Annotated in this window: 156 protein-coding genes, 1 tRNA gene, 1 pseudogene and 1 riboswitch (1 of these 159 cut by a window edge); of the genes and pseudogenes, 86 read left to right on the top strand and 72 right to left on the bottom strand. The window is 55.0% G+C overall.

Annotated features, from left to right (window positions below):
* The first annotated feature begins 490 nt into the window (after nt 1–490).
* Nucleotides 491–1,666, top strand: a complete 1,176-nt coding sequence (locus tag GSQ70_RS17315; RefSeq protein ID WP_158783701.1) for an MFS transporter — start codon at nt 491–493, stop codon at nt 1,664–1,666.
* On the opposite strand, the gene GSQ70_RS17310 is transcribed toward GSQ70_RS17315, so the two are convergent.
* Complete coding sequence (locus GSQ70_RS17310) at nt 1,660–3,090, bottom strand: PLP-dependent aminotransferase family protein (RefSeq protein WP_158783700.1); 1,431 nt, start codon at nt 3,088–3,090, stop codon at nt 1,660–1,662. The genes GSQ70_RS17315 and GSQ70_RS17310 overlap by 7 nt on opposite strands.
* A gap of 90 nt (nt 3,091–3,180) precedes the next feature.
* On the opposite strand from GSQ70_RS17310, the gene GSQ70_RS17305 reads away from it, so the two are divergent.
* Nucleotides 3,181–3,627, top strand: coding sequence for a rhodanese-like domain-containing protein (locus GSQ70_RS17305; RefSeq protein ID WP_158783699.1), 447 nt, complete (start codon nt 3,181–3,183; stop codon nt 3,625–3,627).
* 3 nt (nt 3,628–3,630) lie between these two features.
* Here GSQ70_RS17305 and flk read toward each other — a convergent pair whose 3' ends face one another.
* Together flk and GSQ70_RS17295 are read right to left on the bottom strand one after the other, a co-directional pair.
* The gene (flk, locus tag GSQ70_RS17300; protein ID WP_158783698.1) at nt 3,631–4,668 is read right to left on the bottom strand and encodes a flagella biosynthesis regulator Flk; all 1,038 of its coding nucleotides are present in this window, start codon (nt 4,666–4,668) and stop codon (nt 3,631–3,633) included.
* Nucleotides 4,669–4,791: 123 nt separating this feature from the next.
* Nucleotides 4,792–5,703, bottom strand: coding sequence for a DMT family transporter (locus GSQ70_RS17295; RefSeq protein WP_158783697.1), 912 nt, complete (start codon nt 5,701–5,703; stop codon nt 4,792–4,794).
* A 100-nt stretch (nt 5,704–5,803) separates the two neighbouring features.
* On the opposite strand from GSQ70_RS17295, the gene GSQ70_RS17290 reads away from it, so the two are divergent.
* From GSQ70_RS17290 to GSQ70_RS17270, 5 genes are all read left to right on the top strand, one after another.
* Nucleotides 5,804–6,592, top strand: coding sequence for a helix-turn-helix domain-containing protein (locus GSQ70_RS17290; protein WP_158783696.1), 789 nt, complete (start codon nt 5,804–5,806; stop codon nt 6,590–6,592).
* An 81-nt stretch (nt 6,593–6,673) separates the two neighbouring features.
* Nucleotides 6,674–7,810 carry a 4-phosphoerythronate dehydrogenase PdxB gene (gene pdxB / locus GSQ70_RS17285; RefSeq protein ID WP_158783695.1) on the top strand — a complete coding sequence of 379 codons (1,137 nt, stop codon included), beginning with the start codon at nt 6,674–6,676 and terminating at the stop codon, nt 7,808–7,810.
* Between the two features lie 193 nt (nt 7,811–8,003).
* On the top strand, nt 8,004–9,014 hold the full coding sequence (locus GSQ70_RS17280; RefSeq protein ID WP_158783694.1) for an aspartate-semialdehyde dehydrogenase: 1,011 nt from the start codon (nt 8,004–8,006) through the stop codon (nt 9,012–9,014).
* The gene (gene truA / locus GSQ70_RS17275) at nt 9,014–9,829 is read left to right on the top strand and encodes a tRNA pseudouridine(38-40) synthase TruA (RefSeq protein ID WP_158783693.1); all 816 of its coding nucleotides are present in this window, start codon (nt 9,014–9,016) and stop codon (nt 9,827–9,829) included. Before GSQ70_RS17280 ends, truA begins: the two co-directional genes overlap by 1 nt.
* Nucleotides 9,830–9,858: 29 nt before the next feature.
* Nucleotides 9,859–10,521 carry a DedA family protein gene (locus GSQ70_RS17270; protein ID WP_158783692.1) on the top strand — a complete coding sequence of 221 codons (663 nt, stop codon included), beginning with the start codon at nt 9,859–9,861 and terminating at the stop codon, nt 10,519–10,521.
* Nucleotides 10,522–10,619: 98 nt separating this feature from the next.
* On the opposite strand, the gene GSQ70_RS17265 is transcribed toward GSQ70_RS17270, so the two are convergent.
* Both GSQ70_RS17265 and GSQ70_RS17260 read right to left on the bottom strand, forming a co-directional pair.
* A complete protein-coding gene (locus GSQ70_RS17265; protein WP_158783691.1) occupies nt 10,620–10,979 on the bottom strand; it encodes a hypothetical protein in 360 nt (119 codons plus the stop codon).
* Nucleotides 10,976–11,614 carry a hypothetical protein gene (locus GSQ70_RS17260; RefSeq protein ID WP_158783690.1) on the bottom strand — a complete coding sequence of 213 codons (639 nt, stop codon included), beginning with the start codon at nt 11,612–11,614 and terminating at the stop codon, nt 10,976–10,978. The genes GSQ70_RS17265 and GSQ70_RS17260 overlap by 4 nt, the downstream gene beginning before the upstream one ends.
* A gap of 280 nt (nt 11,615–11,894) precedes the next feature.
* Between GSQ70_RS17260 and accD the strand changes: the two genes are divergently transcribed.
* From accD to hisP, 10 genes are all read left to right on the top strand, one after another.
* Complete coding sequence (accD, locus tag GSQ70_RS17255) at nt 11,895–12,809, top strand: acetyl-CoA carboxylase, carboxyltransferase subunit beta (protein ID WP_158783689.1); 915 nt, start codon at nt 11,895–11,897, stop codon at nt 12,807–12,809.
* 63 nt (nt 12,810–12,872) lie between these two features.
* Nucleotides 12,873–14,135, top strand: coding sequence for a bifunctional tetrahydrofolate synthase/dihydrofolate synthase (gene folC, locus GSQ70_RS17250; RefSeq protein ID WP_158783688.1), 1,263 nt, complete (start codon nt 12,873–12,875; stop codon nt 14,133–14,135).
* Nucleotides 14,125–14,859 (top strand): cell division protein DedD, encoded by a 735-nt coding sequence (dedD, locus tag GSQ70_RS17245; protein WP_158783687.1) that lies wholly within the window; start codon nt 14,125–14,127, stop codon nt 14,857–14,859. The genes folC and dedD overlap by 11 nt, the downstream gene beginning before the upstream one ends.
* Nucleotides 14,860–15,195: 336 nt before the next feature.
* Nucleotides 15,196–15,681: a colicin V production protein gene (cvpA, locus tag GSQ70_RS17240; protein WP_158785350.1), complete on the top strand. Its 486-nt coding sequence runs from the start codon at nt 15,196–15,198 to the stop codon at nt 15,679–15,681.
* Nucleotides 15,682–15,717: 36 nt separating this feature from the next.
* A complete protein-coding gene (gene purF, locus GSQ70_RS17235) occupies nt 15,718–17,235 on the top strand; it encodes an amidophosphoribosyltransferase (RefSeq protein ID WP_158783686.1) in 1,518 nt (505 codons plus the stop codon).
* A gap of 95 nt (nt 17,236–17,330) precedes the next feature.
* Entirely contained in the window at nt 17,331–17,900 is a 570-nt protein-coding gene (locus GSQ70_RS17230; RefSeq protein WP_158783685.1) for a UbiX family flavin prenyltransferase, read from the top strand.
* A gap of 285 nt (nt 17,901–18,185) precedes the next feature.
* On the top strand, nt 18,186–18,968 hold the full coding sequence (argT, locus tag GSQ70_RS17225) for a lysine/arginine/ornithine ABC transporter substrate-binding protein ArgT (RefSeq protein ID WP_158783684.1): 783 nt from the start codon (nt 18,186–18,188) through the stop codon (nt 18,966–18,968).
* A 102-nt stretch (nt 18,969–19,070) separates the two neighbouring features.
* Nucleotides 19,071–19,757 (top strand): histidine ABC transporter permease HisQ, encoded by a 687-nt coding sequence (locus GSQ70_RS17220; protein ID WP_158783683.1) that lies wholly within the window; start codon nt 19,071–19,073, stop codon nt 19,755–19,757.
* Nucleotides 19,754–20,470, top strand: coding sequence for an ABC transporter permease (locus tag GSQ70_RS17215; protein WP_158783682.1), 717 nt, complete (start codon nt 19,754–19,756; stop codon nt 20,468–20,470). The genes GSQ70_RS17220 and GSQ70_RS17215 overlap by 4 nt, the downstream gene beginning before the upstream one ends.
* An 8-nt stretch (nt 20,471–20,478) precedes the next feature.
* Nucleotides 20,479–21,252: a histidine ABC transporter ATP-binding protein HisP gene (gene hisP, locus GSQ70_RS17210; RefSeq protein ID WP_158783681.1), complete on the top strand. Its 774-nt coding sequence runs from the start codon at nt 20,479–20,481 to the stop codon at nt 21,250–21,252.
* A 49-nt stretch (nt 21,253–21,301) separates the two neighbouring features.
* Here hisP and GSQ70_RS17205 read toward each other — a convergent pair whose 3' ends face one another.
* A complete protein-coding gene (locus tag GSQ70_RS17205; protein WP_158783680.1) occupies nt 21,302–21,664 on the bottom strand; it encodes a hypothetical protein in 363 nt (120 codons plus the stop codon).
* A 48-nt stretch (nt 21,665–21,712) separates the two neighbouring features.
* Entirely contained in the window at nt 21,713–22,606 is an 894-nt protein-coding gene (locus GSQ70_RS17200; protein WP_158783679.1) for a TIGR01777 family oxidoreductase, read from the bottom strand.
* Nucleotides 22,607–22,845: 239 nt separating this feature from the next.
* On the opposite strand from GSQ70_RS17200, the gene yfcF reads away from it, so the two are divergent.
* Complete coding sequence (gene yfcF, locus GSQ70_RS17195; RefSeq protein WP_158783678.1) at nt 22,846–23,493, top strand: glutathione transferase; 648 nt, start codon at nt 22,846–22,848, stop codon at nt 23,491–23,493.
* A gap of 93 nt (nt 23,494–23,586) precedes the next feature.
* Nucleotides 23,587–24,126, top strand: a complete 540-nt coding sequence (gene yfcD, locus GSQ70_RS17190) for an NUDIX hydrolase YfcD (RefSeq protein ID WP_158783677.1) — start codon at nt 23,587–23,589, stop codon at nt 24,124–24,126.
* A gap of 181 nt (nt 24,127–24,307) precedes the next feature.
* Here the strand turns inward: yfcD and pta are convergent, their stop codons facing one another.
* Both pta and ackA read right to left on the bottom strand, forming a co-directional pair.
* Nucleotides 24,308–26,455: a phosphate acetyltransferase gene (pta, locus tag GSQ70_RS17185; protein WP_158783676.1), complete on the bottom strand. Its 2,148-nt coding sequence runs from the start codon at nt 26,453–26,455 to the stop codon at nt 24,308–24,310.
* Nucleotides 26,456–26,544: 89 nt separating this feature from the next.
* Entirely contained in the window at nt 26,545–27,747 is a 1,203-nt protein-coding gene (gene ackA / locus GSQ70_RS17180) for an acetate kinase (protein WP_158783675.1), read from the bottom strand.
* A 333-nt stretch (nt 27,748–28,080) separates the two neighbouring features.
* On the opposite strand from ackA, the gene yfbV reads away from it, so the two are divergent.
* The 4 genes from yfbV to GSQ70_RS17160 all read left to right on the top strand — a co-directional run bounded on the left by yfbV (nt 28,081) and on the right by GSQ70_RS17160 (nt 31,758).
* Nucleotides 28,081–28,533, top strand: coding sequence for a terminus macrodomain insulation protein YfbV (yfbV, locus tag GSQ70_RS17175; RefSeq protein ID WP_158783674.1), 453 nt, complete (start codon nt 28,081–28,083; stop codon nt 28,531–28,533).
* 145 nt (nt 28,534–28,678) lie between these two features.
* Entirely contained in the window at nt 28,679–29,173 is a 495-nt protein-coding gene (locus GSQ70_RS17170) for a YfbU family protein (RefSeq protein WP_158785349.1), read from the top strand.
* A gap of 13 nt (nt 29,174–29,186) precedes the next feature.
* Nucleotides 29,187–29,846 (top strand): sugar phosphatase, encoded by a 660-nt coding sequence (locus GSQ70_RS17165; protein WP_158783673.1) that lies wholly within the window; start codon nt 29,187–29,189, stop codon nt 29,844–29,846.
* A gap of 79 nt (nt 29,847–29,925) precedes the next feature.
* The gene (locus tag GSQ70_RS17160) at nt 29,926–31,758 is read left to right on the top strand and encodes an SLC13 family permease (RefSeq protein WP_158783672.1); all 1,833 of its coding nucleotides are present in this window, start codon (nt 29,926–29,928) and stop codon (nt 31,756–31,758) included.
* A 3-nt stretch (nt 31,759–31,761) separates the two neighbouring features.
* Here GSQ70_RS17160 and yfbR read toward each other — a convergent pair whose 3' ends face one another.
* A complete protein-coding gene (gene yfbR / locus GSQ70_RS17155; protein ID WP_158783671.1) occupies nt 31,762–32,358 on the bottom strand; it encodes a 5'-deoxynucleotidase in 597 nt (198 codons plus the stop codon).
* Nucleotides 32,359–32,482: 124 nt separating this feature from the next.
* Complete coding sequence (locus tag GSQ70_RS17150; RefSeq protein ID WP_158783670.1) at nt 32,483–33,697, bottom strand: pyridoxal phosphate-dependent aminotransferase; 1,215 nt, start codon at nt 33,695–33,697, stop codon at nt 32,483–32,485.
* Between the two features lie 864 nt (nt 33,698–34,561).
* Between GSQ70_RS17150 and lrhA the strand changes: the two genes are divergently transcribed.
* From lrhA to GSQ70_RS17075, 15 genes are all read left to right on the top strand, one after another.
* Nucleotides 34,562–35,488, top strand: a complete 927-nt coding sequence (gene lrhA, locus GSQ70_RS17145) for a transcriptional regulator LrhA (RefSeq protein WP_158783669.1) — start codon at nt 34,562–34,564, stop codon at nt 35,486–35,488.
* A gap of 672 nt (nt 35,489–36,160) precedes the next feature.
* A complete protein-coding gene (locus tag GSQ70_RS17140; protein ID WP_158783668.1) occupies nt 36,161–36,598 on the top strand; it encodes an NADH-quinone oxidoreductase subunit A in 438 nt (145 codons plus the stop codon).
* Between the two features lie 15 nt (nt 36,599–36,613).
* Nucleotides 36,614–37,288, top strand: coding sequence for an NADH-quinone oxidoreductase subunit B family protein (locus GSQ70_RS17135; protein WP_034938110.1), 675 nt, complete (start codon nt 36,614–36,616; stop codon nt 37,286–37,288).
* Nucleotides 37,289–37,393: 105 nt separating this feature from the next.
* Complete coding sequence (gene nuoC / locus GSQ70_RS17130; protein WP_158783667.1) at nt 37,394–39,193, top strand: NADH-quinone oxidoreductase subunit C/D; 1,800 nt, start codon at nt 37,394–37,396, stop codon at nt 39,191–39,193.
* A gap of 2 nt (nt 39,194–39,195) precedes the next feature.
* Entirely contained in the window at nt 39,196–39,711 is a 516-nt protein-coding gene (gene nuoE / locus GSQ70_RS17125; RefSeq protein ID WP_158783666.1) for an NADH-quinone oxidoreductase subunit NuoE, read from the top strand.
* The gene (gene nuoF, locus GSQ70_RS17120) at nt 39,708–41,054 is read left to right on the top strand and encodes an NADH-quinone oxidoreductase subunit NuoF (RefSeq protein WP_158783665.1); all 1,347 of its coding nucleotides are present in this window, start codon (nt 39,708–39,710) and stop codon (nt 41,052–41,054) included. Before nuoE ends, nuoF begins: the two co-directional genes overlap by 4 nt.
* 102 nt (nt 41,055–41,156) lie before the next feature.
* A complete protein-coding gene (gene nuoG / locus GSQ70_RS17115) occupies nt 41,157–43,883 on the top strand; it encodes an NADH-quinone oxidoreductase subunit NuoG (protein ID WP_158783664.1) in 2,727 nt (908 codons plus the stop codon).
* Complete coding sequence (gene nuoH, locus GSQ70_RS17110; RefSeq protein ID WP_158783663.1) at nt 43,880–44,857, top strand: NADH-quinone oxidoreductase subunit NuoH; 978 nt, start codon at nt 43,880–43,882, stop codon at nt 44,855–44,857. The genes nuoG and nuoH overlap by 4 nt, the downstream gene beginning before the upstream one ends.
* A gap of 13 nt (nt 44,858–44,870) precedes the next feature.
* A complete protein-coding gene (gene nuoI / locus GSQ70_RS17105) occupies nt 44,871–45,413 on the top strand; it encodes an NADH-quinone oxidoreductase subunit NuoI (RefSeq protein WP_158783662.1) in 543 nt (180 codons plus the stop codon).
* A gap of 10 nt (nt 45,414–45,423) precedes the next feature.
* A complete protein-coding gene (gene nuoJ, locus GSQ70_RS17100) occupies nt 45,424–45,978 on the top strand; it encodes an NADH-quinone oxidoreductase subunit J (protein WP_158783661.1) in 555 nt (184 codons plus the stop codon).
* The gene (gene nuoK / locus GSQ70_RS17095; RefSeq protein WP_034916091.1) at nt 45,975–46,277 is read left to right on the top strand and encodes an NADH-quinone oxidoreductase subunit NuoK; all 303 of its coding nucleotides are present in this window, start codon (nt 45,975–45,977) and stop codon (nt 46,275–46,277) included. Before nuoJ ends, nuoK begins: the two co-directional genes overlap by 4 nt.
* Complete coding sequence (gene nuoL / locus GSQ70_RS17090; protein WP_158783660.1) at nt 46,274–48,112, top strand: NADH-quinone oxidoreductase subunit L; 1,839 nt, start codon at nt 46,274–46,276, stop codon at nt 48,110–48,112. Before nuoK ends, nuoL begins: the two co-directional genes overlap by 4 nt.
* 114 nt (nt 48,113–48,226) lie before the next feature.
* A complete protein-coding gene (nuoM, locus tag GSQ70_RS17085) occupies nt 48,227–49,747 on the top strand; it encodes an NADH-quinone oxidoreductase subunit M (RefSeq protein WP_158783659.1) in 1,521 nt (506 codons plus the stop codon).
* A 6-nt stretch (nt 49,748–49,753) separates the two neighbouring features.
* A complete protein-coding gene (gene nuoN, locus GSQ70_RS17080; protein ID WP_158783658.1) occupies nt 49,754–51,211 on the top strand; it encodes an NADH-quinone oxidoreductase subunit NuoN in 1,458 nt (485 codons plus the stop codon).
* A gap of 140 nt (nt 51,212–51,351) precedes the next feature.
* Nucleotides 51,352–51,816, top strand: coding sequence for a GNAT family N-acetyltransferase (locus tag GSQ70_RS17075; RefSeq protein ID WP_158783657.1), 465 nt, complete (start codon nt 51,352–51,354; stop codon nt 51,814–51,816).
* A 71-nt stretch (nt 51,817–51,887) separates the two neighbouring features.
* On the opposite strand, the gene GSQ70_RS17070 is transcribed toward GSQ70_RS17075, so the two are convergent.
* Nucleotides 51,888–53,546, bottom strand: a complete 1,659-nt coding sequence (locus tag GSQ70_RS17070; protein ID WP_158783656.1) for a glucan biosynthesis protein D — start codon at nt 53,544–53,546, stop codon at nt 51,888–51,890.
* A 216-nt stretch (nt 53,547–53,762) separates the two neighbouring features.
* Nucleotides 53,763–54,650: a LysR family transcriptional regulator gene (locus GSQ70_RS17065; RefSeq protein WP_158783655.1), complete on the bottom strand. Its 888-nt coding sequence runs from the start codon at nt 54,648–54,650 to the stop codon at nt 53,763–53,765.
* Nucleotides 54,651–54,757: 107 nt separating this feature from the next.
* Here GSQ70_RS17065 and GSQ70_RS17060 point away from each other — a divergent pair, with 107 nt between their 5' ends.
* The 9 genes from GSQ70_RS17060 to GSQ70_RS17020 all read left to right on the top strand — a co-directional run bounded on the left by GSQ70_RS17060 (nt 54,758) and on the right by GSQ70_RS17020 (nt 64,124).
* Complete coding sequence (locus tag GSQ70_RS17060; protein WP_158783654.1) at nt 54,758–55,180, top strand: VOC family protein; 423 nt, start codon at nt 54,758–54,760, stop codon at nt 55,178–55,180.
* A gap of 186 nt (nt 55,181–55,366) precedes the next feature.
* A complete protein-coding gene (gene elaB, locus GSQ70_RS17055; protein WP_158783653.1) occupies nt 55,367–55,678 on the top strand; it encodes a stress response protein ElaB in 312 nt (103 codons plus the stop codon).
* 128 nt (nt 55,679–55,806) lie between these two features.
* Nucleotides 55,807–57,063, top strand: coding sequence for an isochorismate synthase (locus tag GSQ70_RS17050; RefSeq protein ID WP_158783652.1), 1,257 nt, complete (start codon nt 55,807–55,809; stop codon nt 57,061–57,063).
* A 74-nt stretch (nt 57,064–57,137) separates the two neighbouring features.
* Nucleotides 57,138–58,799, top strand: coding sequence for a 2-succinyl-5-enolpyruvyl-6-hydroxy-3-cyclohexene-1-carboxylic-acid synthase (gene menD, locus GSQ70_RS17045; RefSeq protein ID WP_158783651.1), 1,662 nt, complete (start codon nt 57,138–57,140; stop codon nt 58,797–58,799).
* Complete coding sequence (gene menH, locus GSQ70_RS17040) at nt 58,796–59,566, top strand: 2-succinyl-6-hydroxy-2,4-cyclohexadiene-1-carboxylate synthase (RefSeq protein ID WP_158783650.1); 771 nt, start codon at nt 58,796–58,798, stop codon at nt 59,564–59,566. The genes menD and menH overlap by 4 nt, the downstream gene beginning before the upstream one ends.
* A 3-nt stretch (nt 59,567–59,569) precedes the next feature.
* The gene (menB, locus tag GSQ70_RS17035) at nt 59,570–60,427 is read left to right on the top strand and encodes a 1,4-dihydroxy-2-naphthoyl-CoA synthase (RefSeq protein WP_158783649.1); all 858 of its coding nucleotides are present in this window, start codon (nt 59,570–59,572) and stop codon (nt 60,425–60,427) included.
* Nucleotides 60,427–61,401: an o-succinylbenzoate synthase gene (gene menC, locus GSQ70_RS17030; protein ID WP_158783648.1), complete on the top strand. Its 975-nt coding sequence runs from the start codon at nt 60,427–60,429 to the stop codon at nt 61,399–61,401. The genes menB and menC overlap by 1 nt, the downstream gene beginning before the upstream one ends.
* 19 nt (nt 61,402–61,420) lie before the next feature.
* Nucleotides 61,421–62,845, top strand: a complete 1,425-nt coding sequence (gene menE, locus GSQ70_RS17025; RefSeq protein ID WP_158783647.1) for an o-succinylbenzoate--CoA ligase — start codon at nt 61,421–61,423, stop codon at nt 62,843–62,845.
* An 82-nt stretch (nt 62,846–62,927) separates the two neighbouring features.
* On the top strand, nt 62,928–64,124 hold the full coding sequence (locus tag GSQ70_RS17020; RefSeq protein WP_158783646.1) for a nicotinamide mononucleotide deamidase-related protein YfaY: 1,197 nt from the start codon (nt 62,928–62,930) through the stop codon (nt 64,122–64,124).
* A gap of 82 nt (nt 64,125–64,206) precedes the next feature.
* Here GSQ70_RS17020 and yfaE read toward each other — a convergent pair whose 3' ends face one another.
* The 4 genes from yfaE to ubiG form a co-directional block, all read right to left on the bottom strand.
* Nucleotides 64,207–64,467, bottom strand: a complete 261-nt coding sequence (yfaE, locus tag GSQ70_RS17015) for a class I ribonucleotide reductase maintenance protein YfaE (protein WP_158783645.1) — start codon at nt 64,465–64,467, stop codon at nt 64,207–64,209.
* A 1-nt stretch (nt 64,468) separates the two neighbouring features.
* Nucleotides 64,469–65,599 (bottom strand): class Ia ribonucleoside-diphosphate reductase subunit beta, encoded by a 1,131-nt coding sequence (gene nrdB, locus GSQ70_RS17010; RefSeq protein WP_158783644.1) that lies wholly within the window; start codon nt 65,597–65,599, stop codon nt 64,469–64,471.
* Nucleotides 65,600–65,681: 82 nt separating this feature from the next.
* Complete coding sequence (nrdA, locus tag GSQ70_RS17005) at nt 65,682–67,967, bottom strand: class 1a ribonucleoside-diphosphate reductase subunit alpha (RefSeq protein WP_158783643.1); 2,286 nt, start codon at nt 67,965–67,967, stop codon at nt 65,682–65,684.
* 556 nt (nt 67,968–68,523) lie between these two features.
* Complete coding sequence (ubiG, locus tag GSQ70_RS17000) at nt 68,524–69,249, bottom strand: bifunctional 2-polyprenyl-6-hydroxyphenol methylase/3-demethylubiquinol 3-O-methyltransferase UbiG (RefSeq protein WP_158783642.1); 726 nt, start codon at nt 69,247–69,249, stop codon at nt 68,524–68,526.
* Nucleotides 69,250–69,441: 192 nt separating this feature from the next.
* Here ubiG and gyrA point away from each other — a divergent pair, with 192 nt between their 5' ends.
* The 3 genes from gyrA to rcsC all read left to right on the top strand — a co-directional run bounded on the left by gyrA (nt 69,442) and on the right by rcsC (nt 75,418).
* Nucleotides 69,442–72,081 (top strand): DNA topoisomerase (ATP-hydrolyzing) subunit A, encoded by a 2,640-nt coding sequence (gyrA, locus tag GSQ70_RS16995; RefSeq protein ID WP_158783641.1) that lies wholly within the window; start codon nt 69,442–69,444, stop codon nt 72,079–72,081.
* A 162-nt stretch (nt 72,082–72,243) separates the two neighbouring features.
* Nucleotides 72,244–72,438, top strand: a complete 195-nt coding sequence (locus tag GSQ70_RS16990; protein WP_158783640.1) for a hypothetical protein — start codon at nt 72,244–72,246, stop codon at nt 72,436–72,438.
* A gap of 124 nt (nt 72,439–72,562) precedes the next feature.
* A complete protein-coding gene (rcsC, locus tag GSQ70_RS16985) occupies nt 72,563–75,418 on the top strand; it encodes a two-component system sensor histidine kinase RcsC (protein WP_158783639.1) in 2,856 nt (951 codons plus the stop codon).
* A gap of 58 nt (nt 75,419–75,476) precedes the next feature.
* Here rcsC and rcsB read toward each other — a convergent pair whose 3' ends face one another.
* Genes rcsB through GSQ70_RS16970 form a run of 3 tightly spaced genes read right to left on the bottom strand, consistent with a single transcriptional unit; the run spans nt 75,477 to nt 79,952 of the window.
* Nucleotides 75,477–76,127 carry a response regulator transcription factor RcsB gene (gene rcsB, locus GSQ70_RS16980; protein ID WP_124231344.1) on the bottom strand — a complete coding sequence of 217 codons (651 nt, stop codon included), beginning with the start codon at nt 76,125–76,127 and terminating at the stop codon, nt 75,477–75,479.
* Between the two features lies 1 nt (nt 76,128).
* Nucleotides 76,129–78,777, bottom strand: a complete 2,649-nt coding sequence (gene rcsD, locus GSQ70_RS16975) for a phosphotransferase RcsD (protein ID WP_158783638.1) — start codon at nt 78,775–78,777, stop codon at nt 76,129–76,131.
* Between the two features lie 20 nt (nt 78,778–78,797).
* Nucleotides 78,798–79,952: an MFS transporter gene (locus GSQ70_RS16970; protein WP_158783637.1), complete on the bottom strand. Its 1,155-nt coding sequence runs from the start codon at nt 79,950–79,952 to the stop codon at nt 78,798–78,800.
* 269 nt (nt 79,953–80,221) lie between these two features.
* Between GSQ70_RS16970 and GSQ70_RS16965 the strand changes: the two are divergent.
* From GSQ70_RS16965 to GSQ70_RS16945, 5 genes and pseudogenes are all read left to right on the top strand, one after another.
* Nucleotides 80,222–80,497: pseudogene (locus tag GSQ70_RS16965) on the top strand (secretion protein HlyD); the annotation flags it as partial.
* 639 nt (nt 80,498–81,136) lie between these two features.
* Entirely contained in the window at nt 81,137–82,255 is a 1,119-nt protein-coding gene (gene ompC / locus GSQ70_RS16960; protein WP_158783636.1) for a porin OmpC, read from the top strand.
* Nucleotides 82,256–82,624: 369 nt separating this feature from the next.
* Nucleotides 82,625–83,665, top strand: a complete 1,041-nt coding sequence (gene apbE, locus GSQ70_RS16955; protein ID WP_158783635.1) for an FAD:protein FMN transferase ApbE — start codon at nt 82,625–82,627, stop codon at nt 83,663–83,665.
* A 22-nt stretch (nt 83,666–83,687) separates the two neighbouring features.
* Nucleotides 83,688–84,332 carry a DNA oxidative demethylase AlkB gene (alkB, locus tag GSQ70_RS16950; RefSeq protein WP_158783634.1) on the top strand — a complete coding sequence of 215 codons (645 nt, stop codon included), beginning with the start codon at nt 83,688–83,690 and terminating at the stop codon, nt 84,330–84,332.
* 76 nt (nt 84,333–84,408) lie between these two features.
* A complete protein-coding gene (locus GSQ70_RS16945; protein WP_158783633.1) occupies nt 84,409–86,061 on the top strand; it encodes a multidrug ABC transporter permease/ATP-binding protein in 1,653 nt (550 codons plus the stop codon).
* A 158-nt stretch (nt 86,062–86,219) separates the two neighbouring features.
* Here GSQ70_RS16945 and GSQ70_RS16940 read toward each other — a convergent pair whose 3' ends face one another.
* From GSQ70_RS16940 to GSQ70_RS16905, 8 genes are all read right to left on the bottom strand, one after another.
* Entirely contained in the window at nt 86,220–86,921 is a 702-nt protein-coding gene (locus GSQ70_RS16940) for a 4'-phosphopantetheinyl transferase (protein ID WP_158783632.1), read from the bottom strand.
* 162 nt (nt 86,922–87,083) lie between these two features.
* The gene (locus GSQ70_RS16935) at nt 87,084–87,290 is read right to left on the bottom strand and encodes a hypothetical protein (RefSeq protein ID WP_158783631.1); all 207 of its coding nucleotides are present in this window, start codon (nt 87,288–87,290) and stop codon (nt 87,084–87,086) included.
* A 425-nt stretch (nt 87,291–87,715) separates the two neighbouring features.
* Nucleotides 87,716–88,474, bottom strand: a complete 759-nt coding sequence (locus GSQ70_RS16930; protein WP_255455423.1) for a glycosyltransferase family 25 protein — start codon at nt 88,472–88,474, stop codon at nt 87,716–87,718.
* A gap of 763 nt (nt 88,475–89,237) precedes the next feature.
* Nucleotides 89,238–89,567 carry a DUF1493 family protein gene (locus tag GSQ70_RS16925; RefSeq protein ID WP_158783629.1) on the bottom strand — a complete coding sequence of 110 codons (330 nt, stop codon included), beginning with the start codon at nt 89,565–89,567 and terminating at the stop codon, nt 89,238–89,240.
* The gene (locus GSQ70_RS16920) at nt 89,561–90,019 is read right to left on the bottom strand and encodes an STM2901 family protein (protein WP_158783628.1); all 459 of its coding nucleotides are present in this window, start codon (nt 90,017–90,019) and stop codon (nt 89,561–89,563) included. The genes GSQ70_RS16925 and GSQ70_RS16920 overlap by 7 nt, the downstream gene beginning before the upstream one ends.
* 388 nt (nt 90,020–90,407) lie before the next feature.
* A tRNA-Pro gene (locus GSQ70_RS16915) sits at nt 90,408–90,484 on the bottom strand.
* A gap of 93 nt (nt 90,485–90,577) precedes the next feature.
* On the bottom strand, nt 90,578–92,329 hold the full coding sequence (gene yejM / locus GSQ70_RS16910; protein WP_158783627.1) for an LPS biosynthesis-modulating metalloenzyme YejM: 1,752 nt from the start codon (nt 92,327–92,329) through the stop codon (nt 90,578–90,580).
* 21 nt (nt 92,330–92,350) lie between these two features.
* Nucleotides 92,351–92,578, bottom strand: coding sequence for a YejL family protein (locus tag GSQ70_RS16905; RefSeq protein WP_158783626.1), 228 nt, complete (start codon nt 92,576–92,578; stop codon nt 92,351–92,353).
* 157 nt (nt 92,579–92,735) lie between these two features.
* On the opposite strand from GSQ70_RS16905, the gene yejK reads away from it, so the two are divergent.
* The gene (gene yejK, locus GSQ70_RS16900; protein ID WP_158783625.1) at nt 92,736–93,740 is read left to right on the top strand and encodes a nucleoid-associated protein YejK; all 1,005 of its coding nucleotides are present in this window, start codon (nt 92,736–92,738) and stop codon (nt 93,738–93,740) included.
* A 29-nt stretch (nt 93,741–93,769) separates the two neighbouring features.
* Here the strand turns inward: yejK and GSQ70_RS16895 are convergent, their stop codons facing one another.
* Nucleotides 93,770–94,231 (bottom strand): type II toxin-antitoxin system RatA family toxin, encoded by a 462-nt coding sequence (locus tag GSQ70_RS16895; protein ID WP_158783624.1) that lies wholly within the window; start codon nt 94,229–94,231, stop codon nt 93,770–93,772.
* 73 nt (nt 94,232–94,304) lie between these two features.
* Here GSQ70_RS16895 and GSQ70_RS16890 point away from each other — a divergent pair, with 73 nt between their 5' ends.
* Nucleotides 94,305–95,534: an MFS transporter gene (locus GSQ70_RS16890; protein ID WP_158783623.1), complete on the top strand. Its 1,230-nt coding sequence runs from the start codon at nt 94,305–94,307 to the stop codon at nt 95,532–95,534.
* Nucleotides 95,535–95,647: 113 nt separating this feature from the next.
* Here GSQ70_RS16890 and rplY read toward each other — a convergent pair whose 3' ends face one another.
* Nucleotides 95,648–95,932, bottom strand: a complete 285-nt coding sequence (gene rplY / locus GSQ70_RS16885) for a 50S ribosomal protein L25 (protein WP_158783622.1) — start codon at nt 95,930–95,932, stop codon at nt 95,648–95,650.
* 137 nt (nt 95,933–96,069) lie between these two features.
* On the bottom strand, nt 96,070–97,824 hold the full coding sequence (locus tag GSQ70_RS16880) for a DEAD/DEAH box helicase (RefSeq protein ID WP_158783621.1): 1,755 nt from the start codon (nt 97,822–97,824) through the stop codon (nt 96,070–96,072).
* Nucleotides 97,825–98,051: 227 nt separating this feature from the next.
* On the opposite strand from GSQ70_RS16880, the gene rsuA reads away from it, so the two are divergent.
* The 3 genes from rsuA to GSQ70_RS16865 all read left to right on the top strand — a co-directional run bounded on the left by rsuA (nt 98,052) and on the right by GSQ70_RS16865 (nt 100,622).
* On the top strand, nt 98,052–98,771 hold the full coding sequence (gene rsuA, locus GSQ70_RS16875) for a 16S rRNA pseudouridine(516) synthase RsuA (protein WP_158783620.1): 720 nt from the start codon (nt 98,052–98,054) through the stop codon (nt 98,769–98,771).
* A gap of 22 nt (nt 98,772–98,793) precedes the next feature.
* Nucleotides 98,794–99,993: a Bcr/CflA family multidrug efflux MFS transporter gene (locus GSQ70_RS16870; RefSeq protein ID WP_158783619.1), complete on the top strand. Its 1,200-nt coding sequence runs from the start codon at nt 98,794–98,796 to the stop codon at nt 99,991–99,993.
* A 287-nt stretch (nt 99,994–100,280) separates the two neighbouring features.
* Nucleotides 100,281–100,622 carry a YejG family protein gene (locus tag GSQ70_RS16865; RefSeq protein ID WP_158783618.1) on the top strand — a complete coding sequence of 114 codons (342 nt, stop codon included), beginning with the start codon at nt 100,281–100,283 and terminating at the stop codon, nt 100,620–100,622.
* 22 nt (nt 100,623–100,644) lie between these two features.
* Here the strand turns inward: GSQ70_RS16865 and yejF are convergent, their stop codons facing one another.
* From yejF to GSQ70_RS16825, 8 genes are all read right to left on the bottom strand, one after another.
* Entirely contained in the window at nt 100,645–102,228 is a 1,584-nt protein-coding gene (gene yejF, locus GSQ70_RS16860) for a microcin C ABC transporter ATP-binding protein YejF (protein ID WP_158783617.1), read from the bottom strand.
* Entirely contained in the window at nt 102,228–103,253 is a 1,026-nt protein-coding gene (locus GSQ70_RS16855) for a microcin C ABC transporter permease (RefSeq protein WP_158783616.1), read from the bottom strand. The genes yejF and GSQ70_RS16855 overlap by 1 nt, the downstream gene beginning before the upstream one ends.
* A complete protein-coding gene (locus tag GSQ70_RS16850; protein ID WP_158783615.1) occupies nt 103,253–104,344 on the bottom strand; it encodes a microcin C ABC transporter permease YejB in 1,092 nt (363 codons plus the stop codon). Before GSQ70_RS16850 ends, GSQ70_RS16855 begins: the two co-directional genes overlap by 1 nt.
* Nucleotides 104,345–104,354: 10 nt before the next feature.
* Complete coding sequence (locus GSQ70_RS16845) at nt 104,355–106,163, bottom strand: extracellular solute-binding protein (RefSeq protein WP_158783614.1); 1,809 nt, start codon at nt 106,161–106,163, stop codon at nt 104,355–104,357.
* A gap of 121 nt (nt 106,164–106,284) precedes the next feature.
* Nucleotides 106,285–107,865 (bottom strand): cyclic di-GMP phosphodiesterase, encoded by a 1,581-nt coding sequence (locus tag GSQ70_RS16840; protein WP_158783613.1) that lies wholly within the window; start codon nt 107,863–107,865, stop codon nt 106,285–106,287.
* A 219-nt stretch (nt 107,866–108,084) separates the two neighbouring features.
* The gene (mepS, locus tag GSQ70_RS16835; protein WP_158783612.1) at nt 108,085–108,660 is read right to left on the bottom strand and encodes a bifunctional murein DD-endopeptidase/murein LD-carboxypeptidase; all 576 of its coding nucleotides are present in this window, start codon (nt 108,658–108,660) and stop codon (nt 108,085–108,087) included.
* 520 nt (nt 108,661–109,180) lie between these two features.
* Entirely contained in the window at nt 109,181–109,888 is a 708-nt protein-coding gene (locus GSQ70_RS16830) for a phosphatase PAP2 family protein (RefSeq protein WP_158783611.1), read from the bottom strand.
* A 38-nt stretch (nt 109,889–109,926) separates the two neighbouring features.
* A complete protein-coding gene (locus GSQ70_RS16825; RefSeq protein WP_158783610.1) occupies nt 109,927–110,907 on the bottom strand; it encodes a GTP-binding protein in 981 nt (326 codons plus the stop codon).
* 138 nt (nt 110,908–111,045) lie between these two features.
* Here GSQ70_RS16825 and GSQ70_RS16820 point away from each other — a divergent pair, with 138 nt between their 5' ends.
* Nucleotides 111,046–111,348 (top strand): type 1 fimbrial protein, encoded by a 303-nt coding sequence (locus tag GSQ70_RS16820; RefSeq protein ID WP_199257273.1) that lies wholly within the window; start codon nt 111,046–111,048, stop codon nt 111,346–111,348.
* Between the two features lie 70 nt (nt 111,349–111,418).
* Here GSQ70_RS16820 and yeiP read toward each other — a convergent pair whose 3' ends face one another.
* A complete protein-coding gene (gene yeiP, locus GSQ70_RS16815; protein WP_158783608.1) occupies nt 111,419–111,991 on the bottom strand; it encodes an elongation factor P-like protein YeiP in 573 nt (190 codons plus the stop codon).
* Nucleotides 111,992–112,183: 192 nt separating this feature from the next.
* Between yeiP and GSQ70_RS16810 the strand changes: the two genes are divergently transcribed.
* Nucleotides 112,184–112,438 (top strand): YkgJ family cysteine cluster protein, encoded by a 255-nt coding sequence (locus GSQ70_RS16810; protein ID WP_158783607.1) that lies wholly within the window; start codon nt 112,184–112,186, stop codon nt 112,436–112,438.
* A 108-nt stretch (nt 112,439–112,546) separates the two neighbouring features.
* Here GSQ70_RS16810 and GSQ70_RS16805 read toward each other — a convergent pair whose 3' ends face one another.
* Nucleotides 112,547–113,746 (bottom strand): sugar efflux transporter, encoded by a 1,200-nt coding sequence (locus tag GSQ70_RS16805; protein WP_158783606.1) that lies wholly within the window; start codon nt 113,744–113,746, stop codon nt 112,547–112,549.
* A 440-nt stretch (nt 113,747–114,186) separates the two neighbouring features.
* Here GSQ70_RS16805 and fruB point away from each other — a divergent pair, with 440 nt between their 5' ends.
* The 3 genes from fruB to fruA are packed head-to-tail and all read left to right on the top strand — an operon-like array spanning nt 114,187 to nt 117,974.
* Nucleotides 114,187–115,320, top strand: a complete 1,134-nt coding sequence (fruB, locus tag GSQ70_RS16800) for a fused PTS fructose transporter subunit IIA/HPr protein (RefSeq protein ID WP_158783605.1) — start codon at nt 114,187–114,189, stop codon at nt 115,318–115,320.
* The gene (fruK, locus tag GSQ70_RS16795) at nt 115,317–116,255 is read left to right on the top strand and encodes a 1-phosphofructokinase (RefSeq protein WP_158783604.1); all 939 of its coding nucleotides are present in this window, start codon (nt 115,317–115,319) and stop codon (nt 116,253–116,255) included. Before fruB ends, fruK begins: the two co-directional genes overlap by 4 nt.
* A 15-nt stretch (nt 116,256–116,270) precedes the next feature.
* Nucleotides 116,271–117,974 carry a PTS fructose transporter subunit IIBC gene (gene fruA, locus GSQ70_RS16790; RefSeq protein ID WP_158783603.1) on the top strand — a complete coding sequence of 568 codons (1,704 nt, stop codon included), beginning with the start codon at nt 116,271–116,273 and terminating at the stop codon, nt 117,972–117,974.
* Between the two features lie 121 nt (nt 117,975–118,095).
* On the opposite strand, the gene GSQ70_RS16785 is transcribed toward fruA, so the two are convergent.
* The 3 genes from GSQ70_RS16785 to GSQ70_RS16775 all read right to left on the bottom strand — a co-directional run bounded on the left by GSQ70_RS16785 (nt 118,096) and on the right by GSQ70_RS16775 (nt 120,802).
* On the bottom strand, nt 118,096–118,614 hold the full coding sequence (locus tag GSQ70_RS16785; protein ID WP_370521076.1) for a hypothetical protein: 519 nt from the start codon (nt 118,612–118,614) through the stop codon (nt 118,096–118,098).
* Between the two features lie 223 nt (nt 118,615–118,837).
* Nucleotides 118,838–119,680 carry a deoxyribonuclease IV gene (gene nfo, locus GSQ70_RS16780; RefSeq protein WP_158783602.1) on the bottom strand — a complete coding sequence of 281 codons (843 nt, stop codon included), beginning with the start codon at nt 119,678–119,680 and terminating at the stop codon, nt 118,838–118,840.
* 63 nt (nt 119,681–119,743) lie between these two features.
* Nucleotides 119,744–120,802, bottom strand: coding sequence for a YeiH family putative sulfate export transporter (locus GSQ70_RS16775; protein WP_158783601.1), 1,059 nt, complete (start codon nt 120,800–120,802; stop codon nt 119,744–119,746).
* 105 nt (nt 120,803–120,907) lie between these two features.
* On the opposite strand from GSQ70_RS16775, the gene yieE reads away from it, so the two are divergent.
* The 8 genes from yieE (at nt 120,908) to GSQ70_RS16735 (ending at nt 133,343) form a co-directional block, all read left to right on the top strand.
* Entirely contained in the window at nt 120,908–121,774 is an 867-nt protein-coding gene (yieE, locus tag GSQ70_RS16770) for a DNA-binding transcriptional regulator YeiE (RefSeq protein WP_158783600.1), read from the top strand.
* A 173-nt stretch (nt 121,775–121,947) separates the two neighbouring features.
* Entirely contained in the window at nt 121,948–123,417 is a 1,470-nt protein-coding gene (locus GSQ70_RS16765) for an amino acid permease (protein ID WP_158783599.1), read from the top strand.
* Nucleotides 123,418–123,566: 149 nt separating this feature from the next.
* Nucleotides 123,567–124,646, top strand: coding sequence for an iron ABC transporter permease (locus GSQ70_RS16760; RefSeq protein ID WP_158783598.1), 1,080 nt, complete (start codon nt 123,567–123,569; stop codon nt 124,644–124,646).
* On the top strand, nt 124,646–125,431 hold the full coding sequence (locus GSQ70_RS16755) for an ABC transporter ATP-binding protein (RefSeq protein WP_370521075.1): 786 nt from the start codon (nt 124,646–124,648) through the stop codon (nt 125,429–125,431). The genes GSQ70_RS16760 and GSQ70_RS16755 overlap by 1 nt, the downstream gene beginning before the upstream one ends.
* A 165-nt stretch (nt 125,432–125,596) precedes the next feature.
* Nucleotides 125,597–127,564, top strand: coding sequence for a catecholate siderophore receptor CirA (gene cirA, locus GSQ70_RS16750; RefSeq protein ID WP_158783597.1), 1,968 nt, complete (start codon nt 125,597–125,599; stop codon nt 127,562–127,564).
* A 651-nt stretch (nt 127,565–128,215) separates the two neighbouring features.
* The gene (locus GSQ70_RS16745; RefSeq protein WP_158783596.1) at nt 128,216–132,259 is read left to right on the top strand and encodes a hypothetical protein; all 4,044 of its coding nucleotides are present in this window, start codon (nt 128,216–128,218) and stop codon (nt 132,257–132,259) included.
* Nucleotides 132,260–132,271: 12 nt separating this feature from the next.
* The gene (locus GSQ70_RS16740; protein ID WP_158783595.1) at nt 132,272–133,027 is read left to right on the top strand and encodes an autotransporter outer membrane beta-barrel domain-containing protein; all 756 of its coding nucleotides are present in this window, start codon (nt 132,272–132,274) and stop codon (nt 133,025–133,027) included.
* A 148-nt stretch (nt 133,028–133,175) separates the two neighbouring features.
* Nucleotides 133,176–133,343 (top strand): hypothetical protein, encoded by a 168-nt coding sequence (locus GSQ70_RS16735; protein WP_158783594.1) that lies wholly within the window; start codon nt 133,176–133,178, stop codon nt 133,341–133,343.
* A gap of 84 nt (nt 133,344–133,427) precedes the next feature.
* On the opposite strand, the gene fghA is transcribed toward GSQ70_RS16735, so the two are convergent.
* From fghA to GSQ70_RS16720, 3 genes are all read right to left on the bottom strand, one after another.
* Nucleotides 133,428–134,270, bottom strand: a complete 843-nt coding sequence (gene fghA / locus GSQ70_RS16730; RefSeq protein WP_158783593.1) for an S-formylglutathione hydrolase — start codon at nt 134,268–134,270, stop codon at nt 133,428–133,430.
* Nucleotides 134,271–134,282: 12 nt separating this feature from the next.
* A complete protein-coding gene (locus GSQ70_RS16725; RefSeq protein WP_158783592.1) occupies nt 134,283–135,407 on the bottom strand; it encodes an S-(hydroxymethyl)glutathione dehydrogenase/class III alcohol dehydrogenase in 1,125 nt (374 codons plus the stop codon).
* A 63-nt stretch (nt 135,408–135,470) separates the two neighbouring features.
* The gene (locus GSQ70_RS16720; RefSeq protein WP_158783591.1) at nt 135,471–136,367 is read right to left on the bottom strand and encodes a LysR family transcriptional regulator; all 897 of its coding nucleotides are present in this window, start codon (nt 136,365–136,367) and stop codon (nt 135,471–135,473) included.
* 128 nt (nt 136,368–136,495) lie between these two features.
* Between GSQ70_RS16720 and GSQ70_RS16715 the strand changes: the two genes are divergently transcribed.
* The 7 genes from GSQ70_RS16715 to mglC all read left to right on the top strand — a co-directional run bounded on the left by GSQ70_RS16715 (nt 136,496) and on the right by mglC (nt 144,739).
* On the top strand, nt 136,496–137,632 hold the full coding sequence (locus GSQ70_RS16715; protein ID WP_158783590.1) for a YbfB/YjiJ family MFS transporter: 1,137 nt from the start codon (nt 136,496–136,498) through the stop codon (nt 137,630–137,632).
* A gap of 126 nt (nt 137,633–137,758) precedes the next feature.
* Nucleotides 137,759–138,424: a GTP cyclohydrolase I FolE gene (folE, locus tag GSQ70_RS16710; protein ID WP_158785346.1), complete on the top strand. Its 666-nt coding sequence runs from the start codon at nt 137,759–137,761 to the stop codon at nt 138,422–138,424.
* Nucleotides 138,425–138,442: 18 nt separating this feature from the next.
* Nucleotides 138,443–139,600, top strand: coding sequence for a DUF418 domain-containing protein YeiB (gene yeiB / locus GSQ70_RS16705; RefSeq protein WP_158783589.1), 1,158 nt, complete (start codon nt 138,443–138,445; stop codon nt 139,598–139,600).
* A 158-nt stretch (nt 139,601–139,758) separates the two neighbouring features.
* A complete protein-coding gene (gene galS / locus GSQ70_RS16700) occupies nt 139,759–140,799 on the top strand; it encodes an HTH-type transcriptional regulator GalS (RefSeq protein ID WP_158783588.1) in 1,041 nt (346 codons plus the stop codon).
* Between the two features lie 310 nt (nt 140,800–141,109).
* Nucleotides 141,110–142,102 carry a galactose/glucose ABC transporter substrate-binding protein MglB gene (gene mglB / locus GSQ70_RS16695; RefSeq protein ID WP_158783587.1) on the top strand — a complete coding sequence of 331 codons (993 nt, stop codon included), beginning with the start codon at nt 141,110–141,112 and terminating at the stop codon, nt 142,100–142,102.
* Between the two features lie 86 nt (nt 142,103–142,188).
* On the top strand, nt 142,189–143,709 hold the full coding sequence (gene mglA, locus GSQ70_RS16690; protein WP_158783586.1) for a galactose/methyl galactoside ABC transporter ATP-binding protein MglA: 1,521 nt from the start codon (nt 142,189–142,191) through the stop codon (nt 143,707–143,709).
* A gap of 19 nt (nt 143,710–143,728) precedes the next feature.
* Nucleotides 143,729–144,739, top strand: coding sequence for a galactose/methyl galactoside ABC transporter permease MglC (gene mglC, locus GSQ70_RS16685; protein WP_158783585.1), 1,011 nt, complete (start codon nt 143,729–143,731; stop codon nt 144,737–144,739).
* A gap of 43 nt (nt 144,740–144,782) precedes the next feature.
* On the opposite strand, the gene GSQ70_RS16680 is transcribed toward mglC, so the two are convergent.
* From GSQ70_RS16680 to metG, 7 genes are all read right to left on the bottom strand, one after another.
* On the bottom strand, nt 144,783–145,091 hold the full coding sequence (locus tag GSQ70_RS16680) for a hypothetical protein (RefSeq protein WP_158783584.1): 309 nt from the start codon (nt 145,089–145,091) through the stop codon (nt 144,783–144,785).
* A gap of 104 nt (nt 145,092–145,195) precedes the next feature.
* Nucleotides 145,196–145,921 carry an outer membrane permeability protein SanA gene (gene sanA / locus GSQ70_RS16675; RefSeq protein WP_158783583.1) on the bottom strand — a complete coding sequence of 242 codons (726 nt, stop codon included), beginning with the start codon at nt 145,919–145,921 and terminating at the stop codon, nt 145,196–145,198.
* Nucleotides 145,922–146,120: 199 nt separating this feature from the next.
* The gene (locus GSQ70_RS16670; protein WP_158783582.1) at nt 146,121–147,818 is read right to left on the bottom strand and encodes an NAD-dependent malic enzyme; all 1,698 of its coding nucleotides are present in this window, start codon (nt 147,816–147,818) and stop codon (nt 146,121–146,123) included.
* Nucleotides 147,819–147,937: 119 nt separating this feature from the next.
* Nucleotides 147,938–148,822, bottom strand: a complete 885-nt coding sequence (cdd, locus tag GSQ70_RS16665) for a cytidine deaminase (RefSeq protein ID WP_158783581.1) — start codon at nt 148,820–148,822, stop codon at nt 147,938–147,940.
* A gap of 127 nt (nt 148,823–148,949) precedes the next feature.
* Complete coding sequence (locus tag GSQ70_RS16660; RefSeq protein WP_158783580.1) at nt 148,950–149,642, bottom strand: CidB/LrgB family autolysis modulator; 693 nt, start codon at nt 149,640–149,642, stop codon at nt 148,950–148,952.
* A complete protein-coding gene (locus tag GSQ70_RS16655) occupies nt 149,635–150,030 on the bottom strand; it encodes a CidA/LrgA family protein (protein ID WP_158783579.1) in 396 nt (131 codons plus the stop codon). Before GSQ70_RS16655 ends, GSQ70_RS16660 begins: the two co-directional genes overlap by 8 nt.
* Before the next feature lie 214 nt (nt 150,031–150,244).
* A complete protein-coding gene (metG, locus tag GSQ70_RS16650) occupies nt 150,245–152,278 on the bottom strand; it encodes a methionine--tRNA ligase (RefSeq protein ID WP_158783578.1) in 2,034 nt (677 codons plus the stop codon).
* Between the two features lie 174 nt (nt 152,279–152,452).
* On the opposite strand from metG, the gene apbC reads away from it, so the two are divergent.
* The gene (gene apbC, locus GSQ70_RS16645; RefSeq protein WP_158783577.1) at nt 152,453–153,565 is read left to right on the top strand and encodes an iron-sulfur cluster carrier protein ApbC; all 1,113 of its coding nucleotides are present in this window, start codon (nt 152,453–152,455) and stop codon (nt 153,563–153,565) included.
* Nucleotides 153,566–153,718: 153 nt separating this feature from the next.
* Here apbC and GSQ70_RS16640 read toward each other — a convergent pair whose 3' ends face one another.
* Entirely contained in the window at nt 153,719–154,141 is a 423-nt protein-coding gene (locus GSQ70_RS16640; protein ID WP_158783576.1) for a GNAT family N-acetyltransferase, read from the bottom strand.
* Nucleotides 154,142–154,202: 61 nt separating this feature from the next.
* Nucleotides 154,203–154,451 (bottom strand): hypothetical protein, encoded by a 249-nt coding sequence (locus GSQ70_RS16635; protein WP_158783575.1) that lies wholly within the window; start codon nt 154,449–154,451, stop codon nt 154,203–154,205.
* Between the two features lie 493 nt (nt 154,452–154,944).
* Nucleotides 154,945–155,041, top strand: a riboswitch (TPP riboswitch).
* 35 nt (nt 155,042–155,076) lie between these two features.
* Here GSQ70_RS16635 and thiM point away from each other — a divergent pair.
* The 4 genes from thiM to GSQ70_RS16615 all read left to right on the top strand — a co-directional run bounded on the left by thiM (nt 155,077) and on the right by GSQ70_RS16615 (nt 160,129).
* Nucleotides 155,077–155,868: a hydroxyethylthiazole kinase gene (gene thiM / locus GSQ70_RS16630; RefSeq protein WP_158783574.1), complete on the top strand. Its 792-nt coding sequence runs from the start codon at nt 155,077–155,079 to the stop codon at nt 155,866–155,868.
* Nucleotides 155,865–156,665: a bifunctional hydroxymethylpyrimidine kinase/phosphomethylpyrimidine kinase gene (gene thiD / locus GSQ70_RS16625; RefSeq protein WP_158783573.1), complete on the top strand. Its 801-nt coding sequence runs from the start codon at nt 155,865–155,867 to the stop codon at nt 156,663–156,665. Before thiM ends, thiD begins: the two co-directional genes overlap by 4 nt.
* Before the next feature lie 154 nt (nt 156,666–156,819).
* A complete protein-coding gene (gene fbaB / locus GSQ70_RS16620; RefSeq protein ID WP_158783572.1) occupies nt 156,820–157,872 on the top strand; it encodes a class I fructose-bisphosphate aldolase in 1,053 nt (350 codons plus the stop codon).
* A 202-nt stretch (nt 157,873–158,074) separates the two neighbouring features.
* Nucleotides 158,075–160,129 carry an FUSC family protein gene (locus GSQ70_RS16615; protein ID WP_158783571.1) on the top strand — a complete coding sequence of 685 codons (2,055 nt, stop codon included), beginning with the start codon at nt 158,075–158,077 and terminating at the stop codon, nt 160,127–160,129.
* 70 nt (nt 160,130–160,199) lie between these two features.
* Here GSQ70_RS16615 and GSQ70_RS16610 read toward each other — a convergent pair whose 3' ends face one another.
* The 14 genes from GSQ70_RS16610 to GSQ70_RS16545 all read right to left on the bottom strand — a co-directional run bounded on the left by GSQ70_RS16610 (nt 160,200) and on the right by GSQ70_RS16545 (nt 181,579).
* Nucleotides 160,200–160,886, bottom strand: a complete 687-nt coding sequence (locus GSQ70_RS16610) for a GntR family transcriptional regulator (RefSeq protein ID WP_158783570.1) — start codon at nt 160,884–160,886, stop codon at nt 160,200–160,202.
* 93 nt (nt 160,887–160,979) lie between these two features.
* Nucleotides 160,980–162,443, bottom strand: a complete 1,464-nt coding sequence (locus GSQ70_RS16605; RefSeq protein ID WP_158783569.1) for a mannitol dehydrogenase family protein — start codon at nt 162,441–162,443, stop codon at nt 160,980–160,982.
* Nucleotides 162,444–162,491: 48 nt separating this feature from the next.
* Nucleotides 162,492–163,775, bottom strand: coding sequence for an MFS transporter (locus tag GSQ70_RS16600; RefSeq protein WP_158783568.1), 1,284 nt, complete (start codon nt 163,773–163,775; stop codon nt 162,492–162,494).
* Nucleotides 163,776–163,858: 83 nt separating this feature from the next.
* Complete coding sequence (locus GSQ70_RS16595) at nt 163,859–164,866, bottom strand: Zn-dependent oxidoreductase (RefSeq protein WP_158783567.1); 1,008 nt, start codon at nt 164,864–164,866, stop codon at nt 163,859–163,861.
* 10 nt (nt 164,867–164,876) lie between these two features.
* Complete coding sequence (gene manD, locus GSQ70_RS16590; protein WP_158783566.1) at nt 164,877–166,091, bottom strand: D-mannonate dehydratase ManD; 1,215 nt, start codon at nt 166,089–166,091, stop codon at nt 164,877–164,879.
* 211 nt (nt 166,092–166,302) lie between these two features.
* Nucleotides 166,303–167,646: an MFS transporter gene (locus tag GSQ70_RS16585; protein WP_158783565.1), complete on the bottom strand. Its 1,344-nt coding sequence runs from the start codon at nt 167,644–167,646 to the stop codon at nt 166,303–166,305.
* 221 nt (nt 167,647–167,867) lie between these two features.
* Nucleotides 167,868–168,770: a lipid kinase YegS gene (gene yegS / locus GSQ70_RS16580; RefSeq protein ID WP_158783564.1), complete on the bottom strand. Its 903-nt coding sequence runs from the start codon at nt 168,768–168,770 to the stop codon at nt 167,868–167,870.
* 301 nt (nt 168,771–169,071) lie between these two features.
* Nucleotides 169,072–170,451 (bottom strand): tRNA 5-hydroxyuridine modification protein YegQ, encoded by a 1,380-nt coding sequence (yegQ, locus tag GSQ70_RS16575; RefSeq protein ID WP_158783563.1) that lies wholly within the window; start codon nt 170,449–170,451, stop codon nt 169,072–169,074.
* A gap of 116 nt (nt 170,452–170,567) precedes the next feature.
* Nucleotides 170,568–171,275: a two-component system response regulator BaeR gene (gene baeR / locus GSQ70_RS16570; protein WP_158783562.1), complete on the bottom strand. Its 708-nt coding sequence runs from the start codon at nt 171,273–171,275 to the stop codon at nt 170,568–170,570.
* 38 nt (nt 171,276–171,313) lie between these two features.
* Complete coding sequence (gene baeS / locus GSQ70_RS16565) at nt 171,314–172,699, bottom strand: two-component system sensor histidine kinase BaeS (RefSeq protein WP_158783561.1); 1,386 nt, start codon at nt 172,697–172,699, stop codon at nt 171,314–171,316.
* Nucleotides 172,699–174,108 carry an MFS transporter gene (locus GSQ70_RS16560; protein ID WP_158783560.1) on the bottom strand — a complete coding sequence of 470 codons (1,410 nt, stop codon included), beginning with the start codon at nt 174,106–174,108 and terminating at the stop codon, nt 172,699–172,701. Before GSQ70_RS16560 ends, baeS begins: the two co-directional genes overlap by 1 nt.
* A 33-nt stretch (nt 174,109–174,141) precedes the next feature.
* Entirely contained in the window at nt 174,142–177,216 is a 3,075-nt protein-coding gene (gene mdtC / locus GSQ70_RS16555) for a multidrug efflux RND transporter permease subunit MdtC (RefSeq protein WP_158783559.1), read from the bottom strand.
* Entirely contained in the window at nt 177,213–180,332 is a 3,120-nt protein-coding gene (locus tag GSQ70_RS16550; protein ID WP_158783558.1) for an MdtB/MuxB family multidrug efflux RND transporter permease subunit, read from the bottom strand. The genes mdtC and GSQ70_RS16550 overlap by 4 nt, the downstream gene beginning before the upstream one ends.
* The gene (locus GSQ70_RS16545) at nt 180,332–181,579 is read right to left on the bottom strand and encodes an MdtA/MuxA family multidrug efflux RND transporter periplasmic adaptor subunit (RefSeq protein ID WP_158783557.1); all 1,248 of its coding nucleotides are present in this window, start codon (nt 181,577–181,579) and stop codon (nt 180,332–180,334) included. The genes GSQ70_RS16550 and GSQ70_RS16545 overlap by 1 nt, the downstream gene beginning before the upstream one ends.
* Nucleotides 181,580–181,820: 241 nt before the next feature.
* Between GSQ70_RS16545 and GSQ70_RS16540 the strand changes: the two genes are divergently transcribed.
* The gene (locus GSQ70_RS16540) at nt 181,821–182,783 is read left to right on the top strand and encodes an aldo/keto reductase (RefSeq protein WP_158783556.1); all 963 of its coding nucleotides are present in this window, start codon (nt 181,821–181,823) and stop codon (nt 182,781–182,783) included.
* Between the two features lie 43 nt (nt 182,784–182,826).
* On the opposite strand, the gene yegD is transcribed toward GSQ70_RS16540, so the two are convergent.
* Together yegD and GSQ70_RS16530 are read right to left on the bottom strand one after the other, a co-directional pair.
* Entirely contained in the window at nt 182,827–184,179 is a 1,353-nt protein-coding gene (yegD, locus tag GSQ70_RS16535) for a molecular chaperone (protein WP_158783555.1), read from the bottom strand.
* A 74-nt stretch (nt 184,180–184,253) separates the two neighbouring features.
* A protein-coding gene (locus GSQ70_RS16530; protein WP_158783554.1) for a diguanylate cyclase crosses the window boundary here: on the bottom strand, nt 184,254–187,042 show its 3' portion. The gene runs 553 nt beyond the window's last position; 2,789 of the gene's 3,342 nt are visible here — the last part of the coding sequence; its start codon lies off the right edge, out of view; its stop codon occupies nt 184,254–184,256.

Raw genomic sequence — 187,042 nt, 5'->3', positions numbered from 1 at the left:
ATTTTACATCAAATATATGTTTATATTTTGTTAAATTTAATTGTTTTAGCCGTTTATTTTTAACAGTATACGGATGCAGGAAAGCCAGAGGGTCATTTTGCGCGTCTTTTTTTGTAGCGGGGGCGCAGAAAATCGCAGAGTTGTGAGGATTATCGCATCGCTGGGGCCGGAAGAGGCTCAACGAAGGTTGATATCTGGTGGAAGAGTTACGTAATTCTCCTTCTTTTAGCCGGTAGCGACTGAAATTTGCCTTAAGTTTAAGGCCATTCAGCCAGAGTGGTTGTGTTTGTAAGTGCGCAACGGGTGTGGGCGCGATTGACGATCTCCCGGCTTTCCGCCAAACTTTCCGGCAATATTCTCTCCAGCGTCGTCACGATGTTGCGTAAGCGTTTAACGTTATCCAACGCACCCGGCCTGTTGTCCTGCAATGGGTATTGATGGGTGCGCTTGTCTGGCGGCCCTTACGTTTTAACAAGGAGTTACGTGGCTTATGTCATCCATGACACAGCAACGACCAGTGCAGGCGACTACTGCACTGGCCAGTATTTCTTTTGCCGTTTTTTTAACTTATCTCACCGCAGGCCTCGCGCTGCCGGTGATCCCCTTGTTTGTTCACCAGGAACTGGGACTCAATAATGTGATGGTGGGTGTGGCGGTAGGCGTGCAGTTTTTCGCCACGCTGCTGACCCGTGGCTATGCTGGCAGGCTGGCCGATCAGCGCGGGGCCAGGCGTTCAACCCTGCAGGGCATGCTGGTCTGTGCGCTGGTCGGGCTGGCTTATGTACTGGCGGCCGTGTTGCCGCTGCCGGTGATGGCGAAATTTGCCCTGCTGGTGGTGGGACGTCTGCTGCTGGGTTTTGGTGAAAGCCAGCTGCTGACCGGGAATCTGACCTGGGGCTTGGGGCTGGTGGGGCCGAAACGCTCCGGCAAGGTGATGTCGTGGAACGGCATGGCGATTTACGGCGCGCTGGCTGCCGGTGCGCCGCTGGGGCTGCTGCTGCACGATCACTGGGGGTTTATGGGCATGGGCATCGCCACCATTCTGCTTCCTGCGCTGGCGCTGTTGTTTAACTTCTGGGTGAAGCCGGTGCCGGCGCATGGTGGCGAGCGCCCTTCTCTGTGGAAAGTGGTCGGTCAGATCCTGTCGCCCGGTTTTGCTCTGGCATTGCAGGGTACCGGTTTTGCTGTAATTGGCACTTTCACCACGCTCTATTTTGCCAGCCAGCATTGGGGAAATGCCGGTTATACTCTGACCGCCTTCGGGCTGGCCTTTGTGCTGATGCGTATTTTCTTTGGCTGGATGCCGGATCGGCTGGGTGGCGTGCGGGTGGCGCTGTTCTCACTGGCAATTGAGGCGGCAGGGCTGCTGGTATTAGGGCTGGCGACCAATGGCACAATGGCGCTGGCGGGCGCTGCCCTGACTGGCGCAGGTTGCTCGCTGGTCTTCCCCGCGCTGGGGGTGGAAGTAGTGAAACGTGTGGCACCGCAGGTACGCGGTACGGCGCTTGGCGGATTCTCGGCTTTCCAGGATATCGCTTACGGCATTACCGGACCCTTGACCGGTATTCTGGCGACTTCTTTCGGCTATGGTTCCGTGTATCTTGCCGGGGCGGCTTGTGCGGCGCTGGGCATTGCCGTCACGCTTAATTTCGCCAGAAGTCAGTAACGTAACCGGGCCAGTTTCTCTACGGCCTGAATAATCTCCGCCCGCTGCAGGGCGGAGAACCCCAACAGCCAGCCCTCCTGCTTTATTTCAGCAGCACACAAAGGAGATAATCGTGGCAGGATCAGCCCGGCCTTGAGCGCCTCGCCTGTTAACCTTTCTTCGCCGCCTCGTGGTAACGTCACCGTAAGTTGCAGCCCGCTGTTATGGCTGAGCGGTAGCAGCCGATTTCCGAGTTTGTTCTCCAGTTCTGCCAGCAACAAATCGCGGCGGCTGGCGTAAAGTTTACGCATCAGTCGCAAATGCGCCTGAAAATGACCGTTGTTAATAAAATCGGCGGTGACCGCCTGCATCAGCTGCGCGCTGTGGCCGTCCATCACGCTGCGCAAACGGCAACAGGCTTCTACCAGCGACGGCGGCACCACCAGATAAGCCAGCCGCAGGGAAGGGAACAACACTTTGGAAAAGGTGCCGACGTACAGCACCCGATGGTCTTCATCCAGCCCCTGCAGTGCGGGCATCGGCTGCTCGTCGTAGTAAAACTCGCTATCGTAATCGTCTTCAATCAGCCAGAAGCCCTGACGCCGGGCATAAGTCAGCCACTGCAGGCGACGCTGCAGGCTCATGGTGATGCCGGTAGGGTACTGATGCGACGGCGTGAGATACACCAGTTTGGGTGACACCTCTGCGGGCACCGCGCCCTGATCGTCCAGCGGAATGCCCTTTACCTCTGCGCCAGCGCTGATAAAAGCATTACGTGCGCCGTTGTAGCCAGGTTCTTCCAGCCAGACACTATCTCCCCGATCGCACAGTAATGTTGCCAGCATTTGCAGCGCCTGCTGCGAACTGGTGAGGATAATCACCTGTGCGGCATTGCAGCGTACTCCGCGTGACTGACCAAGGTAGCGGGACACCGCATCACGTAACTCAGGTAATCCCTGTGGATCGCCATAGCGCATCATCTCTTCCGGTGAGTGGCGCAGGCGCTGCCCAACCAGACGACGCCAGATATTTTGCGGAAAAGCCCGCAGATCTGGCGAACCGGCAGCAAAGGCCTGCGGGAAGAGGGGATCATGACAGCCGCCCGTAGCAACGATCTGTTTTCCCCGGGCAGAAAGCACTGGCAGGGCTGCCTGAGTGGGTTTCTTCACCCGGCGATCTTCTGGCAAAGCAATAGCCACGAAAGTGCCTTTGCCAGTCTGGCGTAACAGGTAGCCTTCGCTCTCCAGCTGTGCATAAGCGGCTTCCACCGTGACCCTGGACAGTGATAAATCTCCGGCCAGCAGGCGGGAGGAGGGCAGTCGCTCACCCTTTTGCAGCGTTCCGCTGGCAATCAGCTGGCGCAAAGTAGCGCAGAGTTTTTCCCGCAGAGTCAGGGCCTGCTGAGAAGCAAAGAGTGGAATAAGGGGTACGGTGGTCAGCGACATAATGGTCTTATCATCCGGTAGAAATGGGTATTATTGTTAAGGCCATTTCACCGTATCATCGGCTTGTACACTAATCAAAGGAGTTCACTGATGACTGCTTCCGCCGTTTTACAATTTCCGCCGCCTTCCGCACAGCAGAGTACCGTCTGGCTGCTGGATAAACTGGCTCATTACGCTGATGCCTGGGATTTGGCCCAGGATCTGGCTAACGGCATTGCCGGGATCGTGGTGATTGATACCCGTCCGGCAGAGCAGTATCAGGCCGGGCATATTTGTGGGGCCGTGAGTTTTCCGCACCGCACCATGACTGCCGAAACGCTGGCCGGATTGGACCGGGAGAAGGTCTACGTTACTTACTGCGATGGGATTGGCTGCAATGGCTCAACTAAAGGGGCCTGGAAGCTGGCAAGTGCCGGTTTTCAGGTAAAAGAGCTGACTGGCGGGCTGGATTTCTGGCAGCGCGACCGTCATCCGGTCACGCTGGGTACAGAAAGGGGTGAATGGCCGCAGACGACATTAACCGACTGCGGCTGCTGAAACTCAGAGGAAAATCCACATCAGGAAGGCGAGAAGCACCAGCACGGCAAAGGCGGTGAATACCGGACGGTTAACCAGCGGCTGCAGTACCGCAGGCACGTAACCGAACAGCGGCGCAACAATCGGCTGAGGATTGATTTCGTTATCTGCCAGCATCTGCTCACGCAGCCTTTCGGCACGCCGGGAGAACAGCAGGTTCATCAGATCCTGTGCCTGAATCGGGGTCAGTATGGCCTGCGGCGGCAGCTGGAAGCGCTGCTGGCTGGCATCTTCCAGCATCTTTTGCTCAGCGTGATCCGGCGGCACTTTTAGCGAAGTCAGCAGCATCGGCAGCGTTGGCGCGGCATGCTGGCTCAGCGTCTGACTGACCTGCAAATATTGAGTCATCAGCGGGAACAGGCGCGAAGGAATGGGATCGCCGCTGTGCAGATTGACTACTTTCAGCACCGCAGTCCACAGCCTGTCGGGTGGTTCACCGGTAGCCGCAGCCAGTCTGGCAATCTGCTGGTTCAGCGTGTGATGTTCGGCTGGCAGGAGCGAGCGGTCGGTAATGTGATTTTGCTGTGGCTGCGGAATCGCCATCTGGCCGTTCTGCAGCATGGTCAGCACCTGGCGCATCTGGTCCGGATTCAGCGAGCTGAGCACGGTATGGCCAAACTGCTGACGGATAAAGTCACTGACCGCCTGGCGATTATTTCCCTGGGGCAGCAGATCGCTGAGCTGCTGAAACAGCTGGCGGCTCGCATGAGTATTCTGCACCTGCGACAGGCGGGTATTAAGGAATTGCTCGGCAGCAGGAAAATGACGCGATAAAAGACCGGCATCATTTTTTACCCCCACTTCACGACGTAATCCCGCCCAAAGTTCAGGAGATTTTAACGTGCTGAGCGACATGATTTTGACGATCAGCCTTTCCAGCGTGGTGCGCTGGGCAGGTGACAGCGGCTGATCTCCCGGGCCTGGGCGGACGGTGCCGGTTTTGGCATCTACCGCAGTACGATCGCCGGGAACTGGCGCACCGGGGCCACTTAGAGGTTGCATGGCAAAATCCTTAACTCATAGGTCAAAATCCGGGGCGCCGGAAAGGGTGATTCACTATGATAACAATCCCGCCCGGCGATAGGTAGAGGCCGGGGGGATGGAGGAGGAATTATTTTAGTCTGTTCAGACTGAAGGGTCAGGACACCGACTGGCAGGCTCTTTTTTCAGACGCAGTGGCGTCCGCAGCCGCTGGGCAAGGAACACCCCGATCAACGTGACGCCGCCGCCAATAAAGTGATAGCTGTGCAGCGTTTCATGCAGGAACAGCACGGCGATAATCGCGGTGAAAATCGGCGCCAGATTCATAAAGATAGTGGCGGTATTGGCACCCATCCTCATCACTCCCTGAATCCACAGGAATGGCGCAATAATCGAGGCCGGGATCCCGGCAAACAGCACCAGCGGAATGTTGTTCACGTTCAGCGACACATCCTTTGCCAGTAAAAAGTTAGGCAGCAGCAGCAGTACGCCAAAGATAATCTGCACGTATAAGCTCTGCCAGTTTGGCAGCGTAATCGCCCAGCGTTTGGTCAGTACGCCATACAGCGCGTAGGAGGTTGAGGCCGCAAACATCATCAGCTCACCTTTCCCCAACCCGTGTGACAGTAATTGCTGAGGATCCCCCTGGCTGACCAGCCACACCAGCCCACCAAACGAGAGAATACTGCCCAGCAGGATACCCAGCGTCGGGGCCAGTCGCAGCAGTACAATGCTGATCAATACGGTCAGCAGTGGGATCAGTGCGTTCAGGATACCCATAAACAACGCACTAACGCTGTGCGCGGCGTAATACGCGAGGCTCTGATACAGCACCATGCCCAGCAGGCCGAGGATCAGCAGTTTCCACCATACCCGTTTAATCTGCTGACGATTGCGCCACACGCCCGGCAGGATAAACGGCGTCAGAGTCAGCAGGGCCAGCACCCAGCGGTAAAAGGAGATCGCTGCGGGATCGATCGCGCCTGCCGAAACTTTACTGACGATGGCATTGATCGACCAGATCAGCACCGCCAGCAGGGGAAACATAAAATTCATCAGATTACCTGGCTCAGAAAAGAGAGTGCGGGCAGTTTACGCTTGTCCTGTTCAAAACGAATAACGATAATCAGACAATAATCTTCACGGACCGGACAGAATGATCCAGCAGATAACTTACTTCTCTCCGTATGACGCAAACAGTCTGCAATTTTTCTTTCGCTACGAACAGACTAACGCCAGAACAGAGTTTCTGCCCCATACCCACAGCTGGGGACAGGTAATCTTTGTTCAGTGCAATGTGCTGGAGATGAGAGTGGGCGACGAACGCCTGCTGACGCCCACTGCCATTCCTATCTGGATCCCGCCCGGAGTGGAGCACGCCAGCTATAACCACAAGCAGGCCCATTTCCGTACGCTTAATATTGCCGCATCGTTATGTGATGCTTTGCCCCGGCGTGCGTGCCTGCTCAAAGTCAGCCCGATTGTGCAGGCTATCATTGATGATTGTGCAGTCCGTGAAGTGGAAGTGCCGGAAACTGAGGCGGACTGGCGGTTGTGCGGGGTGCTGATGGATCAGCTGAAGTGCGCTGAAGTGCAGGACAGCTACCTGCCTATTTCTGACGACAAAATCCTGGCCCCGGTGCTGACGGCGCTGGAACAAAATCCCGCCGATAATACCACGCTGGCGCAGTGGGCTGCCCGTGTTTACACCACCGAACGCACCTTGTCACGCCGTTGCCAGAGCGAGCTGGGGATGACCTTCAGCGAATGGCGGCAGCGTCTGCGTTTTTTGCATGCTATCTCGCTGCTGGAACAGGGTAAATCGGTGAAGAACGTGGCGCTGGAGCTGGGCTACAGTTCCGCTTCGGCGCTGATCGTGATGTTTCAACAGCAGTCCGGCACCACGCCGGAGCGTTATCGCCGCAGCGCGTCGGTAAACGTCTGAATGACAGCACCTCAGGGTTATCCGGGCTGCCGGAATGTGGCAGAATATCGCCCCTCACTGTTATTACGCAGGAAACAGATTGTGAAAATCCTCGTTGATGAAAATATGCCTTATGCCCGCGAGCTGTTCAGCCGCACCGGTAACGTGGTTGCCGTGCCGGGCCGCCCGGTTCCGCAGCGCGAGCTGGATGATGCCGATGGGCTGATGGTCCGCTCGGTCACTAAGGTTAACGCGGAGCTGCTGAACGGAAAACCGGTGAAGTTTGTCGGCACTGCCACAGCCGGAACCGACCATATAGATGAGGCGTTTCTGCAGGAACAGGGAATTGCTTTCTCAGCCGCGCCAGGCTGCAACGCCATCGCCGTGGTGGAGTATGTTTTCTCCTCTCTGCTGCTGCTGGCAGAGCGTGATGGTTTCCTGCTAAAAGACCGTACCGTAGGCATCGTCGGCGTGGGCAACGTGGGCGGCAGGTTGCAGGCCCGTCTGGAGGCTTTGGGCATCCGTACCTTACTGTGCGATCCACCACGTGCCGATCGCGGTGATGAGGGGGATTTCCTGCCGCTCTCCACGCTGGTAGCCGAAGCCGATATCCTCACCTTCCACACGCCGCTTTTTAAACAGGGTGAATACAAAACGCTGCATCTGGCAGACGAAGCGCTGCTGAATGCTCTGAAACCTGGCACCATTCTGATTAACGCCTGTCGGGGTCCGGTGGTGGATAATGCCGCTCTGTTAAAGGTGCTGGAGCAGCGCAGCGATCTTAGCGTGGTGCTGGATGTCTGGGAACCAGAACCGGATCTTTCCCTGCCGCTGCTGGCGAAAGTAGACATTGCCACCGCACATATCGCGGGTTATACGCTGGAAGGTAAAGCGCGCGGCACCACTCAGGTTTATGAAGCCTGGACGGCATTCCTTGGCAAACCGGAGCAGGTCGCGCTTGATACGCTGCTGCCCGCGCCGGAATTTGGCAGCGTCACGTTGCACGGTGAACTGGACCAGCCAACGCTAAAAAGAGTGGTCCATCTGGTGTATGATGTGCGCCGTGATGATGCGCCACTGCGAAAAGTGGCGGCGATAGCGGGTGAGTTCGATCGGCTGCGTAAGAATTATATGGAGCGTCGCGAATGGTCCTCGCTGCAGGTGATTTGTGATTCGCAGCAGGCTGCTGCGCTGCTGGCTAAGCTTGGCTTCAACGCCGTTTTCCAGCCGGCTTCCTAAGGTTGTCATAAGGCAGGAAAGCTAAATTCAGATATCCATAAAGTGGAGCGAAGGAGTTCGCCTCTGCAGCAGGGGAGGCGTTTATTCCGCCCGTGCCAGGAGATTCTGCCCCGTGATGACGGGAAAAATTTTAAATACCGGGCGGTGTCCTCACCGCCTTCTGTTTTTGTGTCATTGTCTGGAGTAAACCAACATGTCTGACGGCTGGAATATTGCGCTACTTGGCGCGACAGGCGCAGTAGGGGGAGCTGTACTGGAACTGCTGGCGGAACGCCAGTTCCCGGTTGGTGAGCTGTATTTGCTGGCGAGCGAACGCAGCGCGGGTGAAAACCTGCGTTTTGAAGGCAAAACGTTGATGGTCAACGACGCCAGCCAGTTTGACTGGTCACAGGTGCAGCTGGCGTTCTTCGCTGCCGGGCGCGAAGCCTCGGCCCGTTACGCCGATGAAGCGGCAAACGCGGGCTGCCTGGTGATTGACACCAGCGACCTGTTTGCGCTGGAGCCGGATGTGCCGCTGGTGGTGCCGGATGTTAATCCGCAGGTGCTGGCTGACTACCGCAATCGCAACATCATCAGCGTGGCGGACAGCGTCACCAGTCAGCTGCTGTGCGCCATCAAGCCGCTGGTCGATCAGGCCGGTCTGGGACGTTTGCAGGTCACCAGCCTGATTGCTGCCTCTGCCCACGGCAAAGCCGCGGTTGATTCTCTGGCGGGGGAGAGTGCCCGTCTGCTGAACGGTCTGCCTGCTGAAGAGACTTATTTTGGTCGTCAGCTGGCCTTCAATATGCTGCCGCTGCTGGCGGATGCTGAAGGCAGCGTACTGCAGGAGCGTCGGCTGATTGATCAGGTGCGCAAAGTGCTGCAGGACGAAGGTCTGCCAATTACCGTGACCACTGTTCAGGCTCCGGTGTTCTACGGCAACGCGCAGATTGTGCATATCGAAAATCTTCGTCCGATGTCGGCTGAAGAAGCACGTGAAGCGCTGGTGCAGGCGGAAGACATTGCCCTGTCTGATGAAGATGACTATCCAACTCAGGTTGGCGATGCTTCCGGCAACGTGCAGCTCAGCCTTGGCTGCGTGCGCAACGATTACGGCGTGCCGGAGATGCTGCAATTCTGGTCAGTGGCGGACAATGTTCGCTTTGGCGGCGCGCTGATGGCGGTGAAAACCGCTGAGCAGCTGGTGCAGGAGTATTTTTACTGATGTCCGAAGCCGTCCTGCCGCAGCAGACCTTTAAACTGGCGCTCGGCATTGAATACGATGGCAGCCGTTATTACGGCTGGCAGCGGCAGCAGGAAGTCAGAAGCGTGCAGGAAAAGCTGGAAAAAGCCCTGTCGAAAGTGGCCGATCATCCGGTCAGCGTGTTCTGCGCCGGGCGAACGGATGCTGGCGTTCACGGCACCGGTCAGGTGGTGCATTTCGAGACCACTTCACAGCGTAAAGATGCGGCCTGGACTCTGGGAGTGAATGCCAACCTGCCGGACGACATTGCGGTGCGCTGGGTAAAGTCAGTTTCTGATGAGTTTCACGCTCGTTTTAGCGCCACCGCGCGGCGTTACCGGTATGTCATCTATAACCGGCGTCTGCGACCGGCAATCCTGCACGGTGGCGTCACGCACTTTTATCATCCCCTGGATGCGGAAAAGATGCAGCGCGCCGGGCAGGTTCTGCTGGGTGAGAATGATTTTACCTCATTCCGGGCCGTGCAGTGCCAGTCGCGCACGCCCTGGCGCAATGTAATGCACCTGAACGTCAGCCGACTTGGTGCTTACGTGGTGGTGGATATCAAAGCCAATGCCTTCGTGCACCATATGGTGCGCAACATAGTTGGCAGCCTGATGGAAATAGGCTGTGGGAATCAGCAGGAGAGCTGGATGGCAGAGCTGCTGGCGGCAAAAGATCGCACGCTCGCAGCAGCGACCGCCAGAGCCGAAGGGCTTTATCTGGTCGCCGTCGATTATCCTGACCATTTTGATTTACCACGTCCGCCGATGGGGCCTCTGTTCCTCGCGGATTAAACCTGGCCTGGAGTATCAAGGAAATTTATATGGAACTGATTCACACCGTAATCGATTTTATTCTGCACATTGATGTCCATTTACAAGCGATGGTTGCGCAGTACGGCGTCTGGATTTATGCCATTTTGTTCCTGATCCTGTTTTGCGAAACGGGGCTGGTGGTCACGCCGTTCCTGCCCGGCGATTCGCTGCTGTTCGTGGCCGGTGCTCTGGCGGCCATTCCTGACAGTGCGCTGAACGTTCATGTGATGGTAGTGCTGTTGTGCGTGGCAGCCATCCTGGGTGATGCGGTGAACTATACTATTGGCCGGTTGTTTGGCGATAAACTGTTCAGCAACCCGAACTCGAAGATTTTCCGTCGCAGCTACCTCGATAAAACGCATCAATTTTACGAGCGTCACGGTGGGAAAACGATTATTCTGGCGCGCTTCGTGCCAATTGTTCGCACCTTCGCGCCGTTTGTCGCCGGAATGGGCAAAATGTCTTATCGCCATTTTGCGCTGTTCAACGTGGCTGGCGGCCTGCTTTGGGTGCTGCTGTTCTCGTATGCCGGATACTTCTTCGGTAACCTCCCGGCAGTGCAGGAGAACATTCACTACCTGATAATTGCGATTATTCTGGTATCGGTTCTGCCTGGCGTGGTGGAAGTTTTACGCCACCGTCGTGCAGCACGGCAGCAGAAATCGCAGTAAGTTTACGTCAGACCTCCTTCGGGTGGGCCTGAATATCGGGCGTTTAGTCGCTAAAAGCCCTTTGTATACTACGGATGTAGTATACAAAGGGTATCGGATTAAAGATTGATTTTCTCCATGAACTCTTTTTCCAATTTGTATTCTGATGTTAAACATGCATTTCTTTCTGCTATTTCAGCATCGGTGTTAAGCGAGTCGTGTATTTTTACCTGACATTTTTTCTCAATGGTTTTATTCCATGAAAGACTTAAGTCCAGAATTTCTTTTTTTCTCTCGGGCATGTCTTTTGCTAATCTGTTAAGGGTTTCTTTTAGCAAGTTTAAACTGCTTTTCATTTCTTTTTCTGAATTGTCATTGATAGCCTGTAACTGGCTTATTTCTGGTTCAGTAAATGCAGCGTGACCGCCTGCTGAATAAATTAAACAGTAAAAAATAACATGTTGGATCATTCTTTTCATAGTGAATTCATCCTCCTGATAAATCTGTCATTAGGAACTCTTAGCCAAAGTGATTTGTCTGATAAAACTTTCCTGAACTCCCGGATATCTCCCGCATAGGCGGCACGTTGAATCAGCGCTCTGCTATCCGGTGTATAATCACCACGATATCGTAAATCGATAAGGACTTCTTTTATTATTTCAGGAATGTTTTTCCATGCTATTTCTGGCGACGTATCTGGAATTGGATGATATGTTTTGATTACATCTCTTTTCTTACATATTCTTTCTACATCTTTTTCCATTTCAGAATAGGTGATATAAAAAAGAGTGAGCTGTTGTAGTTCTGTTATTTCTGCGATCTTATCTCGATTCTTCTTAACAAATTGATAAGCTGAACATCCTTTCATCCCAGACCCGCTTGCAATAAGTTCAGACTGTTCTGTGTTTATTTGCGCCCTTTGTAAAATCATCAGAGAACTGATTTTTGTTCTTTTGCCCAGATCAAATCCCCTGCCAATAGTCACGCCAGATGCATTATTGCCACATGAAGAGCCTACGCCAGGCCAGTGTATTTTCCTTGAGTAGTCTTGGCTCGATTTAAAATCATTACCTTCGGCCCTGAACGTTAACAATCCTTTTTTAGGTTCCAGCATTTTCTCAATCTCCTTATTGTGGTGACCAGCCTTACATTAAATGTTTAGCTTTTATATATCCATATTTAAGTAAAGGGTATTAGCGAAGAGGATCACAAACACAGGATCTGATGCTAAACCCTTATGCTGTGGCGATTAGCGTCATTTAAAAGGTTGTGATAACACAACAATGAACAGGTAGCGTGAAGTTGTATTTTATGGTGTAATGTTGCCTGTTTCTCAGGCGATAATCTGTGTTAAGTAACTGATTTAGCACAACAAACAACATAACAGGTCATCAATGAGCTGGATTGAACGAATTCTCAATAAGAGCACAATCACCCCCTCGCGCAAAGCCAGTATCCCTGAAGGGGTCTGGACCAAATGCGACAGCTGCGGCCAGGTTCTGTACCGCGCCGAGCTGGAACGCAATCTGGAAGTTTGCCCGAAATGCGATCACCACATGCGTATGCACGGTCGTGAACGTCTGCACAGTCTGCTGGACGAAGGCTCACTGGTTGAGCTGGGCAGCGAGCTGGAGCCGAAAGATTTGCTCAAGTTCCGGGATTCCAAGAAATACAAAGACCGTCTGGTAGCAGCACAGAAAGAGACCGACGAGAAAGACGCGCTGATCGTAATGAAAGGTACGCTGCACGGTATGCCAGTCGTTGCCGCAGCGTTTGAGTTCTCCTTTATGGGTGGCTCAATGGGTTCCGTGGTAGGTGCGCGCTTTGTGCGTGCGGTTGAACAGGCCCTGGAAGACAACTGCCCGATGATCTGTTTCTCCGCATCCGGCGGTGCGCGTATGCAGGAAGCGCTGATGTCGCTGATGCAGATGGCGAAAACCAGCGCCGCACTGGCGAAAATGCAGGAGCGCGGTCTGCCATATATCTCCGTGCTGACCGACCCGACCATGGGCGGGGTGTCCGCCAGCTTCGCCATGCTGGGCGACCTGAACATCGCCGAGCCGAAAGCGCTGATTGGCTTTGCCGGTCCACGTGTTATCGAGCAGACCGTGCGTGAAAAGCTGCCACCTGGCTTCCAGCGCAGTGAGTTCCTGATCGAGAAGGGCGCTATCGATATGATCGTGCGCCGTCCGGTGATGCGCTTCAAGCTGGCAACCATTCTGGCGAAGATGATGAATCTGCCAGAGCCGCAGGAAGACAGCCTGAAAGAAGCGGCGGCAGATGAAGCCCCACAGAGCCATGAGGCCTGACTGATGATGGAAAGGAGCGCAAGCTCCTTTCACCAATGAACCGTAACGTTGTGAACGGGACAAATGGATAATCTTCCTCAAGCCACGTCGCCTCTGGTCACGTGGCTTCATTATCTTGAGAATCTCCACACTCAAGCTATCGAACTTGGGCTGGCTCGCGTCCAGCGCGTGGCTACACGGCTCGACCTGTTAACTCCCGCACCTGTCGTTTTCACCGTCGCCGGTACCAATGGCAAAGGCACCACCTGCCGGACCCTTGAAACATTGCTGATGGCGGCGGGCTATCGGGTTGGCGTCTACAGCTCGCCTCATCTGCTGCGCTATACCGAACGGGTGCGCATTCAGGGCGAAGAGCTGGCTGAAGCCGACCATACCGCCTCGTTTGCTGATATTGAAGCCGGACGCGGTGACACCTCTCTGACCTATTTTGAATACGGCACGCTTTCCGCGCTGTGGCTGTTTAAACGCGCCGCGCTGGATGTGGCGATCCTCGAAGTGGGTCTGGGTGGAAGGCTGGATGCCACCAATATTGTTGATGCGGATATCGCCGTGGTCACCAGCATTGCGCTGGACCACACCGACTGGCTGGGGCCGGACCGGGAAAGTATCGGGCGCGAGAAAGCCGGGGTGTTCCGTGGTGGCAAACCGGCGGTAGTGGGCGAGCCTGAAATGCCGGAAACCATCGCTGGAGTGGCCGATACGTTGGGGGCAACCCTCCTGAAGCGTGGTCGCGACTGGTCATTCACCGTGGGTGACAACGACTGGTCGTTCAGCGACGGGCAGGGCACTCTGGCGGCGCTTCCGCTGCCGCAAGTTCCTTTGCCTAATGCAGCCACTGCGCTGGCTGCGTTGCGCGCCTCCTCCCTGAAAGTGGACCCGGCGGTAATTTACGGCTGGCTGGATAAGGCTGTTTTGCCCGGTCGTTTTCAGACTGTTGCAGAAGCTCCCCGGATAATCCTGGATGTGGCTCATAACCCTCATGCTGCGGCCTATCTTGCCGGGAGACTGAGCGAGCTGCCAACAACCGGTAAAGTGCACGCCGTAGTTGGCATGCTTCATGACAAAGATATTGCCGGAACCCTGGCCTGCCTGGCCCCTGAAGTTGACTGCTGGTACTGTGCGCCGCTGGAAGGCCCGCGGGGTGCCAGTGCGGGTGAGCTGATGGCGCATCTGCCGACGGCAGAGGCGTTCTCCAGCGTGGCAGAAGCATTTAATCATGCCTGCCAGCAGGCGCAGGCTCAGGACACTGTGCTGGTGTGTGGTTCGTTCCACACCGTGGCACACGTAATGGAAACGATGCAAACGGAGAACGGCAGTGGCAAGTAAGTTTCAAAACCGTTTAGTCGGGACCGTCATTATCGTGGCGCTGGGCGTGATTATTCTGCCTGGCTTGCTGGACGGTAAGAAAAAGCATTACAAAGAAGAGTTTGCTGCTATTCCGCTGGTGCCGAAACCGGGCGACCAGCAGGAAACGGATATGGTGCCGCCGGTGACCCAGTCGCTGCCAGCCCAGCCGCCAGAAGGGGCCAGTACCGCAATGACAGGGCAGGATGGTGGCAATACTTCCCAGGCAGAGAGCGGTTCCACCGCGCCTCAGTCGGCTAATCACCCTACCGTCGTGGCTCCGCCGCCCACGCAGCCTTCCAGGCCGCAGCAGCAGAAGCCGGTAGAGAAACCTAAACCGGTCGAAAAGCCAAAGCCTGTTGAAACGCCAAAACCTCAGCCGAAGCCGGCAGAAAAAACGGTTGAAAAACCGAAGCCGGAACCGCAGCAAACGCAGCCTGCTCAGCAGGAGAGTGCGCCAGCCGGTCAGGCCTATGTTGTTCAGTTGGGTGCGTTGAAAAATGCCGCTAAGGTCAATGAAGTCGTCGCACAACTGCGCCTGTCAGGCTACCGTGCTTTCACCGTGCCTTCCACGCCGGTACAGGGACAAATTACCCGCATCTACGTCGGGCCGGATGCTTCCAAAGCGAAGATGCAGGCAGCGGTCAGCGAACTGAAAGGCATTTCAGGGCTGGGTGGGGTGGTTAAACCTTACAGCGCCCGTTAGGTTGTCTCTATTAATGTAACAGCCAGAGCCTTTTCTGGCTGCGTTGTCCCCGGCCATAACGAGGGTCATCATTTATCGTTCTGGCCGGTTATCTGAAGTAAATCAGCCAATTGCTTCGGACGGTCAGTGCAGGTGCTGCACCGGCTGCCAGGGCGCGTAATTGCTGATTTTTTTTGCATTTTGTTTTAATTAAACTGGCAAAGGAAAACCCTACGCAAACGTTTTCTTTTTCTGTTAGAATTCGCCCCGAACTTAAGGCTCGTCTCCCTCTGTTGTATGGAGATAGTGCTGTCACAGAAAGAGGCGATCTTAAGGGCATTGTTGCTGGAAGAGTTCATGGTCTGGATAGATTACGTCATTATTGCGGTTATTGGTTTTTCGGCTCTTGTCAGCCTGATCCGCGGGTTTGTTCGGGAAGCTTTATCCCTCGTCACCTGGAGTTGCGCATTTTTTGTCGCCAGTCATTACTACTCCTTCCTTGCCGTCTGGTTTACAGGTTTTGAAGACGAACTGGTTCGAAATGGAATCGCCATTGCGGTGTTATTCATTGCCACGCTGTTAGTCGGGGCGATCGTTAACTACGTGATTGGTTCGCTGGTTGAAAAAACCGGCCTGTCGGGTACCGACAGAGTGCTGGGAGTCTGTTTCGGGGCATTACGTGGCGTGCTGATTGTGTCAGCCATTCTGTTTTTCCTCGATACTTTCACTGGCTTTTCCAAAAGCCCGGACTGGCAACAGTCCCAGCTGGTTCCCCAGTTCAGTTACATCATCAGGTGGTTTTTCGACTACCTGAAAAGCACGTCGAGTTTTTTGCCCCGGTAATCGAACCGGGGTTGCGGCTTATGAGGAAATGTCAATATGTGCGGTATTGTCGGGATCGCCGGTTTTTCACCGGTCAACCAGTCGATTTATGACGCGTTAACGGTGCTCCAGCACCGTGGGCAGGATGCCGCAGGCATCGTTACCATTGATGCATTGAATTGCTTCCGTTTGCGTAAAGCCAACGGCCTGGTCAGCGATGTATTTGAAGCCCGCCATATGCAACGTCTGCAGGGCAATATGGGGATCGGCCACGTCCGCTACCCCACGGCAGGAAGCTCCAGTGCTTCTGAAGCCCAGCCCTTTTATGTGAATTCCCCTTACGGTATCACTCTGGCTCATAACGGTAACCTGACCAATGCCCACGAGCTACGTAAAGCGCTGTTCGAAACCGGTCGTCGTCACGTTAACACCACTTCCGACTCTGAAATTCTGCTCAATATCTTCGCGTCCGAAGTGGACCGTTTCCAGCACTATCCGCTGGAAGCCGAGAACATTTTTGCCGCTGTGGCAGCGGTGCACCAGCACGTGCGTGGCGCTTACGCCTGCGTGGCGATGATTATCGGCCACGGGCTGGTTGCCTTCCGCGATCCTAACGGCATCCGCCCGCTGGTGATCGGCAAACGTTCCCTGGCTGACGGCCGCACCGAATATATGGTGGCTTCCGAGAGCGTGGCGCTGGATACGCTTGGTTTTGAATTCCTGCGTGATGTCGCACCGGGCGAAGCAGTTTACGTCACCGAGAAAGGTCAGCTGTTTACCCGTCAGTGTGCAGAGAACCCGAAATTCAACCCGTGCCTGTTCGAGTACGTCTATTTTGCCCGCCCGGATTCATTCCTGGACAAAATTTCCGTCTACAGTGCGCGAGTGCGTATGGGCACCAAGCTGGGTGAGAAAATCGCCCGTGAGTGGGAAGATCTGGATATCGATGTAGTGATCCCAATCCCGGAAACTTCCTGTGATATCGCGCTGGAAATGGCCCGCATTCTGGACAAGCCATACCGCCAGGGGTTTGTAAAAAACCGCTACGTTGGCCGCACCTTTATCATGCCTGGACAGCACCAGCGCCGCAGCGCGGTTCGCCGCAAGCTGAACGCTAACCGCGCCGAGTTCCGTGACAAGAACGTGCTGCTGGTCGATGACTCCATCGTTCGCGGGACCACCTGCGAGCAGATCATCGAAATGGCCCGTGAAGCCGGGGCGAAGAAAGTGTATCTGGCCTCTGCGGCTCCGGAAATTCGCTTCCCGAACGTCTATGGCATTGATATGCCAAGCGCCACCGAGCTGATTGCTCACGGCCGTGAAGTGGAAGAGATCCGCCAGCTGATTGGTGCCGACGCGCTGATTTTCCAGGATCTCAACGACCTGATCGAAGCGGTACGCGAAGAGAACCCGGATATCGCCCAGTTTGAATGCTCGGTGTTTAATGGCGTTTACGTCACCAAAGACGTCGATCAGCAATATCTGGAGTACCTCCAGTCGCTGCGTAATGACGATGCCAAAGCGCTGGCCCGGCAGAATGAAGTGGAAAACCTGGAAATGCATAACGAAGGCTAATGCCCTGAGGTGTGACAGCAGGTATGATGGGCTGGAAGCGATTCCAGCCTATTTTTATTTCTGCCAGGGCAGGACAGAAACAGCGAAGGAGTATTATGAAACGACTCATTATCGGTATCTCAGGCGCCAGCGGCGTGATTTATGGCGTGCGCGCTCTGCAGGTTCTGCAGCAGGTAAGCGGGGTGGAAACCCATCTGGTGATGAGTCAGGCCGCGCGTCAGACGCTGGCGCTGGAGAGCGACTACACGGTGCGGGAAGTGAATGCGCTGGCCGATGTGGTCCATGACGTGCGCGATATAGCGGCCAGTATATCCTCCGGCTCTTTCAAAACGGATGGCATGGCAATCCTGCCCTGTTCAATGAAAACCCTTTCCGGCATTGTGCACAGCTACAGCGACGGGCTGCTGACCCGCGCGGCAGATGTGATCCTGAAAGAGCGCCGCAGGCTGGTGCTGTGCGTGCGTGAAACTCCCCTCCATGTTGGGCATCTGCGGATGATGACCACCGCCGCAGAGCTTGGCGCCATCATCATGCCGCCGGTTCCGGCCTTTTATCATCGCCCGCAAAACGTGATGGACATAGTCGATCAGACCGTTAATCGCGTCCTCGATCAGTTTGATGTTGAACTCGACAAAGATCTGTTTACGCGCTGGCAAGGTGCATAACCCTCCCTCAGTAGCACCAAAATGGTGCGTCAATTGGTGCTGAATCGCTTTTCGTGCATGCCATGCACCAAAATGCGACATTGTTACCAATTTGTTACTTCAAACCTGCTATATATTCCCACGCCTGCCAGGTATTTGCGCCCGGTAAAGGCGGACAGGCCCGTTAGCGCTGCGATGGGGCAGGCAGATGTAAAAGTGGCACGAAATCTGCACATGACATTTGCTGTTACTGCGCTAAACACACATCACGACTGAATAATAAAAGACCAAACTCGAGGGTAATCTATGAAAAAGCAGGTCCTGGCTCTTTCTCTGCTGCTGGCTTTGACCAGCGCCGGTAGCGCGTTTGCCGCCGTGCCAAAAACGCTGCGTATCGGTACCGATCCGACCTATGCCCCGTTTGAATCGAAGAATGCTCAGGGGCAGCTGGTTGGCTTTGATATCGACCTGGCGAACGAGATCTGTAAGCGTATCGAGACCAAATGCACCTATGTGGAAAGCGACTTTGATGCGTTGATCCCTTCCCTGAAAGCGAAAAAAATCGACGCGATCATCTCTTCGTTGTCGATCACTGAAAAGCGCCAGGAAGAGATCGCCTTCTCTGAGAAACTGTACGCGGCTAACTCCCGTCTGATTGCGCCGAAAGGATCAAAAATTCAGCCGACGGTGGAATCGCTGAAAGGCAAAACCATCGGTCTGCTGCAGGGTACCGTGCAGGAAACCTACGCCAATCAGTACTGGCGTCCACAGGGCATCACTATCACCCCCTATGCTAACCAGGACCTGGTGTATCAGGATCTGGCCGCGGGCCGTATTGACGCGGCATTCCAGGACGAAGTCGCCGCCAGCGAAGGTTTCCTGAAGCAGCCAGCCGGTAAAGAGTACGCCTTCGCTGGTCCGTCAGTGAAAGATGACAAAATCTTCGGTGTTGGTACCGGTATGGGCATGCGTAAAGATGATGCTGACCTGAAAGCAGCTATCGATAAAGCGTTCGATTCCATGCGTAAAGATGGGACTTACAACAAGTTAGCGAAAAAATATTTCGACTTTGACGTGTACGGCGGTTAACAATACCTGTCATGGGGGCCAGCCAGTCTGCAGACGGCGGCCCCCGTTTTGTACGCTACAGGCGGATAAAACACCAAGTTAATACCAGGACAGGAACTACCTATGCTGTATGGATATTCGGAAGTAATTTTTAAAGGCGCGATGGTGACTCTGGAGCTGGCACTCAGCTCCGTGCTGCTGGCCGTGATCCTTGGTTTAATTGGCGCCGGGGCCAAACTTTCCAGCAATCGCACGCTGGCACTGATTTTTGAAGGTTATACCACCCTGATCCGCGGCGTACCCGATCTGGTACTGATGCTGCTGATTTTCTACGGGTTGCAGATCGCCCTGAATCAGATTACTGATATGCTCGGCTTCGATCAGTTTGATATTGATCCGATGGTCGCGGGCATCATCACGCTCGGTTTTATTTATGGTGCTTACTTCACTGAAACCTTCCGCGGGGCTTATATGGCCGTGCCAAAAGGGCAGATTGAAGCCGCCACCGCCTTCGGCTTCTCCTCCTCACAGACTTTTCGCCGGATCCTGTTCCCGGGCATGATGCGTTATGCGCTGCCGGGCATTGGCAATAACTGGCAGGTGATCCTGAAAGCCACCGCGTTGGTTTCGCTGCTGGGACTGGAAGATGTGGTGAAAGCAACGCAGCTGGCGGGAAAAAGTACCTGGCAGCCGTTCTACTTCGCCATTGTGGCCGGGGTGATTTACCTGATTTTTACCACGCTCTCCAACGGGGTGCTGTGGTGGTTAACGCGCCGTTACTCTGTGGGTGTAAGAAGAGCTGACTTATGATCGATATTATTCAGGAATACTGGAAAGCCCTGCTGTGGACCGACGGTTACCGCTTTTCCGGCGTGGCGATCACGCTGTGGCTGCTGATCGTCTCCGTTGTGCTGGGTGGCTGCATGGCGGTGCTGCTGTCCATTGCGCGCGTCTCATCGATCAAAGCCGTGAGTTTCCCGGTGTGGCTGTTCACTTATGTCTTTCGCGGTACGCCACTGTATGTGCAGCTGTTAGTGTTTTATTCCGGCATGTACACGCTGGAAGTGGTGAAAGGCAACGAGTTGCTGAATGTCTTTTTCCGCAGCGGGCTAAACTGTACGCTGCTGGCATTAACGCTTAACACCTGCGCCTATACCACAGAAATGTTCGCGGGTGCGATCCGTGCGGTTCCCCATGGTGAGATTGAAGCCGCTCGCGCCTATGGTTTCTCCACCTTTAAACTGTACCGCTGCATCATTATGCCTTCGGCACTGCGCACCGCGCTGCCAGCTTACAGCAATGAAGTGATCCTGATGCTGCATTCCACCGCACTGGCCTTTACCGCGACGGTGCCGGATCTGCTGAAAGTCGCGCGTGATATTAACTCCGCCACTTATCAGCCGTTTACCGCTTTTGGCATCGCGGCCGTGCTGTATCTGATTATCTCGTATGTGTTGATTAGTCTGTTCCGCAAAGCGGAAAAACGCTGGCTGAAGCACGTTAAACCTTCATCAACCCATTGAGCAAAATTATGGCTGAAAACAAATTAAGCGTCACCGAACTGCATAAACGCTATGGCGAGCATGAGGTGCTGAAGGGCGTATCACTGCAGGCGAATGCCGGGGATGTGATCAGCATTATCGGCTCATCCGGTTCAGGTAAAAGTACTTTCCTGCGCTGTATTAACTTCCTGGAAAAACCGAGCGAAGGCACCATCGCCGTCAACAACCAGATGATCAACCTGGTGCGCGATACCGACGGCCAGCTGAAGGTCTCCAATAAGGAGCAGCTGCGTGCGCTGCGCACCAGCCTGACGATGGTGTTCCAGCACTTCAATCTGTGGAGCCATATGACGGTGCTGCAGAACGTGATGGAAGCGCCAATTCAGGTGCTGGGCCTGAGCAAGGCGGAAGCGCAGGAGCGGGCAATCCGCTATCTGGATAAGGTGGGGATTGATGAACGTGCCCGCGCTAAATATCCGGTGAACCTGTCAGGCGGACAGCAGCAGCGTGTTTCCATCGCGCGTGCGCTGGCAATGGAGCCTGAAGTGCTGCTGTTTGATGAACCGACCTCCGCTCTCGATCCGGAACTGGTGGGTGAGGTGCTGAGGATCATGCAGAAGCTGGCTGAAGAGGGCAAAACCATGGTGGTGGTGACCCACGAAATGGAGTTTGCCCGCCACGTGTCCAGCCATGTGATCTTCCTGCATCAGGGCAAAATTGAAGAAGAGGGGTCGCCGCAGGAGTTGTTTACTAATCCGAAAAGCACCCGTCTGCAGCAGTTCCTCTCCGGGGCGCTAAAGTAATCCCGCCTTCACCAGGAGACGAGCCATTCGTCTCCTGGCTGCTTCAGGATCAGTAGAGAGATTTTTTGCATTGCTCAATCATTGCAGTTATTGAAGCGAATGCGTCAGGGTCGTTGCGAACGTAATAAAAATTAACGCTGGTTTGATCTTTACCAAAAGCCTGATCATCAATTGATGCGATATGTTCGCCATCTTTTCTGAATAAATTAAACCGCTTATCTCCATTCGAGAAAGGGTCATCTTCCCTTAATGATAAATTCCTGTTCAATGCTGCGCTGTCCAGGCAGTTTTCGACCTGGCGGGGATGCCCGTTAAAATAAGCTGTTTTCAGTTCCGGATGCAGTATGACCTGATCAAGATCGACACATCCGGTAAGAATGAAAAGTAGGGCCAGGATACTGACTTTTTTCATGATTAAGCCTTGCTGATAGCTGATTTGAAACTCTCATGCTGCCAGAGCTTACATCACATCTTCCAGCGCTTCATCCAGCTGATACCAGCGGAAGGTAAATCCTGACTCCTCCAGCCGCTTGGGCAGCACATGCTGACCGCCGAGCACCAGTACCGACGATTCGCCCATCATCAGTTTGATGGCGCTGGCGGGCGTGCGCATAAAGGCCGGACGGTGCAGGGCATGCCCCAGCGTGGCGGCAAACTGTTCATTGCGCACGGCATACGGTGCCACCATATTGAATGGGCCGCGCAGGTTTTTGTTGTCCAGCAGCCAGAGAATGGCGTTGAGCATATCGTCCAGATGGATCCAGGGCATGTACTGTTTGCCGTTGCCTAAGGGACCGCCGATGCCAAGCTTAAAGGGCAGCTTCATTTTGCTCAATGCACCGCCTTCCTTTGCCAGCACAACGCCGGTTCGCAGCAGGCAAACCCGCGTTCTTTCACTTTCTGCTGCCAGCGCTAACGCTTCCCAATGGGCGCAGAGCGTATGGGTGAACTCTTCATGCCCCGGATCGTCCTCGGTTAATACCAGGTCCCCGGTATCACCGTAATAGCCCGTGGCCGAACCAGAGATGAAAACGGCCGGAGGTGACGTGCTGCCATTGATCAGCGCCGCCAGCCGCTCGGTGATCTGCCAGCGGCTCTCACAGAGCTGTTGTTTCTGGTGCTCTGTCCAGCGTTTGTCGGCAATCGGTTCACCTGCCAGATTGATCACTGCATCGATCCCGTCCAGATCTCGCTGCTGGTCGAGTCCTGACCACAGGTTGACCGTGTCGCCGAGTTTTTTTCGTGCGCTGGCCACGTCGCGGGTGACCACGCTGACCTGGAAGCCGCGCTGTAGCAGGCGGGGAATAAGGTGACTGCCAATCAGGCCGGTTCCGCCCGTGAGTAAAATGTGCATGTTGTCTGTCCTTAAGAGATGAAGTAAAAAAGCCAACAGCCCGCTATTCAGCTTAGAAGATGTTCGCAGGAAAGGCTGTGAAGTGCATCGATTCACCCTGCAGTGAAGCCAGAGATGCCAGATTCAGGCCGTTGCCCGGAAGGCTGTTCTGTATTGTCTGCCGGGTGCTTCAGAGAGATTGCCTTCCGGCCAAAAAGTGGGTAAACAGGATGCAGACACCGCCTTGTGAGGAACACAGGATGAACTATCCCAACGTTACGCTCTGGTCAGATGCCTGTTTTTTCAGTCCGTATGTGATGTCCGTTTTTGTTGCCCTGAGTGAAAAGGGGGTGCCTTTTTCCTTGCAGCATATTGACCTGTCCAGTCAGGAGAATCTGGCGCAGCCGTACAGTCAGATTTCACTGACCCGCCGCGTGCCCACTCTGCAGGTTGATGATTTCCTGTTATCAGAATCCTCCGCGATAGAAGAGTATCTGGAGGAGCGTTTTCCCGCGCCGGAATTCGAGCGGCTCTATCCCCGGGATCTGAAAAAAAGGGCTAAAGCGCGTGAGATACAGGCCTGGCTGCGCAGCGATTTTCTGCCAATCCGTGAGGAGCGCCCGACGGAAGTGCTGTTCGCTGGAGACACTTTTGGCCCGCTTAGTGAGGCGGCGCAGCACTCTGCGGCTAAACTTATTGCTGCCGTTGAGCGCCTGCTGTCTGCAGGCCAGCAGAACCTGTTTGGAGAGTGGTCCATTGCGGATACCGACCTGGCAGTGATGATCAACCGGCTGGTGCTGCATGGCGATGCGGTGCCGGAAAGCGTGGCGGACTATGCTCATTTCCAGTGGCAGCGCGCTTCGGTTCAGCTGTGGCTGTCAGAATCCTCCAGGAGACCTTGTGAATGACACCGTGGGATTATAATTTTTTAACGGCCCGTGGCACACTGTGCGGGCAAGGGTAAACGAGCGCTGAGGCGCCAGAACAGATAAGGGTTACGGATGGTGGAGCAAGACAGCGGCACGGAGTGGGTGGATATCGTTAGCGAAGATAACGAGGTTATTGCACAGTCCAGCCGTGCGCAAATGCGGGCACAATGTTTGCGCCATCGCGCGACCTACATCGTGGTTCACGATGGCATGGGTAAAATTCTGGTCCAGCGCCGCACTGAAATAAAAGACTTTATGCCGGGCATGCTGGATGCCACTGCCGGTGGCGTGGTGCAGAGCGGCGAGGAACTGCTGGAATCTGCGCGCCGTGAAGCGGAAGAAGAGCTGGGCATTGCTGATGTGCCGTTCGCGGAGCACGGCGTGTTCTACTTTGAAGATCAACACTGCCGCGTCTGGGGTGGATTGTTCAGTTGCGTCTCGCACGGGCCGTTTGCCATGCAGGAAGAAGAAGTGGATGAAGTGTTCTGGATGACGCCGGAAGAGATCACCGCACGCTGTGATGAGTTCACCGATGACTCGCTGAAGGCACTCTCCCTGTGGCTCAGCCGTAATAACGAGCAGGGCCGCTCAGCGGCTGTTTCTCAGGCATAAATAACCGGCTGAGAAGGCTTCTTCGCGCACTTAGCTGGTACAGATTGAAAGAGCCTCGTGTAATATAGCCTGGTCAGCGCTGGTAGTTCACTGAACTGGCCCGGTGATGGCGTTGAGGTATTCTACTTAAAATAAAAAAGGCCGCATAAGCGGCCTTTTCTGTTACTGACAGCGGGCTGTTTTACTGACCTTCAGCCTGTTTAGACTGAATAGCCGTCAGGGCGATGGTGTAAACGATATCGTCAACCAGCGCTCCGCGTGACAGGTCGTTGACCGGCTTGCGCATACCCTGCAGCATCGGCCCGATGGAGATCAGGTCGGCTGAACGCTGCACCGCTTTGTAGGTGGTATTACCGGTGTTCAGATCCGGGAAAATGAACACGGTGGCACGACCGGCAACCGGCGAATTCGGCGCTTTGGATTTGGCTACGTCTGCCATGATTGCTGCGTCGTACTGCAGAGGACCGTCAATCACCAGGTCAGGACGTTTTTCCTGCGCGATGCGGGTGGCTTCACGCACTTTTTCCACGTCGCTACCCGCGCCGGAGTTACCGGTAGAGTAGGAGATCATCGCCACGCGCGGCTCGATGCCGAAGGCAGTGGCGGAATCTGCGGACTGGATAGCGATTTCGGCCAGCTGTTCCGGGTTTGGATCCGGGTTGATCGCACAGTCACCGTATACCAGCACCTGCTCTGGCAGCAGCATGAAGAACACGGAAGAGACCAGCGAGCTGTTTGGTGCCGTTTTGATCAGCTGCAGCGGTGGACGGATGGTGTTAGCCGTGGTGTGCACCGCGCCGGAAACCAGACCGTCCACTTCACCGCGCTCCAGCATCATAGTGCCGAGCATCACGTTATCTTCCAGCTGCTCCTGCGCGACCACTTCAGTCATGCCTTTGCTCTTACGCAGCTCGACCAGGCGGGCCACGTAGTTTTCACGCACCACTTCAGGATCGACAATCTCAATCCCTTTGCCCAGCTCAACGCCCTGAACGGCGGCGACACGCTGGATTTCGTCAGGGTTACCCAACAGGATACAGGTGGCGATACCGCGCTCGGCACAGATGGCGGCGGCTTTCACCGTGCGTGGCTCGTCGCCTTCCGGCAGAACGATACGTTTACCTGCCTGGCGGGCCAGTTCGGTCAGTTGATAGCGGAAGGCTGGTGGTGACAGGCGGCGGCTGCGCTCGGAGGCAGCAGTCAGCGACTCGATCCACTCGGAATCGATATGGCTGGCAACGTACTCCTGCACCCGCTCGATACGCTGGGTATCGTCGCTCGGCACTTCCAGGTTGAAGCTCTGCAGGCTCAGGGAGGTTTGCCAGGTGTTGGTTTTCACCATAAAGACCGGCAGGCCGGTGGCGAAGGCGCGTTCGCACAGCTTGCGAATTGGCTCATCAATTTTGTAGCCACCGGTCAGCAGGATCGCACCAATTTCCACACCGTTCATCGCCGCCAGACAGGCCGCAACCAGCACGTCTGGACGGTCAGCCGAGGTCACCAGCAGCGAGCCAGGACGGAAGTGTTCCAGCATATGTGGCAGGCTGCGGGCGCAGAAGGTGACTGACTTCACGCGGCGGGTCGCGATATCGCCTTCGTTGATCACTTCTGCATTCAGGTGGTGGCACATATCAATGGCGCGGGTGGCGATCAGCTCGAAGCTCCACGGCACGCAGCCCAGTACCGGCAACGGGCTGTTAGCAAACAGCTGCTTCGGATCGATATTTGCCACGCTGGCTTTGGTGGAGTCATCGAAGATTTCTGACAAATCCGGACGGGTGCGGCCCTGATCGTCAACCGGGGCGTTCAGCTTGTTAATGATCACGCCGGTGATGTTTTTATTTTTGCTGCCGCCGAAGCTGCTTTGAGTCAGCTCGATGCGCTCTTTCAGCTGCGCCGGGGAATCATTACCCAGCGACATCACGAAGACGATTTCCGCGTTCAGCGTTTTGGCAATTTCGTAGTTCAGCGCGGAGGCAAACTGGTGTTTACGGGTCGGGACTAAGCCTTCAACCAGCACCACTTCAGCGTCTTTAGTATTCTCATGGTAACGCGCGATGATCTCCTCCATCAGCACGTCCTGCTGGTTAGAGCCCAGCAGCGACTCAACCCGGCTCATCTGCAACGGTTCAGCGGCAGGAATCGAGGAGTTCTTCCGGATGATATTGGTGGTCTGGTCAGGCGTATCGCCACCGGTACGCGGCTGGGCGATGGGTTTGAACACGCTCAGACGTACGCCTTTGCGTTCCATGGCGCGAATAACGCCGAGGCTGATGCTGGTAAGACCGACGCTGGTGCCGGTCGGGATAAGCATAATAGTACGGGACACGGTAAACCTCTCAGGTCATAACCTTCAATCGGTTATCTGTTTTGGTGTCGGAAAACAACACCGCCAGCTGGGCTGGCGGTGTTCATTACTTAAGCAGTCAGACGGCTGGCGTCCTGGGCGATAACCAATTCTTCGTTGGTTGGGATCACCAGGGCCGGTCGGGTGCCTTCTTTATTGATAAAGCCGGATTTGCCGAAGCGGGCGGCCAGGTTGCGCTCGTGGTCCACTTCAAAGCCCAGCAGGGCCAGTTTATCCAGGGTCAGCTCACGCACCATGGCTGCGTTCTCACCGATACCGCCAGTGAAGATCACGCCATCCAGACGGCCGTCCATCAGCGCAGTGTAAGAACCGATGTATTTCGCCAGGCGGTGGCAGAACACATCCATCGCACGCTTCGCATCCTCTTTGGTGGTGTAGTTATCTTCCACATAACGGCAATCGCTGGTCACGCCAGTCAGGCCCAACAGGCCGGACTCTTTGGTCAGCATTTTGTTAATGGCATCAACGCTCATTCCCAGCGTGTCATGGAGGAAGAAAATGATCGCCGGGTCGATATCACCGGAACGGGTACCCATCACCAGGCCTTCAAGCGGGGTCAGACCCATGGAAGTATCCACGCACTCGCCGTTACGGATTGCGGAAACGGAACCGCCGTTGCCAAGGTGGCAGGTGATGATATTCAGCTGATCCAGCGGCTTGTTCATGATTCTGGCCGCTTCGTGAGTCACGTAATAGTGGCTGGTGCCGTGTGCGCCATAGCGGCGAACGCCGTGATCTTTGTAAAGATGGTATGGCAGAGCGTAAAGATAGGACTCTTCAGGCATAGTCTGATGGAAAGCGGTGTCAAAAACAGCGACATTCTTGTCAGAAAGATGCGGGAAATTCTTCATCGCTTCGTCAATCCCGATCAGGTGAGCCGGGTTATGCAGAGGAGCGAAGGAAGAAGCGTCTTTGATTCCCTGAATGATCTCCTGGTTGATAACGACTGACTTAGTCAGCTTCTCACCACCGTGAACAATACGATGACCTATTGCAGTGATTTGTGCAGACAGTTCAGGTTTTTGTGCCAGGATAGACTTAACGATGAAGTTAAGTGCTTCGCTGTGGGCTGCGCCAGCACCCAGTGCTGCTTCCTGCTTAGCGCCATCAAGTTTCCATTTGATCCGTGCCTCAGGCAGGTGGAAACATTCGGCTAAACCGGAAAGGAATTCTTCACCGTTTGCCGGATCGATAATGGCAAATTTCAGGGAGGAACTGCCGCAGTTTAAAACCAAAACTAACTTACTCGACATGGAAGGTCCTATTGGTTAAAAGTGGTGAAAAAAAACTCAATCAGACTATCAGCGTAGCGCATGAAAGCTGGTACATTAATGATGAATATCATGCTGTCGGTAAATTTTGTCCGAAAGCAAAAAAATCTCATAAAAATGCTGTGATTTTTTGAATTCTGCCGTGTTGCCGGAGCACACTCCATCAGACTGGCAGCATGGTCATAACGCCCAGACAACAATCGCGCACAGGATAACCAGTGTGCCCCTTAAAGACAAAATATTTTGAAAGATGTAAGGTAAAGTTGTTGAGTTACGTTTTTAGTTTAATTTTTATCTTCGAAGTTGAGGTCAGCCATGGCTAATGAATCCGGCACTGTCGGTTGGTTTAAACTGTTCCAGCACGGACAGCATTATATGAAGACATGGCCTGTCGATAAGCGCCTCGCCCCAATGTTTCCGGAAAATCGGGTCAGCAAAGCCACCCGATTTGCCATTCGCTTTATGCCGCCGCTGGCCGTATTTGCCATGAGCTGGCAAATCGCGCTGGGCGGGCAGCTGGGTCCGGCCGTGGCCACCGCGCTGTTTGCCTGCAGCCTGCCGATGCAGGGATTGTGGTGGTTAGGCAAGCGTTCGGTCACCCCTTTGCCACCTGCGCTGCTGAGCTGGTTCCATGACGTGCGCGAAAAGCTTCTGGCTGCCGGCCAGGCGCTGGCCCCGGTGGAAGGTAAGCCGACCTATCAGTCGCTGGCTGATGTGCTGAAACGGGCCTTTAAACAGTTGGATAAAACCTTCCTCGACGATCTGTAATCAATCCGGGGGCTTACTGTTTACAGGTGAAAACCCGGTCTAAATCAAAGAAGCGTTTGTTTGCTGTGCCGCGTTAATGCTGGTTATGCGATCCTTGCGTCATCCCCCTAACTTTTATCTTGTCCTTATGACACAGGAGCGAATGATGGAAATGACCAACGCCCAACGGCTGATCCTCTCCAACCAGTATAAAATGATGAGCATGCTCGATCCGGATAACGCCGAACGCTATCGTCGCCAGCAAACCATCATTGAACGGGGTTATGGCCTGCAGATGCGCGAGCTGGACCGTGAGTTTGGCCAGCTAACTGAGGCGGTCTGCCGCACTATTATCGACATCATGGAGCTGCATCACGCGCTGCACGTGTCCTGGACAAATCTGAAAGAGCCCTCCGCCATTGAAGAACGCCGACTGGCCTTCCTGGGCTTTGATGCCGCGACGGAAGCCCGCTATCTGGGATACGTGCGGTTTATGGTCAATGTGGAAGGACGCTACACCCATTTCGACTCCGGGACTCATGGCTTTAACGCGCAGACGCCGATGTGGGAAAAATATCAACGCATGCTGACCGTGTGGCACACTTGCCCAAGACAGTATCATTTAAGTGCGAACGAGATCGCGCAAATTATCAACGCCTGAGAAGGAAAGCGCAGTGAAGTGTAAAGGTTTTCTGTTTGATCTGGATGGCACGCTGGTGGATTCATTACCGGTGGTCGAACGCGCCTGGGTTAACTGGGCTAAGCGGCATGATATCGCCGCTGATGAAGTGCTTAACTTCATTCACGGCAAGCAGGCTATTACCTCACTGCGACACTTTATGGCCGGTGCTTCGGAAGAAGCTATCCAGCAGGAATTCTTCGCGCTGGAAAGAATCGAAGCAGAAGATACCGATGGGATTGTTGCCCTGCCTGGTGCGTTACAGCTGCTTTACACGCTGAACGAGCTGGATATTCCCTGGGCCATCGTCACTTCCGGTTCAGTGCCGGTTGCTTCGGCCCGCCGCAGGGCTGCCGGACTGCCTGAGCCTGAAGAGTTCGTTACCGCTGAGCGCGTGCAAAACGGCAAGCCTGCACCAGATGCTTACCTGCTTGGTGCGCAACTGCTGGAGCTGGAGCCGGAAGAGTGTGTGGTGGTGGAAGATGCAGCGGCCGGGATCCTTTCAGGCCTGGCAGCAGGCTGTCACGTGATAGCCGTCAACGCGCCCGCAGGTTCGCCGCGTCTGGAGGAGGTGGATATGCTGCTCAACTCGCTGGAAGAGCTGGTGATCCATAAAAATCCTGACGGCATGATTGATGTTCATCGAAAGCACTAAGATATGATTTAGCCCCGCATCAGCGGGGTTTGTTTTATGGCATTCTCTGTGACATTTCCTCCTAGTACAGAGATCAATTGTGAACAAAGAACTGGTCTGGGTTATCAGCCTGTTAGTTATTGCCATTCTGCTTTTTATCAGCGGCAAACTGCGTATGGACGTAGTGGCGCTGCTGGTTATTGTCGCGTTTGTCCTCAGTGGTACGCTGACCCTGCAGGAAGCCACCATGGGCTTCAGCGACCCGAATGTCATCCTGATTGCCGCTCTGTTCGTGATAGGCGAGGGGCTGGTGCGCACCGGCGTGGCGCTGAAGATGGGCGAGTGGCTGATCAAAATGGCTGGCAGCAGCGAAACCAAAATGCTGGTGCTGCTGATGGTCACCGTTGCCGGACTGGGGGCGTTTATGAGCTCCACCGGGGTGGTGGCGATCTTCATTCCGGTGGTGATTGGCGTGGCCACCAAAATGAAAACTTCACCCGGACGGCTGATGATGCCGCTCAGCTTTGCAGGATTAATCAGTGGCATGATGACGCTGGTCGCCACCCCGCCAAACCTGGTGGTGAATAGCGAACTGTTGCGCGAAGGGCTGCAGGGTTTTGGTTTTTTCGACGTGACGCCCGTCGGGCTGGTGGCGCTGGTGCTGGGGATCGGTTATATGTTGGTGGCCCGTTTCTGGCTGGTGACGCCGGACAACCAGGACGTGGCAAAAAAGCGCGTAAGAAGAACGTTTCGCGATCTGATCCGTGACTATAAGCTGAGTGGCAGGGCACGCAGGTTAGCGGTGCGTCCGGGGTCGCCTTTGATCGGCCGGCCGTTGGATGACCTCCAGCTGCGTCAGCGCTTCGGTATTAACGTGGTGGGGCTGGAACGCTGGCGTAAGTTTCGTCGGGTGATGGTTCCGGTAACCGGCACGACCGAGTTTTACTCCCGCGACGTCCTGTTGATTGACATGTCTGCGGCAGGGATCGACCTGCGTGAGTTCTGTAGTGAAAACCTTCTGGAGCCGATGATCCTGCGCGGCGAATATTTCTCCGACCGTGCACAGGACGTGGGCATGGCCGAGGTGCTGGTTATCCCTGATTCGGCGCTGCAGGGTAAAACCCTGCGGGAAATCGCCTTTCGCTCGCGCTTTGGCGTCAGCGTGATTGGCGTACGTCGCCGTGGCCAAGTGATGGAAGGGGCGCTTAACGATCTGGCGCTGGAGCTGGGCGACTGCCTGCTGGCGATTGGCGACTGGAAAAAAATCACTCAGTTGCAGCAGCAGAAGCGAGATTTGATTGTTCTGAACATTCCCGCCGAGGTGGATGACGTTGCTCCTGCCAACAGTCAGGCACCCCATGCTATCTTCTGTCTGGCGCTGATGGTGGCGATGATGCTGACCAACGAAATCCCCAATCCGATTGCCGCGGTGATCGCCTGTCTGCTGATGGGTAAGTTTCGCTGTATCGATATGGATAGCGCCTACAAGGCTATCCACTGGCCGAGCATTATTCTGATTGTCGGCATGATGCCTTTTGCGCTGGCGTTGCAGAAAACGGGAGGAGTAAAGCTGATTGTGGACGGGCTGATGGATCTGGCGGGAGGGCGAAGCCCGCATGTGATGCTGCTTTGCCTGTTTGTGTTGTGCGCCACAATCGGCCTGTTTATTTCCAACACTGCCACGGCGGTACTGATGGCACCGATTGGCGTAGCCGCCGCTCAGCAGATGGGCGTCTCTCCCTATCCGTTCACCCTGATTATCGCGGTGGCGGCTTCAGCAGCCTTTATGACGCCGGTCTCTTCGCCAGTGAACACGTTGGTGCTGGGACCGGGGGGCTATCGCTTCAGCGATTTTGTGAAGATTGGCGTACCGTTCACTCTGCTGATTATGGTGGTCAGCGTACTGCTGGTGCCGGTGCTGTTCCCGTTTTAAACGTTACAGTGATTCCTGGCTGATCTCATCCAGCGACAGGTTGAAGCTGGGGACAAACACCTCGACGAAGTAGTCCATCTCCGGGCTGTGGCGTGCGCTGAGGGTTTTCTCCAGCCTGGCTTTAGCCAGCTGAAACTCGTGGTTTCCCGCAGAAAGCTCTTCAAGACACTTCAGATAGGCACACAGCGCATCAGCCTGTTTAACGATAGCCATCTCATCTTCACTGCGCTGGTGCTCGTCCAGCAGCGGGCGGTAAGCGTTGCGCAGCTCTTCCGGCAGCATCTCGATCAGCTTCAGCTGGGCAATCTTCTCTATTTTCTTATATTCATGGGCGATCTGCGCGTTGTAATACTTTACCGGAGTAGGCAGATCACCGGTCAGTACCTCGCTGGCGTCGTGATACATCGCCATCAGCGCGATTCGTTCGGCGTTAAGATTGCCGTTGAATTTCTGATTTTTAATCACTGCCAGCGCATGCGCGACCATCGCAACCTGCAAACTGTGTTCAGAGACGTTCTCGGTGCGTACATTGCGCATCAGCGGCCAGCGGTTGATCAGCTTCAGACGGGAAAGATGGGCGAAAAAATGGCTCTGATTCATGAGATGTGGTTTTCCTGTGGCAGGGAGAGCGGAGCCAGAATTCAGCTCCGGTCACCCAGTATAACCTTATCACCCTGCAAGATGCAGTACTGACGATTGCCCCGCTTACCGGGAGGCAGGGCGGTTACTGACGATAGCTTTCAAGGAAGCGGCCGAATTTGTTAATCGCCATTTCGAGATCATTAACATGCGGCAGAGTCACAATGCGTACATGGTCAGGATAAGGCCAGTTAAAGGCGCTGCCCTGAACCAGCAGGACTTTCTCCTGCAGCAGAAAATCCAGCACCATTTTCTGATCGTCATGCAGGTTAAACTTTTTGGCATCGATTTTCGGGAACATATACAGCGCGCCGTCCGGTTTCACGCAGCTGACGCCAGGGATGTCGTTGATCAGCTCCCAGGCACGCTGGCGCTGTTCATACAGCCTGCCACCCGGCACGATAAATTCGCTGATACTCTGGTAGCCGCCCAGTGCAGTCTGAATGGCATGCTGTGCCGGAACGTTGGCACACAGGCGCATTGAGGCCAGCATCTCCAGTCCTTCGATATACCCTTTGGCATGTTTTTTCGGCCCGTTAAGCACCATCCAGCCCTGACGGAATCCGGCTACGCGGTAGGTTTTAGACAGACCGTTAAAGGTGATTGTCAGCAGGTCCGGAGCCAGTGTGGCAATCGAGTGATGCTGAGCCGCGTCGTACAGGATTTTGTCGTAAATTTCATCGGCAAAGATGATCAAGTTATGCTGACGCGCCAGCTCAACCACTTCCAGCAACAGCTCTTTGCTGTAGACTGCGCCGGTTGGGTTGTTAGGGTTGATGATCACAATACCGCGGGTACGTGGCGTGATTTTGCTACGGATATCATCGAGGTCCGGGAACCAGCCAGCCGACTCATCGCACAGATAATGCACGGCTTTGCCGCTGGAAAGCGACACTGCCGCAGTCCACAGTGGGTAATCCGGGGCGGGGACCAGCATCTCGTCGCCGCTGTTCAGCAATGCCTGCATTGACTGAACAATCAGCTCGGAAACACCGTTGCCGATATAGACATCTTCCACGGTCATGTCGCGCATTCCGCGAGCCTGATAGTGCTGAACGATGGCTTTACGGGCAGAGTAGAGCCCCTTTGAATCACAATAGCCCTGTGCACCCGGCAGGTTGCGGATCACATCAACAAGGATTTCATCGGGCGCTTCAAAACCAAACGGGGCAGGGTTGCCAATATTCAGCTTGAGGACTTTATTACCTTCTTCTTCCAGTCGCTTTGCTTCTTTTAACACCGGACCGCGGATGTCATAACAAACGTTATCCAGTTTGCTGGATTTATCAATTGGGGTCATTTTTTCATCCTTTGACTGAGCGCACCCGCCGTGGAAAATTGAACTCGCACAATGTACTCCTCCTGAAAGCGCTTTTGAAGTGGTGGCAGGGGGTTTAGCGCGATCCGCAGGCTTAGTCTGCTACTTATGACGCCATTTGGTAAAATCTGATGGACTGATGAGAGACGTGATTGTCAAATAGTGCTTAATTGAGTGGTCAAAAACTGCACTTGCTGGCAATATGCAGTTCTGAGTGGAAGGGCATAAAAATATGAACGGCTCCGCCTTCTCTGTGGTCTGAGTGACACTGAATGATAAATTTTCGTGCTGACAGCGTGGTGATACGGCATTCGGTCTATAAAATCTTACTTTACTGATAAGAATAATCGGATTTAGGCTTAAAAAGTAATCGACAGTATGTCAGGATAATATTCCGGGTACTTTGCACCGGGTGTGCAGGTTTCTCAGGCAAAATTTTCTCCATTTTTTTGCCGGGAATGTTAAGGTTAATTAATTATTATTCCGCTGTGATTACAGCGTTCTGGTCGTTCAATTTCTTATGGTTGTTTTACACTGACAGCACCGCGGGCCGGCATTTATTACCGGACTGCGGAGTTAATTGACCATTTCAACGCCACTTTCTGCAACTTATGGGTTAGTGCTGCGCGCATTAGTGATGTATCAGACGTAAGAACCTGTTGGCGGCTCACCTGCGAGTAAAACCGCAGAAATTATGGTCGCTGGGGTTGTAAGGTCTGCGAAGTAGAGTGATGCAGCAGGGACATGAATCCCGCGTATCACGACATTATTATCGCTATATCTCTGATATAGCTGGTAATAACACCAGGGTAGCTGTTATTAAAAATCTTATAAAGTGAAGAAAACATGACTAGTGCAAATCGTCCAATCCTGAATCTAGACCTCGATCTGCTGAGAACCTTCGTCGCTGTTGCTGACCTGAATACCTTCGCGGCAGCCGCGGCGGCAGTCTGCCGTACGCAGTCTGCGGTCAGCCAGCAAATGCAGCGTCTGGAGCAGCTGGTAGGCAAAGAGCTGTTCGCCCGTCACGGCCGTAACAAGCTGCTGACTGAACACGGCATTCAGCTGCTGGGTTACGCCAGAAAGATCCTGCGTTTCAATGACGAAGCCTGTACGTCCCTGATGTACAGCAATATCCAGGGCGTCCTGACCATCGGTGCGTCTGACGATACTTCAGATACCATTCTGCCGTTCCTGCTGAACCGTGTGACCTCGGTCTATCCAAAGTTGGCTATAGATGTGCGCGTGAAGCGTAATCCGTTCATGATGGAAATGTTAAATCAGGGCGAAGTTGACCTGGTGGTAACAACTTCCAGCCCAATGAACTTTACCTGGCAGGTTTTACGCACATCTCCAACGCTGTGGTACTGCGCTGCGGACTATATTTTCCAGCGCGGGGAAGCTATTCCTCTGGTGTTGCTGGATGAGCCAAGCCCGTACCGTGACATGGCCATTGACCACCTCAATGAGGCGGGTATTCCATGGCGTATTTCGTATGTTGCTTCCACGCTGGCAGCCGTACGTGCCGCGGTGAAAGCAGGCCTGGGTGTGACCGCCCGTCCGGTAGAAATGATGAGCCCGGAGCTGCGCGTCATGGGCGCAGCAGAAGGCTTGCCGGTTCTGCCTGATACGGAATACCTTCTGTGCCGCAATCCGGAAAGCGACAATGAGCTGGCGCTGGCCATCTTTAATGCCATGGAGTCGAGTAATGACCCCTACAACCTGACGGTTAACGCTCAGGATGGCGCCTCCTTCTCGGATGAAGATGAGTGATTATCTGTTGAAAACTATTTGGACTGGTTGTTATATTTCAACAAGTAATGAATGAATAGTTTCTGATAAAAAGCCTTTCAACGTTTTCTGCGTTGAGAGGCTTTTTTATTAAGCAACAGAGGCCATTTTCTGCGCCAGATTTTCCTCTTTTATATTCCCATTGTGATAAAAATCACCACCTGCTCTCAACGGGCAACTTTACCGTGTTTATCGTCCCGCCCTTACGCACGTTGAATTGATTTTGCTCAACCCTTGCTGCTCATTTTTGTCTCATAAAAGACAAAAGTGTGTTCTGGATCAAAAAAATAACCCTGATAAGGGGCAGGAAAAGGGGCCGAATCCTGCGAGAATAGACATTGTTAAAACCGCGATCCATACAGGGAAATACCCGCTACACTTTATTCACAGGGTGAAACTGACTCGATTTAGCTCACTTTCTGCGCATCATATGTTAAATAAATGCTGCGGGTGTAAATTAATGTGTGGATAATTTTGTCAAAGTTGACAAAAGGTTATTGAAAGGAGTAAAAAACCCCATAAAATTGCTGCTTAATCAATAAAGACAGCAAAATTTATAAGGTTTTTTTATTTTTCCCTTGAATCGTGTGGTGGGTAACCTGCCAGCTATCAGAGCAGGACGCCAGGCACCACGTTTTGAATTAAGCAGAGTGTATGTCAACAACTACTGAAGTCGTCGCTCATCACTGGGCGTTTGCCGTATTTCTGATCGTCGCCATGGGTCTGTGCTGTGCAATGTTGGCCGGAGCGTGGTTTTTGGGCGGTAAAGCCCGCGGACGTTATACAAATACACCTTTTGAATCGGGTGCCGCTCCTGTCGGGACCGCCAAGCTACGCATGTCTGCGAAGTTTTACCTGGTCGCAATGTTCTTCGTCATCTTCGACGTGGAAGCCCTCTACTTATACGCATGGTCGACCGCAATCCGTGAAAGCGGATGGATCGGCTTTGTCGAAGCCACAATCTTCATTTTGGTACTGCTTGCTGGTCTGGTTTATCTGGTGCGTATCCGCGCTCTGGATTGGGCACCTGCGCCTCGTCGCATTGTGGTCAAGCCAACCACCATTTCGCATTCCAAACGTCATACGCAGTAACAGCGAGGCATAAAGATGGACTATACGCTCACCCGCGCAGACCCGAACGGTGAGAATGACCGTTACCCGTTGCAGAAACAGGAGATCGTCACCGATCCTCTGGAAAAGCACGTTAACCAGACCGTATACATGGGCAAGCTCGAACATGCCCTGCACGACATGGTGAACTGGGGACGTAAAAACTCTCTGTGGCCGTTTAACTTCGGTCTTTCCTGTTGTTATGTCGAGATGACCACGTCATTCACTTCGGTGCATGACGTGGCTCGTTTTGGTTCGGAAGTTATCCGTGCCTCGCCGCGTCAGGCTGACTTTATGGTGGTTGCCGGAACCTGCTTTACCAAAATGGCCCCGGTAGTTCAGCGTCTTTATGACCAGATGCTGGAGCCGAAATGGGTGATTTCAATGGGGGCATGTGCGAACTCCGGTGGCATGTACGACATTTATTCCGTGGTGCAGGGTGTGGACAAGTTCCTGCCTGTTGATGTCTATATCCCCGGTTGTCCGCCGCGTCCTGAAGCTTATATGCAGGCGTTGTTGCTGCTGCAGGAATCGATCGGTAAAGAGCGCCGTCCGCTGTCGTGGGTGGTGGGCGATCAGGGCGTCTATCGCGCCAATATGCAATCAGAGCGCGAGAGAAAGCAGGGTGAACGCATTGCCGTCACCAACTTACGCACACCTGACGAAATTTAAAGCTTGTTAACGGATGCGGCCTGACCGAGCCGGCGCATAAAAAACACAACACGCGCCCGGCCCATCCTGACGGCAATACTGAGTCACACACATGGTGAACGACTTATGACAGATTTAACCACGCAAGATCTCGCTCAGCCAGAATGGCAAACCCGTGATCACCAGGATGACCCGGTGATCGGCGAGCTGCGTAACCGTTTTGGGCCAGATGCCTTTACCGTTCAGCCAACCCGTACCGGCGTGCCGGTAGTCTGGGTTAAACGCGAACAGTTACTGGAAATTGTTGAGTTTCTGCGCAAGCTGCCGAAACCGTATGTGATGCTCTACGACCTCCATGGGATGGACGAGCGTCTGCGTACTCACCGCGCCGGGTTACCTGCCGCGGATTTTTCCGTTTTCTACCATTTCATTTCCATTGAACGCAATCGCGACATCATGCTCAAGGTGGCACTGTCTGAAAAAGACCTGCATGTGCCAACCCTGACCACTACGTTCCCGAACTCGAACTGGTACGAGCGCGAAACCTGGGAAATGTTCGGTATCACCTTCGATGGACACCCACACCTGACGCGCATCATGATGCCGCAGACCTGGGAAGGGCACCCGCTGCGTAAGGATTATCCTGCGCGCGCCACTGAATTCGACCCGTTCGAGCTGACCAAACAGACCGAAGATCTGGCGATGGAGCAGATGACCTTCAAGCCGGAAGAGTGGGGCATGAAGCGCGGCACCGCCAATGAGGACTTTATGTTCCTCAACCTCGGACCTAACCACCCCTCTGCGCACGGTGCTTTCCGTATCGTTCTGCAGCTGGATGGCGAAGAGATTGTCGACTGCGTGCCGGATGTGGGTTACCACCATCGTGGCGCGGAGAAGATGGGCGAGCGTCAGTCCTGGCACAGCTATATTCCGTACACCGACCGTATCGAATATCTCGGCGGCTGCGTTAACGAAATGCCGTACGTGCTGGCCGTTGAGAAGCTGGCCGGGATCAAAGTCCCTGAGCGCGTTGATGTGATCCGCGTGATGCTTTCAGAGCTGTTCCGTATCAACAGCCACCTGCTGTACATCTCTACTTTTATTCAGGACGTCGGTGCCATGTCTCCGGTGTTCTTTGCTTTTACCGATCGCCAGAAAATTTACGACGTGGTGGAAGCTATCACCGGCTTCCGTATGCATCCGGCCTGGTTCCGCATCGGCGGTGTGGCGCATGACCTGCCGAAAGGCTGGGATCGCCTGCTGCGCGAGTTCCTTGACTGGATGCCAAAACGTCTGAAGGCTTACGAACAAACCGCGCTGAAAAACTCCGTGCTGATTGGTCGTGCCAGGGGCGTTTCCGCTTACGGTATGGACGAAGCACTGGCGTGGGGAACCACTGGTGCCGGCCTGCGTGCCACCGGTCTGGACTTCGACGTGCGTAAATGGCGTCCGTATTCCGGCTATGAAAACTTCGACTTTGAAGTGCCGATTGGCGACGGCGTCAGCTGCGCGTATACCCGCGTGATGCTGAAGATGGAAGAGATGCGTCAGAGTATGCGCATCCTTGAACAGTGCCTGAAGAACATGCCGGAAGGCCCGTTTAAGGCCGACCATCCGCTGACCACGCCGCCGCCGAAAGAGCGCACGCTGCAGCATATCGAAACCCTGATCACTCACTTCCTGCAGGTTTCCTGGGGCCCGGTAATGCCGGCCAACGAATCCTTCCAGATGATTGAGGCGACCAAAGGGATTAACAGCTACTACCTGACCAGCGACGGCAGCACCATGAGCTATCGCACCCGCGTGCGCACGCCAAGCTTCCCGCACCTGCAGCAGATCCCTTCGGTGATCAACGGCAGCCTGGTATCCGATCTAATCGTGTACCTCGGTAGTATCGATTTTGTTATGTCAGACGTGGACCGCTAATTATGCACGATCAAAGAATTGCGATCGAAACGATCGAAGACAACGCGACTTTTGTACTTAGTACGTTTGAACATGACGCCATTGAGCATGAAAAGCACCATTACGAAGATGCCCGTGCGGCGTCGATCGAAGCGCTGAAAATCGTCCAGAAGCAGCGCGGTTGGGTGCCGGATGGCGCCATCAATGCCATCGCTGAAGTGCTGGGTATCCCGGCCAGCGACGTGGAAGGCGTGGCTACATTCTACAGCCAGATCTTCCGTCAGCCGGTGGGCCGCCATGTGATCCGTTACTGTGACAGCGTGGTGTGCCACATCACCGGTTTCCAGGGCATTCAGGCCGCGCTGGAAGAGAACCTGAAGATCAAACCAGGCCAGACCACGGCAGATGGCCGCTTTACGCTGCTGCCAACCTGCTGCCTCGGTAACTGTGACAAAGGCCCGACGATGATGGTGGATGAAGACACTCATGTACATCTGACGCCGGAAAACATCGTCAATTTACTGGAGCAGTATCAATGACATTCAAACAGATCATTCGTACTGCGGAGAGGCATCCGCTGACCTGGCGTCTGCGTGATGACAAACAGCCGGTATTCTTCGACGAATATCGCAGTAAAAACGGCTATGCCGGTGCCGACAAAGCCCTGAAGACCATGTCGCAGGATGAAATCGTGGCGGCGGTGAAAGATTCCGGTCTGAAAGGCCGCGGTGGTGCGGGTTTCTCCACCGGCCTGAAGTGGAGTCTGATGCCGAAAGACGAATCCATGAACATCCGTTACCTGCTGTGTAACGCCGATGAGATGGAGCCGGGCACCTATAAAGACCGTCTGCTGATGGAACAGATGCCGCATCAGCTGGTGGAAGGGATGCTGATCAGCGCCTTTGCCCTGAAAGCTTACCGTGGCTACATCTTCCTGCGTGGTGAATACATTGAAGCCGCCGTTAACCTGCGTCGTGCTATTGCTGAAGCCACTGAAGCGGGCTACCTGGGCAAAAACATCCTCGGAACCGGTTTTGACTTCGAGCTGATTGTTCACACCGGTGCCGGTCGCTATATCTGTGGTGAAGAGACCGCGCTGATCAATTCACTGGAAGGCCGTCGTGCTAACCCTCGTTCCAAGCCGCCATTCCCGGCTTCTGCTGGCGCATGGGGCAAGCCGACCTGCGTGAATAACGTGGAAACCCTGTCGAATGTTCCGGCGATCCTTGCCAACGGCGTTGACTGGTACAAAGGCATCTCCACCAGTGATGACACCGGCACCAAAATGATGGGCTTCTCCGGCCGGGTGAAAAATCCGGGCGTCTGGGAGCTGCCATTTGGCACCACCGCCCGGGAAATTCTGGAAGATTATGCCGGTGGCATGCGTGATGGCCTGAAATTCAAAGCCTGGCAGCCGGGCGGAGCAGGGACCGACTTCCTGACTGAATCGCATCTGGACCTGCCGATGGAGTTTGCCAGCATAGGCAAAGCAGGCAGCCGTCTGGGGACCGCGCTGGCGATGGCGGTTGACCACGAAATCAACATGGTTTCACTGGTGCGCAATCTGGAAGAGTTCTTTGCCCGCGAATCCTGCGGCTGGTGTACGCCATGCCGTGACGGTCTGCCGTGGAGCGTGAAAATCCTGCGTGCGCTGGAGCGTAAAGAGGGCCAGCCGGGCGATATCGAAACCCTGCTGCAGCTGTGCCGTCAACTCGGCCCGGGCAAAACCTTCTGTGCGCACGCGCCAGGTGCAGTAGAGCCACTGCAAAGCGCGATCAAATATTTCCGCGAAGAGTTTGAAGCGGGCATCGCGCCGCAGGTCTACAGCAACGCCTATGCCATTGCTGGTATCCAGGCAAACCTGCTGAAAGCCCGCTGGTAAAAAAAGCTCACGCGCAACAGAAGTGCGAAATAACCGAGCCGGTTATTTAAGAATTGTGTTTAACGCCCGGCTAATCCCGGGCCTTACGGAAGCATGTTCACTATGGCTACAATTCATGTAGACGGTAAAGAATATGACGTCGATGGGGCGGACAACCTGCTACAGGCTTGCCTCTCACTTGGCCTCGATATTCCTTATTTTTGCTGGCATCCGGCGCTCGGTAGCGTCGGTGCCTGCCGCCAGTGTGCGGTAAAGCAATTCCAGAATGCCGAAGATACCCGTGGCCGCCTGGTGATGTCCTGTATGACTCCGGCATCAGACGGCACCTTCATCTCTATTGATGACGGCGAAGCGAAAGAGTTCCGCGAAAGCGTGGTTGAGTGGCTGATGACCAACCATCCCCACGACTGCCCGGTGTGTGAAGAGGGCGGTAACTGTCATCTGCAGGATATGACGGTAATGACTGGCCACAGCTTCCGCCGCTACCGCTTTACCAAGCGTACCCACCGCAATCAGGATCTCGGTCCGTTTATCTCCCATGAGATGAACCGCTGTATCGCCTGTTATCGCTGCGTGCGTTACTACAAAGATTATGCTGACGGCACCGACCTGGGGGTGTACGGCGCGCACGACAACGTCTACTTCGGTCGTCCGGAAGACGGCACGCTGGAAAGCGAGTTCTCCGGTAACCTGGTCGAAATCTGTCCGACCGGCGTGTTCACCGATAAAACGCACTCCGAGCGCTACAACCGTAAGTGGGATATGCAGTATGCCCCGAGCATCTGCCAGCAGTGCAGCATCGGCTGTAACACCAGCCCGGGCGAGCGCTATGGCGAACTGCGTCGTATCGAAAACCGCTACAACGGGACCGTTAACCAGTACTTCCTCTGCGACCGTGGCCGCTTTGGTTATGGTTATGTGAATCTGAAAGATCGTCCACGCCAGCCCATGCAGCGCCGTGGCAACGACTGGATCGCGCTGAATGCCGAACAGGCGATGCAGGGCGCGGCGGATGTGCTGCGTCAGGCGAAGAAAGTGATCGGTATCGGTTCACCGCGTGCCAGCGTTGAGAGCAACTTTGCCCTGCGCGAACTGGTCGGTGCTGAGAACTTCTCCACCGGTATTCCTGCTGGTGAGCAGGCGCGTATGGAACTGATGCTGAAAGTGCTGCGTGACAGCGGCGTTCACACGCCTGCGCTGCGTGAAATTGAAAGCTACGATGCGGTGCTGGTGCTGGGTGAAGACCTGACGCAGGTTGGTGCCCGCGTAGCGCTATCCGTTCGTCAGGCAGTAAAAGGTAAAGCGCGAGAAATGGCCGCTGCCCAGAAAGTGGCAGACTGGCAGATCGCCGCGATCATGAACATCGGCCAGCACGCTAAACATCCGCTGTTTGTCACCAATGTTGATGCTACCCGTCTGGATGATATCGCGGCGTGGAGCTATCGCGCCCCGGTGGAAGACCAGGCCCGTGTCGGCTTCGCCATCGCTAACGCGCTGGATGAGACAGCCCCGGCGGTGGAAGGTCTCGATCGTGATCTGAGCAACAAAATTGACGTGGTGGTTCAGGCTCTGGCCGGTGCGAAAAAACCGCTGATTATTTCCGGTGTTCACGCCGGGAGCGAAGCGATGATCCAGGCGGCCGCTAACGTTGCCAAAGCGCTGAAAGGACGCGGTGCTGATGTGGGTATCACCCTGCTGGCAGGCAGCTCAAACAGCGTGGGTCTTGGCATGATCGGCGGTCAGCCTCTTGAAGCAGCCCTGAGCGAGCTGGAGAGCGGTTCGGCAGATGCGGTGATCATCATGGAAAACGATCTCTACCGTCATGCACCGAAGGCCAAAGTCGATGCGGCACTGAGCAACACGCCGAACGTGATCGTTATCGATCACCAGCGTACCGCCACCAGCGAAAAAGCCGGTCTGATCCTCTCCACCGCCAGCTTCGCCGAAAGCGATGGTACGGTGGTGAACCAGGAAGGCCGCGCCCAGCGCTTCTTCCAGGTCTATGACCCGGCTTACTACGACAATCGCGTTGAGATGCTGGAAAGCTGGCGCTGGCTGCACTCGTTGCAGAGCACTATCGACAGCCGTGAAGTTGACTGGACGCAGTTGGACCACGTGATTGACGCCTGCGTGGCGGCGCTGCCGCAGCTGGCCGGGATCAAAGATGCCGCGCCGGATGCGAGCTTCCGTATTCGCGGTCAGAAACTGGCCCGTTCGCCAGCCCGTTCCAGTGGTCGTACTGCAATGCGTGCCAATATCAGCGTGCACGAACCACGTCAGCCGCAGGATAAAGACACCATGTTCGCCTTCTCGATGGAAGGGAACAACCAGCCATCTGCGGCCCGTTCGCAGATCCCATTTGCATGGGCACCGGGCTGGAACTCCCCACAGGCCTGGAACAAATTCCAGGACGAAGTGGGCGGGAAGCTGCGCAATGGTGACCCGGGCGTGCGTCTGTTTGAAGCAGGTGACTGCCAGCTTGACTGGTTCGATGCGGTTCCCGCTGCATTTACAGGTCAGGAAAACAGCTGGCGCGTGGCTCCTTACTTCCAGCTGTTCGGCAGCGAAGAGATGACCCAGCGTTCTCCGGTGATCCAGCAGCGTATGCCTGAGCCATACGTGATGGTCAATCCGGTTGATGCCGCGAAACTGGGCGTCAACGCCGGGACATCGGTTGAGTTCAGCTGTGAAGGTGAAACCCTTCGTCTGCCGGTACGTTTCTCTGAAACGCTGCAGGCGGGGCAGGTAGGTCTGCCGCTGGGGATGCCGGGCATTCCACCGTTCCTGCTGGGTGCCAGTATTGACAATCTGCGGGAGGCGGCACAATGAGCTGGCTGACACCGGAAGTTATCGACGTCATTATTGCCGTCGTTAAAGCCTTAGTGATCCTGTTTGTGGTGGTAGGCTGTGGCGCTTTTATGAGCTTCGGCGAACGTCGCCTGCTCGGCCTGTTCCAGAACCGTTACGGACCAAACCGTGTCGGCTGGGGCGGTTCGCTGCAACTGGTGGCGGACATGATCAAAATGTTCTTTAAAGAGGACTGGACGCCACCGTTTACCGACCGTGTCATCTTCACCCTCGCGCCGATGATCGCTTTCACCTCGCTGCTGCTGGCGATGGCTATCGTGCCGGTTACATCCACCTGGATGGGCGCAGATCTGAATATCGGTCTGCTGTTCTTCCTGATGATGGCCGGTCTGGCGGTGTATGCGGTGCTGTTCGCTGGCTGGTCCAGTAACAACAAATACTCCCTGTTAGGAGCGATGCGTGCGTCTGCTCAGACCCTGAGCTACGAAGTGTTCCTCGGTCTGTCGCTGATGGGCGTAGTGGCGCAGGCCGGCTCGTTCAATATGGTCGATATCGTCAACAGCCAGCAGCATATGTGGAACATCATTCCGCAGTTCTTTGGCTTTGTGACCTTCGCCATTGCGGGCGTGGCAGTCTGCCACCGTCATCCTTTTGATCAGCCGGAAGCGGAGCAGGAACTGGCCGACGGTTACCACATTGAATATGCCGGGATGAAGTTCGGTCTGTTCTTTGTCGGTGAATACGTGGGTATCGTTACTGTTTCTTCGCTGATCGTGACGCTGTTCTTCGGCGGCTGGAACGGCCCGTGGCTGCCACCGATCTTCTGGTTCGCCATCAAAACGGCGTTCTTCATGATGATGTTCATTCTGATTCGTGCTGCGTTACCGCGCCCGCGCTATGACCAGGTGATGTCGTTCGGCTGGAAAGTTTGTCTGCCGTTGACGTTGTTGAACCTGCTGGCGACTGCCGCAGTGATTCTGTACAACGCGCAGTAAGGGGTTATAGATCATGACATTAAAAGACATTCTGGTGGGATTTGGCACCACAATACGCAGTATCGTATTGATTGGGTCCAATGCCTTCGCCAAGCGTGAAACCATGATGTACCCGGAGGAGCCGGTTTACCTGCCGCCTCGTTACCGTGGCCGCATCGTGTTAACGCGAGATCCCGACGGTCAGGAGCGCTGCGTTGCCTGTAACCTTTGCGCGGTAGCCTGTCCCGTCGGCTGTATTTCGCTGCAGAAAGCAGAAATGGCGGATGGACGCTGGTACCCCGAGTTCTTCCGTATCAACTTCTCGCGCTGCATTTTCTGTGGCCTGTGTGAAGAGGCTTGCCCGACCACTGCGATTCAGCTTACCCCAGATTTCGAACTGGGTGAGTTCAAGCGTCAGGATCTGGTGTACGAAAAAGAAAACCTGCTGATTTCCGGTCCGGGCAAATACCCGGAATATAACTTCTACCGGATGGCGGGTATGGCGATCGACGGGAAAGACAAGGGTGAAGCTGCTAACGAAGCCAAACCTATCGACGTCAAGGGCTTGTTACCTTAAGGAGCCAGGCATGGAATTTGCGTTTTATCTTTGCGGACTGGTAGCGGTACTCACGACTTTGCGCGTGATCACCCACACCAACCCGGTCCACGCACTGTTATATCTGATCATCTCCCTGCTGGCCGTTGCCGGAGTGTTTTTCTCGCTGGGGGCGTACTTCGCCGGCGCGCTGGAAATCATCGTTTATGCCGGGGCGATCATGGTGCTGTTCGTGTTTGTGGTGATGATGCTGAACCTGGGCGACACCGTTCAGGCGCAGGAGCGTGAGTGGCTGAAGCCGACCGTCTGGCTGGGGCCGGGCCTCTGCTCTCTGGTGCTGCTGGTGGTGATGGTGTATGCCATTCTCTCCGTCAACGATCAGGGCATCGACGGCAACATGATCGACGCGAAAGCGGTGGGCATCAGCCTGTTTGGCCCTTACGTCCTTGCGGTGGAGCTGGCTTCCATGCTGCTGCTCGCCGGCCTGGTCGTGGCTTATCATATCGGCCGCGAACAGCGTCCGGGTGAAGTCTTAAGCAACCGTCCTGCGGATGCAGTGAAAAGCACGAAGGAGGAACACGCATGATCCCTTTGCAACATGGCCTCATTCTGGCGGCCATTCTGTTTGTTCTCGGACTGACAGGCGTGATAATCCGTCGCAACCTGCTGTTTATGTTGATTAGCCTCGAAATCATGATTAACGCCGCTGCACTGGCGTTCGTGGTAGCCGGGAGCTACTGGGGCCAGGCCGACGGACAGGTGATGTATATCCTTGCCATCAGCCTTGCCGCAGCAGAAGCCAGTATTGGCCTGGCGCTGCTGCTGCAGCTGCATCGTCGCAGCCAGAACCTCAACATTGACAAAGTGAGTGAGATGCGCGGATGAACCTTCTCTATTTAACCATTTTGTTCCCGCTGATTGGCTTTGTGCTGCTGGCATTTTCCCGCGGCCGCTGGTCAGAGAATCTGGCCGCCACAGTGGGAATGGGCTCCGTCGGACTGGCGGCACTGACCACTATTTATGTCGGCCTGGACTTCTTCAGTCAGGGCCAGGCGGTCTTTAACCAGGCGCTATGGACCTGGATGCACGTCGGCAACTTCGACATTAAAGTGAACCTGACGCTGGACGGCCTGTCGCTGACCATGCTGTCAGTAGTCACCGGTGTGGGCTTCTTTATCCACATGTTTGCCTCCTGGTACATGCGTGGAGAAGAGGGCTACTCCCGCTTCTTCGCTTATACCAACCTGTTTATCGCCAGCATGGTCGTTCTGGTACTGGCCGATAACCTGATGCTGATGTATCTGGGCTGGGAAGGCGTGGGTCTCTGCTCCTACCTGCTGATTGGCTTCTATTACACCGATCCGAAAAACGGCGCGGCGGCAATGAAAGCCTTTATTATCACCCGTGTCGGTGACGTGTTCCTGGCGTTTGCGTTGTTCATCCTTTACAACGAGCTGGGTACGCTGAACTTCCGCGAGATGGTCGAACTGGCTCCGGCACACTTCGCCGCTGACAACCATATGCTGCAGTGGGCAACGCTGATGCTGCTGGGTGGCGCGGTCGGTAAATCTGCACAGCTGCCGCTGCAAACGTGGCTGGCCGATGCAATGGCTGGCCCGACGCCGGTTTCTGCGCTGATCCACGCTGCGACCATGGTAACGGCGGGTGTCTACCTGATTGCCCGCAGCCATGGCCTGTTCCTGCTGACGCCGGAAGTGCTGCATCTGGTAGGTATTATTGGTGCGATTACTCTGGTGCTGGCAGGTTTTGCCGCGCTGGTGCAGACCGACATCAAACGTGTGCTCGCTTACTCAACCATGAGCCAGATTGGGTACATGTTCCTCGCTCTGGGCGTTCAGGCCTGGGACGCGGCCATTTTCCACCTGATGACCCATGCATTCTTTAAAGCGTTGCTGTTCCTCTCTTCCGGTTCGGTGATCCTTGCCTGCCACCATGAGCAGAACATCTTCAAGATGGGTGGCCTGCGTAAGAGCATCCCGCTGGTGTATGTCTGCTTCCTGGTGGGCGGTGCGGCGCTGTCAGCCTTGCCGCTGGTTACCGCAGGCTTCTTCAGTAAGGATGAGATCCTTGCAGGTGCGCTGGCAAATGGTCACATCAACCTGATGGTCGCTGGTCTGGTCGGGGCGTTTATGACCTCGCTGTATACCTTCAGGATGATTTTCATCACTTTCCATGGCGAAGAGAAAATTCACGCCCATGCCGGTAAGGGGATTACCCATCATCTCCCGCTGGTTGTGCTGCTGATCCTCTCAACCTTTATTGGCGCAATGATTGTTCCCCCATTGAAAGGTGTTCTGCCGGATACCGCCGAGCTGGCGCACGGTAGCGTGCTGACGTTGGAAATCACCTCTGGCGTGGTCGCCATTGTGGGTATCCTGCTGGCGGCGGCTCTGTGGCTGGGTAAACGCACGCTGGTGACCAGCATTGCCAAAAGCGCGCCGGGTCGCTTCTTCTCGACCTGGTGGTTCGCCGCCTGGGGCTTCGACTGGCTGTACGACAAAGTTTTCGTCAAACCTTATCTGTTTGTCGCCTGGCTGCTGAAAAGCGATCCGCTGAATGCCCTGATGAACATCCCGGCTCTGTTCTCCCGCCTGGCGAACAAAGGGCTGGTGGTCAGCGAAAATGGTTATCTGCGCTGGTATGTTGCTTCCATGAGTGTGGGTGCCGTGGTGGTACTGGCCCTGCTGATGGTGGTTTAAAGTTGAGTTGGCGGGGTGGGGCCAGTTTCCCACTCCCTGATAAAAGATGTTAAAAATTACCTGATGTCGGGCTTCATTGGCCCGCTCAGGTTCAGAAAAGGGAAGCAAATCGCCATGTTATTACCTTGGCTTATCTTAATCCCGTTCATCGGTGGCCTGCTTTGCTGGCAGTTTGAGCGCTTCGGTGCAAAAGTGCCGCGCTGGATTGCGTTAATCGCAATGGGCCTGACGCTGGCGCTGTCACTGCAGCTTTGGTTGCAGGGAGGCTACTCACTGACCCAGGCTGCGGGCGGTCCGAAGTGGCAGTCTGATTTCCTTGTGTCCTGGATCCCTCGTTTTGGGATTAACGTACACCTGGCGCTGGACGGACTGTCGCTGCTGATGGTAGTGCTGACCGGCCTGCTCGGCGTGATGGCGATCCTCTGTTCGTGGAATGAAATTGAAAAGTGGCAGGGTTTCTTCCACCTGAACCTGCTGTGGATCCTCGGCGGCGTTATCGGCGTGTTCCTTGCCATCGACATGTTCCTGTTCTTTTTCTTCTGGGAAATGATGCTGGTGCCGATGTACTTCCTGATCGCGCTCTGGGGTCATAAAGCATCGGACGGTAAAACCCGTATCACCGCAGCGACCAAGTTCTTCATCTATACCCAGGCCAGCGGTCTGGTAATGCTGATTGCGATTCTGGCGCTGGTCTTCGTGCACTATAACGCCACCGGCGTGTGGACCTTTAATTACGAAGACCTGCTGAAAACGCCGATGTCGCACACGGTTGAATACCTGCTGATGCTGGGCTTCTTCATTGCCTTCGCGGTAAAAATGCCGGTTGTGCCGCTGCACGGCTGGCTGCCGGACGCGCACAGTCAGGCACCTACTGCCGGTTCCGTTGACCTGGCGGGGATCCTGCTGAAAACTGCAGCCTACGGTCTGCTGCGTTTTGCGCTGCCGCTGTTCCCGAATGCGTCTGCAGAGTTTGCGCCCATCGCGATGTGGCTGGGTATCATCGGCATCTTCTACGGCGCGTGGATGGCCTTCTCACAGTACGATATCAAGCGTCTGATTGCTTACACCTCTATCTCGCACATGGGCTTTGTGCTGATTGCCATCTACACCGGCAGCCAGCTGGCGTTCCAGGGGGCGGTGGTGCAGATGATTGCTCACGGTCTTTCCGCTGCAGCGCTGTTCATCCTGTGTGGTCAGCTGTATGAGCGTCTGCATACCCGCGATATGCGCCAGATGGGCGGTCTGTGGTCACGTATCAAATGGCTGCCGGGTCTGTCGCTGTTCTTTGCGGTGGCTAACCTCGGGATGCCGGGTACCGGTAACTTCGTTGGCGAATTTATGATCCTGACCGGCAGTTTCCAGACGGTCCCGGTGATCATCGTCATTGCCACATTTGGCCTGGTGTTCGCTTCTGTTTACTCGCTGATCATGATGCAACGTGCTTATTACGGCGCACCAAAATCTGAAACGCCTCTGCGCGGCATGAATGCCCGTGAGTTCCTGATGATTATGGTGCTGGTGGTTCTGCTGCTGCTGCTGGGCTTCTATCCACAGCCGATTCTGGACACCTCACATGCTGCAATGAGCAATATTCAGCAGTGGTATACCGCTTCAATTTCAACTACAAGGCTGTAATTCGCCATGACAATAACTCCTCAACACTTGATCGCGCTTCTGCCGATGCTGATCGTCGGATTGACGGTGGTAGTTGTGATGCTGTCCATTGCGTGGCGACGCAACCACTTCGCCAACGCCACGCTGGCGGTGGTGGGCCTGAACCTGGCGCTGTTCTCGCTCTGGTTTGTTGGTCAGTCTGGCCCAATGGATGTCACTCCGCTGCTGCGGGTCGACGGCTATTCCATGCTGTATACCGGGCTGGTGATCCTTGCCAGCCTGGCAACCTGTACTTTTGCCTATCCGTGGCTGGCGACTTACCCGGATAACCGTGAAGAGTTCTACCTGCTGGTGCTGATTGCAGCAGCAGGCGGCGTGGTGCTGGCGAGTGCCAATCATCTGGCTTCGATGTTTATCGGTATTGAGCTGATTTCCCTGCCGCTGTTTGGCCTGGTGGGCTATGCCTTCCAGCAAAAACGCTCGCTGGAAGCCAGTATCAAATACACCATCATGTCAGCGGTTGCCTCGTCCTTCCTGCTGTTCGGTATGGCGCTGCTGTATGCTAACTCCGGCAGCCTGGGCTTTGCGGCGCTGGGCAAGAGCCTGAACGACGGCATGCTGCATGAGCCGCTGCTGATGGCTGGCCTGGGCATGATGATTGTTGGTCTTGGCTTCAAGCTGTCGCTGGTGCCGTTCCACCTGTGGACGCCGGATGTGTATCAGGGGGCGCCTGCGCCGGTTTCAACCTTCCTGGCTACCGCCAGCAAGATTGCAATCTTTGGCGTGGTGATGCGTCTGTTCCTGTACGCGCCGGTTGCGGACAGCGAGTCAGTACGGCTGGTGCTGGCAATTATCGCTTTCGCCTCGATCCTGTTCGGTAACCTGATGGCTATCTCGCAGAGCAACATCAAGCGTCTGCTGGGCTACTCGTCTATCGCTCACCTCGGCTACCTGCTGGTAGCGCTGATTGCGATCCAGACTCATCAGCTGTCGCTGGAGACGGTGGGTGTATACCTTGCCGGTTACCTGTTCAGCAGCCTCGGCGCTTTCGGCGTGGTGAGCCTGATGTCCAGTCCGTACCGTGGCCCGGATGCTGACTCCCTGTACTCTTACCGTGGCCTGTTCTGGCACCGTCCAATCCTGTCAGCGGTAATGACGGTGATGATGCTGTCACTGGCTGGTATCCCGATGACGCTGGGCTTTATCGGTAAGTTCTACGTGATTGCGGTCGGCGTGGGTGCTCACCTGTGGTGGCTGACCGCCGCAGTTGTGGTCGGCAGTGCTATCGGCCTGTACTACTATCTGCGCGTGACCGTCAGTCTGTACCTCAATCCGCCAGAGCTGCTGCAGCGTGATACCCCGGCTAACTGGGCCTTCACTGCCGGTGGTGTGGTGGTGCTGATCTCTGCGATTCTGGTACTGGTGCTGGGTATATATCCTCAGCCGCTGATTTCGCTGGTGCAGATGGCGCAGCCACTGATGTAACGCCGCTTTCAGAAAGCGATAAACGGGCTCTCAGGAGCCCGTTTTTTTTGCCCGGAGACTGGCAATGCTGACGAGACAACGGCGTTTTTTTCCGGATACGTGTAAAGTAATAAGATTGTTACGATCGGGGAGAAAAGATAATGGATGTGAACTGGCAGGACCTGCACCATCGCGAGCTGACTGCGGCTCAGGTTTACCAGATTCTGGCACTGCGCAACGCGGTGTTTATCGTCGAGCAGAACTGCCCTTATCAGGATGTGGATGGCTCTGATCTGGTGGGGGAAAATCGTCATTTGCTGGGTATGCTGGAGAATCAACTGGTGGGTTATGCCCGTATCCTGGCACCCACAGCGGCTGACAAGCCGGTGAAAATTGGCCGGGTGATCGTCTCCAGTGAGGCGAGGGGACTCAGCCTTGGCAACCGGTTGATGGAACAGGCTATTGCCAGCTGCGAGCATTACTGGCCGCATCACTCGCTGTTCCTTTCCGCCCAGGCTCATCTGCAGGACTTCTATGAGCGCTTTGGGTTCAAAGCGGTCAGCGAAATCTACCTGGAAGACAATATCCCTCATATTGATATGACAAAACCAGGCTTGCCAGAATAAAAAACACCCTGTCAGCTCAGCGCTCACAGGGTGTTTTGACTCTCTGACTCAGAGCAATTAACCCGATCTTCTTAACCTGCAGTCATCACGCGGTCATCGGTATATTTACGCTTGTCCGGCGGTGGTGGGAAGTATTGATACAGCCACGTTTCGCTCAGCGTTTCATCTTTGGTGCGCAGGAACAGGCGCATATTTACCGGCTCGACCGAATCGCTGTTCGGATACCAGTCAAACAGGATCCGGTAGCCATCGATCGGTTCGACGTAGAGGATCTCCACCTGCTTAATCGTGCCGGAGGTGACGTTAATCACCGGTTCAATCCCTTTCGGAGCTGCTGCTTTCAGATCGCCGCCAACAAAATCAACCGCGAAGCGACGCGCCCAGACATCCGGGTAGTGTTCGCCCGGTGCCCAGCCTTCCGGGAAACCGCCCATACCGGTACGGGTGGATTTAACCCGCGACAGGCCGCTGCGTACCGGCGGCATTCCGCTCCAGTACAGTTTGTAGCTGAAGCTGTGTTCGCTACCGGCTTTGATCGCGTCGGCCGGACGCCAGAAGCAGACGATGTTATCCAGCGTTTCTCCGGTGGTCGGGATCTCCATCAGGTTGATGGCTCCTTTGCCCCATTTGCCTACCGGTTCGACCCACAGGCTTGGACGCTTGTTGTACCAGCCAATCACGTCCTGATAATCCTGGAAGTCGTGATTAAGCTGCAGCATGCCGAAGCCGCGCGGGTTCTCATCCTGATAGGCGTTATAGGTCAGACGCTGCGGGTTGTTCAGCGGACGGCAGATCCACTCGCCGACGCCGGTCCACATTGCCAGACGATCGGAGTCGTGAATTTGCGGGTGGATGGTGTCGCACATTCGGCGCTCGTTGTTGCCGCAGCTGAACATGGTGGTCATCGGGGAAATCCCCAGTTGGGCAATATCCTTACGGGCATAGATATGGTTCTCCACTTCCATCACCACACGTTTTTCTTCGCAGTGGATAATGAATTTGAAGGCACCGGTGCAGCTCGGGCCATCCAGCAGGGTGTAAACGGTGAAGGAAGTGTCGTCGGCCTTCGGCGTTTCAAACCAGAATGCGGTGAAGTCCGGGAACTCTTCCTTGCCGTTGCTGAAAGTGTCGATTGCCACACCACGGGCGGACAGACCGTACTGATAGGTATCATCCACCGCGCGGAAATAGCTGGCACCCAGGAAGGAGACGATATCCTTGCTGGCCAGTTCCGGTTTCTTAAAGGCGCGGAATCCGGCAAAGCCGAGATCGGTTTTTCCTTCCAGCTGTCTGGTATCCACTTTGGCATTGTTGTAGTTAAACAATTCAGGGCGGAAGTGGATTTCACGGGCTTCACGACTCGACGCATCCACGGAGAACATCCGCAGACGGCGTTTGAAGCCCATGCCAACGTGGAAGAACTGGACGTCAAGCTCGCGGTTAGGAATGTCATTCCACAGCGAATGGTTGGCGTCATACTGAATTTCGTTATAGGCCTGCGGTGTCAGCGTCGCCAGCGTCTCCGGCAAGGGGGCTGGAGCACCGCCATAGGGCGTTTTCGCCAGGTCTGCGGCCATTTTTTTTAGCACGTCAAAATCAAATTTCTTCGCGCTGCCGTCGGCAATGTCGGTATCTGCCCAGGCGGCCTGAGCAAACAGTGTTGATAAGCCGGACATACCGCTGACCGCGGCGCAAGCCGTTGCCGCTTTCATAAACATTCTTCGATTCATGCCAGAAGTCATTTCCTTTGCTGAACGGAGTTTGTAAGAGACTGTCGTGCAGTCGCACATAAGGCATCAAGCGCTGTGCCTGCAGTCCTGCTTTACCTGAATTGTGAGCCAGGTCACAGCGAGGTACGACAGCTTATAATGACGATAATTCAGTTCCGGAAAAACTTATCAGATAAATCCAATAAAAGCAGTGTTTTCCTCTGATTAACGGCGTTTTTAAACCAGTTCCTGAAGGTTCTGGCGGGCATGTCGCCGCAGTGCCCCGGTAATAAATTTGTGCAGCGGTGCCTGGCGATTAGCATGACGCATTATCACGATCAGTTCGCGATAAAACGTCAGGTCGCCCAACGGCACAATACGCACGCCGGAAGGACGGTCAACCCACAGCCCTGCCAGTGGCACCAGCGCCACGCCAAGACTCAGCCCGACCATTCTTTCGATCGCGTCGATTTCATCAATTTCCAGTGCCAGTTTAGGCTCCAGGTGCTGTTCGCGCAAAAACTGACTGACCAGACGGCCGCCAAAAGAGGTGCGATCGTAACGAATAAAGGGATTGTCGCGGATCAGGCTGAGCACATCGCTACCAGCCACGTCTGGCGGCACAATCAGCACAAAAGGCTCCTGCTGTAGCGTTTCGGCATACAGGTCTTTGGTCAGTGCAAAGCCCGGTTTGACCACCACCGCCAGGTCAATATTCCCGGCGTCAACCTGGGTCAGCAGGTTAAATGAGACGCCAGGGATCAGCCGCGTTTCCAGCTCCGGAGCCTGCTGGCGAAGATTGACCAGCACGGCGGGCAGTATCCCGGTCTGCACTGAGGCAATAGCACCGATTTTAATCTCCCCGCGGTAGTCGTTCAGGCTCTCAGGCTGGGCCATGCGGTTAAAAAGGGTGAGGATCTCCTCCGCCATTGGCAGCACGCGCGTGCCGTTGGCATTCAGCGCTGCAGCACGGCCGGAGCGATCGAACAGCTTCATGCCCAGCGCATCTTCCAGCGCACGCATTTGCGCACTGACTGCCGACTGTGTCAGGCCAATCTGCTGCCCGGCGGCGGCGAAAGTGCCAGCGTGGCTGATGGCGATAAAAGTTTTCAGTTCCCGCAGCATAGTCTCTGACTCATCGAAATAATTATTGAATCATAGTAAAAATATTCGCTTTTCATAAAAAATATTATCTTTAACATCAATGAAACACAACGCACCCGGAGACTACTATGGCCCTCAGTCCGTTTCACCTGGCGATCCCGGTCACTGATCTCGCCACTGCCCGTCATTTTTACGGTACCGTCTTTAACCTGCCTGAAGGTCGCTCCAGCGAGACATGGGTGGATTTTGATTTTTACGGGCATCAGTTGGTGATCCATGAACATCCGCAAACGGAGCCGCGGGAGGTGCATAAAAATGCCGTTGACGGACATGGTGTTCCTGTCCCCCATTTTGGCCTGGTACTGGGTTGGGAAGAGTGGGAAGCGCTGGCCGCCCGCCTGCGTGACTTCCAGATCAAGTTTGAAATCGAACCTTATGTGCGGTTCAAAGGGCAGGTGGGTGAACAGGCCACCATGTTCTTTTACGATCCCAGCGGCAACGCACTGGAGTTCAAAGCTTTTAAAGATATCGGCCAGATGTTTGCCAAATAATACGCCGCCATCTTCCTGTGCATCCTGTTAAAGACCTTCTCCGGTCACCGGCTGTCGTGGCCGGTTTTTTTTTGCCCGACACTTCCCCCCAGCACATTATCAGTCGATTCCTGGCCTGCAGAACGGGCAGATCGGTTAATAGTGTCTATAGTTATTGAAGAATATTATTCGCACAAGGAGATGGTAATGGCTAAAACGATTGAACCCCAAGACACGAACCTGGACGATGATCTGGCTTTGCTGACTGAAACGCTGGAAGAAGTGCTTAAATCCTCCGGCGACCCGGCCGATCAGAAATACATCGAGCTGAAAGCCAAAGCAGAAAAATCGCTGAACGACGTGAAGTCGCGCGTCAGCAACGCTTCTGACACCTATTATGTTCGTGCGAAGCAGGCCGTAACCCGTGCCGACGAATACGTTCACGATAAGCCGTGGCAGGGGATTGGCGTCGGTGCCACTCTGGGGCTGGTAGTGGGATTACTGCTGGCGCGTCGCTAAGTCGCTCTGCGGTAGCTGTAAACGGGCGTCCTTCGGGCGCCCGTTTTTCATTGCAGGGAGCCAGATCAATATGGGCGGTGGGCTGCGACGTAAAATAAACCCATTCTACGCTGAACGGTACTCTTCTTGTGGATCTCACTTCCGCGCTTCACCGGCTGCGACAGCAGCTCCTCTCCCTGACTCAGCCGCTGTCGGGTTTGACTTGTCTTACAACCCTGCTGACCGCTAAAGAAAATGGACTACCGTGGCTGGCTGCGCAGCCGATCTGGCCACAGTTTTACTGGCAACCGCGCGAAGGCCAAACCCCGTTGCTGGGCTTAGGAGAAATTCAGCGGTGTGACACGCCGGAAACGGCCAGCAGACTGATAAAAGATCTTCCGGCGCAAGGGTGCCTGCTGGGGGCAACGCGCTTTGGGCTGGATGGCTGCTATCTTTTTCTTCCCCGGTTGCTGTGGCGCGGCAATGAATTGCTACTGTTCCTGAATAACGATGTTCAGCTGGCCCTGCAGTTTCTCGATCGGCTTCAGCCTGTCCGTCCGCTCAGCCCACTCCCCGTCGCGCCGCAAAACGTCAGCCATTTTCCTGAGCAGGATCAGTGGTCGCGGATGGTTACTCTGGCACTAAAAGCTATTCAGCAGGATGAGATGGAAAAAGTGGTGCTGGCCCGCGCCACGGATTTACGTTTTAACTCGCCGGTTTCTGCGGCCTCGCTGCTGGCAGCCAGCCAGCAAATTAATCATCACTGTTACCACTTTTTGCTGGCGTTCAATGCTGAGCAGGCTTTTACCGGTTCCAGCCCGGAACGGTTGTACCGCCGTCAGCAGCGTGCTCTGAGCAGCGAGGCTCTGGCCGGGACCTGTGAAAGTGCGACGGATCCCGACCAGGCGCGGCAGCTGGCAGAGGCTTTGCTGAGGGATGAAAAAAATCGCCGTGAAAATGAGATGGTGGTGGAGGATATCTGTCAGCGACTGCAGCCGGTGGCGAATGACGTTGTCGTTTCTCCTGTGGAAGTGGTGCGGCTGCGGAAAGTTCAGCATCTCCGGCGCAGGTTGCAATGCCGTCTGCTTCAGCCTGACGACTTGCTATGCCTGCAACAGCTGCAGCCAACGGTGGCAGTAGCGGGACTGCCCCGTCAGCCCGCACGCCAGTTTATTGCCCGGCACGAGTCATTCAGCCGCGAATGGTATGCCGGATCTGTCGGCTACCTGTCGGCGACGGAGAGTGAATTCAGCGTTGCGCTTCGTTCAGCGTGGGTGACCGGAGAAACCGTCCGGCTGTATGCCGGTGCCGGGATTGTTGCCGGTTCTGAACCCGCGCTGGAGTGGCGGGAGATAAACCAGAAAGCGGCCTCTCTCGGGGCTTTGGTTGGCTGGAAAGCGCATTGATACTGTCCTGAATCAAGATGGGACGCTGATGGCACTTTTATACTGCTGCCTGCTCGTTTGATCTGGAGTGGGTTATGTCACACAGTATCTTCAACCGCCGCTGGGCAGCCGTGATCCTTGAAGCCTTAACGCGGCACGGCGTTCGTCATCTCTGCATCGCGCCGGGTTCCCGTTCGGCCCCGCTGACGCTGGCGGCGGCGGACAATGCTAAATTTCTCTGCCACACCCATTTTGACGAGCGCGGCCTTGGTCATCTGGCGCTGGGGCTGGCAAAGGCCACCCGGCAGCCAGTGGCGATTATCGTCACTTCTGGCACGGCCGTGGCCAACCTCTATCCTGCGGTAATTGAAGCCCGCCTGACCGGCGAGCGGCTGATTGTCCTGAGTGCCGATCGCCCGCAGCAGTTGATCGATTGTGGCGCTAATCAGGCCATTGAACAGCCGGGGCTGTTTGGCCATCACGTCAGCGGCGCGCTCAATCTTCCCACTCCTTCTCCTGACATTGTCGCCCGCTGGCTGGTTTCGGTGGTTGATGCGCTGCTGCAACAGCATCCTGCGGGTGCCGTGCACATCAATTGCCCGTTCGCAGAACCTCTGTACGGCGGCGATCCTGCTGCTTTTCAGGCCTGGCATGAACAGTTGGGAAGCTGGTGGCAGGATGACCGGCCCTGGACTGAGATGGCGGCTTCAGCACCGGTAGCCGTGCAGGCCCGCTGGCCCGAATGGCGGCAAAGAAACGGCCTGGTGATCGTAGGTAAAGTCACGGCGAAAGAAGGCGCGGCGGTGGCGAAATGGGCCGCTGAGCTGGGCTGGCCGCTGATCGCTGACGTGCAGTCACAAACGGGCAATCCTTTCCCCTGTGCTGAACTGTGGTTGCTCCAGCCTGCCGCACGGGAGACGCTACACCAGGCTCAACTGGTGGTGCAGTTTGGCAGCCATCTCACCGGCAAGCACCTTAATGCCTGGCTGGCGGCACATCAGCCTGAAGCGTACTGGTTAATCGAACCGATGACAGGCCTTCGTGACCCTGAACATCATCGCAGCAGCCGGATAGTGGCCGATATCGGTGAGTGGCTGGCAGCCCATCCTGCCATCAGCCGACCGGCCTGGTGCCCTTTGCTGCGGGAGCTGGCAGAAGAGACCTTCAGCGCACAAACGCACAGGCTAAGCCATTTTGGCGAGGCGCAGCTGGCTGCAAGGCTACCGCAATTGTTGCCAGAGAATGGCTGTGTGTTTCTGGGCAACAGTCTGACCGTGCGGCTGGTGGATGCTTTCGCCAGACTGCCCGCCGGTTATCCGGTTTACGCCAGCCGCGGTGCCAGCGGTATTGACGGGCTGATTGCCACGGCGGCAGGCGTGCAGCGGGGGAGTGCGAAGCCGCTGCTGATGGTGGTGGGCGATCTCTCCGCGCTGTATGACCTTAACAGTCTGGCCCTGCTGAGGCAGGTGACGGCGCCGCTGGTGCTGGTGGTGGTCAATAATAATGGCGGGCAGATTTTCAGTATGTTGCCAACCCCGGAGGCAGAGCGGGAGCGCTTTTTTGCTATGCCTCAGCACGTTAGTTTTGCTCCGGCCGCAGAGATGTTCGGACTGCATTATCATCAGCCGCAAAGCTGGGCTGCACTCAGCAACGCTGTCGGACAGGGATGGCACAGCGGAGGGACAACGCTGATTGAACTGCGTGTCGATCAGGATGAGGGCGCACGAAGCCTGGTCTCAGTGGGGAAATCGCAATGATCCTTCACGCGCGCTGGCAGGGTTCACATCACGCAGAACGACCCGTTCTGGTCTGGCTGCACGGCTTTCTGGGCAGCGGAGATGACTGGCAGCCTGTACAGGCCCGCCTCGGTGACTGGCCGCAACTGAGCATCGATCTGCCGGGCCACGGCGGTTCGTGTGGTCAGCAGGTCGTCGGTTTCGACCCGCTTTCTGCATTGCTGACTGCCACGCTGCACAGCCATCAGGTGCAGCGCTACTGGCTGATTGGCTATTCGCTGGGCGGCCGGATCGCGATGTTTTATGCCTGCCGCCATGCAGCATCAGGGCTGCAGGGCGTGATTGTGGAAGGCGCCCATTACGGCCTTGAGTCGGCAACGGCCCGCCGCAAGAGACTGGCCAATGATCAATGCTGGGCGGAAAAATTTCGCATGCAGCCCCTCGGTCATACGCTGGACGAATGGTATCGCCAGCCGGTGTTTGCCGATCTCACTGAGGAGCAGCGACGACAACTGATCCTCCTGCGCAGCAACAACCATCCTCAGGCCCTCGCCAGTATGCTGCTGGCAACCTCTCTTGGCCGCCAGCCCAATTTATTGCCCGAGCTTCAGTCCCTGAAACACCTGCACATCCTGTGCGGGGAGCACGACAGCAAATTCCGTTTGCTGGCGCAGCAGGCCTCTCTACCATTTGATTCTGTTCCCGCCGCGGGCCATAACGCTCACAGGGCTAATCCCCAGGCCTGTGCCGCTTTGCTGGCGCGCAGGCTCAGTTATTTAAGGAGTTAAATTATGATTTACCCCGATGAAGAGATGCTGTATGCCCCAGTGGAATGGCGCGACTGTGGCACCGGTTTCAGCGACATCCGCTTTGACAAATCGGCTGACGGCATTGCCCGCATCACCATTAACCGGCCTGAAGTCCGTAACGCCTTCCGCCCGCAGACGGTGAAGGAGATGCTGCTGGCGCTGAGCGATGCCCGCAACGACGAGCAGATTGGCGTGATAGTGCTGACCGGCGAAGGCGAGAAGGCATTCTGCGCCGGTGGCGACCAGAAAATTCGCGGCGATTACGGCGGTTACCGGGATGAATCCGGCGTTCATCATCTCAACGTGCTGGATTTTCAGCGTCAGATCCGCACCTGTCCCAAGCCGGTGGTGGCGATGGTGGCAGGCTATGCCGTGGGCGGCGGTCATGTGTTGCATATGATGTGTGACCTGACCATCGCCGCCGATAACGCGCAGTTCGGCCAGACCGGGCCAAAGGTGGGTTCTTTTGACGGCGGCTGGGGAGCAGCTTATATGGCACGCATCGTCGGCCAGAAAAAGGCGCGTGAAATCTGGTTCCTGTGCCGCATGTACAACGCGCAGCAGGCGCTGGAGATGGGACTGGTTAACAGCGTAGTGCCGCTGGCCGAACTGGAAAGAGAAACGGTGCGCTGGTGCCGCGAGATGCTGCAAAACAGCCCGATGGCGCTGCGCTGTCTGAAAGCGGCGCTGAATGCCGACTGTGACGGTCAGGCCGGTCTGCAGGAGCTGGCGGGCAATGCCACCATGCTGTTCTATATGACCGAAGAAGGGCAGGAAGGACGCAATGCGTTTAACCAGAAGCGCCAGCCAGACTTCAGCAAATTCAAGCGTAATCCGTAATGCGTGGCGCAACGTTATTTTCATACAGCATCCCGCTGGAGTCGGGGACCGTACTGCGTGACCGGCGGGTAAAAGCGCGCAATGGGCTGCTGGTCAGGCTGACGGAGAGTCATCGTGAAGGCTGGGGGGAAATTGCCCCTCTGCCTGGCTTCAGTGCGGAAACGCAGTCTGAGGCCCAGTTCGCGGCAGCTGGCTGGCTGGAGAGTTGGTGTCAGGGTGAGCAGCCAGCAGAGAGCCAGTTGCCCTCGGTGGCATTCGGGCTGAGCTGCGCACTGGCTGAACTGGCCGGAGAGCTGCCTTCCGCCGGGAATTATGACAGCGCCATGCTGTGCACGGGCGATCCGGATGAACTGTTCAACCGTCTGCACGAACAGACCCGGCCGGTGGCGAAAATGAAAGTGGGGAGGTATGAACCGGTGCGCGACGGCATGATGGTCAATCTGCTGCTGGAAGCGCTGCCAGATCTGACTCTGCGACTGGATGCCAATCGCCAGTGGAGCCTGGAGAAAGCCCTGCAGTTCGCCCGCTTTGTTTCCATTGAGCTGCGCCCGCGTATTGCCTTTCTGGAAGAGCCTTGCCGCACGCCACAGGAGTCGCGGGAGTTTGCGCGGCAAACCCGGATTGCGCTTGCCTGGGACGAAAGCGTGCGTGAGGAGAATTATCGGCCGGTCGCTGAACCTTTTTTGCGCACGATAGTGATCAAACCGATGCTGACCGGCAGCCTGACCAGAATCCGGGCGCTATTGGCACAGGCAGAACAGGCTGGCATTTCAGCGGTTATCAGCTCCTCAGTGGAATCCAGTCTCGGGTTGACCCAGCTGGCGCGTATTGCCGCCTGGCTGACGCCTTCTTCCCTGCCCGGACTGGATACGCTGGGTCTGATGCAGCACCAGCTGGAGCGCAGCTGGCCGGGTTGTTCGCTAGCGCTGATCCCTGCCGGAGAGCTGGAGGCAGTATGGCAACGCTGGAGCTGACTGAAATGCAGGAGGCGTTATGGCCCTCTCAAAGTTGACCGGAATACGGCAGGCGACAGGGCCGGCAGTTGAAGGGGCCGTCCGTTTCAGCGACTGGCCATGGCGGCACTGGGCGCGCTTCCGGCCACAGAAGATTGCCGTGGCTGAGGGTTGTCACAACCTGAACTGGTCGCAGCTGGCGCAGCAGATTGATGAACTGGCGATGGGGTTTATCAGTCAGGGAGTGCATACCGGCTGTGGTGTGGTAATGAAGGCCGGTAACAGTGAACAGGCTCTTCTGGCCTACATGGCATTATTGCAGTGTGGCGCGCGTCTGCTACCGCTTAACCCCCGTCTTCCTGAGTCGCAGACCGCCACTCTTTTACCCGTGCTGAATATCGATTTTGCCCTGACGCTGACGGGCGATAGCCCGGCCGGAATTCCGGCCCTGAGTATGCAGTATCAGAAAGGCCGGGCAGATCGAAACTGGGAGCCGGAGGCGCTGGCGACGCTGACGCTCACTTCAGGCTCGGGTGGCCTGCCAAAAGCCGCTGCACACACTTTCCGGGCGCATCTTGCCAGCGCTTATGGTGTGGTGACGACAATGAATTTCACCGCTGAAGACGGCTGGCTGCTCTCCCTGCCACTGTGTCACGTGTCAGGGCAGGGGATTATCTGGCGCTGGCTGCTGGCAGGGGCAAACCTGGTGCTACCCGGCGACGCGCCGCTGCATCAGGCGCTGGATCTGTCGACCTTTGCTTCTCTGGTGCCCACTCAACTCTGGCGGCTGTTGCAGCAGCCACGGTTGCCGGAGAATCTGCATAACGTATTGCTGGGCGGCGCAGCGATCCCCGAGACGTTAACGCAGCAGGCAGAGGCCGCAGGGATCGCCTGCTGGTGTGGTTATGGCATGACCGAAACGGCTTCCACCGTGACGGCCAAAAGAGCCGATAGCTGCAACGGTGTCGGCCAGCCTCTGGCCGGGCAGCAGGTTCGTGTGGTGGAGGGCGAAGTGCAGATTCGGTCTCCCGCGCTGGCGTGTGGCTACTGGCGACAGGGGTATCTGCTGTCACTGGCCGGCAACGGCGGCTGGTTCACCACCCGCGATGGTGGTTACCTTGATGATGATGGCCTGCATCTGACCGGGCGGCTGGACAATCAGTTTTTCTCTGCCGGGGAAGGCATCCAGCCGGAGCAGGTTGAGGCCGTGCTGCTGACCCATCCGGCGGTGGAGCAGATATTTATTGTGCCAAAAGCGGATGAGGAGTTCGGTCATCGCCCGGTGGCGCTGGTCACCCTGAAAGCTGAGGTGACGTTACCGGAGCTGGAAGCGTGGTCAAAAACCCTGCTTGCGGGCTTTCAGCGGCCGGTAAGATGGTACGTACTGCCGGAGCTGAACAGTGGCGGGATCAAAATCTCGCGGCAGCGGCTGGTGGAGTGGGTGGCCAGGCAGGAAGCGGACTAAACGCACGACGAGCAAAAAATGACATTGTGTTTCCCGGGTTGGCTTCATACAGTTAACAAACCTGACCGATCCGGAGAACAAAATGATAAGAGTGGAAATGCTCGCCACCGGCGATGAAGTGCTGCATGGACAAATTGTCGATACCAATGCGGCCTGGCTGGCTGAGGTACTGTTCCAGAACGGTCTGCCAATGGCCAGTCGCCAGACGGTGGGAGATAATCTGGCCGAACTGGTTAATGTGCTGACCGAACGCAGCAAAGTGGCGGATGTGCTGATTGTGAACGGCGGCCTCGGCCCGACCAGCGATGATTTGAGCGCGCTGGCTGCGGCAAAAGCTGCGGGGGTGGGCCTGGTGCTGCACGAAGAGTGGCTGGCGAAAATGGAAGCCTTCTTCGCCGGACGCGGCCGCAAAATGGCGGACAGCAACCGTAAACAAGCTGAAATCCCGGCTGGTGCCGAAATGCTGGATAACCCGGTCGGCACAGCCTGCGGTTTCGCCATCGAACTGAACCGCTGCTGGATTTTCTTCACGCCTGGCGTTCCCTCCGAATATAAAGTGATGGTTGAGCAGCAAATCCTGCCGCGCCTGAAGACCCGCTTCTCCCTGCCTGAGCCGCCAGTCTGCCTGCGCATGACCACCTTTGGCCGTGGCGAGAGCGATCTGGCTTCCGAAATTGAACCGCTGCCGCTGCCGGAAGGCGTGGTAATGGGCTACCGGGCCTCAATGCCGATTATTGAACTCAAGCTGAACGGTCCGGCTTCACGGCGGCGTGAGATGGAGCAGTTCTGGCAGCAGGTACGCGAAATCGCCGGTGAAAGTACCATTTTTGAGGGAACGGAAGGGCTGCCAGCCCAGATTTCACGCCGCCTGAAGGAGAAGGGGTACAGCCTGGCGGTCAGTGAGCAATTTACTGCCGGACTGCTGCAGTGGCAGCTGGCCTCTGCCGACGCGCCGCTGAAAGCGGGTAACGTGCTGCCAACCCGTGCGGAAACGCTGTCGGAGTTGATCAAACGCAGTCAGCAGCTGGCTGCAGACGGAGACGCCAGTCTGGTGCTGGTGGTCGGTGGGGTGCAGGATGAGCATCTGGGCTTTGCGCTGCATACGCCGGAAGGGAGCTGGGCGCAGAAGGTGAAGTTCAACATTAATCGCCACGGGCTGAAAGCCCGTCAGGACGTAGTGGCGATGATGGCGCTGAATATGCTGCGCCGCTGGCTCAACGGCATGGAAGTGTCAACCGGGCACGGCTGGATTGATGTGGTTGAGACACTGCAGGGATAATTGCCGGGCGAATCAATCCTGAAGGGGGGAATAAACTTGCCCCTTCAGTGAGGCAGGCACGATTGTTATAGCGGGTGAACCGCTACATCTCGATTTCGATATCACCGTTAGCGGTGCAGCAGCAGGGGAGGATCTCGCCATCCTGCACGAAAGCCAGCGGCCGGGCGGCGTAACAGACTTCCCCTTTCAGTAGCCGTGTACGGCAGGAGCCGCAGTAGCCTTCCCGGCACTGATATTCCACCGGGATGCGGTGGGATTCCAGCGCATCCAGCAGCGAGCGGTGCTCTTCCTGGCAGTGCAGCTGCGTGCCGGAAGCACGCAGCGTAATGATCGAACCTGCCATTTTACAGCTGGAAGTCGTCGAAGTCGTTTTCACCCACTTCTGAGTCAATCTGACCTACCAGGTAAGAGCTCACTTCCACTTCCTGCGGTGCGACCTGCACGTTGTCAGAGACCAGCCACGAGTTGATCCACGGGATTGGGTTCGAGCGGGTTTTGAACGGCAGCTCCAGACCCACCGCCTGCATACGGATATTGGTGATGTACTCAATGTACTGCCACAGAATGTCTTTGTTCAGGCCAATCATCGAGCCGTCACGGAACAGATAATCTGCCCACTCTTTCTCCTGCTGAGCAGCCAGCACGAACAGGTCGTAGCACTCCTGACGGCACTCACTGGCGATTTCTGCCATCTCCGGATCGTCTTCACCACTGCGCAGCAGGTTCAGCATGTGCTGGGTGCCGGTCAGATGCAGTGCTTCGTCACGGGCAATCAGACGGATGATTTTAGCGTTGCCTTCCATCAGCTCGCGCTCGGCAAAGGCGAAGGAGCAGGCGAAGCTGACATAGAAGCGGATAGCTTCCAGCGCGTTAACGCTCATCAGGCAGATATAGAGCTGTTTTTTCAGGCCGCGCAGGCTGACAGTCACGGTTTTACCGTTAACCTGATGGGTGCCTTCACCCAGCAGATGCCAGTAGTTGGTCATCTCAATCAGGTCATCGTAGTAGCCAGAGATATCTTTGGCGCGCGACAGGATCTGCTCGTTTGTCACGATATCGTCAAAAACAATCGCCGGATCGTTGACGATATTGCGGATGATATGGGTGTAGGAGCGGGAATGGATCGTTTCAGAGAACGCCCAGGTCTCAACCCAGGTTTCCAGCTCCGGAATGGAGATCAGCGGCAGCAGGGCAACGTTCGGGCTGCGTCCCTGAATGGAGTCCAGCAGCGTCTGATACTTCAGGTTGCTGATAAAGATGTGCTTCTCATGGTCCGGCAGACCCTGATAGTCGATACGATCGCGCGAAACGTCCACTTCTTCCGGTCGCCAGAAGAAGGAGAGCTGCTTCTCGATCAGCTTTTCAAAGATGTCATATTTCTGCTGATCGTAGCGGGCGACGTTAACTGGCTGACCGAAGAACATGGGTTCATCCAGCTGGTTGTTTTTATTCTGCGAGAACGTTGTGTAAGCCATGAATAGTGATCCAGTAAGGCCAGGCCGCGAATCTGGCCCGGACAGAGGGTTGGGGGCGAATCATTTCGCCCCCACTCGAGTGTTAAATCTTGCAGGCGCCGCTTTCACAGCCATCGTCCTGAATGGACGGGGCCAGGTCATCCTGCGCGTCTTCTGCGCCATCACGGGTGTTCTGGTAGTAGAGCGTTTTGACGCCAAATTTATAGGCGGTCAGCAGGTCTTTCAGCAGTTGCTTCATCGGCACACGACCCTTCTCAAAGCGGGTTGGATCGTAGTTAGTGTTGGACGAAATCGCCTGGTCGATAAATTTCTGCATCAGGCCAACCAGTTGCAGATAACCGTCGTTGTTTGGCATTTCCCACAACAACTCGTAGCTGTCTTTCAGGCGTTCGTACTCAGGCACAACCTGACGCAGGATACCGTCTTTCGACGCTTTGATACTGATGTGGCCGCGTGGTGGCTCAATGCCGTTGGTGGCGTTAGAAATCTGCGAGGAGGTTTCTGACGGCATCAGTGCAGACAGCGTGGAGTTACGCAGGCCGTGCGTTTTGATCTCTTCACGCAGCGTTTCCCAGTCCAGATGCAGCGGTTCGTTGCTGATCGCATCCAGGTCTTTCTTGTAGGTGTCGATCGGCAGGATGCCCTGCGCATAGGTCGTTTCATTAAACCACGGGCAGGCGCCTTGCTCTTTCGCCAGATCGTTAGAGGCTTTCAGCAGGTAATACTGAATGGCTTCAAACGTTTTGTGGGTCAGGTTGTTTGCGCTGCCGTCAGAATAACGTACGCCGTGCTTCGCCAGATAGTAGGCGAAGTTGATCACGCCAATACCCAGCGTACGGCGGCCCATTGCGCCACGCTTCGCGGCAGGAATGGGGTAATCCTGGTAATCCAGCAGGGCGTCCAGCGCACGAACGGCGAGCGTTGCCAGCTCCTGCAGGTCGTCCAGGCTTTCAATCGCGCCCAGGTTGAACGCCGACAGCGTACACAGAGCGATTTCACCGTTCTCGTCGTTCACATCCATCAGCGGCTTGGTTGGCAGCGCGATTTCCAGGCACAGGTTAGACTGGCGAACCGGCGCGATAGTCGGGTCAAACGGGCTGTGGGTGTTGCAGTGATCGACGTTCTGGATGTAGATACGGCCGGTTGAGGCGCGTTCCTGCATCATCAGCGAGAACAGGTCAACGGCCTTCACGCGCTGCTTACGGATGCCGTCATCTTTCTCGTATTTGGTGTAAAGACGCTCGAACTCTTCCTGATCGGCGAAGAACGCATCGTACAGGCCTGGTACGTCAGACGGGCTGAACAGGGTGATCTCTTCGCCTTTCAACAGGCGGGTATACATCAGCTTGTTGATCTGTACGCCATAGTCCATGTGACGAACGCGGTTGCCTTCCACCCCACGGTTGTTCTTCAGCACCAGCAGGCTTTCCACTTCCAGATGCCACATCGGGTAGAACAGCGTTGCTGCTCCGCCACGCACGCCGCCCTGAGAGCAGGACTTCACCGCGGTCTGGAAGTGTTTATAGAACGGGATACAACCGGTATGGAACGCTTCGCCGCCACGGATCGGGCTGCCCAGCGCACGGATACGACCGGCGTTGATACCGATACCGGCACGCTGAGACACATATTTTACGATAGCGCTGGAAGTGGCGTTGATCGAATCCAGGCTGTCGCCGCACTCGATGAGCACGCAGGAGCTGAACTGACGGGTCGGGGTACGCACGCCGGACATGATTGGCGTCGGCAACGAGATTTTAAAGGTGGAGATGGCATCGTAGAAACGCTTCACGTAGTCCAGACGGGTCTCACGCGGGTAGCCAGAGAACAGGCAGGCCGCGACCAGAATGTACAGGAACTGGGCGCTTTCGTAAATTTCGCCGCTGACGCGGTTTTGCGCCAGATATTTGCCTTCCAGCTGCTTAACCGCCGCGTAAGAGAAGTTCATGTCGCGCCAGTGGTCGATAAAGCCGTCCAGCTGTTCGAACTCTTCCGCGCTGTAATCTTCCAGCAGATGGCTGTCGTATTTGCCGAGGTCGACCATACGCTTCACCTGATCGTACAGCTTTGGCGGCTCGAACTGGCCGTAGGCTTTTTTACGCAGGTGGAAAATGGCGAGGCGGGCAGCCATATACTGATAATCCGGTGCGTCGCGGGAGATCAGGTCCGCAGCGGATTTGATAATGGTTTCGTGGATATCAGAGGTTCTGATCCCTTCATAGAACTGGATATGAGAACGCAGTTCAACCTGAGAAACGGAAACGTTCTGCAGGCCCTCTGCAGCCCAGTCAAGCACGCGGTGGATTTTGTCCAGATTAATGCGTTCAGTGCGGCCATCGCGTTTAGTGACAAGCAGGCTTTGATTCATGTCGAGTAATATCCTGTCCGTGAAGTCGAAAGTATCCCCTGTTTATACACAACTGACTCAAATGTGAGTAACTCTGTGGATAAACACTATATATAGGGGGTGAAGGAAGTACAGATAACAATATGGTGAGTATTTTAGTAATTTATCTGAGGTTAACAAGGCTTGATTTTCACGAGATTTTGCTGATCGGACCCGGGCTGTTTTCCTAAGTCCGCGTTTCTCAAGGCCCTGTAGCAATGTCAACGGGTTGAGAAAATTTTTAGAAATTTGATCAAGCGCGGGTTTCTTGTTCAGCGCTAAAAATTCATGATTTTATTTGCGCAAAAACTGCCCTTCAGGAACGTTAAACCGCTCCCGTTTTACCGGAAAATTATTAGCTTTTTCCGGTTTGAAATTATCCTGCCGCAGAACCCCGTCAGCCGTCTAAGAGGAAAAGGATCTGGCAGCGGCGTTAATCTAAGGGAATCTTATGACGGTTACGTGACGAAGACCGGGAATTTACCCTAAGGATCAATAATGCAGGCACAGCGGCCTGCATCAGTATTTCTGCTACTGGCTATTCAGTCGGGCAGTGGGTGTGAATCATATAGTTGACGTCCACGCCGGGGGCCAGCTTAAATTTGTTGGTCAGCGGGTTGTAGTGCAGGCCAATGATATGACGGTCGCGCAGCGGAGTTTCATCAACCCAGTTCAGCAGCTCTGCCGGGCGGATAAACTTTTTAATGTCGTGGGTGCCACGTGGAACCATACGCAGCACGTATTCCGCACCGATAATGGCCATCAGCCAGGACTTGCTGTTGCGATTCAGGGTTGAGAAGAACACTTCGCCACCCGGCTTAACCAGGCGGGCGCAGGCGTGTACCACGGAGCGCGGGTCTGGCACATGCTCCAGCATTTCCATGCAGGTCACCACATCGTACTGACCGGCGAACTGCTCCGCATGATCTTCCACGGTCTGCTGGACGTAATCAACTTTCACGCCGCTCTCAAGCGCATGCAGGCGGGCAATTTGCAGCGGCTCGGCACCCATATCCAGTCCGGTCACTTCCGCCCCTTCACGGGCCATGCTTTCCGCCAGAATGCCGCCACCGCAGCCAACGTCCAGCACCTTCTTACCGAACAGGCCATTACTGTGTTGGGCAATGTAACCCAGGCGCAAAGGATTAATGCGGTGCAGAGGTTTGAATTCGCCTTCCAGATCCCACCAGCGGGAAGCTACCGCTTCGAATTTGGCAATTTCATCATGATCGACGTTCACCGGGCCGTTTTGCTCTGCTTTCATTTACTCATACTCCCTGGAAAGTTTGCAGGGAGTATACATCTTTCCTCGCCGCAAGGGGCAGTGCTCCGCTTCTGATCCGTTCAGGCGCTATTAAAGCATGCAAAACGACGCTTTCCATTCACCACGGGGCAGTAAAGGTGATATACTTTCGCACCTTTGAATCCGGGTATAACGTAGAGGGATAGCGGCTCAATGAGCGATCTAGCCAGAGAAATCACACCGGTCAATATCGAAGAAGAGTTAAAGAACTCTTACCTCGATTATGCCATGTCGGTCATCGTTGGCCGTGCATTGCCAGATGTTCGCGATGGGCTTAAGCCAGTACACCGTCGTGTACTCTACGCCATGAACGTGCTGGGCAATGACTGGAATAAACCTTATAAAAAGTCTGCCCGTGTTGTCGGCGATGTCATCGGTAAATATCACCCTCACGGTGATACAGCGGTGTACGACACTATTGTTCGTATGGCACAGCCATTCTCGCTGCGCTACATGCTGGTCGATGGCCAGGGTAACTTCGGTTCCGTTGACGGCGACTCCGCCGCAGCAATGCGTTACACCGAAGTGCGCATGTCCAAAATCGCCCATGAACTGCTGGCGGATCTCGAAAAAGAGACCGTCGACTACGTGCCGAACTACGACGGCACCGAGCAGATCCCGGAAGTCATGCCGACCAAAATCCCCAACCTGCTGGTTAACGGCGCATCGGGGATTGCCGTGGGTATGGCAACCAACATCCCTCCGCACAACCTGACGGAAGTGATCAACGGCTGCCTGGCCTATATCGACGATGAGAATATCAGCATTGAAGGGCTGATGGAGCACATCCCGGGGCCGGACTTCCCGACTGCGGCGATCATCAATGGCCGCCGTGGCATTGAAGAAGCCTACCGTACCGGTCGTGGAAAAATTTATATCCGCGCCCGTGGCGAAGTGGAAGTCGATGCCAAAACCGGGCGCGAAACCATCATCATTCACGAAATCCCTTATCAGGTGAACAAAGCTCGCCTGATTGAGAAGATGGCTGAGCTGGTAAAAGAGAAGCGTCTGGAAGGGATCAGCGCGCTGCGTGATGAATCCGATAAAGACGGCATGCGCATTGTGATTGAGATCAAGCGCGATGCGGTTGGCGAAGTGGTGCTGAATAACCTCTATTCACTCACTCAGCTGCAGACCTCTTTCGGTATCAACATGGTTGCCCTGCATCAGGGGCAGCCGAAGATCATGCCGCTGAAGGATATTCTTGAAGCCTTCGTGCGTCATCGCCGTGAAGTGGTGACCCGCCGTACGATCTTTGAACTGCGTAAAGCTCGCGACCGTGCCCACATCCTGGAAGCGCTGGCGATTGCCCTGGCTAACATCGACCCGATCATTGAACTGATCCGCCGTGCACCAACCCCAGCGGAAGCGAAAGCAGGCCTGGTTGCCCGTCCGTGGGATCTGGGCAACGTTGCCTCAATGCTGGAGCGTGCCGGTGATAACGCCGCGCGTCCAGAGTGGCTGGAAGACGAGTTCGGGATCCGTGATGGTCAGTACTATCTGACTGAACAGCAGGCACAGGCGATTCTGGATCTGCGTCTGCAGAAACTGACCGGTCTTGAGCATGAAAAACTGCTGGACGAGTACAAAGAGCTGCTGGAGCAGATCGCTGAACTGATCTACATCCTCGAAAGCGCAGAACGTCTGATGGAAGTGATCCGCGAAGAGCTGGAACTGATCCGCGATCAGTTCGGCGATGAGCGCCGCACGGAAATCACCGCCAACAGCGCGGATATCAATATAGAAGATTTGATCAACCAGGAAGACGTGGTTGTGACTTTGTCTCACCAGGGCTATGTGAAGTATCAGCCACTGACTGATTACGAAGCACAGCGTCGTGGTGGGAAAGGCAAATCTGCAGCACGCATTAAAGAAGAAGACTTTATCGACCGCCTGCTGGTGGCCAACACCCACGACACTATCCTGTGCTTCTCCAGCCGGGGCCGTCTCTACTGGATGAAGGTCTATCAGCTGCCGGAAGCGAGCCGTGGCGCGCGTGGACGTCCAATCGTCAACCTGCTGCCGCTGGAAGCGAACGAGCGTATTACGGCGATCCTGCCGGTACGCGAATACGCCGAAGGCTGGAACATCTTTATGGCTACCGCCAGCGGTACCGTGAAGAAAACTGCGCTGACCGAATTCAGCCGCCCACGCAGCGCCGGTATTATTGCCGTCAACCTGCGTGAAGACGACGAGCTGATTGGCGTGGCGCTTACCAACGGTAACGACGAGGCTATGCTGTTCTCCGCCGCCGGTAAGGTTGTTCGCTTCGCTGAGCAGGCTGTGCGTGCCATGGGCCGTACTGCTTCCGGCGTGCGCGGTATTAAGCTGGCCGAAGGCGATCGCGTTGTGTCGCTGATCGTGCCGCGTGATGACGGTGCAATCCTGACCGTGACTCAGAACGGCTACGGCAAGCGTACCGACAACAGCGAGTATCCAACCAAGTCCCGTGCAACGCAGGGCGTTATCTCGATCAAAGTGACCGAGCGTAACGGACCGGTGATTGGCGCTGTACAGGTTGTCGACAGCGATCAGATCATGATGATCACTGATGCGGGTACTCTGGTGCGTACCCGCGTTTCTGAAGTGAGTGTGGTTGGCCGTAACACCCAGGGTGTGATCCTGATTCGCACCGCAGAAGATGAGAGCGTGGTCGGTCTGCAGCGTGTTGCTGAGCCGGTAGCGGAAGAAGAGCTGGACGCTATCGACGGCAGCGTGGCGGAAGGGGACGACGATATCGCCCCGGAAGTGGAAAATGAAGATGATGCACCAGAGAGCGACGAAGACGAGTAATCGTCTGCGCTTTTAGTGCCAAAGGCCGGTTCAGTTGAACCGGCCTTTTTTATGTTTGCGGCGGACATAAAAAATTCTGGAAGCGGTTACGCAGGACTGAACGCTGAAACTGACCGAGCCAGGCACGGCTGATATACAGAGTGGACACAGGGAGGACGGGTAGTGAACCAGAATTTGCCAGTATTGACCCGGCAGCGTTTGACACAAGAAAAAGTTATCGCGCTGTCGCTGGAGTGCATCAATCAGGCGGCAGATCGTTTTGCGGCGCATGTTATGGAGCAGGGTGGAAAAGTTGAATGGCCCCCCTGTAACCAAATCCTTAAAAGCCTGAAGCGCCAGTTTTACCCCACTCAATAAGCTGGTTCATTCAACCGGCTTTTTTTATGCCTGCAGGAGAGGGGGTTAACTGGCTTTTTTGCTGTTGTGACGGTACTGTAACGGGATCGAATTTGTCCACGTCCAGCTTGCCTATAGGTTGCGCTTGAAATATTTAGTCTCGTTCAGAACCACGTTAAGGATCTCCCGCTATCTGTTCCGGGCACTGGCACTCATGCTCTGGATGCTGGGTGCGCTGTTGACAACGTTCTACATCATCAATGTGCTGCATGAGAAAGAAGCTCAGGTGCGTCAGGAATTTAATGCCAACGTTGAGCAGGCTCAGTGGTACATTCGCCATTCTGCCGATGTGACCCGCGAACTGAAGTTTATTGCTGAAAACCGCCTGAATTCCTCCGCCAACGGGCTGGACGTCCTGAACGGCGTATTTCCTGGTAAAACCGCACTGCCACAGTTCTTTCCACTCTATTCCGACTCCGACTGTAGTGCCATGAGCAACACCTGGCGTAACTCGCTGGAGTCCCTGAGCTATTTCCTGCACTACTGGAAAGAGAACTTCGCTTCAGCTTATGAGCTGAACCGGGTCTTCTTTATCGGCGGTGAAAGCCTTTGTCTGGCGGACTTTGGCGTGGGCAGTTCTTCGGCCGATCGGGAACATGCGCTGAAATCTCTGCACGAGCGCATCCTGAAGTACCGTAACGGCAACGAGGACGAGCGTAAAAACAGCATGTTCTGGATCGCTCCTTCCAGCCAGCCTGGCGTCGGTTATTACTACATGGTCACGCCGGTGTATGTTGCCAGCAAAATGGCAGCGCTGCTGGGTATTGAGCAGACAATTCGTCTGGAGGATTTCCTCACGCCGGGTGCCTTCCCGGTCAGTGCCACCCTTGTGGATGGCAGTAATCAGCGGCTGATATCCTCTTCCCGTGCGGGAGCAAGAATTTCGCTGGACGACCTGCCCAATGACAACAGCTGGTTTGGCTATATCAATGGTTACAAGCAGCTGGTGCTGAAACAGACGCTGACACCTTCTTCCCTCACCGTGGTCTATTCAGTGCAGACTAACGAGATGGTTCAGAAGCTGAAGATACTGATCATTAATGCCATTCTGCTTAACGTCATCAGCGCAATTATCCTCTTCACGCTGGCCTGGCTGTTTGAACGCCGTATGTTTTTACCGGCAGAAGACAATGCTCACCGGCTGGAAGAGCACGAGCAGTTCAACCGCAAAATTGTCGCTTCGGCGCCGGTTGGCATCTGTATTTTGCGCACCAGTGACGGGACTAATATTCTCAGTAACGAGCTGGCGCATAACTACCTGAGCATGCTGACTCAGGAGGATCGGCAGCGGCTGACCGAAATTATCTGCGGCCAGCAGGTGAATTTTGTCGACGTGCTGACCGGCAGCAACACCAATCTGCAAATCAGCTTTGTGCATTCACGCTATCGTAATGAAAACGTAGCAATCTGCGTGCTGGTGGATGTGTCAGCCCGCGTGAAGATGGAAGAGTCGCTGCAGGAAATGGCTCAGGCTGCCGAACAGGCCAGCCAGTCCAAGTCGATGTTTTTGGCCACGGTCAGCCACGAGCTGCGCACGCCGCTGTATGGCATTATCGGTAACCTCGATCTGTTGCAGACCAAATCACTGCCGAAAGGGGTGGAGTCGCTGGTGACGGCGATGAACAACTCGTCCAGCCTGCTGCTGAAAATCATCAGCGATATTCTCGACTTCTCGAAAATTGAGTCCGAGCAGCTGAGAATCGAACCGCGTGAATTTTCCCCGCGTGAGGTGATCACCCACATCTCTTCCAACTATCTGGCAATGGTGGTGAAAAAGCGTCTTACGCTGTGGTGCTTTATCGACAGCGACGTACCGGTGACGCTGGACGGCGATCCGCTGCGCCTGCAGCAGGTGATCTCTAACCTGCTGAATAATGCCATCAAATTTACCCATACCGGCGGCATCATCCTGCAGGCGTTTGTGAAGGATGGCTATCTGGCTTTCCGCGTGCGTGATACTGGTGTGGGGATCCCGGCAAAAGAGATCACTCGCCTGTTCGATCCATTCTTCCAGGTGGGTACCGGCGTACAGCGCAACTTCCAGGGCACCGGCCTGGGGCTGGCGATCTGTGAAAAGCTGATCAATATGATGGACGGCGACATCGAGGTGGATTCCGAACCGGGGATGGGCAGCCAGTTTGTGGTGCGCATCCCGCTGTATAACAGTCAGGTGATGACGCCGGTGCTGCATGAGGGGTTGCTGGGTAAGAGATGCTGGCTGGAACTGCGCAACGACACGCTGGCCGACTTCCTGGAAAAACTGTTGAGGCAGCATGGCATTACCGTGGAGCGGCTGCAGGAAGGCAGCCACTGTGAGCCAGATGATGTGATTGTGGTGGATTACGACTACCAGCCCCCGCAGGCGGTACGTGCGCTAATCCGTTTCGATGGCAGTCACAATGATGGCCCGCATGAAGTGAGCCCCGGTCGCTGGGTTTACGGCACTACCACACCGCATGAACTGCCGGTGTTGCTGGGCCGTATCTACCGGGTTGAAGTGGATATGCCGGATACGCTGCCGGGCCTGCCGGAAGCTGATGAGCTGAGCGTCAGCAACGAGGATATTCTGATCCTGGTGGTAGACGATCACCCTATCAACCGCATGCTGCTTTCCGATCAGTTGGGATCGTTAGGCTATCGGGTGAAAACCGCTCAGGACGGTGTGGATGCGCTGAACGTACTGAGCCGCAACGAGATTGATATCGTACTGACCGATGTGAACATGCCGAATATGGACGGTTATCGTCTGACACAGCGCCTCCGCCAGCTGGGGCTGACCTTCCCGGTGGTGGGCGTGACGGCAAATGCACTGGCGGAAGAGAAGCAGCGCTGTATGGAGGCAGGAATGGATAACTGTCTGTCCAAACCGGTGACGCTGGACACGCTGCGGCAGACGCTGGCGTTTTACACCGAGCGCGTGCGTAAGAGCAGGGAAGGGTAATTTCAGACAATAAAAAAGGGCGAATTTGCATTCGCCCTTTTTTTATATCCTGTGCTGCTTAATCTTTATCAACCGGCATGGTGCTGACGGAAGAGAGATAGTTCAGCAGCGCGATATCGTTATCCACACCCAGCTTCATCATCGCTGATTTCTTCTGGCTGGAGATAGTCTTGATGCTGCGGTTCAGCTTCTTGGCAATCTCGGTCACCAGGAAACCTTCAGCAAACAGACGCAGAACCTCGCTCTCTTTCGGTGAAAGACGCTTGTCGCCGTAGCCACCCGCGCTGATTTTCTCCAGTAATTTCGCCACGCTGTCCGGCGTGTATTTTTTGCCTTTCTGCAGGGCTGCCAGCGCCTTAGGCAGGTCGGTTGGTGCGCCCTGTTTCAGAACAATCCCTTCGATATCCAGATCCAGTACCGCACTCAGGATCGCCGGGTTGTTGTTCATGGTCAAAACAATGATCGACAGGTCAGGATAGTGACGTTTGATGTATTTAATCAGCGTGATGCCGTCACCGTACTTTTCACCCGGCATCGACAGATCGGTAATCAAAACGTTAGCATCCAGCTTGGACAGGCTGTTGATTAAAGCAGTAGAGTCTTCGAACTCACCAACAACGTTGACCCATTCAATTTGTTCAAGCGATTTACGGATGCCGAACAGCACAATTGGATGATCATCGGCAATAATTACATTCAGGTTATTCATATTATTGGTTACCTTGCTGCAGCAGTTCATTGACGTAGTGGTCAATCTCACTGGTGGTATTTTTAATGTTTGAATCGTCACACTCGGTAATGTGCAGTTCTAACGTTTCACAAAGCTGCTTGCCCGGGTTCAAATTAAGCATGGCAAACACGCCTTTCAGGCGATGTGCAGTCTGAGCAAGCGAACTCAAGTCCCTCTCCGCCGCCTCATTATACAATCTCTTTACATCATCTGGTACTGTCTCTACAAAGAGCTGGAAGTAGCCCGGCGCGAAAAGCTGTGCCAGATCCTGCTCTTCTTCTGTCTCATCCAGGGCCAGCTGCTGTTCAATAAGCTGAAGCAACGCATCCTGCATCGCGCTACTGAGATTAAAGTTGACCCTGAACTGGTTACGTGACAACGCGCTGTAACCTGTTTCATCATCCGTGAGCAGTAACGACCACGGCGTAAGATTTGCCGGCTCGTCGGTGACCAGGACATCATGATCCTGTCCGGAAAAACGCTCATCCGGAGTGATACAGCTGGCACCCCAGTTTTCCAGCTGGTGAACCACAATCTTCCTGACATCATCCACGGTGATATCAATCAGCGCGGTCAGGCCTTCCAGCAGTTTCTCTTCCTGTACCTGCTGATGTTCCTGCGGAGCATGGATCTGGATACTGTATCGGGTGCCGATATCGGGACGCGCCACGATTTCCAGATGGCCGCCCAGCTGCTTACACAGCTGTTTGCACAGGAAGAAGGCCAGTCCGGAGGCCTGGCCAAAACGATCCCGGCTGGTTTCGCCAAGGAACGGGAAGTCGGTATTGCCCATCTCATCCACCGTCAGCCCTGCTCCGGTGTCTACCATTTCAATCGCCAGGCGATCCGGACGATCGGTCGGGTGACTGACTTCGATGCTGATCCTGCCCCATGTGGTGCTGGTGATGGAGTAGTGCAGCAGGGTGGTGAGGATTTTGTACAGTGCCCGACGGTCGCCGAAGCGGTTCTCCTCGCTGTTAAGGCGATTGCTGACCAGAAGATTCAGCCCTTTGCGGCGCAGAGAGGGCAGGGCTTCCATCACCAGCTCATCCAGCACGGTCTGCATATTGAACGCGCCAGCGTCCGGCGCCCAGTCATGAGTTTCCAGCCGGTTAAGCAGCACGATATCGTCCACCAGGCGACTCAGCGCGTGGGACTCTTCCAGCGCATCATGGATATCGTCAGCCGGGTGAGTTTCGCTCAGCGTCTGCAGATGATCGATGACGTTGCTAAGCGGCCGGTTCAGCGCATGGCCGAGGTTTTGCAACAGCTGCTGGCGGGTCTGGTGATTTTTGTCCAGTACCTGCTGCGCTTTCTGCAGCTTCTTGTTCACCAGCAGCTCACGATCCTGGTCCCGCATCATAAACAGCTGCGTGTCAGGAGAGAGCACGCTGCGGGCGTGGCGGATTTCATACACTTCGTTATTGACCGTGGCCTGCAGGACGCCCTGATGCTGATCGGACATATTGATGATTTTTTGCAGGTTCAGGTGTGGCAACAGATGTTCAGCAATCTTGTTGCTGATAATGGTGCGGTTATTAGCGAAATCATACACCAGCAGGCCAACCGGCAGACTGCCGACGATCTCTTCATTCAGTACCCGCAGCGAATCCAGCTCGGCGCTCTGATTTTCACTCGGTCGCAATGATTGCTGGCGCAGCAGCAACAGACCGCCAAGCGAGAGCAGCAGCAGGGCAAGGTTAGCGAGCAGCGGCCACATCAGGTTCTTCAGCGTATCCACCACCAGCCCGACAATCGGCACATGATAGACCAGCTGAAGCGGGGTGCTGGTCAGCGATGCGGCAATTTCCACATTTGGGTTAGTCAGCGTGACTTTAGTGCTGCTGGTGGCATCATCGGCCTCCGTGCTGTTGGAGGCGTCGCTGGTGTCCTGTTTCAGCTGGAAGTTTTCCAGCGGCATGTTCAGTGGAATAAGATCGTTAATCGGCAGATCGAACGCCACCACGGTGGCGAGATGGCCCGGCTGATTAAATGTGGTGCGCACGGTGAAATAGTGATCGTTCTGCCAGGTAAAGCGGCGCAGCGGCGAGAAGCTTTCCCGTTCGTCCAGCGCGTTAGCCTGCGTAAGCATTTCGGCCCGGCGCGCATCAACGATATTGCTGATGGCACTCTCTTTATAGCGCGTCGCCATATCTTTCAGCGGCAGCGTTGAAATCAGGATCATGCTGTTATCCTGGCCGTTAAGGAAATACATCGACCAGGTGCTGTTTTCCGCGCCCCACAGCGTGTCCAGATAGTTGGACATCCGCTGGGTCATGTCCAGCGTGCTGCTGTCATGGGAGCCGAAAATCAGCGCTTCTGTTTTGCGGCGGGTCTTCTCAAGGTAGTAAACGTCCGGGCGCAGCCGCGTTTCCTGCAGGCTGTTCGGGGTTGACCCTGCCGCACTTGCCGCCAGGTTTTCATAGATTTGCCAGGTGGCGAAACGGTAGGTGTCAATGCGCTTCTGCATCGCATGGGCAATATCCGCCATCGCATAGCGTTTATCCGTCAGCCAGGCGTTGACGGTGTTGTGGATCATAAACCCTGATGCAAGCAGCAACACCAGAATAAACATCACAAAAAAGCGCGTGACATTGCCTGAAGTCAGTGGAAATTTGTATGGCAACATAGCGTAGCGTGACACCCCAATTAACGTGTAATCAGCCGGGCGCTGGCGGCCACGGCTAACAGCAATACCGCGATGGCACTAAAGGCCGTCGTCAGGCTGTACCACTGTGAGATAAACCCTATCAGTGCCGGACCAGCCAGAATACCTGCATAACCAATCATTGTCATGGAAGAAATCGCCAGATTCACCGGCATATTTTTCTGATTTCCTGCGGCACTGAACATAATAGGTACGCTGTTTGACGCACCAAATCCCACCAGCACAAAGCCAGCCAGCGCCACTGCGGTACTGGGGACAAAGATCGCCAGCAGCAGGCCCACTGAAGCACACAGCGTGCCGCAGAACAGGGTCGTCGTCCGGCCAAAATAGTTGACGATACGGTCACCGGTCAGACGACCAAGGGTCATCGCCACAGAGAACAGCGCGTAGCCGAGGCCGGCCTGGGCGTGGGGTAAACCGCGGGTTTGTGCAAGGAACAGCGCCCCCCAGTCGAGAATGGAGCCTTCCGTCAGGAACAGAATGAAACACATTACGCCAAGAAACAGCACCCAGCCACGTGGGACTACAAACAGCGCGTTATCACCTTGCTGAACACGCTGGCTGAGCAGATGGCGCTGCGAGAAACCATACAGAGCAATAATTAGCAGCAGGATAATGCCAGTAGCCTGGAGTGGCGTCAGCCCGAAGGCTAACCCGGCGCTCACCAGACCCGCACCGGCGATGCCACCCACGCTGAAAAAACCATGGAAGCCGGACATCATCGCCCGACCGGAAGCTTTTTCCACCTCCACGGCCTGTATATTCATTGCCACGTCCACCAGCCCGACCGCCGCACCAAAGATCATTAACGCTATTGCCAGTGCAAAAGGCGTGGAGAGGGTAGCCAGAAGAGGAAGCGCCAGCAGGATAAACAGACTGCCGCAGGCAATCACATTTTTGCAGCCCGCCCGCCCTACCAGAATACCGGTCAGCGGCATGGCCACCAGCGAACCCAGGCCAAGAAACAGCAGCAGCGTCCCCAGCGAACCATCACTGAGCTGGGCACGGTCTTTTGCATAAGGAACCAATGGAGCCCAGGCAGCCATGCCGATACCGGCAATTAAAAAGACCGCGCGGGTGGCGTGCTGGGTGGCTACGGCGCTGGCGCTTGCTTGTCGGGCATCCTGTGTTGTCATAATTTCCGTTGAGAGCCTGTCGCGATTAACGCTAGTTTTTATCATAATTAGCGAATTTAATGAAGTTTGTCCTGCAAACAAGGCACGATTGGCACCGAGTAAAAGCCTTTATGCATCGGGGGTGTCAGTTATTAACCTGGAAAAACGAGCCTGTTAATGAAATTTTTCACCTTAAGGCTATTTTACAGATAACTCCTGGTATAACGATTCATTATCGCGCATTAACTCAAGTCATTGATGAAACATGAAAAAGCGTGATTCAGGCTGACCGGCTGCAGATGCTGACCGGAAAAGAGGACCAACTTACCCGCACAACGCTTTATCCGCCCGTGCGGGGAATTGTGAAATTATCCAGGTCACGACTGTCGGTGGAGTGCTTCAGCCAGGGGGCAAGCTGATGGAGAGTGTGCCGCCGGAAGATCAGCTGCTGATTGAGACGCGCATCGGCGGAGCTGACGAACAAAGCCGGACGCAACTTCCCAAGCGTGTCCGGAAGGGTGGCCAATGTCGAGATTAAAATCGGTCAGAAATCGGTCATAGACTAACTGTTTAAACCGCTGAATAGGGTCAAAGAGTCTCTGCGCGAGCATTAAAATTTAACGCCAGCGAATAATGAATTCTGGATACTTCCGGAAATTAATTAACATTTAATTCAGCGGTGTTTTTTTGACTATTCGTGCTTATATGTAGAATAAATGTGCAACGTTAGTGGCGGCTTATTTTACACAAAAGCTCTATCTTTACTTAAATTGACATAAATAAAAAAGGGGTAAAAAAATGCCGAACACAAGGTTCGGCGGGAATTAGGGTAAAGCAACTCATTCGGGGTGAATGAAGGTAATAATGAAATAAAATGATGATAGCGGGATTATTGTATAACCTGATGACCCGATCTTTTTATCATTCAGTGCTCATGTACGTAACATTACATAACCTTATGAAATATAACCTTTCTCATGTTTTTTGACGATAAGTGCGATATTTTTTACCGATACGTGCTGCCTGAAAGTTCCCCGTTATTTACAAAATGAAATATCAATTTTGTATTCTGAAACACATTCGGAAATTTAGTATCATTTTCTTTATAGATTATTACTGCCCGCACTTTAGTATGAGGTTTCTGGCTGAATTTTCGACGTTCAGCACGCAGTGGCAAATAAGGCATATAACTAGAGGGTAATAAAATGAAACTTCGTGTTCTCTCCCTGATGATCCCAGCGATGCTGATCGCCGGTACTGCAGGCGCTGCAGAAATTTACAACAAAGACGGCAATAAACTTGACCTCTTTGGTAAAGTAGATGGTCTGCACTATTTTTCCGATAACGACGGCTCTGACGGTGACCAGTCCTACGTGCGCTTCGGTTTTAAAGGTGAAACCCAGGTGACAGATCAACTGACAGGTTACGGGCAGTGGGAATATCAGGCTGCTCTGAACAACGCAGAATCTGAAGGTACCGCTAACAGCTTTACCCGTGTGGGCTTCGCTGGTCTGAAATTTGGCGATGCCGGTTCAATCGACTACGGCCGTAACTATGGCGTGCTGTATGACATCGGTTCATGGACCGACGTTCTGCCAGAGTTTGGTGGAGATACCTACGGTGCGGATCAGTTTATGTTCCAGCGCTCTAACGGTCTGGCCACTTACCGTAACAATAACTTCTTTGGTCTGGTGGATGGCTGGAATTTCGCCGTTCAGTACCAGGGCAAAAACAGCAGCCCAACAGAATCTGCTAATGGCCGTGATGTTCTGGGTCAGAATGGCGATGGCTGGGGTCTGTCTACTACTTACGATCTGGGCTCTGGCTTCGGTATCGGTGCGGCAATGTTTAACTCTGACCGTACTACCGAGCAGAACGGCGGCGATGCAAGCAGCGCGACCATCCTGGGCCGTGGCGACAAAGCAACCGCTTACACTGGCGGTCTGAAATACGACGCAAACAACATCTACCTGGCCGCGATGTATACCCGTTCTTATAATGCAACCCGCTTTGGTTCAAGCGATGCAACTGCATATGGTTACGCAGATAAAGCGGACAACTGGGAACTGGTTGCTCAGTACCAGTTCGACTTCGGCCTGCGTCCTTCCCTGGCCTTCGTCAGCTCTCGCGGCACCGACATTCAGGGCTACGGATCGCAGAACCTGAAAAAATATGTTGATGTGGGCGCGACCTACTACTTCAACAAAAACATGTCTACCTATGTTGACTACCAGATCAACCTGCTGGATGACAACAACTTCACCGACAACACCGGCATCAATACTGATGACGTAGTGGCATTGGGTCTGGTTTACCAGTTCTGAGTTCGGTTGGGAGCGCGGCCAGGCTGCGCTCCCGGTTTTCCTTTTCTCCGCTTATCTCTGCCTGTCCCAGTCCCCCGCACTTACTTGCTACTCATCCGGTGTTGATGTCGTGGACGAAAGAGCTGTCTGCGGTTGGTCTTCTTGTATTGCTTGTATCCTGAAAAGATAATAAGGGCGATGCAAACCATTAACAGGGCGAAATAGATCATTCTGGATCTCCTGATATAACTTAACCGGGCAGCCAGATATGGCGTGCTTAAGTGCTCATCCTGAAGAGCATTTTTCAGCTGGTCAAGTCACCTATCACCACATTTTATGCCGTGTTTCGCGATTTTCGTACCAATAATTACTACAGGCTGTGATTTTATAATGAAGAAGAATTGGCTGTATTGCGCTGGTTTATCAGCATTTATCATGCTTTCCGGCTGCGATCGGAATAACCAGAGTCCGGCGAATGCGGGGCTGGTGATGGAAGGACGCACAATGGGAACATTCTGGAGGGTTAGCCTGGCTGGCGTGACGGCAGATCGCAAAGAAGCCCTGCAGAAAGAGATTCAGCAACTGCTTGATAGCGACGATCGGGAGCTGTCGACCTGGAAAAGCGACTCGGTAATCTCCCACTTTAACCAGTACCGTGGCAGCGATCCTCAGCCGGTCAGCGACAACATGGCCGATATCATCACGCTGTCACTGCGCATCGGCCAGAAAACCGCCGGAGCGATGGACATTACTGTCGGGCCGCTGGTCAATCTCTGGGGATTTGGTCCGGACAGGCAGCCGGTGAAGATGCCGACTCAGGCACAAATCGATACTGCCAGGGCGCTGACCGGTTTGCAGCACCTGCATGTTATTGAGCGTGTGGAAGGTGCTTATCTGCAGAAAGATCTGCCAGGACTTTACGTTGATCTTTCCACGGTGGGTGAGGGCTTTGCCACCGATCATCTGGCGCGTCTGATGGAGAAAGAGGGGATAAACAGCTACCTGGTTTCCGTGGGCGGTGCGGTGCTGACAAGGGGAATGAACGCGGAAGGTAAGCCGTGGAAGGTGGCAATCCAGAAGCCAACGGACAAAGAGAACGCGGTGCAGGCGCTGGTTGATCTGCAGGGACACGGCATCAGCACTTCGGGCAGCTATCGCAATTATTATGAACTGGACGGCAAGCGTATTTCCCACGTGATCGATCCGGCGACCGGACGGCCGATTCAGCACAAACTGGTGTCTGCTACGGTCATCGCCACCACGGCGCTGGAGGCAGATGGCTGGGATACCGGGCTGATGGTACTCGGTGAGGGAAAAGCCAAGGCGCTGGCGCTACGTGAGAAACTTGCGGTGTATCTGATCATGAAGCAGGATGACGGTTTTACGACCTGGATGTCGCCACAATTTAAAGCCTTTATTGTGCAGCAATAAAAGCAGGCCCTGAGGAGGCAGAATGCTGGACTTATTTAGTGAAGAAGCCCCCTGGGCTGAGCCGCTGGCTGACGGCGCGGTGATCCTGCGCAGAAGAGCCCGGGATCAGGCGGAACAACTGATGGCGTTGGTGACTGAAGTTTCAGCTAAGAATCCTTTTCACCATCGCATCACTCCCGGTGGCCACCGGATGTCGGTGGCAATGACCAACTGCGGCGATTTCGGCTGGTCAACGGACTCCCGCGGTTACCAGTACAGCGAGCGCGACAGCGCAACCGGGCATCGCTGGCCATCGATGCCTGAACTTTTCCGTCAGCTGGCGACACGCAGTGCGGCAGAGGCCGGATTTGCTGATTTTAACCCCGATGCCTGTCTGATTAACCGCTACGAACCCGGTGCAAAGCTGACCCTGCATCAGGATAAAGATGAGCAGGATCTTAAGCAGCCGATCGTGTCGGTTTCGCTCGGATTACCGGCGGTATTTCAGTTTGGCGGGTTTGAGCGCGGCGACGCCACTCAGCGGGTGCTGCTGGAACACGGTGATATCGTGGTCTGGGGCGGCCCTTCGCGCCTGCGCTATCATGGCATTCTCCCGCTGAAGCCCGGTATCCACGCGCTTATTGGGGCTTTTCGCTATAATCTCACTTTCCGTCGTGCATTTCGCTGACAGATGAGAATTGTTATTGATATCGTCCGGCTTCTCATTAAACTGCATGCTGCGTTAAATCTACCTGGATGGTGTCATGGAGTTGCTTCGTGTTGTTTACCGGCAATATCGCTGGCCTTTTGTATCGGTTATTCTCCTCAGCCTGCTTAGCGCCGCGCTGGGGATTGGGCTGATCGCCTTTATCAACCGTGAGCTGATCGTATCAGTAAACACCTCGCTGATGATCCTGCCAGAGTTTCTGGGCCTGCTGATGCTGCTGATGGTTGTCACCCTGGCTTCGCAGCTGGCGCTGACATGGCTTGGCCACCATTTTGTTTACCGGCTGCGTGGTGAGTTTATCAAGCGCATTCTGGATACACAGGTGGAACGTATTGAACAGATTGGCAGCCCACAGCTGCTGGCGGCGCTGACCAGCGACGTACGCAATATCACCATCGCTTTTGTCCGCCTGCCGGAGCTGATCCAGGGGATTATTCTCGCCATTGGCTCTGCCGCTTATCTGGCGTGGCTGTCGGCAGAGATGCTGCTGGTTACGGTGGTCTGGCTGGTGATCACTATTGTCGGTGGCTGGCTGCTGGTCTCCAGAGTCTACCGCCATATGGCTAAGCTGCGTGATATTGAAGACAACCTCTATGCAGACTTCCAGACCATCATTGAAGGGCGCAAAGAGCTGGCACTGAACCGCCAGCGTGCGCAGCTGATCTTCGAAACGGTGTATCAGGAAGATGCACGCTCTTACCGCCACCATATCGTGCGTGCCGATACTTTCCATCTCAGCGCGGTGAACTGGTCAAATATTATGATGCTGGGCGCGATAGGCCTGGTGTTCTTTATGGCTAACAGTCTGGGCTGGGCTGATACTGCCGTGGCGGCAACATATTCCCTGACGCTGTTGTTCCTGCGTACGCCGCTGCTGTCGGCGGTAGGGGCTTTGCCGACGCTGCTGACGGCTCAGGTGGCGTTTAACAAACTTAACTCCTTTAAGCTTGCAGAGTATCAGCCTGAGTTTGCCGCCCCTGTCGCCGCGAAGCACTGGCAGACGCTGGAGCTGCGCGATCTGGTATTCCATTACGGCGACAGCGGCTTCGAAGTTGGTCCGATTAACATGACGTTGAAGCGCGGCGAGCTGGTGTTTCTGATCGGCGGCAACGGTAGCGGCAAATCCACGCTGGCGATGCTGCTGACCGGGCTGTATCAGCCGGTTTCCGGACAGATCTTGCTGGATGGCGTGGAGGTTGACGCGGCAAATGGCGACGGTTATCGCCGGTTGTTCTCCGCAGTCTTTACCGATGTGCATCTGTTTGATCGGCTCATTAACGATCAGGGGCAGCCCACCGACCCGGCGAAGGTACAGCAGTGGCTTGAACGCCTGAAGATGCAGGACAAAATTAAGCTTGATGGCAACCGGGTGCTTAACCTTAAGCTGTCGAAAGGGCAGAGCAAGCGACTGGCGCTGCTGCTGGCTACCGCTGAACAGCGCGATATCCTGTTGCTGGACGAATGGGCAGCCGATCAGGATCCGCATTTCCGTCGTATCTTCTACCGCGAACTGCTGCCGTGGCTGAAAGAGATGGGAAAAACCGTCTTTGCCATCAGCCACGACGATCACTACTTTCTGCATGCCGACCGCCTGCTGGAGATGCGTGAAGGCAAACTGACCGAGCTGACCGGGCAGGAAAGAGAGATGGCTACGCTGGATGCGGTGAAGCGGACGGACGTCACAGCCTGATTAGCAGAATGCCGCATATCTACTGCAAGTATGTTTATTTGTCAGTCTGATAGTGGAAAGGTAAGGTGGTTTTGACAGTGTTCTTCAGCTGTCCTGGACTTCCCCGTCGTCTTACCAAATTGGTTATGCCGGTCTGAGTATTTCTCAGATCGGCTTTTTTATGCCTGTGGTGTGACTATCCAGCTCAGCACTTCATCCTGCCCAAGCTGAACATGGCCGGTAAACAGTCGCCCGGCTGGGAATTCTCTGGAGAAGGTACGGATCAGTTTTAATGTAATTGTGCCTGTTGCAGGGCAGTAATAGACGATCTCAGCAGCGTTGAAATCCATAAACTCACGCAGGCGGGGAAAGATTGCTTTATACAGGCTCTCTTTCACTGAAAAGGCCACGGTCAGTGCTGTGGCAAAAGGCAAGCCGCTGCGTTGCAGCACAACATTTTCGTCCGCGTTAATAATCATCTCGTGCATCTCTTTTGCCGTTTCAGAGCGTATCAATTGCTCGCAATCAATCCCCAGCAGTTTGCCGCTGGCCGCAGGTGCGAGTAAAAGGCTGATGCGCTGATGGGTATGAGAGAGTGAGCCGCCGATCCCGGCAGGCCAGATCGGTGCACGATCGGCATCATTTCCCAGCACGTAGTTATCGATGCCCAGCAGGCCGAGTCCGTAGCGAACGCATACCCGGCTGGCCAGATACTCGGCGCGGCGTTTTTTTACCGCTTTTTGCAGATGAACGGGCAGGGGAAGGTCAAAATCCTTAAACAGTGCTTCGGAATAGTTATGCTGATGATAACGGGCCTGCAGAAGCAGTACATCAGGATATTCTGCGGGAGAGGCGAGGGACAGATCGCTAAGAAAACTCAACCCAATAAAGGGGACTGATCCTGATGGCAGACTATATGGCGCTATTTGAGTGGCTGTCGGTGGGGAATTCACGGCTAATCTAACCTGCTTATCTCGTCAGAGAAGGATTCAAGCAGGGTAGATTAATGACAGTAAAAAGTCATTGGTAATCGGGAGAGAGAATTACTCGTTAGGCGGGATGGAGAAGCCTTTCAGTGAGACAACAAAGTGGTCGTTGCCTTTGGAGATTTTCGCGCCGCGGTCGCACCAGCGCGTAGCGAAGCGGAAAAAATCATCACTGTCAATGTCATAGGCCAGTTCAACTTTGTTAATGCCAGATTGCAACATCTCTTCTGCATCCCTGTAATTTTTTGCCTTGATGGTTGCCATTTGGGTCACCCGTAGTAATGGTGTTGGTTTTGCCTCAAAAGTTTAGCAACAGCATATGTTATAATTGTGACAGTTTTGTGGCAGTTATACGCATTGAGAGTTTCGCCACCTTTTGCAGGGCCAGCGGGTCACTGTGGAAACAGATGGCGAGTTATTCTCAGTCAGGAACAAGACAACCAAAAACCACAGAATTTATTTGTAAACCCCTTTTCTCCGCGGTTACTCTCTGTCAGCTATGGGCTAATCATAGGGACACTCTTCATAATTTTTTTCTTTATCTGTGTGATTAAAACGGTTATAGAGATAGCCGATTAATATATAAACACCCAATGCCAGCAAAATTTTTATTATTAGCATAAAATCCCTTTTATTAACAATTACCCAGATAATTCAGAATGCAGACCAATATTGTTGTTCTGTATTTGTTATGAATTTCTTACGATTTTGAGAAAGCGACGTGTAAAAATTAACCATAATATTCTTTGTAGTTTAATTTTAATGGGTCTTTTTTTCTTGATTTTCTTCCAGATGCTATTTTTTATATTGGACAGGTTCACGCCACTATGAATAGTGGATATTTTATGAAGTGCATCTTTTTCATAAGGTGGGTGAGAGATGACACTGGGTACGATGCACTGGGTGTCGCATATATTGTTTTCTCTGATAAATTGCCATCGGTCACTGACTAACCATACTGGGTAGAGAAAATTGATGAGTTTTTTGGCTGCCTTGTTATTTATAATATAACCATAAGCTCCTGTTCCTTCAATGAAACGATGAACGCAGTGAGTGCTGCCAAGCTGTAGTAATGGTGAAGCAATAAATTGGTCTGTCTGGGTTAAAAGCGTTATAAGTGGCCTGTCACAGGCTCTTTTTTCCAGTTCTTCCAACACACAGGGTAATTCTTGAGATAAAATAGCATCATCTTCAATAATCAGTGCAGAGCTGATGTTCAATGCAACCATTTTTGCATAAACAGACAGATGGCTCAGAGAGCATCCCACCTCGCCGCGCTCAATGGCATAATTGGGTTCTCTGGTAGATAAAATAATTTCACTTTCGGTCAGTGAATGCCCATCAATTGCATCAAAGAACTCGAAACTCAGACCTAATTGATTCAGTCTTTCAGCTATTGTCGCTCGCCTTTCCTTCGACTTTTCCATGCTTATGACAAATATCTTCATGATTAATTCTCATATAATTAACAATATATCAATAAATTTTCAAGAATGTTCCAGTTTCCCGTGGTGTGTGATTTATTGATAAGTTTACATAACATCTGTGTACATATTGTGGTTTTGCAATTCTGCACGAAATTTTAGCAAGATTACTATGAGTTCCATGCTCAGGCTGGAATCTTGCGTGAAGCATTCGGACAGACACAATATACGGATATATCCTATTGAATGTTTCCTTACAGCGTTGAAGTTTTCCATTCTGGTTAATGCATTTATTCTATCACCTTGCCTGTGCCGGTTACAAAGAAAGTTAATTTTCGCTATTAATGAATTATCATACCATACACAATGATGCCCAGAAAACTCACATCTGTGAGCGTGAAAGTAACGAGGAAATGATGCCGGGTGTTAGTGAATTATTGAAATGTCTTTATCATTTCTGATGCCTGCCTGCGCAGGCAAAGACATAATAACGTTCTGCGCTAATTAAGCAAACTGGTTGTAAAGAATCAATATCTCATAGTAGTTCGTTCAAAGTGATTAACTTTTTTTGCTGTTATTATGGATAATTGAAAGTAAATTAAGTATAAAGAGATTTGGTTTTCTAAGTTAATTGATAATGCCAATTCTCAATCCCTGATTCTGTTGTAAGAAACGTTTTCAGTATTGCCAAAGGAATCGCATCCGACCAGCAAAAATTGATGCATCTACAGGATTATATTCGTATCCATGTAGATACATCAGCGTTACAGGGTAGTCAGGATTCTGGTCAGTAGAGCCACCGACCAGCTTTAGCTGATTCTATAAGCATGCCAATGGTGAAGTCTGGTACTTGTACAGGCGTTGATTTACGAAATGGATTCCATGAAAAAGGTTCATCAGGGTAGTAGGTTTCAATGTTAAAACTCCCCCTGTCTACCTGAAATTCATTAAAGAAATCTTCCATCAAATCTTCTGCTTCACCAACGTCCAGATGCATGTCAGTATCGAAATCAGTTTCTAATGTCAGCAATCTTTGTTTCTTTTCGTTATTGAACAAGTACACACCATTGTAGCGTCGAGCCAGTGCGTAAATGCGCTGTTCGATATCATCTACCATAACTTATCATCATCCTTTGCTATGCGGTTGTAATCACGTATGGAGCACCACGTAATCTGCGATACATCGGCAAGTAGGATAACTTCTCCAACGAGAGGGATAGTACGGCCTGCAAAGGTGCTTATTTTTGCGACCATCCTGCGTTCAGCAGTCCAAGGCGTGTAACCACCAACCCATGTTGGTAAGAGTATCCCGTAAGGAAATTTTGCTGTCTTAAAATATTTTCTCATGGCCTTGGAAATTCGAGATGTACCTTCTTTTGCACCCCTGGATTTCGTTCTTGTTTTCTGATTGTTTACACCACTGTAAAGAGCTGCCACTGCTGCAACATCAGTTATTCCAAAATGATCTGCCGTGGTTTCACAAAAAATCATAAAGAAAAGTTGGCTGGCTGAAAGGTTGGCTCTTCCTGCATAAAAGTACGTTCCATTAAGTTGCTCTACGGTATCCATATAGTCCCTTAGTTTGTAGAGGATTAGAGTAATAACTATACAACCATCAAACCCGGAGGTGAACTGTGAGATAAAGCATTCAATGAGATTTGAAGAGATTAAAGTTTTAACTAACAAGCCAGGGGTCAAAGTGTGGCAGAACTACCGCAGCCACAGGTAATGCACTATACGAGCGAAGTGAGTAACAGTCATAGGATCAAAACGTAACGCTACGGGCCGCTACGGCCTTTTCGGGCAGAGGTCATGGAAAGAATAGGTGAGAAATTGCGTGGTTAAGAATGGGTTACGTTGAAAGCACGAACGATGGCACGTGCCATTTTGTAGTCAAAATATGAACAGTATTTTTGCCAGATTATTATCAATCGATTTGTTGATATTTTAGTAAAATTGGTCGGCACGAGAGGATTTGAACCTCCGACCCCGGACACCCCATGACCGTGCGCTACCAGGCTGCGCTACGTGCCGACACGTTGGGGTAATAGTACGCAAATCTGCTGCGATTGCAAGCACCTAACATGTTGACTGCTATGAAATTAAACAGCATGTACGCTTTGTGGCTCAGTTAGCAATAAAGCGTTTTTCTTCAGTCAGCACCTGTAACAGCAGCGTCAGCTGTGGTTTATGGTCCTTCAGCCGGTGGCCTTCGCTGTCCCAGGCGGTATAGCTGCCATTGTTATCCAGTACCAGCGTCACTTGCGGCGTAGTGATCACCAGCTGGCGATCGTTAATGCCGGAAACCCAGTTATGGCGGCGCTGTGCAGCGAACAGATCTTCACCCTGCGAATAGTCATTGGAGGGGGTGCTGACGTGCAGAAGACGCTGCATCAGCGTGGTCATCACATCCTGATGATTGGTCAGCTTGTTAACCTGCTGCGCCGGAGTATTTGGCCAGTGGATTACCAACGGTACGCGCAGGTTGGCGCGGTTGCCCATGCTGGTATCGCCGTTCAGTGCCACGCCGTGCTGCGCGGTGATCACTACCACGGTGTTATCCAGCAGGCCTTTATCCTGCAGCGTGGTCAGCACGGTCTGAATCTGCTTGTCCACATCTGCCGCGTTACGTGGATAGTGGCGGGCCATTTCTTTCGCCGTGCTGTTGGCCTCATCAATCCCGGAGAGGGAAAGATAAGAGAACCATGGCGACTGACTGTTCTTCTGGCCTTCCAGCCAGCGCTGCCACTGGGCGGTGGTCTGCGCATTCGGCTGGCTTTGCGAAGCAGGGAGAGAGAAGTCAGCCAGCAGCGCCTGCCGGTACAGTGGTGAAGCAAAGCCGTCTGAGGCGAAAAGGCCGAACTGATAACCTTGTTTGCTCAGCGCATCGATCAGGGCAGAAGGCACACGGGCTGATAGCACGCCGTCCATATAGCTAGGCGAAATGCCGTAGAACAGGCCAAACAGCCCGCTGTCAGCATGACTGCCTGCGCTGAAGTGCTGGTTGAAACTGACGTTCTCACCGGCAAACTGGGCCAGGTGCGGCAGGTTTTTTGCCACTGTTGCTTCGTTCAGACCGTCCACGGTAATCACCAGCAAGTTGCTGCGCGTTCCGCTATCACGGAAGGTAATGTTGTTGAGCGGATAGGCGACCGAGACCGCTTCCGGATTTCCCTGTTCGACCAGCCTGCGCTGATACTCCTGAGCATCCAGCAGGCCATGCTTCTCAAGGAAACGGCGCGCCGTCATCGGATAGGAGAGGGGCAGGTTAGATCGCTGCATGGTAATCGGACGGTAAAAGTTCGCATCGGCCCAGATGTACATCACGTGGCTGGTACAGAACGCCACGATAAACAGCACGGCCAGCGGCTTGCCAAAGCTTCGCCGGTTCAGGCTGCGTAACTTCTGCCAGCTCCAGGTAGCGAACAGCATTTCGAGAAGGAAGATGGCGGGTACGCTGATAAACATCAGTTGCCAGTCACGCGCCATTTCACTCTGATCGGGGTTAACGACCAGCTCCCACACCACCGGATTAAGGTGCAGGTGGAAACGGTTAAATACCGCGCTGTCGACGAGGATCAGCGTCAACCCGGCGGTGGCAATAATGGCCGAGAGAAAGCGCAGCAGCCTCTGCGACATCACCACAAAGGTCAGCGGGAAGATAATCAGCAGGTAGGCTGCGAAGACGATGAAACTGAAATGGCCAATCCAACTGGTGAAGGCGTATACGCGCCCGGCCAGCGAAGCCGGCCAGTCGGAAACAAACAGGTAGCGGCTACCCAGAATGAAGGCGAAGATAATATTAAACAGGGCGAACCAGTGCCCCCAGCCAATCATCTGGGAGACTTTTTCACGGTAGCGCTGCCGATTTGTTACCATAACAGAGTCAGGATCATCACATTAATGGGCTTTATCTTCATTTACCGATGCCTGCAGGGCTTCAGCAAATGAACGTGCCAGCGAGCGGCGCTGAGCCGGAGAGATGCTGGTATTGATCAAATTAGTCACCATATTTCCCAAAACCATCAGGGAAAGATCGGTAGGGGCCTTATCTTTTTCAAGAATATTGACCATGTCGGCGAGGAGTTTCTCCACGCGCTCGTCACTGTAACGGGATGATTGTGGCATAAAGTCAAATTTGTTGAGTATTAAAGGGCGCTATCTTACCGTAAATGCGCGATTTTTTCTGCACTTTTATCGCAAGATAACGGTTAATGTTGTTGCCTGTTGATCGCAGCGACGCCTGATGATTGAATACGCGACTACGTTAAAAGGAGAGTCTACCATGAGTCTGGATATCGACCAGATTGCCCTTCACCAGATGATCAAGCGCGATGAACAGACGCTGGAACTGGTGCTGCGCGAGTCGCTACTGCCTGCCAACGGCCCGGTCACGGCGATGATGGAAGAGCTGCATCGCGTCTACAGTGCCAAGAGCAAGGCTTACGGTCTGTTTAATGAAGGGAGCGAGCTGGCCGATGCGCTGCGAAACTGCCGCAAAGGCGAGGATGATTTCCTCGCGTTCAGCCGGGCAGCCACTGGGCGCCTGCGCGATGAGTTAGCCAAATACCCGTTTGCTGACGGCGGTATTGTGCTGTTTGGTCACTATCGTTACCTGGCGGTGGAATATCTGCTGGTTGCGGTGCTCAGCAGCCAGAGCAGCATGCGTGTGAACGAAGAGCTGGATATCAGCAGCACGCACTATCTGGATATTAATCATGCCGATATCGTGGCCCGTATCGACCTGACCGAGTGGGAAACTAACCCGGATTCTACCCGCTATCTGACCTTCCTGCGTGGCCGCGTCGGGCGCAAAGTAGCTGACTTCTTCATGGACTTCCTTGGAGCCAGCGTCGGGCTGGATACCAAAGCGCAGAACAAAGGATTGCTGCAGGCAGTGGATGACTACTGTTCTGAAGCCAGCCTCGATAAAAACGAGCGCCAGAACTACCGTCAGCAGGTTTACAGCTACTGCAACGAACAGCTGCAGGCGGGTGAAGAGATCGAACTGCAGGGTCTGTCTGAAGAACTGGCCCCGATTGGGGAGAAAACCTTCCAGGCCTATACTCAGGAGCAGGGTTACGAGCTGGAAGAGAGCTTCCCGGCCGATCGCAGCACCTTGCGCCAACTGACCAAATTCGCTGGCAGCGGCGGGGGAATGACGCTGAATTTCGATGCCATGTTGCTGGGCGAGCGAATCTTCTGGGATCCGGCCACTGACACGCTGACTATCAAAGGCACGCCGCCAAATCTGCGTGACCAGCTCCAGCGTCGCAGCAGCAGTAAATAGTCGAAAAGGTGCTGACCGGGAGATCGTTATCACCGGGCATAGACTTGAGCTGCTCGCTGAACGAACAACTCTGGCAGCATCCGGACCAGTACCGCGAAAAAGGGTGACAGCGCCAGCTTCATCAGCGCGTTTGAAAAGCGGTAACTGACGGTAAAGGTCACCGAGCACTGGTGCATACTGTCCGCACCATCAGCATTGTTATTGCAAGCAAATTGCCAGTGGCCTTCAAAAGCCGCCAGAAATGATCCCGATACCTGTTTCAGCAGAAGAGATGTGTCAGGATGAAAGGTCGCGCGCGTGGTGAGATTCAGCCGGGGTAATCGCGGGTGGCTGACCCCAATGCGCACCACCTTGCTGCCGGGCTGGACTTCCAGGATCTCAACCTGCTGACACCAGGGCAGGAACTCCGGATAAGCGGAGACATCTGCTACCAGGTTATACATCTGGTTCTGGCTGAAATTAACCAGCATGGTTTTCTCGAAGGTGGTCATATTTTAACTTCCTGTTTTTTGTGTAGGTTATAAATGTGCATACACCACGGACTTTTCGGTAAGGATACTTGAAATGGCCCTCGTTTGCCGCCCCCGACATGCCCTGCACTTTGCGCCATTCAGAAACCTGTTTTTAGCCCGTATCCTCACCGTAACCGGTAATGCCATTGCACCTGTTGCCCTTGCTTTTTCCGTGCTGGATATTGGTGGTTCGGCTGCCGATTTAGGCATGGTCGTGGCATCCCGCTCGGTATTCAATGTCGCTTTCTTATTACTGGGAGGCGTGCTGGGCGATCGCTATTCCCGGAATAAAGTGTTGCTCTGCTCATCGCTTATCGCTGCGCTATCTCAGGGAATGGTGGCCTGGCTGGTACTGAGCGATACCGCCACGCTTACCGGGCTGATGATGCTGGGGACGGTAAATGGTGCGGCTGCAGGTGTTGCATTGCCCGCCTCTTCAGCACTCGTTCCACAAACTCTTCCGGCTCAATATCTCAGGCAGGGCAACGCTTTTATCCAACTGGGCGTTTATGTCGGGACAGTGGCGGGGGCTTCACTGGGTGGGGTGCTGGTGGGTGCCATCGGCCCAGGCTGGGGTCTGACTGTTGATGCCCTGGGATTTGCAGCTTCTGCTCCGCTCTATTTCTGTGTACGGATCTGCGCGGCGCAGGCTTCAGGGCCACATGCCCATATCCTTCAGGACTTACGGGAGGGCTGGAAGGAGTTTACTGCCCGCGCCTGGGTCTGGTCGGTAGTGGTGCAATTCACCATCGTTAATGCGGTTTTCAGCGGTGTGGTTATGGTTCTGGGTCCCATTGTGGCAGATGCTTCCATTGGGCGAACCGGCTGGGGAATGAGTATTGCGGCTCAGAGCATGGGGCTGATCGCCGGTTCTTTCATTGCGCTGCGCTGGCGGCCGCGGCGCGACATGCTGGCTGGTGTCATTCTGGTTGCCCTTTGCGCCGTCCCGGTCTTTTTGCTGGGCATGGGGACTTCCACGTTACTCCTGATGGGGGCTTTCTTTCTGGCTGGCGTGGGGTTTGGGCAATTTGGCGTTATCTGGGCACACTATCTGCAAACGTATATCCCTGCCGATAAACTGGCACGTGTCTATGCCTGGGATGCGATGGGTTCGTTTGTGGCCATTCCTTTCGGCGAACTGGCTGCGGGACCGCTTGCCCTGCATTTTGGTAGTAAACCTCTGCTACTGGCCTGTGCTGCTGCCGTCGTGGCTGCGACAGTCGCAACAAGTTTTGTTCCGGCCATCAGGAAGTTTAACTCTGCGCCTCAGAGACTCCCGTAACGCCAGATTTCACTGCATCCTGAAAAAAGAAAACCCCACATAAAAATGTGGGGTCTCAACAGCCAGAAACGCCGCATTAAGCGGTGTTTCTTTCACACGAAACGGTCAGGCAATTAAGCGCGAACGAAGTCGATGTGGTGCAGTTTTGGCTTGAACGGGTGACGCTGAACAGCCTGCACTTTTACTTTGGTTTCTTTACCACCAACAACCAGAGTCAGAACCTCAGTATAGAACTCAGGCTTAGTCTGCATGTTCATTACGGAGTCGTGATCCAGTTCGATGGCAACAGCTGCATCTTTACCGCCATAAATGATGGCCGGGAATTTGTTAGCTGTACGCAGGCGGCGGCTCGCACCCTTACCCTGCTCTTTACGTTCTTCTGCATTGATAGTGAACATTGTTCAGTCTCTTAAAGTAATTATCCTGCTACAGGCGACCCAGCAACAGGTTGGAGTTTCAGCTTTTGCGACTGCAAAAGCGGGGCGCATTATAGCCCGACTCCGCCATGCGGGCAACGTAATAAACCGGTAATGCTCTAACGAAGCTCGTTAGCACGGCGGTAACGCCCCTGATAATCGAAAACTTTTTCACGGATCTGCCAGTAATGGCGCTGTTTACGCGCTACCACAAAATCAGGATGACGCAGAAGAGGTTGCAGCGTCACGATATCCGCCGCACTCTGCCAGCCCAGCGGTACGCCCGGTGCGCGCTGATGGGGGCGTAGAAAAATCTGTTCGAAGGCGGTTCGCTGAGCGGGTGTGTTCAGACGGAAACGCTCGCTCACTTCCGTCGCTTCTTCATCAAAGTAGCGGGCCTTCAGCCACTCGCCTTTTTCATCGGCACCGTTTTCCAGCACCATCGCCGCACAGCGCAACACCCGCGCGTCTTTTAGCTTTAGTGCGGCTTTCAGCATATCATCCGGATCCACCAGCACCACGTCGCAGTCGTGACAGCGGCGGGCGGCAATATCATTTTCGGCATTACAGTTTGGGCAGCTCTTAAAGCGGAAACGGAAATCGCACTGCTCGCGTTTCCCCTCGTCATCTTCCAGCAAACCCTGGCAGCGGCGGCCAAAGTGTTCGATTATCGTGCCGTCCTCGGTGGTTTTCCCCCAGAAGGTATTGGCGAAGCCGCAGGCAGGGCAGAAAACCTGCACCGGTTTATTGTCGCTTTTGCCCCTCAGTGAGCCGACTTCCGGAGTGAAGATATCGTGGGGATTACCGGCGTAGTCGAGGATCAGGCAGTCTGTTTTTCCGGGGCATAACCTGAGACCGCGACCGACTATCTGCTGATAGAGGCTGACGGATTCAGTCGGGCGCAGGATGGCAATCAGATCGACATGGGGGGCATCAAAACCGGTCGTGAGCACTGCTACGTTGACCATATAGCGCAGCTGACGCGCTTTAAAAGCGGTGATTAACGCATCGCGCTCGGCTCCCGGTGTTGCCGCGCTGATTAAAGCCTTGCTGTCCGGCAGTAATCCAAGAATTTCCTTCGCGTGTTCAACGGTTGAGGCGAAGATCATCACTCCCTGACGATCCTGAGCAAATTCGACGATCTGCTGAATGATGTGTGGCGTGATGCGCTGCTGCTGTTTCAGCTCGCGGTTGAGATCGGCCTCGCTGAACAGACCGCTCTCATTGGCGACCAGACGGCTGAAATCATACTGTACCACCGGCATATCCAGCCTTTCGGGCGGCACCAGGAAGCCATGTCTGATCATGTAGCGCAGCGGCAGTTCGTAAATGCAGTCGCGAAACAGAGCACGTTCATCGCCCCGCACCATCCCGTGATAGTGGAACTGGTAAATCCAGCCTTTACCCAGACGATAAGGGGTTGCTGTCAGTCCCAGCAGCCGCAGTTGCGGATTACGCAGCCGAAGATGCCCAAGGATTTGCTGATACTGGCTGTCGTCGGCATCACTGATGCGGTGACACTCGTCGACAATCAGCAGGGTGAATTTGCTGTCGAACTGTGCCAGATTGCGCGCCACCGACTGCACGCTGCCAAATACCACTTTGCTGCGACTCTCTTTGCGTTGCAGCCCGGCGGCAAAAATATCGGCCTCCAGCCCGTAAGCCTGGTATTTGCTGTGGTTCTGCGCCACCAGCTCTTTGACGTGGGCCAGTACCAGCACCCGGCCGCGAGCCAGTCTTGCCAGTTCGGCGATCACCAGGCTTTTGCCCGCCCCGGTAGGGAGAACAATCACCGCAGGCTGGTGGGAACGGCGGAAGTAGCTGAGGGTGGCATCAACCGCTTCCTGCTGGTAGGGGCGAAGGGTAAACGACATGAATTTTCAGGCAATCCGGGAGCAAAACCGCATTATGCCACGAAAGCACGCTTCGCGCCTGTCTGCCTCTGGGCGTCAGCAGCAACTCCAGGTATACTGGAGTTCGCCAGCTCTTGAACGCGCGCAGCGCTTCAAAGACTCTGTGCGCACTCAATCGACTCTCTTTTCAAACGTTCCGCGGTCGGGAGCGTCGTTTCAATTTCAATCAAACAGGCAGTGCAGATTTAATGCGACTTGATAAATTTTTATCTCAGCAACTGGAAGTCAGCCGGGCGATTGCTGCCCGTGAGCTGCGGGCACGTAAGGTCACCGTTGATGGGGACGTGGTCCGGGATGGTTCCTTCAAGCTGAGCCCGAAAAGCGAAGTGGAATATGACGGCAATCCGCTGCAACTTCAGCTGGGGCCACGCTACTTTATGCTTAACAAGCCGCAGGGCTACGTCTGCTCCACCGACGATCCGGATCATCCGACCGTGCTGTACTTTCTGGAAGAGCCTACCGCTTATAAATTGCATGCGGCGGGGCGGTTGGACATCGACACCACCGGACTGGTGCTGATGACCGATGACGGCCAGTGGTCGCATCGTATTACTTCGCCACGTCACCACTGCGAAAAAACCTATCTGGTGACGCTGGAATCGCCGTTAGCGGACGATACGGCGGAGCAGTTTGCTGCTGGCGTGCAGTTGCATAACGAAAAAGGTCTCACCAAACCCGCCACGCTGGAAGTGATCAGAGACTCTCAGGTTCGCCTGACCATCAGTGAAGGGCGCTACCATCAGGTGAAACGCATGTTTGCCGCCGTGGGTAACCACGTGGTGGCGCTGCACCGTGAACGTATTGGAGCTATCGTGCTGGATGAAGCGCTGGAACCTGGGGAATATCGCCCGCTGACGGAAGAAGAGATCGCCAGCGTTGGCGTGCCAACAGAACTGACAAAATCATAATAATAAGGCTGAAGCAATGAGGGTGCGTAAGGAAAAGAACTCGTCGGTTGGACTGGTAGTGATCCTCGGTCTGCTGGCCATGTTAATGCCGTTGTCGATTGATATGTATCTGCCTGCGCTTCCGCAAATTGCCCGCGAGTTTGGCGTGTCTGCGGGCAGCGTGCAGATGACGCTGAATATCTACATTCTGGGCTTTGCACTGGGCCAGCTGGTTTATGGCCCGCTGGCTGACAGCTTTGGCCGTAAACCGGTGATTGCGTTGGGTACGCTGATTTTTGCGGTGGCCGCGGCGGCCTGTGCGATGGCACAAACCATTGATCAGCTGATCTTTATGCGCCTGCTACATGGTCTCTCGGCAGCTGCGGGTAGCGTGGTGATTAGCGCCCTGATGCGTGACAGCTACTCGAAAGAGGAGTTCTCCCGCATGATGTCGTTTGTGATGCTGGTCACCACCATCGCGCCGCTAATGGCACCGATTGTCGGTGGCTGGCTGCTGCTGCTTTGGAGCTGGCATGCCATCTTCTGGACCATCTCGATTGCTGCCGTGGTCACCACGGTGCTGGTGGTCACCCAGATTAAAGAGACGCTACCGGCTGATAAACGCCAGAAATTTCATCTGCGCACCACGCTGTTCAACTTTCTGTCGCTGTTCCGCCACAAGCGGGTCTTCAGCTATATGCTGGCGAGCGGCTTCTCCTTTGCCGGGTTGTTCTCTTTCCTCAATGCCGGGCCGTTTGTCTATATCGAGCTGAACCATATTTCACCGCAGGATTTTGGCTACTACTTTGCCCTGAACGTGGTGTTTCTGTTCCTGATGACGCTGATTAACAGCCGCTCGGTGCGCCGCTTCGGCCCGCTGGCAATGTTCCGCTTTGGTCTGCTGGTGCAGTTCACCATGGCAGTGTGGATGGTAGTGGTCAGCACGTTTAATCTCGGGTTCCTGCCGCTGGTCTTCGGGGTGGCGATGTTTATTGGCTGTGTGGCGATGGTGTCATCAAATGCGATGGCAGTGATCCTGGAAGAGTTTCCGCATATGGCCGGTACAGCCTCCTCGCTGGCCGGAACGCTGCGCTTCGGCGTTGGTGCGCTGGTCGGCGCGCTGCTATCCACCCTGTCGTTTAACAGTGCCTGGCCAATGGTTGGCTCTATTTTTATCTGCGCCACGCTTTCAATCATGCTCTTTATCTACGCAACCCGCCCGCGTAAAGGCGCGACAGCATAAACTCCTCTCCGCAACAGGAGCGCTCCCGGTGAGCGTTCCTGCTCCTTTCCGATCGTTTTGTTGCTACAATGTAAAAGTAACCGTGCGAAAAGTTACCTTTGCGCAACAATAATGGTTGTTATCGCACCGCTAAAACGGTAAATATAATGTTAAAATGAGAGTCAGCTCTCAAATTAAGTGCCATTGCGGCCGATAAAGAGAGTAAGTCAATTGAATGACTGAGCTGAAGCCAGCCTCTCAGCATGCGCTGTCAGAGCTGGGTTCCGGTACCGGTCTGGGGAGTACGGGTGAATACACTACAACATTCAGTGGTCCATCGTTTACCACTTAGCTATCGCTGGGGTGGTGGCACCGCAGGCGCGCGCGTGGAACCGCTGTTGCTCAGCAACATCGATGCGGATGACGATCTGATCGGACTGACTCTGCTAAGCCATCACGGCCAGCAGGCGTGGGATGTGATGCAGATGATTAAAGACGCGCTGGCGGAAATCCAGCTCGACTGCTCGGTGGTGGAATGGGAAGGGGAGCCGTGTCTGTTTGTCTCACGTCACGATGAGTGCGCCACCACCTGCCGCCTGAAGAATTTTGGCGTTGGCATCGCCGAGCCTTTCAAAGATGCCTCTGCCTGAGAACATTCAGGCTGAGCCCCTTTCAGCCCAGCGTCAGCAGTTGTTGCGTATAGGCCTCTTTCGGCGATGCGAAAATCTGCTCACACTCTCCCTGTTCTACCACTTCTCCCTGGCGCAGCACCACCACCTGATGGCAGAGTGAGCGCACCACCTGCAGGTCGTGGCTGATAAAAATATAGGCCAGCCGGTGATCCTGCTGAAGTTTTCTCAGCAGGGCGAGGATCTGCTTCTGCACCGAGCGATCCAGTGAAGAGGTTGGCTCATCAAGGACGATTAGCTGCGGCTGCAGGATCACCGCCCGCGCAATCGCTACACGCTGGCGCTGGCCACCGGAAAACTCCGCAGGGTAGCGATTGCGGGTTTCAGGATCGAGCCCCACTTCGCGCATCGCCTCAATCACTTTCTCTTCCCGCTGTTGCGGTGTCAGATCTGGCTGATGCACCAGCAGGCCTTCCGCAATTATCTGCAGCACCGTCAGGCGGGGATTCATCGCGGAATTGGGATCCTGAAAGACCACCTGCACCTGGCGGCGAACCGGCAGCATTCTGCGACGATCCCACTGGTGCAGTGGCTGGTCAGCGAACCAGATTTCCCCCTGCGACTCAATCAGCCGCAGCAGAGCCAGACCGGTAGTGCTTTTGCCCGAACCGGACTCGCCCACCAGGCCCAGACTCTCTCCCGGACGAAGCTCAAAGCTCAGCGACTTTAGCGCATCGTGGTAGCCGCTAACCCGCCGCATCAGGCCCTTTTTAATCGGGAAAGCGACTCTAAGCTGCTCCACCCTCAGCAGAGGCGGAGCCTCAGTATCCGCCGGTGCCGGACGGCCTTCCGGTTCTGAATCCAGCAGCGCGCGGGTATAAGGATGCTGCGGGGCGCTGAACAGTTGCCGCGTGCTGTTGCTCTCCACGCCCTGACCATTGCGCATTACCGTCACGTTGTCTGCCAGCTGACGGACGATATTCAGGTTGTGAGTGATAAACAGCAGGCCCATATTCATCTCCTGCTTCAGCTCTTTCAGCAACACCAGGATCTGGGCCTGAACGGTGACGTCCAGTGCGGTGGTCGGTTCGTCGGCGATCAGCAACTCCGGCTGAGTGAGCAGCGCCATGGCGATCATCACGCGCTGGCGCTCGCCACCGGAGAGCTGGTGCGGGAAGTCATTCAGCCTTTGGCTCGCCTGACGAATGCCTACGCGATCGAGACAGGTGAGCATTTCCGCGCGGGCGGCTTCTTTCCGCATGCCGCGATGCAGGGAAAGCACCTCATACAGTTGTTTTTCAATATTGTGTAGCGGGTTAAGCGAAACCATCGGCTCCTGGAAAATCATTGCCATACGATTGCCCCGCAGACCGCGCAGGGTGCGCTCATCCGCCTTCAGCACATCCTGACCGGCGAACAGGATCTCGCCCTGTGGATAGAGCACTGGGGGCGTAGACAGCAGGCGCATCATCGACAGCGCCGTTACGCTTTTGCCGGAGCCTGATTCGCCGACCAGCGCCAGCGTTTCACCGGCCTCCACCGACAGGGAAAGATTGTCCACCACCTGGCGGTCGACGCCACCCTGACGGAAGGCGATGCTTAAATTTTTGACGGTCAGCAGCGACATCAGTGCACCTTACTGGGATCGAAGGCGTCACGAACCGCCTCACCGATAAAAATTAACAGCGACAGCAGGATCGCCAGAGAGAAGAAGGCCGTAATTCCCAGCCACGGTGCCTGCAGGTTATTCTTGCCCTGCAGCAACAGTTCGCCCAGTGAAGGGGAACCAATTGGCAGGCCAAAACCGAGGAAATCCAGCGAGGTCAGGGTGGTGATCGAACCGCAAAGAATAAATGGCAGGTAGGTCAGGGTCGCCACCATCGCATTCGGCAGCATATGCCGGGAGATGATTTTGCGATCGCTGACGCCCAGCGCCTGCGCAGCGCGGATATAGTCGAAGTTACGGGTTCGCAGGAATTCAGCCCTCACCACACCCACCAGTTGCATCCAGCCGAACAGCACGGTAATCGCCAGCAGCCACCAGAATCCCGGCTGGATCACGCTGGATAGCAGGATAATCAGAAACAGCGTCGGCATGCCGGACCAGACTTCGATAAAGCGCTGGCCCCATAAATCCACCCGGCCGCCATAATAGCCCTGGCAGGCACCGACCACCACGCCAATCACGCTGGACACCAGCGTCAGCATCAGCCCGAACAGCAGTGAAATTCGTGTGCCATACAGCAATCTGGCCAGCACGTCGCCGCCGTTGGCGTCCGTCCCCAGCCAGTTCTGCGCGGAAGGCGGAGAAGGGAAGGGGGTGGTGGAAGCAAAGTTAATGGTGCCGTCGCCAAAGCGGATAGGGGCCCAGATGGCCCAGCCCTGCTGCTCAATGCGCGATTTCAGCCACGGATCCTGATAATCGGCCGCGGTCGCCAGCGGGCCGCCAAAATCAGTCTCGCTGTAATTCACCAGCAGCGGGAAGAAAGTGCGGTCCTGATAATGCACCAGCAGCGGTTTATCATTCGCCAGCAGTTCTGAACCGAGACAGAGAATAAACAGAATGGCAAAAATCCACAGCGACCAGTAGCCGCGACGGTTGTTGCGAAAACGCGCCCAGCGGGCCTGATTGACGGGGCTTAAACGGCTCATCATCGTGCCTCAAAATCAATGCGCGGATCGACCAGCGTGTAGGTCATATCGCTGAGGATATTCAGCAGCAGCCCGATCAGGGTGAAGATATACAGCGTGCCGAACATCACCGGGTAGTCGCGCTGGATGGTCGCGTCATAGCCCAGCAGCCCCAGACCGTTCAGGGAGAACATCACTTCAATCAGCAGCGAGCCGGTAAAGAACATGCTGATAAAAGTGGCCGGAAACCCGGCAATAACCAGCAGCATGGCATTGCGGAACACGTGGCGGTAGAGGATTTTGTTCTCGTCCAGCCCTTTGGCGCGGGCGGTGACCACGTACTGCTTGCGGATCTCATCCATAAACGAGTTTTTGGTCAGCATGGTCAGCGTGGCAAAACCGCCAATCACAGTTGCAGTTACGGGCAGGGTGATATGCCACAGGTAGTCGGTGATTTTACCGTACCACGGCAGGCTGTCGAACTGGGCGGAGACCAGCCCCCGCAGCGGGAACCAGTCCAGATAGCTGCCTCCGGCGAACAGCACGATCAGCAGGGTTCCGAACAGGAAGGCGGGAATGGCATAGCCGACGATGATCAGCGTGCTGCTCCAGACATCGAAGGCGCTGCCGTTACGCACGGCCTTTTTGATCCCCAGCGGGATCGACACCAGATAGATAATTAACGTGCTCCACAGGCCCAGCGTGACGGAAACCGGCAGGCTCTCTTTGATCAACTGGATTACCGAGCTGCTTCGAAACAGACTGTCGCCAAAATCAAAGCGCACATAGTTCCACAGCATGGTGAAGTAACGCTCGTAGATTGGCTTATCAAAGCCATAGCGTTTGGTGATCTCAGCCACCACTTCCGGATCTAACCCGCGTGAACCGCGATACTGACCGTCAGCAGGGTTAACGTTCAGCGTGTTACGACCCTGACTTTGCGCATTGCTGCCGGAACCAGGCATTCCCGTGGTCTGGCCAAACTCGATGTTTGCCAGTGCCTGATCGACCGGGCCGCCCGGCGCGATTTGAACGATAAAGAAGTTGATGGTGATAATCGCCCACAGGGTGGGAATAATCAGTAAAAGTCTGCGAAGCAGATAAGCGCCCAAACTCGACTCCTTAACGGCGTTGGGCCGGCAGCTGCGCGGCTTTGTTAACATCGTACCACCAGCTGTCGAAGCCTAAAGCATAGGTCGGACGTGTGGCAGGCATGGAAAACTTGTTCCAGTAAGCGTAACGGTTTTCGCCGTTAAACCACATCGGGATCATGTAATAGTTCCACAGCAGCACCCGGTCAAGGGCACGTCCCAGCGGCAGCAACGCCTCTTTATCGCCCTGATGCTGATTGATCTGATTAACCAGCTCGTCAATCACCGGGCTGGAGACATGCGGTCGGTTATAGCTGGAGTTGATATAGGCCGTGGCCCAGTAAATCTGCAGGTTACTGTCCGGAAAAGGCATCGCCGGGTACGGCGACATCACCATATCAAAATCACTTTTACGCAGGCGCGCCAGATATTGCGAGCTGTCGACCTGCCGGATATTCAGTTTGATCCCCAGCCGGGCCAGATTGTGCTGGAAAGGTAGCACCCACTGGTCGTTACCGCCGCTGCGTAGCATCATTTCGAAACTGAAAGGAGTCCCGGTTTTCACATTGATCAGCTGCTGATTTTTCAGCTCCCAGCCAGCCTGTTTGAGTAATTCCAGCGCCTTTAGCAGATTAGTGCGGTCGTATCCGCTGCCGTCGGTATGGGATGGTTGCCAGATTTGTGAAAACACTTCGTCCGGTATCTTCCCTTTGAACGGTGCCAGGATCTCCAGCTCTTTTGCCTCCGGATATCCCCGTGCGGCATATTCGGTGTTCTGGAAGTAGCTGGTGGTGCGTTTATAGGCACCATAAAATAACGCTTTATTCATCCACTCAAAATCCAGCACCAGCGAAATGGCTTCGCGCACCCGCCTGTCGCTGAACTGCGGTTTCTGCACGTTGAACGCCAGCCAGCTGCTGGCGGTTGCCACAGTATTTGGCTGCTCATCTTTTACAATAAAGTGGCTGGCAAAATTCTTGCCCTGATACTGCGTGGCCCATTTCTTCGCTGAACCCTCAGAGCGAAAATCAAACGCACCCGCTTTAAACGCCTCAAAAGCGACATTGTCATCCAGATAGTAATCGTAGCGCAGGGTATCGAAATTAAAGCGTCCTTTATTCACCGGCAAATTGGCCGCCCAGTAATCCTTCACCCGCGAATAGGTAATCGACTGGCCGACTTTATAACTGGTTATGCGGTAAGGGCCGCTCGAAAGGGGAGGTGCAGGCAGAGGTTCGCTGAGATTATGGTTTTTCCAGAACTTTTCCGGAAAGACCGGCAGGCTGAATAAGGAGAGCATCTTATCGCGGTCGGCGGTGGGCTGTTCAAAGCGCACGGTCAGTCTGGAGATAGCCTTAGCGGTGGTTCCTTTATAAAAAACGCGAAACTGCGGCACGCCTTCGGTCATAAATTTATTAAAGGTAAAAGCCACATCTTCAGCGGTAATGGGGCTGCCATCCTGGAAGCGTGCCTGTGGATTCAGGGTCACTTCCGCCCAGCGATAGTTGTCAGGATAACGGGCAAAATCTGCAATCAGCGGATACCAGGTCCCGACTTCATCATCCGGGCTGACGAACAAAGTGTCATACAGCGTATCGGTGCCCACGCCAGGGTTACCGCGTGACGAGAAACGGTTGAAGTTATCATAGGTCCCAATTGCGGAAAGCGTAATGCTGCCACCTTTCGGCGCTGCCGGATTGGCATAATCATAATGGGTAAAATCCGTCGCGTATTTCGGTTCGCCAAGCTGGGCAAAAGCGTAACTCTCATTGATATTTTCAGCCAGCACTGCCGGGGCAGTTAAACTGAAGACTATCAGGGTAAACCAGCGCAATATCATTATGTTATTCAACTCCGGAAACCAAAACGCAATCTTACCTTCAAGGGTAGCAGCAGGATTATGGCCGTGGCAATGCGTCAAATCAGCTCTTTACGCTTTCAGACATTGCCAGGTGATTTAATTAGCTGACCAGCGGCTCACGACTGCTTTCATGCTGAAAATATTCAATCAGCTGGGAAACGGTGCACGGGGGGCTGTACAGATAGCCCTGCAGGTGAGAAACGCCGCGCCGCAGCAGCCACCGGGCCTGTTCGCTGGTTTCCACACCTTCCGCGACGGTATGCAGCTCCAGTTTTTTCGCCAGCGTCAGCACGGCATCCAGCACGGGGGAGGTCAACGTTTCATGGCCGATGCTCTGGACAAATCCACGATCGATTTTCAGGTAATCGAAATTGAATTTCTCAAGATAAATCAGGGCACTGTGGCCAGTTCCAAAATCATCAATGGCGATGCTAATCCCCTGACTGCGGATCCAGTCAAACATTTCGATGGCATTATGTTCAGCCACCATACTCCGCTCGGTGATTTCAAACACATAACTGAAGTGGTCCTGGGGCATCGCCTGCAGCCAGTTGGACACATCACGGCAGAAATTGTTATCGGCCAGATGATTGGGGGAGAGATTAAGATTGAGATCTGTTCCGGCAGGCACGGCATGTCTGAATTTATAACTGTCCCGCGCCACCAGCTCAAACAAGTGACGGGTGAGCGGGGCAATAAGGTTTTGGCTTTCCGCATAGCTGATAAAACTATCCGGCGGAATGCGGCCTTCAGTCGGATGGATCCAGCGCAGCAGCGCTTCCAGACCGCAGGTTTTACCCGTTGCGGCCTCAATCACCGGCTGGTATTCAACGTGAAACTCGCCGCGCTTAATCCCCAGCAGGATCTCTTTACCAGGGCGCATGCGCAGCGTGAGCAGCAGGAAAAAAACACCAGCACCGAGCAGGCTTAACAGCAACCCGACCAGCAGCACCATATAGATGTCACGCAGAGGCAGAGTCTCGCCATACAGCAGCAGGGTGATCGGATAGCCTGGAATGGTCACGGTTCGCAGTGGATGATGGGGCAGAGTGCTGAGGTCGATGACCTTTTGCTCCCAGCTGGTCAGGGCTTTATCTCCGGCGACGATGGCAATTCCGCTGACTTCCGGCTGGCGGGAGGCCAGCAACAGATAGGAGGTAAGGTTGATATCAATAGTCGTCATTACGCCACTGCCAGGGAAGCGGGGATCTCTCAGCCACATTACCAGTGCTGGCTTGCCGGGCACCATAGGCGTCTGGGCGATCAGGCGAAGATCAACGTCTTTGCTGGTATCGGTTTCCGGGGAGATTTGCGCAATGTTTACCTGCATGCTGCCCGTAGCGGAAGAACAAAAGGCGGTTTTGTTGGCGACCAGCAGGATGGCGCGGATATTCAGGGTAAAAGCAGCTCGTTGGGTCAGATCGCTACTGATACTTTCGCAGCCGAGCTGAGTGGCGTTTTCCAGTGGGGCAAGCCTGCTATATAATTCAGCAAAGCTATTCTCAACAAAGCTTTGGGTATTCCTTGCCAGTTTGTCATGGCTTTCACAGCGACGGTGCCAGATAACCGTCAGGGTAATGATAATAAAAAGCAGAAAAATGAGTAAGCCAACGGTCGCACTGTAGCAGGCAATTTTGCGCGGATTGGTAACATGCCGCGTGACTGTTGTAGAAAGTGGCATTGGGTTTGTCTCCCGTTTGTGCCTGTTTTTATTATTACTCTGTCAAACCGCGTTCTGGTATAAACCAGGCAGGATATAACGGTCGGCCGCAATAGTCTTCATATAATTCTGGTTCAAATGCGTTTTAAACTTTTTCTTGCCCCCCTTTTCCGGAAGCAAAAAAAAACGCTGCCGTGGCAGCGTTCTTTCTCTCGTTTCGCAGACTTCAGGGATCTGAAATCAGCTTTGCGTTCGGCTCAGAACCCGACGCGCATCGCGGTAGCGATTTTTCCAGTAAGAGTCGTTCAGATTAGAAATCATCACGCCACTGCTGGTAGAAGCATGAACGAAGTTATCGTTACCGAGATAGATACCGACGTGACGACCGGTAGAACCGGCGCGGAACAGCACTAAATCACCCGGGCGTAACTTGCCACGCTGAATGCTTTTTCCCGTATCTTCCTGCTCATAGGTGGAGCGGGGAAGATCCAGACCAAACTGCTCACGGAAGGTGGTCTGGACAAATGCTGAACAATCAATGCCGCGTTTGCTGGTACCGCCAAGGCGGTAACGAACGCCTTTCCAGTCCGAATACTGATCCATCAGACGGGATTTAATATCCACATTCTGGACCATCTGTTCGAATTCATCCTGAGACGCTTGCAGTAAAAAACCGTTCTTGTCTTTAACTGCATGAGTATCAGTTTGTGCATTGTTGCTGGTATTCGTTGAGCTACAGGCTGACAACAGGGTCGCTAATGCGACCGCGGGGATGACCCGCCATATATATCTCAGAATCGGTTGAGACTTGACCATTATGATTGTGATCCCTTGAAGTCCTTAACGACAATGTCGCCAGATTAAGTTACGAAACGGAACGAGATTAATTAGCGCAGGGAGGTAAGACAATTCCTGAATACTTAAAACGTGTCATCGGGCACAGTTTTAAGTGTAAACCTCAGGAATATTTTACTGATTCTGGCTGACTGAAACCGAGGTTACCCGATTACAAGCCGCATGGCGAGGGGTTTTAACGACTTTTTTATAGGTTTTTATGATATGAAACAGGAACGTCACATAGCGGCCACGTTATCGACAATTGTGGAGAAAACTTAAGGGTAAGAGAGCAGGAAAAGGGAGAAAATCGGTAACTTATTCACAGAACAGATAAAGATCGCTGTTCAATGCGGGCTGGCAGTCGGTTTCACTCCCCAGGAACCATAAAGAAATCTTTTGTGGGCGATTTTATGAATGAGTCAGGGATAACGGTATCCGGCAATAAGAGGCTAAAAATACCTTTTAATTGCCGGATTAAAAAAAGTCACCGTTTCCAGAATTACTTAGCGGGCTTATATTTTCCAGGCAGATGGCGATATAAAGCGTTCACTAAATAATCACTGGCTGGCGTAATTAGCAACCAGCTCATTCCCACCAGCACAATGGAAAGAGAACCCACCACCACATCAGTGAACCAGTGAGCACCAATCATTATGCGCGGGCTGGCAAAGACCAGCACAATTATCACGCTGGTAATAAAGGCCCGGCGGGTGAAATAGCGCAGTATAAAGCAGGTAAAAATCATCAGCATCATGCCGTGGTCACCCGGAAAACTGTCGGCAGAGGCATCTTTGGCTGGAATGCCGGTCAGAGTGGCAACGTGATGTACGTCCGGGAAGAACTTGGTCGGACTGGGATGAGACACCGGAATTAAATGTCCAAGCTGATTGAGCACCACTGCACTTAACAGCATCGCAATACCAATAGCGAACATCCGGCGGCGACCCTGTGGGGTTTCGCGGCGCCAGAAACTGAGGTAAAGCGCACCCATTGCTAACAATGCAACGCCATCAAACAGGCGGAAATTGGTGATCGCCAATCCCCACAGCAGCACTTTATTGGTTTCCAGGCGATCGTTGAACCAGTAAAATATAGCTTTATCGATGCTTAACCAAAACCCATGATTTTCAGGAAGATACCATGAGAAAAAGAGCGCAAATCCCAGCATGTTCAGCACCAGGATGCTCAGTAAACGTTTAGTAGTCATTGCAGCTTAAGGATAAATTAAGAAAGTAACGTTGCAGATTATACCGGATAACTTAAACGAAGCTTCAACAAAGTTGCCTGCAGCGCGTTCCAGTCGGCCTGAGACTCGTGGATAATTTCGATCCTACTGTCCGGCGGCGTGCTCTGTCGGGTCTCGATGCGAAAATCTTCGCCCTGACGATTCACGCTTACCAGCCCTTCACGGATACGCATGACGCCTTTAATTCGGGTGACCGGAGCCAGTCTGACCCACTCAAGCAGGCCGACAGTGTCAAAGACGGTTTCTTCATCGAAAACCCAGCCGCAGGAGAAGTAGCCCTGGCCCTGATTCAGCGACCGGCGCCAGCGGGTATTTTGGTTTAGTGAAAGAGCGGCCAGTTGGGACGGCGGCTGCGGGTGATGGTGGTGCCCCTGAGGCAGATCGCGAAAATTTTTTCTGGGCAAATCCAGCAGGGTGGGATCAATTTTGCCAAAACTGGTCGTGACGACCTGGCGTTCAGCCTGATCCTGAGCCTGCCATAATGCCAGTGCCTGACGGGTTTGTGGCTCCCAGCGATCTTCTTTATTGGCCACAATGATGTCAGCGGCAGCAAGCTGGTCACGAAAGTTTTCATTTTCCACCACCTTCGCTTCGGCAAGCTGGCGCGGGTCGAGCAGGCAGAGCGACGCATTCAGTTCCAGCCACGGGCGGTAAACCTCTGCGCCCAGCATATCCAGGATCTGTTTCGGATGACCCAGACCGGTGGGTTCAATCAGCAGCCGATCCGGTTTTGCCTGTTTCAGCAACATGTTCAGCCCTACCTGCATCGGCAGGCCGTTCACGCAACACATGCAGCCGCCGGGGATCTCTTTCAGCACCGCACCGCTTTCTGCCAGCAGAGCGCCGTCGATGCCAACTTCACCAAACTCGTTCACCAGCACCGCCCACTTCTCACCGGCAGGTTTGCTGGCCAGCAGATGCAGCAGCGTGGTGGTCTTGCCGCTGCCCAGAAAGCCGGTAATCAGATTTACCCGGGTCATTTCTCTCTCCCTTCACTTTTTAACTTGTTCAATCATTAAACTTTTTACCGGTAGTGCCGATGAAATCTCTGTAACAAAGCACACAATGCGAAAGTTATGACTATGTTATTAAAGCAGCAACTAATTAATGAGGTCTTTATGAACGGCATTAAAGTAGCAATGATTGTTATGCTTTTCACCTCATGGACGAGTAGCACACAGGCAGCGGATTCCAGTTCCGGAATCATTGAGTTCCGTGGTGCCATTGTTGAACCTGGCTGCGATATGGAGTTGCAGCAGAATCAGATCACATCGTCCTGTTATCGGGACGGAAAAACCCGGACCACCGTCTCTTCCCTGAAAGGCAAGCGAGAATTTATTCCAACCAATGTTGGAAAATCGGATATCCGCTGGCTGGATCAGCACCAAAAACAGGGGATCATGACGGTCAGCTACAATTAATGGACTCAGGAAGTGTTATAACATAACAAAACCGGCGATGCAGGATACATCACCGGTTTTTTAGTGCAGATTACTCAGCGCGGCCCATGTAGCGGCGCTCGGGGATGTGAATACGAATTTTGTCGCCGCTGCTAAGATATTCCGGGACCTGAATCACCAGCCCGGTGCTCATGGTGGCGGGTTTGGTACGGGCACTGGCCGATGCGCCTTTAATACCCGGCGTGGTGTCGACAATTTCCATATCCATCGTCTGCGGCAGTTCCAGCGCCAGGATCTGACCCTCCATTGTCAGTACCTGAATGCCAGGAATGCCCCCTTCCGGAATAAACAGCAGTTCTTCTTCAATCTGCTCTTTCTTGAACACGTACGGGGTGTAATCTTCATCATCCATAAAGACGTATTCGTCACCGTCGATATAAGAAAAGGTCACCTGGCGGCGGCTCAGCGAAATGGTGTCAATAATGTCGTCGCCCTTGAAACGTTCCTCTACCTTCAGGCCGGTGCGGATGTCGGTAAAACGCATCTTATAAAGCGTGGAAGCGCCGCGGGCGCTGGGGCTCTGAACGTCAATATCTTTAACTAACAGCAACTTGCCGTTAAAGCTGACGGCCATACCTTTTTTGATTTCGTTCGCTCTTGGCATTCTTAAGTCTCGATAAACGGGGGGTGGAAAATTCTCGCGTCAACTTACTCCGGCTGACGGATTCAGGCAAGCACTGACCTGCTAAGGTCGGAAGAATTACCGTAAATTTTATGCAAAAGCATGCCCGCTAATAAGGATAGTATTCCTTTCTGAGGCCTGCTATTGTCGCGCTTTCTGAATGAGGGGATAAAGATGGAGTGTCGTTCTGCCTGTGGGGCCTGCTGTACCGCGCCTTCAATTTCGACACCTATCCCTGGTATGCCCAACGGTAAACCAGCCAATACTCGCTGCATTCAGCTTGATGAGCATCAGCGCTGCAAAATCTTCACTTCGCCGCTGCGTCCTGCGGTTTGTGCCGGACTGAAAGCGGGCAGGGAGATGTGTGGCACCAGCCGGGAAGAGGCAATGACCTGGCTGCTGGATCTGGAGAGGCTGACCGCACCATAAAGCGCGGTGCCATGGTCAACTTTTAGCCTGTGAGTTCAGCTTTTACTGCCGATTTCCGACTGCGATTTCTGTTGTCCAGCGGAGATCTGTAGCCACTACTTGTTGGGGTCAACCAGCAATTGCCGCAGGCTGAACTTCCTTCAGCCGCCAGACGCAGCCCACTGCCAGCACCATCATCCCCACGGCGAACCAAAATACCGCCGAATATCCCCAGATCTCTGCCACCACGCCTGCCAGCGAACCGCCAATAATCCAGCCCATGCGGGTGGAGTTGGTAAAGAGGGTGGTAGCGGCACCGGCCTGGCCCGGCATCAGATCCTGAAAATAGATCATGCCGATCCCGGCCATGATGCCGATAAAGATGGCATTCAGCAGTTGGATAGCCAGCAGTGGGAGTTCACTGGTGAAACAGAGCGTTGAACCATAAAACAGCAGGCCCGCTATCGCTGAGATCCGCATCATCGGGCGTTTACCGATGCGTCTGGCATAAAAAACGGCCACCAGCATCACCGGGATCTCAAGCCCGGCCGCCATGCCCATCAGCATTCCGGCCAGTTTTTCTGGCAGATGCAGCGTGCCAACGACATATAAAGGCATCGCAATCAGATACAGGCCGTTACAGGCCCACATTAATGTGCAGCCAGTGAATAGCATCAGCGTGTCCCGGCGGTTGCGGCGCGGAGCCTGCAACGGCGCGGTGGTTACGATCTGCGTTTTGCGCATTGAAGGCAGCATGTAGCTGACAACAACAGCACTGACCACAAAGGCCATCGCGGCGCACAGATACATATTGCGGAAGCCGTATCCCAGCGCCAGCATAAAAGCCAGCGGTGGCCCAATCACCCACGCCAGAGAAATCTGCGTCCTCATCACTGAAGTAAACATAACGCTGTTGCGGCCACTTTTATCCGTGTGCTCACGGGCGAGGGCGAATATCTGTGGTGTGGCGGTGGTCCCGAATGCGGATAGTAACACCCCCAGCAGTAACAGAATGAAGTAACTGCGGTTCCAGGCAAACAGCAAAGAGGCAACGGCGCCCACCAGGCAGCAGACCAGAATCAACGTTTTGCGATCGCCCTGACGGTCAGAGTAGCGCGCAAGCAGCTGGCTGACCAGGATCCCCGCCAGCGCATTAACGGTAAAAAACAGGCCAACCATAAAAGGGCGGGCGTGAACTTCAGTCGAGAGAAACAGGCTGAGAGTTGGGGTCTGTAACGCACCGGCAAGGCCGGAGACAAACGTCACAATCAGGAAAGCCAGCGACTGACTGTCCGGCAGCGTGCGCGCGCGGGCAACGGGGGTTTGCATGGGGTAAATAACCATTGTTTGAAAAAACGCCGGAATTTTACGCCTGCGGATGCGTTTTAAAAAGCTGTTTCAAACGGGGAGTCTGATATCAGCAGAAAAACGCATTTCCTGCACAGGCTTCCGACACGGCTTCAGCAAAAAAAACGTCTCACTGAATAGCTGAAGCCGGAAAGCTGAAAGTGTTTATCGCCGCCCTGCAGGTGTCAGCACTTCTTCAGCAAGGGCGGCGGGTAAAGCGTCTTTTTCCGAAAAGAGCTGACAAAATGTGCGTGACGTCAAAAATCTGCTACGCCGTTAACGGTAATACTTGCCACCTTCGGGGCAACAGGACCAAACTCATTGAAACGTTTCAGCGTCTTCTGTTCAGCTCCTTAAATCACAGAAAACGCTTTTTTTCTCAAATTAGCTGAAACGATTCAATTTCAGCAGCGAGGAGAGCTATGTTCCAGCTTGAACTGTCCGCCATTCATCCCGGTGCTACCGCCGGTGAGAAAGAAGATGCCATTCGCCAGGTTGCTGCGGCGCTGACTGCTGCCGGTAACGTCGGGGAAGGGTACGTCAACGGTATGCTGGCCCGCGAGCAGCAGACTTCTACCTATCTGGGTAACGGTATCGCTATCCCACACGGCACTACTGACACTCGCGATCTGGTTTTAAAAACCGGCGTGCAGGTTTATCAGTTTCCACAGGGCATTGCCTGGGGTGACGACCAGACCGCGTATGTGGTGATTGGTATCGCGGCGAAATCCGACGAACACCTTGCGCTGCTGCGTCAGCTGACTCACGTACTGAGCGATGACAGCGTGGCAGAGCAGTTGAAAACCACCGACTCGGCAGAAACGCTGCGCAGCCTGCTGATGGGCGAAAAGCTGGGCACTGAATTTAAATTTGATACTTCGCTGATCGTTACCGACGTGGCCGCCAGCGATCTGATGACCCTGCAGGCGCTGAATGCCGGTCGTTTGCAGCAGGCGGGCGCGGTGGATGCCACCTTCGTCAGCCGCGTGATCTCCTCACGTCCACTGAACCTCGGGCAGGGTATCTGGCTGAGCGACAGCACCGAAGGGAATCTCGGTAGCGCCGTGGCCGTCAGCCGCAGCGCCGCGCCTTTTGAAGTCGAAGGCGAAAAAGCCGCGCTGCTGGTGACCGTTTCCGTGACTGATGACCAGCCGCTTAACGTGCTGAATTACCTTAGTGACCTGCTGTACAAGCAGAAAGCCGACCGTCTGCTGAGCGCTGATGCTGCCGGGATCCTGGCGTTGCTGACCAGCGAAATGTCTGAGCAGGCTGATGTGCTGACCGAAGAGTTTACGATCCGTAACGAGCATGGCCTGCATGCCCGTCCGGGAACCGCGCTGGTCAGCGTAATCAAACAGTTTAATTGTGATGTCACTGTCACCAACCTCGACGGCAGCGGCAAACCTGCAAACGGCCGCAGCCTGATGAAAGTGGTGGCGCTGGGCGTGAAAAAAGGTCATCGCCTGCGCTTTACCGCCAGCGGTGAAGATGCCCGTGCCGCACTGGATGCGGTGGGTGAAGCGATTGCTGCCGGTCTCGGCGAGGGGGCAGCATGAGCAGACGTGTTGCCACTATCACGCTGAACCCGGCGTATGACCTGGTAGGTTACACCCCGGAAATTGAGCGTGGTGAAGTTAACCTGGTCAAAACCACTGGCCTGCACGCGGCCGGTAAAGGGATCAACGTCGCCAAAGTGCTGAAAGATTTGGGTATCGACGTCACCGTTGGTGGCTTCCTGGGCAAAGAGAATCAGGATGGCTTTCAGCACCTGTTCAGCGAGCTGGGTATTGCCAACCGTTTTCAGGTGGTTGAAGGACGTACCCGCATCAACGTCAAGCTGACCGAGAAAGACGGCGAAGTGACCGATCTGAACTTCTCCGGCTTTAACGTTACCGCCCAGGACTGGGAGCGTTTTTCCACGGACTCGCTGAGCTGGCTTGGTCAGTTCGACATGGTCTGCGTCAGCGGCAGCCTGCCTGCCGGTGTGGACCCGGATGCGTTTACCGAGTGGATGAGCGCGCTGCGCACTCACTGCCCTTGCATCATTTTTGACAGTAGCCGTGAGGCGCTGGTGGCCGGTCTGAAAGCCGCGCCGTGGCTGGTAAAACCAAACCGCCGCGAGCTGGAAATCTGGGCCGGGCGCAAGCTGCCGACATTGCAGGACGTAATTGAAGCTGCTCACTCACTGCGCGAGCAGGGGATTGCCCATGTGGTGATCTCCCTGGGTGCGGAAGGCGCGCTGTGGGTGAACGCTTCAGGCGAATGGATTGCCAAACCACCAGCCTGTGAGGTGGTGAGCACCGTAGGTGCCGGGGATTCTATGGTTGGCGGGTTAATTTATGGCCTGCTGATGCGCGAGTCCAGCGAGCATACACTGCGTCTTGCAACAGCAGTGGCCGCCATGGCCGTCAGCCAGAGCAACGTAGGCGTTACCGATCGTACTCAGTTGGCCGCGATGATGGCGCGAGTCGACCTACAACCTTTTAACTGACAGCAGGAGAGCATAATGAAAACGCTGCTGATAATTGATTCTTCGCTGGGGCTGGCCACTGGCTATCTGGCAAAAAATATCACTACCGCTGCGGCGGCCGCGAAAGGGCTGACGCTGACGGAGAACCTGGCCGAAGCTGACCAGATCATTGTGGCCGGGAAACAGATCCCAGCTGACAGCAACCTGGACGGGAAAGCCATTTATCTGGCGGACATCGAGCAACTGCTGCGTCAGCCGGAAGCGGTACTTGAGCAGGCGCAAACGGGCGCCACAACCTGGCATGCTCCGGCGGCTTCTGCAGCAGCAGCGGCACCGGTTGCTGCGGCAGGCAATGGCCCGAAACGTATTGTCGCGGTGACTGCCTGCCCGACGGGTGTGGCTCATACCTTTATGGCGGCAGAAGCTATCGACACCGAAGCGAAAAAACGCGGCTGGTGGGTGAAAGTTGAGACCCGTGGCTCAGTGGGCGCCGGTAATGCGATCACTCCGGAAGAAGTGGCGGCTGCGGATCTGGTGATCGTGGCGGCGGACATTGAGGTGGACCTGGCGAAGTTTGCCGGTAAGCCGATGTACCGGACTTCCACCAGCCTGGCGCTGAAAAAAACTGCCCAGGAGCTGGACAAAGCGGTAGCCGAAGCCAGACCTTACCAGCCGAAAGGCGGCAGCCAGTCTTCTGCTCAGTCTGAAGAGAAGAAAGAGAGTGCCGGAGCCTATCGTCACCTGCTGACCGGTGTGTCTTACATGCTGCCAATGGTGGTGGCGGGTGGCCTGAGCATTGCGCTCTCCTTCGCCTTTGGTATCACCGCCTTTAAAGAGCAGGGTACGCTGGCCGCTGCGCTGATGCAGATTGGCGGCGGCAGCGCCTTCGCCCTGATGGTGCCGGTGTTGGCTGGTTTTATCGCCTTCTCGATTGCTGACCGTCCGGGCCTGACGCCGGGTCTGATTGGCGGGATGATCGCTACCAGCATCAATGCCGGTTTCCTCGGCGGTATCATCGCCGGTTTTATTGCCGGTTATGCAGCCAAACTGATCAGTTCGAAGGTGAAACTGCCGCAAAGTATGGAGGCGTTGAAACCGATCCTCATTATTCCGCTGGTCGCCAGTCTGATCACCGGTCTGCTGATGATCTATGTGGTGGGTACACCGGTCGCGAAAATCATGGAAGGCCTGACTCACTGGCTGGCTAACATGGGCACGGCGAATGCGGTTCTGCTGGGCGCAATCCTCGGTGGCATGATGTGTACCGATATGGGCGGCCCGGTGAACAAAGTGGCCTACGCCTTTGGCGTTGGGCTGCTGAGTTCCCAGACCTACGCTCCGATGGCAGCCATCATGGCGGCAGGGATGGTTCCTCCGCTGGCGATGGGGCTGGCAACGCTGGTGGCGCGCAAGAAATTCAATAAAGGTCAGCAGGAAGGCGGCAAAGCGGCGCTGGTTCTGGGGCTGTGCTTTATCTCTGAAGGTGCAATCCCGTTTGCTGCCCGTGACCCGATGCGTGTGCTGCCTTGCTGCATTATCGGCGGTGCGCTGACTGGCGCTATCTCTATGGCGGTAGGGGCTAAACTGATGGCACCGCACGGTGGACTGTTCGTGCTGTTAATCCCTGGTGCAATCACCCCGGTACTGGGTTACCTGATGGCGATTGTGGTGGGAACGGTAGTGGCAGGTCTGGCTTATGCGGTTCTGAAGCGTCCGGAAGCGGAGCTGGCAAAAGCCTGATTGAGGCAGTAAACGAAAGCGCGGGATAATCCTGTGACAAAGAAAGGGCAGGTACAAAAGGTGATGAGCGACTGAAACCAGTCAGCGACATTACCTCAGTACCTGCCCTTATTATTTACTGTCAGCGGAAGCTCCACTGCACGCTCGCGGCGAAGATCGTAGGGAAAATGATCCCGGCTTCAACGCCCACTTGACGGGTAAAGTTGTACTGTACGCCATGGTAAAGATAGGGTGAAAAGCCAACGCCGGTGACTTTCTTAAAGGTGTGATAGGACCCTCTGTCACCACAATGGCTGAAAGCATCAAAAAAGAACTCCCCGGTATAGCCGTATATCCCTTTGAAAAACCAGCCTGAATCCCAGGACTGCCAGTCTCTTCTCAGTGCCAGCGACAGGCAGCGATCGTCAAAACTGTTCTTTAAAGTCCCGACCAGCGCGCTATATTTTGAGTTCTCAGAGAATTTACGTTCTACAGAATAGAACTGATTATTAAAATTCTCGTTATATTGACCCTGGTTGCCCGTCAGATGGTAAACAAATGAACCTGTATTGATGGAGTATAAATTTATTTCGCTCGCATAAGCTCCGGCGCTGACAATCAGTAACGCGAGGGCTGACACCTTGCCAGAAAACTTAAACACTTTATAAACTCTCTTTAAATCAATGTGATGTGATTGTTGTGGTGAAAATAAGAGCAATAATAAAGGGCGGCAGATAAACCGGTAATAAACCAGTTCTCTTGCGAGGGGAATATTTGTTCAGAGAAGGAGGAAGTGAATTTATATTGATCTTGATCAGTGAGAAAATTCTTTATGTTGGCGGTAAAAGCGCCCCGCGCCCGGACGGCGCGGGTTGGATATGAACTTAATTCTGTTCGGACTTCAGCCAGGCAATTTCATCTTTCCAGATATCCGGATTGGTGGTCTCCAGAATCATCGGTATGCCGTCAAAGCGGCTGTCTTTCATCATCCAGCTGAACGCCGTTTTGCCGATGTTGCCTTCGCCCAGGCTGTTATGGCGATCAACGCGGCTGGCGAATTCACTTTTCGCATCGTTCAGGTGCATGCCGCGCAGATAGTTGAAACCGACAATCCGTTCAAATTCCTCGAAGGTTTTCACGCACTCTTCTTCGCTACGCAGGTCATAACCTCCGGCAAAGGCGTGGCAGGTATCGATGCAGACGCCAACGCGGGATTTGTCTTCCACGCCGTCAATAATGGCGGCCAGATGCTCAAAGCGGAACCCGAGGTTGCTGCCCTGACCGGCAGTATTTTCAATCACTGCAGTCACGCCCTCGGTTTTATCCAGTGCGATATTGATCGACTCGGCGATGCGTTTCAGGCACTCCGCTTCCTCAATCTGATGCAGGTGACTGCCTGGATGGAAGTTGAGCAGGGAGAGGCCCAGTTGCTGACAGCGGCTCAGCTCATCAATAAAAGCTTCACGCGACTTCTCCAGCGCTTCCTCTACCGGGTGACCAAGGTTAATCAGATAGCTGTCGTGCGGCAGGATCTGCGCGGAGCTGTAGTTATATTTCTCGCAGGCCGCGCGAAAGGCGGAAATCACTTCATCAGTCAGCGGAGCAGCACGCCACTGGCGCTGATTCTTGGTAAAAAGCGCAAAAGCTGTTGCTTCAAGTTCATGTGCGCGAAGCACCGCCTGATCCACGCCGCCGGCAGCACTGACGTGGGCACCGATATATTTCATGCCGTCTCTCCTGTTAGGGGTTATATCACCTTGCGGGCAATGATAACCGGAAACGGCGGGAAATCATGCCATCAAATGCTGGATCCCAAGGTTAATTGCACCGCCGCCGAGGATCAGCCAGATAAACAGGAGCAGGCCCAGCAGGATGGGTTTCAGCCCTGCCTTCTTCAGCGAACTGAGGTGCGTGGTCAGACCGAGTGCCGCCATCGCCATTGCCAGCAACAGATTATCCAGCTGGTTCAGGCGGTTTACCAGCGGTAGCGGCAGCAGATGCAGAGAGTTAAACAGCGCCACGCCGATAAAAATCAGGGCAAACCACGGGAAGGCCATTTTTCCCGGCGCGATCCCTGAGGCGCTCTGGCTGTTTCTCAATCTTGCGCTCAGCAATAACAGAAACGGAGCCAGCATCATCACGCGCAGCATCTTGCTGATCACTGCCGCATTCTCCGTTTCCGGGCTGACGGCGTGACCAGCCGCGACAACCTGAGCCACCTCGTGCATTGTAGAACCGGTAAAGATGCCCCAGCGGCTCAGGGTGATAAAAGGCAGATGCGGGCTGACCAGCACCCAGAGCAGGGGATAGATAAAGATTGCCAGCGTGCCGAAGATCACCACGGTGGCTATTGCCACGGTGACCTTTGAACCCTCCGCTTTGATCACCGGTTCAGTGGCCAGAACCGCAGCGGCACCACAGATGCTGCTGCCTGCACCAATCAGCCAGACGGTATCGCGATCCAGACCAAAGACGCGGCGGCCCAGCCAGCAGGCCATAAAGAAGGTGGAGCTGAGGGTCAGAATATCAATCACTATGCCGCTCAGACCGACATCAGCGATTTGCTGCAGGGTCAGCCGGAAGCCGTAAAGAATAATCCCGATGCGCAGCAGGTGCTGCTTTGCCAGCAAAATGCCAGGATCGCACCGATTAGCGAAACGGGGATAAAGTGTGTTACCGACCAGAATACCGGCGATGATAGCGAGGGTTAATGCACTCAGGCCCAGCGCGGCGATGGAGGCCTGATTGCCCAGCCAACTGGCGAAAAGCGCCAGTGATAAAACCAGCAGCAACCCGGCAGTGAAGCGAAACGGATGTTGATGAGGATGAGTGAGTGTCAGATCGGCCATAGCAGTGCTCCTGTTCAGTGCTGACAGGATGCGGCTTACTGGCTTAAAAGAGAAATTGATTATATATTTATAATTAACCAGAATAAGTAATATTGGTGATGGGCAATGCATATTACGCTAAGACAAATTGAAGTGTTCACTGAAGTGCTGAAGAGTGGCTCGACCACTCAGGCTTCTCAGGTACTGGCTCTGTCGCAGTCGGCAGTCAGCGCCGCGCTGGCGGATCTTGAAGGCCAGCTGAGCGTGCAGCTTTTCGACCGGGTCGGCAAGCGGCTGGTCGTCAATGAGCACGGTCGTCTGCTTTATCCGCGCGCCGTGGCGCTGCTGGAACAGGCCACGGAAATCGAGCAGCTGTTCCGTGAAGATAATGGAGCGCTGCGGGTCTATGCCAGCAGCACAATTGGTAACTATTTGCTGCCGGGCATGATTGCCGGATGGCGGCGGGATTACCCGGATTTGCCGCTGGAGCTGAGCGTTGGCAACAGTCAGGATGTGATTAATGCAGTGGCTGATTTTCGCGTCGATATTGGCCTGATTGAGGGGCCGTGCCACATGACTGACGTGATCAGCGAGCCCTGGCTGGAGGATGAGCTGGTGGTGTTTGCCGCGCCGGATGCGGAAATCTTCCAACACCCGATCACCCTGGAGAGCCTGGCAGCGGCTCCGTGGATCCTGCGCGAACACGGCTCGGGTACCCGCGAGATCGTCGACTACCTGCTCCTGTCGCATTTGCCGCAGTTCCACCTCGCACTGGAACTGGGTAACTCCGAAGCGATTAAGCATGCCGTTCGTCACGGTATGGGGATCAGTTGCCTGTCACGCCGGGTGATTGAAGAGCAACTGACGGTGGGAACGCTGAGGGAAGTGCCATTACCGCTGCCACAACTCAGACGTACGCTGTACCGTATTCACCACCGCCAGAAGCACCTGTCCAAAGCGTTGCAGCGCTTTCTGAGCTACTGCACCGAGTAGCTTTGTTTGGGGAAATCAGCGGATAGCCCCGGACATTTCTCAGGGCAATTTCGTTCAGGCTAATAATTTCCCGCCGATCATGAAGCTATCTTATAACGTTGCGGAATCACTATCGCTGTCAGGGTAGTTTGCTACAATCGCGCCTCATTTTAGCCAGAGTACAGCATTTCAAGATGGTTCAGGATAAAACAACAACACAACAACCTGCGTTAAGGCGTGAGTTAAAGGCGCGTCATCTGACGATGATCGCCATTGGGGGTTCCATTGGAACCGGTTTATTTGTAGCGTCAGGGGCGACGATTTCCCAGGCGGGTCCGGGTGGCGCACTGTTGTCTTACGCCCTGATCGGCCTGATGGTGTACTTCCTGATGACCAGCCTCGGTGAGCTGGCCGCCTTTATGCCGGTCTCAGGTTCGTTCTCCACCTATGGTTCCAGCTATGTGGAAGAGGGCTTTGGCTTCGCGCTGGGCTGGAACTACTGGTACAACTGGGCAGTGACCATCGCGGTCGACCTGGTGGCCTCACAGCTGGTAATGACCTACTGGTTTCCGGACACGCCAGGCTGGATCTGGAGCGCGGTGTTCCTCTGCGTGATCTTCCTGCTGAACTACATTTCGGTAAAAGGGTTTGGCGAAGCGGAATACTGGTTCTCGCTGATTAAAGTTGTCACCGTGGTGATCTTTATTGTGGTCGGCGTGATGATGATTGTCGGCATTTTCCGTGGCGGTCAGGAAGTTCCCGGCTGGGCAAACTGGCACATTGGTGATGCACCGTTCGCGGGCGGCTTCTCAGCGATGATTGGTGTGGCGATGATCGTCGGCTTCTCCTTCCAGGGCACCGAGCTGATCGGTATTGCCGCGGGTGAATCCGAGGATCCGGCTAAAAATATCCCCCGTTCGGTGCGTCAGGTGTTCTGGCGTATTCTGCTGTTCTACGTGCTGGCGATCCTGGTGATCAGCCTGATCATTCCTTATACCGACCCAAGCCTGCTGCGTAATGACGTGAAGGATATCAGCGTCAGCCCGTTCACGCTGGTCTTCAAACACGCTGGTCTGCTCTCCGCAGCAGCGGTGATGAATGCGGTGATCCTGACGGCGGTGCTGTCTGCCGGTAACTCAGGAATGTACGCTTCCACCCGTATGTTGTTCACCCTGGCCCGCGAAGGCAAAGCGCCGCGTATTTTTGGAAAACTGTCTAAGGGGGGAGTGCCGCGTAATGCGCTGTATGCCACCACAGTGGTTGCGGCTCTCTGTTTCCTGACCTCTATGTTTGGTAATCAGGAAGTCTACCTGTGGCTGCTGAATACTTCCGGAATGACCGGTTTTATCGCCTGGCTGGGGATCGCTGTTAGCCACTATCGTTTCCGTCGCGGCTATGTGATGCAGGGTCTGAATGTGGCGGATCTGCCGTACCGTTCTGGTTTCTTCCCGCTGGGACCGATCTTTGCCTTCGTACTGTGTCTGATCATTACGCTGGGGCAGAACTACCAGGCGTTCCTCGCGGATCGCATAGACTGGTACGGCGTGGCAGCGACCTATATCGGTATTCCGCTGTTCCTGATTATCTGGTTCGGCTATAAGCTGACGAAGAAAACCCGCTTTGTGAAGTACAGCGAAATGGCGTTCCCGAAGTTTAAGGGATAAGATCAACTCTCTGTGATAAAGGCGCGGAAATCCGCGCCTTTTGCCTTTTCAGGCGTCGGTAATACCCGTTTACAAATATTATTGATAACTATTATCATTTGCTTTAATGTTACCGCCTTGACTTTACCCCCCTTTTTCCAGGTACAACGATGAGTTTGACCCACGACACAGGCCGATATGCCACTCAGGAGCAGAACCAGGTGATGGGCCGTTATCATCAGGTGCTTCGCCACCGTTTGTTGATCATGGGCGTACTGGTGCTGGCGATCCTGGCCTCTCTGCTGCTGGATTTCACTCTTGGTCCGGCCGGACTGTCACTCTCCACGCTGTGGCAAACGCTGCTGTCGCCGGAGAGCGTGGATGCCGGAACCCGCGTCATTGTCTGGGATATCCGTTTACCCTACGCGCTGATGGCGGTGGTGGTGGGGCTGGCTCTCGGCCTGGCCGGGGCAGAGATGCAAACTATCCTGAATAACCCGCTGGCCAGCCCGTTCACGCTGGGCGTCTCTTCAGCAGCGGCATTTGGTGCGGCGCTGGCAATCGTGCCGGGGATTGGGATCCCCGGCATACCCGATCAGTGGTTTATCTCGGCGAACGCCTTTTTCTTCGCGCTGTTTGCGGCATTGATGCTGGACGGTGTGACGCGCTGGACCCGTGTAGCCAGCTCCGGCGTGGTGCTGTTCGGCATCGCGTTGGTGTTTACCTTTAATGCGCTGGTTTCGATGATGCAGTTTATCGCCAGCGAAGACACGCTGCAGGGATTAGTGTTCTGGACCATGGGCAGCCTGGCCCGCGCCTCCTGGCAGAAGCTGGGCGTGCTGACGCTGGCTTTTGCCATCCTGGTGCCGTTCTCAATGATGAGTTCGTGGAAGCTGACCGCGCTGCGACTGGGTGAGGACCGGGCGGTGAGCTTTGGGATTGACGTGCGCCGTCTGCGGCTGGCGACGTTGCTGCGTATCAGCATCCTGTCCGCGCTGGCGGTGGCCTTTGTCGGCCCGATTGGTTTTATCGGCCTGGTGGCACCGCACATTGCCCGGCTGGTATTTGGCGAAGATCATCGCTTCTATCTGCCTGCCAGTGCGCTGACCGGTGCGCTGGTGCTGTCGCTGGCCTCTGTGGTCTCGAAAAATCTGGTGCCGGGCGTGATCATTCCTGTGGGCATCGTCACCTCGCTGGTGGGCGTGCCGTTCTTCCTGAGTATTATTCTGCGCCACCGGGGGAATGTCTGATGGACGGCCTGAAAATCAGTGGCTTCCATGCCGGTTACCCGAAACGCAAAATCATCAGCAACCTCAATGTTCCGCTGCTGCCGCGTGGCAAAATCACCGTGCTGCTGGGACCGAACGGCTGCGGCAAATCCACGTTGTTGCGTTCTCTGGCCGGATTAAATCGTGCTCAGGGAGAGCTGTGGCTTAATGGTCACGAGATGATGGGGCTGCCGTTTGCCCGCCGGGCCGAGAAAGTGGTTTATCTGCCGCAGTCCCTGCCTGCCGGAGTCCATCTGCACGTGCTGGAATCGATTATCGTGGCGCAACGTGCTTCCGGTGGGCGCAGCAGTGCATCCGGTGAAGCGGAGGTGATGGAGCTGCTTGAACGGTTGGGGATTGCGCATCTGGCTATGAGTTTTCTCGATCAGCTTTCTGGCGGACAGAAGCAACTGGTGGGGCTGGCGCAGTCGCTGATCCGTCGTCCTGAGCTTTTATTGCTGGACGAGCCGCTGAGCGCCCTCGATTTAAATTATCAGTTTCACGTGATGGATTTAGTGCGCCGTGAAACCCGCAAGCGCAATATTATTACCGTGGTCGTGGTGCATGATATTAATATTGCATTGCGTCACGGCGAGCACGTATTAATGCTGCAAAACGGCGAGCTGATCGCAGACGGCCTGCCAGAAGAAGTGATTACCCCGGAAAGTCTGGCGAAAGTCTACGGCGTGAAAGGCCGCATCGAGCGCTGTTCTCACGGCACGCCGCAGGTATTGATTGATGGCCTGGTGACTGAGCCAGGCTTCTGAATCCGGGGGCGGAATTTATTTCGCCTCTGTATTTCCACTCTGATAAGACTGAATAGTTAACCGGAAAAATATCCGGAATTTAACAGGGGTAACTCTGTGATTTAAGTGTGAGCAAAAGGTATTGAAAACACTTTTTTAGTTTATATGCGCCTCAAGGAGAATAGCATGCTCAGGTTGAACCCTGCCGTACGTTGCGGGCTGTGCGCGTCCGCGCTGGCCTTCAGTTTCCCCGTTGCTGCTGACGAGCGGGAAGAGAAAGACGATGTGATGGTGGTCACGGCTTCCGCCACGGAAGTGAACCTTAAAGATGCCCCCGCCAGCATCAGTGTGATCACTGCGGAAGAGATTAAACGTAAGCCGGTGCAGAACCTGCGTGAGGTGCTGCGCGACGTGCCCGGCGTACAGCTGACCAACGAAGGGGACAACCGTAAAGGCATCAGCCTGCGCGGTCTGGACAGCAGCTATACGCTGATCCTGATCGATGGCAAGCGCGTGAATTCCCGCAACGCCGTCTTCCGCCATAATGATTTTGACCTCAACTGGATCCCCGCCGACGCTATCGAACGTATAGAAGTGGTGCGCGGTCCGATGTCCTCACTGTACGGCTCGGATGCACTTGGCGGCGTGGTGAACATTATCACCCGTAAGGTGGGTAAAGCCTGGCACGGGACTTTCAGTGTGGATACTACCGTGCAGGAGCATCGCGATCGGGGCGACAGCTATAACGGAAATTTCTTTACTGGCGGGCCGCTGATTGACGATTTGCTGGGGGTGAAAGTCTACGGCAGTCTGGGCAAGCGGGAAAAAGACGGTCAGCAACCTTCTGTCACTTCTGCCACGGGCCTGACGCCGGGTATTGAAGGTTATACCACTCGCGACGGCAACGTAGAGTTCTCCCTGACACCCAGCAAAACTCAGGATATGACCTTTGGCTACGGTTTTAACCGCCAGGATCGTTCATCCGACTCGCTGGATAAAAATCGCCTGGAGCGGCAGAACTACTCGCTGGGTCACAATGGTCGCTGGGGTTGGGGAAACACCGAGCTGCGCTTTTATGGCGACCGGGTGGATAATTACACCAGTGGCGACAACATTGTTTCCAAAAATAACTCGCTGGACGGCAAGCTGATCCTGCCGCTGGGCAATCTGAACCAGCTGCTGACTTTCGGCGGGGAAGCCCGGCACGACAAGCTGGAAGATCCGGTCAATCTTGCTGGCAGCGGCAAAACCTCTGCCAGTCAGTATGCGCTGTTTGTGGAGGACGAATGGCGGATTTTCGATGCGCTGGCGCTGACCACCGGAGTCCGTATGGATGATCACCAGACCTATGGTGACCACTGGAGTCCGCGAGCCTATCTGGTTTACAGCGCAACGGACACTGTGACGCTGAAAGGGGGCTGGGCCAATGCCTTTAAAGCCCCTTCATTGCTGCAGCTCAGTCCTGACTGGCAGACCAACTCCTGCCGTGGCAGCTGTGCGATTGTCGGCAGTAAAGATCTGAAGCCGGAAACCAGCGAGAGTTTTGAACTGGGGATCTACTACACGGGTGATGAAGGCTGGCTGGACGGTATCACCGGCAGCATCACCGCTTTCCAGAACAACGTTGATGATATGATCAACATCTCACGGACTGCCTCAACCGCGCTGGCGCCTGGTTACAGCAACTTTGTTGGCTTTGACGACAGCGGGCGTCCGGTATTCCGCTATTACAACGTCGATAAAGCCCGAATCAATGGGGTGGAAACGGAGGTAAAAGTCCCGTTCAGTGATGAGTGGAAACTGACGCTGAACTACACCTATACCGACGGGCGTGATTTGAGCAACGGTGGCAACAAGCCGCTGGAAGAGATGCCGCTGCATACCGCCAACAGCACGCTGGACTGGACGCCGCTACAGGACTGGTCTTTCTATCTGCAGGCTAATTATTCTGGTCAACGCCGCACACTGAATAATGATGGTGCAACACCGGGGGGTTATGTGCTGTGGAATACTGGTGGATCCTGGCAGGCAACCAAAGCCGTTAAGCTGCGGGCAGGGGTGATGAACCTGACGGATAAGGAACTGAGTCGCGACAGCTACAGTTACAGTGAAGATGGTCGCCGTTATTTTGCTGCAGTGGACTATACATTCTGATCTTGTGGGAGAACTTTAGTTAATTCTGAAAATATCCCGATATGAAGATGATGCTCTCCAGACCGAACCCTTAAGGGTTCGGTTTTTTTTTCATGATGAGTAGTAACCCAAATTTCCAATAGTCATTTTACGCGATGATGTTACACAATATTGCGTATTTCTTATTGTTAAAGCCATTCATAGCATCAGGTCTTGGGAGTATTTGATCTGGCTGGTGGTTTTTCTTTTTAATTTAACTCAAATAATGCACGTTAGGGAAAATAATAAGGTAATTATTATGTTGAGTTAATGTTTGTATTGAATGCCTCAGAAACGCCTTTTGGTGATGAAAACGAACTAATTTGAGTTATGTCTACTTCATTTTACCTTGCAGGTTATTATATTGTTCGCGTGGTGAAAATAGTAAAGAACTTTAATTGTTACTCTCTATTATTAAACTTTTCTTAATAGATTTTTCCCGGAAAATTAAGTTTTTCTTACCGGTGTAATCAGACTCCAACATAAATTTAAGATTTTTTTAAATTCTGGGTTTATCCGGTGTCTGGAATGTTTTTTTTGTCGCTAATTGGCGCCTTTAATGGCGTAAGTTCCGGTTACATGTCATCAGTCATGGGGTTGCTAATTATTACCAAAAAATAAAGGCGGGGTTTAATGAACAATAAAAAAGGCAAGGATAATATAAAAGTATTATCAGCTTGTATTGCTCTGGCAATCAGTCAGGGTGCCATGGCTGATAACCCAATTACCTCCAGGTTCGCGGCAGTTTCTGATGCCTGCCCGGCCGATCCTTCCAGACTGAGTCCTGCAGAATATGCCTCATTGCCTGCTGAATGCCAGGTTGAGAAAAGTGCCTCGCAGTGGGCAGTGGAACATGCCGTGCCGCTCAGCGCGGCGGGCATCGCGGCAGTAGCGGCAACCATTGCGGTGGTCAGCAGCGGAGGGGGCGGATCCTCCGGTCATCACTCTTCTTCAGACTCTGCTCCGGACTCACAGCCAGAACCGCAAACTGACCCGGATTCACAGCAGCCGGGCCCCGAACTTCAGCCCTCACCGGATTCACCGCAGCAGCCTGATGCTGCCAGCCCGTGGAAAGAGTGGAAGGTGGGTGAAACGCTCTCCGGGGATAGCCGTGAAAACAGCCTGGAGAGTGACGTTGCGGCAGGCGCAGGTACTGTAGGGCAACTGATTACTGGTAACAACACCGTTAACACTGTTACCGGGAATACCAGCGTCAGTGGGGGTGGAAAGGGCACGGTCGTTAAGGGAGACAACACCAGCACCATTATTGAAGGTGACAGCGTTGTTAGTGGCGAAGGATCTGCCGGTCTGGTCGTTAATGGCAACGCTGCCAGCCTCAGGCAGAATGGCGATCTGGAGATCGATGGCGGAACGGGGATTGCTGTTAGCGGCAACGACGCCAGAGTTAAACTGAATGGGGATATGACAGTCGATGCTGGTGGAACAGGGCTTCTGGTTACCGGAGAGAACAACGCGGTGGCGCAGAACGGCAGTCTGCAGGTGACCGGTGGGGCTACAGGGATAAATATGCTGGGCAACCGTGCCGTCCTGAACAACACGGGTAATATCACGGTACGTGATTCCGATTCAGTAGGGCTGAAAATCAGCTCGGATAATGCCTCGCTGAATGATAATGGCAATATTTATGTATCGGACAGCGCCACCGGTATTTTGCTGAGCGGTAATCACAATCAGGTTACTCTGGATGGCACCGTGTCCCTTAACTTCAAGGGAAATAAATATCCGCAGCCCGACAATAAAAACGGGCAAAAGGGCGTGGTGGTCAATGGTTCAGATAACACCATAGCCATAACTGGTGGCCTGAATCTTAACTACGCGGGCCGTGAGTATGTTGAGGAAGCTTTACAGAGTCACAATGTCAGCGTCTATGCTCTGGATGTCGCGGGTGAAAATAATACTATTACTCTGAGGGGCGCATCTGACGTCACCGTTACTGGCACCTTCTCTCCCTACAGTCGTATGCTGGGGTATATTAACGTCACCGGCAAGGGCAATACACTTTTGCTGGATGATGACAGCGTACTGAATTTCTATGCACACGATATAATTCCCGTCGCAACTGGAACGGATATTTCCGCGATATTTATAGATGGCTCCACGCTGATAAACAAAGGTTCGATTATCATTTCACGGGGGGGAGGTAAGACAATATCCGGTGCTAATGCGACCATTATCAATAGCGGAGGCTTGAGCTTTCGTCCGGGCCTGGTGCAGGAAATAAGGTCTTCCTCGCTGGTCTGGCTTCAGGGCTCGCAATTCCAGAATGCAAGTGACGGATTGCTGGATGTGGTGTCAGTTCAGGATGCGGTGAACAGCCTGTATTATTATCCCGAAAAAGAGTCGATTGATTATCTTGCTGGCCTCTATGGTGTCAACGCTTTGGACAGTTCAGCCCTAAATGAGGGCACCATCAACGTCAGCGGTCAGAATGCTTATGGAATGGCCGCCGGTAATAATGGGACTGCTATTAATAACGGCCTGATTTCGCTCAATGCGATGTCCAACAGCCTGGACGGTGATGGTCATGTCCTTTATGAAACAGGTTTGTGGAAAGATGCAACCAACTACCGGCGTGGCGTTGCCATGCTGGCAAACTCACCCACATCGGTGGTCATCAACACCGGTGAGATTTCGGTCAACAATGCCGGAATGGGCATGGTGGCCAGCGACGGCACGGCGATAAATCGGGGGGTGATTACCCTGACGTCGGATAATGCGGATGCGGATGCGCTGTATGCCATGGCGGCAGTGAATAATGGCATGGCGCTGAACGATACCGATGGCGTAATTAATATCAACACCGATAAAGGTTACGCATTTTACTCCGAGGGTAACGGCCGGATTATCAACCGTGGAACGGTGAATCTGAGCGGTACGATAATCACCAACACCGACAACAACTGGGGCAGTGTGGACACGCCTTTCACCGGTGATTTTCTTGATAACACGGTGATAACTGCGGCTGGAGATAGGCAGACGATAATGGCCAGTGGTTCGGGTGGCAGCTGGTATCTTTCTGCGAATGTCGATAATGATGGCAGCGCCACTTATTCCCGTCCGCTAACGGCTGCGGGCTGGCTGCAAAACAGTGGTCAGCTCGCTTCGACCAGTGCCGTGACCTCTGCAGAGATCAATAATACCGGCACGCTGAACGCCAACAGTGTCACCACCACCGACAGCCTGTTGAACAGCGGCAGCATTACCTCAGCAAAACTGACCAGCGCCAACCTGCATAACCATGGCAGCATCACTGCCGATGCGCTCAATGTGACGGGCAACCTGGTCAACTATAAAGAAGGGGCGATCGCTGCCGGTCAGATTAACGGCACCAGCAATACCAACAACCTGGTCAACCAGGGCGAAATTACCGGCAAGAAGGACGGTGCAGCCGTAATCAGTGGCGCGTTAGTGGTATATAACGAAGCGAGTGGCACTATCCGCAATACGGGCAGCGCAGTGGACGGCAGTGCTAACTCATTGATCAATATTACCTACACTCTGGACAGCCTTAACCTGTACAACCGTGGTGAACTGATTGCCAGTAACGGTTATAACGCTATCAGTCTGGCGGCCACTAATGCCAACAACGCCATCAAATGGTTGTACAACACTGAAACCGGAAAAATCAGTGGCGATTCTCCCGCTAATCCGTTAATTAGCCTGACCCGGGGCTACGGCTTTCTTAATGCCGGAGAAATTAACGTCACCGGTGATAACGCCGTTGCCATAGGCATGGGGGCCTCAAATTACGACGTTTACGCGATGAATGCCGGAGTGATTAACGTTGGCACCAAAGAAGGCAAAGCAAATGGTACTAATGGCACCGGGCTGGTAGGCATCCTGGCTCAGGGCAGCGGTAACATCATCAACAACACCCTTGATGGGGTGATCAACGTCTGGGCCAATGACTCGGTGGCCTTCGCCAGTACCAGCACCGGTACCCGTGCCAAAATCTACAACAACGGTACAGTCAATCTGATGTGCGAAAGCGGTTGTGGCGTTTTCCAGGATGGCGTCAGCGAACAGCAAGGGAGAGACGGACGGTTTCCCTCACCGGACAGCACACCCACTATTTCCATCCCCAAATTACCTGCTGACAGCCCGCTGCGCCTGTCCAGTTACGTGATAGGCACTAACAGTGATGGCACGGCGGGCACGTTGTCTGCACGTAGCCTGGTGATTGATAACGATGTGACGGTGGATACCGGTTTTGCCAGCAGCACATCAGCCAAAGCCGTGACTTTCAGCAATGTGATCCAGGCGGACAGCATCAGCGGTGAGCAAAATATCGGCTCTGGAAGCGTGGTGTGGAAGGCCAGCGCAAGCAAAAACGCTCAGGGCAATGTCGACGTGACCATGAGTAAGAATGATTATGCATCGGTTGCCGATGCCAGCGTGCGCAGCGTGGCAGTGGCGCTGGACAACGGCTACACCAACAACAGCCTGTTCAGCAGTCTGAATCTGGCCACTTCTGGCGAACTGACCCGTGCGCTGAAGCAGATTTCCGGCAGCCAGGCGACAAATCTGAACCACGAAACCCGCATTCTCGGTCAGCGTTTCAGCATGTTGGCGGAAACGGCTCCGGTGATTGCTCAGAGCGGCCTGTCATTTAACGTGGTGGCACAGGGCGACAGGCGTGCAGAGATGGATAACTAGGTCAGTTACGACATGATGGCGCTGGGCCAGCAGTTTGCCACCGGGCTGGGCAAACTGACGGCGACATGGGGCATGGCGCGCCTGACGGGTAACGGTGGTAATCACAGCACCCGTGCGGGCGATAACGGTCTGACCGGAGGCTACGGCCAGTTTATGGGGCTGAGCCACAGCCTGCCGCTGACGGCGGACACCAACTGGGACAACAGTCTGCGCTACGACCAGTATCAGCTGGAAAGCCGTCGCCACCTCAACTTCGCTGGTGTGAACCGCGTGGCCAGCACTTCCGGCAGCCAGCAGTATCTTGAGTTTCGCAGCCAGGGAACGAAACAGTTTGAGCTGAACGAAGGCGTCACGCTGGCACCGTACGCGGGCATGAAAATGCGCCATTACACGTTTGATGGCTACAGTGAGCACGGCGCGGGTGACTTCAACCTGACCATGAGCCGCGACAGCGAAACTGCGGTGGATGCAGTGGCCGGGATGAAGCTGGACTATGCGGGTGACCACGGCTGTGCGGCCAGCCTGCGCCTTGAAGCGGGTCCGAACCTGAGCAGCCATGCCACGCAGGCGCAGGCTTCGCTGCAGGGGCTGTCCGGCCGGCGTTTCAACGTTGACAACAACAGGAAGTCGGGTGACCTGAACGGCCAGGCGGTGGCAGGCGTGAATTATCAGCAGCACAACACCACCATGGGATTCAATGCTTACCAGTGGAAGGAGGACAGCGCGAGCGACAAGGGCTTTATGCTCAACGTAAGCCGCAGTTTCTGATCTAAACCGCTCCGGTCTGCGGGCTGGAGAAAATGCACACCAGGGAATCACAAAAAATACACCGTAATAAATACGGGTCTCACCGGGCTGGCGAGCAGCACTGTCGCCAGCCTGTTCCGGATGTGATCGTTAAACGAAGGATGACAAAATGAAAGTGACAGACCAGGATCGGGCAGCCTGTCTGCTGAAACAGCAGCAAAAAAATCTGCTGAAGATGTATCAGGCGCTGGAACAGGGAAGGGAGCAGATAGAAAAGGTGTATCAGAAGCTGCCAGAAAACAAAGCATGGGTGACGCAGGCGCTGTTAACAGAATGACTGACGCCGCTTGCGGCGGGCATTTACTGCCAGACCAATAAAAAAACGCTCCCGTGATGGGAGCGTTGTTACCTCAGCGGTTGCTTAAGCCAGCAGATGCTGAGCATGGAACCGCAGATGGTCTTCCACAAAGCTGGCGATAAAGAAGTAGCTATGATCGTAGCCAGGCTGGATGCGCACGGTTAACGGATAGCCTTTCTCACTGGCAATCGCTTCCAGCCGTTCGGGATGCAGTTGATCGGCGAGGAACTGGTCGGTGTCGCCCTGATCGATCAGCATCGGCACTTTCGCCGTTGTCTGTTGCATCAGCCAGCAACTGTCATACTCGCGCCAGGCCAGGCTGTTCTCACCCAGATAAGCGGTGAGGGCTTTTTGTCCCCACGGGACTTCTGCCGGGTTCACGATAGGTGCAAAAGCAGAAACCGAAGTAAATTTCTGCGGGTTACGCAGCCCGAGCATAATCGCGCCATGTCCGCCCATCGAATGGCCCATAATCGCCTGACGATCGCTGACGTGGAAATTACTGGCGATAAGCCGGGGCAGCTCCTCATTCAAATAATCGTACATGCGAAAATGCCGATCCCACGGTGCCTGGGTGGCATTCAGATAGAATCCCGCTCCCTGGCCGAGATCGTAGCTATTATCGTTAGGTACGCCTTCTCCTCGCGGGCTGGTGTCTGGCATCACCAGTACCACTCCCAGCTCCGCTGCCACGCGCTGCGCGCCGGATTTGGTGGAGAAGTTCTCGTCGGTGCAGGTCAGTCCGGCGAGGAAAAACAGCACCGGCGGCGGCGTATCACGCTTTGGCCCTGGCAGAAAAATGCTGAAGGTCATGGCACAATTCAGCGTGGTGGACGGGTGGCGGTAGCGCTGCTGCCAGCCGCCAAACAGGCGATGTTCTTCCAGTAGTTCCAGAGTGGATGCCATCAATCCTCCTGATTATTTGTTGAAATGCACCACGGAACGAATCGATTTCCCTTCATGCATCAAATCGAAGGCTTCATTAATTTCTTCCAGCGGCATAGTGTGGGTGATGAAATCGTTCAGCTGGAATTCGCCGTCCATATAGCGCTGCACGATGCCCGGCAGCTGGGAACGGCCCTTCACGCCGCCGAATGCGGAGCCGCGCCATACGCGACCGGTGACCAACTGGAACGGGCGGGTGGCGATCTCTTCACCGGCACCGGCCACGCCGATAATCACGGATTCGCCCCAGCCTTTGTGGCAGCACTCCAGCGCGGAACGCATCACGTTGACGTTGCCGATGCACTCGAAGGAGAAGTCCACGCCGCCGTCGGTCATTTCCACAATCACATCCTGAATTGGCTTGTCAAAGTCTTTTGGATTGATCAGATCTGTGGCACCCAGTTTGCTCGCAAGATCGAACTTGCTGGTGTTGAGATCGATACCGATGATGCGGCCGGCTTTCGCCATTTTCGCGCCGATGATCGCCGACAGGCCAATGCCGCCCAGACCAAAGATGGCCACGGTGTCGCCCTCTTTCACTTTGGCGGTATTCATCACGGCGCCCATGCCGGTGGTGACGCCGCAGCCCAGCAGGCACACTTCTTCCAGCGGCGCTTCTTTGCTGATTTTCGCCAGTGAAATTTCCGGGATCACGGTGTACTCGGAGAAGGTTGAGGTCCCCATGTAATGGAAGATTGGCTTGCCATCTTTAAAGAAGCGGGTGGTACCGTCCGGCATCAGGCCTTTACCCTGAGTGGTGCGGATTGCCTGGCAGAGGTTGGTTTTACCGGACAGACAGAATTTACATTTGCCACATTCCGGGGTGTACAGCGGGATCACATGATCGCCAACCGCCACGCTGGTGACACCTTCGCCGACCGCTTCAACGATACCACCGCCTTCGTGGCCGAGAATTGTCGGGAACACGCCCTCAGGATCTTTACCGGACAGGGTGTAGGCATCCGTATGGCACACGCCGGTGGCGACGATACGGACCAGCACTTCGCCTTTCTGCGGCGGCATCAGATCAACTTCTTCAATTGAAAGAGGTTCACCGGCAGCCCAGGCAACTGCGGCGCGAGTTTTAATCATTTGCATGTTTTTTCCTTTAGGTGTGATCCGCTATGGTCAGAAAACAGTGGTGTAAGTATGGACGAATTTTCAGTCGGCTAAGGCTTCGCTGGCGTCAGCGGCTTGATCAAACTGGCCGATAATAAGGTATTTCAGAGCTTTGATATTCGGCGTGAAGGCATCGCGCCGCCACACCAGGAAGGTGGCGGTCTCGCTGACTTCAGCGGGGATCTTATGGCGCTGGATACGTTCAGCGGCTGGCAGCTGAGCCAGCACCGACTCCGGCAGCAGAGCCAGTCCGGCCCCGCTGGCCACGCAGGCCAGCATGGCGTGATAGGACTGGATCTCCATAAAAGTGCCGGGTTGAACGCCCGCGCTGCGGAACCAGTTTTCAAAGCGCAGGCGATAGGAGCAGCTTGGCTTAAAGGCGAAAAGCGTATCGCCAGCCGCATCTGAAGGTTGCATGATGGGCGCATGGCTGAGGCTGGAGATCAGCACCATCCGTTCGTCAAAGGCTTTGCAGCTGTTCAGTTCATTAACGTTAACCGGCCCGTCGGCCAGCGCGGCTGACAACGTTCCCTCACGCACACGCTCAATAATCTCGCCAGAAGTACCGGTGATCAAAGACAGGGTGACGGTGGGGTGTTGCTGATGGTACGCGGAAAGCAGTGCCGGCAGCCGGGTGGCGGCCGTACTCTCCATTGAACCCAACGCAAAATTCCCGCCGGGTTCGCCACTGTGCGTCATACTCAACGCTTCTTCGCTCAGGGCCAGAATACGCTGGGCATAGCAGAGAAAATTATGGCCGACCGGCGACAGGCGCAGACGCTGCTTCTCGCGGATAAACAGATCGGTGCCCAGCTCCTGTTCCAGTTGGCGCAGGCGCGTGGTCAGGTTGGACGGCACGCGATGCAGCAGCTCCGCGGCACGTGCCAGCGAACCTGTTTCGGCCACCGAACAGAACATTTTCAGCTGGGTCAGATCCATTATTCTCTTACCGTAAGTAACTTGGTCATTATTATTCACTTTTCGTGAGTTTAACCTTCAGGCAGGATAGTGGCAACACTTACCGGCAACGATGCCGGTCTTCGCTCATTCAGGTTAAGGAGTAGGGTATGGCTTTTCGCGTGGCGTTGAGCGCATTTATCGCACTGGTCGTGGCAATGGGGATCGGTCGATTTGCCTTCACTCCTCAGGTACCGCTGATGATTGGTGAGCATCAGCTGTCGCTGACCAGCGCGGCTGTGGTGGCGGCTTTTAACTATCTCGGTTATCTCTGCGGGTCTTATGATGCGATGCGGGCGAGCCGGCATGTTGAACGCCGCCTGCAGGCTGGGATCTGGGGCGCAGTGATCCTGACATTGCTTTCGGCCTGCGTTTCCGGCCCGTGGCTGCACGGTATTATCCGCTTCTTTATCGGCTGGGCCAGCGGCTGGGGTATGGTGCTGATTGCCGCCTGGAGCAACGAGCAACTTCACAAGCATGGCCGCCCCGGACTGAGCGCAGCGGTGTTTGCCGGGCCGGGCACCGGGATATTCCTCAGCGGAATGCTGGGGTGGATCTTACACACCCAGAGCGTCAGTGCCGCCTGGGCCTGGAGTGCCTATGGCGTGCTGGCGCTGGTTTTGGTGGCGCTGGTGGCGCGTAACCTGCCGCGCAAAGGGGAGCTGCACCGGCCGGAAGTGGCTCCGGAACCGCTGGTATTAACTACAGGGCTGAAAAAGCTGGTCTGGAGCTACAGCCTGGCCGGGTTTGGCTACATCCTGCCCGCAACTTTCCTGTCCCAGCTGGCCGTGTCACGCTTTCCCGGCAGCCCGTTCTCGCAGTTTGTCTGGCCGATTTTCGGCAGTGCAGCGGTTATCGGCATCGGGCTGGGCATTCTCACGCGGCATCTTGGTCACGCCAACATGCGGCTGGCTGTCACCCTGTGGATTCAGGCACTGGGCGTATTCTGTGCCGATCTGGTTCCGGGTATCAGTGGGCTGGTATTGGGTGCGATATTTATCGGTGGCGGCTTCCTTTGCGTGGTGCAACTCTCTCTGCAATATGCCCGTGAGCTGGCACCGCAGCATACCCGCTATATGGCCGGATTGCTGACCACCGGCTATGCCGTCGGGCAACTTGTGGGGCCGCTGTTATCCGCCATTTCAACGGCCTTAACGCATCAACTGGAACCGGCGTTATACGTGGCCGGGACAGGGCTGGTGGTGGCAGGCATGCTGGTATGGCGGCGCGATCCGGCGGCTGTGTGAAACTGTTTCACGGTCGTTTAAATTGATTCACTGGATTAACGGCGCGTTGTGTACCAAAATACCGCCTCAGAATTTATGCCGGTCCCGTCCGGGATCGGAGTATTACCTGCCGGAGAAGAGATCGCCATGGCTACGTTAAGTCAGGAAGCCACACTCGTACACGACGCGCTGCTTGCCCGTGGACTGGAAACCCCGTTACGCTCGCCTGCGCGTGAAATGGATGACGAAACCCGTAAGCGTCTGATTGCCGGACATATGACCGAGATAATGCAGCTGCTGAATCTCGATCTCGAAGACGACAGCCTGCGTGAGACCCCGCATCGCATTGCCAAAATGTATGTCAACGAGGTTTTCTCGGGGCTGGATTACGCCAATTTCCCAAAAATCACCGTCATTGAAAACAAGATGAAGGTGGATGAGATGGTGACGGTGCGGGATATCACCCTGACCAGCACCTGTGAGCACCATTTTGTGATCATCGACGGCAAAGCCACCGTGGCTTATATCCCGAAAGACAAGGTGATTGGCCTGTCGAAGATCAACCGTATCGTGCAGTTCTTCTCGTCACGTCCGCAGGTTCAGGAACGTCTGACCCAGCAGATCCTGGTGGCGCTGCAGACCCTGCTCGGCACCAACAACGTGGCGGTTTCCATTGATGCCGTTCACTACTGCGTGAAAGCGCGTGGTATTCGTGATGCGACCAGCGCCACCACCACCACTTCACTGGGCGGCCTGTTCAAGTCGAGCCAGAATACCCGTCAGGAATTCCTGCGCGCCGTTCGCCACAGCTAATCTTCACTGGATCCCAGAATGCCGCGCATCCATACGCTGGATTTTATCCGGGGACTCGCCATTCTGGGGATCCTGCTGCTCAATATTATTGCCTTCGGGCTGCCCCACGCCGCCTACCTTAATCCTGCCTGGCACGGTCAGCCTTCGCTGCATGATGCCTGGAGCTGGGCGTTGGTCTCCCTGTTTGCTCAAATCAAATTCCTCGCGCTGTTTGCCCTGCTGTTTGGTGCCGGGTTGCAGATGCTGCTACCGCGTGGCAAACGCTGGCTGCAGGCGCGGCTGACCTGGCTGGTACTGTTTGGCTTTATTCACAGCATCTTGCTGTGGGATGGCGATATCCTGCTGGATTACGGCCTGATTGGGCTGGTGGTCTGGCGGATGATCCGGGATGTCGGCTCCAGCCGACAGCTGTTCAATACTGGCGTGCTGCTGTATATCATCGGCAGCTGTACGCTGCTGGTGCTGGGTATGGCCTCAGGGCATCAGGCCAACCGTTCGTGGCTGCCAGATTTCGCTGAAGTACAGTTTGAGACGTTCTGGAAAACGCGCGGCGGCTGGGAAGCCATTATCAACCGGCTGGATCTGTTCTCATCGGGTCTGATCTCACTGGCGGTGCAGTATGGCTGGCAGCTCGCGGGGCTGATGATGATTGGCGCGGCGCTGATGCGCAGCGGCTGGCTGCGGGGCACCTTCAGCCAGGTGCATTATCGTCGCACTGCGCTGATGCTGATTGGCACCGCCTGGCTGATTCAGATCCCCGGCATTTATCTGCAATGGATAACCGGCTGGGACTTTCGCTGGGCAGGATTTTTTCTGCAGCTGCCGCCGGAGCTGGGTGCACCGCTACAGGCCGTGGGCTATGCCGCGCTATGCTTCGGTTACTGGCCTACGCTTTCCCGTCTGAAAATCACCCATGCCATCAGCTGTGTCGGGCGCATGGCGCTGACTAACTATCTGCTGCAGACGGCGATCTGCACAACGCTGTTCAACCGGCTGGGCTGGTTCAGCCAGCTTGACCGGCTGCAGCTGCTGGCCGTGGTGCCGGTAGTCTGGCTGATCAATATCCTGTTCTCTGTGCTGTGGCTGCGTTATTTCCATCAGGGGCCGATGGAATGGCTCTGGCGTAAGCTGACCGTGCTGGGGGGCGGGCAGCCGCTGGAAAAAAGCCCGTCCTGATGATGACGGCGGTCACAAATGTTGCATAATTGTATGTAACCGTTTTCATTGGTGTGACGAGTTTCACGTAGCCCCGCCTCAGCCCCTGCCAGAATAGCCGCCAGACATACTGGGTCAGGAACGGCTATGCAACTTTTAATTTCCTCTGGTAAACAATCATGATTACCATCCGCGATGTGGCCCGGGAGGCCGGCGTGTCGGTGGCAACGGTGTCGCGCGTGCTGAATAACAGCAGTGCGGTGACGCCGGAAACCCGTGATATGGTGCTGAGCATCGTTGACTCACTGGGTTACCGGCCTAATGCCAACGCGCAGGCGCTGGCTTCGCAGGTCAGTGACACGATTGGCGTGGTGGTGATGGATGTGTCCGATCCCTTCTTTGGCGCGCTGGTTAAGGCGGTTGATACCGTCGCCCAGCGCATGCAAAAACATGTCCTTATCAACAACTCTTACCATCAGGCCGACAAAGAGCGCCACGCCATTGAGGTGCTGATCCGTCAGCGCTGCAACGCGCTGGTGGTGCATGCCAAGGCGCTGGGGGACGAAGAACTCGCCTCGCTGATGGACCAGGTGCCGGGAATGGTGTTAATCAACCGGGTAGTGCCAGGTTATGCCCATCGCTGCGTTTGCCTGGATAACGTCAGTGGCGCGCTGATGGCGACAAGAATGCTGCAGCAGCAGGGGCATCAGCGCATAGGCTATCTCAGTTCCAGCCACCCGATTGAAGATGTGGACCAGCGCCGGACGGGCTGGCGACAGGCGCTGGCAGAGCAGGACGTCACGCAGCCGGAAAGCTGGGTCGCCAGTGCCGAGCCGGATATGCAGGGCGGGGAAGCTGCAATGGTGGAACTGCTGGGGCGTAACCTGCACCTGACGGCGGTCTTTGCCTATAACGACAGCATGGCTGCCGGTGCGCTGGCCGCGCTGAAAGACAACGGCATTGCGGTGCCACAGCATTTATCGGTGATCGGCTTCGATGATATTCCGATTTCGCGTTACACCGACCCACAGTTGACCACTGTACGCTACCCCATTGTTTCCATGGCAAAACTTGCTACTGAACTGGCCCTCAAAGGGGCGGCAGGGTTGCTGGATGACAGCGCCCAGCACTGCTTTATGCCGACGCTGGTTCGTCGCCATTCGGTCGCTTATCGTCAAAGTGTGGAGCCCGTCACTAACCCGAGCGATTCAGCGGTGTAACCGTTTTCAATTTGTGAGTAAATTCACAGTTAATTAACATCGCCTTCCTTATGATGGCAGCCAGTTGACCAGGATGAAACATTATGTAACGCGGAACAATCCCCTTGAACCGCAAGTTTCAGCCTCCGTGAAACAGTTCATTACACAGCGTTCAGGACAGCGGTACCGTACAGGGAAGTCGGGTTTTGTTTTAACAAATAGTCGGCTTTGCGTAACGTTGTTGAAACATTATCGCCTCGCCGGAAATTAACGTCCCGCCCGCCATGATGGCGTGACGCTGAGTACGACCCTACAAAAAACCGGAGATAATATGAAGAAGGCTTTCACCCTCACCGCCCTGGTTGCCAGCATGATGTTCGGTGCAACAGCTCACGCAGCGGATACCCGTATCGGCGTCACCATTTATAAATACGATGACAACTTTATGTCCGTCGTGCGTAAAGATATTGAGAAAGAGGCAAAAAACAGCCCGGACGTTCAGCTACTGATGAACGACTCGCAGAACAGCCAGTCAACCCAGAATGACCAGGTTGACGTGATGGTGGCGAAGGGCGTTAAGGCGCTGGCAATCAACCTGGTCGACCCGGCCGCGGCCGCGGTGGTGATCAGCAAAGCGAAAGCGAACGATATTCCGGTCGTGTTCTTCAACAAAGAACCGACGGCGAAAGCGCTGGCCAGCTATGACAAAGCCTATTACGTTGGTACCGACTCTAAAGAGTCCGGCGTGAAGCAGGGTGAACTGATCGAGAAACACTGGAAAGCTAATGCTAACTGGGATCTGAACAAAGACGGCGTGATCCAGTTCGTTCTGCTGAAAGGCGAGCCGGGCCACCCGGATGCAGAAGCCCGTACCAAATACGTGATCGACACGCTGAACAAAGACGGTCTGAAAACGCAGCAGCTGCACCTGGATACCGCCATGTGGGACACCGCTCAGGCAAAAGACAAGATGGATGCATGGTTGTCCGGTCCTAACGGCAACAAAATCGAAGTGGTTATTGCCAACAACGATGCGATGGCAATGGGCGCAGTTGAAGCGCTGAAAGCGCACAACAAATCCAACGTTCCGGTCTTTGGTGTCGATGCCCTGCCAGAAGCGCTGGCGCTGGTGAAATCCGGTGCGATGGCCGGTACCGTGCTGAACGATGCACAAAATCAGGCGAAAGCCACCTTCGACATGGCGAAAAACCTGGCAGCAGGCAAACCAGCCACCGAAGGCACCAACTACAAGCTTGACGGCAAAGTTGTCCGTGTTGCCTATGTGCCAGTAGATAAAGATAACCTGGCGCAGATCGCGAAATAACCGGTGTGGGCGCAGCCTCCCGCTGCGCCCTTTTCCGGACCTGCCATCAGCGTCCGGTTTCAAGTAACGAGAAGCCAGGTAGAATTATGGGCAGTGATAAAGTGCAAACTCAGCGCGACTATCTGCTGGAAATGACCGACGTCAGCAAATCATTTCCCGGCGTCAAAGCGTTAGACAACGTGAATTTAAAAATCCGCCCTCATTCGGTTCATGCACTGATGGGTGAGAACGGCGCGGGGAAATCCACGTTATTAAAATGCCTGTTTGGTATCTACAGTAAAGACACGGGAAGCATCGTTTTCCAGGGCAAGGAAATCGATTTTAAAAGTTCGAAAGAAGCGCTGGAAAATGGCGTTTCCATGGTGCATCAGGAATTAAACCTGGTATTGCAACGCACGGTTATGGATAACATGTGGCTGGGGCGTTATCCGCGCAAAGGTTTTTTTGTCGATCAGGACAAAATGTACCGCGACACCAAAGCCATTTTTGATGAACTGGATATTGATATCGATCCGCGAGACAAAGTGGTTACGCTTTCCGTTTCGCAGATGCAGATGATCGAAATTGCTAAAGCGTTTTCCTATGATGCGAAAATTGTCATCATGGACGAACCGACATCTTCATTAACGGAGAAAGAAGTGAACCATCTGTTCACTATTATCCGTAAACTGAAAGATCGCGGCTGCGGCATCGTTTATATCTCGCATAAAATGGAAGAGATCTTCCAGCTGTGTGATGAAATTACCATCCTTCGCGACGGCCAGTGGATTGCCACCCAGCCGCTGGAAGGGCTGGATATGGATAAGATCATTGCCATGATGGTAGGGCGTTCGCTCAGCCAGCGTTTCCCGGATAAGACCAATGTTCCTGGTGAAACCATCCTGGAAGTGCGCAACCTGACCTCGCTGCGCCAGCCGTCGATCCGCGATATCTCCTTCGATCTGCGCAAGGGCGAGATCCTCGGTGTGGCCGGTCTGGTGGGCGCCAAGCGTACCGATATTGTGGAAACCCTGTTTGGTATCCGCGAAAAGTCAGGCGGCACCATTAAGCTGCACGGCAAAAAGATCAATAACCACAGCGCCAACGAAGCGATTAACCATGGCTTTGCCCTGGTAACAGAAGAGCGACGGGCCACCGGGATCTATGCCTTTTTAGATATCGGCTTTAACTCGCTGATTTCAAATATCCGTAAATATAAAAACAGCGTCGGCCTGCTGGATAACAGCCGGATGAAGAGCGACACCCAATGGGTGATTGACTCCATGCGGGTGAAAACACCGGGGCACAGAACGTCGATTGGTTCTTTATCCGGTGGGAACCAGCAGAAAGTCATTATTGGCCGCTGGTTATTAACTCAGCCGGAAATTCTGATGCTGGATGAACCAACTCGTGGAATTGACGTCGGTGCGAAATTTGAAATTTATCAGCTGATTTCTGAACTGGCGAAGAAAGAGAAGGGCATCATTATTATTTCTTCCGAAATGCCGGAACTTTTAGGCATTACCGACAGGATACTGGTAATGAGTAACGGCATGGTTGCGGGCATTGTTGAAACCAAAACGACTACGCAAAACGAAATTTTACGTTTGGCATCGAAGCACCTTTAATGAGGTAAGGGCTGTTACCATGAAAGCTGTGAATAAAAAAAGTGCGCTCACCTGGTTAAAAGAGGGCGGGATATATGTTGTGTTGCTGGTTCTGCTGGCAATAATTATCTTCCAGGACCCGACATTTTTAAGCTTAATGAACCTGAGTAATATTTTAACCCAGTCTTCAGTGCGTATTATTATCGCGCTGGGCGTTGCCGGGTTAATTGTCACCCAGGGGACTGACCTGTCAGCGGGTCGCCAGGTGGGTCTGGCGGCGGTCGTGGCGGCAACGCTGCTGCAGGCAATGGATAACGCCAACAAAGTGTTCCCGCATCTGGATACGGTGCCCATTCCGGTGGTGATCCTGATTGTCTGCGTGATCGGCGGGGTGATTGGTCTGGTCAACGGCCTGATTATCGCTTATCTGAAGGTGACGCCGTTTATTACCACGCTGGGCACGATGATTATCGTTTACGGCATTAACTCCCTGTATTACGACTATGTGGGTGCTTCACCTATTGCCGGTTTTGACGAGAAGTTTTCGACCTTTGCCCAGGGCTTTATCCGCTTTGGCGACTTTAAGCTGTCGTACATAACCTTCTATGCCGCCATTGCGATCTTCTTTGTCTGGATCCTGTGGAACAAGACCCGCTTTGGTAAAAACATCTTTGCTATCGGCGGTAATCCGGAAGCGGCGAAGGTGTCAGGTGTGAACGTGAACTTCAACCTGATCCTGATTTATGCGCTGTCTGGCGTGTTTTATGCCTTCGGTGGGATGCTGGAAGCGGGGCGTATCGGCTCAGCAACCAACAACCTGGGCTTTATGTACGAGCTGGATGCGATTGCGGCCTGCGTGGTGGGTGGCGTGTCCTTTGCCGGTGGCGTGGGGACCGTGGCAGGGGTGGTGACCGGGGTGCTGATTTTCACCGTGATCAACTACGGTCTGACCTATATCGGTGTGAACCCATACTGGCAGTACATTATTAAGGGCGGCATCATAATCTTCGCGGTGGCGCTGGATTCCCTTAAGTACGCCCGTAAGAAGTAATTATTTCCGACGTAGAGCCAGAGGCCTGCCGCTTCTGGCTCTGTTACCCGTCAGTAACCTCTTCCATCCACACCTTAAAGCCACGGGCACGATAACGCACTTGCTCATTAGTCGGGTGATAGTCAGCCGCTACCTTTTTGAACTTACTTACCGTGCTGATTCTCCATTTTATTAAGTAGTCTTTGATCGGAAGAGAGCGTTTTATTTGAAAGAGGGGCGATAAATGTGTCCCACTCTTTTTTTCGTTTTTGGCAGAGGTGATGGCTTCATGTTCTGAAGGTGAAGTGTGCTCTTGCCCGGCACATCCCATCAGTATCAGAGACAAGAACGACAATAGCAGTCGACATTTCATCGTAACTCTCCTTGTCAGTTCAGGCGGCCTGTCACCTTTTTCTGGTAACAGGGGCGGCGGTTTTTTAATCGCCGGGCTGAACTCTACCACTTTGGCCAATGCACTTAAATGGGCTTTTTCAGCTTCTGCTGCAGTTCCAGTAGTTGCTCCGGGGTCACTGCCGGGTAGCTTTGCGTATCCTCTGGCACCTCATGCAGGGCCGGGATCGGCACCATCGGCCCGAGGAAGCGTGGTTCCCGCTTCATCAGGTACAGGTCGGCAAGTGCACCCAGTCGGGCACCAACTTCCCGTATGCGGATATTCATCATATTTTTCGGCGACGGCACGGCATAGCACTGAGCCTGAATGCCCATATGCAGCGCGATAAACAACGCCCGTTCGCAGTGGAAACGTTGGGTGATGATGATGAAGTCGTTGGTGTCGAACACTTTGCGGGTGCGGACTATCGAGTCCAGCGTGCGGAAGCCGGCATAGTCGAGCACGATATCCGAAGCCGGTACGCCAGCGGCCATCAGATCCTTACGCATGGTCATCGGCTCGTTGTAGCTTTGCTGGGCGTTATCGCCGCTCAGCAGCAGGTAGTTGACCTTGCCGCTGTTGTAGGCGTTCAGCGCGCCCTGCATCCGGTAGAGATAGTACTGATTGATGACGCCGGTACGGTAATATTTCGCCGTGCCCAGCACCACGCCAACCTGGCGATGCGGCAGTGATTTCAAATCATCGTAGACATAGGGGGCGGTTTTAACGCTGATCCAGCGATCCAGGCCAAGCGCAGTCATTACCATCAGAACGAAGATGATAATCAGTCCATAAATCAAGCGTTTTACCATTCCGGACGGTGCTCAGACGTGAAGCTATAGGGTGGATCAAGGCTACTTTACCCGGCGGGGTGAAGCAAGTCGCTGTGCACCATATGGTGGCATTTCGCACAATACGTTGAGCTAAACGGGTATAAAAGGCCGGAATCAGAATTTATTCTGTCCAGTCAGGTGAAAGAGAAAGGGGCGGAAAGAATTCCGCCCTCTGCCGTCAGATAGAAGTACGACGGTAATGACGATACTGAGGCAGCCAGAAGTTGGCCGAGATAGCCTTCGACAGCACATCCTCAGAAGTGACCACGGCCACGCCAGCCAGCTGAGCGGCTTTACCTACCGCCATGGCGATCACTTTTGACACGCCCTGAATATCTTTCACTTCAGGCAGCACCGGGCCATTGCCATCGTTCACCAGTGGCGAGCAGTCTGCCAGCGCGCGGCTTGCCGCCATCAGCATGCTGTCGGTCACGCGGGTTGCACCGGACGCGATCACGCCCAGACCAATTCCCGGGAAGATATAGGAGTTGTTGCACTGGGCGATAGGGTAGGTTTTCTCTTTCCACATCACCGGAGAGAACGGGCTGCCGGTGGCAACCAGCGCGGCACCGTCGGTCCAGGCCAGAATATCCTGGGGAGTGGCTTCCACGCGGGAGGTCGGGTTAGACAGCGGCATTACGATAGGACGCGCACAGTGCTTGTTCATCTCGCGGATGATCTCTTCGCTGAACAGGCCCGGCTGACCGGAAACCCCAATCAGGATGTCCGGACGCGCGTTACGCACCACGTCCAGCAGGGACAGCGAATCGGAAGAGGAATCCCAGTTGTCCAGGTTATCGCTCTTCTGCACCAGTTTGCTCTGGAAGCTGAGCAGGTTAGGCAATTTGTCGGTCAGCAGACCAAAACGGTCGACCATAAATACCCGTGCACGGGCTTCATCGTCGCTCAGGCCCTCGGACTTCATCTGGGCAATGATCTGCTCGGCAATACCGCAACCGGCTGAACCCGCGCCCAGGAACACCACTTTCTGCTCGCTCATCTTACTGCCTGCCGCATGGCTGGCGGCAATCAATGTGCCCAGGGTGACCGCTGCGGTGCCCTGAATATCATCGTTAAAGCAGCAGACTTCGTCGCGATAGCGCTCCAGCAGCGGCATGGCGTTCTTCTGGGCGAAGTCTTCAAACTGCAACAGCACATTTGGCCAGCGGCTCTTCACCGCCTGAATGAACTCGTTAACAAAATTCTCGTACTCTTCGCCGGTGATACGCGGATGACGCCAGCCCATATACAGCGGGTCGTTCAGCAGCTGCTGATTATTGGTGCCCACGTCCAGCACTATTGGCAGAGTGTAAGCCGGGCTGATGCCGCCACAGGCGGTGTACAGAGAAAGCTTACCGATTGGAATGCCCATACCGCCGATGCCCTGGTCGCCGAGGCCGAGAATACGTTCGCCGTCGGTCACCACGATCACTTTCACGTTCTGCTTGGTGGCGTTCTGCAACATATCTTCGATGTTGCCGCGGTTTGGGTAGGAGATAAATACACCGCGGGCGCGACGGTAGATTTCAGAGAAATGTTCGCAGGCTGCGCCGACGGTCGGGGTGTAGATAATCGGCATCATCTCTTCGAGATGGTTATCCAGCAGGCGGTAGAACAGGGTTTCGTTGGTGTCCTGAATATTGCGCAGGTAGACGTGCTTGTCGTTGTCGTTTTTAAAGTCCTGGAACTGACGCCACGCGCGCTGAGCCTGCTCTTCAATGGTTTCCACCGTCTCCGGCAGCAGGCCCCGGAGGTTAAATTCATTGCGCTCCTCAACCGAGAACGCGCTGCCCTTATTCAGCAGCGGGAATTCCAGCAAAATAGGGCCGGCATAAGGGATATAAAGCGGTCGTTTACTTTCGTATTCGAGTTCCATGCAATCAATACTCATTCGGATCGGGATGTTGTGGCCCAATCCTAAAATAATCCATCTGAAAGTACAGCTTTTGTTAATAGTTGATAACAAAAGCTGCGGGAATTGTGCAACTGACAGGATTAAACCAGAGGAATGGTGGTGATATTGCTGCAGCCGAGTGCCTGCAGAGTGGCAGCCGTCGCCTGGCGTTGGATCACCTTTGCATCCGGCGCTTCCGCCAGCACGGCACGCTGGATCTGCAGCACATCGTGTCCGGCCAGATTCAGCAGGTTCAGGGCTGCCTGTAACGGGGGCAGGCTCGGGTTAAACGCCGCATTCTCGGCATAGCTTCCGGCAAAAATGCCGCCGTCAGCAGTTTGCAGTGCCACGCCGCTCAACGCCTGAGAATAAGGAGCATGGCTGCGGTTAGCGGCCTTCAGCGCGGCCTGCGCCAGCGGATCGCCTTTAACCGGCAGGCCGTGATCGACCTCATCCAGCAGCAGTATCTGGATCGCCAGGTCGCGCGGGCCAAACGCATCCGGCAGATAATCGCCCAACGTGGCAGGCTCGCGGCCTGGCAGATGAATGGTCAGCGCGGTACCGCTGTTCAGCTCGTTCATAAACTGACGGCAATGGCCGCATGGCGTGTAGTTGACGGTGATGGCTTCCAGCGCCGTTTCGCCACGCATCCAGGCATGGGTAATGGCACTCTGCTCGGCATGTACGGTTTGTTGCATCGTCGCGCCGGTGAACTCCATGTTGGCACCGAAATAGAGGTGGCCGCTTTTCCCGCGGGCCAGCGCGCCAACGTTAAAGTTGGAAAGGGGAGCCACCGCACAGGCTGCGGCTAAAGGCAGCAGGGCAAAGGCCAGCTCGCGATCGTCCAGGCCGGTGCGATTTTTCAGCTCGTCTGCCTGCTCCGGGGTGAAAAAAGCCGGAAAGTCATCACAAGCGATAAGGGGCTGAAGGGCGGCCTGAAGCAGGGTGGGCAGCGTGGTGAACGCGGTCTGGAAACGTGGATGCATAGCGGGCCTCTTTCACTGGGTCGGCCGCCTATGATGGCGAGCCGTTACGCTGTTGTATGTGATTTTAGTCACATTAACAATGTAATTTATGAAATAGTTCAGTGAAATGCGCGACTTATCGCAAGTTTTAGCCCCAGAGATGCATCAGCAGTGGGAACAGAAAGGGGGCCAGCAGCGAGGTGATGATACCGCAGATCACCAGCGCCAGCGAGCTGTAGGCGCCTTCCTGATAGTCCAGCTCCGCACAGCGCGCAGTGCCGAGTGCGTGTGAAGCATTGCCAATCGCCAGACCGCGTGAAGCCTTGCTGGTGATTTTCAGCATGTTCAGCAGCATATGGCCGAAGACAGCCCCCAGCACGCCCGCTATTAATACGCAGATTGCGCTGATGGCCGGGATCCCCCCAAGGGTGCCGGACACCGCCATCGCAATCGGGGTAGTGACAGATTTTGGCATAATAGTGGCGGCAATTTGCGGTGTTGCGCCCATCCACAAAGCAATGGCGGTACCGGAAATCATCGCGGTCATGCTGCCCATAAAGCAGACGCCAATAATCGATTTCCAGCGCGCCCGGATCTGATGCATCTGTTCATAGAGCGGAACAGCCAACGCCACCACTGACGGCTGCAGCAGCTGGTTCAGCACTGAGCTTCCCTGAAAATACCGGGCGTAGGGCATCTGGAGCAGCAGCAGCAAAGGAATAATCACCGCCATCGACACCAGCAGCGGGTTGACCAGCGAGATTTTCACCTTCGCGGCAATCCGGCGTGCAGCAAAGAAAACCGCGATGGTCAGCGGCAGCGACCACCAAATATCACTCATCGGCGGCTCCAGGTGTTGCTGGCGCTCTGCCATGCAGCTTGTGTGAGGCCAGCCCGACAGTCAGCAGCACGATAAAGGTGCTCACCACCACAGAAACGACAATTGGGCCGAACTGCGCGCTCAGGACATCGGTGTAGCTCATGATCCCCACGCTGATCGGCACAAACAGCAGGCCCATATAGCGGATCAGCAGGGTGCTGCCGGGTTTCACCCACTCTACCGGAAGCAGCTGTAAAGCCAGCAGGGTGAACAGGATCAGCATACCGATGATGCTGCCAGGAATGGTCACCGGTAACAGGGCAGAGAGGCCGGTTCCGGCATACAGGCAGAGGTAAATAATGATAAAGGCACGGAGAATTCGCCAGCCAACAGAGAGCGCGCTACGCATGATAAGCTCCTGGTTTTATGTGCGTTAATCATACGATCAAAAGAATAAGTGTGCTACCGGTCACAGTCGTGGCATGAAGCAGGGATTTGTGTGGGGAAAAGGCTGGGGAAGAAAAAAGGGCGAACAAATTCTTTCAATCGAATCAGTTCGCCACTACAGATACGGTGAATACACGAACAGCCGGGCGGAACTCACTTCACCCGGACCGGTAGGCTTATTTAACCTGCATCCCCGGTTGTGCGCCGCTGTCGGCACCCAGGATAAACAGGTCTTTACCGCCAGGGCCTGCGGACAGCACCATGCCTTCAGACATGCCGAAACGCATCTTACGCGGTGCCAGGTTAGCCACCACCACGGTCATGCGACCTTCCAGCACGGACGGATCAGGATAGGCCGCGCGGATACCGGAGAAGATCTGACGGGTTTCGCCGCCCATATCCAGCACCAGACGCAGCAGTTTGTCCGATCCTTCCACCCGTTCGGCAGTCTTGATCAGCGCCACGCGCATATCCACTTTGGCAAAGTCATCAAAATTGATGGTGTCGGCAACCGGCGCATCGGCCAGCGGGCCGGTTACCGCAGGTTTGTTCGCCGCAGCGGCATCTTCTTTTGACGCTTCAATCAGGCCATTGACCTTGTCCATTTCAATGCGGCTGTACAGTGCTTTAAAGGCAGAAATGGTATGGTCCAGCAGCGGTTGCTCAATGCCATCCCAGCTCAGCTCCTGATTCAGGAAGGCTTCGGTGCGTTCGGTCAGTGAAGGCAGCACCGGCTTGAGCCAGGTCATCAGCACGCGGAACATGTTGATGCCCATAGAGCAGATCGCCTGCAGATCGGCATCGCGGCCTTCCTGTTTTGCCACCACCCATGGAGCCTGCTCGTCAACATAGCGGTTAGCCACATCGGCCAACGCCATGATTTCACGAATAGCGCGGCTGAACTCGCGGCTGTTCCAGGCTTCCGCAATGCTGGCGGAGGCATCGGTAAAGGTTTTATACAGCGCCGGGTCAGCCAGTTCGGCCGACAGCTTGCCGCCAAAACGCTTGTTGATGAAACCGGCGTTACGGGAAGCCAGGTTCACCACTTTGTTCACGATGTCGGCATTCACGCGCTGCACGAAATCTTCCAGATTCAGGTCGATATCATCAATACGTGAAGAAAGCTTGGCCGCGTAGTAGTAGCGCAGGCTGTCGGCATCCAGATGCTGCAGCCAGGTGCTGGCCTTGATAAAGGTGCCGCGCGATTTGGACATCTTCGCGCCGTTCACCGTGACATAGCCGTGCACGAACAGGCTGGTTGGCTTACGGAAGTTGCTGCCTTCCAGCATCGCTGGCCAGAACAGACTGTGGAAATAGACGATATCTTTGCCGATAAAGTGGTACAGGTCGGCGTCAGAATCTTTCTGCCAGAAAGCATCGAAATCGATATCTCCGCGCTTGTCGCAGAGATTTTTAAACGATCCCATGTAACCGATTGGCGCATCCAGCCAGACGTAGAAGTATTTGCCCGGCGCGCCAGGGATTTCAAAGCCGAAGTACGGCGCATCGCGGGAGATATCCCATTGTTGCAGGCCGGATTCGAACCACTCCTGCATCTTGTTTGCAACCTGCTCCTGCAGTGCGCCGGAGCGGGTCCAGGCCTGCAGCATGGCGCTGAACTCTGGCAGGTCAAAAAAGAAGTGCTCCGAGTCACGCATCTCAGGCGTGGCACCGCTAACCACCGATTTCGGCTCAATCAGCTCGGTTGGGCTGTAGGTTGCGCCACAGACTTCGCAGTTGTCGCCGTACTGATCCGGTGATTTACACTTCGGACAGGTTCCCTTGACGAAACGGTCAGGCAGAAACATGCCTTTCTCCGGATCGTACAGCTGGGAAATCGTCCGGTTCTTGATAAAACCGTTCTCTTTCAGACGGGTATAGATCAGTTCAGACAGCTCACGGTTTTCTTTACTGTGCGTTGAGTGATAGTTGTCGTAGCTGATATTGAAACCAGCAAAGTCGGTCTGATGTTCCTGACTCATTTCGGCAATCATCTGCTCCGGCTCCACACCCAACTGCTGAGCTTTCAGCATGATCGGCGTACCGTGGGCATCGTCAGCACAGATGAAGTAAACCTGGTTGCCGCGCATTCGCTGGTAACGGACCCAAATATCTGCCTGGATATGCTCGAGCATGTGGCCGAGATGGATTGAGCCGTTGGCGTACGGCAGGGCGCACGTTACCATTATTTTTTTCGCGACTTGAGTCATAGTAAGACTTGCTATACCTGTTTAAAAAAGGGGGTTTAGATGGTAACCGAAAGCCCCTCCCTGCGTAAACAATCCTGCATGGCGGCCACCGTTTTTTGCAGCCTGTCGCGACCAGGTCCGGCCACATCTGATATGCTCTGTTTATCAGAACCAACAATCAAAAAAGGAGCCGGGATGACATCACAATCCCAGGGACAGCACTCTCCGGAAGCGCTGCGCGCTATGGTCATGGGCGTATTGACCACATTTGAACATCCGACGCTAAAGCATAATCTCACCACCCTGAAGGCGCTGCACCACTGTGCGCTGATGGACAATACTCTGCATATTGAACTGGTGATGCCGTTTGTCTGGCACAGTGGATTTGAAGCCCTGAAGGAAGCGACCAGTGCCGAACTGCTGCGCCTGACCAGTGCCACCGCCATCAACTGGCGGCTGAGCCATAACATTGCCACGCTGAAGCGGGTGAAAAATCATGCCGGAGTGAACGGTGTTAAGAACATTATCGCGGTCAGTTCCGGCAAGGGTGGGGTGGGGAAATCCAGCACTGCCGTGAATCTGGCGCTGGCGCTGGTGGCTGAAGGGGCTAAAGTGGGCCTGCTGGATGCTGATATTTACGGCCCGTCTATCCCGGATATGCTCGGCACGCGGGATGAGCGACCCACCTCTCCGGATGGTACGCACATGGCTCCGATTATCGCGCACGGGCTGGCGACCAACTCCATCGGTTATCTGGTGACCGATGACAATGCTATGGTGTGGCGCGGGCCGATGGCCAGCAAGGCACTGATGCAGTTGCTGAATGAAACGCTGTGGCCGGATCTGGATTATCTGGTGCTGGACATGCCGCCGGGCACAGGGGATATCCAGCTGACACTGGCGCAGAACGTGCCGGTCACCGGTGCCGTTGTGGTGACCACGCCGCAGGACATTGCGCTGATCGATGCGCGTAAAGGCATTGTGATGTTTGAGAAGGTCAATGTGCCGGTGGTGGGGGTGGTGGAAAACATGAGCATGCATATCTGCAGCAACTGTGGTCATCATGAGCCGATTTTTGGCACTGGTGGGGCAGAGAAGCTGGCGGAGCAGTATCACACCCGTCTGTTGAGCCAGTTGCCGCTGCATATCACCCTGCGTGAAGATCTGGATGACGGCCAGCCAACGGTGGTGCGCCGTCCTGAGAGCGAGTTCACGGTGATGTACCGTCAGCTGGCAGGACTGGTGGCTGCGCAGCTTTACTGGGAAGGGGAAGTTATTCCCGAAGATATCGCGTTCCGCGCAGTGTAAGGCAGGTTTCTGAAGTACCCGAATGGTACGCAGGTCGCACTAAAAAAGGCAAATTCAGCGCCTGCGTGGGGAAGGCCAGCCTTCCCCACGCCTTAAGCTTCTGCATCGTCTGTTTAAAAACCCAAAAAACCAAAAATCTAAGGCATTAAGCACTTAAAGCACGTAGTGCATCAGCAGGTATTCACCCTGTTCACTTTCTCCGCTGCCGATCACTTTCCAGCCGTGTTTCAGATAAAATGCCTGCGCCCTGACATTGGCTTTCAGGCATTTCAGCGCACCCGTTGAGGTAAACCCAGCTTGCACCGCTTTCAACAGTTCGCTACCCACGCCGCGACCCTGCCTGGTGGGGTCAACAAACAGGCTGTGCAGGAAATTATCATTGGGCAGAACGGCGGCAAAACCGGTGCGATGCCCGTCGTCTTCCGCGACCAGCACCCGCTCACCCAGTGTCACACGATCAAAATCTTCCAGCCGCCACTCTTTGCCGTCCAGCCAGTGCCAGTTTGCCTTGCGTGAAGCGAGAAACAGCGTGCGTAAAAAGGGGCGATCGGCTTCGGTGAAGGGGCGTATGGCCATAGTCATCTCTTTAGCAAAGTCGGGTTAACGCGGTACCAGGTGGTTGTCGATCAGCGGCGACTTACCAGACCGGCTTAACATGCCGCTCGCCATCCAGTCCGGTGCCGCGGTAATCGTAATCAATTTTGCCGGCCTCAAAAAGCTCATCGAGCAGCCTGAAATTATCGGGTGGCGTCACGTTGCAGCGGTGGTTCAGCGCGGTATCAAGAATGGAAAACCCGCGATCCCCGCGTGAAATCTGTTTCAGGTATTGCAGCATTTTGAGTGCCGCCACGCTGATGCCGTATTGTTCATTAAGCGGTCTGATCATAATTCGTTTTATTGTAGCCTGTGCGGTGGGTGAGATGTCGCCCCAAAGTAATCTATAGCCGGACTGTAGCAAAAAGGGCAGGAACGGCAAACATTCCCGGATCTGAGTTGACGGTTTCAGGAAGGCAGGCCAGTGTCAATAAAGACAAAACTGACATGGCCGCCGCTTAAGATATTGCGGGGTTGCTGACGATGATCAAGACGATCTGTCTGCTGTTTGTGGCGATGCATGAAATCTGGCGTCTGGATGTTCTGGATCTTGAGCGCACCGGGCGGGGAGGTCTGCCCGGCGCATATGAGGATTAAAAATTAATATTAATGCCGCCAGCCAGCAACCAGTCGTTAGCGCCTTCCTGCTGCAGTTTGCGCTGATGGCGCACCTGAGTTGTGAAGGCCACATCATTTTTTTAAGGTGAAGAAGCGATAACCGGAAAGGCGGGGCTTGCATCAGTAAGCCACTTCCCCTAAGCTGGCAAAAAGTATAGAGATTCAATCTTCATGACTCGGGGTGCCCCATCGCTGATGGGCTGAGAAATACCCGTTGAACCTGATCTGGATAATGCCAGCGGAGGGAAGTCAGATGCCGGAGTGCATCGCCTTCTTGATCGCCGGTTGGGAGCGTTACCATGATCCAACCTCATCTCTTCACGGCCCCTCAGGCCGCAACTTCACTCACTCTTTTCCGCCACACCGCGCCGTTGGTGCATTGCCTGACCAATGATGTGGTGCAGACTTTTACCGCCAATGTTTTGCTGGCGCTGGGGGCTTCTCCGGCGATGGTTATTGAGCCGCAGGAAGCCGCTGAATTCAGCGCCATTGCTGATGGTGTGCTGATCAATGTCGGTACCTTAACTGCCGCGCGCAGCGAAGCGATGCTGATTGCCGTTAAGGGCGCGAATAAAGTGGGCCATCCCTGGACGCTGGATCCGGTCGCGGTAGGGGCACTGACTTTCCGGACTGATTTCTGCCAGCGTTTGCTGGAACATCGTCCGGCGGCCATTCGCGGTAACGCTTCAGAAATTATGGCGCTGGCACGCCAGGCTGTGGCAGGGCGCGGTGTTGACAGCCTGCACAGTTCTGCCGCTGCGCTGGAGGCTGCCCGCCTGCTGGCGCAAACCTGTGGTGCAAGTGTGGCAGTGACGGGTGAGGTGGATTACGTCACTGACGGACAACGGCTGCTGGAAATCCCCGGAGGCTCAGCTCTGATGACGCGGGTGGTGGGAACCGGCTGTGCATTATCGGCGGTAGTGGCTGGTTTCTCCGCGCTGCCGGGTGACAGGCTGACGCACATTGCCAGCGCATGTCGTGTGATGAGCCTGGCCGGAGAAAGAGCGGCCTCTGCTGCTGCGGGGCCAGGCAGCTTTGAACCGCTGTTCCTCGACGCGCTGTATGGCCTGGATGCGGAGGTGATGGTATGAAGCGGATTAATGCACTGACCATTGCCGGAACCGATCCAAGCGGCGGAGCAGGGATTCAGGCCGACCTCAAAACATTTTCCGCGCTGAGTGCTTACGGCACCAGCGTGATTACCGCGCTGGTGGCACAAAATACCCGTGGCGTGCAGTCGGTCTGCCGGGTTGAGCCAGATTTCGTGGCTGCGCAACTCTCATCCGTACTCAGTGATGTGCGTATCGACAGCGTTAAAATCGGCATGCTCAGCGAGAGCGATATTGTGGAAGTGGTGGCGGATGGACTGATCTCAGCCGCTATCCCATGGGTGGTGCTGGACACGGTGATGCTGGCAAAAAGCGGCGATCCGCTACTTTCTCCCCGGGCTGTTGCCACGCTGCGTGAGCGACTGTTGCCGCAGGTCTCACTTATCACGCCAAATTTGCCGGAAGCCGCAGCATTGCTGGAATGTGCTGTCGCTCGCAATGAGAAAGAGATGCGCCAGCAGGGAGAGAAGCTGCTGAAAATGGGATGCCAGGCGGTACTGATGAAAGGCGGCCATCTGAGCGATAAAGAGAGCCCGGACTGGCTGTTCACCCGCGACCATCAGCAACGTTTTACGGCCCCCCGCATAGCCACCAAAAACACTCATGGCACGGGCTGTACGCTTTCTGCTGCTCTGGCGGCGCTGCGGCCACGGCACGATAACTGGCTCTCAACCTTGCAGGAAGCGAAGCAGTGGCTGCAGGGTGCGCTCGAACAGGCTGATTCGCTGGAAGTGGGCGGCGGACACGGGCCGGTGCACCATTTTCATCGTTGGTGGTAGGCGATTTTTTATAAATTTTTACAGGGATCGTTCTGAAAAATGGAGTCAGCAATTTGCGTTACGTGGGGGGATGGGTCCACGCTGTCTGGGGTCAGATTTTCACATGAGTGGGGCAGGGATCAGCCTGCCCTCCCACCTTAAGACAGGAGTTATCATGACGGACATCGTACAGTTATTGGGCAAAGAAGCGGACACTCTTCTGCAACATCGCTGCATGACCATTCCAGCGGACAGCCTTTATTTACCGGGCGCGGATTATGTTGATCGCGTGATGATCGATAACAATCGTTCTCCTGCGGTGCTGCGCAACATGCAGACGCTGTACAACACGGGTCGTCTGGCGGGCACCGGCTACCTTTCCATCCTGCCGGTGGATCAGGGCGTTGAGCACTCCGCTGGCGCATCCTTCGCGGCGAACCCACTGTACTTCGATCCGAAAAATATCGTTGAGCTGGCGATAGAGTCAGGCTGTAACTGTGTGGCCTCAACCTATGGCGTGCTGGCTTCGGTTTCTCGCCGCTATGCGCACCGGATCCCCTTTATGGTCAAACTGAACCATAACGAAACGCTGAGCTACCCGACGCAGTATGACCAGACGCTGTATGCCAGCGTGGAGCAGGCGTTTAACCTGGGCGCGATTGCGGTTGGCGCAACCATCTACTTTGGTTCTGAACAGTCACGTCGCCAGCTGGAAGAGATCTCCGTGGCGTTTGAACGTGCGCATGAGCTGGGCATGGTCACCGTGCTGTGGGCATATCTGCGTAATAACGATTTCAAAAAAGACGGGGTGGATTACCATGCCAGCGCCGATCTGACCGGGCAGGCTAATCACCTGGCAGCCACCATCGGGGCGGATATCGTCAAGCAGAAGATGGCAGAAAATAATGGCGGCTACACTGCGGTAAAATTCGGTTCCACTGATGACCGCGTCTACAGCAAGTTGACCAGCGATAACCCAATCGATCTGGTGCGTTACCAGCTGGCGAACTGCTATATGGGCCGCGCGGGGTTGATTAACTCTGGCGGTGCGGCTGCAGGTGAAACCGATACGGCAGAATCCGTGCGCACAGCGGTTATCAACAAGCGTGCTGGTGGCATGGGGCTGATCCTTGGACGTAAAGCCTTCAAGAAATCAATGAAGGATGGCGTGGCGCTGATCAACTCCGTGCAGGATGTGTACCTGGCGAAAGATGTGACTATTGCCTGAGGGCTTTAAGATATGGGGCAGGAGGCCGATCGGTCTCCTGCCGATAGCAGGAACTACAAAAGCTGACTGCACGATCAATAGCGAGCATACTTTCCCGTAGCGTGATTATTTTGTTACAAACTATCGATCAGTAAAACGCTGTCGCCCCGCAGTGAAATAGCTAAAATAGCGTTTTACTTTCTGGTGAGCTGTTGAGTCTGCAATGAAGTGGTTATCCAAAAATGCGCTGATGTTCGCTATCAAAACCTGCATCGCGGCATTTTTAGCTTTGTACATCGCCCTGAAACTGAACCTTGATAAACCAGCCTGGGCAATGGTGTCGGTTTACGTTATCTCACAGCTCTATTCCGCTTCCACGCTGTCGAAAGCGATGTTCCGCTTTCTCGGCACCGTGCTGGGCGGCATCTTTATCTTTTTAATCTATCCGCTGACCGTCACCACGCCGATCCTGTTCAGCCTCAGCGTTTCGTTGTGGGTGGCATTTTGCCTGTACCTCTCGCTGCATGACCGGACGCCGAAAAGCTACGTCTTTATGCTGGCGGGCTACAGTGCCGCGATCATGGGCTTTGCCGATGTCACCACGCCGCTGTCGATAACCTATACCGTTATCTCCCGTATTGAAGAGATTACCGTCGCCATTGTCTGCTCCAGCCTGGTGCATATGCTGGTGTTCCCGGTGACCATGCGCAACATGCTGGAAAACAGCGTCAGCAACTGGTTTGAGAGCGCCAAAAATGTCTGCAACGAATTGCTGACCAGCGAATCGAAACAGAGCACGCCGGAACGCGATCAGATCCTGGTGCAGATGGCGAACTACCCGATATCCGTCGAAACGCTGATCACCCACTGCGTCTATGAAGGGGATGAGGCGCGCAGGCTAATCCGTCTGGTCAGTGCCCAGTATCAACATCTCTCATATCTGATCCCGACCCTGACCGCGATTGAGAAGCGTCTCAGCCTGCTGGCAGAGCAGGGTATTGTGTTCCCCGACTTCGTGGCTGAATCCTTCAGCCACTTCCTGGTATGGCTGAACAGCCCGGAGCAGAGCGGCCAGGCGCAGGCGATCCAGGAGGATATTCTGGCTTCGCAGGAGCGGATAAAAACGCTTTACAGCCAGGGAGAAATGACGGCGGAAGAAGGTCTGTTGTTTATCGGTCTGATGGAGCGCCTGCTTAACTTTATCCGCATCTCGGAGTCCTATTTCAACGCCAGAGAGCGCGTCAGCCAACTGGGTACCGAAAAGAAACCCAGCAAGCTGAAGCTGATCAGAAAGCACCGCGACAAGGGGTTGATCCTGCTGTCCTGCTTTACCGCCTTCTTCGCCACCATGATCGGCTGTCTGTTCTGGATTGGTACCGGCTGGATGGATGGCGCAACAGCACCGATGATTGCCGCCGTAGTCTGTTCATTTTTTGCCTCACTCGACAGCCCGGTTGCCTCCATGCAGGTCTTTCTGAAGGGGGTGCTGATGGCCATTCTGATCAGTATTCTGTACGTCGGGCTGATTATCCCGATGGCGGTCAGCTATGAAGCGTTGATTATCTGCCTGGCCCCCGGCCTTCTGGCGCTGGGACTGGTGATCGCGAACCCTTCAACCAACTTTATCGGGCTGATTATTGCCACGCAAATCCCGGGTTTTATCGGGATGTCTCACGACCTGAAGCCCGATTTACTGTCGATTATTAACGCCTCGATTTCGACCATTGTAGGCATCGTGCTGGCGGTGGTGGTGACGGCGATTATCCGTAACAAAAGGCCGTCATGGTCTGCCCGCCGCGTGTTACGGAAGGGGATTAAAGAGTTGCTGCAGTTTACCGGCGAGATCAATATTAATACTGCTTCACTGCGGGCGCGCCAGCAGTTCGTTGCCAGCCAGATTGATAAGATTAATATCATTCTGCCCCGTAACAAAATTGACCCAACGCCTGGCGTGGCGCTGGGTGGTAACCTGATCACTGAGATCTGGTTGGGGGTGAACTGCTATGACTTTTACGCCCGCCATGAAGCGCTGCTCCGGGAGCACGCGCTGGAGTCCGGTGCGCTGATGTTTGAGATTAACAAGTACTTCAAACAGCGTCTGAAGAATATCTATATTGAGCCACCACAGTCCCTGCTGGATGAACTGGATCTGCTGCTGGTCAGAACGGAAGGGCAGTGCCGCAGCGATATGGCGCTGTTCCGGCCGCTTTTTTATCTGTTCAATATCCGCATGGCACTTTATCCCTCGCAGCGCTGGCCTGAACTGCAGGTGGCGTAATGCAGGGGCTTAAAGGGGGATACCTTTGGCAAATAAGACCGGCGCTTTACACGCCGGTTTCCAGGGATAATTACGGTTTCTCAAACCACTCGCTGTTCTGCTCGGCGATAGGGGTGATGGAGAAGATCATCTCCTGCAGATGGCGGCGCAGCGCTTTCTCCGCTTCGCCCGCATCGCGTGCGACCAGCGCCTGGTAAATCTCTTCGTGTTGCTGGATCAAACTTTCCGGTGGCGATACTTTGCTCAGCGTCAGGAAGCGGACCCGATCCATTGCCGCTTTGATATTTTCTACCGTTTCCCACGCCAGCTCGCAGTTGATGCTCTGCGCAATCAGCCGGTGAAATTCATCATCGAGCAGCAGAAAACCCTGGCTGTCATGACGCTCTGCCGAGATCCTTTGTAGCTGAAGATTGTGCTGCAACAGCGCCAGCGATTCCGCGGAGGCTTCCACTGCTGCCCGGCGGATCACCGCCACTTCCACCGCTTCGCGGATAAACCGGCCATCGGCCACGCGCTGGGCGGAGATTTTCCGGACAAAGGTGCCCCGCTGAGGCAAGACCTGAACCAGGCCAGCTTCGGCCAGTTTGATAAAGGCTTCCCGCACCGGCTGCCGGGAGACGCTGAAGCGGGCAGACACTTCTTTTTCAGACAGCAGCGACCCGGGCGGGATTGCACAGGTCACAATGTCCTGACGCAGAAAGCGATAAATCTGCTGATTCACCGGCTCGCTGGTGGTAATGGTATAGGCAATAGACATTCGGCAATATCCGTATAGCGATGGGCTGAAGGCCCGCTGCGTTAAAGCCTGAGTCTAAAACAGCGCGCTGGCTTTGCGCCAGCGCTTATTGGTTTAAGCCCTGGCAACCGTCTGTTTTACCGCTTCTTTGGCCCCTTTTGTCAGCAGAAGCTGATAGAAATGATTCACTCGCGAGACAAACTGCGTGCAGGTGGCTAAATCCTCACCAAACACTGCTTTTATCGACAGCAGTGCGGCTACGCGGGCTTCGCCTTCAGCGGTTTCTGCCACACGCTGTGCCAACAGGTCGCGCATTGGGTCGCGGATCTCAATCGGCTCGCCTTGCTCATTCACCCCCCCCACATAGCGTATCCATCCGGCCACGCCCAGCGCCAGCAGATCAAAATCACTGCCGTTGTTCAGGTGCCAGCGGATGCTGTCCAGCCAGCGCTGCGGCAGCTTCTGCGAACCATCGTTAGCTATCTGCGCGGTGCGGTGTTTGATCGCCAGATTCTCATATCGGGCAATCAGAGAATCGGCATAGGCACCCAGGTCAACGCCTTGGGTATGCAGAGTGGGAGCCTGTTCATCCATCATCAGCTGGCGTGCTGCCTGGCGGAAATGCGTATCGGCCATGCAGTCGCTGATGTGCTGATAACCAGCAAGGTAACCAAGATAAGCCAGGAAGGAGTGGCTGCCGTTCAGCATGCGCAGCTTCATCTCTTCATAAGGCAGTACATTGCTGACCAGTTCTGCACCGGCTTTTTCCCACTGCGGGCGGCCGCTGACGAAGTTGTCCTCAATCACCCACTGCAGGAATGGTTCGCAGGCCACGCTGACCGGATCATCACAGCCCAATTTCACGCGCAGTGTGGCATGGGTCTCTTCGGTCATTGCCGGTACGATGCGATCCACCATGGTGGAAGGGAAGGTGAGGTTTTTGCCAATCCATTCGGCCAGCTCAGCGCTATGTTTCTCCGCCAGCCCGACAATCACGTTGCGCGTCACATGTCCGTTTTCCGGCATGTTATCGCACGACATCACGCTGAACGGCGGCAGACCCAGCTCGCGACGGCGGGTGATCCCGGCGAGGATCAGGCCAGGCAGCGAGATCGGTGCCTGTGGGTTAGCAATATCGTGAACGATTGAAGGGTGAGCGAGATCCAGTTTGCCGCTGGACGGCTCATAGCAGTAGCCTTTTTCCGTCACGGTCATGGAGACGATCGCCACATCCGGCTGGCAGAGTTCATCAATCACGGCGTTGATGCCGTCGGACTTGCCGTGCAGGGCCGAGGTGACCACTCCGATCACCCGCAGCGCCATGTCATCACCGGCCATCTCTGCTACGGTATAGCAGCAATCCTGTTTTTTCAGTGCCTGGATCAGCTCCCCGCTGTTGAGGTTGACCTCGCAGTAGCCCCAGTCGCTGCCGTGCTCGTTCGCCAGCCGGTCGGAGCAGACGGCCTGATGAGCGCGGTGGAAAGCGCCAAAACCGATATGAACCATGCGGGTGCGTAATTTTTTGCGATCATACTCCGGACGTGCAACGCCCGCAGCCAGATGTTCAGGGGAAAGCATAGAGTATCCTTTCGCTTTGTCAGTGCGCGGTTTTCCGCGCACCTTATTTCAAACAGAAACCGCTTTATTCTGCGTTTTCGGACTTTTGATCACAAACAGCACCAGCATCGCGCCCAGGGCAGCTACCACGCCGGCAAGGATAAAGGCGCTGTCGAATTTACCGGTGTGATGCACGATGTAGCCGGTGACAATCGGGCCGATAATACCGGAAATGCTGCCGATCAGGTGGATAAAGCCACTGATCCCGCCCACGCGGCTTTTGTGCACCACGTCCTGAATAATCGCCCAGTAAATAGCGCCGGTGATATACAGGAAGAAGATCGACACGGACATCAGGATCACTGCCGGGTAAACCCCTTTTACAGAACCTGCCAGACCCACGCAAACAGCAGCGGCCAACAGCGAGACCACCAGCACAATTTTTCGTGAAAGCAGCAGCTTACCGGTGATGTTGAAGATCTTATCGGAGATCCAGCCGCCGAGCGCCAGACCGACAAAGCCGACAATCCACGGGATCATGGTGGTCATACTCATCGATTTGATATCGAGGTTATGCGCCTGCACCAGATAGGCCGGGAACCAGCTCAGGAAGAAGAACAGAATGTAGTTATAGCAAAAGAAGGCAAAAGCGGTGACCAGGATAATCGGCTGGCGCAGATAGTATCCAAGACCGTGCGCGGCCTGAGCCAGCTCTTCGTCCGGGGTGGTCTGCTCCTCTTTCAGCTTCGTCACCAGCAGGCGCTCTTCTTCGCTGACGCGGCGGCTTTTCAGCGGATTATCGGCGGCAATCAGGAACCACACCACCATCCACACAATACCGATGGAGCAGATGATCACGAAGGCCGGACGCCAGCCAAAGGCCAGTGCCAGATAGCCGATGATCGGGCCAGCCACCGCACCGCCCAGTGGCGAACCGGCGCTGAGTAAGCCCATCGCAGTGGCCGCCTGTTTTTTGGGGAACCAGCCGTTAATGGCTTTGTTAGCTGAGGCGCAGATTGGGCCTTCCGCCATGCCAAACAGCACACGCAGGATCAGCATGGACCAGAAGCCGGTGGCAACGGCCGTCAGGCCACAGAACAGCGACCACATGCCAACGGCCGCGCCCATTACCAGCGTAGGGCCGAATTTGTCGGTGGCGAGGCCACCAATAAAGTTAAACAGCGCGTAACCGAAGAAGAAGCTGCCGAAAATCAGGCCGAACTGTTCGGCATTCAGCATCAGGTCTTTTTCAATCATCGGCACGGTCAGTGAGAGGGCCACGCGATCGAGGTAATTGATCATGTAGACCATGAACAGCAACAGTACGATAGTCCAGCGGAGGTTCTTAAACATGGTCACTCCATTATATTTATAGTCGCAGGGTAGCTTGTACCGGTCGGGGCAGGTTCAGTCTGCCGCCAACCGGCTGTCTGGTGTCATACAGCTAAAATGACTTTGCAGCAGCTCTTGGGATCTTTCTCAAACAGGGTCATCGCCTGTTCAATCTCGCTTAGCGGGAAGTAGTGCGTCACCAGTTTTTCTGGCTGGATCAGCCCCTGTTCCATCCAGTCAATCACCAGCGGGAAGCGATGACTGTTGAGACGCGAGGTAAACAGCGACAGCTCTTTACTGGTCAGGCTTTGCTGGGTCACCGTGCACGGCTCGCCGGAGAAGCCAAGCAGGCCAATCCGTCCGGCAGGTGAGGCCAGCGCTGCCGCTTCTGCCAGAATGGACGGGTGGCAGGCCGCATCAATGATCAGTGTGGGTTTTTCGCCTTCAAGCTGGGCAGCCAGCGGGATTTCACTGTTATTCAGTACCACATCCGCGCCGTTTTCCATCGCCATCGCCAGACGTTCCGGCAGGCGGTCGGCCACGATCACTTTGCGCACCTTATACACGCCTTTCAGCACCTGAATTGCGGTCAGGCCCATCGGACCGGCACCGAACACCAGCGCCACATCGTTCGGTTGAGGCTGGAGAAAGGCTGTGATGTTGGCGGCGATGGTGAACGGTTCAACCAGACTGGCGAGCTTGTCGGGAATGCTTTCTGGCAGGTGATACGCATTGGCTGAAGGAGCCACGGCATACTCGCTGAAGCCACCGTCGCGATGCACTCCAATCACCTGCAGTTCGCTGCAGACGTTAGGGCGTCCTACTGAACAAGGGTAGCAGTGGCCACAGCTGACCACCGGATCGACGGCCACCCGCTCGCCAATGCGGGAGCTGTCCACACCCACGCCAACCGCATCAATTACGCCAAAAAACTCATGGCCGATCACCCGTGGATAACGGGCGAAAGGGTTGTGGCCGTGCCAGATATGCACATCGGAACCGCAGATGCTGGCGTACTGGACTTTAACCCTGACTTCGCCTTTCTCTGGCGTCAGTTCAGGGCGCTGTTGCAGTACCAGCTCGCCGGGGCGTTCGATTACCACACTTTTCATTTTCGTCTCCTTACCAGTTCCACAGGGTGCCGTCTTCCAGACGCGCAACGGGCAGGTACGCCGGTTCATACGGGTAGCGTGCCGCCACTTTTTCATCAAACTCAATGCCTAAGCCCGGCAGGTCGCCCGGATGCATATAGCCGTTTTCGAAGGTCCAGTTAGGTTTGAACACTTCCATCATCTGCTCGGAATAGCCCATATATTCCTGCACGCCAAAGTTTGGTACCCACAGGTCGAAGTGCAGTGCCGCAGCCATGCAGATTGGCGACAGATCCGACGGTCCGTGTGAACCGGTGCGTACCTGATACAGCGAAGCGAAATCAGCAATACGACGCATGCCGGTGATGCCGCCCGCGTGGGTGATGGTGGTACGGATGTAGTCTATCAGCTGCTCTTCAATCAGCTGTTTACAATCCCAGATGCTGTTGAACACTTCGCCCACTGCGATTGGCGTGACGGTGTGCTGGCGGATCAGACGGAAACTCTCCTGGTTCTCGGCAGGTGTCGGGTCCTCCATCCAGAACAGGCGGTAATCTTCCACGCTTTTACCAAAGCGGGCTGCCTCAATGGGCGTCAGGCGGTGGTGCATGTCGTGCAGCAGATGTTCGTTAAAGCCAAATTTGTCACGAATGGCTTCAAACAGCTTTGGCGTGAAGTCGAGATATTTTTCGGTCGACCACAGCTGCTCTTCCGGCCAGTCGCCTTTGGTGGCGGGTTCGTAGGCCTGGCCTTTACCTTTCGCCATGCCGTAGGTGGTTTTCATACCCGGCACGCCACACTGGGCGCGGATGGCTTTAAAGCCCAGTTCTTTATGCTTCGCGTAATCGTCCATCACTTCGTCGATGCTGTGGCCGGTAGTGTGGCAGTAAACCATTACGCCAGTGCGCGATGCGCCGCCCAGCAGCTGGTAAACCGGCATGTTGGCCGCTTTGCCTTTGATATCCCACAATGCCTGATCGACGGCGGAGATTGCGGACATGGTGACGGGACCGCGACGCCAGTAGGCACCTTTATAGAAGTACTGCCAGATGTCCTCGATTTGGTGAGCGTTGCGGCCGATCAGCTGTGGGCAGACGTGGTCTTTAAGATATGACGCGACCGGCAGCTCGCGACCATTCAGGGTGGCGTCACCAATGCCGGTCAGCCCTTCATCGGTAGTGATTTTGACGGTAACAAAGTTCCTGCCCGGGCAGGTTACGAAGACTTCTGCTTTTACAATTTTCATCCTGGTGGCCTTTTTGATCGTGCGATGATGAAAAAATACGCATTGACGTACTACCATACAAGATGATTATCATGAATCTTCGACGGGGATCACAGTTGAGCAGGGTGTTAATGGATTGCTTCGGGATTGGCATATTCGAAGGTGGGAGAGGGGCGACTGGCGACACCCCTCTTGCTGACGCATTTTAAGCCTTAAGCGTGATTCTGGCGTATTAATGTTTTTCCCAGGAGTGAAACTCTGCGCCGCGTTTGCCGGGTGCCGTCTCCGGCAGGCGTGAAAGACCATAGAGCGACAGCAAGCCCAGCACCACCACATAAATGGCCAGCCCGTAATAATGGCCGCCCGTCATCTGTAATATCTTCACCGCGACCAGCCCCAACACGCCGCTGCCAATCAGCGAGCCGATTTGCCAGATCAGCGCGATCCCGCTGCAGCGAATATGCGTGGGGAACAGTTCCGGGAACCAGGCGGCCTGTGGGGCATAGCACATGCTGTGGCCCAGCGTCAGTACCACAATCATCGCCAGTTGCGCCAGCCAGAAGGTGTTCTGACTCATGGCAATAAAGAACGGTACGATGGTCAGCGTGATCAGCAGGGCACCGATCATATAGACCGGTTTACGGCCAATCCGATCCGACAGGCGGCCCATCAGCGGAATTGCGATGATTTCCAGCACCACCGCCACGATCATTGTTTCCATCAGCAGGGTATCGCTGAGATGGTTGGCTTTGCCCCATGCCAGAATAATCACCGTGAACAGTGCAAAGGCACAGGCTTCGATCAGTTTGGCAGCCACGCCGTGCACGATGATGCCGGGATAGTCGCGCAGCACTTCCATCACCGGACGGGATTCAGCGGCTTTCGTTTCGCGAATGCGGGCAAACACTGGCGATTCATCAATGCGCAGGCGGATAAACATGCCCACAATCACCAGCAGGGCGCTGAGCAGGAAAGGGATGCGCCAGCCCCAGTCCATCATTTTCTCCGGAGAGAGCGTGGCGGTCAGGATGGCAAACAGTGCCAGCGGCAGCAGAAAGCCTACCGGAGCGCCAATCTGCACCCAGCTGGCGAAAAAGCCACGACGGCGAGGTTCGGCATATTCAGCGGTCATTAATACCGCACCGGCCTGTTCTCCTCCGACGCCAAATCCCTGCAACACGCGGATAAAGATCAGCAATACCGGCGCCCAGATGCCGATTTTTTCATAGGTTGGCAGCAGGCCGATGCAGAAAGTCCCAAGGCCGACCAGCAGGATAGTGAAGACCAGCGCTTTTTTGCGGCCGACTTTATCGCCAATATGGCCAAAAACAATACCGCCCAGCGGCCGGGCCAGAAAGCCCACCGCATAGGTGGCAAACGCTGCCAGCGTGCTAATCAGCGGATCGCTGCTGGGGAAGAACAGATGGCCAAAAAAAAGTACGGCAGCGGTGCCATAGGCAAAAAAATCATAATATTCCGCTGCGGTACCAATGGCGGATGCGCTCGCCACCCGGCGGATCAGCGAAGTATTGCCCGCCTTTTCTTCGGCAGTAGAGGTTACTGGAGTGTCGCTCATTGGCAGCCCTTTTTGGTGTTGGAAAGGAAACATCCTGTTTGACTACTACCATACAAGTTGTTGGTGAGCTGACCTGCGAGAGCGATCACAGTCTTAACTGTTAATTTTTTGTGAATTAAAACGGTGTGAGGAAATGCCGATGGTGGTAAGGAGGAGGCAGACGAGGTTGAATGAAAATTTTCTGGCAACGCGGAAGTCACCGCGGTGCCAGTTTCAGCGGATCAGGCCAGCAGTTCACACGAAGGTGGCAAGCGGCACGAGAGGGCATCCGGCATCACCTCAATCCGGAACATTTTGCCGCTCAGCGGCTCGCCGTCGAGATTAAACGTCATCTCGTGTGGGGCGTGGATTTCCAGCCATGGCAGGGAAGCGCGGATGATATTCGGGTTATCATCGTCGCCGCCAATCATTGAGTTGAGCAGCGTCGGCAGGATCTCTTTCGAGGTGACGATGCTCAACTCCAGCTTGCCGTCGTTGATCAATGCATACGGGCAGAGGCGCTGCCCACCTCCGGCCTGACGTCCGTTGCCAATACCGATCACCAGTGCATCACCCTGCCAGCTGAAGCCCGGGCCGCGCAATTCACAGCTGTCTGCCTTAAGCTGATCCATGCGCATCAGCCCATGAATAAAATAGGAGACACCGCCCAGTGCGGACTTCAGTTTTTCCGGGGTTTCCGTGGTGATACGGGTGCCAAATCCGCCGGTGGCCATATTGATGAAGTAGCGATCCTGATTCACTCTGGCGATATCGACCGGCGTGGCTTTGCCGACGATAGCCAGTCGCAGCGCATTCTCCATCTCTTCCGGGATCCCGGCGCTGGTGGCGAAGTCATTGGCGGTTCCCAGCGGAATAATCCCCAGCACCGGGCGACCTGCCGCTTCAAGTCCTGCCAGCGCGGTCGCAATCTCATTGATGGTGCCATCGCCGCCACCGGCGACAACGGTCGTCGCGCCCAGCGCCATGGCTTCCCTGACGTAACGCTCTCCGTCACCGTGTTCCCATGTGACACGAACCTCAACTGGCACACCTTCTTTGCGCAGCGTCATAATGGCTGCGCGCAGGGCTTCGTTGCCTGCCCCCTTGCCGTTGAGGATCGCCAGGGTAAGCGAATGTTTGTCCATGATTTTTTTCCTGTCAGAACGGACTCAAATATAAAACTGCTTCATTTATAGCACATTTTGCCAACGGCAGGGGGCGCGGGGGGAAAGTGGTGGCAAAAGAAAAGCCCGACCGGGGGAGCCGGGCGGGCCAAGGAGGTGGTTCAGGAAAAAACTGCTGTTTCGAGTTAGTCATTTTGAGCCTGCGCATCATAGCCGGGAATTGCGCAAGGTTATGTGATCGGATTCTAATTACAGCACGAAATGATTCCAGTTTTCGGTACAGTTTGGAACTTATTGTCACCGTCGCCCCCCACTGCCGGGTTCAGTCGTTAACCTCAGCCGAATCAGTCTCCACTGCGCTCACCGGTGCATCAGGGAAATTCCGCATCAGCAGGGCGTAATTAAGGTCAATCTCTTCCGGGATTGGGATCCAGACAAAGTGGCCGTTACCGGGTGCCACTTCTGCAGGCTGAAGTTTCAGATTTTCCATTCTCTCCAGTCTGAAATTGATGTTGCCTGCCGGGGTCATCAGCTCCAGGCTGTCGCCGACGCTGAACTTGTTCTTCACCTCAACCATGACCATTTCTCCACGGCGCTCGCCGGTAAACTCGCCGACAAACTGCTGACGATCGGAAGCGGAGAAGCTGTGTTCGTAGTTCTGGTAGCTGTCGTGGGTGTGGCGGCGCAGGAAGCCTTCGGTGTAGCCGCGATGGGCCAGGCCTTCCAGCGTTTCCAGCAGCGATTCATCAAACGGTTTACCGGCAGCGGCGTCGTCGATGGCGCGGCGATAAACCTGGGCGGTGCGGGCGCAGTAATAGTGCGACTTGGTACGGCCTTCAATCTTCAGCGAGTGCACGCCCATCTGCGTCAGGCGACCGACGTGCGCCACGGCGCGCAGGTCTTTGGAATTCATGATATAGGTGCCGTGTTCATCTTCAAAAGCGGTCATATACTCGCCCGGCCGCATTGACTCCTCGATCATAAACACTTTATCGGTCGGCTGGCCTTCGCCCAATGTTGGCTCGACGTTCTTCACCGGGATCGGCTGATACTGGTGCACAATCTGCCCCAGCTCATCCTGCTTGCCTTCCTGTACCTTATACTCCCAGCGGCAGGCGTTGGTGCAGGTTCCCTGGTTCGGATCGCGCTTGTTAATATACCCGGAGAGCAGGCAGCGACCGGAATAGGCCATGCATAATGCGCCGTGGACAAAGATCTCCAGCTCCATGTCTGGTACCTGCTGGCGGATTTCGGCAATCTCGTCCAGTGACAGCTCCCGGGAGAGGATTGCCCGGGTCAGACCCATCTGCTGCCAGAACTTCACTGTTGCCCAGTTCACCGCGTTGGCCTGCACGGACAGGTGCACATCCATCTCCGGGAACGCTTCCCGCACCATCATAATCAGACCCGGGTCGGACATGATCAGCGCGTCCGGCCCCATCGCCACCACCGGCTCCAGATCGCGGATAAAGGTTTTCAGCTTGGCGTTATGCGGGGCTATATTGACCACCACGTAGAATTTTTTCCCCAGTGCATGGGCTTCATTGATGCCGATAGCAAGGTTCTGGTGATTAAATTCATTATTGCGCACGCGCAGGCTGTAGCGGGGCTGTCCGGCATACACGGCGTCTGCGCCATAGGCGAAGGCGAAGCGCATGTTTTTCAGGGTGCCGGCAGGGGAAAGCAGTTCCGGTTTAAACATGGGAATTTCCGATTTTTGTCTGATGTCAGGTCAGATATTGCGAGAAAGGCCACCCAAAAGGCGGCCTTGCAGATTGTGGGGGATTGTAAAAGCTGGCGGGGGGAATGTAAATTGCGCTAGATCAATCTGCAGACATCTGCTTCCCAGCGGTAGCCCATGCCGTAGACCGCGCGGATAAAGGGCTGGTCGGCATCCAGTGACTCCAGCTTGCGGCGCAGGTTCTTGATATGGCTGTCGATAGTCCGGTCGGTTACCACGCGGTAATCGTCATAAAGATGGTTCAGCAGCATCTCGCGGGAGAAGACCTTGCCCGGTTCCTGCGCCAGCGTTTTCAGCAGGCGGAATTCGGCAGGCGTCAGGTCCAGAATTGACTCTTCCCAGCTGGCCTGAAAACGGCCTTCATCCACCACCAACGACGAGGCTTTCTGGGCCTCTTCCGGCGTGCGCTGACAGCGCTTCAGGATCGTCTTGACGCGCGCTACCACTTCACGCGGACTGAACGGCTTGCAGATATAGTCATCGGCACCGATTTCCAGTCCCAGCAGGCGGTCAATCTCTTCGGTTTTGGCGGTAACCATAATGATCGGCAGCTCGGAGAAACGGCGGATTTCGCGGCTGATCGACAGGCCATCCAGACCCGGCAGCATCAGGTCCAGCAGGATCAGATCCGGCGGGGTCTGCTTAACGTACTCCAGCACCTCATCGCCCCGCAGCAGGTGGTGGGTGCGATAATTGGCGGCCTGCAGATAATCCACCAGCAGCTGGCCGAGTTTAGGTTCATCTTCAACCACTAAGATCAGTGGGGCATACGTTTCCTGGGTCATGACACTCCCTGCGCCGCTTAAAGGGGAAATCCCCTCCATCAATTGGTTTTGCAGGGTAAGTGTACCGTAATTCTCAGGCCTCCGGCATCGGAGTGATCCGCTTTAATGCTGCCGTCGTGCGCTTCAACAATGTTCTGACAGATCGCCAGGCCAAGCCCGGAGCCGCCGCTGGCCCGGTTACGCGAACTTTCCGCGCGGAAAAATCGTTCGAAAATTTGCCCGCGCTGCTCGTCGGTAATGCCGGGAGAGGTATCGTCGAAAAAGAGAATTTGCTGTTCGGGCTGGGACACCAGTGTGACAGTGAGGCTACCGCCCGCGTCGGTATAGCGCAGGCTGTTTTCCATCAGATTGGTGAACAGCTGCATCAGGCGGTCCGGATCGCCAAACAGCGGTGCCCGATCCGGCAGGAGCAGAGTCAGCTTCAGGTTACGCTGCTGATAGCGGTTGGTGAAATTGGCTGCCACCATCTCCAGCAGCGGTACCAGGTCGGTATTGCTTTTGCGGTAGGCGAGGGCACCCTCATCGGAGAGCGACAGCTGGTGGACGTCATCCACCAGTTTGGTCAGCGTGCTGACTTCACCCTGCAGCGAAACGATGGATTCCGGCGTCAGTTTGCGCACCCCATCCTGAATGGCTTCCAGCTCGCCGCGCAGGATCGCCAGTGGTGTTCTCAGCTCATGAGAGATATCAGCCATAAACGCCCGGCGCATACTTTCATTCTTCTCCAGCGTGCTGGCAAGGCGGTTAAAGTCCTGCGCCAGGCGTCCCAGCTCATCACGGTTATTGGCTTCCACCCGGCTGGTGAAATCCCCGGCGGCCAGATGATGGGTACCTTCCACCAGGCGCTTAACCGGTGCCAGCAGGCCGCGCGACATCAGCCAGGTCACCGTTGCTGCCAGCAGCATGGTCAGACCCACGATGATCCAGCTGGTACGCTCCTGCTGTTTGTCGAAGTTGATATCCGCGCTGCGGGTCAGCCGCTCCGGCGGTGAACCAATTACCCAGCCGACGATATGCCCGTCGCTGGTGGTGATATTGCGGCGGTTTCCTTCCGGCGGCACCGGTGCGCGCGGACCAATCATCACGTGATACTGCTGGTCGATAATCCAGAACTGGGTGCGCCAGCCATGCGGCGGCAGCTGGTTGCTGGCATCGGGATTCTGCTCCAGCGAGCGCAGGATCTGAAACACCAGCCGGTTGTTGTTGCGCAGAAACTCCCAGTTGCCATGCTGTTCGTACTGATCGGCCAGCGCATCGCTGAGCATCACCAGCCGCTGTTCGTTACCTTTTTTGATGTAGTCGATAAAGCCATGCTCAAAACTCAGGCGCACGCCCCAGTGCATGGTGATCAGCACCAGCATGCAGGTGGAAAAGATCGCTGCAAACAGCTTGACGGTAATGCCGATACGCAACTTCGCAAACATCAGGAGCTCCTCCGGCGGCGGCTCAGAACCACGTTTTTACTGACGTCAGTCGGCACGCGCCAGAACACCAGCGCGGGCAGAATAATGATCAGCGCCATACACAAATAGGTATAGATAAAGGCCTGGTGCACCGCAGGGCTGTCGGCCACGGCCTGATGGCCGAAGGTGCCGAGCAGCAGCCCGGCCACGGTAACGCCGATACTCATCGACAGCTGCATAATCATCGACAGCAGGCTGTTGCCACTGCTGGCCAGATCGTCCGGCAGCTCTTTCAGCGTCAGGGTATTCATTGAAGAGAAGCGGATGGCGTTAACCATACCCAGCAGGAACAAGACCACCGGCAACAGCCACTCCCAACCCATCAGCGCCACCGCCGGGAACAGCAGTACCACCAGGCTCAGGCTGACCGTTGAGCCGACCAGCACGTTGCGGTAGCCAAAGCGGTTAACGATTTGCACCACGATGCGCTTCATTCCCATATTCCCCAGTACCATCGGGATCATCATCAGCCCGGCGTGGAACGGAGTGAAGCCCATGCCGACCTGCAGGAAAATCGGTGCCATAAACGGCAGCATGCCGCTGCCGATACGGCCGGTGAAGCTGCCCAGCAGGCCGATGGAGTAGATGCGGTTATCAAACAGCTTCAGGCTGAACAGCGCGTGGTCGTTGCCGCGGGCATGCATCAGGTAGAACAGCAGGGCGAAGACCCCAATCAGGATGAACAGACAGAGCATCAGAGGCGAAATGCCCAACCCTCTCTGTCCGTCGAGGGCGAGAGTCAGCGTGGCCATTCCCGCGGCCAGCAGCACAAAGCCGATAAAGTCGAACCGCCTGGGGGGCAGTCTGAGGTTGGGCATCAGCGTCAGGGTGGCTATCGCGCCAATCAGGCCGACCGGCAGATTAATCAGGAAGATCCAGTGCCAGCTGGCATACTGCACCAGAATACCGCCCAGCGCCGGGCCGAGCAGCGGGCCTACCTGGCCGGGCAGGGTGACGAAGGTCATCGCTGCCATATACTGCTCGCGCGGTACCAGCTTCATTACCGTCAGTCGCCCGACCGGCACCATCATCGCCCCGCCAATCCCCTGCAGCACCCGGGCCGCCATCAGCTGGTCCAGCGTGGTCGCCATCGCGCAGAACAGCGACCCGAGGCTGAACAGGATAATGGCGCTGAAGAAGATGTTACGAACCCCGAACCGGTCCGCCAGCCAGCCGCTGACCGGCAGCATCACCGCCACGGTCAGCACATAGGAGACCACTACCGAATGCATATGCAGCGGGTTTTCGCTCAGGCTCACCGCCATTGAGGGCAGGGCAGTGTTGACGATGGTGGTATCCAGCGACTGCATAAAAAAGCCAAAGGCCACAATCCACAGCTGCCAGCGCACGGTTGGGGGAAGCGTATTCATTTTTTAAAGCATTCCTGAGTTATTGGGCACGGATTACTCTGCGCTCGCCAGTTCGGGTGCGGGCTTCCGCCGCAATTTGTCCATGTAGAGATACACCACCGGCGTGGTATACAGCGTTAACAGCTGGCTCATTACCAGGCCGCCGACGATGGTGATCCCCAGCGGCTGGCGCAGCTCCGCGCCGTCTCCGGAGGTCAGCACCAGCGGCAGGGCACCAAACAGCGCGGCCAGCGTGGTCATCATAATTGGCCGGAAACGCAGCAGGCTGGCCTGGAATATAGCGTCCCGGGCGGTGAGATCGCCGTTACGCTGGGCATCCAGCGCAAAGTCCACCATCATGATGGCGTTCTTCTTCACGATGCCGATCAGCAGCAGAATACCGATCAGCGCAATCAGACTGAACGGGGCATTAAACAACTCCAGCGCCAGCAGGGCTCCCACGCCTGCCGAGGGCAGGGTGGAGAGGATGGTCAGCGGATGAACGTAACTCTCATAAAGTATCCCCAGCACGATATACACCGTGGCAATGGCGGCCAGAATCAGCCACAGCTGACTGCTCTGCGTCTGCTGGAATACCTGCGCGGTCCCGGCAAAGCTGCCGCGCACGCTGTTCGGCACGCCCAGCGAAGTCATGCTGCGGTCAATGGCATCGGAAGCCTCAGAGAGCGAGACGCCTTCCGGCAGGTTAAAGGAGATGGTGGACGCCGCCGACAGCCCCTGATGGTTGACCGACAGCGGGGAGTTGGCCGGTTGCCACTTCGCGAAGTACGACAGCGGAATGGCCTTGCCGTCATTGTTAATCACGTACATTAAATCCAGCGAGCTGATGTCCTGGGTGTAGCGCGGATCCACTTCCATCACCACTTTGTACTGGTTCAGCGGCTGGTAGATGGTTGAGATCTGCCGCTGGCCGAAGGCGTTATTCAGCAGGCTGTTAGCGTCAGACACGTCAATTCCCAGCCGCGCCATGCTTTCGCGGTCATAGGTCAGCGCCATTTCCGAGCCTTTGTCCTGCTGATCGGAGTTAACGTCTGCCAGCTCCGGCAGCGCGGCGAAGGCCTGGCGGATTTTGGGCTCCCAGACGCGCAAATCGTCCAGGCTGTCTGACAACAGCGTGTACTGATAACCGGCATTGGATTCTCGTCCTCCCACGCGCAGATCCTGCACCGCCTGCAGATAGAGGTTGGCTCCCGGCTCTTTCGCCAGCTTGGTGCGCAACCGGGCGATCACTTCCTGGGCGTTCTCACTGCGCTCGGTCAGCGGCTTAAGCGAGATAAACATCGAGCCGCTGTTGGTGCGCGATCCCCCGGTAAAACCCACCACGCTTTCCACCGCCGGGTCATCGCGAACGATTTTCATAAAGTCTTCCAGCTTGCCGCGCATCGCCTGGAACGAGATGCTCTGATCGGCCTGGATAAAGCCCATCAGCCGCCCGGTGTCCTGCTCGGGCATAAAGGTTTTCGGAATGGAAACGTACAGGTACATTGTCAGGCCGATAGTGGCGATAAACACCAGCAGCGTCCAGCGCGCGTGGTTCAGTACCCAGTTCAGCGAGCGGCCATAGCCCTGCTGCAATTTCACCAGAAGCTTGCCGAAGCCCTTCAGCCGCGGCTGCTCGCGTTTCTGCGGATGCGCCTTCAGCAGACGGGCGCACATCATTGGCGTTAGCGTGACAGAGATCACCAGCGAAATGGCGATAGAGACCGAGAGGGTGAGGGCGAACTCTTTGAAGAAGCGCCCGATCAGGCCGCCCAGCATCAGCAGCGGCAGGAATACCGCAATCAGCGACAGGCTCATCGACAGCACGGTAAAGCCTACTTCACGCACGCCCTGCAACGAAGCCTGCAGCGGCTTCATCCCGGCTTCCACATGGCGGGAGATATTCTCCAGCACCACGATGGCATCATCCACCACAAAGCCGGTAGCCACGGTCAGCGCCATCAGCGACAGGTTATTCAGGCTGAAGCCGCACAGGTACATAGCGGCAAAAGTGCCAATCAGCGAGACGGGAACGGCAACCGCCGGGATCAGCGTGGCGCGACCGGAACGCAGGAACAGGAACACAACCAGGATCACCAATCCGACGGAGATCACCAGAGACTGCTCCACCTCAGCCAGTGAGGCACGGATGGTGGGCGAACGATCCTGTGCCACATCCATATGGATTGATGCCGGAATGATTTTACTCAGCTCCGGCACTTCCGCGCGGATCCTGTCCACGGTGTCGATGATGTTCGCTTCAGGCAGCTTGCGGATCAGCACCAGGATGGCCGGTTTCGCGTTGGCCATACCGGCGTTGCGGACGTCCTGCACCGAGTCAGTGACGTTTGCCACATCCTGCAGGCGCACCGCCGAGCCGTTGCTGTAGTGCACCACCAGCGGCTGATAGTCTGCGGCGGTTTGCAGCTCATCGTTGGTTTTTAACTGCCAGCGCTGGTTAAGATCTTCAATCGCGCCCTGCGGACGGCGCTGGTTGGCGTTGGAGATGGCCTGTCGTACGGCATCCAGTGACACGCCCTGATTAAACAGTGCCTGCGGATTCAGCTCCACCCGCACCGCAGGCAGCGAGCTGCCGCCGATGGTGACGTCGCCGACCCCGTCGATTTGCGACAATTTCTGCGCCAGCTGGGTGGAGGCGTAGTCATACAGCTGCCCCTGGGAATAAGTGTCCGAAGTCAGCGTCATGATCATGATCGGCGCATCGGAAGGATTGGCCTTGCGATAGGTCGGACGGCTCGGCATGCCGCTTGGCAACAAGCTTTGTGCCGCGTTGATCGCACCCTGCACGTCACGGGCAGCGCCGTTGATGTCACGGTCGTAATCAAACACCAGGATAATGCGCGTGCTGCCGAGTGAGCTGGTGGAGGTCATCTCCGTCACGCCAGCGATCCGGCCCAGCGAGCGTTCAAGCGGAGTGGCAACTGACGAGGCCATGGTTTCCGGCGAAGCCCCCGGCAGCGAAGCCGAAATCATGATCACCGGGAAATCGACCTGCGGCAGCGGGGCCACCGGTAGCAGCCTGAAGCCGAGAATACCCGCCAGCGCAATGGCGATGGTCAGCAGGATGGTCGCTACCGGGCGGTGAATAAACAGCGCAAAAAATTTCACTGCGCTTCCTCCCGCTTGAAGCGGCGGCGGGTCGCGTGCGCCAGACGGTCAAACAGCAGATAGATCACCGGCGTGGTGAACAGCGTCAGCACCTGGCTGACCACCAGGCCACCCACCATGGCGATGCCCAGCGGACGACGCAGTTCGGCCCCGACGCCGCTACTCAGCATCAGCGGCAGCGCGCCGAGCAGGGCCGCCAGCGTGGTCATCAGAATTGGACGGAAGCGGAGCAGGCAGGCCTGATAAATCGCTTCATAAGGTGCCATGCCCTGTTCCCGCTCCGCAGCTAGTGCAAAGTCGATCATCATGATGGCGTTTTTCTTCACGATGCCAATCAGCAGGATAATGCCGATTATTGCGATGACATCCAGCTCGCAGCCAGCGATCATCAGCGCCAGCAGCGCCCCCACGCCCGCAGTGGGCAGCGTGGAGAGAATGGTGATCGGATGGATAAAGCTCTCATACAGCACGCCCAGCACGATATACATCGCCACCACAGCCGCCACAATCAGCCAGACGGTACTGGAGAGCGCGGCCTGGAAGGCCAACGTGCTGCCCTGGAACTGGGTCATGATTTCCGACGGCATCGCCAGGTCTTTCTCGGCCTTGATGATAGCGTTGACCGCCTGCTCCAGCGAATAGCCGTCGCTGACGTTGAACGAGAAGGTGGTGGACGGGAACTGGTCGAGATGGTTGATACTCAATGCGCCGTGACGTTGTTCCACTTTTGCAATTGCGCTGAGTGGCACCACGCTACCCGTGCTGCTGTTCAGGCGAATGGCATCCAGCGAAGCCAGCCCCGGCGTGGCGGTGGTGTCGTTCTCCAGCACCACGCGATACTGATTAGCCTGGGTATAGATGGTGGAAATCAGGCGCTGACCGAAGGCGTTATACAGGGCGTTATCCACATCCGCCATGGTGATCCCCAGGCGGCTGGCGTTATCGCGGTCGACGCGGATAAAGGCTTCCAGCCCCTGATCCTGCCAGTCGCTGCTGACATCCTGCAGTTCAGGCAGTTTCGCCAGTTCACTGGTCAGCTGCGGTACCCACAGGCTCAACGACTCCAGCGATCCGGCCTGCAGCGTGAACTGGTACTGGGTGCGGCTGGCGGTGGTATCGATCGTCAGATCCTGCACCGGCTGCAGGTACAAATTGATGCCCGGAAGCCGTGACACCTCATCCTGCAAACGCTTAATCACTTCCGGTATTCGGTCATCACGTTCATCAAGCGGCTTGAGATTGATCTGCAGCCTGCCGCTGTTCAGCGCCGGGTTGGTCCCGTCCACGCCGACAAATGAAGTCAGGCTTTGTACCGCCGGATCTTTCATGATGATTGAGGCCACTTCCTGCTGCCGCTGGGACATTTTGGCGTAAGAGATCGACTGAGGAGCCTGCACTGTGCCCTGGATGATGCCGTTATCCTGTACCGGGAAGAAGCCTTTCGGGATGGTGATCCACAGCAGCACGGTGATCGCCAGCGTACCCAGCGCCACGCCGAGCGTCAGCCACGGGTGGTTCAGCACCCGGCGAAGCCAACGGCCATATCCGGCAATCACCCGGTCAAACATCGCCTCGCTGGCGCGCGAGAAGCGGTTCTGTTTACGCAGCGACTCAGCGCTGAGCATTCTGGCGCACATCATTGGCGTCAGCGTCAGCGAAACTACGGCCGAAATCAGAATGGAAACTGCCAGAGTAACGGCAAACTCGCGGAACAGCCTGCCGACAATATCGCCCATAAACAGCAGCGGGATCAGTACCGCAATCAGCGAGAAGGTCAGGGAGATAATGGTGAAGCCGATTTCCCCGGCACCCTTCAGTGCGGCGGCCATGGGCTTTTCGCCTTTTTCGATGTAGCGTGAGATGTTTTCGATCACCACTATCGCGTCATCGACCACGAATCCGGTGGCGATGGTCAGCGCCATCAGCGTCAGGTTATTAACCGAGAAGCCCAGGAAGTAAATTGCTGCAAAGGTGCCGACCAGCGACAGGGGCACGGCCACGGCAGGAATAATGGTGGCCGGAACGTTGCGCAGGAACAGGTAGATAATCATCACCACCAGCGCAATTGCCAGCATCAGCTCGAACTGCACGTCATGTACCGAGGCGCGAATATTGGTGGTCCGATCGGTCAGTACCTTTACGTCGACGGATTTTGGCAGCGTGGCGGTGAGTCCCGGCAGCATCTGGCGGATACTGTCGGCGGTGGTAATGATGTTCGCGCCGGGCTGGCGTTGGACGTTCAGCACGATGGCAGGCTGGCGGTTAGCCCACGCGCCCAGCCAGCTGTTTTCCGCGCCCTGTTCGACGGTTGCCACGTCGCGCAGCCGCACCGGAGAACCGTTCTGATAAGAGACGATCAGCTGGCGGTAATCTTCGGCAGATTTCATCTGGTCGTTGGCGGAAAGGGTGATCGAACGTTCCGGACCGTCAAGGCTGCCTTTCGCCGAGTTGACGTTGGCATTGCTGATAGCGGTGCGGATGCTCTCACTGTCCAGCCCCAGCGCTGCCAGTGCCTGCGCATTCAGTTTCACCCGCACGGCCGGACGCTGACCGCCTGAAAGGGTGACCAGGCCGACGCCGGAAACCTGTGAGATTTTCTGTGCCACCCGCGTCTCCACCATATCCTGCACCTGGGTGAGCGGCATGCTGGTGGTGGTGACGGCCAGAGTCATGATCGGCGGATCTGCCGGATTAACTTTGTTGTAGACCGGCGGGTTGGGCAGGTCGGAAGGCAGCAGGTTGGTGGCCGCGTTGATCGCTGCCTGCACTTCCTGCTCAGCGACATCGAGTGAAAGCGTCAGTTGGAACTGCAGCGTCACCACCGAGGCTCCCCCGGAGCTTTGCGAGGACATCTGCTTCAGGCCTGACATCTGGCCGAACTGACGCTCCAGCGGGGCGGTAATCGAAGAGGTCACCACATCCGGACTGGCACCGGGATAGAGCGTGACCACCTGAATAGTCGGATAGTCCACTTCCGGCAGGGCTGAAACGGGCAGAGCGCGGTAGCCGATGATCCCGGCAAGCAGGATCGCCACCATCAACAGGGTGGTGGCAACCGGGCGAAGAATAAACTGGCGGGAAGGCCCGCCGCTGGAGCTGGGTGGCATGACCTGCATCAGGAGCTGGCTCCTTTGGCAGGCTGGGCGATCTTACCGGAAGTCAGCGGAGTGGACTGTGGCGCAACCACTTCGACTTTCGCACCTTCGGTCAGGCGATCGATGCCGTCGGTGACAACTTTATCTCCGGCATCCAGACCGGCTTTAATCACCACTTTCTGACTGTCCTGCAACCCGGTGGTCACCAGCTTCTTGCTGACCTTGTTCTCTTCGTTCACCACCCAGACGAAGTTGCCTTCGTTACCCATCTGCAGCGCCGCAGCCGGGATGACAATGGCATCCTGCAGGGTGCTGACCTTCAGGCGGGCATTGACGAACTGATTAGGGAACAGCATGTCGTCAGTATTGGTGAAACGGGCTTTCAGCTTTACCGTACCGGTGGTGGCATCAATCTGGTTGTCCATGCTCAGTAGCGTGCCGCTGGTCAGCAGGGTTTTATTGCTGCGGTCCCAGGCTTCGACCGGAATGGGCTCGCCGGTTTTCTGCGCGGTCAGAATGGTACCGATTTCATTTTCCGGCAGGCTGAACACCAGATCGATCGGGTGAGTCTGGGTGATCACCACAATGCCGTTAGTGTCGCCGCTGGTGATGTAATTGCCAATATCAACCTGCTTCAGGCCGACACGGCCAGAGATTGGGGAGGTGACACGGCTGTAGGTCAGATTCAACTGGGCGCTGGCGACGCTGCCCTCATCGGCTTTAATGGTGCCCAGCGTTTCGTTAACCAGCGAACGCTGGGTATCCATTTCCTGCTGTGAGACGAGATTGGTTTTTGCCAGCTTCTCATAGCGGGCGAGATCGCGGCGTGCATTAGCCAGCGTGGCCTGATCTTTTGCCAGCTGCCCCTGCGCCTGAGTCAGCGCGACCTGATAAGGACGGGGATCTATTTCTGCCAGCAGTTGCCCGGCTTTCACTTCCTGCCCTTCCGTAAAGTGCAGCGCCATCAGGTCGCCGTCCACGCGGCTGCGGAGGGTGACGGTATTGGCTGCCGTCACGGTGCCCAGACCGGAAAGATACTGAGGAACGCTCTGACGAACGGCTTCAGCCGCCTGTACCGGGGCCAGCGCGCCGGTTCCGCCGCGTCTGCCACCGCCCGCTTTAACTCCGCCAGCCCGTTGATGCTCTGCCCCTTTACTGCTTTCCGGCGCAGTTGCATTGTGGCTGTGCCACCAGTACCAGCCACCGGCGGCGACAGCGGCCACCACAAGGATCGGTAAAATTTTACGGGAACGGCTTTTGCTGTTCATAGTTGTTTTCAGCTCTCCGGTAGCAAGTCTGGATATCCACGAGGGTCTGCAAAGGGCGACCCCTAAGCTTTTTAGTTTAGCGAGTTTAACGGCTTCAAAATTGAAGGAAATAAGGATAACTGTTCAGTCCGTGTAAGTATTCACAACCTGAAAATCTTTTGCCACAAATCAACGAAGCGGTTTGCCCCAGGTTTGCTACGCTGTAGTCACGCACGAAACCATTCAACTCAGGAGAGTGATTATGAGTCAATCAGAACACCGTTCACTGGGCCTCAGCGGCATCAAAGTTCCCACCCTGACCTTTGGCGGCAACGTATTTGGCTGGACAGTCGACCAGAAAACGTCTTTCTCGCTGCTGGATGCGCTGGTGGAGAAGGGGTTGTATTTCATCGATACCGCTGATGTATACTCACGCTGGGCACCGGGTAATAAAGGCGGCGAGTCTGAGACCATTATCGGTAACTGGCTGAAGCAGAGCGGCAAGCGCGACCAGATAGTGCTGGCAACCAAAGTCGGCATGGATATGGGCGAGGGGAACACCGGTCTGGCACCGGCTTACATCCGCCAGTCAGTGGAAGATTCGCTGCGTCGTCTGCAGACCGATTACATCGATTTATATCAGGCGCACCGCGATGACAGTGACACACCGCTGCAGGATACGCTGCAGACTTTTGATGCGCTGATTAAAGAAGGCAAGGTGCGGGCGATTGGCGCTTCCAACTATTCCGCCAGCCGTCTGGCTGAAGCGCTGAAGGTCAGCAAAGACAACGGGATTGCCCGCTATGAAACCCTGCAGCCGGAATACAATCTCTATGATCGCGAAGAGTATGAAAGCGGCCTGGAGAAAGTTGCGCACGATAACGGTCTGGCGGTGATTAACTACTACTCTCTGGCCAGTGGCTTTCTCAGCGGGAAATACCGCAAGCCGGAAGATGCCAGCAAAAGTAAGCGGGGTGACGGCGTGGTGCAGAAGTACCTGAACAAGCGCGGCCTGAGTATTCTGGAAGCGCTTGATCAGGTTGCTCAGGCGAATAACGCCACGCCAACACAGGTTGCGCTGGCCTGGCAGATTGCCCGCCCGAGCATCACCGCACCTATCGTCAGCGTGACTTCACTGGTGCAACTCGATGAGCTGACTAAAGCCGCCACGCTGAAGCTCAGCGATGATGACATCCGCGAGCTGTCGGAAGCCAGTAGTTACTGAATCAGGCTAACTTCAGCGGGTCAGCCGCTGAAGAAGGGCTTTATCAGCGGAACATCACCTGAGCCCAGCGGGCCAGACCGGCGGTGACGGAACCAAAGTCATCGCCACTGGTCAGCGGGATATCAGGCAACTGCTGTTGCAGCGCCTGTCGCAGAACCGGCGAGCGGGCGCTGCCACCAGTCAGATAGATCACATCCGGCCGGGTGCCACTCTCGTCCAGCGCCAGTTTTACCTGCTCCTGAATTCTTTCCAACGGCTGTGCAATTGCGGTTTTCAGCGTATCCACGGTGATTTCCGTTGCCAGCGACTGCTCAATAAAGTTCAGCGCGGAAAGCGTCTGCGGCTGTTCAGACAGCGCAATCTTGCTCTCTTCCGCCGCACGGACCAGACGATAGCTCAGGCGCTGCTGCCAGACTTTCAGCAGGCGCTTCACCTTCTCCGGCTCCTGCGCGTCGCGGATCAAATCCTGAATCAGCTTGCGGCTGGCGGTCGCGTAGAAGTCGCTCTGTGCCGGAACGTCGTTGATCGCCACGGCGTTCCACCACGGCAGCGCGGGCAGGGCGATACCTTTCTCCGTTGCGCCACCCAGGCCCAGCAGCGGCATCAGCTCTTTAAAGGCCAGCATGATATCCAGATCGTTTCCGCCCACGCGGCAGCCGCTGTGCCCCAACAGGCTGCCATTGCGGTCAGATTTATCCTGCCATTGCGGGCCCATCAGCAGCATCGAACAGTCGGTGGTTCCCCCGCCGATATCCACAACCAGCACGCGCGTCTCCGCCTGCAGGGTCGCTTCATAATCCAGTCCGGCAGCGACCGGTTCAAACTGGAACGCCACTTCTTTAAATCCTGCACGGCTGGCCGCACGGGCCAGGATGCCCTGCGCCTGGCGGTTGGCTTCATCGCCACCCAGCCCCTGGAAGTTGATCGGGCGGCCAATCACCGCCTGGGTGATGCTGTCATTTAACTGCTGTTCTGCTGTCTGGCGGATATGCAACATCATCGCGCAGACCAGATCCTCAAAAAACGCCACCTGCTGCGGCTTCAGGCCGCTGGCACCGAGAAAGGATTTCGGGGATTTGACGAACCAGACGTCTTCCGGATCGGCCATATAGTGAGCCAGTGAGGCCAGACCGAACTGCACGCTGGCTGGCATGACTTCAATATCTTCTTCCCGGTTGAGTGTGATGGCCCGGCGCAGGATCGCCTGGGTATCCGCATCCGGCGTGGGCACCTGGTGATGACGGAACAGCCACTCGCTGACCGAATCGCGGGTCGGAGCACACAGCATAGAGGGCAGTAATGTGGAACCGTTTTCCAGCGGCAGCAGTGCTGGCATGCCTTCGCTCATAATGGCTACCGAGCAGTTTGCCGTACCGTAATCAAAGCCGATAAACATTCGTCCCCCTCAACTGGCTATGAAAAAAAGGGGCGACTTTAGCCCAGGCCCGAAAAGAGAGCAAGAACCTTGCGCTATTTTATCGCAAAGTCACTGTTGTTCAGCAGCGCGCTGAGCGGCTGCCTGTCGGCGATTGCTCCGCCCCAGACGCAGTCCACGCCAATGGTGGAGAGGGTGGTCAGCGCCACCGGGAGTTCGGCCGGGCCAGCCAGCGTGGCGATATTCAGGCGCTGAGCATGACCCTGCAGGATGGACACCATCATTTCATCCATCAGGTTGCAGTGGACGTTGGCTATCAGGTCGTGACTCAGGATCAGATAGTCAATCAGTTCGACGGGGAGCTGGTTAAAGGCATCCAGATTGCGGCCAAAGTTGTTCAGCACAATGCCACAGCCACTGTCCCGCAGGTGCTCAACGTTTCGTCTCGTCTGTTCATCCGCATTCAGCAGGGCCTCTGACGGCAGCGAAAAATACAACCATTTCCCTGGCAGGTTGGCGCGACCACTTAGTGCTGTCGTTTCAGCAATAAAACTCTCATCGTGCAAACCGGCAGCAGAGAGTGGCAGGATCACGGTCAGTTCTTTGCCGATCACCCCAGCAGCGTATTGCTGGAAGAACTCCACCACCCGTTTGCGATCCAGTGCGGCCATCAGATCGTCATCGTGCAGTCCGGCGCGGAAACTGACTTCATCAATTTCCTCTCCCTCAGGCGTGAACAGTTGCATCTCTGCCAGATAAAAGCTGACTGACTGAATTTTGCGGGGTGGGGCAACCGCCCACACCCTCAGCCGCATTGGCTGCTGAGCAATAATCCGTTCATTCTCTGCCCGCGACAGGGCGGGTTTCAGGTCACTGAGCAGATGTGATTCAAACACTGACAGCTGACCGCGTCCACTGTGCTTGGCGTTGTAGCAGGCGAGGTCAGCCTGGGCCATCACCTCGCTGGCGCTGCAATTGCTGTCATCCAGCATGGTGATACCCGCACTGGCCCCGACGCGGTGCAGACGGCCTTCCCACAGGAAACGGTAATCGTTTACGGCTTTCACGATGCGGTCCGTCACTTCACGTGCGTTGTCTGGCGGGCAGTCCTGCAGCAGTACGCCGAACTCATCGCCGCCCAGACGCGCAAGAAAGTCGCTGCTGCGCAGATGGTGCTGCATCATGCCGGAGATTTCCCGCAGCAGTGCATCGCCCGCTGCATGACCCGCGCTGTCGTTCACCGCTTTGAACCGGTCCAGGTCGATAAAAATCAGCGCATGCTGGCGGTTCTGCTCGCTGGCCGTTTGCAGCATCTGTTTGAGCCGCTGCTCAAAGCTGACGCGATTGGGCAGGCGGGTCAGCATATCGTGCGAGGCGCTGTAGCTCAGTCTGCGCATCATCTCGCGGGATTCGCTGACGTCCTGAATGACGATCACGCTGCCAATGTTATCGCCCTCAAGGGTTTTCAGCGGCGTGATGCTGTAATGAATGTCGAACTGATCGCCTGAACTGCTGTGCAGCACCAGCTCCTGCTCCAGCTTTGACGCGGATTTGGACTGAGTAAGTTCGCACAGCAGCCGGTTTTCCATTTCCGGCCCCAGGCTGCCATGGGTAATTCGCAGAATGTCACCGATCGGTTTTCCTGCGGCGCTCTCCTGCTTCCAGCCGCTCATGCTTTCGGCGACCGGATTCATAAATGTCACCCGCATCTCTTCATCGGTACTGATCACTGCTTCACCAATCGCATCAAGCGTGATGTGCATCCGCTCTTTTTCCTGGTAGAGCGCGTCGGTCAGCCGCCGCATGTTAGTGACATCCTGATTGATGCCCAGCATTCTCTCAACGTCGCCTTTGTCATCCAGCATCATCATGGCCTGGCTGTGGATATAACGGGTGTCGGTTGCGGTTTCAATGCGGAACACCAGGTCAATGGGCGAAGAGGTTTTAACCGCGTCGTCAAAGGCGTCAATCGCCATCTGCCGGTCAGCAGGATGCAGGCTGTTGGCCCAGGTCAGGTAGGTGGCGAGGCCATTTTCCGGTAACCCGTAGATCTGGAACATTCGCTTATCCCAGCTCATTTTTCCGGTCTTCAGGTTCCAGTCCCATACGCCAACGCCGCCCGCTTCATTCGCCAGGGTGACGCGCTGCATCAGGAGGCGGTTAACTTCTTCGGTTTTCTTCAGATCGGTAAAATCTTCAATCTGGGAGATGAAATAGAGCGGTAAATACTCGCTGTCACGCACCAATGATACCGCCAGCAGCGCCCAGACAATCTGGCCATCCTTGCGGAAGTAGCGTTTTTCCAGGCTGTAGGTTTCAATATCGCCTCGCAGTAGCGCATTCACCTGAGCCAGATCGACATCCAGATCTTCAGGGTGGGTAATCTGCTGGAAGTCCATCGCCTTCAGTTCACATTCCTGATAGCCAAGTAGCGTACAAAGTGATTTGTTCACCTGCAGCCATTTGCCCTGCGGCGAGACCAGCGCCATGCCAATAGCGGAGTACTCCATAGCGGTACGGAAACGGTTTTCACTCTCTGAGATGTGCTTTTTCTCTTCACGGAAAGAGTGCATCACCAGCGCCATCATATGGCTGGGGATAATGGCCAGCAGAAACGGCAGCCAGGGCATATTAGTGACCACGCCACCATTTTCAGAACTCATATCCAGCAGATGCAACGCCAGCATCAGCATCATCATGGAGAGCGTGGCGAGGAAGACAATAAACGCCTCAAGACGCGGCAGCCGGATTGCGCTGTAGAACAGGACGACCATCACAAAGGTGAAAGGCCAGGGCAGATAGCGCAGTACGCAGTAACACACCACCACCGTGCTCAGCAGCGTCAGCAGGGTTTCAAACAGCTGATTCTGGTTGATGGCTTTAC

It is taken from the genome of Pantoea sp. BAV 3049 (assembly GCF_009765445.1).
In the GTDB taxonomy this organism is placed as follows: Bacteria; Pseudomonadota; Gammaproteobacteria; order Enterobacterales; family Enterobacteriaceae; genus Erwinia.
This window is presented reverse-complemented; position numbering and strand designations above follow the sequence as displayed.

Coding starts and splice junctions, on each gene's coding strand:
- GSQ70_RS16635 (WP_158783575.1), bottom strand. CDS start 154,451: ATGATCAGACCGCTTAATGAACAATACGGCATCAGCGTGGCGGCACTC.
- GSQ70_RS16775 (WP_158783601.1), bottom strand. CDS start 120,802: ATGGCCGATCTGACACTCACTCATCCTCATCAACATCCGTTTCGCTTC.
- yfbV (WP_158783674.1), top strand. CDS start 28,081: ATGGCTAATGAATCCGGCACTGTCGGTTGGTTTAAACTGTTCCAGCAC.
- GSQ70_RS16605 (WP_158783569.1), bottom strand. CDS start 162,443: ATGCTTTCCCCTGAACATCTGGCTGCGGGCGTTGCACGTCCGGAGTAT.
- GSQ70_RS16895 (WP_158783624.1), bottom strand. CDS start 94,231: ATGACCACCTTCGAGAAAACCATGCTGGTTAATTTCAGCCAGAACCAG.
- rplY (WP_158783622.1), bottom strand. CDS start 95,932: ATGTTCACTATCAATGCAGAAGAACGTAAAGAGCAGGGTAAGGGTGCG.
- yejM (WP_158783627.1), bottom strand. CDS start 92,329: ATGGTAACAAATCGGCAGCGCTACCGTGAAAAAGTCTCCCAGATGATT.
- GSQ70_RS16615 (WP_158783571.1), top strand. CDS start 158,075: ATGAAGTGGTTATCCAAAAATGCGCTGATGTTCGCTATCAAAACCTGC.
- GSQ70_RS17075 (WP_158783657.1), top strand. CDS start 51,352: ATGGATGTGAACTGGCAGGACCTGCACCATCGCGAGCTGACTGCGGCT.
- ubiG (WP_158783642.1), bottom strand. CDS start 69,249: ATGAAAGCAGAGCAAAACGGCCCGGTGAACGTCGATCATGATGAAATT.
- yejF (WP_158783617.1), bottom strand. CDS start 102,228: ATGTCGCTGCTGACCGTCAAAAATTTAAGCATCGCCTTCCGTCAGGGT.
- nuoC (WP_158783667.1), top strand. CDS start 37,394: ATGACAGATTTAACCACGCAAGATCTCGCTCAGCCAGAATGGCAAACC.
- GSQ70_RS16660 (WP_158783580.1), bottom strand. CDS start 149,642: ATGAGTGATATTTGGTGGTCGCTGCCGCTGACCATCGCGGTTTTCTTT.
- gyrA (WP_158783641.1), top strand. CDS start 69,442: ATGAGCGATCTAGCCAGAGAAATCACACCGGTCAATATCGAAGAAGAG.
- thiM (WP_158783574.1), top strand. CDS start 155,077: ATGATCCAACCTCATCTCTTCACGGCCCCTCAGGCCGCAACTTCACTC.
- nuoE (WP_158783666.1), top strand. CDS start 39,196: ATGCACGATCAAAGAATTGCGATCGAAACGATCGAAGACAACGCGACT.
- nuoJ (WP_158783661.1), top strand. CDS start 45,424: ATGGAATTTGCGTTTTATCTTTGCGGACTGGTAGCGGTACTCACGACT.
- GSQ70_RS16725 (WP_158783592.1), bottom strand. CDS start 135,407: ATGCAAATGATTAAAACTCGCGCCGCAGTTGCCTGGGCTGCCGGTGAA.
- GSQ70_RS16820 (WP_199257273.1), top strand. CDS start 111,046: ATGAACGGCATTAAAGTAGCAATGATTGTTATGCTTTTCACCTCATGG.
- GSQ70_RS16755 (WP_370521075.1), top strand. CDS start 124,646: ATGGACGGCCTGAAAATCAGTGGCTTCCATGCCGGTTACCCGAAACGC.
- GSQ70_RS16970 (WP_158783637.1), bottom strand. CDS start 79,952: ATGACAACACAGGATGCCCGACAAGCAAGCGCCAGCGCCGTAGCCACC.
- GSQ70_RS16935 (WP_158783631.1), bottom strand. CDS start 87,290: ATGGCAACCATCAAGGCAAAAAATTACAGGGATGCAGAAGAGATGTTG.
- fruK (WP_158783604.1), top strand. CDS start 115,317: ATGAGCAGACGTGTTGCCACTATCACGCTGAACCCGGCGTATGACCTG.
- nfo (WP_158783602.1), bottom strand. CDS start 119,680: ATGAAATATATCGGTGCCCACGTCAGTGCTGCCGGCGGCGTGGATCAG.
- ompC (WP_158783636.1), top strand. CDS start 81,137: ATGAAACTTCGTGTTCTCTCCCTGATGATCCCAGCGATGCTGATCGCC.
- folC (WP_158783688.1), top strand. CDS start 12,873: ATGGATAATCTTCCTCAAGCCACGTCGCCTCTGGTCACGTGGCTTCAT.
- GSQ70_RS16905 (WP_158783626.1), bottom strand. CDS start 92,578: ATGCCACAATCATCCCGTTACAGTGACGAGCGCGTGGAGAAACTCCTC.
- GSQ70_RS17140 (WP_158783668.1), top strand. CDS start 36,161: ATGTCAACAACTACTGAAGTCGTCGCTCATCACTGGGCGTTTGCCGTA.
- GSQ70_RS17310 (WP_158783700.1), bottom strand. CDS start 3,090: ATGTCGCTGACCACCGTACCCCTTATTCCACTCTTTGCTTCTCAGCAG.
- nuoK (WP_034916091.1), top strand. CDS start 45,975: ATGATCCCTTTGCAACATGGCCTCATTCTGGCGGCCATTCTGTTTGTT.
- lrhA (WP_158783669.1), top strand. CDS start 34,562: ATGACTAGTGCAAATCGTCCAATCCTGAATCTAGACCTCGATCTGCTG.
- GSQ70_RS16810 (WP_158783607.1), top strand. CDS start 112,184: ATGGAGTGTCGTTCTGCCTGTGGGGCCTGCTGTACCGCGCCTTCAATT.
- baeR (WP_158783562.1), bottom strand. CDS start 171,275: ATGACCCAGGAAACGTATGCCCCACTGATCTTAGTGGTTGAAGATGAA.
- GSQ70_RS16805 (WP_158783606.1), bottom strand. CDS start 113,746: ATGCAAACCCCCGTTGCCCGCGCGCGCACGCTGCCGGACAGTCAGTCG.
- GSQ70_RS16855 (WP_158783616.1), bottom strand. CDS start 103,253: ATGAGCCGTTTAAGCCCCGTCAATCAGGCCCGCTGGGCGCGTTTTCGC.
- GSQ70_RS16925 (WP_158783629.1), bottom strand. CDS start 89,567: ATGGTAGATGATATCGAACAGCGCATTTACGCACTGGCTCGACGCTAC.
- apbE (WP_158783635.1), top strand. CDS start 82,625: ATGAAGAAGAATTGGCTGTATTGCGCTGGTTTATCAGCATTTATCATG.
- GSQ70_RS17135 (WP_034938110.1), top strand. CDS start 36,614: ATGGACTATACGCTCACCCGCGCAGACCCGAACGGTGAGAATGACCGT.
- GSQ70_RS16585 (WP_158783565.1), bottom strand. CDS start 167,646: ATGAGCGACACTCCAGTAACCTCTACTGCCGAAGAAAAGGCGGGCAAT.
- GSQ70_RS16640 (WP_158783576.1), bottom strand. CDS start 154,141: ATGGCCATACGCCCCTTCACCGAAGCCGATCGCCCCTTTTTACGCACG.
- GSQ70_RS16825 (WP_158783610.1), bottom strand. CDS start 110,907: ATGACCCGGGTAAATCTGATTACCGGCTTTCTGGGCAGCGGCAAGACC.
- rcsB (WP_124231344.1), bottom strand. CDS start 76,127: ATGAATAACCTGAATGTAATTATTGCCGATGATCATCCAATTGTGCTG.
- apbC (WP_158783577.1), top strand. CDS start 152,453: ATGACATCACAATCCCAGGGACAGCACTCTCCGGAAGCGCTGCGCGCT.
- GSQ70_RS17315 (WP_158783701.1), top strand. CDS start 491: ATGTCATCCATGACACAGCAACGACCAGTGCAGGCGACTACTGCACTG.
- GSQ70_RS16760 (WP_158783598.1), top strand. CDS start 123,567: ATGAGTTTGACCCACGACACAGGCCGATATGCCACTCAGGAGCAGAAC.
- cdd (WP_158783581.1), bottom strand. CDS start 148,822: ATGCATCCACGTTTCCAGACCGCGTTCACCACGCTGCCCACCCTGCTT.
- yieE (WP_158783600.1), top strand. CDS start 120,908: ATGCATATTACGCTAAGACAAATTGAAGTGTTCACTGAAGTGCTGAAG.
- nuoI (WP_158783662.1), top strand. CDS start 44,871: ATGACATTAAAAGACATTCTGGTGGGATTTGGCACCACAATACGCAGT.
- GSQ70_RS16845 (WP_158783614.1), bottom strand. CDS start 106,163: ATGATATTGCGCTGGTTTACCCTGATAGTCTTCAGTTTAACTGCCCCG.
- menE (WP_158783647.1), top strand. CDS start 61,421: ATGGCCCTCTCAAAGTTGACCGGAATACGGCAGGCGACAGGGCCGGCA.
- yfcF (WP_158783678.1), top strand. CDS start 22,846: ATGAACTATCCCAACGTTACGCTCTGGTCAGATGCCTGTTTTTTCAGT.
- nuoG (WP_158783664.1), top strand. CDS start 41,157: ATGGCTACAATTCATGTAGACGGTAAAGAATATGACGTCGATGGGGCG.
- metG (WP_158783578.1), bottom strand. CDS start 152,278: ATGACTCAAGTCGCGAAAAAAATAATGGTAACGTGCGCCCTGCCGTAC.
- menD (WP_158783651.1), top strand. CDS start 57,138: ATGTCACACAGTATCTTCAACCGCCGCTGGGCAGCCGTGATCCTTGAA.
- fbaB (WP_158783572.1), top strand. CDS start 156,820: ATGACGGACATCGTACAGTTATTGGGCAAAGAAGCGGACACTCTTCTG.
- rsuA (WP_158783620.1), top strand. CDS start 98,052: ATGCGACTTGATAAATTTTTATCTCAGCAACTGGAAGTCAGCCGGGCG.
- yegQ (WP_158783563.1), bottom strand. CDS start 170,451: ATGTTTAAACCGGAACTGCTTTCCCCTGCCGGCACCCTGAAAAACATG.
- GSQ70_RS17265 (WP_158783691.1), bottom strand. CDS start 10,979: ATGAAAAGAATGATCCAACATGTTATTTTTTACTGTTTAATTTATTCA.
- GSQ70_RS16655 (WP_158783579.1), bottom strand. CDS start 150,030: ATGCGTAGCGCGCTCTCTGTTGGCTGGCGAATTCTCCGTGCCTTTATC.
- GSQ70_RS16600 (WP_158783568.1), bottom strand. CDS start 163,775: ATGTTTAAGAACCTCCGCTGGACTATCGTACTGTTGCTGTTCATGGTC.
- nrdB (WP_158783644.1), bottom strand. CDS start 65,599: ATGGCTTACACAACGTTCTCGCAGAATAAAAACAACCAGCTGGATGAA.
- GSQ70_RS16670 (WP_158783582.1), bottom strand. CDS start 147,818: ATGGAACTCGAATACGAAAGTAAACGACCGCTTTATATCCCTTATGCC.
- GSQ70_RS16740 (WP_158783595.1), top strand. CDS start 132,272: ATGATGGCGCTGGGCCAGCAGTTTGCCACCGGGCTGGGCAAACTGACG.
- cvpA (WP_158785350.1), top strand. CDS start 15,196: ATGGTCTGGATAGATTACGTCATTATTGCGGTTATTGGTTTTTCGGCT.
- yegD (WP_158783555.1), bottom strand. CDS start 184,179: ATGTTTATCGGCTTTGATTACGGTACGGCAAACTGCTCGGTAGCCATT.
- yfcD (WP_158783677.1), top strand. CDS start 23,587: ATGGTGGAGCAAGACAGCGGCACGGAGTGGGTGGATATCGTTAGCGAA.
- yeiP (WP_158783608.1), bottom strand. CDS start 111,991: ATGCCAAGAGCGAACGAAATCAAAAAAGGTATGGCCGTCAGCTTTAAC.
- GSQ70_RS17070 (WP_158783656.1), bottom strand. CDS start 53,546: ATGAATCGAAGAATGTTTATGAAAGCGGCAACGGCTTGCGCCGCGGTC.
- accD (WP_158783689.1), top strand. CDS start 11,895: ATGAGCTGGATTGAACGAATTCTCAATAAGAGCACAATCACCCCCTCG.
- GSQ70_RS17280 (WP_158783694.1), top strand. CDS start 8,004: ATGTCTGACGGCTGGAATATTGCGCTACTTGGCGCGACAGGCGCAGTA.
- manD (WP_158783566.1), bottom strand. CDS start 166,091: ATGAAAATTGTAAAAGCAGAAGTCTTCGTAACCTGCCCGGGCAGGAAC.
- GSQ70_RS16840 (WP_158783613.1), bottom strand. CDS start 107,865: ATGCCACTTTCTACAACAGTCACGCGGCATGTTACCAATCCGCGCAAA.
- GSQ70_RS16945 (WP_158783633.1), top strand. CDS start 84,409: ATGGAGTTGCTTCGTGTTGTTTACCGGCAATATCGCTGGCCTTTTGTA.
- GSQ70_RS17305 (WP_158783699.1), top strand. CDS start 3,181: ATGACTGCTTCCGCCGTTTTACAATTTCCGCCGCCTTCCGCACAGCAG.
- GSQ70_RS17215 (WP_158783682.1), top strand. CDS start 19,754: ATGATCGATATTATTCAGGAATACTGGAAAGCCCTGCTGTGGACCGAC.
- GSQ70_RS16745 (WP_158783596.1), top strand. CDS start 128,216: ATGAACAATAAAAAAGGCAAGGATAATATAAAAGTATTATCAGCTTGT.
- GSQ70_RS16880 (WP_158783621.1), bottom strand. CDS start 97,824: ATGTCGTTTACCCTTCGCCCCTACCAGCAGGAAGCGGTTGATGCCACC.
- GSQ70_RS16715 (WP_158783590.1), top strand. CDS start 136,496: ATGGCTTTTCGCGTGGCGTTGAGCGCATTTATCGCACTGGTCGTGGCA.
- nuoL (WP_158783660.1), top strand. CDS start 46,274: ATGAACCTTCTCTATTTAACCATTTTGTTCCCGCTGATTGGCTTTGTG.
- purF (WP_158783686.1), top strand. CDS start 15,718: ATGTGCGGTATTGTCGGGATCGCCGGTTTTTCACCGGTCAACCAGTCG.
- GSQ70_RS17170 (WP_158785349.1), top strand. CDS start 28,679: ATGGAAATGACCAACGCCCAACGGCTGATCCTCTCCAACCAGTATAAA.
- GSQ70_RS16540 (WP_158783556.1), top strand. CDS start 181,821: ATGAGTCAATCAGAACACCGTTCACTGGGCCTCAGCGGCATCAAAGTT.
- rcsD (WP_158783638.1), bottom strand. CDS start 78,777: ATGTTGCCATACAAATTTCCACTGACTTCAGGCAATGTCACGCGCTTT.
- GSQ70_RS16560 (WP_158783560.1), bottom strand. CDS start 174,108: ATGAATACGCTTCCCCCAACCGTGCGCTGGCAGCTGTGGATTGTGGCC.
- fghA (WP_158783593.1), bottom strand. CDS start 134,270: ATGGCATCCACTCTGGAACTACTGGAAGAACATCGCCTGTTTGGCGGC.
- GSQ70_RS17020 (WP_158783646.1), top strand. CDS start 62,928: ATGATAAGAGTGGAAATGCTCGCCACCGGCGATGAAGTGCTGCATGGA.
- yeiB (WP_158783589.1), top strand. CDS start 138,443: ATGCCGCGCATCCATACGCTGGATTTTATCCGGGGACTCGCCATTCTG.
- fruB (WP_158783605.1), top strand. CDS start 114,187: ATGTTCCAGCTTGAACTGTCCGCCATTCATCCCGGTGCTACCGCCGGT.
- nuoM (WP_158783659.1), top strand. CDS start 48,227: ATGTTATTACCTTGGCTTATCTTAATCCCGTTCATCGGTGGCCTGCTT.
- GSQ70_RS16680 (WP_158783584.1), bottom strand. CDS start 145,091: ATGAAATGTCGACTGCTATTGTCGTTCTTGTCTCTGATACTGATGGGA.
- GSQ70_RS16610 (WP_158783570.1), bottom strand. CDS start 160,886: ATGTCTATTGCCTATACCATTACCACCAGCGAGCCGGTGAATCAGCAG.
- menC (WP_158783648.1), top strand. CDS start 60,427: ATGCGTGGCGCAACGTTATTTTCATACAGCATCCCGCTGGAGTCGGGG.
- menB (WP_158783649.1), top strand. CDS start 59,570: ATGATTTACCCCGATGAAGAGATGCTGTATGCCCCAGTGGAATGGCGC.
- GSQ70_RS16765 (WP_158783599.1), top strand. CDS start 121,948: ATGGTTCAGGATAAAACAACAACACAACAACCTGCGTTAAGGCGTGAG.
- truA (WP_158783693.1), top strand. CDS start 9,014: ATGTCCGAAGCCGTCCTGCCGCAGCAGACCTTTAAACTGGCGCTCGGC.
- GSQ70_RS17205 (WP_158783680.1), bottom strand. CDS start 21,664: ATGAAAAAAGTCAGTATCCTGGCCCTACTTTTCATTCTTACCGGATGT.
- nuoN (WP_158783658.1), top strand. CDS start 49,754: ATGACAATAACTCCTCAACACTTGATCGCGCTTCTGCCGATGCTGATC.
- hisP (WP_158783681.1), top strand. CDS start 20,479: ATGGCTGAAAACAAATTAAGCGTCACCGAACTGCATAAACGCTATGGC.
- nuoF (WP_158783665.1), top strand. CDS start 39,708: ATGACATTCAAACAGATCATTCGTACTGCGGAGAGGCATCCGCTGACC.
- GSQ70_RS16545 (WP_158783557.1), bottom strand. CDS start 181,579: ATGAACAGCAAAAGCCGTTCCCGTAAAATTTTACCGATCCTTGTGGTG.
- GSQ70_RS16830 (WP_158783611.1), bottom strand. CDS start 109,888: ATGACTACTAAACGTTTACTGAGCATCCTGGTGCTGAACATGCTGGGA.
- nuoH (WP_158783663.1), top strand. CDS start 43,880: ATGAGCTGGCTGACACCGGAAGTTATCGACGTCATTATTGCCGTCGTT.
- ackA (WP_158783675.1), bottom strand. CDS start 27,747: ATGTCGAGTAAGTTAGTTTTGGTTTTAAACTGCGGCAGTTCCTCCCTG.
- menH (WP_158783650.1), top strand. CDS start 58,796: ATGATCCTTCACGCGCGCTGGCAGGGTTCACATCACGCAGAACGACCC.
- folE (WP_158785346.1), top strand. CDS start 137,759: ATGGCTACGTTAAGTCAGGAAGCCACACTCGTACACGACGCGCTGCTT.
- GSQ70_RS17220 (WP_158783683.1), top strand. CDS start 19,071: ATGCTGTATGGATATTCGGAAGTAATTTTTAAAGGCGCGATGGTGACT.
- mepS (WP_158783612.1), bottom strand. CDS start 108,660: ATGGTCAAGTCTCAACCGATTCTGAGATATATATGGCGGGTCATCCCC.
- yfaE (WP_158783645.1), bottom strand. CDS start 64,467: ATGGCAGGTTCGATCATTACGCTGCGTGCTTCCGGCACGCAGCTGCAC.
- thiD (WP_158783573.1), top strand. CDS start 155,865: ATGAAGCGGATTAATGCACTGACCATTGCCGGAACCGATCCAAGCGGC.
- GSQ70_RS16720 (WP_158783591.1), bottom strand. CDS start 136,367: ATGGATCTGACCCAGCTGAAAATGTTCTGTTCGGTGGCCGAAACAGGT.
- GSQ70_RS17060 (WP_158783654.1), top strand. CDS start 54,758: ATGGCCCTCAGTCCGTTTCACCTGGCGATCCCGGTCACTGATCTCGCC.
- argT (WP_158783684.1), top strand. CDS start 18,186: ATGAAAAAGCAGGTCCTGGCTCTTTCTCTGCTGCTGGCTTTGACCAGC.
- yejK (WP_158783625.1), top strand. CDS start 92,736: ATGAGTCTGGATATCGACCAGATTGCCCTTCACCAGATGATCAAGCGC.
- yegS (WP_158783564.1), bottom strand. CDS start 168,770: ATGGACAAACATTCGCTTACCCTGGCGATCCTCAACGGCAAGGGGGCA.
- mglC (WP_158783585.1), top strand. CDS start 143,729: ATGAAAGCTGTGAATAAAAAAAGTGCGCTCACCTGGTTAAAAGAGGGC.
- GSQ70_RS17200 (WP_158783679.1), bottom strand. CDS start 22,606: ATGCACATTTTACTCACGGGCGGAACCGGCCTGATTGGCAGTCACCTT.
- mglA (WP_158783586.1), top strand. CDS start 142,189: ATGGGCAGTGATAAAGTGCAAACTCAGCGCGACTATCTGCTGGAAATG.
- GSQ70_RS16595 (WP_158783567.1), bottom strand. CDS start 164,866: ATGAAAAGTGTGGTAATCGAACGCCCCGGCGAGCTGGTACTGCAACAG.
- elaB (WP_158783653.1), top strand. CDS start 55,367: ATGGCTAAAACGATTGAACCCCAAGACACGAACCTGGACGATGATCTG.
- cirA (WP_158783597.1), top strand. CDS start 125,597: ATGCTCAGGTTGAACCCTGCCGTACGTTGCGGGCTGTGCGCGTCCGCG.
- baeS (WP_158783561.1), bottom strand. CDS start 172,699: ATGTTTGCGAAGTTGCGTATCGGCATTACCGTCAAGCTGTTTGCAGCG.
- GSQ70_RS17295 (WP_158783697.1), bottom strand. CDS start 5,703: ATGAATTTTATGTTTCCCCTGCTGGCGGTGCTGATCTGGTCGATCAAT.
- GSQ70_RS16550 (WP_158783558.1), bottom strand. CDS start 180,332: ATGCAGGTCATGCCACCCAGCTCCAGCGGCGGGCCTTCCCGCCAGTTT.
- fruA (WP_158783603.1), top strand. CDS start 116,271: ATGAAAACGCTGCTGATAATTGATTCTTCGCTGGGGCTGGCCACTGGC.
- GSQ70_RS17065 (WP_158783655.1), bottom strand. CDS start 54,650: ATGCTGCGGGAACTGAAAACTTTTATCGCCATCAGCCACGCTGGCACT.
- GSQ70_RS16930 (WP_255455423.1), bottom strand. CDS start 88,474: ATGAAGATATTTGTCATAAGCATGGAAAAGTCGAAGGAAAGGCGAGCG.
- GSQ70_RS17270 (WP_158783692.1), top strand. CDS start 9,859: ATGGAACTGATTCACACCGTAATCGATTTTATTCTGCACATTGATGTC.
- sanA (WP_158783583.1), bottom strand. CDS start 145,921: ATGGTAAAACGCTTGATTTATGGACTGATTATCATCTTCGTTCTGATG.
- mglB (WP_158783587.1), top strand. CDS start 141,110: ATGAAGAAGGCTTTCACCCTCACCGCCCTGGTTGCCAGCATGATGTTC.
- nrdA (WP_158783643.1), bottom strand. CDS start 67,967: ATGAATCAAAGCCTGCTTGTCACTAAACGCGATGGCCGCACTGAACGC.
- galS (WP_158783588.1), top strand. CDS start 139,759: ATGATTACCATCCGCGATGTGGCCCGGGAGGCCGGCGTGTCGGTGGCA.
- GSQ70_RS17150 (WP_158783670.1), bottom strand. CDS start 33,697: ATGACCCCAATTGATAAATCCAGCAAACTGGATAACGTTTGTTATGAC.
- yfbR (WP_158783671.1), bottom strand. CDS start 32,358: ATGAATCAGAGCCATTTTTTCGCCCATCTTTCCCGTCTGAAGCTGATC.
- flk (WP_158783698.1), bottom strand. CDS start 4,668: ATGCAACCTCTAAGTGGCCCCGGTGCGCCAGTTCCCGGCGATCGTACT.
- GSQ70_RS16920 (WP_158783628.1), bottom strand. CDS start 90,019: ATGGATACCGTAGAGCAACTTAATGGAACGTACTTTTATGCAGGAAGA.
- GSQ70_RS17260 (WP_158783690.1), bottom strand. CDS start 11,614: ATGCTGGAACCTAAAAAAGGATTGTTAACGTTCAGGGCCGAAGGTAAT.
- GSQ70_RS17230 (WP_158783685.1), top strand. CDS start 17,331: ATGAAACGACTCATTATCGGTATCTCAGGCGCCAGCGGCGTGATTTAT.
- GSQ70_RS16890 (WP_158783623.1), top strand. CDS start 94,305: ATGGCCCTCGTTTGCCGCCCCCGACATGCCCTGCACTTTGCGCCATTC.
- GSQ70_RS17290 (WP_158783696.1), top strand. CDS start 5,804: ATGATCCAGCAGATAACTTACTTCTCTCCGTATGACGCAAACAGTCTG.
- GSQ70_RS16735 (WP_158783594.1), top strand. CDS start 133,176: ATGAAAGTGACAGACCAGGATCGGGCAGCCTGTCTGCTGAAACAGCAG.
- alkB (WP_158783634.1), top strand. CDS start 83,688: ATGCTGGACTTATTTAGTGAAGAAGCCCCCTGGGCTGAGCCGCTGGCT.